The 230,686-nt window shown below is 34.9% G+C and carries 225 protein-coding genes, 11 pseudogenes, 2 riboswitches and 4 other annotated features (2 of these 242 running past the window's edge); of the genes and pseudogenes, 54 read left to right on the plus strand and 182 right to left on the minus strand.

Going from position 1 to position 230,686, the window contains the following annotated elements; genetic code table 11:
* Window positions 1–185 carry the start of an Rrf2 family transcriptional regulator gene (locus tag Q3V31_RS01860; protein WP_071733862.1) on the minus strand. It extends 247 nt beyond the left edge of the window, so the window shows 185 of its 432 coding nt (coding positions 1–185); it begins with the start codon at window positions 183–185; its stop codon lies off the left edge, out of view.
* Between the two features lie 120 nt (window positions 186–305).
* A complete protein-coding gene (locus Q3V31_RS01865; protein WP_329761868.1) occupies window positions 306–1,175 on the minus strand; it encodes a LysR family transcriptional regulator in 870 nt (289 codons plus the stop codon).
* Between the two features lie 97 nt (window positions 1,176–1,272).
* Between Q3V31_RS01865 and Q3V31_RS01870 the strand changes: the two genes are divergently transcribed.
* On the plus strand, window positions 1,273–2,178 hold the full coding sequence (locus tag Q3V31_RS01870; RefSeq protein ID WP_016129156.1) for a DMT family transporter: 906 nt from the start codon (window positions 1,273–1,275) through the stop codon (window positions 2,176–2,178).
* 115 nt (window positions 2,179–2,293) lie between these two features.
* On the opposite strand, the gene Q3V31_RS01875 is transcribed toward Q3V31_RS01870, so the two are convergent.
* Together Q3V31_RS01875 and Q3V31_RS01880 are read right to left on the minus strand one after the other, a co-directional pair.
* Window positions 2,294–3,490 (minus strand): FAD-dependent monooxygenase, encoded by a 1,197-nt coding sequence (locus tag Q3V31_RS01875; RefSeq protein WP_090813150.1) that lies wholly within the window; start codon window positions 3,488–3,490, stop codon window positions 2,294–2,296.
* 187 nt (window positions 3,491–3,677) lie between these two features.
* Window positions 3,678–4,142: pseudogene (locus tag Q3V31_RS01880) on the minus strand (tyrosine-type recombinase/integrase); the annotation flags it as partial.
* A gap of 145 nt (window positions 4,143–4,287) precedes the next feature.
* Here Q3V31_RS01880 and Q3V31_RS01885 point away from each other — a divergent pair.
* Entirely contained in the window at window positions 4,288–5,481 is a 1,194-nt protein-coding gene (locus Q3V31_RS01885; RefSeq protein WP_001009374.1) for a NupC/NupG family nucleoside CNT transporter, read from the plus strand.
* A 99-nt stretch (window positions 5,482–5,580) separates the two neighbouring features.
* Window positions 5,581–5,691: a YjcZ family sporulation protein gene (locus Q3V31_RS01890; protein ID WP_090813147.1), complete on the plus strand. Its 111-nt coding sequence runs from the start codon at window positions 5,581–5,583 to the stop codon at window positions 5,689–5,691.
* Between the two features lie 213 nt (window positions 5,692–5,904).
* On the opposite strand, the gene Q3V31_RS01895 is transcribed toward Q3V31_RS01890, so the two are convergent.
* From Q3V31_RS01895 to Q3V31_RS01915, 5 genes are all read right to left on the minus strand, one after another.
* The gene (locus Q3V31_RS01895; RefSeq protein WP_000821393.1) at window positions 5,905–6,525 is read right to left on the minus strand and encodes a YcnI family copper-binding membrane protein; all 621 of its coding nucleotides are present in this window, start codon (window positions 6,523–6,525) and stop codon (window positions 5,905–5,907) included.
* 34 nt (window positions 6,526–6,559) lie between these two features.
* On the minus strand, window positions 6,560–8,209 hold the full coding sequence (locus Q3V31_RS01900; RefSeq protein ID WP_329761871.1) for a copper resistance CopC/CopD family protein: 1,650 nt from the start codon (window positions 8,207–8,209) through the stop codon (window positions 6,560–6,562).
* A gap of 329 nt (window positions 8,210–8,538) precedes the next feature.
* The gene (locus Q3V31_RS01905; RefSeq protein WP_329761872.1) at window positions 8,539–8,958 is read right to left on the minus strand and encodes a VOC family protein; all 420 of its coding nucleotides are present in this window, start codon (window positions 8,956–8,958) and stop codon (window positions 8,539–8,541) included.
* 86 nt (window positions 8,959–9,044) lie between these two features.
* Entirely contained in the window at window positions 9,045–10,403 is a 1,359-nt protein-coding gene (gene brnQ, locus Q3V31_RS01910; protein WP_098319155.1) for a branched-chain amino acid transport system II carrier protein, read from the minus strand.
* Window positions 10,404–10,640: 237 nt separating this feature from the next.
* Window positions 10,641–11,333 carry an FMN-dependent NADH-azoreductase gene (locus Q3V31_RS01915; RefSeq protein ID WP_000522520.1) on the minus strand — a complete coding sequence of 231 codons (693 nt, stop codon included), beginning with the start codon at window positions 11,331–11,333 and terminating at the stop codon, window positions 10,641–10,643.
* A 312-nt stretch (window positions 11,334–11,645) separates the two neighbouring features.
* Here Q3V31_RS01915 and Q3V31_RS01920 point away from each other — a divergent pair, with 312 nt between their 5' ends.
* Window positions 11,646–12,611: an arsenic resistance protein gene (locus Q3V31_RS01920; RefSeq protein WP_090813146.1), complete on the plus strand. Its 966-nt coding sequence runs from the start codon at window positions 11,646–11,648 to the stop codon at window positions 12,609–12,611.
* Window positions 12,612–12,738: 127 nt separating this feature from the next.
* On the opposite strand, the gene Q3V31_RS01925 is transcribed toward Q3V31_RS01920, so the two are convergent.
* Together Q3V31_RS01925 and Q3V31_RS01930 are read right to left on the minus strand one after the other, a co-directional pair.
* Window positions 12,739–13,986: a DUF4153 domain-containing protein gene (locus Q3V31_RS01925; RefSeq protein WP_329761873.1), complete on the minus strand. Its 1,248-nt coding sequence runs from the start codon at window positions 13,984–13,986 to the stop codon at window positions 12,739–12,741.
* Window positions 13,987–14,696: 710 nt separating this feature from the next.
* The gene (locus Q3V31_RS01930) at window positions 14,697–15,572 is read right to left on the minus strand and encodes a LysR family transcriptional regulator (protein WP_000347551.1); all 876 of its coding nucleotides are present in this window, start codon (window positions 15,570–15,572) and stop codon (window positions 14,697–14,699) included.
* Between the two features lie 138 nt (window positions 15,573–15,710).
* Here Q3V31_RS01930 and Q3V31_RS01935 point away from each other — a divergent pair, with 138 nt between their 5' ends.
* On the plus strand, window positions 15,711–16,379 hold the full coding sequence (locus Q3V31_RS01935) for a YczE/YyaS/YitT family protein (protein ID WP_329761875.1): 669 nt from the start codon (window positions 15,711–15,713) through the stop codon (window positions 16,377–16,379).
* A gap of 440 nt (window positions 16,380–16,819) precedes the next feature.
* Here the strand turns inward: Q3V31_RS01935 and topB are convergent, their stop codons facing one another.
* A complete protein-coding gene (gene topB, locus Q3V31_RS01940; RefSeq protein WP_090813143.1) occupies window positions 16,820–18,964 on the minus strand; it encodes a DNA topoisomerase III in 2,145 nt (714 codons plus the stop codon).
* A 437-nt stretch (window positions 18,965–19,401) separates the two neighbouring features.
* On the opposite strand from topB, the gene Q3V31_RS01945 reads away from it, so the two are divergent.
* Complete coding sequence (locus Q3V31_RS01945) at window positions 19,402–19,959, plus strand: hypothetical protein (RefSeq protein ID WP_090813142.1); 558 nt, start codon at window positions 19,402–19,404, stop codon at window positions 19,957–19,959.
* A 39-nt stretch (window positions 19,960–19,998) separates the two neighbouring features.
* Here Q3V31_RS01945 and Q3V31_RS01950 read toward each other — a convergent pair whose 3' ends face one another.
* Window positions 19,999–21,639, minus strand: coding sequence for a multicopper oxidase family protein (locus tag Q3V31_RS01950; RefSeq protein ID WP_242399868.1), 1,641 nt, complete (start codon window positions 21,637–21,639; stop codon window positions 19,999–20,001).
* A gap of 118 nt (window positions 21,640–21,757) precedes the next feature.
* Window positions 21,758–23,041, minus strand: coding sequence for an aminopeptidase P family protein (locus tag Q3V31_RS01955; protein WP_090813140.1), 1,284 nt, complete (start codon window positions 23,039–23,041; stop codon window positions 21,758–21,760).
* Between the two features lie 221 nt (window positions 23,042–23,262).
* On the opposite strand from Q3V31_RS01955, the gene Q3V31_RS01960 reads away from it, so the two are divergent.
* A complete protein-coding gene (locus Q3V31_RS01960; RefSeq protein WP_090813139.1) occupies window positions 23,263–24,255 on the plus strand; it encodes a F510_1955 family glycosylhydrolase in 993 nt (330 codons plus the stop codon).
* 15 nt (window positions 24,256–24,270) lie between these two features.
* Window positions 24,271–24,990, plus strand: coding sequence for an urease accessory protein UreH domain-containing protein (locus tag Q3V31_RS01965; protein WP_329761876.1), 720 nt, complete (start codon window positions 24,271–24,273; stop codon window positions 24,988–24,990).
* Between the two features lie 52 nt (window positions 24,991–25,042).
* On the opposite strand, the gene Q3V31_RS01970 is transcribed toward Q3V31_RS01965, so the two are convergent.
* Window positions 25,043–25,960 (minus strand): hypothetical protein, encoded by a 918-nt coding sequence (locus Q3V31_RS01970; RefSeq protein ID WP_329761877.1) that lies wholly within the window; start codon window positions 25,958–25,960, stop codon window positions 25,043–25,045.
* 247 nt (window positions 25,961–26,207) lie between these two features.
* Between Q3V31_RS01970 and Q3V31_RS01975 the strand changes: the two genes are divergently transcribed.
* On the plus strand, window positions 26,208–26,438 hold the full coding sequence (locus tag Q3V31_RS01975; RefSeq protein WP_061689763.1) for a DUF896 domain-containing protein: 231 nt from the start codon (window positions 26,208–26,210) through the stop codon (window positions 26,436–26,438).
* A gap of 50 nt (window positions 26,439–26,488) precedes the next feature.
* Here Q3V31_RS01975 and Q3V31_RS01980 read toward each other — a convergent pair whose 3' ends face one another.
* The 6 genes from Q3V31_RS01980 to deoC form a co-directional block, all read right to left on the minus strand.
* Window positions 26,489–26,971: a CcdC family protein gene (locus Q3V31_RS01980; protein ID WP_090813137.1), complete on the minus strand. Its 483-nt coding sequence runs from the start codon at window positions 26,969–26,971 to the stop codon at window positions 26,489–26,491.
* 15 nt (window positions 26,972–26,986) lie between these two features.
* A complete protein-coding gene (locus Q3V31_RS01985) occupies window positions 26,987–27,382 on the minus strand; it encodes a DUF2871 domain-containing protein (RefSeq protein ID WP_000737877.1) in 396 nt (131 codons plus the stop codon).
* 163 nt (window positions 27,383–27,545) lie between these two features.
* Window positions 27,546–27,941, minus strand: a complete 396-nt coding sequence (locus Q3V31_RS01990; protein ID WP_000358534.1) for a cytidine deaminase — start codon at window positions 27,939–27,941, stop codon at window positions 27,546–27,548.
* A gap of 33 nt (window positions 27,942–27,974) precedes the next feature.
* Window positions 27,975–29,276 (minus strand): pyrimidine-nucleoside phosphorylase, encoded by a 1,302-nt coding sequence (locus Q3V31_RS01995; RefSeq protein ID WP_001983022.1) that lies wholly within the window; start codon window positions 29,274–29,276, stop codon window positions 27,975–27,977.
* A gap of 36 nt (window positions 29,277–29,312) precedes the next feature.
* Entirely contained in the window at window positions 29,313–30,494 is a 1,182-nt protein-coding gene (locus Q3V31_RS02000) for a NupC/NupG family nucleoside CNT transporter (protein ID WP_000876193.1), read from the minus strand.
* 105 nt (window positions 30,495–30,599) lie between these two features.
* The gene (gene deoC / locus Q3V31_RS02005; protein WP_001017444.1) at window positions 30,600–31,271 is read right to left on the minus strand and encodes a deoxyribose-phosphate aldolase; all 672 of its coding nucleotides are present in this window, start codon (window positions 31,269–31,271) and stop codon (window positions 30,600–30,602) included.
* A 156-nt stretch (window positions 31,272–31,427) separates the two neighbouring features.
* Here deoC and Q3V31_RS02010 point away from each other — a divergent pair, with 156 nt between their 5' ends.
* Window positions 31,428–31,790, plus strand: a complete 363-nt coding sequence (locus tag Q3V31_RS02010) for a hypothetical protein (protein WP_000477042.1) — start codon at window positions 31,428–31,430, stop codon at window positions 31,788–31,790.
* A gap of 48 nt (window positions 31,791–31,838) precedes the next feature.
* Here Q3V31_RS02010 and Q3V31_RS02015 read toward each other — a convergent pair whose 3' ends face one another.
* The 6 genes from Q3V31_RS02015 to Q3V31_RS02040 all read right to left on the minus strand — a co-directional run bounded on the left by Q3V31_RS02015 (window position 31,839) and on the right by Q3V31_RS02040 (window position 39,918).
* The gene (locus Q3V31_RS02015) at window positions 31,839–32,786 is read right to left on the minus strand and encodes a DNA-binding transcriptional repressor DeoR (RefSeq protein ID WP_090813136.1); all 948 of its coding nucleotides are present in this window, start codon (window positions 32,784–32,786) and stop codon (window positions 31,839–31,841) included.
* 222 nt (window positions 32,787–33,008) lie between these two features.
* The gene (locus Q3V31_RS02020; RefSeq protein ID WP_329761888.1) at window positions 33,009–33,635 is read right to left on the minus strand and encodes a LysE family translocator; all 627 of its coding nucleotides are present in this window, start codon (window positions 33,633–33,635) and stop codon (window positions 33,009–33,011) included.
* A gap of 233 nt (window positions 33,636–33,868) precedes the next feature.
* Complete coding sequence (nheC, locus tag Q3V31_RS02025) at window positions 33,869–34,948, minus strand: non-hemolytic enterotoxin subunit C (protein WP_090813134.1); 1,080 nt, start codon at window positions 34,946–34,948, stop codon at window positions 33,869–33,871.
* Between the two features lie 133 nt (window positions 34,949–35,081).
* Entirely contained in the window at window positions 35,082–36,290 is a 1,209-nt protein-coding gene (gene nheB, locus Q3V31_RS02030; RefSeq protein ID WP_000162972.1) for a non-hemolytic enterotoxin NHE subunit B, read from the minus strand.
* A gap of 37 nt (window positions 36,291–36,327) precedes the next feature.
* Window positions 36,328–37,488: a non-hemolytic enterotoxin NHE subunit A gene (gene nheA / locus Q3V31_RS02035; RefSeq protein ID WP_000751815.1), complete on the minus strand. Its 1,161-nt coding sequence runs from the start codon at window positions 37,486–37,488 to the stop codon at window positions 36,328–36,330.
* Window positions 37,489–38,091: 603 nt separating this feature from the next.
* On the minus strand, window positions 38,092–39,918 hold the full coding sequence (locus Q3V31_RS02040) for an APC family permease (RefSeq protein WP_329761889.1): 1,827 nt from the start codon (window positions 39,916–39,918) through the stop codon (window positions 38,092–38,094).
* Window positions 39,919–40,062: 144 nt separating this feature from the next.
* Window positions 40,063–40,209, minus strand: a riboswitch (cyclic di-AMP (ydaO/yuaA leader).
* 139 nt (window positions 40,210–40,348) lie between these two features.
* Between Q3V31_RS02040 and Q3V31_RS02045 the strand changes: the two genes are divergently transcribed.
* Window positions 40,349–40,477 carry a hypothetical protein gene (locus Q3V31_RS02045; protein ID WP_000031870.1) on the plus strand — a complete coding sequence of 43 codons (129 nt, stop codon included), beginning with the start codon at window positions 40,349–40,351 and terminating at the stop codon, window positions 40,475–40,477.
* Between the two features lie 54 nt (window positions 40,478–40,531).
* Here the strand turns inward: Q3V31_RS02045 and panE are convergent, their stop codons facing one another.
* Entirely contained in the window at window positions 40,532–41,476 is a 945-nt protein-coding gene (gene panE, locus Q3V31_RS02050) for a 2-dehydropantoate 2-reductase (protein ID WP_329761890.1), read from the minus strand.
* Between the two features lie 175 nt (window positions 41,477–41,651).
* Between panE and Q3V31_RS02055 the strand changes: the two genes are divergently transcribed.
* Window positions 41,652–43,127, plus strand: coding sequence for a hypothetical protein (locus Q3V31_RS02055; protein WP_329761891.1), 1,476 nt, complete (start codon window positions 41,652–41,654; stop codon window positions 43,125–43,127).
* A gap of 48 nt (window positions 43,128–43,175) precedes the next feature.
* Here Q3V31_RS02055 and trhO read toward each other — a convergent pair whose 3' ends face one another.
* Window positions 43,176–44,135, minus strand: coding sequence for an oxygen-dependent tRNA uridine(34) hydroxylase TrhO (gene trhO, locus Q3V31_RS02060; RefSeq protein ID WP_000246242.1), 960 nt, complete (start codon window positions 44,133–44,135; stop codon window positions 43,176–43,178).
* A 495-nt stretch (window positions 44,136–44,630) separates the two neighbouring features.
* On the opposite strand from trhO, the gene Q3V31_RS02065 reads away from it, so the two are divergent.
* Window positions 44,631–45,926 (plus strand): Nramp family divalent metal transporter, encoded by a 1,296-nt coding sequence (locus Q3V31_RS02065; RefSeq protein WP_001030685.1) that lies wholly within the window; start codon window positions 44,631–44,633, stop codon window positions 45,924–45,926.
* A gap of 56 nt (window positions 45,927–45,982) precedes the next feature.
* On the opposite strand, the gene Q3V31_RS02070 is transcribed toward Q3V31_RS02065, so the two are convergent.
* The 3 genes from Q3V31_RS02070 to Q3V31_RS02080 all read right to left on the minus strand — a co-directional run bounded on the left by Q3V31_RS02070 (window position 45,983) and on the right by Q3V31_RS02080 (window position 48,681).
* On the minus strand, window positions 45,983–46,843 hold the full coding sequence (locus tag Q3V31_RS02070; RefSeq protein ID WP_097871856.1) for a M23 family metallopeptidase: 861 nt from the start codon (window positions 46,841–46,843) through the stop codon (window positions 45,983–45,985).
* Window positions 46,844–46,925: 82 nt separating this feature from the next.
* A complete protein-coding gene (locus tag Q3V31_RS02075) occupies window positions 46,926–47,993 on the minus strand; it encodes a sensor histidine kinase (RefSeq protein WP_130783381.1) in 1,068 nt (355 codons plus the stop codon).
* The gene (locus Q3V31_RS02080) at window positions 47,983–48,681 is read right to left on the minus strand and encodes a response regulator transcription factor (RefSeq protein WP_097871853.1); all 699 of its coding nucleotides are present in this window, start codon (window positions 48,679–48,681) and stop codon (window positions 47,983–47,985) included. The genes Q3V31_RS02075 and Q3V31_RS02080 overlap by 11 nt, the downstream gene beginning before the upstream one ends.
* 143 nt (window positions 48,682–48,824) lie before the next feature.
* On the opposite strand from Q3V31_RS02080, the gene Q3V31_RS02085 reads away from it, so the two are divergent.
* On the plus strand, window positions 48,825–49,355 hold the full coding sequence (locus Q3V31_RS02085; RefSeq protein WP_000483990.1) for a GNAT family N-acetyltransferase: 531 nt from the start codon (window positions 48,825–48,827) through the stop codon (window positions 49,353–49,355).
* Window positions 49,356–49,518: 163 nt separating this feature from the next.
* On the opposite strand, the pseudogene Q3V31_RS02090 reads toward Q3V31_RS02085, so the two are convergent.
* The 21 genes and pseudogenes from Q3V31_RS02090 to Q3V31_RS02185 all read right to left on the minus strand — a co-directional run.
* Window positions 49,519–49,778: pseudogene (locus Q3V31_RS02090) on the minus strand (SPASM domain-containing protein); the annotation flags it as partial.
* A gap of 81 nt (window positions 49,779–49,859) precedes the next feature.
* Window positions 49,860–51,905: a class I SAM-dependent methyltransferase gene (locus Q3V31_RS02095; protein ID WP_329761892.1), complete on the minus strand. Its 2,046-nt coding sequence runs from the start codon at window positions 51,903–51,905 to the stop codon at window positions 49,860–49,862.
* An 83-nt stretch (window positions 51,906–51,988) separates the two neighbouring features.
* Entirely contained in the window at window positions 51,989–52,204 is a 216-nt protein-coding gene (locus Q3V31_RS02100) for a hypothetical protein (protein WP_165615084.1), read from the minus strand.
* A gap of 26 nt (window positions 52,205–52,230) precedes the next feature.
* Window positions 52,231–52,611 (minus strand): BA_1872 family lipoprotein, encoded by a 381-nt coding sequence (locus Q3V31_RS02105; protein ID WP_097871849.1) that lies wholly within the window; start codon window positions 52,609–52,611, stop codon window positions 52,231–52,233.
* A gap of 77 nt (window positions 52,612–52,688) precedes the next feature.
* Window positions 52,689–52,973, minus strand: coding sequence for a DUF4176 domain-containing protein (locus Q3V31_RS02110; protein WP_000531358.1), 285 nt, complete (start codon window positions 52,971–52,973; stop codon window positions 52,689–52,691).
* Window position 52,974: 1 nt separating this feature from the next.
* Window positions 52,975–53,184, minus strand: coding sequence for a hypothetical protein (locus Q3V31_RS02115; RefSeq protein ID WP_001036913.1), 210 nt, complete (start codon window positions 53,182–53,184; stop codon window positions 52,975–52,977).
* 14 nt (window positions 53,185–53,198) lie between these two features.
* Window positions 53,199–53,984 (minus strand): WXG100 family type VII secretion target, encoded by a 786-nt coding sequence (locus Q3V31_RS02120; protein ID WP_329761893.1) that lies wholly within the window; start codon window positions 53,982–53,984, stop codon window positions 53,199–53,201.
* 130 nt (window positions 53,985–54,114) lie between these two features.
* Entirely contained in the window at window positions 54,115–54,900 is a 786-nt protein-coding gene (locus Q3V31_RS02125) for an ABC transporter ATP-binding protein (protein WP_329761894.1), read from the minus strand.
* Between the two features lie 466 nt (window positions 54,901–55,366).
* Window positions 55,367–56,995 carry a peptide ABC transporter substrate-binding protein gene (locus Q3V31_RS02130; protein ID WP_097871845.1) on the minus strand — a complete coding sequence of 543 codons (1,629 nt, stop codon included), beginning with the start codon at window positions 56,993–56,995 and terminating at the stop codon, window positions 55,367–55,369.
* Between the two features lie 182 nt (window positions 56,996–57,177).
* Window positions 57,178–57,432 (minus strand): annotated as a pseudogene (locus Q3V31_RS02135) (replication-relaxation family protein); the annotation flags it as partial.
* 169 nt (window positions 57,433–57,601) lie between these two features.
* Window positions 57,602–57,766: an N-acetylmuramoyl-L-alanine amidase C-terminal domain-containing protein gene (locus tag Q3V31_RS30945; protein WP_369811979.1), complete on the minus strand. Its 165-nt coding sequence runs from the start codon at window positions 57,764–57,766 to the stop codon at window positions 57,602–57,604.
* A gap of 99 nt (window positions 57,767–57,865) precedes the next feature.
* Window positions 57,866–58,375, minus strand: a pseudogene (locus tag Q3V31_RS02140) (N-acetylmuramoyl-L-alanine amidase); the annotation flags it as partial.
* A pseudogene (locus Q3V31_RS02145) lies at window positions 58,375–58,651 on the minus strand (phage holin family protein); the annotation flags it as partial. The pseudogenes Q3V31_RS02145 and Q3V31_RS02140, both read right to left, overlap by 1 nt.
* Entirely contained in the window at window positions 58,648–58,782 is a 135-nt protein-coding gene (locus tag Q3V31_RS02150) for a hypothetical protein (RefSeq protein ID WP_002075431.1), read from the minus strand. The gene Q3V31_RS02150 and the pseudogene Q3V31_RS02145, both read right to left, overlap by 4 nt.
* A 292-nt stretch (window positions 58,783–59,074) precedes the next feature.
* Window positions 59,075–60,400, minus strand: coding sequence for a bifunctional S-methyl-5'-thioadenosine deaminase/S-adenosylhomocysteine deaminase (locus Q3V31_RS02155; RefSeq protein WP_002100099.1), 1,326 nt, complete (start codon window positions 60,398–60,400; stop codon window positions 59,075–59,077).
* Between the two features lie 53 nt (window positions 60,401–60,453).
* Window positions 60,454–60,813: a YunG family protein gene (locus tag Q3V31_RS02160; protein ID WP_000370949.1), complete on the minus strand. Its 360-nt coding sequence runs from the start codon at window positions 60,811–60,813 to the stop codon at window positions 60,454–60,456.
* 27 nt (window positions 60,814–60,840) lie between these two features.
* Window positions 60,841–61,284: a GNAT family N-acetyltransferase gene (locus tag Q3V31_RS02165; RefSeq protein ID WP_329761895.1), complete on the minus strand. Its 444-nt coding sequence runs from the start codon at window positions 61,282–61,284 to the stop codon at window positions 60,841–60,843.
* Between the two features lie 231 nt (window positions 61,285–61,515).
* Window positions 61,516–63,030 carry a succinyl-CoA:acetate CoA-transferase ScpC gene (gene scpC / locus Q3V31_RS02170; protein ID WP_329761896.1) on the minus strand — a complete coding sequence of 505 codons (1,515 nt, stop codon included), beginning with the start codon at window positions 63,028–63,030 and terminating at the stop codon, window positions 61,516–61,518.
* A 127-nt stretch (window positions 63,031–63,157) separates the two neighbouring features.
* Entirely contained in the window at window positions 63,158–63,802 is a 645-nt protein-coding gene (locus Q3V31_RS02175; protein WP_000389700.1) for a LytTR family DNA-binding domain-containing protein, read from the minus strand.
* An 81-nt stretch (window positions 63,803–63,883) separates the two neighbouring features.
* A complete protein-coding gene (locus tag Q3V31_RS02180) occupies window positions 63,884–64,489 on the minus strand; it encodes a pentapeptide repeat-containing protein (RefSeq protein ID WP_329761897.1) in 606 nt (201 codons plus the stop codon).
* Between the two features lie 55 nt (window positions 64,490–64,544).
* Entirely contained in the window at window positions 64,545–65,468 is a 924-nt protein-coding gene (locus Q3V31_RS02185; protein ID WP_329761898.1) for an alpha/beta hydrolase, read from the minus strand.
* 204 nt (window positions 65,469–65,672) lie between these two features.
* Between Q3V31_RS02185 and Q3V31_RS02190 the strand changes: the two genes are divergently transcribed.
* On the plus strand, window positions 65,673–66,434 hold the full coding sequence (locus tag Q3V31_RS02190) for a DODA-type extradiol aromatic ring-opening family dioxygenase (RefSeq protein WP_329761899.1): 762 nt from the start codon (window positions 65,673–65,675) through the stop codon (window positions 66,432–66,434).
* 52 nt (window positions 66,435–66,486) lie between these two features.
* On the opposite strand, the gene Q3V31_RS02195 is transcribed toward Q3V31_RS02190, so the two are convergent.
* From Q3V31_RS02195 to Q3V31_RS02205, 3 genes are all read right to left on the minus strand, one after another.
* The gene (locus tag Q3V31_RS02195) at window positions 66,487–67,701 is read right to left on the minus strand and encodes a multidrug efflux MFS transporter (protein WP_329761900.1); all 1,215 of its coding nucleotides are present in this window, start codon (window positions 67,699–67,701) and stop codon (window positions 66,487–66,489) included.
* A gap of 116 nt (window positions 67,702–67,817) precedes the next feature.
* Entirely contained in the window at window positions 67,818–68,684 is an 867-nt protein-coding gene (locus Q3V31_RS02200) for a GNAT family N-acetyltransferase (RefSeq protein ID WP_098219011.1), read from the minus strand.
* A gap of 14 nt (window positions 68,685–68,698) precedes the next feature.
* Window positions 68,699–69,418 (minus strand): DUF554 domain-containing protein, encoded by a 720-nt coding sequence (locus Q3V31_RS02205; RefSeq protein ID WP_097871835.1) that lies wholly within the window; start codon window positions 69,416–69,418, stop codon window positions 68,699–68,701.
* Between the two features lie 233 nt (window positions 69,419–69,651).
* Between Q3V31_RS02205 and Q3V31_RS02210 the strand changes: the two genes are divergently transcribed.
* A complete protein-coding gene (locus tag Q3V31_RS02210; protein ID WP_000854546.1) occupies window positions 69,652–70,755 on the plus strand; it encodes a CapA family protein in 1,104 nt (367 codons plus the stop codon).
* Between the two features lie 52 nt (window positions 70,756–70,807).
* Complete coding sequence (locus tag Q3V31_RS02215; RefSeq protein ID WP_000916800.1) at window positions 70,808–71,035, plus strand: hypothetical protein; 228 nt, start codon at window positions 70,808–70,810, stop codon at window positions 71,033–71,035.
* An 87-nt stretch (window positions 71,036–71,122) separates the two neighbouring features.
* On the opposite strand, the gene ilvA is transcribed toward Q3V31_RS02215, so the two are convergent.
* Genes ilvA through ilvE form a run of 6 tightly spaced genes read right to left on the minus strand, consistent with a single transcriptional unit; the run spans window position 71,123 to window position 78,029 of the window.
* Window positions 71,123–72,385 carry a threonine ammonia-lyase IlvA gene (gene ilvA, locus Q3V31_RS02220; RefSeq protein WP_329761901.1) on the minus strand — a complete coding sequence of 421 codons (1,263 nt, stop codon included), beginning with the start codon at window positions 72,383–72,385 and terminating at the stop codon, window positions 71,123–71,125.
* A gap of 31 nt (window positions 72,386–72,416) precedes the next feature.
* On the minus strand, window positions 72,417–74,090 hold the full coding sequence (gene ilvD / locus Q3V31_RS02225) for a dihydroxy-acid dehydratase (protein WP_329761902.1): 1,674 nt from the start codon (window positions 74,088–74,090) through the stop codon (window positions 72,417–72,419).
* 46 nt (window positions 74,091–74,136) lie between these two features.
* Window positions 74,137–75,150: a ketol-acid reductoisomerase gene (gene ilvC / locus Q3V31_RS02230; protein WP_329761903.1), complete on the minus strand. Its 1,014-nt coding sequence runs from the start codon at window positions 75,148–75,150 to the stop codon at window positions 74,137–74,139.
* A 14-nt stretch (window positions 75,151–75,164) separates the two neighbouring features.
* Complete coding sequence (locus Q3V31_RS02235; RefSeq protein ID WP_000019914.1) at window positions 75,165–75,395, minus strand: ACT domain-containing protein; 231 nt, start codon at window positions 75,393–75,395, stop codon at window positions 75,165–75,167.
* Window positions 75,392–77,107 carry an acetolactate synthase large subunit gene (ilvB, locus tag Q3V31_RS02240; protein WP_329761904.1) on the minus strand — a complete coding sequence of 572 codons (1,716 nt, stop codon included), beginning with the start codon at window positions 77,105–77,107 and terminating at the stop codon, window positions 75,392–75,394. Before ilvB ends, Q3V31_RS02235 begins: the two co-directional genes overlap by 4 nt.
* A 22-nt stretch (window positions 77,108–77,129) precedes the next feature.
* Window positions 77,130–78,029 (minus strand): branched-chain-amino-acid transaminase, encoded by a 900-nt coding sequence (gene ilvE, locus Q3V31_RS02245; protein ID WP_000528152.1) that lies wholly within the window; start codon window positions 78,027–78,029, stop codon window positions 77,130–77,132.
* A gap of 148 nt (window positions 78,030–78,177) precedes the next feature.
* Window positions 78,178–78,417 (minus strand) — a binding site (T-box leader).
* Window positions 78,418–78,483: 66 nt separating this feature from the next.
* Window positions 78,484–78,729, minus strand: a binding site (T-box leader).
* Between the two features lie 258 nt (window positions 78,730–78,987).
* Here ilvE and Q3V31_RS02250 point away from each other — a divergent pair.
* Both Q3V31_RS02250 and msrA read left to right on the plus strand, forming a co-directional pair.
* Window positions 78,988–79,746 (plus strand): SDR family oxidoreductase, encoded by a 759-nt coding sequence (locus Q3V31_RS02250; protein WP_329761905.1) that lies wholly within the window; start codon window positions 78,988–78,990, stop codon window positions 79,744–79,746.
* A gap of 90 nt (window positions 79,747–79,836) precedes the next feature.
* Complete coding sequence (gene msrA / locus Q3V31_RS02255; protein WP_329761906.1) at window positions 79,837–80,373, plus strand: peptide-methionine (S)-S-oxide reductase MsrA; 537 nt, start codon at window positions 79,837–79,839, stop codon at window positions 80,371–80,373.
* Between the two features lie 168 nt (window positions 80,374–80,541).
* Here msrA and Q3V31_RS02260 read toward each other — a convergent pair whose 3' ends face one another.
* From Q3V31_RS02260 to Q3V31_RS02280, 5 genes are all read right to left on the minus strand, one after another.
* Window positions 80,542–80,742: a hypothetical protein gene (locus Q3V31_RS02260; protein WP_000277145.1), complete on the minus strand. Its 201-nt coding sequence runs from the start codon at window positions 80,740–80,742 to the stop codon at window positions 80,542–80,544.
* 189 nt (window positions 80,743–80,931) lie between these two features.
* Complete coding sequence (locus Q3V31_RS02265) at window positions 80,932–81,828, minus strand: RCC1 domain-containing protein (protein ID WP_329761907.1); 897 nt, start codon at window positions 81,826–81,828, stop codon at window positions 80,932–80,934.
* Window positions 81,829–81,992: 164 nt separating this feature from the next.
* Entirely contained in the window at window positions 81,993–82,634 is a 642-nt protein-coding gene (locus Q3V31_RS02270) for a FusB/FusC family EF-G-binding protein (RefSeq protein WP_000387069.1), read from the minus strand.
* Between the two features lie 110 nt (window positions 82,635–82,744).
* A complete protein-coding gene (locus Q3V31_RS02275; protein WP_016129120.1) occupies window positions 82,745–83,431 on the minus strand; it encodes a DUF421 domain-containing protein in 687 nt (228 codons plus the stop codon).
* A 193-nt stretch (window positions 83,432–83,624) separates the two neighbouring features.
* Complete coding sequence (locus Q3V31_RS02280; protein ID WP_000878314.1) at window positions 83,625–83,888, minus strand: CD3324 family protein; 264 nt, start codon at window positions 83,886–83,888, stop codon at window positions 83,625–83,627.
* A 330-nt stretch (window positions 83,889–84,218) separates the two neighbouring features.
* Between Q3V31_RS02280 and Q3V31_RS02285 the strand changes: the two genes are divergently transcribed.
* Window positions 84,219–84,923: a polysaccharide deacetylase family protein gene (locus Q3V31_RS02285; RefSeq protein WP_097871820.1), complete on the plus strand. Its 705-nt coding sequence runs from the start codon at window positions 84,219–84,221 to the stop codon at window positions 84,921–84,923.
* 39 nt (window positions 84,924–84,962) lie between these two features.
* On the opposite strand, the gene Q3V31_RS02290 is transcribed toward Q3V31_RS02285, so the two are convergent.
* Window positions 84,963–86,300, minus strand: coding sequence for a sodium-dependent transporter (locus tag Q3V31_RS02290; protein WP_001088176.1), 1,338 nt, complete (start codon window positions 86,298–86,300; stop codon window positions 84,963–84,965).
* Between the two features lie 307 nt (window positions 86,301–86,607).
* Window positions 86,608–86,830, minus strand: a binding site (T-box leader).
* 220 nt (window positions 86,831–87,050) lie between these two features.
* Here Q3V31_RS02290 and Q3V31_RS02295 point away from each other — a divergent pair.
* Complete coding sequence (locus Q3V31_RS02295; RefSeq protein WP_000107868.1) at window positions 87,051–88,685, plus strand: putative polysaccharide biosynthesis protein; 1,635 nt, start codon at window positions 87,051–87,053, stop codon at window positions 88,683–88,685.
* A gap of 40 nt (window positions 88,686–88,725) precedes the next feature.
* Here the strand turns inward: Q3V31_RS02295 and Q3V31_RS02300 are convergent, their stop codons facing one another.
* The 6 genes from Q3V31_RS02300 to Q3V31_RS02325 form a co-directional block, all read right to left on the minus strand.
* A complete protein-coding gene (locus Q3V31_RS02300) occupies window positions 88,726–89,550 on the minus strand; it encodes a DUF4037 domain-containing protein (RefSeq protein WP_088007749.1) in 825 nt (274 codons plus the stop codon).
* 93 nt (window positions 89,551–89,643) lie between these two features.
* Window positions 89,644–90,156, minus strand: coding sequence for a GNAT family N-acetyltransferase (locus tag Q3V31_RS02305; RefSeq protein ID WP_097871817.1), 513 nt, complete (start codon window positions 90,154–90,156; stop codon window positions 89,644–89,646).
* A 77-nt stretch (window positions 90,157–90,233) separates the two neighbouring features.
* Window positions 90,234–91,151 carry a cysteine synthase A gene (gene cysK / locus Q3V31_RS02310; RefSeq protein WP_000762258.1) on the minus strand — a complete coding sequence of 306 codons (918 nt, stop codon included), beginning with the start codon at window positions 91,149–91,151 and terminating at the stop codon, window positions 90,234–90,236.
* A gap of 10 nt (window positions 91,152–91,161) precedes the next feature.
* The gene (locus Q3V31_RS02315) at window positions 91,162–92,373 is read right to left on the minus strand and encodes an MFS transporter (protein ID WP_001149436.1); all 1,212 of its coding nucleotides are present in this window, start codon (window positions 92,371–92,373) and stop codon (window positions 91,162–91,164) included.
* 267 nt (window positions 92,374–92,640) lie between these two features.
* Complete coding sequence (gene hflX / locus Q3V31_RS02320) at window positions 92,641–93,900, minus strand: GTPase HflX (RefSeq protein WP_000391869.1); 1,260 nt, start codon at window positions 93,898–93,900, stop codon at window positions 92,641–92,643.
* Between the two features lie 483 nt (window positions 93,901–94,383).
* Window positions 94,384–94,932, minus strand: a complete 549-nt coding sequence (locus Q3V31_RS02325) for a hypothetical protein (protein ID WP_016129116.1) — start codon at window positions 94,930–94,932, stop codon at window positions 94,384–94,386.
* Window positions 94,933–95,111: 179 nt separating this feature from the next.
* Here Q3V31_RS02325 and Q3V31_RS02330 point away from each other — a divergent pair, with 179 nt between their 5' ends.
* Window positions 95,112–96,095, plus strand: coding sequence for a ketoacyl-ACP synthase III (locus Q3V31_RS02330; protein WP_097871815.1), 984 nt, complete (start codon window positions 95,112–95,114; stop codon window positions 96,093–96,095).
* A 133-nt stretch (window positions 96,096–96,228) separates the two neighbouring features.
* Here Q3V31_RS02330 and Q3V31_RS02335 read toward each other — a convergent pair whose 3' ends face one another.
* On the minus strand, window positions 96,229–97,497 hold the full coding sequence (locus Q3V31_RS02335) for an MFS transporter (RefSeq protein ID WP_016129114.1): 1,269 nt from the start codon (window positions 97,495–97,497) through the stop codon (window positions 96,229–96,231).
* Between the two features lie 174 nt (window positions 97,498–97,671).
* Here Q3V31_RS02335 and Q3V31_RS02340 point away from each other — a divergent pair, with 174 nt between their 5' ends.
* Entirely contained in the window at window positions 97,672–99,594 is a 1,923-nt protein-coding gene (locus Q3V31_RS02340) for a leucine-rich repeat domain-containing protein (RefSeq protein ID WP_240514142.1), read from the plus strand.
* Here the strand turns inward: Q3V31_RS02340 and Q3V31_RS02345 are convergent.
* The 4 genes from Q3V31_RS02345 to Q3V31_RS02360 all read right to left on the minus strand — a co-directional run bounded on the left by Q3V31_RS02345 (window position 99,532) and on the right by Q3V31_RS02360 (window position 104,380).
* Window positions 99,532–101,280: an MFS transporter gene (locus tag Q3V31_RS02345; protein WP_097871813.1), complete on the minus strand. Its 1,749-nt coding sequence runs from the start codon at window positions 101,278–101,280 to the stop codon at window positions 99,532–99,534. The two genes, Q3V31_RS02340 and Q3V31_RS02345, sit on opposite strands and share 63 nt — an antisense overlap.
* A gap of 36 nt (window positions 101,281–101,316) precedes the next feature.
* Window positions 101,317–101,856, minus strand: a complete 540-nt coding sequence (locus Q3V31_RS02350; RefSeq protein WP_097871811.1) for a PadR family transcriptional regulator — start codon at window positions 101,854–101,856, stop codon at window positions 101,317–101,319.
* Window positions 101,857–102,035: 179 nt separating this feature from the next.
* Window positions 102,036–102,848, minus strand: coding sequence for a polyphosphate kinase 2 family protein (locus Q3V31_RS02355; protein ID WP_097871810.1), 813 nt, complete (start codon window positions 102,846–102,848; stop codon window positions 102,036–102,038).
* Between the two features lie 89 nt (window positions 102,849–102,937).
* Window positions 102,938–104,380, minus strand: a complete 1,443-nt coding sequence (locus Q3V31_RS02360) for a carbon starvation CstA family protein (RefSeq protein WP_329761908.1) — start codon at window positions 104,378–104,380, stop codon at window positions 102,938–102,940.
* A 242-nt stretch (window positions 104,381–104,622) separates the two neighbouring features.
* Here Q3V31_RS02360 and Q3V31_RS02365 point away from each other — a divergent pair, with 242 nt between their 5' ends.
* Window positions 104,623–105,087 carry a hypothetical protein gene (locus Q3V31_RS02365; protein ID WP_000823167.1) on the plus strand — a complete coding sequence of 155 codons (465 nt, stop codon included), beginning with the start codon at window positions 104,623–104,625 and terminating at the stop codon, window positions 105,085–105,087.
* Between the two features lie 19 nt (window positions 105,088–105,106).
* Here the strand turns inward: Q3V31_RS02365 and Q3V31_RS02370 are convergent, their stop codons facing one another.
* The 4 genes from Q3V31_RS02370 to Q3V31_RS02385 form a co-directional block, all read right to left on the minus strand.
* Window positions 105,107–105,385, minus strand: coding sequence for a hypothetical protein (locus Q3V31_RS02370; RefSeq protein ID WP_016129112.1), 279 nt, complete (start codon window positions 105,383–105,385; stop codon window positions 105,107–105,109).
* 29 nt (window positions 105,386–105,414) lie between these two features.
* Complete coding sequence (locus Q3V31_RS02375; protein WP_001161148.1) at window positions 105,415–106,677, minus strand: MFS transporter; 1,263 nt, start codon at window positions 106,675–106,677, stop codon at window positions 105,415–105,417.
* Window positions 106,678–106,872: 195 nt separating this feature from the next.
* The gene (locus Q3V31_RS02380; RefSeq protein ID WP_016129111.1) at window positions 106,873–108,252 is read right to left on the minus strand and encodes an S-layer homology domain-containing protein; all 1,380 of its coding nucleotides are present in this window, start codon (window positions 108,250–108,252) and stop codon (window positions 106,873–106,875) included.
* Between the two features lie 259 nt (window positions 108,253–108,511).
* Window positions 108,512–109,756, minus strand: coding sequence for an N-acetylmuramoyl-L-alanine amidase (locus Q3V31_RS02385; protein WP_097871806.1), 1,245 nt, complete (start codon window positions 109,754–109,756; stop codon window positions 108,512–108,514).
* A gap of 169 nt (window positions 109,757–109,925) precedes the next feature.
* Here Q3V31_RS02385 and Q3V31_RS02390 point away from each other — a divergent pair, with 169 nt between their 5' ends.
* On the plus strand, window positions 109,926–110,411 hold the full coding sequence (locus tag Q3V31_RS02390) for an 8-oxo-dGTP diphosphatase (RefSeq protein WP_016129109.1): 486 nt from the start codon (window positions 109,926–109,928) through the stop codon (window positions 110,409–110,411).
* 28 nt (window positions 110,412–110,439) lie between these two features.
* On the opposite strand, the gene Q3V31_RS02395 is transcribed toward Q3V31_RS02390, so the two are convergent.
* The 3 genes from Q3V31_RS02395 to Q3V31_RS02405 are packed head-to-tail and all read right to left on the minus strand — an operon-like array spanning window position 110,440 to window position 113,595.
* On the minus strand, window positions 110,440–112,065 hold the full coding sequence (locus Q3V31_RS02395; protein ID WP_016129108.1) for a YndJ family protein: 1,626 nt from the start codon (window positions 112,063–112,065) through the stop codon (window positions 110,440–110,442).
* On the minus strand, window positions 112,062–112,682 hold the full coding sequence (locus tag Q3V31_RS02400; RefSeq protein WP_000247280.1) for a DUF4166 domain-containing protein: 621 nt from the start codon (window positions 112,680–112,682) through the stop codon (window positions 112,062–112,064). The genes Q3V31_RS02395 and Q3V31_RS02400 overlap by 4 nt, the downstream gene beginning before the upstream one ends.
* Before the next feature lie 4 nt (window positions 112,683–112,686).
* Window positions 112,687–113,595, minus strand: a complete 909-nt coding sequence (locus Q3V31_RS02405; RefSeq protein WP_329761909.1) for a DoxX-like family protein — start codon at window positions 113,593–113,595, stop codon at window positions 112,687–112,689.
* 192 nt (window positions 113,596–113,787) lie between these two features.
* A riboswitch (Lysine riboswitch) is annotated at window positions 113,788–113,974 on the plus strand.
* A 202-nt stretch (window positions 113,975–114,176) separates the two neighbouring features.
* Here Q3V31_RS02405 and Q3V31_RS02410 point away from each other — a divergent pair.
* Window positions 114,177–115,406, plus strand: a complete 1,230-nt coding sequence (locus Q3V31_RS02410) for an aspartate kinase (protein WP_000448058.1) — start codon at window positions 114,177–114,179, stop codon at window positions 115,404–115,406.
* Between the two features lie 452 nt (window positions 115,407–115,858).
* Window positions 115,859–116,311 carry a VOC family protein gene (locus Q3V31_RS02415; RefSeq protein WP_016129107.1) on the plus strand — a complete coding sequence of 151 codons (453 nt, stop codon included), beginning with the start codon at window positions 115,859–115,861 and terminating at the stop codon, window positions 116,309–116,311.
* Window positions 116,312–116,601: 290 nt separating this feature from the next.
* Here Q3V31_RS02415 and Q3V31_RS02420 read toward each other — a convergent pair.
* From Q3V31_RS02420 to asnA, 3 genes and pseudogenes are all read right to left on the minus strand, one after another.
* A pseudogene (locus Q3V31_RS02420) lies at window positions 116,602–116,940 on the minus strand (helix-turn-helix domain-containing protein); the annotation flags it as partial.
* A 128-nt stretch (window positions 116,941–117,068) separates the two neighbouring features.
* The gene (locus tag Q3V31_RS02425; RefSeq protein WP_000052040.1) at window positions 117,069–117,182 is read right to left on the minus strand and encodes a helix-turn-helix transcriptional regulator; all 114 of its coding nucleotides are present in this window, start codon (window positions 117,180–117,182) and stop codon (window positions 117,069–117,071) included.
* A gap of 136 nt (window positions 117,183–117,318) precedes the next feature.
* On the minus strand, window positions 117,319–118,302 hold the full coding sequence (asnA, locus tag Q3V31_RS02430; protein ID WP_000284895.1) for an aspartate--ammonia ligase: 984 nt from the start codon (window positions 118,300–118,302) through the stop codon (window positions 117,319–117,321).
* Between the two features lie 70 nt (window positions 118,303–118,372).
* Window positions 118,373–118,632 (minus strand) — a binding site (T-box leader).
* 408 nt (window positions 118,633–119,040) lie between these two features.
* Here asnA and Q3V31_RS02435 point away from each other — a divergent pair.
* On the plus strand, window positions 119,041–119,175 hold the full coding sequence (locus Q3V31_RS02435; protein ID WP_000047588.1) for a DUF3934 domain-containing protein: 135 nt from the start codon (window positions 119,041–119,043) through the stop codon (window positions 119,173–119,175).
* Between the two features lie 151 nt (window positions 119,176–119,326).
* Here the strand turns inward: Q3V31_RS02435 and Q3V31_RS02440 are convergent, their stop codons facing one another.
* The 6 genes from Q3V31_RS02440 to Q3V31_RS02465 all read right to left on the minus strand — a co-directional run bounded on the left by Q3V31_RS02440 (window position 119,327) and on the right by Q3V31_RS02465 (window position 129,459).
* Entirely contained in the window at window positions 119,327–122,521 is a 3,195-nt protein-coding gene (locus tag Q3V31_RS02440) for a DEAD/DEAH box helicase (protein WP_097871802.1), read from the minus strand.
* A 118-nt stretch (window positions 122,522–122,639) separates the two neighbouring features.
* Window positions 122,640–123,572 (minus strand): response regulator, encoded by a 933-nt coding sequence (locus Q3V31_RS02445; RefSeq protein WP_000500306.1) that lies wholly within the window; start codon window positions 123,570–123,572, stop codon window positions 122,640–122,642.
* A gap of 2 nt (window positions 123,573–123,574) precedes the next feature.
* Window positions 123,575–124,873: a sensor histidine kinase gene (locus Q3V31_RS02450; protein ID WP_097871801.1), complete on the minus strand. Its 1,299-nt coding sequence runs from the start codon at window positions 124,871–124,873 to the stop codon at window positions 123,575–123,577.
* Window positions 124,874–124,936: 63 nt separating this feature from the next.
* Window positions 124,937–126,649, minus strand: coding sequence for an oxaloacetate-decarboxylating malate dehydrogenase (gene malS, locus Q3V31_RS02455; protein ID WP_141435199.1), 1,713 nt, complete (start codon window positions 126,647–126,649; stop codon window positions 124,937–124,939).
* Window positions 126,650–126,723: 74 nt separating this feature from the next.
* Complete coding sequence (aspA, locus tag Q3V31_RS02460; RefSeq protein ID WP_097871799.1) at window positions 126,724–128,163, minus strand: aspartate ammonia-lyase; 1,440 nt, start codon at window positions 128,161–128,163, stop codon at window positions 126,724–126,726.
* 24 nt (window positions 128,164–128,187) lie between these two features.
* Window positions 128,188–129,459, minus strand: a complete 1,272-nt coding sequence (locus tag Q3V31_RS02465; protein WP_016129103.1) for a cation:dicarboxylate symporter family transporter — start codon at window positions 129,457–129,459, stop codon at window positions 128,188–128,190.
* 378 nt (window positions 129,460–129,837) lie between these two features.
* Here Q3V31_RS02465 and pyrH point away from each other — a divergent pair, with 378 nt between their 5' ends.
* Entirely contained in the window at window positions 129,838–130,581 is a 744-nt protein-coding gene (pyrH, locus tag Q3V31_RS02470; protein WP_329762067.1) for a UMP kinase, read from the plus strand.
* A gap of 53 nt (window positions 130,582–130,634) precedes the next feature.
* On the opposite strand, the gene cls is transcribed toward pyrH, so the two are convergent.
* The 6 genes from cls to Q3V31_RS02500 all read right to left on the minus strand — a co-directional run bounded on the left by cls (window position 130,635) and on the right by Q3V31_RS02500 (window position 137,080).
* Window positions 130,635–131,846 carry a cardiolipin synthase gene (cls, locus tag Q3V31_RS02475; protein WP_000591928.1) on the minus strand — a complete coding sequence of 404 codons (1,212 nt, stop codon included), beginning with the start codon at window positions 131,844–131,846 and terminating at the stop codon, window positions 130,635–130,637.
* 132 nt (window positions 131,847–131,978) lie between these two features.
* Entirely contained in the window at window positions 131,979–133,124 is a 1,146-nt protein-coding gene (locus Q3V31_RS02480; protein WP_000651866.1) for an ABC transporter permease, read from the minus strand.
* 1 nt (window position 133,125) lies between these two features.
* Window positions 133,126–134,235, minus strand: a complete 1,110-nt coding sequence (locus Q3V31_RS02485; protein WP_016129102.1) for an ABC transporter permease — start codon at window positions 134,233–134,235, stop codon at window positions 133,126–133,128.
* Between the two features lie 37 nt (window positions 134,236–134,272).
* Window positions 134,273–135,211: an ABC transporter ATP-binding protein gene (locus Q3V31_RS02490; protein WP_001093827.1), complete on the minus strand. Its 939-nt coding sequence runs from the start codon at window positions 135,209–135,211 to the stop codon at window positions 134,273–134,275.
* Between the two features lie 125 nt (window positions 135,212–135,336).
* On the minus strand, window positions 135,337–136,437 hold the full coding sequence (locus Q3V31_RS02495) for a sensor histidine kinase (protein ID WP_329762069.1): 1,101 nt from the start codon (window positions 136,435–136,437) through the stop codon (window positions 135,337–135,339).
* Between the two features lie 4 nt (window positions 136,438–136,441).
* A complete protein-coding gene (locus Q3V31_RS02500) occupies window positions 136,442–137,080 on the minus strand; it encodes a response regulator transcription factor (RefSeq protein ID WP_050569672.1) in 639 nt (212 codons plus the stop codon).
* Window positions 137,081–137,357: 277 nt separating this feature from the next.
* Between Q3V31_RS02500 and Q3V31_RS02505 the strand changes: the two genes are divergently transcribed.
* The 4 genes from Q3V31_RS02505 to exsE are packed head-to-tail and all read left to right on the plus strand — an operon-like array spanning window position 137,358 to window position 140,302.
* Window positions 137,358–137,846 (plus strand): RNA polymerase sigma factor, encoded by a 489-nt coding sequence (locus Q3V31_RS02505; protein ID WP_071733781.1) that lies wholly within the window; start codon window positions 137,358–137,360, stop codon window positions 137,844–137,846.
* Window positions 137,843–138,286: a hypothetical protein gene (locus Q3V31_RS02510; RefSeq protein WP_000972335.1), complete on the plus strand. Its 444-nt coding sequence runs from the start codon at window positions 137,843–137,845 to the stop codon at window positions 138,284–138,286. Before Q3V31_RS02505 ends, Q3V31_RS02510 begins: the two co-directional genes overlap by 4 nt.
* Window positions 138,279–139,349 carry a hypothetical protein gene (locus Q3V31_RS02515; protein ID WP_001039099.1) on the plus strand — a complete coding sequence of 357 codons (1,071 nt, stop codon included), beginning with the start codon at window positions 138,279–138,281 and terminating at the stop codon, window positions 139,347–139,349. The genes Q3V31_RS02510 and Q3V31_RS02515 overlap by 8 nt, the downstream gene beginning before the upstream one ends.
* On the plus strand, window positions 139,346–140,302 hold the full coding sequence (gene exsE / locus Q3V31_RS02520; RefSeq protein ID WP_097871797.1) for an exosporium protein ExsE: 957 nt from the start codon (window positions 139,346–139,348) through the stop codon (window positions 140,300–140,302). The genes Q3V31_RS02515 and exsE overlap by 4 nt, the downstream gene beginning before the upstream one ends.
* A gap of 30 nt (window positions 140,303–140,332) precedes the next feature.
* Here the strand turns inward: exsE and Q3V31_RS02525 are convergent, their stop codons facing one another.
* Complete coding sequence (locus Q3V31_RS02525) at window positions 140,333–141,580, minus strand: DUF445 domain-containing protein (protein WP_000058336.1); 1,248 nt, start codon at window positions 141,578–141,580, stop codon at window positions 140,333–140,335.
* Window positions 141,581–141,733: 153 nt separating this feature from the next.
* Window positions 141,734–143,071, minus strand: a complete 1,338-nt coding sequence (locus Q3V31_RS02530) for a D-serine ammonia-lyase (protein WP_000658329.1) — start codon at window positions 143,069–143,071, stop codon at window positions 141,734–141,736.
* A 149-nt stretch (window positions 143,072–143,220) separates the two neighbouring features.
* On the opposite strand from Q3V31_RS02530, the gene Q3V31_RS02535 reads away from it, so the two are divergent.
* Window positions 143,221–143,766: a helix-turn-helix domain-containing protein gene (locus Q3V31_RS02535; RefSeq protein ID WP_000427647.1), complete on the plus strand. Its 546-nt coding sequence runs from the start codon at window positions 143,221–143,223 to the stop codon at window positions 143,764–143,766.
* Between the two features lie 56 nt (window positions 143,767–143,822).
* Here Q3V31_RS02535 and Q3V31_RS02540 read toward each other — a convergent pair whose 3' ends face one another.
* The 6 genes from Q3V31_RS02540 to Q3V31_RS02565 all read right to left on the minus strand — a co-directional run bounded on the left by Q3V31_RS02540 (window position 143,823) and on the right by Q3V31_RS02565 (window position 147,617).
* Complete coding sequence (locus Q3V31_RS02540; protein ID WP_002094654.1) at window positions 143,823–144,506, minus strand: prolipoprotein diacylglyceryl transferase family protein; 684 nt, start codon at window positions 144,504–144,506, stop codon at window positions 143,823–143,825.
* Window positions 144,507–144,520: 14 nt separating this feature from the next.
* Window positions 144,521–145,075 carry a TlpA family protein disulfide reductase gene (locus Q3V31_RS02545; protein WP_000733171.1) on the minus strand — a complete coding sequence of 185 codons (555 nt, stop codon included), beginning with the start codon at window positions 145,073–145,075 and terminating at the stop codon, window positions 144,521–144,523.
* A gap of 18 nt (window positions 145,076–145,093) precedes the next feature.
* Window positions 145,094–145,807: a cytochrome c-type biogenesis protein CcdA gene (gene ccdA / locus Q3V31_RS02550; protein ID WP_097871795.1), complete on the minus strand. Its 714-nt coding sequence runs from the start codon at window positions 145,805–145,807 to the stop codon at window positions 145,094–145,096.
* Between the two features lie 54 nt (window positions 145,808–145,861).
* On the minus strand, window positions 145,862–146,674 hold the full coding sequence (locus Q3V31_RS02555; protein ID WP_000871963.1) for a M56 family metallopeptidase: 813 nt from the start codon (window positions 146,672–146,674) through the stop codon (window positions 145,862–145,864).
* A complete protein-coding gene (locus Q3V31_RS02560; RefSeq protein ID WP_329762074.1) occupies window positions 146,671–147,093 on the minus strand; it encodes a BlaI/MecI/CopY family transcriptional regulator in 423 nt (140 codons plus the stop codon). Before Q3V31_RS02560 ends, Q3V31_RS02555 begins: the two co-directional genes overlap by 4 nt.
* A 125-nt stretch (window positions 147,094–147,218) precedes the next feature.
* Window positions 147,219–147,617 carry a DUF3942 family protein gene (locus Q3V31_RS02565; RefSeq protein ID WP_000347523.1) on the minus strand — a complete coding sequence of 133 codons (399 nt, stop codon included), beginning with the start codon at window positions 147,615–147,617 and terminating at the stop codon, window positions 147,219–147,221.
* Between the two features lie 544 nt (window positions 147,618–148,161).
* On the opposite strand from Q3V31_RS02565, the gene Q3V31_RS02570 reads away from it, so the two are divergent.
* Entirely contained in the window at window positions 148,162–148,860 is a 699-nt protein-coding gene (locus Q3V31_RS02570) for a peptidase E (protein WP_000762107.1), read from the plus strand.
* 53 nt (window positions 148,861–148,913) lie between these two features.
* Here Q3V31_RS02570 and Q3V31_RS02575 read toward each other — a convergent pair whose 3' ends face one another.
* Window positions 148,914–150,323: an MATE family efflux transporter gene (locus Q3V31_RS02575; protein WP_000804159.1), complete on the minus strand. Its 1,410-nt coding sequence runs from the start codon at window positions 150,321–150,323 to the stop codon at window positions 148,914–148,916.
* A gap of 99 nt (window positions 150,324–150,422) precedes the next feature.
* A complete protein-coding gene (locus Q3V31_RS02580; RefSeq protein WP_001280295.1) occupies window positions 150,423–151,187 on the minus strand; it encodes a DUF2087 domain-containing protein in 765 nt (254 codons plus the stop codon).
* Between the two features lie 251 nt (window positions 151,188–151,438).
* Between Q3V31_RS02580 and Q3V31_RS02585 the strand changes: the two are divergent.
* A pseudogene (locus Q3V31_RS02585) lies at window positions 151,439–151,654 on the plus strand (MBL fold metallo-hydrolase); the annotation flags it as partial.
* 38 nt (window positions 151,655–151,692) lie between these two features.
* Here Q3V31_RS02585 and Q3V31_RS02590 read toward each other — a convergent pair.
* Entirely contained in the window at window positions 151,693–151,884 is a 192-nt protein-coding gene (locus tag Q3V31_RS02590) for a hypothetical protein (protein ID WP_000670934.1), read from the minus strand.
* Window positions 151,885–152,016: 132 nt separating this feature from the next.
* Here Q3V31_RS02590 and Q3V31_RS02595 point away from each other — a divergent pair, with 132 nt between their 5' ends.
* A complete protein-coding gene (locus tag Q3V31_RS02595) occupies window positions 152,017–152,439 on the plus strand; it encodes a PH domain-containing protein (protein WP_000669064.1) in 423 nt (140 codons plus the stop codon).
* A gap of 95 nt (window positions 152,440–152,534) precedes the next feature.
* On the opposite strand, the gene fumC is transcribed toward Q3V31_RS02595, so the two are convergent.
* Window positions 152,535–153,923, minus strand: a complete 1,389-nt coding sequence (fumC, locus tag Q3V31_RS02600) for a class II fumarate hydratase (protein ID WP_000456603.1) — start codon at window positions 153,921–153,923, stop codon at window positions 152,535–152,537.
* A 190-nt stretch (window positions 153,924–154,113) separates the two neighbouring features.
* On the opposite strand from fumC, the gene Q3V31_RS02605 reads away from it, so the two are divergent.
* Together Q3V31_RS02605 and Q3V31_RS02610 are read left to right on the plus strand one after the other, a co-directional pair.
* The gene (locus Q3V31_RS02605) at window positions 154,114–154,824 is read left to right on the plus strand and encodes an SDR family NAD(P)-dependent oxidoreductase (protein ID WP_329762079.1); all 711 of its coding nucleotides are present in this window, start codon (window positions 154,114–154,116) and stop codon (window positions 154,822–154,824) included.
* Between the two features lie 7 nt (window positions 154,825–154,831).
* Window positions 154,832–155,221, plus strand: coding sequence for a MerR family transcriptional regulator (locus tag Q3V31_RS02610; protein ID WP_002079120.1), 390 nt, complete (start codon window positions 154,832–154,834; stop codon window positions 155,219–155,221).
* A 40-nt stretch (window positions 155,222–155,261) separates the two neighbouring features.
* Here Q3V31_RS02610 and nhaC read toward each other — a convergent pair whose 3' ends face one another.
* Both nhaC and Q3V31_RS02620 read right to left on the minus strand, forming a co-directional pair.
* Window positions 155,262–156,665 carry a Na+/H+ antiporter NhaC gene (gene nhaC, locus Q3V31_RS02615; RefSeq protein ID WP_000843984.1) on the minus strand — a complete coding sequence of 468 codons (1,404 nt, stop codon included), beginning with the start codon at window positions 156,663–156,665 and terminating at the stop codon, window positions 155,262–155,264.
* A 334-nt stretch (window positions 156,666–156,999) separates the two neighbouring features.
* Entirely contained in the window at window positions 157,000–157,659 is a 660-nt protein-coding gene (locus Q3V31_RS02620) for a class I SAM-dependent methyltransferase (RefSeq protein ID WP_097871791.1), read from the minus strand.
* Between the two features lie 255 nt (window positions 157,660–157,914).
* On the opposite strand from Q3V31_RS02620, the gene Q3V31_RS02625 reads away from it, so the two are divergent.
* The gene (locus Q3V31_RS02625; protein ID WP_329762082.1) at window positions 157,915–158,880 is read left to right on the plus strand and encodes a DMT family transporter; all 966 of its coding nucleotides are present in this window, start codon (window positions 157,915–157,917) and stop codon (window positions 158,878–158,880) included.
* A gap of 16 nt (window positions 158,881–158,896) precedes the next feature.
* A complete protein-coding gene (locus tag Q3V31_RS02630) occupies window positions 158,897–159,568 on the plus strand; it encodes a GntR family transcriptional regulator (RefSeq protein ID WP_002075325.1) in 672 nt (223 codons plus the stop codon).
* Between the two features lie 56 nt (window positions 159,569–159,624).
* Here Q3V31_RS02630 and fbpA read toward each other — a convergent pair whose 3' ends face one another.
* Together fbpA and Q3V31_RS02640 are read right to left on the minus strand one after the other, a co-directional pair.
* A complete protein-coding gene (fbpA, locus tag Q3V31_RS02635; RefSeq protein ID WP_000098301.1) occupies window positions 159,625–159,795 on the minus strand; it encodes a Fur-regulated basic protein FbpA in 171 nt (56 codons plus the stop codon).
* A gap of 193 nt (window positions 159,796–159,988) precedes the next feature.
* A complete protein-coding gene (locus Q3V31_RS02640; RefSeq protein ID WP_000510021.1) occupies window positions 159,989–160,888 on the minus strand; it encodes a cation diffusion facilitator family transporter in 900 nt (299 codons plus the stop codon).
* Window positions 160,889–161,156: 268 nt separating this feature from the next.
* On the opposite strand from Q3V31_RS02640, the gene Q3V31_RS02645 reads away from it, so the two are divergent.
* A complete protein-coding gene (locus Q3V31_RS02645) occupies window positions 161,157–162,230 on the plus strand; it encodes a WD40/YVTN/BNR-like repeat-containing protein (protein ID WP_329762127.1) in 1,074 nt (357 codons plus the stop codon).
* Between the two features lie 39 nt (window positions 162,231–162,269).
* On the opposite strand, the gene Q3V31_RS02650 is transcribed toward Q3V31_RS02645, so the two are convergent.
* On the minus strand, window positions 162,270–163,370 hold the full coding sequence (locus tag Q3V31_RS02650; RefSeq protein WP_016129090.1) for a DUF4179 domain-containing protein: 1,101 nt from the start codon (window positions 163,368–163,370) through the stop codon (window positions 162,270–162,272).
* A complete protein-coding gene (locus tag Q3V31_RS02655; RefSeq protein WP_000840026.1) occupies window positions 163,367–163,933 on the minus strand; it encodes a sigma-70 family RNA polymerase sigma factor in 567 nt (188 codons plus the stop codon). The genes Q3V31_RS02650 and Q3V31_RS02655 overlap by 4 nt, the downstream gene beginning before the upstream one ends.
* 269 nt (window positions 163,934–164,202) lie before the next feature.
* Between Q3V31_RS02655 and asnB the strand changes: the two genes are divergently transcribed.
* The gene (gene asnB, locus Q3V31_RS02660; RefSeq protein ID WP_097871787.1) at window positions 164,203–166,026 is read left to right on the plus strand and encodes an asparagine synthase (glutamine-hydrolyzing); all 1,824 of its coding nucleotides are present in this window, start codon (window positions 164,203–164,205) and stop codon (window positions 166,024–166,026) included.
* A gap of 46 nt (window positions 166,027–166,072) precedes the next feature.
* On the opposite strand, the gene Q3V31_RS02665 is transcribed toward asnB, so the two are convergent.
* Window positions 166,073–166,900, minus strand: a complete 828-nt coding sequence (locus Q3V31_RS02665; protein ID WP_002075330.1) for a PP2C family serine/threonine-protein phosphatase — start codon at window positions 166,898–166,900, stop codon at window positions 166,073–166,075.
* Between the two features lie 124 nt (window positions 166,901–167,024).
* Here Q3V31_RS02665 and Q3V31_RS02670 point away from each other — a divergent pair, with 124 nt between their 5' ends.
* The 3 genes and pseudogenes from Q3V31_RS02670 (at window position 167,025) to Q3V31_RS02680 (ending at window position 168,641) form a co-directional block, all read left to right on the plus strand.
* Window positions 167,025–167,435: a MarR family winged helix-turn-helix transcriptional regulator gene (locus Q3V31_RS02670; protein ID WP_000651915.1), complete on the plus strand. Its 411-nt coding sequence runs from the start codon at window positions 167,025–167,027 to the stop codon at window positions 167,433–167,435.
* Window positions 167,419–167,748 carry a DUF3147 family protein gene (locus tag Q3V31_RS02675; RefSeq protein ID WP_000545611.1) on the plus strand — a complete coding sequence of 110 codons (330 nt, stop codon included), beginning with the start codon at window positions 167,419–167,421 and terminating at the stop codon, window positions 167,746–167,748. Before Q3V31_RS02670 ends, Q3V31_RS02675 begins: the two co-directional genes overlap by 17 nt.
* Window positions 167,709–168,641, plus strand: a pseudogene (locus Q3V31_RS02680) (alpha/beta fold hydrolase). Before Q3V31_RS02675 ends, Q3V31_RS02680 begins: the two are co-directional and overlap by 40 nt.
* 18 nt (window positions 168,642–168,659) lie before the next feature.
* Here the strand turns inward: Q3V31_RS02680 and Q3V31_RS02685 are convergent.
* From Q3V31_RS02685 to Q3V31_RS02710, 6 genes are all read right to left on the minus strand, one after another.
* Complete coding sequence (locus Q3V31_RS02685; protein ID WP_000461761.1) at window positions 168,660–169,034, minus strand: hypothetical protein; 375 nt, start codon at window positions 169,032–169,034, stop codon at window positions 168,660–168,662.
* Window positions 169,035–169,123: 89 nt separating this feature from the next.
* The gene (locus Q3V31_RS02690; protein ID WP_016129087.1) at window positions 169,124–169,699 is read right to left on the minus strand and encodes a histidine phosphatase family protein; all 576 of its coding nucleotides are present in this window, start codon (window positions 169,697–169,699) and stop codon (window positions 169,124–169,126) included.
* Window positions 169,700–169,821: 122 nt separating this feature from the next.
* Complete coding sequence (locus tag Q3V31_RS02695) at window positions 169,822–170,913, minus strand: serine hydrolase (protein ID WP_001023330.1); 1,092 nt, start codon at window positions 170,911–170,913, stop codon at window positions 169,822–169,824.
* A 100-nt stretch (window positions 170,914–171,013) separates the two neighbouring features.
* Complete coding sequence (locus Q3V31_RS02700) at window positions 171,014–171,649, minus strand: cupin domain-containing protein (protein ID WP_000071482.1); 636 nt, start codon at window positions 171,647–171,649, stop codon at window positions 171,014–171,016.
* Between the two features lie 161 nt (window positions 171,650–171,810).
* Window positions 171,811–171,972, minus strand: coding sequence for a hypothetical protein (locus Q3V31_RS02705; protein WP_000109008.1), 162 nt, complete (start codon window positions 171,970–171,972; stop codon window positions 171,811–171,813).
* Window positions 171,973–172,037: 65 nt separating this feature from the next.
* Window positions 172,038–172,154, minus strand: coding sequence for a hypothetical protein (locus Q3V31_RS02710; protein ID WP_002075341.1), 117 nt, complete (start codon window positions 172,152–172,154; stop codon window positions 172,038–172,040).
* 131 nt (window positions 172,155–172,285) lie between these two features.
* Here Q3V31_RS02710 and Q3V31_RS02715 point away from each other — a divergent pair, with 131 nt between their 5' ends.
* Window positions 172,286–172,708 carry a YfmQ family protein gene (locus Q3V31_RS02715; protein WP_000214584.1) on the plus strand — a complete coding sequence of 141 codons (423 nt, stop codon included), beginning with the start codon at window positions 172,286–172,288 and terminating at the stop codon, window positions 172,706–172,708.
* Window positions 172,709–172,767: 59 nt separating this feature from the next.
* Here the strand turns inward: Q3V31_RS02715 and Q3V31_RS02720 are convergent, their stop codons facing one another.
* The 4 genes from Q3V31_RS02720 to Q3V31_RS02735 are packed head-to-tail and all read right to left on the minus strand — an operon-like array spanning window position 172,768 to window position 177,705.
* On the minus strand, window positions 172,768–174,030 hold the full coding sequence (locus Q3V31_RS02720) for an MBL fold metallo-hydrolase (protein ID WP_141435196.1): 1,263 nt from the start codon (window positions 174,028–174,030) through the stop codon (window positions 172,768–172,770).
* Window positions 174,027–175,697: an ABC transporter permease gene (locus Q3V31_RS02725; RefSeq protein WP_097871780.1), complete on the minus strand. Its 1,671-nt coding sequence runs from the start codon at window positions 175,695–175,697 to the stop codon at window positions 174,027–174,029. Before Q3V31_RS02725 ends, Q3V31_RS02720 begins: the two co-directional genes overlap by 4 nt.
* A gap of 12 nt (window positions 175,698–175,709) precedes the next feature.
* Window positions 175,710–176,735 carry an ABC transporter substrate-binding protein gene (locus Q3V31_RS02730; protein WP_000714711.1) on the minus strand — a complete coding sequence of 342 codons (1,026 nt, stop codon included), beginning with the start codon at window positions 176,733–176,735 and terminating at the stop codon, window positions 175,710–175,712.
* Window positions 176,713–177,705 carry an ABC transporter ATP-binding protein gene (locus Q3V31_RS02735; protein WP_097871778.1) on the minus strand — a complete coding sequence of 331 codons (993 nt, stop codon included), beginning with the start codon at window positions 177,703–177,705 and terminating at the stop codon, window positions 176,713–176,715. The genes Q3V31_RS02730 and Q3V31_RS02735 overlap by 23 nt, the downstream gene beginning before the upstream one ends.
* A gap of 161 nt (window positions 177,706–177,866) precedes the next feature.
* Here Q3V31_RS02735 and Q3V31_RS02740 point away from each other — a divergent pair, with 161 nt between their 5' ends.
* A complete protein-coding gene (locus tag Q3V31_RS02740) occupies window positions 177,867–178,760 on the plus strand; it encodes a LysR family transcriptional regulator (RefSeq protein ID WP_001050635.1) in 894 nt (297 codons plus the stop codon).
* A gap of 40 nt (window positions 178,761–178,800) precedes the next feature.
* Here the strand turns inward: Q3V31_RS02740 and Q3V31_RS02745 are convergent, their stop codons facing one another.
* Both Q3V31_RS02745 and Q3V31_RS02750 read right to left on the minus strand, forming a co-directional pair.
* The gene (locus tag Q3V31_RS02745; RefSeq protein ID WP_000736419.1) at window positions 178,801–179,325 is read right to left on the minus strand and encodes a COG3014 family protein; all 525 of its coding nucleotides are present in this window, start codon (window positions 179,323–179,325) and stop codon (window positions 178,801–178,803) included.
* Window positions 179,326–179,451: 126 nt separating this feature from the next.
* Complete coding sequence (locus Q3V31_RS02750; RefSeq protein WP_000503116.1) at window positions 179,452–180,720, minus strand: MFS transporter; 1,269 nt, start codon at window positions 180,718–180,720, stop codon at window positions 179,452–179,454.
* Window positions 180,721–180,838: 118 nt separating this feature from the next.
* On the opposite strand from Q3V31_RS02750, the gene Q3V31_RS02755 reads away from it, so the two are divergent.
* The 5 genes from Q3V31_RS02755 (at window position 180,839) to Q3V31_RS02775 (ending at window position 183,792) form a co-directional block, all read left to right on the plus strand.
* Window positions 180,839–182,053: a helix-turn-helix domain-containing protein gene (locus Q3V31_RS02755; protein WP_000212375.1), complete on the plus strand. Its 1,215-nt coding sequence runs from the start codon at window positions 180,839–180,841 to the stop codon at window positions 182,051–182,053.
* A gap of 69 nt (window positions 182,054–182,122) precedes the next feature.
* Window positions 182,123–182,302 carry an H-type small acid-soluble spore protein gene (locus Q3V31_RS02760; RefSeq protein ID WP_001025741.1) on the plus strand — a complete coding sequence of 60 codons (180 nt, stop codon included), beginning with the start codon at window positions 182,123–182,125 and terminating at the stop codon, window positions 182,300–182,302.
* Window positions 182,303–182,488: 186 nt separating this feature from the next.
* Window positions 182,489–182,824 carry an antibiotic biosynthesis monooxygenase family protein gene (locus tag Q3V31_RS02765; RefSeq protein ID WP_000834004.1) on the plus strand — a complete coding sequence of 112 codons (336 nt, stop codon included), beginning with the start codon at window positions 182,489–182,491 and terminating at the stop codon, window positions 182,822–182,824.
* Window positions 182,825–182,827: 3 nt separating this feature from the next.
* Window positions 182,828–183,421, plus strand: a complete 594-nt coding sequence (locus tag Q3V31_RS02770; RefSeq protein ID WP_000727623.1) for a dienelactone hydrolase family protein — start codon at window positions 182,828–182,830, stop codon at window positions 183,419–183,421.
* A gap of 11 nt (window positions 183,422–183,432) precedes the next feature.
* Window positions 183,433–183,792: a hypothetical protein gene (locus tag Q3V31_RS02775; RefSeq protein WP_000176479.1), complete on the plus strand. Its 360-nt coding sequence runs from the start codon at window positions 183,433–183,435 to the stop codon at window positions 183,790–183,792.
* 27 nt (window positions 183,793–183,819) lie between these two features.
* On the opposite strand, the gene Q3V31_RS02780 is transcribed toward Q3V31_RS02775, so the two are convergent.
* The 19 genes from Q3V31_RS02780 to Q3V31_RS02870 form a co-directional block, all read right to left on the minus strand.
* The gene (locus Q3V31_RS02780) at window positions 183,820–184,218 is read right to left on the minus strand and encodes a DUF5367 family protein (protein ID WP_139265891.1); all 399 of its coding nucleotides are present in this window, start codon (window positions 184,216–184,218) and stop codon (window positions 183,820–183,822) included.
* Window positions 184,211–184,795, minus strand: coding sequence for a TetR/AcrR family transcriptional regulator (locus Q3V31_RS02785; protein WP_071733756.1), 585 nt, complete (start codon window positions 184,793–184,795; stop codon window positions 184,211–184,213). The genes Q3V31_RS02780 and Q3V31_RS02785 overlap by 8 nt, the downstream gene beginning before the upstream one ends.
* Window positions 184,796–184,881: 86 nt before the next feature.
* Window positions 184,882–185,052, minus strand: coding sequence for a DUF3951 domain-containing protein (locus Q3V31_RS02790; RefSeq protein WP_000602249.1), 171 nt, complete (start codon window positions 185,050–185,052; stop codon window positions 184,882–184,884).
* 62 nt (window positions 185,053–185,114) lie between these two features.
* Window positions 185,115–185,426, minus strand: coding sequence for an AzlD domain-containing protein (locus tag Q3V31_RS02795; RefSeq protein ID WP_071733754.1), 312 nt, complete (start codon window positions 185,424–185,426; stop codon window positions 185,115–185,117).
* A complete protein-coding gene (locus Q3V31_RS02800) occupies window positions 185,417–186,142 on the minus strand; it encodes an AzlC family ABC transporter permease (protein WP_016129078.1) in 726 nt (241 codons plus the stop codon). Before Q3V31_RS02800 ends, Q3V31_RS02795 begins: the two co-directional genes overlap by 10 nt.
* A complete protein-coding gene (locus tag Q3V31_RS02805; RefSeq protein WP_016079227.1) occupies window positions 186,135–186,971 on the minus strand; it encodes a TrmB family transcriptional regulator in 837 nt (278 codons plus the stop codon). The genes Q3V31_RS02800 and Q3V31_RS02805 overlap by 8 nt, the downstream gene beginning before the upstream one ends.
* Window positions 186,972–187,149: 178 nt before the next feature.
* Entirely contained in the window at window positions 187,150–188,448 is a 1,299-nt protein-coding gene (locus Q3V31_RS02810) for an NtaA/DmoA family FMN-dependent monooxygenase (RefSeq protein ID WP_329762153.1), read from the minus strand.
* A gap of 176 nt (window positions 188,449–188,624) precedes the next feature.
* Entirely contained in the window at window positions 188,625–189,428 is an 804-nt protein-coding gene (locus Q3V31_RS02815; protein ID WP_329762154.1) for a flagellar basal-body rod protein FlgG, read from the minus strand.
* Window positions 189,429–189,471: 43 nt separating this feature from the next.
* Window positions 189,472–190,782, minus strand: coding sequence for a flagellar biosynthesis GTPase FlhF (gene flhF / locus Q3V31_RS02820; RefSeq protein ID WP_097871772.1), 1,311 nt, complete (start codon window positions 190,780–190,782; stop codon window positions 189,472–189,474).
* A 14-nt stretch (window positions 190,783–190,796) separates the two neighbouring features.
* The gene (flhA, locus tag Q3V31_RS02825; protein ID WP_097871770.1) at window positions 190,797–192,863 is read right to left on the minus strand and encodes a flagellar biosynthesis protein FlhA; all 2,067 of its coding nucleotides are present in this window, start codon (window positions 192,861–192,863) and stop codon (window positions 190,797–190,799) included.
* A 20-nt stretch (window positions 192,864–192,883) separates the two neighbouring features.
* Window positions 192,884–193,933, minus strand: a complete 1,050-nt coding sequence (gene flhB, locus Q3V31_RS02830) for a flagellar type III secretion system protein FlhB (RefSeq protein ID WP_098425965.1) — start codon at window positions 193,931–193,933, stop codon at window positions 192,884–192,886.
* 10 nt (window positions 193,934–193,943) lie between these two features.
* The gene (locus tag Q3V31_RS02835) at window positions 193,944–194,705 is read right to left on the minus strand and encodes a flagellar biosynthetic protein FliR (RefSeq protein ID WP_329762157.1); all 762 of its coding nucleotides are present in this window, start codon (window positions 194,703–194,705) and stop codon (window positions 193,944–193,946) included.
* A 15-nt stretch (window positions 194,706–194,720) separates the two neighbouring features.
* Window positions 194,721–194,996: a flagellar biosynthetic protein FliQ gene (locus Q3V31_RS02840; RefSeq protein ID WP_001098085.1), complete on the minus strand. Its 276-nt coding sequence runs from the start codon at window positions 194,994–194,996 to the stop codon at window positions 194,721–194,723.
* A 33-nt stretch (window positions 194,997–195,029) separates the two neighbouring features.
* Entirely contained in the window at window positions 195,030–195,788 is a 759-nt protein-coding gene (locus Q3V31_RS02845) for a flagellar type III secretion system pore protein FliP (protein WP_090813107.1), read from the minus strand.
* The gene (locus Q3V31_RS02850; protein ID WP_000121180.1) at window positions 195,785–196,105 is read right to left on the minus strand and encodes a hypothetical protein; all 321 of its coding nucleotides are present in this window, start codon (window positions 196,103–196,105) and stop codon (window positions 195,785–195,787) included. Before Q3V31_RS02850 ends, Q3V31_RS02845 begins: the two co-directional genes overlap by 4 nt.
* 12 nt (window positions 196,106–196,117) lie before the next feature.
* Window positions 196,118–196,477 carry a flagellar motor switch protein FliN gene (fliN, locus tag Q3V31_RS02855; RefSeq protein ID WP_097871766.1) on the minus strand — a complete coding sequence of 120 codons (360 nt, stop codon included), beginning with the start codon at window positions 196,475–196,477 and terminating at the stop codon, window positions 196,118–196,120.
* A gap of 10 nt (window positions 196,478–196,487) precedes the next feature.
* A complete protein-coding gene (fliM, locus tag Q3V31_RS02860) occupies window positions 196,488–197,474 on the minus strand; it encodes a flagellar motor switch protein FliM (protein WP_000012184.1) in 987 nt (328 codons plus the stop codon).
* Between the two features lie 14 nt (window positions 197,475–197,488).
* Window positions 197,489–197,713 carry a flagellar motor switch protein FliN gene (locus Q3V31_RS02865; protein ID WP_000775712.1) on the minus strand — a complete coding sequence of 75 codons (225 nt, stop codon included), beginning with the start codon at window positions 197,711–197,713 and terminating at the stop codon, window positions 197,489–197,491.
* 221 nt (window positions 197,714–197,934) lie between these two features.
* On the minus strand, window positions 197,935–198,723 hold the full coding sequence (locus tag Q3V31_RS02870; protein WP_097871764.1) for a lytic transglycosylase domain-containing protein: 789 nt from the start codon (window positions 198,721–198,723) through the stop codon (window positions 197,935–197,937).
* Between the two features lie 245 nt (window positions 198,724–198,968).
* Here Q3V31_RS02870 and Q3V31_RS02875 point away from each other — a divergent pair, with 245 nt between their 5' ends.
* Window positions 198,969–199,994, plus strand: coding sequence for a flagellin N-terminal helical domain-containing protein (locus Q3V31_RS02875; RefSeq protein WP_097871762.1), 1,026 nt, complete (start codon window positions 198,969–198,971; stop codon window positions 199,992–199,994).
* A gap of 301 nt (window positions 199,995–200,295) precedes the next feature.
* On the opposite strand, the gene Q3V31_RS02880 is transcribed toward Q3V31_RS02875, so the two are convergent.
* From Q3V31_RS02880 to flgC, 31 genes and pseudogenes are all read right to left on the minus strand, one after another.
* The gene (locus tag Q3V31_RS02880; RefSeq protein WP_000973557.1) at window positions 200,296–201,351 is read right to left on the minus strand and encodes a P-loop NTPase; all 1,056 of its coding nucleotides are present in this window, start codon (window positions 201,349–201,351) and stop codon (window positions 200,296–200,298) included.
* A gap of 20 nt (window positions 201,352–201,371) precedes the next feature.
* The gene (moaC, locus tag Q3V31_RS02885; RefSeq protein WP_329762278.1) at window positions 201,372–201,860 is read right to left on the minus strand and encodes a cyclic pyranopterin monophosphate synthase MoaC; all 489 of its coding nucleotides are present in this window, start codon (window positions 201,858–201,860) and stop codon (window positions 201,372–201,374) included.
* Window positions 201,861–201,908: 48 nt separating this feature from the next.
* Entirely contained in the window at window positions 201,909–202,145 is a 237-nt protein-coding gene (gene moaD / locus Q3V31_RS02890; RefSeq protein ID WP_000628504.1) for a molybdopterin converting factor subunit 1, read from the minus strand.
* A 4-nt stretch (window positions 202,146–202,149) separates the two neighbouring features.
* The gene (gene moaE / locus Q3V31_RS02895) at window positions 202,150–202,614 is read right to left on the minus strand and encodes a molybdopterin synthase catalytic subunit MoaE (RefSeq protein WP_000529411.1); all 465 of its coding nucleotides are present in this window, start codon (window positions 202,612–202,614) and stop codon (window positions 202,150–202,152) included.
* A complete protein-coding gene (locus Q3V31_RS02900; protein WP_098425966.1) occupies window positions 202,595–203,908 on the minus strand; it encodes a molybdopterin molybdotransferase MoeA in 1,314 nt (437 codons plus the stop codon). Before Q3V31_RS02900 ends, moaE begins: the two co-directional genes overlap by 20 nt.
* Window positions 203,909–203,927: 19 nt before the next feature.
* Window positions 203,928–204,944: a molybdopterin-synthase adenylyltransferase MoeB gene (locus Q3V31_RS02905; protein ID WP_097871759.1), complete on the minus strand. Its 1,017-nt coding sequence runs from the start codon at window positions 204,942–204,944 to the stop codon at window positions 203,928–203,930.
* Between the two features lie 25 nt (window positions 204,945–204,969).
* The gene (locus tag Q3V31_RS02910; protein WP_097871757.1) at window positions 204,970–205,764 is read right to left on the minus strand and encodes a formate channel; all 795 of its coding nucleotides are present in this window, start codon (window positions 205,762–205,764) and stop codon (window positions 204,970–204,972) included.
* 207 nt (window positions 205,765–205,971) lie between these two features.
* Window positions 205,972–206,988 carry a GTP 3',8-cyclase MoaA gene (gene moaA, locus Q3V31_RS02915; protein ID WP_071733736.1) on the minus strand — a complete coding sequence of 339 codons (1,017 nt, stop codon included), beginning with the start codon at window positions 206,986–206,988 and terminating at the stop codon, window positions 205,972–205,974.
* 20 nt (window positions 206,989–207,008) lie between these two features.
* On the minus strand, window positions 207,009–207,806 hold the full coding sequence (gene fdhD / locus Q3V31_RS02920; RefSeq protein ID WP_097871755.1) for a formate dehydrogenase accessory sulfurtransferase FdhD: 798 nt from the start codon (window positions 207,804–207,806) through the stop codon (window positions 207,009–207,011).
* A gap of 16 nt (window positions 207,807–207,822) precedes the next feature.
* Window positions 207,823–208,167: a Na-translocating system protein MpsC family protein gene (locus tag Q3V31_RS02925; RefSeq protein WP_000041502.1), complete on the minus strand. Its 345-nt coding sequence runs from the start codon at window positions 208,165–208,167 to the stop codon at window positions 207,823–207,825.
* 150 nt (window positions 208,168–208,317) lie between these two features.
* The gene (locus tag Q3V31_RS02930) at window positions 208,318–208,800 is read right to left on the minus strand and encodes a helical membrane plugin domain-containing protein (RefSeq protein WP_329762279.1); all 483 of its coding nucleotides are present in this window, start codon (window positions 208,798–208,800) and stop codon (window positions 208,318–208,320) included.
* A gap of 15 nt (window positions 208,801–208,815) precedes the next feature.
* The gene (gene fdhF, locus Q3V31_RS02935; protein ID WP_329762280.1) at window positions 208,816–211,755 is read right to left on the minus strand and encodes a formate dehydrogenase subunit alpha; all 2,940 of its coding nucleotides are present in this window, start codon (window positions 211,753–211,755) and stop codon (window positions 208,816–208,818) included.
* Window positions 211,724–211,916: pseudogene (locus Q3V31_RS02940) on the minus strand (hypothetical protein). The gene fdhF and the pseudogene Q3V31_RS02940 overlap by 32 nt, the downstream one beginning before the upstream one ends.
* 103 nt (window positions 211,917–212,019) lie before the next feature.
* Complete coding sequence (locus tag Q3V31_RS02945; protein ID WP_000377425.1) at window positions 212,020–212,796, minus strand: TerC family protein; 777 nt, start codon at window positions 212,794–212,796, stop codon at window positions 212,020–212,022.
* A gap of 156 nt (window positions 212,797–212,952) precedes the next feature.
* Window positions 212,953–215,688, minus strand: coding sequence for a sensor domain-containing protein (locus Q3V31_RS02950; RefSeq protein WP_071733731.1), 2,736 nt, complete (start codon window positions 215,686–215,688; stop codon window positions 212,953–212,955).
* A gap of 547 nt (window positions 215,689–216,235) precedes the next feature.
* Window positions 216,236–217,468 (minus strand): N-acetylmuramoyl-L-alanine amidase, encoded by a 1,233-nt coding sequence (locus tag Q3V31_RS02955; RefSeq protein ID WP_000875662.1) that lies wholly within the window; start codon window positions 217,466–217,468, stop codon window positions 216,236–216,238.
* 445 nt (window positions 217,469–217,913) lie between these two features.
* Window positions 217,914–218,146: pseudogene (locus Q3V31_RS02960) on the minus strand (Ger(x)C family spore germination protein); the annotation flags it as partial.
* 94 nt (window positions 218,147–218,240) lie between these two features.
* On the minus strand, window positions 218,241–219,185 hold the full coding sequence (locus Q3V31_RS02965) for a DNA-binding domain-containing protein (protein ID WP_141435202.1): 945 nt from the start codon (window positions 219,183–219,185) through the stop codon (window positions 218,241–218,243).
* A 535-nt stretch (window positions 219,186–219,720) separates the two neighbouring features.
* Window positions 219,721–220,629: a chemotaxis protein gene (locus Q3V31_RS02970; protein WP_071733730.1), complete on the minus strand. Its 909-nt coding sequence runs from the start codon at window positions 220,627–220,629 to the stop codon at window positions 219,721–219,723.
* Between the two features lie 140 nt (window positions 220,630–220,769).
* Window positions 220,770–221,255 (minus strand): hypothetical protein, encoded by a 486-nt coding sequence (locus tag Q3V31_RS02975; protein ID WP_000068330.1) that lies wholly within the window; start codon window positions 221,253–221,255, stop codon window positions 220,770–220,772.
* 281 nt (window positions 221,256–221,536) lie between these two features.
* Window positions 221,537–221,872 (minus strand): DUF3964 family protein, encoded by a 336-nt coding sequence (locus Q3V31_RS02980; protein ID WP_000198185.1) that lies wholly within the window; start codon window positions 221,870–221,872, stop codon window positions 221,537–221,539.
* A 49-nt stretch (window positions 221,873–221,921) separates the two neighbouring features.
* Window positions 221,922–223,145: a flagellar hook protein FlgE gene (locus Q3V31_RS02985; RefSeq protein WP_329762281.1), complete on the minus strand. Its 1,224-nt coding sequence runs from the start codon at window positions 223,143–223,145 to the stop codon at window positions 221,922–221,924.
* A gap of 17 nt (window positions 223,146–223,162) precedes the next feature.
* Entirely contained in the window at window positions 223,163–223,741 is a 579-nt protein-coding gene (locus Q3V31_RS02990) for a flagellar hook assembly protein FlgD (RefSeq protein ID WP_329762282.1), read from the minus strand.
* Window positions 223,742–223,744: 3 nt separating this feature from the next.
* Window positions 223,745–224,853 (minus strand): annotated as a pseudogene (locus Q3V31_RS02995) (flagellar hook-length control protein FliK).
* A 1-nt stretch (window position 224,854) separates the two neighbouring features.
* The gene (locus tag Q3V31_RS03000) at window positions 224,855–225,265 is read right to left on the minus strand and encodes a hypothetical protein (RefSeq protein WP_000360878.1); all 411 of its coding nucleotides are present in this window, start codon (window positions 225,263–225,265) and stop codon (window positions 224,855–224,857) included.
* Window positions 225,266–225,380: 115 nt separating this feature from the next.
* A complete protein-coding gene (gene fliI, locus Q3V31_RS03005; protein WP_329762283.1) occupies window positions 225,381–226,670 on the minus strand; it encodes a flagellar protein export ATPase FliI in 1,290 nt (429 codons plus the stop codon).
* A complete protein-coding gene (locus Q3V31_RS03010; RefSeq protein ID WP_329762284.1) occupies window positions 226,667–227,353 on the minus strand; it encodes a FliH/SctL family protein in 687 nt (228 codons plus the stop codon). Before Q3V31_RS03010 ends, fliI begins: the two co-directional genes overlap by 4 nt.
* A complete protein-coding gene (locus tag Q3V31_RS03015) occupies window positions 227,340–228,344 on the minus strand; it encodes a flagellar motor switch protein FliG (protein WP_000883358.1) in 1,005 nt (334 codons plus the stop codon). The genes Q3V31_RS03010 and Q3V31_RS03015 overlap by 14 nt, the downstream gene beginning before the upstream one ends.
* 16 nt (window positions 228,345–228,360) lie before the next feature.
* Window positions 228,361–229,938, minus strand: coding sequence for a flagellar M-ring protein FliF C-terminal domain-containing protein (locus tag Q3V31_RS03020; protein WP_329762285.1), 1,578 nt, complete (start codon window positions 229,936–229,938; stop codon window positions 228,361–228,363).
* Between the two features lie 22 nt (window positions 229,939–229,960).
* Window positions 229,961–230,260: a flagellar hook-basal body complex protein FliE gene (fliE, locus tag Q3V31_RS03025; RefSeq protein WP_329762286.1), complete on the minus strand. Its 300-nt coding sequence runs from the start codon at window positions 230,258–230,260 to the stop codon at window positions 229,961–229,963.
* Window positions 230,261–230,277: 17 nt separating this feature from the next.
* Window positions 230,278–230,686, minus strand: the 3' portion of a protein-coding gene (gene flgC / locus Q3V31_RS03030) for a flagellar basal body rod protein FlgC (protein WP_000484667.1). It continues 5 nt past the right edge of the window; only the last 409 of its 414 coding nucleotides appear in the window; its start codon lies beyond the right edge, outside the window — the gene reads right to left on this strand; it ends in the stop codon at window positions 230,278–230,280.

Raw genomic sequence — 230,686 nt, forward strand, 5'->3', positions numbered from 1 at the left:
CCACCTGGTCCGCGATTTACGTAAACAAATCCAGCCTGTTTCAAGTACGACATAATTTTACGGATTACTACCGGATTTGTATTTACACTTTCGGCCATATAGTCTGAAGTGCAAAGTGAAGATGGATTGTTTTTTAAAATAGATAAAATATGAACAGCTATAGAAAAGCGGCTACTAATTTTCATCGTGATCACCACCTCGATGTAATCATTATAGTTACAACAAAAAGATAAGTCAATCCTTTTGATAGATTTTTTATAAGCAAATTAAAAAGTGTCCCATTATGATATATGAGACACTTCTTTTTATTCTGTAAATAGCGCTTGAAATTCTTCAATAAATAGCTGCACAGCGATTGAAGAATCCTTTAATGAAGGAACAGCTAAAGCAATTTCTCTCCATACTTGCGGTTCCAATTCTCTCGTTTGTACATTCTGTGGTAAATTCGTTAAAGATAATTCAGCTAATATTGCAATACCTAATCCTTCTTGAATCATATTTAAAGCTGTAGTAACTGTCGAAATTATATACTCCGCCCGAAGTGGTACGTTAGCTTGTTTAAACATATCAATAATGGGTGGTTCGTATCCGCCCTTACATAATATAATCGGTTCATTCTCTAAATCACTAATTGTAATAAAGTCCTTCTTACAAAGAGGATGATCCTCTCTTAAGATAACAACCATTTTCCCCTTCGTTAATGGGACAATCTCCATATCTTTATTAGGCAAAATAACAATTCCTATATCAACAACCCTTGATACTAACCACTCTTCAACTTCTTTAATCGTCCCTTCACAAAGAACGACTTCTAAGTTCGGATACTTCTCCTTAAAAAGATTTATCATTTTGGGTAAGAAATGTGCAGAAGCACTTGGAAAACTCCCAATTCTAATCGTCCCAACTTCGTGTCCTTTCTCCATTGCCACCTCTTGTTCAATCTTCTCAACACCGTTCAAAATCTCTCTAATATGTACAAGAATTCTGTTTCCAACATCCGTAACGATTAACCCTTTTCGTTTATCGCGTATTAGAATAGTAACTCCTAACCCTGACTCAATACTTGAAATCGCATGACTAACGGCTGGCTGTGTCATATTTAACTCCCCGGCTGCCTTCGTAAAACTACCTAACTCAACAGTTTTTATTAATACTTGAAGTTGTGTAATGGTCATAACTAATCACTTATACTCCTTATAAAAAAGATTCATTTTATTTATCATAGTCGATATCATATCATAGTGAAATGAATGACAACAAGGAGGTCTTACCGTGACACAGCTTTCTCGAACTAAAGCGACAATAATCCTTACCTTTCTCGTTATTATGTGGGGAATTAATTGGCCGTTATCAAAATTCGCTTTGCATTACACACCACCCGTACTCTTTGCAGGGATTAGAACATTAATAGGAGGATTTATCCTACTTATTTTCGCATTACCGAAATACAAACAGTTAAATTTAAAGGAAACTTGGCATCTATACTTTATTTCATCTTTACTCAATATTATTTTATTTTACGGATTACAAACTGTCGGACTTCAATACATGCCCGCCGGACTATTCTCCGCAATCGTATTTCTCCAACCTGTCTTACTCGGCATTTTCTCATGGATTTGGCTTGAAGAGGCAATGTATGGCTTGAAAATTTTCGGACTTATTCTTGGATTTATTGGTGTAGGGGTTATTAGCTCTAGTAGTTTAACTGGACATATTTCTATTATCGGTGTTCTACTTGCTTTAGGCTGTGCCATCGGCTGGGCACTCGGCACAGTATTTATTAAGAAAACTGGACACCGCGTTAATGCCATTTGGATGGTAACACTTCAACTTATTATTGGCGGACTTTGCTTAATCGGATTTGGTTCAGAATTTGAAAGCTGGTCTAACATCGCTTGGAGTATACCATTTGTAAGTGTACTACTATTCATCTCATTCTTTGTTATTGCAATGGGGTGGCTTGCTTACTTCACACTTGTTGGAGCTGGTGAGGCTAGTAAAGTTGGAGCTTATACATTCCTTATCCCTCTTATCGCTATTATTGTAAGTTCAATTTTCTTACATGAGGCAATTACGATTAGTTTATTCATCGGTCTATTATTTATTGTGGTGAGTATTTGTTTTGTGAATATAAAACCGAAAACACTTGCTGTAGGGCAGCAAGTTGAAGTGAAATAAATAGACATAAGAAAGAGCCTACTTTTTGTAGGCTCTTTCTTATGTCTATTTTGTGCACCATCACTTTAAGTACCAACAAAAAAGGAGATCTCTCTTTTTATTATAACTATTCATATCAATAATCTTTCAGCTCTATCCCGTTAGCAGCTTTCGCTATCATTTTCGAAATCATCTTAAATTGTACAACCATAATGGTTGGTATACGCAACATTAAGTTGCGAAGAAAGATTTTGAAGTTTGATTTTTCAACCATACTCCCGGCAGCCATTAATCCTATTTTTTGATTTTTCTCAACAAACTTTCTCATTTTTTGTTCATAGGCAATAAATGCACGGGCGAAGTCACCATCTGCAGCTTTGAGTTCACCAGCTAATACGAAAGCCCCGACAAGCGCCAGGCTAGAGCCTTGACCCGATAAAGGTGATGGGCCATACGCTGCATCGCCTACCAATGTAACCCTCCCCTTTGACCAGGTCGGCATGTGAATCTGGCATATCTCATCAAAATAAAAGTCTGTCGCATCTCTCATTGTCTTGAGTAGATGCGAGGTTTCCCAACCTGTCTGACCTAAGAAGGCATTTTCTACAAGTTTCTTTTGAGATTCTATATCATAGCGGTCGTACTTCAATGCCTCTGATTGGAACAAGAACATCCCCCTTGCCTCGGTATTGTCACGAGCACTATATATACCTACTGTTTTGCCTGGTATCGTATAAAGCAGCTGGTGGTGGTCGAGGTTGAGGTAATTCTCGAGGTTAAAAATTGAGATATAACAGCCAAGCGTACGTTTAAACTGTGCTTCGTCGCCAAAAGTTAAGGTGCGCACATTAGAATGGAGCCCGTCCGCACCGATGACCAGGTCAAATCTCTGTGGCTTTCCATGAATAAATTGAACTTCTACACCAGCTTCAGTATCATGTATAGCGGTAATCGAATCGCCCCAAATGTATTCAACCGTATCCTTGGTTAAATCGTACAAAATGTTACTAAGATCGTCACGCATGATTTCTATGTCCAGACCCTGCTGGTTCCCCATACTCGCTTCGCTTATTTGACCTTCGAACTTACCCTCGCTGTTCACGAAATAAACACCAGTCATGTTCGTGTCAGCTGCACGAACTTGATCAAGTATGTCCATCCCCTTAAGCACCGTAATAGCTGCACCACGGATATCAACCCCGTAACCCCCCGTGCGCAATGCTGGTGCACGTTCTATTACAGTCACGTCGAATCCGTGGCGTTGAAGCCAGTAAGCAAGTGCCGGGCCGGCAATGCTCGCACCAGAAATAAGGACGCTCATCGTTTGTATCATAATTGCTTATTCACTCCTATCCTAATTAAAGCCTTAACATCTCCACAGTATATTCACGACCTATTCTACTTATTTACCACAACAAAATAATAGGAATTTAATTTTCCAACAAAATGGTCCACTTCAAAAAGATACGTCTTTTTATATGCACCCCTCGATTTTGATTAAAAATTAATTTCAGTAGCTTTCATAAATATTTAATATAAAAATTGTATCTCAACTTTCCGCTCAGCTGAGCAAATATTCTTGTGGTTTCATTCTTCTCATGACCAAGTAAGCTTTTTATTACTTCAAGTGGCGCACCGTTGTTAATCATATATGTAGCATAGATGTGACGTAATTGATGAGGATGAATACTCTATTTAATCCCAGTACAATTTGATATACGTTTGATAATAAATCTTAGGTTATCAATACTTATACGTCTTTTGAGCCTTCTTCCCGTAATAAACAAACCAGGCCCCTCATCATCGCTTTCATCTAGATGCCTTTTTAACCAAATAGTGCAACGAGTATTAAAGTATACCTCCCTTTCTTTATCACCTTTCCCATGCACAATGACAGAATTCGTTGAGAAGTTAATATCATCACGATTCAGTTTTACGACTTCCCCAATACGGCAGGCCGTAGAATACAAGAATTCAAATACTGATATGATTTCTCTCGTTGTATTGGGATGTTTATAAACCATCAATTTTTCGTTCCTCTCCTATTCTTCATACTTCTGTTCATTAGCCAAAGTATGAAGAATAAGAGCTTTTTTATATACAAATAATAAAGCTCAAGGAGTTGTTGACATGAATTTCATATTAAATATATTAGGGATTTTCATTGTAATATTATTCGTTTTCCTATGTTCGCCTAATAAAAGAAAAATAAAATGGAGACCAATCAGTATTCTAATAATATTGGAACTTTTTATTACATGGTTTATGTTAGGTACCAAATTGGGTAGTATCATAATTAATAAAATTGCGTCATTTTTCAGTTGGCTACTATCATGTGCGAATGAAGGTATTCGATTTGCATTTCCTTCAGCTATGGAAAATCAAACAATTGACTTCTTCTTTAGCGCATTACTTCCTATCATTTTTGTTATCACTTTTTTTGATATTCTTTCTTATTTTGGAATTTTAACTTGGATTATCGATAAAGTAGGTGCAATCATTTCAAAGATTTCTCGTTTACCAAAGTTAGAAAGCTTCTTTTCCATTCAAATGATGTTTTTAGGAAACACGGAAGCACTTGCAGTTGTTCGTGATCAATTATCTGTTTTAAAAGAAAATCGTTTGTTGACTTTTGGAATTATGAGTATGAGTAGCGTCAGCGGTTCCATTCTTGGTGCTTATCTATCAATGGTTCCAGCAACATATATTTTCAGCGCCATTCCTTTAAACTGTATTAATGCATTAATTTTAGCCAATGTTTTAAATCCTATAGAAGTCACTAAAGAAGAAGATATTATTTATTCACCTTCAAAAAATGAAAAAAAAGATTTCTTTTCTACCATTTCAAACAGCATGCTAGTTGGGATGAATATGGTTATTGTTATTTTAGCCATGGTAATTGGATATGTAGCATTAACAGCATGTTTAAATGGGATTTTAAGTTTTTTTGTAACAGGTTTAACAATTCAAAAAATCTTCTCTATTATCTTTAGTCCCTTCGCTTTTTTACTCGGTGTATCAGGCAGTGATGCTATGTATGTTGCTGAATTAATGGGGATAAAAATAACAACGAATGAATTTGTTGCAATGATGGATTTAAAATCACACCTAAACTCTTTACATCCGCATACTATTGCAGTTGCAACAACATTTCTAGCCTCTTTTGCTAACTTTAGTACAGTGGGCATGATTTATGGAACTTACAATTCATTATTTGGCGAAGAAAAATCATCAATTATCGGTAAGAATGTTTGGAAGCTTCTTGTTAGTGGAATGGCTGTTTCTTTATTAAGCGCTATGCTTGTGGGGCTTTTCGTATGGTAAATGAATATCGAAGATACTTGACACCCTTACGGATGAAATTTATGTACACAGTGCAAGGCATAAGAAAATCTGTCCCCCCTTATTAAAGGAGGAACTATTATGGGATTTGGTAGTAGTTGCGGCGGAGGCTGTGGTTTTTCTGGAGGATTTGCTTTATTAGTTGTATTATTTATTTTATTAATCATAGTTGGAGCTGCTTGCTTCTGCTAAAAAAACATCAGAAAAGGCACTCCTATATGAGTGCCTTTTTTCTATACGGGATGGCGTCGGGAAAATGCGAATTTACAAAGTTAAGGAAATTTATTAAAGAGCCCAATTCCTCAGCAATAAAATTGAGAATTGGGCTTTCTTCGTTACTATAGTGATAGGTAAGCTTTTGACGTTATCGCCCGTTTTCCCCTCACTCCACACCTACTTGGTTGTCTATTTTTTACGACGTACTACAAAAATACAAGTACCCACCGACGATACAATCGCCAAAATAGATAAAACAATCGCTATTACTTGCATATTACTAGTGCCTTCATTCTTTTCTACACTAGACACTTCACCATGTTCTCCTGTCAATGACGCACCTTTTGCAATCGTAGTAAGGGAATGTGGTTTCTCAGCTTTCTCATCACCTGTCCATTCTACAATTTCTCCGTCTTTATATTGCTGATATGCATCCCACGCTATTTTTTGTTCTTTATCTGGATTTTTAGCGACGAAAGTAAATCGCTGGAACTGACCAGGTAAAATCCCATCTCCTGTTGCTTCCCATATTACAGTTTTAACTTTTCCAGCTGCATCTTTTTGTTCTTCCACTTTCCATCCTGGTACTGGCTCATACTGTTGAAACTCGACTCCAGATGGTATTTTCAGTGTAACTTTTGTTGTTGCCATATTCTTTTCAACTGGTACCTTTATTGTGTATGTCTCCCATGAGTTAACATCCGAAGTTGCTGGTTGCACCGTTACGTGAGCACTAACAGGTAACGAAAAAATTCCCATTGCAATTATTGTTGCGATCATTGTTGTTCCTAATTTTTTTATACGTTTCATTTTCTATTAACTCCTTTTCATCTGTAACGTCCCTTTATCTGCCACCTACAATAAATTTATAATCTGTATCGAAGCTATCAAGAGATTTTGTCAATCCATGAACATGTATATTCCAGTTTCCTGTCATGTTAATATACATGCCTTCCGCTTCATATTCTCCTGGTGAAGTGGCCGAAACCTTAAATGAACCTTTTCCCATATTCATATCTAACGATTGAGTAGTCAATATAATTTGTTCCATTTCAGTAACAGGCTGTCCGTTCTCATCCTTTAAAGTAATATGAAATGTATTCTGTCCTACCTTATTAGGGCTTACATGTAAAGTAATTTCATATCCATTATCTAATTGTTTACTCTCTGTAAAAGGTCCAGTAGGAGGCATCGGCGGTGTTTGTACGTTTGTCATAAAAGCTACGATTACGAAAATGATAATTCCAATGATAAACTCTACTTTCACCGTAACTCCTAATCCTTGCTGTGCTCGCATTTTCCCTCTCACATAATGAATAATTCCCAATACCCCCATGAAAACAAATAAAAGCATCTTCGCTAATAAGGCCAATCCATACTTCGTATCAAATAGGGAATGGATCGTGGGAATAAAAAATGTACTGTTAAAAAGGCCTGTTAATAAAATCACTATGACAGCACCTGTTGCCCATGGTGAAAAACGCTTAATTGCATCCCAATACATAGTCCACTCGTCATCCTCTTTACGTAAAAGAAGAATAATCGATGATAGACCGCCAATCCATAATGAAGCTGCGAATAAATGCAGAAAATCCATCACGACAGCAATGTCTTTAAACTTTAAACCATATGCGTGACTATTAATGGCTTTCATAACAAGTAACCCAACAAACAGTAGCATTGGAATGCTCCATACTTTAAACGACGAAAGTTTCTCACGCTTCACTGCAAAATAAGTAATAATCATAAGCATACTAATAAGAGCCATTTGAGTTATCCATACATAACCAAAAACAGATAGTTGTAATGTTTCTTTTAATAATATAGGATCGAATGCTTCTAGCCATGAAACATCAGCATTTATTTTCGCTTGCAATGGTAAATTGAATAGTAAACTAATGAATATACCAAATAATGAGATCCATATTATTTTTTTACTCTTTGATCGAACAAGGGTTGCATTCCCTTTATATATAATAAGATTAAAGAATAGAACTCCTAAAAATAGTGAGAAACTTGTATATAGAATCCCGCGTTCCACAATCATATCGATTTGTGGAACGTAACCCATCTCCTCTACTTGTACATCTTCCCCTCCCGCCGCAGCTGGCCCAATACGGAACGGAATAACTCCTTGAATTGGATGCCCATCAGCTGAAATAGCTTTCCACTGAATAGAATAGAGACCGTCTTTAAGATTCTCCTTTAACCCTGCTTCTAATAATTTTTTATTTTTTTTATCAATATGAGCATCTTTTAAATCTACTCTTTTACCTGAGGTATCTCTTACAAACAATGTATTAAAGTGTGAAACTTGTATATCCTCATCAAATTCAATTTTCACAACAGTTGGTGCTTTCTTCAACGTTTCATTTTCAGCAGGGTTTGATTTTACAACATACGCATGAGCAGACGCGCTTTTTGGGATTAATATGATAAACACGCATGCGATTAGCAACCATGCCCCTAATCTTCTCATTACTTTCACGCTCATTTCACTTCTTTCTTCTTCATCGCTACACTTTCATTACTTTATACTTCCTAGTTTGATTTCCTGACGAAATATTAACCTGATGAAGTATAAATTTTCATACAATATGATGATTTATTTCTCCCCACCTTTAAACTTCCAATACAATAGTAACTACTTTAATTGAAATAACTTATATTTTTAAAGTCGATTGTAATTATATCATAAAATATATTTATGTAAGTTCCCTAAGAAGAAAAGTTATCGTGAATCATTTGTGAAGAAAATGTGAAATGCATAAATAAAAAGGTGTTACATTATTGCGTAACACCTTTTTTAAAAATATCCTTCCTCTATTTCTCTTCAGGATAATCACAATACTCAATGATCGTGCCTTCTGTATCCGCCGGATTAAGGTAAATTAATCTTCTACCATGTTTATTCATTCGAAGTGTGTGTTCTAGTGTGCGAATACCTTGTTCTTTTAATTCTTCTAAAGCTACATCTAAATCATCTACACGATACGCGACGTGATGAACACCTTTCCCTTTTTGCTTTATAAATCGTGCTATTGGAGAAGTTGTATTATTCGTCGGAGCAAGTAATTCGATTCTATGACCATCAACTTCAAGAATAGCTACTTCGCTTTCAACACCGGGTGCTTCACTTACGTATCGATCTATTAAAGTTCCTGATAAAACCTTTTCATAAAAATGAATCGTACTATCTATATCACGAACTGCGATGCCGATATGATCAATTGTTTTTTTCATTTTATTTCCCCTACTACTTTATTTTTTCTATTCTTATCAATAGTAACAAAAAAAGTTATAGAATCAAATTCTATAACTTTTTAAATTCAACCTATTTTCTTATTCGCACTAGCTGCTGGGCGAACTTGATTTTTCACTTTTAAAACGCTAATGCCATATCCGATAAATCCGCCGATAATCGCTGGGAAGATCCAGCCTAATCCTACTTCCTGCATCGGAAGGAATTTAGTGAACACACGGCTTACTACTTCAATGTTAACTCCAGCTGCACTTAATCCATCAAATAAGCTGATGATAAACGTTACGATTAAACTCACTTGATAAACTTCAGCTCTTCCTTTGAATAATGAGTGGAAGAATGTTAAGAAAATCAACACGATTGCTAGTGGATAAATTGCTGTTAATACTGGAACAGAAACTGCGATTAATTGCGTTAATCCAACATTTGCAACAATAGCACTAAACACACATAACGTAATTGCAATTACCTTGTAAGGAACCTTTGGGAATAACTTATGGAAAAATGAAGAACACGCTGATACAAGTCCTACACTAGTTGTTAAACAAGCAACTGTAATCATTAATCCTAATAATACCCCGCCATATGATCCAAAATAGTAGTTAGAAACTTTCGCTAATACTTCTCCGCCGTTTTCTAAATGTCCAAGCTTCGCAACACTTGAAGCCCCCATATAAGAAAGTGCTGTATAAATAATTGCTAGAATAGATGCTGCGATGATTGTCGCTTTTGCACAAACAACCATAATTTGTGTTTTCGTTTTCGCACCTTTTTCTTTAATTGCATTAATAATGATGATCCCAAATACGAACGATGCAAGCGTGTCCATTGTTAAGTATCCTTCTTGGAATCCTTTGAAAAATGCATGTGATGTATATCCTTCAACTGGTGCTTGCATCTCTCCAATCGGATGAATAAAAGCAACGATTACTAAAATACCAATGAATGTTAATTTAATTGGTGTTAATATTTTTCCAACAATATCGACAATTTTCGCAGGATTTAGCGAAAAAAAACAAGTGATGCTAAAGAATATAATTGTAAAAAGAATTAACGGTGTAGAACCTAATCCCTCTGGCATAAACGGCTTAAGACCAATTTCATAAGAAACATTTCCCGTTCTTGGTATTGCAAATAACGGACCGATCGCTAAGTATAAAACTGTCGTAAACACAATCCCGAATACCGGGTGAGCTCGACTTGCTAATGACTGTAAATCATCTTTACCTGAAAAACCAAATGCTAATACACCTAGTAATGGTAATCCAACACCTGTTACTAAAAATCCAGCGTTAGCAATCCATACATTCTCTCCTGCCGATTGACCAAGCATCGCTGGGAATATTAAATTTCCTGCTCCAAAAAATAGTGCAAATAACATTAATCCGATAACTACTATGAACGAAAACGGTACTTTATTCGCCATAATATAACCCCCATTCAAATTTCCTTATCTCATTTCCAATTTTAACTAATTGAATTTTCTGAATATTTAATTTAAGTATCAACTATTCTTGAACTCATTATAGTTTGATATATAATATTTTGCAATACTATTTTCAAACTTTTCATTTATTTTATAAATATACATTTTTTAACATAGAAAATAGACTAAAAAACCAACATGGTCATCCATGTTGGTTTTTCCATTTACTGTCATTAATTAAAATTTCGCAGCTACTTTTTTAACGTTTTCTAAACCTTCTTCAACAATTTGTTGTGAGCGATCTGGATATTGATTGTGCCCTTCAATTACAACTGTCTCTGGATTTGTAATGCCCCAGAACCCAAGTACGTTTGTCACATAATTAACAGCCATTTCCATAGGAGCCATTTGTTCTGAAGAGTAATCTGAACCGCGAGCACCTAATACAACTACTTTCTTATCACCAGCTAAACCTTCTGGGCCGTTTGCTGTATATTTAAACGTTTTTCCAGCTTGAGAAAGATATGAAATGTAAGTAATTAACGGTGCTGGTACTGTAAAGTTCCATAATGGGAATGCAAATACTACTTTATCAGCCTCTAAAAATTGATTTAAATATTTATCTACTGTAGCAACTGCCTTCTCTTCTTCAGCTGTTATCTCCATTCCTTGACTACGTTTATATCCACCTGAAATAGCGATATTTCCGTAATACGGAAGATCTAATGCAAATAAATCTAACTCCGTAATTTCTGTATTCGGATTTGCTTCCTTATAAGCACTTACAAATGTTTCATACATCTTTGAACTAATTGCTTGCTCCGCTGGACGATCGTTTGCTTTTACAAATAATACTTTTGACATTGTTTTATTCCCCTCTACTTTTGTATTTTCTTCTTTTTTACCAAACAATGAGCTAAATAATCCCATTTTCTTCACCTAAACTTTCTTATCATATTCATTATTCATCATCATAAAAATTCTTATTCTAATAAAAAGTTCCAATTGATACCTTAACCTAAGCAAATCAAAACTTTTTGTTATTTAATTACCTTATGTAAGTGATTGTAATACACCTACTTACTTTAGTCAAGTAACTTTAAATAAAAAACAATATCTCGAATTAAAAATATTTAATAAAGATATTTCCTCAGTCAAAATGATCGATTCAAAAACACATAAGTGAAATACCTTGTATAATACAACTAGAGAGAGAAATTCATCTATAGAGAGGGTTTATTAATGAGTACTTTAGAAAAGGTTCAAACCTTTATCATTCTTGCAGCTGTTATATTCGGGGTTATATTAGGACAATTTAATATGATACATATGTATTCGGAAAAATTTATTGTTCCCTTCTTATTTTTCATGCTTTATGGATTATTCCTCAGCATTCCATTGAAAGAAATAAAAAATGGATTCCGTAATTTAAAATTTGCTGGAACGAGCCTCACTATTAATTTTTTATGGACACCTATACTCGCTTGGGGATTAGGAGCACTATTTCTTTCAGATCATCCGGCACTTTGGGTTGGATTTATTATGTTAATGGTTACTCCATGTACAGATTGGTACTTAATCTTTACTGAAATAGCGAAAGGAAATGTAGCACTTTCTACTGCAATTTTGCCTGTAAATTTAATATTGCAAGTACTGCTCCTTCCCATTTATTTATTTTTATTTGCTGGTGTCATGAAGACTGTAGCGGTTTCTGTTTTAGTAGAAAGCATTGTTATCGTAATCATCTTACCATTTGTACTTGCACACGCTACAAAGTTCATTATGAATAAACTGAAAAAAACTGAAACACTCGAGAATAAACTCATTCCGTTTTTCAGCTCTGCGCAAATTGTATTTTTAAGTTTAGCAATCGTAGCGATGTTTGCATCACAAGGTAAATATTTACTACAAAATATGAATGTCGTTTTACTATTACTCATTCCGGTTCTATTGTTCTTCATCATTAATTTTGTCCTAGGACAATTTATCGGGCGCATGATGCGTTTATCTTATAAAGATACAGTAAGTCTAAACTTAACAACATTAGCAAGAAACTCACCTGTTGCACTCGCTATTGCTGTAACAGCTTTTCCTGACGAGCCTCTTATTGCACTTGCACTCGTTATTGGACCGTTGATTGAACTGCCAGTACTTGCTTGTGTTTCACAAACGTTGTTACTTATTAAGAAAAAACAGCAATATACATAATAAAAAAACGTCCTACTTTGGGACGTTTTTTTATTTTCGAGAAATTATAGAAGCAACGATAATTATCCGCTCTAAGGATTTTATACGTTATAGAAAATTAATTTGTCGTTACATTAACAATGCCTTTCTAATTAAAAATTATAGGAAAAGTAAATATAACGAAAGCTGCCCAAAGTCCGTAGATTGGCAGATACTTCGTAACGGCATCTTGGATAGCTGTTGGTCCTGATTTGTTTTGTAGAAAACGCATATAGGAAAACATAATCCAAATGAGATTCGCCCAAATCAGTATGTTTACGCCTAAAACAGCAAGTCTATTAGGTGTAATCCCGTAAGAAGAAAGTCTGAATACGATAGCTGACAAAGCGACAGTGTCAATAATAAGTGCCAGAACAATTAAGGCAAAATTTATATAATCTGAAATGCTTTTTTTCTCGTCTGAGTCACTCTCAACGATAGAAAATATGGTAACAGCCAATACACCAAGGAGTATTCCGTTGAAGGCCATTAGGAAATTGCGGTCCAAGAATGGATTTTTTCCACTCCATATAACCGTTATAAGATAGATCAACAATGTAATCAGTACAAGCGGACTAAAAATTTTAGCTATATATGGTGTAATATTTTTAGCAAGTTTAAGGTTCATTGATACTAAGTATGTAGCCACTACAGCGAGGGCCGCAGCACCAAATAAAACAACATTACTAAAATAGAATTCTCCTATATCCAAGTCAACGAAGCTAAATAACTTCATAGTGAATACTGCTAGTATCATTCCGCTCACTGCCATGCTCGCGTAGAGAAGACAATATTCTAAATTAAATTTAATATAAGCTAACCTTGTACTGCCTTTTGAATATTCATTTCCTGTAAACGCAAGCCCTACTAAGACCCATAACAATATAGGAAGATGTAAATACGCAAGGATACTACTGTCTTTATAATTTAATGGCAACATATTAAGATACAACCCGGCAATTAAGAACAACGCTGCAAGGAAATAAATAATACTTTTTTTCGGAGTATTATTGTAAATAAAATAAGCAGTAATAAAAGGAATTACACCAAAAGCTAGGTTAATTGGAGCAATTGCTTCCTGCTCGACAAAGTGGAAAATGATTCTGGTGCTTAGCCCAGCTAGAATAGCTAACATGCCCATGAATAAGAAAGCTTTTTGAAAGAGCGATATTTTTTCTGCATTTTCCGTTTCCTTGAAATGCATCCTTTCATACCAAGCAGCTAGAACCTGAGAATCAGGATTTTCATCCCATGCTTGTGAGAATGACTTTTTAAAAGCTTTTGGGTCTTTTCTATACATTCTCTCCAACTCATGAGGGTTATCCATATTTTCAATAATCAAATTGTTAATGTCCATATTTATACCTCCTCTAATTAAAAAAATAAAGTTATTACCTTTTCCATAAAAAGCACCACACTTATTTATTATGATTTTGATTTTAATATAAATTTTATCGTTTTACAATAAAATTTTATTATTTTATATAATATTTTTGTTGTGTATTTTTATTCCAAGCAAAAACAAAAAGCATTCCTCATTCAAAGAAATGCTCTATAACTTTTTATAAACATCGGTGTAAGCTACTTTCAGCTGTTCTCTTCATTGCTTGTTTTTATTTTCTAATTTCTTATTTTTCCTTTATATAAAAGAAATGATCAAAATGATATAAGCGTCCAATTTAATAACACCTTTTCAAACAATTATTTCAAATAAATTTTAGTGCTAGTATACAAAACTCTGTAATTATAAAATAAAAAAGCATGACATAAAATTGTCATGCTTTTTCTTTTCTATCTATATTTTCAAACCTAATACAGAACATTTTACTCGGGAAAGAGCTTTTTCATTTGTTGAAACCACTTATGTCCTTGTATAAAAAGTTCTTTACTAATAAGTAATGTAATTACTGCGTTTTTCAAATTAGTAAAGAACTTTTTACCTTTTATTTATATAGCTACAGTCAATTTTGAAACTTCCTTAAGTAAAGAATTTTTTATCCCGGCTCAATTTTTCGTAAGATGTCTTTATTACTTGATTGAAGGCTATTTTTGCTTTGTTCATATCTCCTAATCAACCATTTCCCAAAATTGAGATGCTACTTTGGAAATTCTTTGGTCTTTTAATTTTACTATTACAGGCTCTAACTGAAAATCAAATTGTTTCAATTCAAAAAGCGTTGTATGTTCTAAAAATGATGATGTGTAATCCATTCTTGGAATAACGGATAATCCTAGTCCTCTACTAACAAGTGCTACAACCATCCTTATATCTTTACACTCAATAATGATATTTGGCTTGACTTGATGTTCATCAAATACTTTGAAAAGGTCTTCATTGAAGGAGAGTCCTTCCATTGCTCCTAGCATAATGAATGGAAACTGGGCAATTTGTTCAATCGTCACATGCTGTGATGAAAACGATGTTGCCCAACTTGATGGAATAATCACAGCGGTTGGTTGTTTTTTTAATATTTTCATCTCATATTGTTCACTATTGCCCAATCGTAAAAGTAAGGCAACATCAATTTCTCTTTGTTCTAGTCTTTTTAATAATTCTTCTGAATTTCCAGTTACTATTTTTATTTTGACATTAGGGTATTGTGTTCTAAACGTACTAACATAGTCAATGAGCATATTCGAACATGTAGACGATACACCGATACTTACTGTTCCGCCTATACCTTGTTCAATTTCTTGAATTTGCTGCTTTACATCTTGAATTTGCATTAACATTTGATTGGCATATTGGTATAGTATTTCACCTGTTGCTGTAAGCTCCCATTTTTGACGATATCGATGAATTAAAGTTGTGCCAAGATCAGTTTCAAGCTTTTTTAATAATTGGCTAAGTGGGGGCTGGGCGATATGGAGCACTTCTGCTGCTTTAGAAATGCTTCCTTGTTTCACAATTTCTTTAAAGTAATATAATTGCCTGAAATCCATTGCATCTCTCCATCATATGTTTTTTGATATAATTAGTTTATCATATATATATTTTTCATATGTCGAATTTAGCGTTATATTTAATTCTATAGCTATAGTCTTTATATTGATAATATTAACTAGAAAGTGAGAGATACTATGAATCATTGGAGCAGAACCTTGAAGCGCATCATCTTATACGTGCTCGGGTTATTTTTTATGTCAATTGGTATTAGCATGTCGATTCAAGCAGGATTTGGTGTATCGCCTGTGTCATCATTAGCATATGCAAGTACGCTAACGATTGGTTTATCGGTTGGTGTGACAATGGCGCTTGCAAATGTTTTATACATTATTATTCAAGTGATTTTAAGTAAACGAATGGAGTTAAATGAATTTGTGAGTCAATTCATTATTTCGTTTTTATTTGGGTTTCTCATGGATGCAACGCTCTTCCTTGTACAACTTTTCCCTGCACCTGAAACTCTCCTTGCTCGAAGTGTATATTTGATTGTTAGTTTATTTGTTATAGCGGTCGGTTTAATGGGCTATACAACAGCGAAACTGCCATTAATGCCGTATGATGCGTTAACTTATGCAATTAGTGAAAAATTTAATTTAAAATTCGGTAAAGCAAAAATTTTGAGCGATTTAATAAACATTTGTGTGGCTGGTGCAATCTGTATAGTTTTCATTCAATCATTAGGCTCAATCGGAATCGGCACACTAATTGCCGCCTATTTTATCGGCAAAATTTTAGGGTGGATGATACCGTATTATCAACCACCTCTCCAACAATGGGTATTTAAAACAGAAAAGGCTGTCTAAGGAATCATAATAAAGTACAGGTAAAATAGATGAATCAAATTCCTCAGCCGAAATCAAATAATGAATTTTACACCTTACCAAGTGCCAGTCCACATTAGGAATGGCACTTCTTTATTACTGCCTTTTCTTTGACCTTCTATCACTTTGGTTAAATGATAAAACAAGCATTGTATTAAAACTAACCTGCCGTTTAGTTAAAGAAGGATTTTTAAACAACTTTTTTATATTTTAAAAGACTTTATTGCTACTTAACACTATTTCATACCATCTTTTCAAACAATTATTTCAAATAAATTTTAGTGCTAGTATACAAAACTCTGTAATTATAAAATAAAAAAGCATGACATAAAATTGTCATGCTTTTTCTTTTCTATCTATATTTTCAAACCTAATACAGCACATTTTACTCGGGAAAGAGCTTTTTCATTTGTTGAAACCACTTAATTCTCAAAAACAAAATTCATCTTATTATCTTTCCACTCTAACTTCGCATCAAATGTTTTCTCGCCTTTTTTAAAGCCTTTAATTAAATCGGTCTTCTCACCTTTTAATAGCTTCGTCATGTTTTTTTGCGAAATTGTTTTACTTAATATCTTCTTCGAAACGGTAAAGTCACACTGTGTTGTATTATAGTTAGAACAACCGTAAAACGTTGACTTATCAATCACATCGCCATCACATTTTTTACAACTACCAACCTTTTTACCCGTTGTAAATTTCGATCCTTTTCGTTCAACCGATTCAACATGTAATCCGGTGAAATCCCATTTCTCCGACATTTCCACCGCATCTTCAATAATTTTAGCTGATAGCTTTTTCGTTTGCTCCATAAATGTAGCTGGTGAAGCTGTACCTTCTCCAATCTCCGCAAGGCGTTGCTCCCATTTTGCTGTCATTTCTGGTGAAGCCAGTATTTTATCACCAATTGCCGTAATTAATACTTTACCTTTGTCGGTTGCATACACTTGGTTTTTCTGCACATCTATATATTTACGGTCTTTCAGCATTGTAATAATACCTGCACGCGTTGCCTCAGTACCTAAACCTTCTGTTTTCTTTAATACTTTCTCAAGCTCTTCATTCTCTAAATACTTACCAGCCGTTTTCATTAACGTAATAAGTTGTCCTTCTGTATAACGCTTCGGTGGCTGTGTTTTTCCTTCTTTCACTTTCACCTTTACAACTTTTCCTTGTTCACCTTCAGCTACAATTGGAAGAATCGTTTCGTCATCTTTATCGTCTTGGAAAATAACTTTACGCCAACCTTCTTGAATTTGCTGTTTTCCTTTCGAAATGAACGCAGCACGTTCGTCCACAAGAGTTGTAATCGTTGTGTAATCAAAGATTGCTACTTCATAATGTGCCGCAATCAGTCTTCTTACGATCATATCGTAAATTTTCTTTTCATCACCTGATAGTTTGCTTGGATTTGTAACTTGCTCTGTCGGTATAATTGCGTAGTGATCTGTAACTTTCTTTTCATTCACATAACGCTTATTATTCATAATCGATTCAACTGGTGCTGGCAATAAACCTTTATATTCATCAAACTGACTTAACTTCTGTAAAATATCAGGGAACGTCGCTGCCTCTCCTTGTGTAACATAGTTAGAATCCGAACGAGGATAAGAGACAATCCCTTTTTGATATAGTGCTTGCGTTATATCAAGTGTCTTTTTCGGTGAAAATTTAAAGGCTTTATTCGCCGTTGCTTGCAGTGCTGATAAATTAAATAAAAACGGTGGCTGAAACTCTTTACGCTCCGTTTTCATTTCTTTTACTACAGCCGGTTTGTTTTGACAAAACGCTGCAATTTTATTTGCCAAATCAGGATCATTTAAGCGGGACTCATTATCTTTCTCCCATTTCCCCTCATATTTCTTTCCTTCTATATTAAAGGTTGCGAACACTTCCCAAAACGGCTCTGACTTAAAGTTCTCAATTTCTTTCTCACGCTTTACGATGAGTGCTAATGTTGGTGTTTGTACACGACCAGCGGAAAACACATCATTCATTCCCTTTTTCTTTAGCAAAATGCTAAAGACACGCGATGCATTCATACCAACGACCCAGTCAGCGCATGATCTTGTATATGCTTCATAATACGTATTAATCGTATCTGCTTCATCAAGTAAGTTTTTAAAGCCTTGATAAATAGCTTGCTTCGTTAAAGATGAAATCCAAAGACGCTTCATTGGCTTTTGCACGTTGCAAAGATTAATAATGTTTCGTACGATCAATTCCCCTTCACGCCCAGCATCGCCCGCGTGAATAATTTCTGTTACCTGAGGGTTATGTAACAGCTGTTTCACAACGTTAAATTGCTTATACTTTGACTTTGTTACCTCAAACTGAAAACGCTCTGGAATCATCGGTAACGTATTAAGTGACCATTTTTTCCACTCTGCGTGATAATGCTCTGGATTACATAACTGCGTCAAATGACCAATTGCCCATGTACAGTACGCTCCATTTGGAAATAACTCATTCGCTTCTACTTCTAAATATCCATCTTTTCGGCGATATTTAAACTGTGAAACAAGAGCCAAACCTTGATCTGGTTTCTCGGCAATAATTAATTTCATTTTATAACTCCCTATCTGTATTCCAGTGTTACTTTCATTGTATATATGTTTAGAGGCGATGATAATACAACAATCTTATTTATCATTCGCGGTTTGTCTCACAAATGGGAGACCTATAATATTATACGCTTATTCTTTATGGCTTCACAATAGAAACTCATTATATAACAATTTCTTTCACATGCTCATAGACAAAAAAGACGCTCAAAATCGAGAGTCTTTTCCATTCACTACTATTTACTTTCATATATTCTATAGAATTTAAAATACAACAATTCCTTATGAAGCATCGTCTACTAAGATAACCATCATTATTTGAGAATTATATTGAACTTACCTTTTTTAAATTGTGCAGATAATTTGCAGATATATATTAGCATAAGTATTCTCCATTTGAACATATGATGAAGTGAACGATAGGACAGGGAGGTATCTTGATGTTTGCTTATACGCTAACTACCTTAACACTTTGTTGTATCTCGATTATTATTACATCATATATTTCTAAACGTAAGGGTACCCTAATGGAGTATATGGTATTTATTATGTCTTTTAGTATGAGTATCGGTTTAAGTATCGGTTTTTATTTAGGGATTCTCTGGAAAGGAGAATTACTATATTCTACTTTGCTTGCTATTTTGATCAGTGGTTTTATCGGTTTTTTAGTCGGTCTACGTTTTCACCTGTATACCGCCTTAGAAGGAATGTTCTCTGGATTAATGGCAAGTATAATGGGCGCAATGATTACAGAAATGTTAAACGCTCAACAAGCTCATAGTATACTGTTTATTAGTCTTTTACTTACTATAACGATAACTATGTCATGTATGATTCACCTTTTATCTGAAACCTTCTCTACTTTTATCCATCGTCGGTTTCTATTATTACTTTCCATCAGCGTAGTAATTGTTCTTACTGTATTCGTGACATTCCCAGATCACACTCCCCCATCTTCATCCGAGCATGATCAACATATGCATAACGCTAAAGACTAAAATATATAAAGCAGTTATCCTATGGATAACTGCTTTATATTATTCTGGCTTATTAGGAATGTTAGGGTTTGGAACATAATCAGATTTATAATCTGTATATTTCACTTCTGTTACCATCCCCGCTGAAGCATGGTGTAAATCATGACAGTGGAACATCCATTCACCCGGATTGTCTGCTACAAAGGCTACTTCATATTCTTCTCCTGGTTTTAAGTTCAATGTATCTTTCACAATTGGAGAACCTTCTATCGGTTTTCCATCTTTACTCAAAACCTGGAAGAAGTGACCATGTAAATGCATTGGATGATCGTCCATTTTAGAACGATTTACTAATTTTACTCTTACTAAATCACCCTTTTTCACTGAAATTGGGTCAATATCTGGGAATACCTTTCCGTTAATTGTATATACCATTTCATTTCCATTCATTTGCGTATTTAAGTCCATATTATATGTGGCAGTATACTGCTGGTCTAACGTGAAACTACCTAATTTTTTAGCACCATATTTCGTCATATCTAATTTCGGTAATTTTTCTTTTTCGTTTGCTTTATCTTTCATCTCTTTGCTTCCATCATATTCAATAACAGCTTTCATTCCTTTTGCAGCCTTATTTTCTGAATGGTCTTCAACGTACCATTTCCCAGGATTGTTAGCTGTAAATTCAACATCATAACGTTCACCCGGTGCAATTGAAATTACTTTGTCTTTTATAACTTTTGGATCGTTAATTGGTTGACCATCTGTTGCAATTACTTTTATATCATGACCGTGAACGTGTATATCATGTGATAGATAACCCGCATTAACGAGTCGCAGACGAACTTTATCACCCTTATTCACTTTTAATGGCTCTACTAAATCTGCGCTTTTACCATTGATTGTGAATAAGTCATACATACTCATATCATGTCCTTCCATCTTCATATTTCCATGATCCATGCCTGCCATATTGCCAGAGTCTTTTTTATCGCTCTTCATGTCCATACCTGAATGATCCATGCCTTTCATATCATCATTCTTTTTCGTATTTTCATTATCCTTAGATTTATTACCTGTTGGCCCTTTTGTCATTTCTTTTAACTGCTTATTAATTTCTTCTTTATCTGTTATCCATTCATCTAACATTAAAGTGTAATCTTTATCATATTTTTCCTTTGTATCTTCTACAATGAGCGCTCCATACAAACCTCTATCTAATTGATTTACAGAATCTTGATGTGAATGATACCAATACGTTCCTGGTACGTTCGCTTCAAACTCATAGGTGAAACTTTTTCCAGATTCAACCGCATCTTGCGTCACGCCTGGAATTCCATCCATATTATTTGGGACAGGATACCCATGCCAATGAAGAGATACTGGTGCAGATAGTTCATTTTTTAATGTCACTTTCACCTTTTCGCCTTTTTTCACCCGAATTTCTGGACCAGGAGATGAGCCATTAAATGTCCAGACTGGGACAATAACACCGTTACTTAATTTTTGCTTTTCTTCTTTCGCTATTAAAGTAACTTCTGGTCCTTTTTCAACTTTCAATGGTTTTGTAGCCGTTTCAGTCTGTGGTGTTCCTTTATCGTTCATATTTTTATGATCGTTTGTTGTATTTGTGGTCGCGGAACATGCAGCAATTAAAGATATGACAGAGACTGTAGCTGCTGTTAATACAAATCGCTTCATGGAAAACCCCTCCTTTTTCTTTTTCAAAATCATTATAAAAAATGATTTTCAAGAAAATATGGAGATGTGCAATGGATCAAATAAAAAGACGCCCAAAATTGAGCGCCTCTACTAATGATTATTTCGTAACAACTTCATCTTCTTTTACATTTACATTATTTTTACTCATAAACGCTTCAATCTCTTCAACTTCTCTAATGATATCTTTTGACAAGTTTTCATGTCCGTCTTTCGTTACAAGAATATCATCTTCAATACGAATCCCAATTGATTCTTCTTCAATATATAGACCTGGTTCAATCGTAATAACCATACCTTCTTCTAACACTCTATCTTTGTATGTTCCTACATCATGAGTATCTAAACCAAGGAAATGGCTGACACCGTGATAATAGTATTTTGATAACTCTTCATCTTCTTGAATTAAACCAATTGCTTTACACTCTTCTGCCAGTACCTTTTTTGTATGCTCATTTAATGCAGCAAACTTTAATCCTGGCTTAATAAGTTCAGTTGTTTCTTTCAATGCTTTTAACACGATATTATATATTTGTTTTTGGCGACTAGAGAATGTTCCATTTGCCGGGAATGTATAACTTATATCAGCGTTATAGTAGTCTTTTTGAGCGCCTAAGTCTAGCAGTACTAAATCACCATTTTGAATTTGTGCATCATTGTCTTCATAATGAAGAACTGTAGCATTTTTACCACTCGCCAAAATTGTATTGAACGCATGATGCTTAATTCCAGATGATTTCAGCGTGAAATCAAAATGTGCTTCTAATTCATATTCCATCGCATCTGCTTTTGCATGCTTGAGTACGTTGTAAATCCCCTCTTTAGTAACAGCAATTGCTTCCTTAATAATTTCAATTTCTTCTTCTGTTTTAAAGACACGTAATTCACAAATGTTTGGATAAACATTTCCAATTGTTATGTGTGGGTACTGTTCTCTTACGTGTTTAGCAAATGCTAACGTTTTCGTCTCAGTACCGCTCCACTCACGAAGTTCCAAGTCTAAATTCACTTGTTTTACATTTTCTGTGAAAAGTGTATTTGCCATTGTCTTTTCAAAGCTATCTAAATATACGACTTTCTTTATACCTGAAATTTTCTCTGCTTCTTCGTTAGAAACTGTTTTACCGACCCATTTTTCCATTACTGGATCTGACTTTTCAATGAAAAGTGTTTCTTCTACACTATTTCCAAACTTCTTCAACATGAAAATAACATTTGGCTCATCTATTCCCGTTAAGTAGTAAAAATTACGATTCGGCACAAATTTATAATGTCCATCAGCTGACATATGAGGTGCTTGTCCCGCAAATAAAATAGTAATAGATTCATCTGGTAATGTTTTTACTAATCGTTCTCTATTTTGAGTAAAAAATGTTGATTTCATAATAATCCCCCTAGCGTTCTATGTATGCTTGTAAAACTAATTATTCAATACAATCCATTCTATTATTGTTATAATTTTTCGTCAATTAATAGTACTCATAGAGAAAGGAAATTTTTCATTACTAGGGCCCCTTACATTCGAAATTATGCATACCACTCCACAATTTCTTGACATTTACTCCATATACTTAAAATCTCATATATAGGAAAGGAGCTAAAACTTTGAAATATTATGTAGCAACAGGGATTGCAATTACTTCTTTATTCATTATTACAGGATGTTCTAGCAACGCCGAAATAGCACCGGCGAACAAAGAAACGGTGCGATTTCAGCCAAAACATACAGAAACAGCAAATACGAGTCTGCAAAGCTTCTATAAGGAAACTACTTCTGGAAAAATCGAGCACATTCACGGAATTGGCTATGCAGGAAATATGCCTGGGGTTTCTATCGCCACTCATAGCGGGATAAAAGTTTATCAAAATGGCAAATGGTTTGAAACTAAGACTGAGCTACATGATTATATGGGATTTCAGGCAACGAAGAATGGGTTCTTTGCCAGCGGTCATCCTGCACCAGGCACAAATTTAAAAAATCCTTTAGGATTAATGAAAAGTTCTGATGGCGGTAATACCCTCGAAAAGCTAGCGTTTTATGGTGAATCTGATTTTCATAACCTTGCTGTCGGATATAATACAGAAGCAATTTATTTGTACAATGAGCGCCCTAATTCCAAATTGCAACAAGGTTTTTATTTCAGTACGAACAACGGACAAGATTGGAAAAATAGTAAGTTAAAAGGTCTTTCAAGTACGATTCATTCCTTTTCCGTACATCCGGATCAACCTAGTGTAGTCGCGGTAAGTGCTAAAGACGGTGTATATTTGTCTACAGATTATGGAAATACATTTGAACTATTTTCTAAACCAGTTGAATCGACCGCAGTTACATTAAGTAATGAAGACATTATCTATGCCTCTATTAATAAGCAAACTGAGCAACTGATTACGAAGAAATCAATTGCTACAAATGAAGAAACAAACTTACAGATTCCATCTTTAGATTCTAAAGATACAATTATGTACATATCACAAAATCCTCAAAATTCAGCTGAAATAGTTTTTGCTACAATGAAAGCTAATGTGTTCCTTTCTACAGATGAGGGTAAAACGTGGAAACAGATTACGAAAGAGGGAACATTCCAATTTAATTAGAAAGGTGAATTTAACGTGTTTTCAACAATTAGTGAATGGAGCTATCAACTAATGTCTCCTTTAATGAATGTCGCGAATGCTACGAAATCGGTACCTCTTTTATTTGCGTTTTTATTAGGCGTAGTAGGTACCCTTGCTCCTTGCCAATTAACAGGAAACATTAGCGCTATTACACTTTATGGCAATCAATCTTTACAAAAGGGACATGTATGGAAACATATATTGTTATTCATTTCAGGAAAAATAATAGCTTTTACAACGCTTGGACTATTCGTATGGTTTTTAGGAAAAGAGATTCAGCAAATATTAACTTTGTATTTCCCATGGTTACGAAAGATAATTGGACCTTTATTAATTTTAATGGGGCTAATGTTGGCAGGTATTATTAAAGGACGAAATTTCTTCTCAATCAAATTTATACGAAAACAAAATGAAGTTGGCTCATTTTTACTTGGATTCTTCTTTTCCTTAGCTTTCTGTCCGACTATGTTCGTTCTATTTTTCGGAACGTTAATCCCTTTATCTTTCTCATATAATTATGGTTACTTGTTTCCAACATTCTTTTCGATAGGGACTGCTCTTCCTATCGTTATATTAATATTCATCATCTCCTACCTTGGATTAAATGGGGCACTACTTAAAAAGAGCCGAAAAATAGGAACAAACATTCAACTTATAGCAGGGGTACTACTCATTTTAGTTGGAATTTATGATATATCCTTATATTGGGTATAAATAAAAAAGGTAAGTTCAAGTGACTTGAACTTACCTTTTTTACAAATTATATTTAACTCTTCTGCATGCCCGTTTGCTTCATCTCCCACTTTTTATACAGTAGTACTGCACCAAATAAAAATACCCCCGCAACAAATGAAGCTACTGGTAACATTTTTATCATTTCATCAGGAAATACGAGCGGTAATAACGGAAATGCATACGCTGCGGGAATACGTACTCCAACGATTTTTAATAAAATAAGCATTAATATCATATTGAATAGAGTAACTACAATCCATGAGTCAATTGCAAAATACAATAACGTTCCAACAGTTGCCGATATAGTTAAAACTACTATTTGTTTAAACGCCATTTTTTCATTGTACATCGGCTTTTGAAGTGATTCATACACGACAACTAATATTGGAGGAATAACTGCTAATTGCTCATAACCAGTTATCCAACATAAACTGATCCACACAAAATTTAGTATTAGAAATACAATCATATACTTATACTGTATATTCACTTTTCGCTCAATACCGTTGTTCAATTTAAATATAAAAACACCAACCATTAATATAAATGTTAAAGCGCAGACTGCGATAACAAATGACCATTCCGTCGCATTTGTTACTAATGGTAATAAACCTGTCGCAATAGATGGTGCTAAATTGGATTGAATTACACGTAAAAACAGCATCATCAGTACAAGCGTTAAGCTTACTTTCCCTAAATAGGCTATCTCCATTTGATTCACCATAAAACCAATTACAGCTGTTATTGACGGTGCAATAAAGATTTTTTCTGGCTGTCTTAACCATCCTGGCTCACGATACACCCATAAAGCAATTGCCATTGCTGCTATTTCCGGCAAAATGACTTCTGGATCATTTAATAACACACCTGCTGTTACCATAGCTAAAATAAATAAAATAGCAATTGTAAATGAGATGATAGTTTCTTTCTTTGAAATTACTGCATTCATTATTACATACTCCTTTTTGCTTATTACTCTCATAAAGTAAAACAATACATTAACATACCCTACTAAGGTATTGTATATTAACGTGTTTTCTATTTCAAGTATTAGTAGTTATTTACACTCACTCTTATCCCATACACTTACAAAACAAGGAATGTTAATAGGTATTGACACTTATTAAATGATACGTTAAAATAACTATACATTAGTAAGTAACTAATGTAATTAAATCTAACTAGAGGTGAATCAAATGAAAAACATTTTATTCCGTATTAACGAATTATCAAAAAAAGAAAAAGCATCTGGATTAACAGTTGATGAAAAACAAGAACAACAAATGTTGCGTCAAAACTATACAAAAACATTTCGCGGGAGCTTAGATTCCATTTTATTAAATACAAAAATCGTTGATCAAAATGGTCTTAACGTTACACCAGTTGCATTACAAGATGCTCAAATACGTTTAAAATTAAGCAAATGAAATCAAAGCTAAAAAAACAATCGTATAAAACATAAAAAGAGCTGAAATTCCTATATAGAAATTCCAGCTCTTTTTATTGTCTTTTCTAATTTAGTATACGAGCGATACATCGCGATTCTCCACGATACGATCATCGCAAAAGCGAGTAAGAAAAACATTCCACTTAATTGGGTTAAATCAATCGACTGACTTAAATATGATTTTAATGCTACTCGCACTGCTAATAATCCAACTAAAATAAATATAAATGCTTTAGATGGTTTCATATATATATGTTCGCCTCTTATTTCGAACTTAGTTGTTTTAATAAGAAATATAGAAAAAATAAGTCCTACGCTGATTGCCTCTACTATTTCTAACGATGTTAACCGAAACTCTGGTAAGAAGTACATCGATGCACCAGTACTCATAAAGATTGGCGGTAATATAATTTTCTTTTTCGTTACCGGTTTTTTCGCTGACTTAAAGCGAAGAAACATCACTCCAACAGCCATACAAACCGCTACAATACTTGATAAAAGTGCTAAACTCATATTCTCCACTCCTATCTATTTAAAAGACTTTTTTAGCAAAATCATAAACCAAACAAGCCCAATACTTATAATGACATGACCTAATCCAGCCATATGGCTTAAACCATTAAAGTCAGTTCCGTTTACTTGTAGAAGACCTCTAAATACCATTGTAGCAATAGTAAAAATTAATCCTACATTATAAACAACAAACCACGCACGAAAACTTTTTGTTTCATGGACATTAAACACTTTAAATAGAGCTAGAGCGATCAAAAAGAATACGAAGCCGAGCACTAATACGTGTGTATGCACTAATTGCAACATAGTGGATCCTTTAATTCCTTGCGCTTTCGTATACTCTCTTGCAAATACACCTGATAATAAACCAATAATTAAGTAAATGAATGCTGCATTATATAATTTTTTCATTATATTCCTCCTGCTGTAGAACGACAATTTATATCGTCACTTTCCATATTCACTCCAATTATTTTACGTAAAGTTTATGAACGGAATATGAACGGAATGTTACATTCTATTATTGGAAACAAAAAAGCCATTCCACAACTTTTCCTTGTGGAATGGCTTTTACTTATTTTAAATCTTCAATTGTGAAAGCACCCGGTAATAACTGTTCAACCGTCACTTCTTTTTCATCGCCTTTTACATTCGTTAGTAAAACTGGCATTTTCGGATCACAAAATTCAGCAATCACTTGTCTACAAGCACCACATGGTGAAATAGGTCCGTCAGTTTCTCCTGTAATGACTAAGTAACTAAAGTCGCGCTCACCTTCTGATACTGCTTTAAATATTGCTGTTCTTTCTGCACAGTTACATAAACCGTAAGAAGCGTTTTCTATATTACAACCAGTATAGATTTTACCTTCTTTTGTAACTAATGCTGCACCAACAGGAAATTTAGAATACGGAATATACGCTTTCGATAACATCTTATTTGCTTCTTCAATATATTTTTTCTTATCCATATTATTTCCTCCTCAAAATAAATGTAATATTGATTAGTCAGTAATAACTGTATGAACTAATTTAGGAGCCACTGCTGTTTCAGCGATAGAAATGTTCTCATAAATTTTTGCTTTTACATCTTCTACATTTTCGCGATTTGCATAAATCGTTACGAACGGCTCGCCTTCTTTTACTGCATCGCCAACTTTTTTACGTAACATTAAACCTACTGCTAAATCGATTTCATCTTCTTTTGTCGCACGACCAGCACCTAATAACATAGCTGCGATACCGATTTCATCTGCAACAATGTTTGAAATCACACCTGAAGTTTTTGCAGGTACATCAATTACATACTTCGCTTGTGGCATTTTTTCTGGATTGTCTACAATCGAGCTGTCTCCGCCTTGGTTGCTTAAGAACTCTTTAAATTTCTCAGTTGCTTTTCCATTTTTCATAACTTCAATTAGCATTTCACGAGCTTCTTCTAATGTATTTGCTTTTTTAGCAAGTACAACCATTTGGCTACCTAATACAAGTACTAATTCTGTTAAATCTTCTGGGCCTTCACCTTTTAATGTATCAATTGCTTCCTTCACTTCTAGAGCGTTACCAATTGCAAAACCAAGAGGTTGTGACATATCTGAAATAACAGCCATCGTTTGACGTCCAACATTATTTCCGATACGTACCATTGCATGAGCTAATTCTTTTGCATCTTCTTCTGTTTTCATAAATGCGCCAGCACCTGTTTTTACATCAAGTACGATCGCATCAGCACCAGCTGCAATTTTTTTACTCATAATTGAACTTGCAATTAGAGGAATCGAGTTTACTGTTCCTGTTACATCACGAAGTGCATAGATTTTTTTATCTGCAGGTGTTAAGTTTCCTGTTTGTCCAATAACAGCTACTTTGTCACGGTTTACAATATCAATGAACTGTTCTTTCGTAATTTCAACGTGGAATCCTTCTACCGCTTCTAATTTATCAATTGTTCCGCCCGTATGTCCTAAACCACGACCAGACATTTTTGCTACTGGTACATCTAAAGCAGCAACTAATGGTCCTAATACTAATGTCGTTGTATCACCAACACCGCCAGTTGAATGTTTGTCTACTTTAATTCCTTCAATTGCTGATAAGTCAATCGTTTCTCCAGACTCAACCATCGCCATCGTTAAATCTGCACGTTCACGATCTGTCATATCTTTAAAGAAGATTGCCATTGCAAGTGCACTCACTTGATAATCAGGAATACTTCCGTCTGTATATCCATTAATAAAGAATTTGATTTCTTCAGTCGTTAATTCTTTGCCGTCACGTTTTTTCGCAATAATATCTACCATTCTCATTACAATCACCATTCCTTTTTATATGATATGAATCTATTAAAATAATAAGCCTACGATTGTTGCTGATAAGAAACTTACTAATGTTGCACCGAAAAGTAATTTCAAACCGAATCTTGCGACTACATTCCCTTGTTTTTCATTTAAGCTCTTAACTGCTCCAGCAATAATTCCAATTGAAGAGAAGTTTGCAAATGAAACTAAGAATACAGATATAATCGCTGTCGTTCTATCTGAGAAATTAAAGTTTCCTTTTGCTAAATCTGTCATAGCGACGAATTCATTTGATACTAATTTTGTTGCCATAATATTTCCGGCATTAACTGCTTCATGCCAAGGTACACCCATAATAAATGCAAATGGTGCAAATACATAGCCAAGAATTTCTTGGAATGAGATACCGATTACACCTTTAAATACTGCATTAATGAATGCGATAAGAGCAACGAAACCAATTAACATAGCTGCCACTGTAATCGCAACTTTAAATCCATCTATAATGTATTCCCCTAATACTTCAAAGAATGTCTTTTTCTCTTCTTCTTGTACTTCTAACATATCCTCTTCTTCAGTAACTTCGTACGGGTTAATGATAGAAGCAATGATGAAACCACCGAATAAGTTAAGCACTAAAGCGGTTACAACATATTGCGGTTTTAATAACACCATATATGATCCAACGATAGACATAGAAACGGTAGACATTGCAGATGCACATAATGTATACATTCTTTTCTCTGGCAATAATCCTAGTTGTTTCTTAACTGAAATAAACACTTCAGATTGTCCTAAAATCGCAGAAGCTACCGCGTTATATGATTCTAGTTTCCCCATTCCATTTACTTTGCTTAATACTAGACCGATAGATTTCACAATAATAGGTAATACTTTAATATGTTGCAAAATACCTATTAAAGCTGATATAAATACGATTGGCATTAATACACTTAAAAAGAATGAAAACTCTTTTTGATTTACTAATCCACCAAATACGAAGTTCACACCATCAGCGGCATATTTTAATAATTCTCCAAAACCATCTGCTATTCCGCTAATTAATATATTCCCTACACTTGTATTTAATAATAAAAATCCCAAAATGAATTGTAATATAACCATCGTTATGATTGGGCGATATTTGACTTTCTTTCTATCATTACTAGCAAGCCAAGCGATACCTAAAATCAATACGAGGCCTAAAACACCGATTAAGTATTTCATAAGCCGTCTCCTCCCATTCGTATCCGCTTACATTCTTTTCAATTGTTAAAGCAATAGATACACTTTACTTTAAACGTGTATCTATTGCTCTTCACTCTTTAATGATTAGTAGTTATCTGTAGCACCTTTTGCATCATTTAATACGATTGCAACACTAGCACTTGCTCCAACGCGAGAAGCTCCAGCAGCTACCATTTTGTCTGCATCTTCACGTGTACGAACGCCACCAGATGCTTTTACACCAACGTTTGGTCCTACTGTTTTACGCATTAATGCGATATCTTCAGCAGTTGCTCCGCCAGTTGAGAATCCAGTTGAAGTTTTTACGAAGTCAGCACCAGCTTTTACTGATAATTCACAAGCGCGTACTTTCTCTTCATCTGTTAATAGGCAAGTTTCAATGATTACTTTTACAAGAGCTTTTCCTTTTGCTGCTTGTACTACTTCATAAATATCTTTTTCAACGAACTCGTTATCGCCATCTTTTAAAGCGCCTACGTTGATTACCATATCAACTTCAGTTGCACCTTTTGCGATAGCATCTTTTGTTTCGAAAGCTTTTGTTTCAGTAGTGCTTGCTCCTAATGGGAAACCGATTACAGTACAAACGTCTACATCATGTCCAGCTAATTCTTCAGCAGCTAGCTTTACCCATGTAGGATTAATACAAACAGAAGCGAATTTATATTCCTTTGCTTCTTCGATTACTTTCATAACATCTTCTTTTGTAGTATTAGCTTTTAAAATTGTATGGTCAATTAACTTTGCAATATTCATTATCTTCACTCCTCATATCTTTTAACAACTTCATTCTAACTCTTAGTTGAACAAATGTAAATACACTTTTGAAATTTTGTTCATTCTTTTTTAGAAGGGAATTTCTTGTAATACATTGAAAGTAGTATAAGCTTGTAAATAAAGGATGTGAACCACTTGTTTAAGTCAAAATTCTTTATATTCACATTGCTAGTATGCACTTCACTATCCATATTTATTTTTTATAAAAGGGATGTTATTTTCCAAGAAGGAAACCCCATTCCATTTGCTTTAGCTATGTCTAAGATGGTTATTCAAGACAAAGAAATGGTGGAAGTAGAACCGATAGATAATCAATACCCCTACTTAGTAAAGCGCGGAAAAATGGAACCTTTTATCGATATGATGGAGCAAGATGGATGGACTTTTGTAGATAGAGATATTATGGCTAACTCACTAATTTTTGAAAAAGGAGATCAATCAAAGAGCGTTCCTTACAAATACTTTACAAGGTACTACACCTTGATTTATTCATACTAAAAATAAAAGGCTTTCTCAAAATTAATATTTTGAGAAAGCCTTTTATTTCTAATCTTTTTTATAATGTAACAATTCTTTTGCTGTATGCTGATCGATAATTAATACATTTGCATACCCACCACGTAACGCACCATCAATTGCTTTTATTTTTCTATTACCACCCGCAACTAAAATAGAACGTTTCTTCAACTTTAATTCTTCTAACTCAATTCCAATTGTACGCTTATTAATTTCTTCGCTACTAATATTTCCGTCTCCATCAAAGAAACGTGAACAAATGTCACCGACCGATTGTTTTTTCAAAATGTTCGTTTCATCCTTATCGAAATATCCTAATCGGAATAATAGCGCTTCGTCTCGCACTGTTCCAACAGTGAAAACTGCAATATTCGCTTGTTTTCCCATTTCGATAATGTGATGAATATGTCTATCTTGCTCCACTAATTCTTTTGTCACTGCATTATCAAATATGACCGGAAGGGGTAGATTTCTTGGCGTCGTTTGAAACGCATCTGCAAATAAAGCAATGGTCTCATTCGCATATGTATTTACACTTGAGTGACTAATGCCACCTTTTAATTGGACCACCTCTACGCCTTTTACATGTTGTGGTACAATTTTTCTGGCGATTTCATACATCGTCATTCCCCAGCTTACACCAACGATATCCCCATTTTTCACTGTCTTTCCCATGTACTCAGCTGCATATTTACTAATATACTCAGTAATCGTTGCATATTCTGGAACTGGAGAAAACACAACATGTGCCTCTAACAAGTTGTACTTTTCTTTCAGTAAATTCCCAACATTATCTAAATCAGCAAATGGATCAGCTATACTAATTTGAACAAACCCTTTTTCTTTTGCGTACTTTAATAATCTAGAGATCGTCGGTCTTGAGATATTTAATTTGTTAGCAATTTCTTGCTGACTATAATCTGATTGATAATATAATCTTGCAACTTCAACGCTTAATTGTTGTTTATCTTTTTCCATAGTAACTTATTACAAACCCTTTCCTGTATTTCCCTTTCGTTACAAGCATTATACAGCTTTATGCAAGAAATTTCGACTACCGAATTTTATCCACCTAAACTTCTACTACACTTAGTCTTTACAATGAAACTTTATTTTTTAGCTTCATACACTCGATACAGATGATCTTGAAGTAGTTAAATCGATTTATATTTAATTCATTCTTTGTCTTTCTATACATATTTATTTTTGGAAAAACAATCTAACTCCAAATACTAATAATACTGCGCCCGTAATACCCTCTATTGTACGGTTCACTCTTTCTTTTCTTAAAAAAGTTCTTAATTGACGTATGAGTGAGATATAAAGTAAATACCATATTGCTGTCAAAGTCGTAAATGTGACTCCTAATAAAAGAAATTGGAGGAAATGATTTTGATTACTCACAATAAATTGGGGTAGAAAACTAAGGAAAAACACAGCAGTTTTTGGGTTTAAAATTGCCGTAGTAAATCCTTGTCTAAAACTTTTAATTGCTCCAATATCCTTAGAGTCCATTACTACTGAACCTGACATATCTTCTTTTTTATGTAAGGCACTTTTAATTGACTTTACAGCTAAGAAAATTAAATAAAAAGCTCCAGCATATTTTATAAATGTAAATAACATAGAGAATTTCATTAGGATGGCAGAGAGTCCTAGCGTAGCCATTATTGTATGAATCATCATTCCAGATATCGTTCCTAAAACAGTCTTTATCCCACCATTTTTACCATGCGAGATAGTATTTTTTGTAACTAGTGCAAAACCAGGACCAGGCATTATTATGATTAGCATTGCTGTAAGGATAAATAATAAATAATTTTCCATGTTCTAGTATTTCCTTTCCAATTTTTAATTTTGCTTACAGTATAGCTTTTTTCGTTAAAACATTAAATATAAAAAGCTTGATCGGAAGTTTATTAAAGTTATTAGTATCAATTTGACTAAACATTATCCCAGAGCCACATTGATAATACACATGAAAAACTTATATATCAAATTACAAGTTCAACTCTCACTAAAAACGCAATAAAAAATAAACAGCGGAACTAGTCCACTGTTTACTTTGCCACGCCTTCATGTAATTTTTCTGTATAATCCTTTACATCTTTCCAGCTATCTTTCGCTGTATTTAAATCTTCTTTTATAAAGGTAAATTCTTCAGGGCTGATTCCTTTTACGTTTTGTAGTAAATTATTATATTTTGCCCCTACCGTATACCATTGATTTGATATATTTTGCAGTGCTGTGATTGCTGCATCGATTGTTTCTGTCATGTTTGTTGTTTTATTTTTCACATCAGTCAAAATTGCGACTTCTGCTTGTGCTCCTGAAATTCTATCTTTTAAATTGGCTATTTCTCTTTCTGCATTTGCGATATCTTTTTTCGCAATCGCAATCATCGGTCCACCAGCAAGACATGTTATTAATGCTACGCAAAGTACGCCACCAGCAATGACCATATCATTACTCTTTTTGATCGAATCATTATATGTATTTATTTGTTGCTCTAATGCTGGAATACCTGCATTCGTACTTGCTAAAATCGCTGTTAATTGATTTGTATCCTCTTTAAAACTATTTGTATCTTTCGCCATTCTATCGCGAAAAGCTTTTAAATTCCCTAATAATACATCTACCTCATTTTGATTCTTTAAAATGTCCGCATACAACTTTTCTAAATCCACTTTTAATTTACCGCTATCCTTTTGATCAATCGCTACTAGCATGCTATTATAGTACGTTTGAAAAGTATTATTGTAATTAATAATATTTTGATCCGTCTTCATAATTTGAGGCTTCATATTATTTAACCAATACGCCGCATTAATTTTTGCATCTCTTTGGTGCTGAACCATATTTCCTTTAAACTCACTATTAATTGAACTTATTTTACTCAAATCAGTCTCTTGCTGATTTTGAATTAATTTTGCATATGAATCCATTGCGAATATGCTCGATGTCGTTTGCGCCATTACATCTTGGAACCCTGCTGGTCCGAGAGAATAATTTTTCGCATTTTCTTGCAATGTTTTTACGTTTTGTTCCGCTGCAAAAGGATGTAAAGGAAGCACATTACTCGTTGCCACTCCAGCAATCATTATCGTTAAAAGGCATTTTTTATAGAAATTATTACGCATACTTATCACCTATTCTTTTTATGAGGATATGAAACGTTAGAGGTAAAAGAACTCCTGCTCACTACTGAACAGGAGCTCTCTATTTTATGATAATCAATTATCTATACATAATGTTGCAACAGTTTAATTGCTATTATGCTTTTTTCGTATCTACTACTTTAATGTCTTCAGCATAAATCTTTTCTGCATAGTCTTTAATGTTCTTCCAGCTATCTTTCGCGATGTTTAAATCTTCTTTTATGAAAACAAGGTCATTTGGACTAATTGAATCTACATTTTGAAGTAAAGAATTGTATTTTGATCCCATTGTGTACCATTGATTTGAAATATTTTGCAACGCTGTAATTGCAGTGTCAATCGTATTTGTTAAATACTCAGTTTGTGTTTTAATGTTCGTTAACCCTGCTACTTCTAATTGAGCAGTCGTAACTTGTCCTGTTATCTTTTGAATTTCTGCTTGTGCATTATCAAGCTCTTTCTTCGCTAATACGATTCCAGCTGTTCCACCACCTACAGCTGCTGTACCACCTGCAATTAATGCGATTCCTAGCGGCGTTCCTGCACCAGTAGCAATAACTACTGCACCACCGATAATTGCAATTGGGCCTAAAGCTGTCGCAACAGATGAACCGATAATAATTGCATTATATTTACTAATTGCTTCATTATACGTTGCAATTTGATTTTGCAGAAGCGGAATTCCAGCATCTTGACTAGCTAAGATTGATGTAATTTGATTTGCATCTCCCTTGAAGTTTTGAGTATCCGACGTCATTTTATTTCGGAATTTCTTCAAGTCTTCTACTAACTGATCTACTTGCGCTTTATTTTCATTAATACTACTTGATAATCTAGTTAGACCTTTCGTAAGAGTTGCTTTATCCTTCGCATCTACCGCAGCAACTAAAGTATCATAATAGTTTTGGAATTTCGTATTGTAATTAATAATATTTTGATTCGTTGAAATAAGCTGTGGCTTTAATACATCTAGCCACTGTTTCGCATTTCCTCTAGCTGTATCTTGGTGCTGAATCACTTTTCCTTTTAAAGCTGCATCAACAGTCGATACATTACCAAAGTTAACATTTCCTTGTTTAATAATTGTTAAAGCGTACAGATCCATTACTAAAGCGTTTGAACCTGTTCTTTCCATTGCATCTTTTAGGCCTTCTGGTCCTAATGAGTATTCTTCATAGTCATTATAAGCTTTTGCTACTGCATGAACTGGAGCTTGTTTCACTGTACTTTCAGCTGCATACGTATGGGCTGGCATAATATTCCCTGCTGCAAATACTGCCATAAGTGCTGATAGAGCCATTACTTTATAAGGTTTTTTTGTCATTTTTCTTCTCTCCCTATATCGCTAATTATTTTTCTGTTTAATGTACTTCAACGTTTGTAACGTAATCTTCAAATTGATTTGTTTGCTTATTCATTTCATCACTTACTTTTTTAAGTTGATTGAAATGTTTTTGAAGTAAACTACTGTCTGTATACGTGCCTTCTTCAATATTTGTTTGAATTTGGATCATATTATTGTTTAAAACTTTCCAATCCGTTAATAACGTCTCTAAAGTTGAAATTTGGCGATCAATTAGTTCTGTAAAGCTACTTACTTGATCTTCAACGAATGTAATTTGAGTTGCCTCTGATTCAGTTTGTGATAACTTTTGAATAAGTGGTAATAACTCTTTTTGCTTTTGTTGAATACGAAGAGCGGCTTCCCTCGTTTGACTATCTGCAGCATTTACAATTTCATTACTTAAAGTACCGATAGAAACAAAATCAATTGTTTTCGTTTGTGCAGTTTGATTTGTAATTGTAAATACTTGTTTACCGATATTAATAGAACCTTTAATAATTTCTTGTGGTCTATTCAAAATAGTAGTTAGTTCAGCTTGAATTTCCCCTTGAATTCTTTTTATGTCTTCTCTTAATTTCACAATATCTCCACTTGACCCTTGCAGTGTTTTTATTGCTTCATCAGCTTTAATTGATAAGTTGTTACTATCTTTGTCTAATACCGTTTTAAATCGATTTAACTCTAATAAATCTTGCTCCATACTCTCTTGAATGCTTTGGACTTGCAATTGTAATTTTCCATATGCGTTTGTAAAATCTGCTTTTGCCTGTCCATCTTCATTTACTTTTCCTGCTAGTTCATAGAGCTTACTATAATAGCTATTAAATCTAGTGCTGTATCTCATCATCTCTTGATTTAAGTCGATTAGCTTCGGATTATATTCATCAATCCACTCTCGTACATTCGCTTTTGCAAATTTTTGATGATTCGTTAAACTACTCATAGCGTTTACCTTAATGTCTGGTTGTTGTAAAATAACTAATCCGTATGCTTGGATAAGTGGTGACTGTGACCCTAACATTCTAATTGAATTTGATAATGTATTTGGGGCAATTGCATTTTGCACGTTTAATACTTTCACTTCTGATTGCCCTCCTTCAGCGTAAGCGCTTACAGGAATGAAGCAACTCGTAGATACTGCTGTAACCAATAACCCTGTAATTAAAGTCTTTTTCACTTTAACTCCTCCTATGTATTAGCAACTATTACTATCGCATTTTATTATTCTATTTTCTTGCAAATGATTTGAGATGGTTAAAAATAGAGAACGTTCTCACCGTGAGTCATGTACGAACCACCTCTCTCAAACTTTATTTCTACAGTACTTACTTATTGTTATAAAATATTTCATAACTTTTCACATGCGCTTAGTATGAATGACATTGTATAAAATTTCTGTTTCATCGTAATTTCCACATTCACACAGTGAATATATTACATGAAAATATTATTCATTTTAAGATAAATAACGTACGTAAATATGAAATTCCGTTTTATTTTTATTTAAGTTTTGTACTGTAAGGTCATTTAAACACAGCTATTCATCTACCGTAAAGAAGTATTTTAATTCCCTTTATTTTCAAGCCTCATGTCTTTATTCCAAAATAAAATCCACTTAACTTTCTCCATTAAAATATCCATATATCACAACAAAAAACACTGTTTACTCATAAGTGATTATATTATATCAATATAACTTTAAGGCCTATATGCAATTATGCATAACATATACACAAAAAGGATAGCTTCACTTTCGTGAAGCTATCCTTAAAAAGTCTTATTACTTTTTCAAATGATATGGAACTGTCGTAATAACAACATTTCTTTTATAGAGTAAATACGCACGAATGAGTAAACTAGACTGATTATGAAGAATGTTATGCCAACCTTTTTTCGGAATAAACTGTGGTATAACGACCGTAACTCGGTAATTTGATTCACTCGCCTTATATTGTACTGTATCAATAAATTTTGTTAGCGGCTGAATAATACTTCTATAATGAGAATGTAATGTAACAAGCCTTACTTCAGGTTGCCACTTCTCCCATTTCTCTTCAAATTTCTTTTCCTCTTCTCTGTCAAAAGCAACATACACAGCGATAACTTGATCTGCAGAAAGAGCTTTAGCATAGTTCAGTGAATTTTCTACTACATGAGTCATACCTGCTACAGGAACGACAATTACATTCCCTTCAATCGGAACAAGTGGTTCACAAGTTTTTAAACTTAATTGATCCCCCACTGCATCATAATGCTTCTTAATTCGATGGAACAAGAAGATAATGACAGGTAAGAAAATAAGGATCGACCAAACTTGTGCGAATTTAGTTAAAAAGAACATACTCATTACGATAAAACTAATGACTGCACCAATTAAATTGACCGTTAATCTCAAAGCCCATCCTTCAGGTTTTTCACGAAGCCATTTTATTACCATCCCAGTTTGAGAAAGTGTAAATGGAATAAATACACCTACTGCATATAACGGGATTAAATGTTCTGTTTGCCCTTGGAAAGCTACAATTAAAATAATTGAAGCGATTCCAAGTATAATAATACCGTTTGAGTAACCTAGGCGGTCTCCTCTAATCGTAAACATTCTCGGTATAAACTTATCTTTCGCAAGGTTAACTGCTAATAGCGGAAATGCAGAATAACCTGTATTAGCAGCAAGAATTAATATTAAAGCTGTTGTACCTTGTATGAAATAGTACATGAAATTACGTCCAAAAGTTTGTTCAGCAATTTGTGAAACGACTGTTACTTCCTTACTTGGATTAATTCCGTAATAATAAGCTAAAAAGACAATTCCTGAAAATAAAACTGCAAGTAATGCACCCATTGCAAGCAATGTTTTCGCTGCATTGTTAGGTGCAGGATCTTTAAAGTTTGGGATTGCGTTAGATATCGCCTCAACACCCGTTAAAGCAGAGCTTCCTGAAGCAAATGCTCGTAACAGTAAGAACAAACTAATTCCTGCAACTGGTGTTCCAATCGGCGTGTGTAAAGTCGGTGACACGTGACCAGTTAAAATATTGTATATCCCTACACCAATTAATATAAATAGTGCTAAAACGAATAAATAAACTGGATATGCTAAAACAGAAGCTGATTCCGTTACCCCTCTTAAATTTAAAATAGTAATCAATATAACAAATATAATCGCAATGATTACATTATGTGCATGTAAGCTAGGGAAAGCTGATGTGAGCGCATCTGTACCTGCAGATACACTTACTGCAACAGTTAAAATATAATCGACTAATAAAGATCCTCCAGCTATTAATCCTGGATTCATCCCTAAATTTTCTTTTGATACTACGTATGCCCCCCCGCCATGCGGATAAGCAAAAATAATTTGTCGATAAGATAAAATAAGAGCTGTCAATAATACTAATACCCCAACAGCGATCGGAATAGAATACCAATAAGCTACCGCTCCAAGGCCTGCTAGTGCAATTAATATTTGCTCTGGTCCGTATGCAACTGATGACAATGCGTCAGAAGATAAAATGGCTAGCGCCTTCGTTTTATTAAGCTTTTGCTCTCCTAACTCAGTTGATTTTAACGGCCTTCCAATTAAAAACCTTTTGATAGATGAAACCACTGCTGTCCACTCTCCAATAATTTTGTACGAACTTTTCTGCTAGTTACAGCGTATAAACTATTTCTTCAGAAAACAAAAAATGTCTACAAGCCATAACGAAATAGACTTGTAGACATTATATTTTTTGTCGCACAAGCTCCACCTTCCTTCTCAATATAACGCTTACGAGGTTAGCTGTCGGATTTGGACCTTTGAGTAGCCCTACCTTTTTCAAGGATTCACCCCATTGGATTAAGTACTAATCCATAAGAACGGGTCCCCCGCACCATGCGGTTTCAGCGATTTAGAAAATTGAAACTGTGGATTATAATACTCCTTTATTTTCAAAATGTAAACAAAAATTTTTAAAAAGAAAAAATTAAAATGATTGCGCATAATCCGCCGATAAATATACATAATGAATACTAAAAAATCGATAAAGGAGACCTATATGTCTAAAGAAAAGAAGCCTATTTTTTCCGATTCCTATTTAGATGCATTAGCAAATGAAATTAATCAGTTGTATGGGAAACGCGAACAAGAAATAAACTTGACAGAAAGAGTTAAAAGAAATAAATAATTTGTCATAAAAAAGAAAGCAATACATTTATATATTGCTTTCTTTTTTATTTTTTCATACATCCAATTCTATTGCCGATTTGTTAAAGACCATTTCTTCATACACTTTTAAATTTTGATATACTGCTCCTAATAATGGTGCTTCTATAGAAAATTGCTCTGCTAAATCCAGTAAATATCCTTGTAAGTGCTTCGCTTCAATGGACGAACCTTTTTCCATATCACGCTGCATCGATGACTTCATATCATACGAAATTTTATCAATTGTTTTCATATGTTCCTGGGCAATGTTCTCCTTTACCGGAGCTCCTAATGCCCTCATGATTTGCACAGATTCTTCAAATAAGTTTTGGATAAAATCGCGTCCACCTTCGCTTTCGCGAATCGGTCCTATTGGTGCACGCATTAATGTTGTCACACCTGACATTACAGTAATAAATAAATATTTATGCCACATATCTTGCGTAATATTTTCACTTAAAACAAAACTAGATTTCGTACCTGCAAATGCTTTGGAAATATGATTGATTCTCTCTGAATCTTGAGACTTAATTTCTCCAAATACAAGTCTGTTGGCAGCACTCGTTTGTACAATTTCTCCCTGATCGTTTAATGTCGTCTCGATAAAGCATAGACCGCCAATTACTTTCTCTTCACCGAATTCCTTTTGTAATAGTGATAAATGAGCGATACCATTTAACAATGGGATTATTACAGTATTTTCACCTACAAACGGCTTCAAATCTTGAATTGCCTCGTTTAAGTGATACGCTTTTGTTGAAAATAAAATGACATCAAATGGAGAAGTTCGATCTTCTTTCGTTATTAATTTCGGTTGGAAGGAAAAATCTCCGTTAATACTTCGGATTACAAGTCCTCTTTCCTCCAATTGTTTTTTCCGTTTACTACGAACAAGAAACGTAACATCTTCTCCCTTTTCTACTAATCGACCTCCAAAAAAGCCTCCAACGCCACCAGCTCCTAATACTAAAATCCGCATACAACATCCCCCTTTTCAAAATACAATTTTATAACTTTTAGTATACATAACATTATACATGTCCCCTATTAAATAAGCTGAATTTTCATTCTTAATAGAGTATAAAACAGTGGTTATTTTCAAATGAATTTGGGCATGTTGTTTCTATAGCATACATGGAAAGGAAACAATGTAGATGGAGGCAATACAAGCAATTGAAGAAAAAGATGTAACAACAGCTGTATTTCAATTTATATTCCCGTTTTCTTTTAAAACTGGATATGAACAAAATATGTTCCCTTTCTTACAGAAAAATGATTTTCGCCCTTTTCGACTCGATCACCTTGAAAATGAAAATACATACTACGGAAAGTTTCAAGTTTCACATCAAAATATGGAAGCATACTATCTTTCATTTACAAATAAAATTCTATTTCCTCACTCAGAGCATCAAAAAGGATTACAGCGCTATTCTAAAGACCTTAACTTAACTGGACATTTAACAACAAATCTTATTTCCGTTCCATTCAAAATACACTCTATTGACGTAACACTTTGCCCTTATGAGCTTGGCTTCTTAACAATACGGACAGAAGTAGAAACCTCTCCAAACATGACATTATCAGAAGCAATTGAATTCGCTGCCCGCTTCCGTGTACTTGAAACTAAAAATGACACAACTGAGACTATTTGTATTGAATGTAATGGAAAACAATATTCACAAGTAGAGAAGCTTATATTCGGCGATTTATTTCATGGCTTAACAGACTTCTTTGAGAAAAAGAGATTGCGGAGCTCTTACTTTCAAACATTCCCATTCTTTGAAGATCAACGAATGTATGTACAAACTTTATTATCCGTGAATAAGGAGTCAGACCTTCATATAATCGATGTATACCGAACTTCCAGTCTTTCCGGATTAACAGACGCTGGCAAGCCGTATATTAGCGCAAATAATGTTCCTTATATTCAAGATTATTTAACAAAACATTCTTATCAAAGATGGGCTCCTAATCGCTACTTTGTTATGGAAGAACACATTTTTACATGTATAACAAATGAAGGTGAACAAGCAATCGCTAAACTTGCTAGTCAAATGTACGGGGAATTTTATTACGCTTTATTATTAAACTTATTTCATAAAGTTGTTTTATTAAAGATGGCAAACGCTTATGCCGAGTTAAATATTGAACAAGATACAAATGAAATAGAGAAATTAATTTATTCAATCAATTCGTTTACAGCGAATTACTTTTCTTTAGAGCTAGTATCCCAATCACAGAGTGAAGATATTTTTTTTCGCTTAAGAAGGCTATTTAACATTGAGGTTCTATACGCGAATGCGAAACAAAATCTTGATAGTTTGTTTAAATATCAAGAAAACGTCGCCTCTAAAAAAGATAGCCTTTTATTATTAATTTTAACGCTCTACTCTGTAGTAGGCCAAATGTTAGGTTTTACTATGATTGATCTTTTAAGAAACACCGATTCAAAAAAAATATCGTCGCCACTTGAATTTTTCGCGCTTCTAATAGCAATCAGTGGCATAGTCATTTCACTTATTTTAGGTGCGCAAAGTTTATACCAATGGAGTCTACAACATAAAAGAAGAAAAGCATGGGTAAAACAAACTGTACTTTCTGCTGTGAAAGAGAAGGATAGTACAAAATAACTAAAAAACAGATGGCAGCACGATGCTACCATCTGTTTTCTATTATGCTTACTTCCCTGCTTCGATTTTTTCTAATGTAGCAGCTACTTGCTCTTCTGTTAATTCGTGTTGCACGATATAACGATTACGTGGGTGTACACGACATTCATGAGAACATGCACGTAAATGTTTTGCTTCGTTTTCTTCAGAACATAAAATTTTCTTATTACATTCTGGATTTGCACAGTTTACATAGCGCTCACAAGGTTCACCTGAAAAGTGGTCTTTACCAACGATAACATGTTCTTTTTGGTTTACTGGTACAGAGATACGCTCATCGAACACGTAACATTGTCCATCCCAAAGCTCACCTTGTACTTCTGGGTCTTTTCCGTACGTTACAATACCACCGTGAAGCTGACCTACATCTTCGTAACCTTCACGAACTAACCAACCAGAAAACTTCTCACAACGAATTCCGCCTGTACAGTATGTTAAAATCTTTTTACCTTCAAGTGTTTCTTTGTTTTCTCTAATCCAATCTGGCAATTCACGGAATGATTCAATATCCGGTTTAATCGCACCTTTAAAGTGACCTAGATCAAACTCATAATCATTTCGTGCATCAATGATAACTGTATCTTCTTGTTTCATTGCTTCATAAAAATCTTTTGGTTCTAAATAATTCCCAGTTATTTCTTTCGGATTAATGTCGTCTTCTAGACGAAGTGTCACTAACTCTGGGCGAGGACGTACGTGCATTTTCTTGAATGCATGCCCCTCTTCTTCATCTATTTTAAATACGATACCGTCAAAACGTGGATCATTGTTCATTGCTTCCATGTATTTCTCTGTTTGCTCTACAGTACCAGAACAAGTTCCATTAATTCCTTCTGTTGCTACAAGAATTCTTCCTTTTAACTCAAGTGATTTACAAAATTCTAAATGCTGTTCAGCAAATTCTTCTGGATTTTCAATTGTTGTGTACATGTAATATAGTAATACTCTATATGGTTTTGTAGTTGCCAATGTATTTCTACCACCTATCTAAATTTTAAAATCATGTATAAGTTAACGTTCATATCAAAACATATATAATAAGAAAATACATACTAAATTGTACTTAGCCTATTTTCTTCTATTTACAATTTTTTCTATAAGTTAACAAAAATAAAAACAAGATTACATCACAAAACACTATGGTTATGTTGTAATCCCAATATATTATATATCATACAATTTCATTTCCATCAATTAATATGCTGTAATATAGGCTCTATGTTCACATAAATTTCAAAAACAACCCTATAATTTATTATCTTCCCCCTTATTCAGCATCCATAAACTCCCAAAACATTTTTCACATCATCACACCATTCTTTGCACGAAGTCATATAATTTGCATTAAGGAAACTTTTATGTTCAAATGAAATTGCCACATAATATATTTAAATGTATTGAAATAATGTGTAAGAATAAATACAATAATTTCATCAAGTTAAGATTTCAAAGGGGAATACTACTATGAATAAAGATATAACAAAAGATGAACAAGTCCCTTCTCAAAGTACAACAGTTCAATCAGCCCATTTAGCATTAAGTGGACAAACAAAAGGCTTTAAAAGACTGTTACCATTCTTAGGACCTGCTTTTATCGCATCAGTTGCTTATATTGATCCCGGGAACTTCGCGACAAATATCGCGGCTGGGTCACAATATGGGTATTTATTACTTTGGGTAATACTCGCTTCTAATTTAATGGCTGTATTAATTCAAACTTTATCAGCCAAATTAGGAATCGCTACTGGGAGAAATCTTCCTGAAGTAGCTCGCGAAAACTTCCCCAAACCAGTTTCCATTGGTTTATGGATACAAGGGGAACTCGTTATTATGGCTACAGATTTAGCTGAATTTATCGGAGCAGCACTCGGCTTATACTTACTATTTGGAATTCCGATGTTACCAGCTGCTTTAATTACAGCGGTTGGGTCATTTATTATTCTTGAATTTCAACGCAGAGGCTTTCGTCCATTAGAAGCTATCATTACAGGGATGATTTTTATCGTTGTTATCGCTTTTGGTATCCAAGTCTTTTACGCAAAACCGGAATTAAGTCCTCTACTCTCAGGGCTTTTCACTCCAAAATTCCAAGGTGTAGATAGCATCCTTTTAGCAGCTGGAATTTTAGGTGCGACAGTAATGCCGCACGCGATATATTTACATTCGGCCTTAACGCAGCGCCGCGTAGTCGGAACAAATGATGAACAAAAGAAAAAGATTTTCCGCTTCGAGTTTATTGATATCATTATCGCAATGGTTATCGCTGGAGCAATTAATGCGAGTATGTTAATTGTTGCTGCTGCACTATTCTTTAAAAACGGCTTGCATGTTGAAGATCTTGATGTTGCTTTTAACCAGTTCAGTACTTTAGTCGGTCCTGTATCAGCTGCTTTATTTGGAATTGGGCTCTTATCAGCAGGACTATCTAGCTCTTCTGTCGGTACAATGTCAGGTGACATTATTATGCAAGGTTTCATTCGAATGCATATTCCGTTATACTTACGCCGTTTTATTACAATGATTCCACCATTAGTTATTATCGCTTTAGGTGTAAATCCAACTTACGCTCTCGTTATGAGTCAAGTTGTCTTATCTTTCGGTATTGCCTTTGCATTAGTACCACTTATTATGTTTACAAGCAGTAAAAAAATTATGGGTGCACTCGTTAACCACCGCATAACAACCTTTATCGCTTGGATCATTGCTGCACTTGTTATCATTTTAAATATTTTCTTACTGTATCAAACATTTGTAGGTTAATGAAAAAAGGTATTCCAATAAAACTGGAATACCTTTTTTAGCGAAGTAATTCTCTTCTAATTACCTCTTATGTATGTACCTCTTTCTGGCATTATCGCACCTTTTTCAGTTCGAAAATAAAGTGGTAATCCTTCCGAAAGAAATATGCTCACCTTAGATGGATCCTGCCTTTGATGATGAATATGTAAATGGGGCTCACTTGAACTTCCTGAGTTACCGACTTGGGCAAGTACCTCTCCTTCATTTACATGTTCGCCTTCCCTCACTTTAATTGATCCTTTTTTTAAATGGGCAAGAATCAAAAATGTCCCTGATTCATCTAGTCGTAAATAAATATGATTCCCCGCCATTGACTCAAAATCATCCGATCCCGGAACTACATCTTTTTCATCGTTATTGATTGATACAACTGTTCCAGAAGCTGGTGCCATTACTTTCGCTCCATATATTCCATAATCCTCTAACTTACTACTTTTCACTTCAGCAGGCGGAATAAGAATATCATATGCCCATCGTTCATTTGGTTTTATAACATGATAGTTCGTTTCTAATCGATCACCGCCCCAGCCCACTAATGCTCGTTCATTTAAGGGAAAACGAACGACTATTTTAGGGCTCATAGAATGTACATCTGCTGGATAAGCAAGTCCCCCTATGTTAGCAAACCATCCTAAAGGCCAAGCTCCAATTATAGAGAAAAGAACTATGAAGAGTAGTATTCTATCTATTCGCTTTCTGAAAATGCCTTTCCACACAAATAGTAATGCTGACCCTATCAAAATAAAGATTGATACTAAGCTAAAAGCTTGTATAATCCACCAAAAAATGACTGATATAACACCATTAGCTAAATAAGCTACACTCCAACTTGTCATTAAAAAAGCAGCTAAAATTACTAATACATATTTCTTCCACATGTTGTATCCCTACTCTCATATCTTTGTTCTAAATGATACGAAGTGAAAATTACGACATACAAAAGAAATACTTACGACTTTCTTACATTTCTTTATACTGCGGTAAAACAATAGTGAAAACCGTTTCTTTATCGTTACTACGTACAGTGATATCTCCTTTATGAAGTTCCGCTATACTTCTCGCAATTGCAAGTCCCATTCCTTTTCCACCCGTATGAGAGCTACGTGATTTTTCACCACGATAAAACTTCTCAAAAACGTAAGTAAGGTTCTCTTTCGGAATACATTGTCCAAAATTTGTAATTTCTACTTCAACATTCATGTCTCTTTTAGAAACTTGAATTAAAATCTCTTTTCCGTCTTTCCCGTACATAATACTATTACTAATTACATTTTCGAATAGCCTCACCATAAGCGCTACATCAATTTCCACATGTAACTCTTTATCACCTTTAATACAAAAGCTCATATCGGCATCATCTAGCTGTGGTACAAAATCAATCATGATTTGTTCAATGAATGCTTTCATATTTACTACACTTTTATGTAATTCAATCTCTCTATAATTTATTTGACAATATTCTAATAAACCATTTACTTGATTTTTTAATTCATAACTTTTTCGCTTTAATATACTTACATACTGTTCACATTCTTCTCCATTTGAATGAAGCTGATTCCCTAACAGGTCCGCGTAACCTATTAGAGATGTTACAGGTGTTCGTAAGTCATGAGAAATATTACTAATCATTTCATTTTTCATTTCCTGCGATTTTTTTTCATTCTCGATAGACTCTTTTAAATTTTTGGCCATTCTATTAACATTTGCTGCTAATTCACCAATCTCGTCATTTTTTGAAATAGGTATATGTATTTCCAAATTACCACTACTTATTTCCTTCACACTCTTGTTAATTTCAGATAATCTTTTCATCATTGTTTTTGTCATGAATGCAAAGTATATTGTAGTAAAAATTAAAAAAGCTATTAAATATAAAAATGAATATTTTTCCTCTAACGCAGTAACATGACTATATATATTTCCAATTACAATTTGAAACGCTATTATACTTACAGTTGCTAACAAAATGCTACATATGAACGCGATAAAAAACTTAGCTCTAATGCCTTGTAATGATTTAATCTTCAATTTTATATCCGACTCCCCAAACATTTTGAATAAACTTCGGCTCTTTTGAATTCTCTTCAATTTTATTTCTCAATCTTGCAATATGAACCATTACTGTATTATTACTTTCATGGGCCCTTTCTTTCCAAACGCTCTCATATATTTCTTCAATAGTGAACACACGATTCCTCGTAACTGCCATTAAGCACAAAATATCATATTCAGTTTTCGTAAGATTGATTGTTTCTCCATATAACATTACTGTTCTCGACACTTCATCTATTTCTAAACCTCTAATGTTTATTTTCTTTTCTATTACTTGAACGGTATTTTGATTAAAATATGTATACCTTCTTAATTGAGCTTTCACTCTTGCTATAAATTCAATTGTACTAAACGGCTTCACAATATAATCATCTGCCCCAGTGCTAAATCCAATTACTTTATCTACATCTGATGATTTAGCGCTTAAAAACATAATTGGCAAACTATATTTCTCTCTTATCCTTCTACACAATTCAATCCCATCCATTTGAGGCATCATAACATCAAGGATAGCAAGTTGAACATCATTATTATTCAATACCTCTAACGCCTCTTCTCCGTTGTCAGCACTAAAAACAGTAAAACCTTCTTGCTCTAAATTTACGTTAATGAATCGAATAATATCTCGATCATCATCTACAATTAAAATTGAGTTTTTCTCCATATCTAAACCTCTTTTTGAAATATATTCCACAATCAATTTTAACATAAATTAAAATCATCATTATACCTTGAATAATCTTTATTTTCAGATTAAAGTGTACAATAACAAATACATTCTAGTTTCATATGAACAGGAGTGAAGGCATGTTCCCTATATTAAAAACTGAGCGACTTATTTTAAGAGAACTTACTGAAGAAGATGCGCCGAGTATATTAGATTGCTTTTCTAATTCCGATGTCCTGCGCCATTATGGCCAAAAACCATTACAAAATCTCGATCAAGTAAAGCAAATCCTTAACAATTTCAAGTTGAGTTACAATGAAAGACGCGGTATAAAATGGGGCATCGAATTAAAAGACAAGAAAGGAATCGTTGGAACAATTGGTTTTCATGATTGGTCTTCTGAACATAAACGAGCAAATATTAGTTATGCCTTTTTGCCTGAACACTGGGGAAATGGATATGCTACTGAGGCAGTTTCTGAAATAATAGGTTACGGCTTCAATACGCTCCATTTAAAACGTATCGGGGCAATTGTCTTTCTTGAAAACGAGGCTTCAAATAAAGTGCTATTAAAATTAGGTTTTGAAAAAGAAGGAGTTCTAAAAAATTATATGTATCAAGATGATATTCCATATGATACGAATTTTTATTCTTTATTAAAATCGGTTTAATAGAATTAATGTGTAAAAACTCATATCAGTACAACGGATTCAGGTAGTGGATTTTTAATGAGGGGTGGAAAAACGAACGGTTTTCATTTCTTAGATCATCGTACGACTGATGCGAAGTACAATACATTATACAATCTAAAAAAAACGGTACATGAGCAAAATCTTACTCATGTACCGTTTTTACGTTCTTTTTCTGTTTTCGCAATGCTTTTGGAATGTATACACAGAAAAGTTCACTTTCCATGTAATACCTCGTCATCGCATATACTCTAGAACGAGATCCCCACAAACATATCGAAACTCACAAACACCGCACTTTCCTTTATACTTATCCGGATTACGAAGGTTTTGAAAAACAGGGGAGTTTCGATAAATTTCAGCTAGCGATGTTGTTCTAATATTCCCAGTTTTAATCGGCAATAGTTCCTTCTCTTGTAAAACGACCACTAAGAACTACTAAACATAAAACAAATAAAAATGTATTTTTAAAAGTTTTCAACATCATTACCTCTTTTCTAAAACCATAAAGAACGTACTATCCGGTAGCGCAGCTGCATTCCCAGACTCATCTTTAAATTCGATTTTCTCGCTAAGATGATTTGTATAGCCATCCTGCAAATAGTTCATAGCTTGAACGATGTTTACTTTATCTCCAAAGATACCCTTTACGAAATCCTTATAGTCGTTTGGTGTAAAGATTCCAAACTGCTCCTGCACCTCATGAACGAAGGAATCCTCGCCCCAGGTATACGTATATAAGAACTCCATCGCATCGTTAACAGGCATTTTGACTGTATTGTCTGCAAGTACCTCATACTGGATTATACGCCCCTTAAATTCATGGACATACTGCTCTAAGAACTTCATTCCGCCCGCATCTTTAAAACGAATCACACGCATTAACGTTTTATCTTCGGTCATGATGCCATCACGAATGATAATACGCCCCCCTGGCTTTAACACCTCGTAGGCACTTTGCAGCCCCTTTTTAATTACTTCATGATTGAATTTCTTACCTCCATACTCGATATAAGAAAACAGCTCATGAAGGATAGAAGAATATACAATCGTATCAACCGATTCTTTATCAAACGAGCTACTTAAGTTGATTGCATCCCCTTTAATGACGTCCCAAGACCGACCCTCTTTCTGCTTCTTCTTTTTCAACGTATCAATCACGTTTTCAGAAATATCGATACCGTAGATTCGTTTGTTCTCAGTCTCTTCTTCGATCATATCTAGCATGACACCACCACCGGCTCCGACATCTACAACCGTATCTCCCTTTATATAATCAAGAATAATTCGTTTATCATCAGCCGAACTATTCATATGCTCCAGATACACTTCTTCGTTATGGAATCTATCATACGCATCCTTACGTAACCCGAAGAAATCAAATAGCAGCACATTTGCCCGAGCATGCATCATATCTATCTTTTCTGCCTCTACACAGAAGGTAATTAACGCCTCACCTACAGCAGAAAACTGAAACGACACGTACGCAGTCTTCATATCTTCATCAACTTTAGCCTCAAAAGAAACATGCGTTGTATCCGGCTTCTCGTTCTCACGGTACTCCCGTAGATACTTCTCAATAACCCGCTTACGATACACGTTGTCCTTCTTCTCGCCTTTGAAATCATAGTGCAACTGCTGCATCAATGTCTCGAAATGGATATGCTGAACCTTTCCAGTGCCTATCTCGTTCTTTAACATAACAAAAACTGTCCAAATATCCTCGAAGCTAAGAGCATGCATAGACGGTTCTACATACCACAAATCCTTATCAGATAAGAAGGGTTGAACGCCACTCTTCTCGCTCCCCATAATTATATCTTTTTCAAATGCTGACTCCTTATTTTTTGGCGTGAGTCTATGTATGCGAGAAGTAAATGGCTCCACATAACCATCAAACAGACCATCAATTGTAATCTTCACATCGTCCTTTACTTCACTCCACAAGGATTTTGATACGCCCTCAATAATACATTGATTAAGATAGTATAGAATCTCCTTTAACCTAACGTCTCCGTACTCTTCTTTATATGTGTTAATCAAATCAACATGAGAGTCTAAGCGAGCCTCCCCGCGGATATATTGTCCGATTAATCCATGTGTTCTAATTAAATCTCGAACAAACAAATACTCAGTAGAATTTAAGTTTGTCTCTATACGTTCGCTAAACTGAATATCAGTAAAGATATCAGCAGAACCCTCGTTATGTACCAATAGGTTTATCCCGTTTTTCTTCCATTGCTCCCGCTGTTTTAAAGAGCCTACCTTTGCAAGCTCACTATACGTTAATACCTGTTCAATAATGCGATACGCTTCTTCATCTAAAGACAACCCCTCTAACACTTGCAGCGTACGGTGTACATAGTACAACACCGCATCTGTCTTTAATGCACCGAGTACCTGTACATTCTCATAGTTTTGATGTATCTCCTCTGCCTCGATTAGATGCTTTAACCACGTAGGGAGAGCATCAGAAAATCCTTCAATGTATTTGTTTAGAACTTCAATGTTTTTCAACTTATTTACCCCCATATATAATCAATATCTGTAGTAAGGTCTGGGACACCTTCTCCAAAAAGATCATCACCTTATGTCCCCCTAAATGCTACTACTTGCTATTTACCATCTACATCTCTTTCAAATACAAATGCATCAAATCCAGTCTTTTTATCATGTAAAAGAGAGTTATCGATTTCGTTACTAACATGCCAAGTTTGTAACACATTCTTTTGTTCATCTCTTATTTTAGCTTCATCAGGAATTTCGGCGGAACACTTCTTAAATTGATGAACATATATTGTGACAGAATCAACTGAAAATGGAAACGGCAAGCGGGTGCACTCCACTTGCCGTTTTTTCATAACTTAGTATGTATTTGAATTTCTTTTGCTTTCTCTTTTTCACCCTTCACACGTACAATTAAATCATATGATCCGGATTTTGGCGCTTCAAAAGAAAGCAGACCTTCTTTTTGAGAAGTGACTTCTTCTTCATAAATAACCTTATCATCTTTTGTAACTTGCAATAAAATCGTACCTTCTTCAACGGCTGCTTCATAAGGAATTTCCACATTTCCTTTTTCAGCTTTAAGCGTTTGCACATCGTAATACCCTTGCAACGAACCAATTTTCAAAGTCGTTTCGCCATTTTTTTGAACCTTTGTGACTTGTGTTGCTGTATTGCATGCGCTTAACAATACAACAAGAGTGAGAATCATAAATATACGTAATGATTTCATAGAAATTCCCCTTTTTTATGTATATGAATTAAGATTCATTCTTTAACTATTTCAAAAACACCAACAGCTTAAAAGAATCACTGCTTTTCTTCAATTTCTTTTTTAAATAATTTTTGAAACTCTAATTCTGTTTCATTAATAAAACCGAGATGTAACACACTAGAGATATCTTCATGATTCAAAAAGAAATTGTACTCCGAAGAAATATTACCATGAGGGAAATAACAACATACATAATCCCATGTTTTTTTTGTTTCAGAATCCATCTGTCTTCTTCCATAAACCATTAATGGATGCTCCCAATCTTTAAACATTACAACAGAACCTATTGGAAGTAATTCTAACTCTAAATTTTGTCCCATCTTATTTCGCACCTCTTAAAATAGCTTTTTTTACAATAAAATAAATAATAGAAAATAGTAAACAAGCTCCAATTGTACCGAATATTGCAACTGAAATGTTACCTGCTAATGATTCATTTGGATCTAATGCATTAGGTAAAACTGTCCCAAAAATTGCAATGCAAGCTAATATAATCATAAAATATTTTAAAATTTTTACTTTCTTATTCACACTAATTTTCCCCTTTATTCTTTAATAGCAAACTCTCCACCAAATCCCCATAAACCTACACCAGGACCAAATGGCACATGGAATTTTATTCCGTTTTTTCCAGCTTCTAAAGATCCACCGACTGTCCCAAGTGACGCCGATCCTCCAATTTGTAATTTTTTATCAGAAAATGGAAGAGGAATTTTTATAGCACTCTCATATTTTACTAGGGTAGCTTCAGCTCCTATATGTAAATTCCCATTTTCTACATGAGCACCTAACTCTGCAGTAGCAAGTGCTACTTTAGCTTCACCCCCTACTCCAAATCCTCTAATATTCTCTTGTTCTATTCCAGCTTGAGCTACTGTAAAACCAACCATAGGTCCATAAGTTTGTTCCCTCTTTTCTTTATCTTTCACATCAAATCTATCATAAGTACGAGAACTTACAAATGGCTCCGCTTCAAGTGTCAGACCCTTAATAAATAAACCACCATAACCCTTGTCCTCTACAAATGAATTTTCATACTTTTTACCATTGACTACATTACCAATTCCTTTTACAACTACTCCAACACCTAATTCAGCTGCTGATTTTGAATTCATCAAAAGTGAGTCATTTTTAGAACTTTCAGGTGAATATTCCAAATCAGCCTTTTCAAATTTCTCTGCTATACGAATTAATTCATCTTCTATTTGTTTTAATATATTAAGAAAAGATTCATGTGCTTTATTCATTCTAGGTAAATCATTATAAAAACTTAAACTTGATGCACCAATCCATCTCATTTGAAGATTAAATAATTCCCCTTGAATATTCAAATGACGATCTAATTCTACATTCCTAGCATATTTAAAATTCTTTGCAATTCTTCCGGTTTAACTTGTATATTCCCCATTTATATCCCCCTAATAACACATTCAATAAATTCTATAACATAAACATTTAATTCTAATCATTAAAAATTCTACTTTTTCTTACTTTAATTGTCTCTAAAATATAGATAAGAACCCCTAAACCAAATATCTTTTCAGCATCAGAGATATTATTACCTAATTTAATAATGGGTACATTTAATCCGAATCTTTCACTCCATTCTAAAGGCATATATCCTCTTTTACAGTTTATTAATATACGATTATCCGTTGTACGAAAAGACGTTTCAAAAAAGTCAAATTCCACTTCAATCTCAGAAAGTTTTATCTCTTTTTCATTCATTAAAGAACCACGTACCATTCCAAATCCCTGTACAATATTTTCTTTAAACATACCTACACAATTATAATTTGAATCATAAATAGCCCAATCATAATTTTCAGATTCACTATGAAAATATGCAAGTATTTCTCCATTATTTGTTTCCAATCCAAAAACTTGTTTATTTTTAAAAAAAGGTAATGTTGAAGAAGTCATCTTTGTTCCTGCTACATATTTCCCATCAGGAGTATATAAACCCAAATGCTTATTACTTTCGGGCAATTCTAATAAAATGTAAGTATCGATATCCCAAAAATTTAAACCGCTTTCAACTATATTCTCTTTTAATAAATTCCCTTTTCTTAATTGCCAAAATCCAATACCAAAAACAACAAACGAAACTATAATAATGAAAATTACTGGTCCCCAATTAATATTACCCCAGGTATTATACATACCAATTAATCCATAAAGAAAAAGCCCAATTCCAATCAGACACTTAAACTTCCCCTTTTTTTTATAATACTCAAATAATTCCACACAAACACCTCTATCAATTCATCTTAATACCCCAAATTACCTTTTAAGTATACCAAGGACAAAATATATAATCTAATATTTTTTTTATATAATTAAAAACAAGCATAGTTACAGTAAGAAAATGCTTGTATGCTGATCTGTACTGCATTCCCTTATTCCATGTATGCTATATTTCTATTCTTCTTTTTCTAATATTAAAATCCTACAAAGAATAGAATAACATTCGTATATTTCGTTTTTAAATTATGTGAATCAAGGGCGAATTCAGCTTTTTTTAACTATTTAATTTCATTTACTACTAACTTCTTTTTACTTAAATAAATTGCTCGATCTAATTTTTTACAATTTCTTATGAATACATAACTACAATTTTTCATTTATCTCCTTTATAAGGTGGGAACACCACTAAAAGATTCCCCTGCACTCTGTAAAAAAAACCTTACTTTTAAAAGTAAGGTTTTTTTATTTACTTCTTATCAATATAGGCATTCCTATAAGTATAAACGCCACCAAATTGATGCTTCTCAATTCCTTTTACATAATCCTTTTGTACGTATGCTGAGCCCATTTGATAAAGCGGTGCCACCGCAGCATCCTCTAACAGAATACGCTCGACCTCTTGCAATGCTTCCCATCTTTTCTTCTGATTTAGTACTAGATCGCTTTTCGCTTTCTTTATTAATTCATCATAGTGACGGTTAGAATAATTCATTTTGTTATTCGGATTATCCGTCGTAAAGAGTTCTAAATAACTAATTGGGTCTTTATAGTCCGGCCCCCAATTTGCCATAGATATTTCGTAATCTCCTGTTTGTTCTAACTGTAATTTTTGCTTAAATGGCTGTTGTTTAATTTGTATCGTTAATCCTTGCAAATTCTTTTCTAAGTCACCTTTTATATATTCTGCCATACGTTTTGCATTATCTTGTTCATATGTTAAAAATTCAAGTTTTACTTCGTCTACTCCCAGTTCTTTTTTCGCTTCTTCCCAAATCTTTTTCGCATTTTGCAAATCATATGGAGAAAGATCTCCGTTTTCTTTTCTAAAATCTTTACCAGTCTCTTCATTTATATGACCAGCCGGTACAAGCCCACTTGCAGGTTTTGCTCCGTTATTAATAAAGTGAGCGACGAAATCATCTTTATTTAACGCTAATGAAATAGATTGACGTACCTTTTTATTTGCTAACGCTTTATTTTTTTCATTAAAACGAAGCATAGCAATTCCAGGATCGCTCGACATATGTAATTCCTTACTGCCTTTATACTTGTCTACAAATTGAGAATTAATAGGCACTCGATCTAAATCACCAGCTTCGTATAAATTAACAACCGTCATTGTATCTTTTACAATTTGAAAGTTTATTTCGTCTAATTTCACTTTCTTTTCATCCCAATATGTAGCATTCTTCTTTAATTGAAACTCTTGTTCATGCTTCCACTTCTCTAATACAAATGGGCCGTTATATATGAGATTACTAGGTTCGAGCCCGTAATTTCCCCCTTGTTCTTTCAAAAATGATTCATGCTGTGGTAAGTATATAGGTAGGGCTAGCAACTGTAAGAAATATGGAATCGGCTGTTCTAGTTCCACTTCTAACTTATAATCATTTATGACTTTAACCCCGAGTTCATCAAGAGGCATTGTCCCTCTGTTTATTTCTTTTGCATTTTTTATATAAAACAGCATGTATGCATATTGGGACGCTGTTTCAGCACTTACCGCTTTTCTCCACGCAAACATAAAATCATTTGCTGTTACTGAATCTCCATTAGACCACTTTGCATTTTTACGCAAATCAAATGTATATTTTTTACCATCTTCACTTCTTTCAAAAGATTTTGCTATAGCGGGAGTTGGATTATCTTGATCATCTAGCACATACAATCCCTCAAATATGTTTTGCATAACGTGTGCTGATGTACCATCCATCGTTTTCGTAGTATCAAGGGAAGGAATTTCTTCTGATACTGTTACATTTAACACTTGTTTTTTAGCTTCTACATCACTTTTATTCGCTTTATTATTACAAGCTGTTAAAAATAAAGATGTAACAAGTGCCATTACCATTAAACGGCTCTTTTTTCGCTTCATGAATTGCGCTCCTTAAATATAAAATATTATAAAACGTTATATTTTGTTACTTCCATAATAATAAACCATTATTCATTATTAGTGGTTAATTATTCTCATTTTATTTAGCAACATATCAGCGATATTTTATGTCTATTTCGTATAGGTGTTAGCAAGTTCGTTTGCAAACTTGTTAGCGCTTTTTATATTTCTTCTATTACATACACTTTCACAAACACATCATACTTAGCTGCTAACTCTTCCATTTTCTTTCCTCTGTATTTTGGGACAGTAAAGAAATGAATGACTGGCATCTTCCCGTTATATTTCTGCTTATATATTTGTGTGAACTCTTCATACTTTTTTAACTTCTCTTCATTCACTTTCATTTTCTGTGACCGATCTACTTCGACTCCATGAAGTATCCCTTCTTCGTCACGAAATTTCACATCAGGAATATAAAAAAATATGAGGTAACATTGAAATCATCATTCCAGATGAAATAAAGAAAGAACACAAAAAAGAATTAAAGAGAATGGAGATAGCTCATCCTCAAAAATAAAAATAAAAGCCGTAATTAACGGCTTTTATTTTTTGTCACCAAACTATTCTTTTGTTAAAAAATTATTAATTCACTTTAATATATTCATACCACCACTTACCACCTGGTCGAGTATCCATCCACCAAGTGATTTTATCTAGTTCTGAATTAGGCAATACCTCAGTTTGGATATAAGCAAGACCTGTTAATGGATTAACAACAACTTTCCCCTTTGTTCCTCGTTCAACCATAGCTTGAATCGCTTCATTTAGATGGTTTGTCCCGAATTCACCAGACTTAACATATTGATATCCACCATTAGAACCGCCGTTTCCTCCACCATCTCCAACAGTTTGTCCCGTTAGAGCATATACGATAGAATTTGCGATTTTATCAACATTCCATTTAGCCATGTCGGATTCGTTATCGATGAATCCTAATTCGATAAGAATAGCTGGTGCTTTAGTTCCATTCAATACGGCTAAATCAGTACGTTGTTTCGCACCACGATCACGCCATCCAATATCTTTTGCTAGTTGAGCTGAGATTTTAGCCGCTAGGTCTTTTTGATCATAATACAGAACTTCCACACCCTGCCCATTCCCATCACTTGCATTAAGATGAAAAGAAACAACCAAATCCACATTATGGGAATTACTATTTCGAACGATATTATTTAAATTTTGCGCTTGAGTGCTGCCTACTTCGTCTGTATCATCATAGACTGTGTGTCCTAAAGCTCTTAACTTAGCTGCCACCGCATCTTTCACCTGACGATCCATAATATGCTCTTTTCGATTTCCAGAATTAGCCCCTTGTACAATACTGTTGTGCCCTCCGTGTAAACTATAACGAGTCATTATTCAACATCTCCTTTCTTATTATCATATTCAGAACTTGTCTTATTGCTCTTGTCACTTGAAATTTCAACTACATTCGTTAGTGCTGAAGGTTGCGGAATTTCCATACGACCAGCGTTTTCTAAAAGTGAAAGCAACTCATTTCCGATAAAAAAATTGTCGCTTCACGAATAGCACTATTACTTCCAAGTGCTGTATCTAATTGGGTTGCCACTCCGATCAAAAGAAAAAGCACCGCCTTTTTGCGATGCCTTTGAAGCCAACTTTACTTTTTAACCTGCACACAGGACGTTCAATGCTCCGTCAAAAGTACCTGTATCTACACTGTTTATTGTTCCAAGTGTAACCGTATTCCCGTAATCATTTGTACCTCCGAAAACAGTAATGATATCTGCGTCATCGGTCATGTTTGCATATCTTGTACACATTGGCTGGTCGTGTCCTTCCCACACTGCTATACGAGACCCCGAAATACCATAGTTGTAAGGAATTATATTATTAACATTACTAATCACTATCCAATAAGGAGTGTCTGCATAATTTAGTGATGTAATACTACCTCCTAATACAGCACATATTACAGCAGAAATACCAACAGAAAAATGTTACATTCTTTTGAATGTTTATTCGTTCAATAAAAAAAGCTACCCTATTCTATTTTCTAGAAAGGATAGCTTTCTCAAAAAGGTATATAAATACCTATCTTTGTAAACCACGTTTATAACGACTTGCTTCAAATATAATACGCTCTTCATCTAACGTTTTACATTCGCCATTCCAAACGACACGTTTTCCGTTAATAATTACATCGCTTATATCTTTTCCACTAGCAGCATATACAAGGTGTGATAACACTTCATCAGCTGGTTGTAAATGCGGTTTATTCGATGGATCGATTGTAATAAAATCAGCACACTTACCAACCTCAAGTGATCCCGTTTGTTTCATCCCAATTACTTCAGCTGCTCCTTTCGTCGCAAGAGAAAGAGCTGTTTCAACTGGTAATGCTGTTGCGTCTTGATGAATACCTTTTTGTAATAAAGTTGCTATACGCATTTCTTCAAACATATCTAAATTGTTGTTAGATGCCACACTATCTGTTGCAATTCCTACTTTCATTCCTGCTTCTAGCATCGCTTTTACATTCGCTATACCAGATCCCAGTTTTAAATTACTATTTGGATTATGAGCTACTCGAACATCATGTTCTGCTAAGAAAGTACGCTCATTTTCATTTAATACTACACCGTGCGCAATAACTGTTGGGCGTTTAAACAACCCGCAACTTGCTGCATATTCTACTGGACGTTTTCCGTACTGTGCTTCAATATCACGTACTTCACGCTCTGTTTCCGAAAGGTGAATATGAACCATCGTTTGATTTTCTACGGCAATACGTGCACACTCTTCTAACAATTCTGTAGAACATGTATATGGACTATGTGGTGCAACCATCGTAGTTAACATGCCACTTTCGTTATAATAACGCTTCACATATTTCTCAGCTTCCTCAATCGCTTTCTTTTCGTCTTCTTTCGTTCCGAAGCTAAATAAAGTTCTTGAAACAGCAGCTCGCATCCCACTCCTTGATACCGTTTCCATAATTGCGTCTTGATCTACTCCAATTGGATTAAACATGTCAGAGAATGATGTTGTACCACTTTTCACCATTTCAAGTAATCCTAATTCCGTGCTAGCGACCGCTAGCTCTGGCGTAAACTGACTTTCAAGTGGCCAAATTCTCGTCTCAAGCCATGGCTGCAATAACATATCATCTCCGATACCTCTCAAAAGGCTCATAACAACATGTGTATGTGTATTGACAAGTCCTGGTAAAACCCACTTTCCTTTCATGTCAATTACTTCATCTACTTCAAAATCATTAGCGAATTCTCCGCTATTTATATCTATAATTTGATCATTTTCTACAATGATATATCCATTTTCTATCACTTCATTTTGTTCATTCATCGTTGCAATTGTAGCGTTTACATAAGTTGTTTTCAAAAGTATTTCCCCTTTCAACTCTATGAAGTTCCCTTTAATAAGTTACCACCATTATAGTAACTTATTAAAGATTAAGAGTCAAAAGATAATTTTAATTCTTTCGTTGTCTTTTCCTTTAAAATGCTATATTGTTTTTCATTTGTATCTGCAAATGCTTCTTCCCGATTTGATTTCTCATCCATATAATTCAATTTTTCATTAAATTGTGTCTCTGTAAAATCAAACACCTTTCCATCTATAAGGTTATAAAAATGCCATACTTCTCCTACTTTCGTTTTTTTAATCTCTCCTCCGTATAAGTCTTGAACAACTAGAGCCGTTACACCACATTGTCCCTTTGCCGGATTTTCGCTCGTCCACTTTGAACTTGTTTCAATTGACCACGATTTTATTAGTGCTTCATATATTCTTTTTCCCTTTACATTATCCATTTTCAGCTTCTCCTACTATTAATAGTTTTACACATCATATTTCAAAAGAGGCAGTAAACGATCCTTAAAAACCGTTGATGGTGTCTCTCCGATTAACTTTGCTCCCATCTTCAAGTAAAACCCTTTTGCATTTGGATCACTATCAATTGTAAAACTTTTTATTCCTAGTCCCTCTGCTTGCTCTATTACAAACTCCCAAAGTATTTTCCCGTACCCTTTCCCTTTGTAACTAAGATGCATGTATAGAAAATCGAGAGCATTGTCATTACGTAAAAATGAGAAAAATCCAATCTTCGTATTATCGTTTTCTAAAACATATACAAAATTATTTTTTATGTACTCTTCTGTAATTGTTAAATCTTCCTTACAAGCAAGTATGAATTCTTCACTATAGTTCCACGTTGCTTTTGAATGTAGTGCGAGTTCACTTAATTCATTCGCTTCACTTAATAACGCTTTTCTTATCTTCATGATTCTTTCTCCTCACCTTCGATATGTAAACTATAAAAATGATTCGAAAAATAATTTGAAAAACCTTTTATTTTCATAGATTAGAGATTATTTTTGTAAATCTTTATTATAGGTAACAATTTTTAAAAAGAAAAAGAACGCCATTCCTGAAAATTGGCGCTCTTTTTCTTTTAACCTATAATGGCATATTATATTAAGAATTATTTGTTTTACTACTCCTATAATACACACCTATACAGTTTCTACTACCGCTTCAAGCATTGTTCCATTTTTAGCATAATTCGTGTGCCAAGAAAAAGCTTTTTCTAACACATGAGGAGTTTGTCCACCTCTTGTTTGTGCTTCTTCGAAATAAGCTCTTAGCTGGTCACGATACATTGGATGTACGCAATTCTCAATAATAAGTTCCACTCTTTCTCTTGGCGCAAGTCCTCTTAAGTCAGCATACCCCTGTTCAGTGACGATAACATCTACATCATGTTCCGTATGGTCTACATGAGAAACGAAAGGAACAATACTTGAAATGTTACCACCTTTTGCTATCGATTTAGTAACAAAGATAGCTAGACGTGCATTTCTCGCAAAATCACCAGAACCACCGATACCGTTCATCATTTTTGTACCTAAAACATGAGTAGAGTTAACATTTCCGTATATATCTAATTCTAAAGCAGTATTAATAGAGATTAATCCAAGGCGGCGAATGATTTCAGGATGATTAGAAATCTCTTGCGGGCGCATCATTAATTTGTCACGATATTTTTGAAAGTTAGAAAATACTTGTTGCATTTTCTCTTCAGAAAGCGTGATGGAGCAGCAGGAAGCAAAATTGACTTTCCCAGCATCCATAAGATCGAAGACCGCGTCTTGTAAAACCTCGGAATACACTTCTAAATCTTCAAATTCCGAATCTAACATTCCATGAAGAACTGCATTGGCCACTGAACCAATTCCCGATTGTAACGGCGCTAAACGATTTGTTAATCGGCCTATTTTGACTTCTTTTCGAAGGAACTCTATTAAATGTTGTGCCATAATAACAGTTTCTTCATCTGGAGGAACAATTGTCGATGGCGAATCCAATTGATTCGTAAACACAATTCCCTTCACTTTTTCAGCATCAATCGGAATACCGATCGTTCCAATTCGATCATCCGTTTTTACGAGCGGAATTGGAAGTCTCTCTCCTTGTTTACCTGGTTCATATAAATCATGTAGCCCCTCTAGTTGTGCGGATTGAGCCATATTCATTTCAATAATAATGGACTTAGCATTTAGGGAAAATGCTAAGGAATTTCCAATTGAAGTGGTTGGAATAATCATTCCGTCTTCGGTAATCGCAACCGCTTCCAAAATAGCGAAATCTATATCCATAACGTCAGCACGGAGTAACTCTGCTGTATGAGACAAGTGCTGATCCACAAATAAAAAGTCTCCGTTATTAATTCCTTTTCGCATAGTCGCATCGGCTTGGAAAGGCAACCTTTTCCCTAAAATTCCTGCCTCAGCAAATAATTTATCTACATCCGAACCTAAGGAAGCTCCAGTATAAACATTTACTTTAAAAGATTTATCATCTTTAACTTGGTTCACTAGCGCAAATGGGACTGCTTTTACATCCCCAGCACGTGTAAATCCACTTAATCCTAAAGTCATTCCACTTTGAATCCATGAAGCTGCTTCTTCAGGTGTAACTACCCGATTTTTTAAACGTTGATCCCTGATTCTATCCAAATTATTCTCCATATGTAATCCCTCTCTTAATGAATATTTATAATTATTTTACACATTAACACTATCAAAATAGGGATTTTAGTATACAATGCCGAAAATTCAGATAAAACAGCGGATCTAGGTTCCAAAGCAGAAAAATCTAGAATCCTAGAAGCTTACGAAAATAGCTAGCATACGATTGACTAACTGGTACCCTCTCTCCGTTATCCATAGAAAGTAAAAAAGTAGAATGGGTATCAGGATAAATCGCTTTAATATGATTAACATTTACAATAAAGGAACGGTGGCATCTAATAAATGAATCTTTCGGAAGCAAATATTCGAATTCTTGTAGAGAGTACTTATGTGTTCCTGTTAACTCTTCTGAATTCACATACGTCTTTTTATCTTTAGCCTCTAAATACATCACCTTTGAAAAAGGAACCGGAACCCATCCGTCTGTTGTTTTTAAAGTAACGACTGACTTACCATCCGTTAAAGCGGGATAAATTGCCGTCACGCAACCTTCAATCTTTCCATTATTTGAAAATGGTACGGCCATTCCATGATAAGGAATACCAAAAACATCCCGGTTAATAAACTCAGAGGCTTTTTGCTTCGTTACCATTGCTTTATGAGCAATCGTCCCTTCCTTTATAGGATCACCGGCGCTAATCTTTAAATCAATTCGTTTACTTGGCCGATAGTAAATATATTCTTTCGTATTCGAAACGGCGATTGATATTTCATCTGAAAATAATTCCCCAACAACATCTAGTAGTATACCTAATGTTTTATCTTCCATATTATTAACACCTCATTCACTATTATACTATTATTATGATTTGTAAAACCGTTCAGCAATTTGAACGGTTTTACAAACAATTTAGTTCACCTTAGCTCCATAACATCTTGCTACTGCAGCTGCCTGCGCTATGTCTAATTTCACATTTTTCAAATCGAAACTTTTAAAATCAATTCTATCAACTATCGCTCCTTTTAAATCTGCACCACTAAGTTTCGCCTTACCTAATTGTGCACCTGTTAAATCCGCTTCACGTAAATCTGCTTTTTCTAAATTACATTCATATAGGTCAGCTTCAATTAAACGTATACCCTTTAACATTTGTTTACTTAAGTTCGCGAACCTTAAATTTGTATATGACCAATCACCCGATATTATTGTTATTCCGTCTAAATTCGCTTCTTCAAAATCGGAGCCCGTCATTTTACATTCTTCAAACTTAGAGACGAACAAATTCGCACCCACAAACTTACAATTTGCAAATGTAGTTCCTTGATGGATAGAAGCATTTAAAAGAGAACCAGTAAAATCACATTCTATAAAATTACAGTTTTTAGTAAAAACTTCTGATGCGTCTATCCCTCTAAAACGGCATTTTATGAAGGTACAATTTTTTAGTTCCTCTTCTTTAATCAATTCATATTGAAAATCTATTTCTATATATTCTTTATTTACAAATCCGCTCATAATCTTTCCTCCATTTCCTCAAAGAAACCTCACTTCAAAAAAGTGAGGTTTCTTCTCATACAATATGTCTATCTAACCAAGAAATCAAATCTTTAAACACTTCATCTCTATTCACTTCATGGAACATTTCATGTCTACCATTTTCATATAAACGTAGTGTCACGTCTTTCACACCACATTTTTTATAGTTTTCATAAACTTCCGTTACACCTTTTCCCATATCTCCAACAGGATCACGATCACCAGAGAATATATGTATTGGAAGATTGTTTGGCGTCTTCTTGTACTCTTCTAGGTTATTTACTTCTAATACACCGGAAAACAATTCGCGATAAAAGCTTGTTGTACAAATAAATCCACATAACGGATCCGCAATATATTTATCAACTTGATTATTATCTGAAGATAACCAATCAAATTTCGTACGATTTGGCTTAAAGTGTGAGTTGAAATTTCCGAAAGATAAAAAGTTTAGCATCGGACTTTTCGTTTTTGCCCCGCGTAATTTCATCTCAATTGTCGCTACTTTATGACCGATACTTCCTAAAAGCCCTGGATTTCCACCAGTTCCTGAAATAAGAAATCCCTCATATAGTTCACCTTTAAGTTGTACAGCACGTCTTGATAAAAAAGAACCCATACTATGTCCAAGTAAAAATAATGGACTTGTCTGCTCTTCTTTTATCATTTTCGAAACAAAAATCACATCAGACACAGCCTGATTCCAACCTATATTTGGTTCGAAATGACCATAGTCTTCTTCTCTTTTTACTGTTTTCCCATGCCCTTTATGATCATGAGCATAAACACCATATCCTGCTTCTAATAAAGCAGCAATAAAGTCTGTATAAACACCTGCATGTTCTGTCATACCATGTGCAATTTGAATAATCCCTCGCGGATCTCCTTCTGGTAACCACTTACGTAAATAAATTTCCGATCCATCCAATGCCGTAACGAAACTTTCCTGTACGTTCATTTCGTCAGCCCCCAACTCTATTATGTATCTCAAAAAATGAATATCCATTCATTATCCTTATTATGTATTATATGCAATTGCTTTCATTATGACAAATGACGCACTTTTCCAATTAGCTTTTAAACTATAATGTTGACGAATCAACAATAAAATTATATAGTTACTTACATAAAGTAATTATTATATTTTTGGGAGGTTTCTATTATGATGCCATCATTATTTTTAGCACACGGATCACCGATGCTTGCTATTCAAGATACAGAATATACAAGTTTTTTAAAAACACTTGGAGAAACATATAAACCGAAAGCTATTGTTATTTTTACCGCTCACTGGGAAAGTGAAGTATTAACGATTTCCTCTTCAGATGAAGAATATGAAACAATTTATGATTTCGGAGGTTTTCCTCCTGAATTATACGAAATCAAATATCGTGCGAAAGGCTCTTCTAGCATTGCATCTATGCTAGCAACAAAATTTAAAAATAAAGGCATTCCAGTCCATCATAATATGACGAGAGGGTTAGATCATGGTTCATGGACACTTCTGCACCGCATGTATCCAGAAGCAAATATTCCTGTCGTACAAATATCAGTCAATCCATTCCTTCCTGCAAAAGAACAATTTGAAATTGGAGAAGCACTAAAAGGACTTGGACAAGAAGATATTTTAGTAATCGGGAGCGGTGTTACCGTTCATAACTTACGAGCTTTGAAATGGAATCAAACTACACCTGAACAATGGGCAATTGAATTTGATGATTGGATTATTAAACATATGCAGACTACTGATAAAGATGCATTATTTAATTGGGAGAAAAATGCCCCTCATGCACAACTAGCAGTACCAAGAGCAGAGCATTTTGTTCCTTTATTTATCGCTATGGGAAGTGGTGAAAATAACGGTGAAGTCATTCACCGCAGTTACGAGCTTGGTACATTAAGTTATCTTTGTCTCCAATTTTAAAGAAAAGGATGAAGCAATCGTTGCTTCATCCTTTTCTTTTTTATTCACTTAGTTAACTAACTTCCAAATGTCGTTTCTCTGATACTTCTTCGTTCTTATTGTGAAAATAAACCCAAATGCACGCAATAAATAATAATGATGATGTAGAGAGGAAAACATATTGGAAGCCTGCATGAGCTGCAATTTGCCCACCAAGTACTGGTCCAATCATATTTCCTAAAAACTGAAACGATTGATTATATCCAAATATTCGTCCCGTAACATGGGTTGGTGTATGTTGTTTTAGTAGAGTTTGTACGGAAGGTAATAATCCTGCTTGTGCGATACCTAATAAAAATCGAAGAATTAATAGTTGCCAAGCTGAGGTTACAAATGCTTGCGGAATAAAAATAATTCCTGCAGCAAACAACGCCACAACTAACGTTTTTTGAGGACCGATTTGATCTGATAATCTTCCTAGTCTTGGTGCTGCTAAAATAACTGCTAAACCTGTTGCAGACATAACTGCACCTGCAAGCATTTCAATATGATCTGTTCCTGGTCCTGCCAAATGCTTTACGTACAACGTAATAATAGGTTGAATTGACATATTTGCAAGCTGAATAATAAACGTTGCTACAAATAAACTTATTATTAAATGTTTTGCCGGGACCATCGTCCATACTTTTTTCGGCTGTGCCTTTTTTGCTTTAGCAGAATGATTCTCTTCATGTAAGAAGAAAAAGACGATGAGAAAGGAAAGGAATAAGAAAGCTCCTGTAACTAAAAAAACATGGCGCATTCCGATTAACTCTGACAAATAACCTCCGAGTATCGGCCCAAGTAATGAACCACTCACGCCTCCAGTTGAGATTGTAGAAATTGCCCACCCTGAATGTTCTTGCGGAGTTTCTGCAGCAATAAATGTCATCGCTGTAGAAAGGAAACCTGATACCGCTCCCATTAAAAACCGAAGTGCGACTAGTTGATACACGTCCGTCACATACCCCATAAGCGTCATAATTATCGCCATACCAAGGCTCGCACGTATAAGCATCAATTTCCGTCCATGTATATCACCAAGCTTGCCCCATATTGGTGATACGATCGCACCCATTAAAAATGTCACTCCAAATGCAAGTCCCGACCACTGTGCAATACTAGAAGTGCCGGTCACCCCTAATTCCTCAATATAAAAAGATAAAAAAGGAATTACTAAACTCATACCGGCTGCAGTGGTAAAACAACCTAGCCAACAAATCATTAAATTTCGTTTCCAGCTGGCCATTTTCACACCTTCTTTCATTCGATACCCATTCTACACCGTTTTCTAGAAAAAGTTTAGTAATTTGCTTTATACATAATAAAACGCTATCCCTTTGCATTCTTTGCAAAGGGATAGCGTTAATTATCTCCTATGGGTATTAAACGTGCATTACAGCATCGCTCGTAAAACTCAATCGGACCTGCTTGTCCTATAATTGCATACTCATATCCGCTTTTCTTCATGTTATATAAACAATGATTCAATAACATCTTCCCAACACCGTTCACACGATTATGTTTCGCTGTACCCATCGGGCCAAACAGCCCTTTCTTTCCTCTCACAACGTCATAACAAGCGAAACCAATGATTTCTCCTCCTTGTTCAGCAATAAAAATAGGTAACTCTTCTTTATATGTCCGAAATCCATAATCTAAAGATTTTGACCAACGCTCACCAAATTCATCCTTAACAAAACGTGCCAACTTTTCAAAATCAGAAGAGATCGCTTTTCTAATATTACAGCTTAAACTATTACAAATAGGATCAAATCTTTTTAATGCAACCGTCAAGTCTCTTGGTTCAGATGTAATTTGCAATACATCTTTTTTCATCTTTTCACTTATAACCTTATCAATAACTGTATCCCCTTGAAAAATTGCATATAAAACATGCCCTTCATTTATTAATATTTGCTGAAAACGTTCCATCCGTTTCCTCGCTACTTTTAAAACTTCTATCGTCTTATTTGAAACTTTAAACTCCCCAACATTTATGTATTCTATTTCATTTGCATAATATTGTTGGAGTAACGATATCTTTGCTAAAAAATCCATACCCACCGTGTGAAATAAATACATATGTAATTCCGCGCAAACTCCAGTACCTTCCTTACAAGCTCCTATAAATAGATGAACTGGATGGATAATACCTTTACTACACTCAGCCTCTTCTGCTGCGATCTCCAATATTTTATATGCACGTTTTGTAAATTGGAATTCCACCATCTATATCCCTTCCCCTAATGACTTATTATCAAACCATAACCATATATAATAGAAACAATTAATCCAACTATTAATATGCCTGGAAGTAAATTTGCCACTTTAATTTTAATAAATCCAAGTAAGTTTAATCCGATTGCGAATATCATAATACCGCCAGTAGCCGTCATTTCCACTATAAATTGATTCATTAATTCTTTTGGAACAAAACTATTAATTTGTGTTGCAAAAACTGCAATTCCTCCCTCATATAAAATCACTGGAATCGCTGAAAATACTACGCCAATTCCTAGAGTTGTCGTTAATATAATAGAAATGAATCCATCGATAATCGCCTTTGTAAATAAAATATCATGATTCCCGCGAATCCCACTGTCCAATGCACCAAGTATCCCCATCGCACCAATTGCAAAAATAAGCGTGGCTGTTACAAAGCCTTCTGATATGCTCCCTTTCCCTTTCGATCCAACTTTATTTTCTAGCCAATCCCCTAACAGTTTTAACCTTTCTTCTAATTGTAGCCATTCTCCAATTACCGTACCAATAACTAAACTTAGTATGACCACAAGAAAATTTTCACTTTTTAATGCCATTTGAAGTCCAAGTACAGTAACCGCTAAACCGATTGCATGCATAATTGTTCCCTTCATACTTTCTGGAATCGCACTAAATAATTTACCAAGTAAAGTACCAAATATAATACAAATCCCATTTACAACTGCTCCTAATATAACCATTTCTCATTCTTCACCCTTCGAATTCTTTATTTCTATATTTTGGTTTATACATTGATTTACAGGTTATCTATATGTTAACTTAATATTGTGAATATTGATAAACAAATTTTACTACATAACCCGCAATTTTTTTGTTACGATACATAGACCGATAACTTTCCTTTATTAGATTCATCGATAATTTAATTGAGGAAGTTTTCAATTGCGGGATAAACTCAAAAGGGACGGTAAATATGAAAACTTTACTAAAACGATTTCTGTTAATAGCCTTTTTCATTACACCAATTGTTTTATTAATCAACTACTCTTTTATTTCAAAAGCGAAAGACAAACCTGATATGCAAAACAAATCTAGTAAAACAGCTTCAAAAAGCGAAAAGAAAATAGAAGAGCCTGAAATCACACTCACCTTCTCTGGTGATACAATGTTCGATTGGCAATTACGTCCCGTAATCGAAAAAAATGGGGCTGATTATCCATTCCAACATGTAAAAGAAGAAATAACAAAAGCTGATATTTCTTTTATTAATTTAGAGTCAGCATTTACAACGAGAGAAAAAAAAGTACCCGGACAACAATTTTGGATTAAAAGCGATCCATCCACACTACAAGCAATAAAAAATACTGGATATGATATTGTCAATATTGGCAATAACCATACGCTTGATTATGGACAAGATGGACTACTAGACACCATTTCTCACGTCGAAAAATTAAAACTACCTTACACTGGAGCCGGAAAAAATACTGAAGATGCTTATACCGCTCGTGAACTAACTGTAAAAGGAAAAAAGTTTAAATTTCTTTCCTTTGTACGCTTTATGCCTAACTTTAATTGGGTAGCTGGTGACAATAAACCTGGTGTTGCAAACGGATATGATCTAGATCTTGTAACAAAAACGATTCAAGAGCAAAAGAAAGATGCTGATTATGTAATCGTTTATATGCATTGGGGCGTTGAAAAATCAAATCGTCCAATAGAATACCAAAAACAATATGTACCTAAAATGGTTGAAGCAGGAGCTGACGCTATTGTCGGCAGTCATCCACATTGGTTACAAGGGTTTGAGTATTATAATAAAGTTCCTATCGCTTACTCATTAGGGAACTTTTTATTCCCAAGTTATGTGAATGGAAAAAGCGCCGAAACTGGCGTTTTAACTTTAACCTTTAAAGGAAATGATGTCCAAATGTCATTCAATCCTTACATCATTCGCAACAACCAAGTTTCTCCTGTAAATGAGGAAGAAAAGAAAAAAGCTCTACAATATTTACAAGCAGTTTCAACTGATGTAGAAATTGATGATACAGGGAAAATAATAAACAAACGCAACTAAACAGCACGAGTGCCATTTCTCTGTAATATAGATTACAGGGTAGGTGATGAACATGCTAAAAAACTTATTAGAAAATGTAAGTCTGTTAGAAAACATATATAAAATATCTATAGCAATCCTGCTTTTATGTTCAGTTTTTTCTATTAGGCTACTAAAAAAAATAAAACGAGAGAGAAAACTTTCTCCCTTTGAATTTACAATGTACATAATCATTCGTATTGCCATATTTTTTTGGTTAACTAGCTTTATCCTTCTTGAATATGGAGCGTATTTAGTTTAACTATAAAAAGATAGAACAAGCACTATTTCCTCTGCTTGTATCTATCTTTTTTCATTTCAAATACAATCATATGTTTACTTTTTTCTACTAAATAAGTAAATCAAACAAAACAGGATTTTTATTAAGCTCCACAAATTGAATATCATTTTCTTTAAAACGACTAATTAATTGGTCGTAATCTTCTTTATGTTTTAATTCTACACCGACTAGCGCTGGACCATTTTCTTTATTATGTTTCTTAATGTACTCAAATCGTGTAATATCATCTTCTGGGCCTAATCCCTTATCAAGAAACTCTCTTAGTGCTCCTGAACGCTGTGGGAATTCAATGATGAAGTAATGCTTTAATCCTTCATAAATGAGAGAACGTTCTTTCATTTCTTGCATTCTATCAATATCATTATTTCCACCACTTAGCGTACATACAACTGTTTTCCCTTTTATTTCATCTCTGTAAAGATCAAGCGCTGCAATTGAAAGCGCACCAGCGGGTTCAGCTACAATTGCATTTTTCTTATACAGTTCTAAAATCGTCGTACAAACCTTTCCCTCTGGTACTAAAACAATATCATCAATTACATCTTTACAAGTTTCAAATGTTAACTTCCCTACCTTTTTAACCGCTGCCCCATCAACAAAACTATCTATTTTCTCCAATGCCACATTTTCATTTTGAAGAAAAGCCTCCTTCATAGATGCAGCCCCCATCGGTTCTACACCAATGACCTTTGTAGCAGGACTAACACCTTTCACATATGTACCAACACCTGATGCTAACCCACCACCGCCGATTGCTGTAAAGATATAATCAACTGGTTTCTCCATATCATGCATAATTTCAACCGCCACTGTTCCTTGACCAGCAACGACATACGGGTCATCAAACGGATGAACAAATGTCATCTTATTTTCATCACAATAGCGCTGTGCTTCTTGGAACGAGCTATCAAATGTATCACCAACTAATACAATCTCTGCGAAATCACCACCGAAAAATTGGACTTGTGATACTTTTTGCTTAGGTGTCGTTGTAGGCATAAAAATATTTGACGGAATCTTCAATAAATTACACGTATAAGCTACACCTTGCGCATGATTACCAGCACTTGCACAAACAACACCATTTTGTAACTTTTCTTTCGGTAAACTTTGAATCAAATTATACGCACCACGAATTTTGAAAGATCGAATCAATTGTAAGTCTTCTCGTTTCACATATACGTCACAGTCGTATTTCTCAGATAAAACTGTATCCCGTTGTAACGGCGTTTTAATAACGATATCTTTCATGCAATTATGAGCCATTAAGATATCTTCAATTTTCACTCTCTCCTTTACCTTCTGCACCATTTCATATCATCCTTATCTCTTTTAAATTGGCTCAATCGAAATTCGGGATTTTTAGAACTGCACCTGTATTCGCCGATGTTACCATCTGTGCATAACGTCCAAGCCAGCCAGTTTTCACTTTCGGTTCTGGTCGTTTCCATTCTTTTTTACGCTTATCTAATTCTTCATCACTAACTCTTACTTCTAACAATCTTTCCTCAACATCGATACAAACGATATCCCCTTGCTTGAGAAGTGCAATCGTTCCGCCCGCAGCTGCTTCTGGCGAAATATGCCCTACCGAAATACCACGTGAAGCTCCAGAGAAACGTCCATCCGTTAATAGCGCAACATCTGCACCTAATCCCATACCAGCAATCGCTGATGTTGGTGCTAACATTTCCGGCATACCAGGGCCACCTCTTGGTCCTTCATAACGAATAACAACTACATCCCCTTTCTTAACCTTCCCAAGCATAATGCCCGCAAGCGCCTCATCTTGTGAATTAAAAATAACGCAAGGTCCTTCAAATCTTTTTACTTCAGTTGCCCCGCTTTTAATAACTGCCCCATCTTTCGCAAGGTTTCCTTTTAATATACGTAATCCCCCTTCTTCACTATGAGGGTTTTCGAGAGAATGAATAACTTCCCTATCTTTAATCTCTGCATGAGCAATGTTTTCTCTTAACGTCTGCCCAGTAGCAGTTATTCGATCTAGATGAAGTACCCCTTCCTTTCTGCTCATCTCTTTCAAAATTGCACTAATCCCACCTGCTCGATCAATATCTTCCATATGCCAATTAGAAGCAGGGCTTACTTTACATAAATGCGGTACACGTCTTGAAACAGCATCAATACGGTTCATATCGTAATCTAACCCTGCCTCTTGTGCGAGCGCTAACGTGTGTAATACTGTATTCGTAGATCCTCCCATCGCCATATCAAGTGCAAATGCATCATCAATTGCCTCTTCTGTCACAATATCGCGTGGCTTAATATCTCTCTCAATTAAAATTTTCAATTTCTCTGCTGCTTGTTTAATTAACTCCTCACGTCTTGGATCAATTGCTAAAATACTACCGTTTCCTGGAAGAGCTAAACCTAACACTTCACATAAACAATTCATAGAATTCGCGGTAAACATCCCCGAACAAGAGCCACAAGATGGACAGCCATGATCTTCGATATCCTTTAATTCTTCTTCTGAAATTTTCCCAGATTGATAAGCTCCTACCCCTTCAAAAACGGAACTTAAATCGACAACCTCTCCTTTAGATGTTTTTCCCGCAGCCATCGGGCCGCCTGAAACGAATACAGTTGGAATGTTAATACGAAGAGCCGCCATCATCATACCAGGTGTAATTTTGTCACAGTTTGGAATACAAATCATGCCATCAAACCAATGTGCATTTACAACTGTTTCTACTGAATCTGCAATGATTTCACGACTCGGAAGCGAATAACGCATACCGATATGTCCCATTGCAATACCGTCATCTACTCCAATTGTATTGAATTCGAATGGCACCATACCTGCCGCACGAACGGCTTCTTTTACAAGTTTCCCAAACTCGTTCAAGTGCTTATGCCCTGGAATAATTTCAATAAAAGAATTACAAATCGCAATAAACGGTTTATCAAAATCCTCATCTTTCAAACCAGTTGCTTTTAATAAACTACGATGTGGCGCTTTATCAAAACCTTTTTTAATCATGTCACTTCTCATCTTGTCAAATCCCCTCTTACGTATTTTTCACTTATATTCTCTCAATCTATTTCTTTACTAACGTTTTCTTTTCTGGTTCCTTAATCCAGCTCATCATTTCACGAAGCTCTGCTCCTACTTTTTCTAGCTGATGATTTTGTTCTGCTTTTTTCATCGCATTATACGTTGGACGCCCTGCTTGATTTTCTAAAATCCATTTCTTCGCAAATTCACCTTGCTGAATTTCTGCAAGAACACGTTTCATTTCCTTCTTCGTTTCATCTGTAACAATTCTCGATCCTGTTACATAATCTCCAAACTCTGCCGTATCTGAAATAGAATGACGCATATTCGTTAATCCGCCTTCATACATTAAATCAACAATTAACTTTAATTCATGTAAACATTCAAAATATGCAATTTCAGGACGATATCCACCTTCAGTTAACGTTTCAAAACCAGCTTTCACAAGTGCTGTTACCCCTCCGCAAAGTACTGCTTGCTCACCGAATAAATCTGTCTCTGTTTCTTCTTGGAATGTCGTTTCAATTACACCTGCACGTGTACAACCTACACCTTTTGCATACGCAAGCGCTACACGTAATGCCGTGCCCGTAGCATCTTGATGTACTGCGACTAATGCCGGAACACCATTTCCTTCTTGGAATACACGGCGAACGAGATGACCTGGACTTTTTGGTGCGACCATCGCTACATCTACGTAACTTGGCGGATTAATTTGTCCGAAGTGAATATTAAATCCATGTGAGAAAAGTAACATTTGGCCTTCACGGAGATTCTCTTCTACTTCTGCTTTATACACATGTGCTTGCTGTTCATCTGGCAATAACATTTGTACAACTTGCGCGGTTCGAACCGCTTCTGAAACAGACATTACTTCAAATCCATCTGCTTTTGCTACTTCAAAAGACTTACCATGGCGAACACCAACTACAACTTCCACACCAGAATCACGTAAATTTTGTGCCTGCGCATGACCTTGAGATCCATAACCAATTACCGCAACTGTTTTCCCTTGTAATAACTCTAAATTTGCATCTTTCTCATAATACGTTTTCATATTCCATACACCCCTTATAATTTATTTACTTGCAGTACATCAATTAATTTTTTTAACTGACCAACAAGTAATGTCGCTTCATTTTCAGTACAAACTGCTGTGAGTTTCATTTCAGAAACGCCACTAGTATCTCTTTCGTTTAAATGTAAAGAAGAAATATAATAACCACGCCGAGCAAAAATTCCACTTATACGTAATAAGACGCTTGGCTCGTTATGAATAACGAGTGAAAAAGTATGACTCATTCTTCCCACCTCTTCATAATCATTTCGTTATTCCCTTTGTTTGGCGGAACCATCGGAAATACGTTTTGACCTTCTTCTACACAAAAATCAACTACGACAGGACCGTCATGAGCAATTGCTTCTAACATCACTTGTTTCGCCTCGGTTGAATTCGTCGCTCTTAATCCCTTCACTCCATAAGCTTCTGCCACTTTCACAAAATCTGGCGATCCGATTTTTGACTCTGATAAACGATTTTCATAAAACATTTCTTGCCATTGCCTTACCATCCCTAAAAATTTGTTATTTATAATAAATACTTTCACAGGAATATTATTTTCAGCAATTGTTTGTAGTTCTTGAATGTTCATTTGAAAAGAAGCATCGCCTGCAATACAAATGACGAGTTCTTCATCTTTTGCAAGCTGAGCACCAATTGCTGCCGGGAAACCAAACCCCATCGTTCCTAGTCCGCCAGATGTTAGAAAAGTCCGTGGATTTTTCGCTTTATAAAAATGCGCAGCCCACATTTGATGCTGTCCGACTTCTGTCGTAACAATCGCTTCACCATTCGTTACTTCACTTACTAGGCTAATAACATGTTGTGGTTTTAACTCACTTTCTTTTTGATTGTAGGAAAGAGGGTATTCAGCTTTCCATTCCTTGATTTTCGTAAGCCATTCTTTTGTTTGTGTACAAATTTGCATATGTAACAGCTTGTGTAACGCCTTTTTCACATCACCGACAACCGGATATTCCACAGTTACATTTTTATGAAACTCTGAAGAATCTATATCAATATGTACCTTTTTCGAATGCGGAGAAAAGAGTTCTAATTTTCCTGTTACACGATCATCAAAGCGAACACCTAAAGCAAGTAGTAGATCACATTCTGTTACTGCCATGTTTGCAGCATACGTCCCATGCATGCCGAGCATTCCTAAAAATAATGAATCTCCCGGCGGATATGCACCAAGTCCCATTAAAGTGGAAACGACAGGAATACAGTTCTCCCTCGCAAATTTGATGAGTTCATCAGATCCACCCGAATGAATGACGCCTCCTCCAATATAAAGAAGTGGGCGTTTAGCTTTTGAAATTTCTTTAGCCACCTCTCTAAGCTTTATACTGTCTGGCATAGGCTCTATTTTGTATCCTGGAATTTCAATTACTTCATTGTAAAAACTTGTTACCTTTTCATTTTGAACATCTTTTGGAATATCAATTAATACTGGTCCTGGTCGCCCGCTTTCGGCTATGTAAAAAGCTTCTTGTACAATACGTGATAAATGATTCACATCACGAACTTGATAATTATGCTTCGTAACAGGTACTGTAATCCCGACAACATCTGCTTCTTGAAATCCATCTTTTCCGATGAGGGGTTTTGCAACTTGCCCTGTAATGACAACTAAAGGAATCGAATCCATATAAGCATCCGCTAAGCCTGTAACTAAATTTGTCGCCCCTGGGCCAGAGGTAGCAAAGACTACCCCAACCTTTCCCGAAGCTCTCGCATATCCTTCTGCCGCATGAATGGCAGCTTGTTCATGACGAGTTAACACGTGCTTTAAACCACTTTCGTATAACGCATCGTATATTGGTAAAATCGCGCCGCCCGGATAACCGAAAACAGTCGTTACACCTAATTTCTTCAAACATTGAATAACGTGTCCAGCACCTGTAGCTTCTTCACTCTGCAGTTCATCATATGCTGTATACTGTTCCTCCATTTCAATTAACTCCTCTCCCTATTTACGCTAAACTTTCCGCCAATCCTGGAACACGTACTCCTCTTTCTCTCGTTAATTTTTTAAATTCTTCGGTTAATCTTTTTGTTACATCTCCTGGTTTTCCATCTCCAATTTCTCTTGAATCTACTTTCACTACAGGAATTAGTTCCGCTGCAGTTCCTGTTAAAAACACTTCATCTGCTACATATACGTCATGGCGAGTAAACGGCCTTTCCTCACACGGAATATTAAGTCGCTCACATAACTCAATCACACTATTTCTCGTAATACCTTCTAGCGCCCCTAAGTACGAAGGAGGTGTTAACACTTTTCCATCTTTCACAATGAAAACATTATCTCCAGATCCTTCACAAACATATCCTTGTTGGTTGAGCATAAGTGCCTCAAGTACACCTGCTTGTGCGGCTTCAATTTTCACAAGTACGTTATTTAAATAGTTCATTGACTTAATACGTGGGTCTAATGCATCTGGTGTATTACGTCTTGATGCAACAGATACAACGCTTAGTCCATTATCATAAAATTCCTGCGGGAATAGCTTTAATTGCTCTGCAATAATAATTACGCTCGGTTTCACACAACTTCTCGGATCGAGTCCTAAGTCACCTTTTCCTCTTGAAACAATTAATCGAATGTAGGCATCCGCGTATTCATTCTTTTGCAATGTTTGTAAAACTGCTTCTTCCATTTCGTCAACCGTCATTGGAATTGTAAGTAAAATAGATTTCGCCGATTCATATAATCGTTTCACATGTTCTTTTAAACAAAATACATTTCCTCCGTAACTACGAATCCCTTCAAATACACCGTCCCCGTATAAAAAGCCGTGATCATATACTGAAACAACTGCCTTTTCTTTTTCTACAAATTCCCCATTCATATAAATGTACTGGTTTCCCATCTCACATCGCTCCTCTTTTTTTCTCTCTATTTTTGCAATCTATTTCTATATCGATTGCTGAGATGAGTATTTTTAACAGAATATTCAGTATATAAATCTTAAAAATATACTCGTCTCAACAATCGATTACATACTTGTAGCAATCCATTGCTGAGACGAGGGAATCGTGGTACCACTCAGCTTCCTTATACTTCTCACGAAATATAAGCTCTGCAAGTCCAATTAGACTTTTTGTTTTTCTATCGGAAACAACTCCGCTACTTTTTACTAGTTTTCAAAAGTAGTACTCCGAGGTGATCTTCAATGATGAAATTGTTACCACCCTCACAGCTTCTGGCAGCTCTCTGAAACAATTTTTATCATTTACTCTCCTCTTCTACGCATTATCGTATTCTATTTTTAAAATAAAAACTCTCGCCTCAGCAATCAACTACTACAAATTAGTAGCTTTGATTGCTGAGGCGAGAGTTTCGCGTTACCACTCAGCTTCCTTATACTTCTCACGAAATATAAGCTTCATAGGTCCAATCAGACCTCCGTCCTTTTACCGGAGACGATGCCGCCGCCCTCTACTCAGTTTCCCTTTCGCAAGCGATGCTCCGAGGTGATCTTCAATGATTCGATTGCTACTACTCTCACAGCCTAGGAGTAGCTCTCTGAAACGACCATAATCATCTACTTTCCTCTTCTTTGCATATACAACATATAAAGTTAGAAAATTCTTAATTAACTTTTATTTGTTACACGTATTATAGGACGCGACTCTTTTCATTGTCAACATGTTTTTAGAAAAAAATTAAAATTCATTCTATTCATTAGAAATCTATTTATTTTTTCTCAAAACAAAATCGGAATGAACTTCTTACACATACTCATATATTACTTAAGTATGTTCGCGTTACTACATAAAGAAAAACAACTTAAAAACATATACAAGTTATGAGGAGATGAAAAAATTATGTTAAAAGGTAAAATAGCATTAGTTACAGGAGCAAGCCGAGGAATTGGACGTGCTATCGCAAAACGGTTAGCAAACGACGGTGCATTAGTTGCTGTTCATTATGGAAATCGAAAAGAAGATGCTGAAGAAACTGTTCATGAAATTCAATCAAATGGCGGATCAGCTTTTTCTATCGGTGCAAATCTTGAATCTTTACACGGTGTGGATAACCTATATATTTCTCTAGATAACGAACTACAAAAAAGAACTGGTGGAACACAATTTGATATTTTAATAAACAACGCTGGAATCGGTCCTGGTGCTTTTATTGAAGAAACGACTGAACAATTTTTTGATAGAATGGTTTCAGTAAATGCAAAAGCACCATTCTTTATCATTCAACAAGCACTACCACGTTTACGTGATAATAGCCGAATTATTAATATTTCATCAGCTGCCACCCGCATTTCTTTGCCTGATTTCGTTGCATATAGTATGACGAAAGGTGCCATTAACACGATGACTTTCACGCTTGCAAAACAACTCGGAGCACGAGGAATAACAGTAAATGCAATACTTCCAGGCTTTATTAAAACAGATATGAATGCAGAACTATTGAGCGACCCAATGATGAAACAGTACGCTACTACTATTTCCGCCTTCAATCGCTTAGGTGGAGTAGAAGATATTGCCGATACCGCTGCTTTTCTTACTTCTCCAGACAGCCGCTGGGTTACTGGACAATTAATTGATGTGAGCGGAGGATCTTGTTTATAAAAAACATATATTTTCAAATCTTTTTTATTGCGCAATAAAACATTTTATATAATACTGTATAAAACATATACATTTAGGAGGATTACAGCAATGTCCGAAAAAACATACGAACTCGCAACCTTCGCAGGTGGTTGCTTTTGGTGCATGGTAAAACCATTTGATGAACTTCCTGGTATTCATAAAGTACTTTCTGGCTATGCAGGTGGTCATGTAGAAAACCCAACATACGAACAAGTAAAGACTGGAACATCTGGACATTTAGAAGTTGTACAAATTACATTCGATCCTTCTATTTTTCCTTATCAAAAATTACTAGATTTATATTGGCCACAAATCGATCCAACTGATGATGGCGGACAATTTTTTGACCGTGGTCCCTCTTACCGCACAGCAATTTTTTATCACAATGAAACACAAAAAGAGCTTGCAGAAAAATCGAAGCAAACTCTAGCAGGAAGCGGTATGTTTAAAGAGCCAATCGTAACTGAAATTCGCCTGGCTGCACCTTTTTATGAGGCTGAAGAATACCATCAACATTTCTATAAAAAGAACCCAGAGAAATATGCTACTGAGCAAAAAGAATCTGGCCGTAAAGACTTTATAAAAGAAAATTGGCAAAAAAAATAATAAAAATGCATCGTGCTTTCTATTCAAAGTGCGATGCGTTTTTATCTTTGAAAAAAGTACCATACAATGATGAGAACAACCGCTGTTAATGTCCAAAGTGCTATTTCATTTTTCACTCTACTCTTTTTCTTAGTCATTTCCTCTCCTCCTAATAGCAATACAACGTATTCAAGATTTCCTCTGTTTAATTGTCCACCTTATATACGTGAATACATCCTTACAAATTCTTATAACAAGACCACCGATGATTCCGATTGCAATTGAAATTACTAACGTCTGTCCAAAACTAAAAGATTTTGTATATGTTATGTAGAAAACAATACACACAAGTAAAATATCTGGTAAAGAAAATAAAAGCTTTTTATACAATTCTTCACCTCTCCTATGCTTTATTTATAAATCATATCCTCTACTGTAGATTTAAAAAATTCCATTTAGACACTCATTTTACGGAAAAAGAATAAGAACCTCTTTTAAAAAGGGATTCTTATCTACATATCCTATTCCATAATTACTCCTAAACTAGAATAATATTACTAGTGATTTATTATAAATTAACTATTTACCAGGCAATCGGATGCTGCGCCAACTACCTACATCGCATTGACCGTATGTATTATCACCTACTGCTACCACCGTGCCATCTAATTTAAGTCCAACCGTATGCGCACAACCAGCCGCTATCGCTACAATATCACGCCAATCACTTACATTACATTGGCCATACTCATTCCAACCTACTGCCGCCACAGTACCATCTGATTTCAGAGCAATTGTATGATTACTCCCTACCGCTATCGCCACAATATCGCGCCAATCGCTTACATCACATTGCCCCCGTTTATTATTACCCACAGCCGTCACCATACCGTCAGATGTAATACCAACTGTATGAAGATATCCCGCCGCTATCGCCACAATATCACGCCAGCTACTTACATTGCATTGGCCATATCGATTATTACCCACAGTCGTCACCGTTCCGTCCAATTTAAGACCGACTGTATGCCAGTCACCCACCGCGACCGCCACAATATCACGCCAGCTAATTATATTACATTCTCCTTCTTTATTTCGGCCCACTGCTATCACCGTGCCATCCGGTTTAAGGCCAATGGTACGGCGCCACCCCGCCGCAACCGATACAATATTATGCCAATCATTTACATCACATTGGTCATGATTATTCCAACCCACTGCAACCGCAGTACTGTCACATTTAAGAGCGATTGTATGAGCATTACCCGTGTTCGTCGCCATATGAACATTGCCCGCTGCGACCGATACAATATCACGCCAGCTACTTACATTGCATTCTCCTTCTTTATTTCGGCCCACTGCTACCACCGTGCCATTCGATTTAAGAGCAACGGTATGACCACGACCCGCTGCTATCGTATTTTTAGGCCACCTTTTCACTTTTAACACCTCTTCTTTCGGTGAAATGTAATTCATGTTTTACCTCCTTGCATATAAGCATCTGTATCCAAATAGATATTTTCATCAAATTTCATTATAAATGAACTAACTTTTTTATAAATCTACATCTCCAAAGGAACCTATTACTTCTTCTTCAAAAAATAAAAACCTCCAGTTTAAATACTAGAGGTCTTCTATTTTTATTTCTTTAGTCTCTCAATAAAATCCTGTAACTTATCAAGCGATTTCATATTATGATTACAAGCTACACCATCTTTGCAAATATAGTTTCCCTTTCTAACGAAAGTTCCTGGTACATCACCTTTAATTTCAACTAAAAACATTCCTACTTCTTCATGCCCATGACATAATGAACAAATGCTTTTTTTATTTAAACTTTGAAATGTTCCTTGCAGACCAACAAACTTATTTTTATCATTTTTCGCTATAATAAATTTCCTGCTTGATCCCTTGTCAATCCAGCTTAAATAAGTTAATTCTTTCATATCCAGTTCTTCCATATCAGGAAGTTTTAACTTTTTCGCCTTAGGAAATAATTTCTTTAACGTTTGTGCTGTAACTTCCTGAAACGGAATGACATACGGATTTATTTTCATTAAAAACGATTCTGCATCTTCTCTATTTTGAACTGTTAATACCGTATCAATTAACTCTTTCTGTTCATCCGTTAAATTCTCAAATACATGTATTATCTTTTCAATCGCAAGTGATTTTAACGCTTGAATTACACCTCTATCATTTGCCGTTGCATGCCCATTTGCTAAAATATAAGCTTGTGACTTTATAAAATTATATTGATCACTTCTAATAAAAGCTTCCATCTTTATCACTCCATACAAATTGTTGATCTAGTCTTATTGTATACAATGATTCAGCTTTTTGATATGTAAAAGATAACTTAGAAATGAACATTACATACTCCGATTATTTTCTACCGATTCATTTCCTGACAAAAGAATCCTTCATCTGTTTTCCATTCCGCATATAGTACATCCTCAAATTTAGTAATCCCTTTTTGCTTTATTTGCTTATACAGCCACCCTTCATCAAAGCCTGCTTCCCTTAAATTATCCTTCACTACTTTTCCGTCACTAATTAATGAAATGGGTAAGTATACAGGCTTATGTTTTAAACTTAAATCATTTATAGTGGGAGTTTCATATTTACTTTTTTTCAGAACACTTATGTTTCCGTTAGGTTCCAAAATCATATACTCAACTTCCCGGATTGAAAAAATATCTTTTTGCTGCCGTAGCATTTGCTGTAATTGGTTTATGTCCAAATGATTTGAACTTAGTTGTTCCCGGTCAATATATCCATTACGGATAATGATTGACGGAGAGCCTTCAAAAAAACTTCTCGTCCCTCTAAATTTTTGCGTTATTACTTCTATTGTATAAATTAACACTACCCATACAAGTACTGCATATAAAATAGACCATACTTTTATTTCCGGATCATATATAGTATTTCCTACTAATTCTCCAAGGACAATGGCCGAAATAAAATCAAATGGCGTTAACTGAGATATTTGTGTCTTCCCTAATATTTTAGTAGCAATCAATAGCACAAAAAAACCAAAAATCAATTCTATTGTTATTTGTCCAAGATGATTCATATAGGTTCACCTTTCTGTCATATGAAACATAACGTTTTCATTTCCCATCCACGCCCCAATACTATACAATTACGATTCATTTTTGCTATTATCATGCCCACTCATACTAAAAATATCGAATCCAATTTTGTAATGAACCTATAAAAAAGAGTCTGATTCAAAATAACATATGAATCAGACTCTTTTTTATAATTTATTTGGAATACACTATCTTTTTAATCGTTTCTCCAGAAAGAAAATATTCTTCTGCTAATTGATGAATTGCAATTCCACTTTTAAAAGCGTCTTTAATTGCTTTATTTCTTTCATCTAGTTGTTTTCTTCCGCCAGATCGTGTACCCCATTTATAATGTTTTGTTTCTTGTTTTGGAATGTAAATTGTTTCACCTTGTATATACTTTTGAATTTCAGCAATTAAACTCTCTGGTAAAACGGCCTTAGCTTTTACGTATTTCATTTCTGCTCGCCCCTTATTTTTTATGGTTCATTTCAATAAGGTGCAAAGCCAAATATAAAAAATGATACAAGCTCATCTTGGCGATTAATTGTATATTACTTGTCTACCTCACGCAAAGTATCGCCATTTCCATACTTGGCTTTGCATGAGACGTTGCAGTGTCTGGCAATTGAATTGTAATCGCCATATAAACACCTCCTAATATACCTTTTGCATTTTATTATATGACAAATTCCTTCCCCTTGCATCCACATCCTTTTTAAAGCACGAAATTACTTAGTTTGATATAATACTTTTTAGTCCAATCAAAAAGTATAGTGAGGTTGCGTTATGAAGAAGAAAATAATCATTACAATCGTTACATTATTCATTATTACTATAGCATTATTCGGAACATACAAATTGATGAACGCAAGAAGTTTTCAATTGTTTGGAGATTTAACAAACCGAGTAGAAACAAATGAAAAAGTGATTGCTTTAACTTTTGATGATGGCCCTACTAACAATGTAAAACAAATATTACCGCTACTAGATAAATACAGTGCAAAAGCTACTTTCTTTTTAATCGGAAATGAATTAGAGAACAACCTATCGTTAGGAGAAACTATCGTACACTCTGGGCACCAAATTGGAAACCATACATATTCTCATAACAGAATGGTTTTTAAAACACCTTCTTTTATTAAAGAAGAAATAGAAAAAACGAATTCATTAATCCGCCAAACAGGATTTACAGGCGAAATTGATTTTAGACCACCAAACGGTAAAAAGCTAATTGGTCTGCCATATTATTTAAATAAAAACAATATCGAAACAATCACATGGGACCTTGAACCTGATACTTTTTATAAATCTGCGGCCGATAAAATTGAATATGTTGCTAAAAACGTAAAACCAGGTTCTATCATTTTACTGCACTCTATGTATGATGAGTCTAATGAAAATTTACAAACGATTGAAGGTATTTTAGACTCTTTATCTAAGAAGGGCTATCAATTTGTAACAGTAAATGAGCTGCAAAAAAGAGCAAAGTAAAAAGGTAGCGTATCATACCACGATACGCTACCTTTCTTTTTATATAATTCCAAGTACATTTAGGAATACGATAATAATCGCAATTGGTGCAATATAGCGAAGTAAGAATAACCATAATACGAATAATTTATAGCCTTTATTTTTACTTACACCAAGCTCTTTCATTAATACATCTTTCTTCATTTTTAAAGGAACAAAGATAGAAACTAATAAAACACCAAGTGGCATTAGTATGTTACTAACCGCATAATCTGCTAAATCAAAAATTGTTTTTCCAAATGGTTTCACATCGCTTAACAAACCGAATGATAATGCTGATGGCACCCCAACAACAAAGATTAATAATCCTACGATTAAGGCCATTTTTTCACGTTTCCCTTTACCTTTTGCAGTTAAAGATGCAACGCTAATTTCTAACATCGAAATTGCTGATGTAATAGTAGCAAAGAAGAATAGTAATAAGAAAACAATGAAGAATAATTTCCCGAACGCCATTTTACTGAAAATAGCTGGTAGTACGATAAATAATAGTCCAGGTCCTTGAGATGGTTCCATTCCAAATGCGAATACAACTGGGAAAATTGCTAGTCCTGCAAGTAATGTAATCACAAGTGTTAAAGCTACGATAGAAAATGCTGAACGCGGTAAACTTTCTTCTTTCGGTAAGTACGAGCTATACGTTACCATAACGGCTACACCAACAGATAGTGAGAAGAACGATTGTCCCATTGCATATAAAATAATTTCTGACGTTACGTTTGAGAAATCAGGTTGTAAGAAGAAGCGAACACCTTCTCCAGCACCGTCTAATGTAAGTGCACGAACAATTAATACAAAGAATAAAACGAATAATGCTGGCATGAAATATTTATTTACTTTTTCAACACCATTTTGCACACCTTTACTTACGATAAAAATAGTAATAAGGATGAATAATAGCTGTGATCCAACTGCTAAATATGGATTGGAAATGATTTCACCAAACGTAGCTTCGTATGCACCATTGCCTTCCCATAGTCTACCTGTAATTGCATTCCATAAATATAATATAATCCAACCCCCTACAACGCTGTAGAAAGAAAGTAGTATGAAACAAGTTACAATCCCTAATTTACCTAACCAAGGCCATAGTGTTTTTGGTGCGATTTCTCTATATGCATCAACAGCCTCTTTTTGTGTACTTCTCCCGATAACGAATTCAGCTAATAATAGCGGTAAACCAATTAATAATGTGAAACCGATGAAAATAAGGAAGAACGCGCCGCCCCCTCCAATTCCGGCCATATACGGGAACTTCCAAATCGCTCCAAGACCAATCGCTGAACCTGCTGCAGCTAATACGAAACCTAATTTCGATGTCCATTGCTGTGAATTCATTTGTTAATCTCCTCTCTTTATCTTTATCTTTTTCTGTTTTACAATCCGGTATTTATATTGTTCTATCCATACTCTTTTCTAATACGTTCACTTCCTCCCTAATAATAAAAAACGCCCCTACGTAAATACGTAGGGACGACAAAAATATCGCGGTACCACCCTAGTTATGAAGATACAACAAAAGTAAGACCTAAATAAAAAACGTCCCTACGCAAATACGTAGGGACGATAAAATATCGCGGTACCACCCTAGTTATGAAGCCACAACAAAGTTAGGACCTAAATAAAAAACGTCCCTACGTAAATACGTAGGGACGATAAATATCGCGGTACCACCCTAGTTGTGAAACAATCTTCACCACTTTATTTGATAACGGTATAAACTACCGTCTTTCATTTCCTCATAATGTGAGATTTATGAAAGATGCTCCAGGACGAACTTCATGAATAATCTATATACTGATTCACACCAACCATCAGCTCTCTGAAATAGGGAGATTTTCACTACTATACCCTTTCATTGCCCAAATATTATTTTCCGAATTGATTACTATCATTTTTATCACACATTAAAATTAGTGTCAACTTATATTTTGAATTTTTATGTATTATATTCTATTTAAAAATTCAAAATATGACTTTTGTATGAATAGTATTAGAACATTTATGGTTTATACTGTATTAACTTCTCTAGCAGGTTTATAGTAGTATACGATGAATGCAAGACAGCACGAGTAGGAGGAAAGGATTTTGTCCACTTCAAAAGTTTTAAAAGGCACTGCTTTATTAAGTGGTGCAACAATGATTTCACGAATTTTAGGTTTTATATACTTCTTTCCTTTTCAATTATTAGTTGGAACGCAAGGGGTCGCTTTATACGGATATGCATACTCTTGGTACGGTATTTTATTAAGCTTTTCAACAGCTGGTATTCCTATTGCCGTCTCCAAATTTGTTGCAAAACATAATGCGCTTGGTGATTATAGTACAAGTAAAAAATTATACAACTCTAGCGTAAAATTGATGTTGTTTATGGGCTTTTTAGGATTTTTAATTTTATTTATTGGAGCACCGTACATATCACAATTTATTATTCGCTCGAAAACGCCAGATCCACAATTTATCGCCGACGTGACACTTACAATGCGAGCATTAAGCTTCGCGCTTATTATCGTACCAGCTATGAGTGTTACACGTGGTTATTTCCAAGGTTTTCAACATATGAAACCAAGTGCTGTTTCTCAAGTTGTGGAACAAATCGCACGCGTTGTTTTCATTTTAGTTGGTAGTTTTATCGTCTCAAAACTATTAGGTGGTTCAGTAGCTTCTTCTGTTGCGGTTGCTACGTTTGGTGCTGTTATCGGGGCACTTGCCAGCGTCTCTATTTTAATGATGTACTGGAAAAAATATAATGGATTAAAACCTCCTGAAGGTGAATTAAAGTCAAGGGCATCCGAGATTCCATTAAAAAATATTTATATAGAATTACTTCGATATGCAATCCCAATTGTATTTGTCGGTATTGCAATTCCGCTCTATACATTAGTAGATCAATATACTGTAGCTGATGTACTTAGAGCGATGGGAGAGCCTTTAGAAACCGCGAATGCAGTTTTCGCTTATATAACGAACTATGCACAAAAGTTAATTATGATTCCCGCTTCACTTGCAACCGGATTCTCATTAACGATCATTCCAGCTATAACGAAATCATTTACAAGCGGGAAACTAGATGAATTACAAGGACAAATTTCAAAAATATTTCAAGTATTATTATTCTTCACTATCCCAGCAGCATTCGGTTTAGCTAGTATCGCTTACGATGCATTCCGCATGGTTTATGTAAATCCTGAAATTGCACTTGGTGGATCACAATATTTAATTTCATTTGCACCTTCTGCTGTATTAAGTGCGATTTTCACAGTTTCAGCTGCTATATTACAAGGAATTGATTATCAAAGAAAAACAATGATTGCATTCTCAGTCGGTATTCTCGTTAAAATTGTGGTGAACACACCGCTCTTACATTTATTCGGTGGACATGGTGCTGTGCTTGGAACAATTCTTGGCTATCTCGTTTCAAATATTATTATGTTGTACTGCATCGTTAAATTTGCGAAATTTAAAATTGGCGAAACAGCAAAAACAGTATTTCTTATTACGATTTATTCCGCGGCAATGTCTGCTGTTGTAATCGCATTAAGAGCATTTATAAGTTGGATTATTCCTGGCCAATCTTATATAGAATCATTAATTATTGTGTTTATATGCGCCGTAGCAGGAGGACTTGTTTATCTTTTATTCGTACTAACGAGTGGACTTGCTTCGCATATTCTCGGTGATCGTATTCAACGTTTACCTGTATTAGGAAAGTTAGTAAAATAAAAAAACAAGAGATGTAACGCGTTGTTACATCTCTTGTTTTTTACTTCGCATATTGAATGCGCTTTTGTTGTTCAGCAATATTTAATTCTGGAGCATATTGTTCTACTAAATGTAATACCTCTTCGATCAACACTTCTAACTCCTGTACACTATACTCCGGTTTCCCTATTAACGTATTCGCCATACGCTCATATAGATTTTCAGGTTTGATATTCATACGCTCTACATTATAAGCCATCCATTTAAATGCAGGGTGATGTACATACAGTTTATTCAAACCAAATAAAACACCGAATAAATCTCTTTGTACTTCACAAATAACATCGTAAAGCATAAGCCAATCCTTTCGTGTTAAAAGAGCCTCTCGATTATGCCAACGATTGCTTAACCAAAGATTTTCTGAAATCATCCTTTTCGCCAATTCTTCTGGATATACTTCAATCCTATCTTTTAGAGCATGTACTTTTACTTCTCCATACAAACTCACACCATCATGAACCGATGATACAATACATTGTTTCTCATAATTTATATCATACTGCTCTACAACTTCTGAAATAATCTTTTCTACTGTCAATGTTAAAAAGTTACTAATCTCTAGCTTAATTCCTTCTTTCGTCAAATACGTTTCCGACCATTCTTCATCCTCATAGGGATGATATGACAAAATCGTTCCACCAATATTGTTAATTGGACCTAGACGCTCTTCATCCTCTGGTGGTTCTGACCATAAAATATGTAATTCAATATCTGAATGTTCATCTTCTAACTTTCTCGCTACAGATCCTGCTAAAATAATAGCTTCGACTTTCTTGTTTTGCCTATAAATCTCCGACATCTCTATCGCTTTCTCTTTTAATCCCATTGCATTTCCCCCTAAAGCTGCAGTATTCCCCTTACTTTTCATTTATCTATTTCGATATTAAACATTACATTACCTTTTCAAATTCCTACTAAATCATATTTCTACCCAATAACGCTGAACAATTTCGCCAGAATTAGAAGAAACTACTTCATTTTCTAGCACACCGCCAACCTTTTGTATTGTTTTAGCAGAACCAATATTTTCTTTATCACAAGTTATTAACACTTTCTTCAACCCTAAGTTTTGCGCCTCAGCCAATGAAAGTTGCAGTTGCTTCGTAGCGTAACCTTGGCGACGTTTATTCGGATGGACACTATAACCGATATGACCGCTTTCCAGTAATAATTCTGGATTTAATCGATGTCTAATATTCACAAAACCTATAAGTTCTCCTTTTTCAAAACTTAAAAATTGGCTAGACGGTACTCGATTAGCCAGTAAACTTTCTCCTAATTCTTGTTTACTCACTTTTTCAAACCATTCATCGAGAGAATCAAAATTTTGTAGAGAACTGCTGCCGTGTGGTTGTTCTCCTGATTGTAAAAACGCATGTCTATATGCCATAATTTCCCCACTATATTCATGTATTGGCTTTAATAGTTTCATTGTCATTCTCCCCTCTTAATAACCAAAAACAAACACCTTAATAGCTCTATTTCGCTATTAAGGTGTTTCTATCAATTTCATTCAAATAATCCCATACTCAAATAACGCTCACCTGTATCAGGTGCAATACATAAAACTTTTTTACCAGCGCCTAATCGTTTCGCTATCATAATTGCTGCGTAAACAGAAGCTCCTGAAGATGGCCCTACTAATAAGCCTTCTTGTCTTGCTAAATTTCTCATTGTCGTTAATGCCTCTTCATCTGCAATTTGAATAATTTCGTTATACACTTCTGTATTTAAGTTTTTTGGAATAAAACCAGGACTTGTTCCTACTAGTTTATGAGGGCCTGGAACACCGCCAGATAACACTGGTGATCCTTTCGGTTCTACTACTGCAATATATAAGTTTGGTAGTTTCTCTTTTAATGTTTCACCGGTCCCTGTAATTGTTCCACCCGTTCCCGCCGTTGCTACAAATGCATCAAGCTCTCCATCCATTTGTTCATAAATTTCAAGTGCAGTCGTATAACGATGTATATTCGGGTTTGCTGGATTTTCAAATTGCTGCGGAATAAAACTATTTGGAATTTCTTTTTGTAACGCTACCGCCTTCGCAATCGCTCCTGGCATTCTTTGTTCTGCTGGTGTTAAAACTACTTCTGCGCCGTATGCTTTCAATAAATTAATACGCTCTTTGGACATATTATCTGGCATAATTAAAATCGCTTTATATCCTTTAGCAGCTGCATTCATCGCTAACCCAATTCCTGTATTTCCACTTGTCGGTTCAATAATTGTATCACCAGGTTTTATAAGTCCCTTTTCCTCAGCGGCATGAAGTAAATTATAAGCTGCACGATCTTTCACACTGCGTGACGGATTAAACATTTCCAGTTTTACATACACATCCGCTGCGTCCTCTGGAATAAATTTAGATAATCGGACGACAGGTGTATCTCCTATTAATTCTGTAACGTTTTCACATAATTTCATAGCGCATCCCCTATTCTATCGTTTTCTTATCATTCGGCAGTAACCATGAAGTAAGTCCAATTAATGGTAAACAACTACATAATAGCATAATAAATTGAAGGCTATACATATCAGCTAATTTTCCAAGGACTACAGCACCTAATGCTCCAAGACCAAACGCAAGGCCAACAATCAATCCTGATACCATCCCTACTTTTCCAGGAACAAGCTCTTGTGCATATACAACAATTACACTAAAACTACTTGAACTAATAAAACCAATACATAAAAATAATGGTACAACCCACACGAGTGAAACGTGAGGTAGTAAAAGTGCAAGCGGCGCTGAACCGAGCATTGAAAATACAATTATCTTTTTCTTACCGAATTTATCTGCTAACGGACCACCAAAGAAAGTACCTAATACACCAGCAATCATAAAAGCAAAGACGAAATACTGTGCGTTTTTTATAGATAATCCATAATGCTCTATTAAATAAAATTGATAGAAATTCCCGATACCAGCACCGTACCAAGAACGTACAAATGTTAGAAAAACAAGAAGTATAATAACAAATTTAATATGTGTACTTACAATTGCATTTTCCGCCTCAAGTGCAGCCCTCTTTTTCCTCCTTACAGCACCAGTGGCTAATTCATTTTTATACCAATTTGATACAAAAATTAGTAATACAATTCCTACTGCTGCAAAGGCTGTAAAACCTAAAGAACCAATTTGACCAAGCGGGACGAAAATTAATGCTGTAAAAATAGGTGCTAGAGAATTCCCTGTGTTTCCTCCCACTTGATAAATCGCTTGTGCTAAACCACGTTTGGCACCTGCCGCCATATAAGCAACGCGGGCACCTTCTGGATGAAAGACTGCGGAACCTAATCCAATAAATAAAACAGAAATAATAACAATAATAAAATTCGGGGCAAACGCGAGCCCAATCATCCCAAGCATGCTCGAAAACATACCGAGTGGTAATAAAAATGGTGACGGCTTCTTATCTGAATACATACCAAAAACCGGTTGCATAATCGATGAAGTCATATTTAACGCGAACGCTATCCACCCTACTTGCATGTAGGATAAATTCATCGTTTTTTCCAAAATAGGAAACAACGCCGGCACAACTGCTTGCATCGAATCATTCAAAAAATGTCCGAAACTAATCGCAAATAATATTCGATATATCGTCGGTGTTTCCGCTGCACTTTTTTGTGAAACTGCCTGCATATACGAATCTCTCCTTCCCGTACAAAATATATATTTATTACAGTAAGTGTAATAAATTCTGAGTTTTGAAACATTTCTATTCTATACTGGTTTCATTTCTTTTTCCAGAAATATCACTTCATAAATATTAAATTTTCCCTATCTGTTTTATCAGATTTATTTATATGAACTCTCTGTACTTTCTTTTATACTAAGTTAGGACGACGGGAAGGCTTGCAATTATGAAGAAAAAGACGACCCTAAAACATATTAGGATCGCCTTTTTTATTAAATAGCAAAACGCTTATACTTCTCATAATCACTCGTCTTACATTCTAGTGCAATTTTCGTACCTTCGTTTTCATAACTCGTAGATAAAACGTGCGCATGATTGTTGAAATACGAAACTACCTGTCCTTGATCATATGGAATTAACATTTCACACTTCGTATACTCTTTATAAATGTGTGAGCGAACTAATTCTACAAGCTCTTCAATTCCAACATGTTTCTTCGCAGATAGATACACGCGATCTTCTTGCACTTTCGGAATTTCAACATCTACCATATCTGATTTGTTGTATGCATAAATCGTCGGGATATTTTCCACGCCAATTTTCTTTAACGTTTCATTTGTAATATCAATTAATTGCTCATAATTGGGATTTGAATAATCTACAACGTGAATGAGTAAATCTGCTTCCGCCACTTCCTCTAGCGTTGAACGGAATGCTTTCACAAGATGATGCGGTAATTTACTTACAAATCCAACAGTATCCGTTAATAAAAATGATTTATTATCCGGCAAATCAATATTTCGTACAGATGTCTCTAACGTCGCAAATAACATATCTTTTTCAAATACTTGTTTTTCTACAGTACCATTAAAAATTTCAAGCATTGTATTCATTATTGTTGATTTACCTGCATTCGTATATCCTACTAATGACACAACTGGCATTTCATTTTTCTTACGTTGTTTACGCTGCGTTTGACGCTGTGCAACAAGTGCCTCTAATTCTTTATTTAGAGCCGCAATTTGTTCTTCAATTTTACGACGGTCTAATTCCAACTTCTTCTCACCGACACCTTTATTTTTCGTGCCAACTCCCCCGCTCTGTCTTCCTAACGATTCACGAAGACCGATTAAACGAGGCATCATGTACTGAAGATGGGCCACTTCTACTTGTAACTGCGCTTCTTTCGTTTTCGCACGTTGCGCAAAGATATCTAAAATTAAAATGGTACGATCAATTACTTTACAATCTAAATCCTCTTCTAAATTTCGAATTTGTGAAGGAGATAATTCGTCATTAAAGATGACCATATTTGCATCTGCTTCTTTCACATACGCTGCTACTTCTTCAATCTTCCCTTTTCCAATATAATGCGACGGATTTACTCGTTGTAAATTTTGCGTCACTTGACCGATTACTTCCACATCACAAGCTTCCGTAAGATTTGCTAACTCTTCCATCGAATATGCAAAATCAGCTTCATTACCTAAATTTACTCCAACTAATATTGCTCTTTGTAATAATTCTTCCATATATTTATTCCTCCATTTCGATTACGCAAAATAAAAAACACAGGTCACTGCCTGTGTTTTCGTAAACGGATAAGGGTTCACCAAAGAAATAGAAGAAAGCAGTGCTTTCATTCTATAACATGGTCAAAAAGTCCCAAGATAGTATACGTATCCAACAAGTGTTCACCTATACTATCCCATTCTATTTATAAAGGCAAAACAAAAAGAGGGCGTATTCGTCCCTCCCTCTTTTTCACATATAAGCTTAATAAAAAGGGTTCCTTTAAAATAGGCAGACCAATCCCGTTCACTCTGTACACAGACAGAGCCTTTGAGCGCTATTCAATTATTGGCACAAAGTATTGAGACGTAATCTGATTAAGATCAAAGGAAGCCCCTCCGTTCATTTTAAGTTACATAAAGTGTAGCATAAGTAATTCGCTTTCACAAGATTAAACCACCCATAGAAACAGAAAGAAAATCTTTGTATTTTTACTTTAATCGTCATTTTTTGCGCGTTCTTCTTACAATAAAAATCACAAGAGCTACTATCAGTAACAGGCCTATAGAAATGGTAACAACTTGCCACCAACTTAAACCACTCACCATTTCGTCTTTTAAATCGACTTTCTTCGTCGGAACAGCTTCCTTCGCAATATGACTTAACGTATTTCTCTCCATCTCTGCCTCATCTAATCTCTTCGTTCCACTGCACATAGATGTCTCTAATTTTCCCTCCCCTCTATAAGAAGAAAAAACTAAATACTCTCCTCCCTCTGCAAAACGAAATGCACAGCTACTTACATTTGTATATATAATAACTTGCGAAGAACTTGTCCCTTTCCAAATTTTCTTCACTTCAAATAATGTTTTCATTCTTCCGTCCTTCTCTTGAACTTCTAATACATTACCTTCAAACACTACATCATTATTTTGTAACCTTTCTTCTGGTGATGCTTTCGTACAATCACAAGCATAAGACTTCTCTGGTAAAATAAAATAAGTAAAGCTACAAATTAAAACAAGAGACAATACATATACGATTCTTTTCAAGAATCTCAAACCCTTCATTATCAATTTTAGAAGCTTTCCGTATATTATTTGGACATCACTCCTCAAACCCCTTTCTGTTCATTAAAATATATTGATTTTATTAAACAGAAAATCTTTATTGACATTTTTATAACCTGATATTAGTATCAGGTTATAAAAACAAGTTAGGAGATGTTCTTATGAATTCTCAATCTCGTATTACTGCAATTGGTACTTATGTTCCAGATCAAATATTATCTAATAATGATTTAGAAAAGATGATCGATACGAATGATGAATGGATTGTGCAAAGAACAGGAATGAAGGAAAGAAGGATTGCTAACAAAGAAGAATACTCCTCACACTTAGCCATTAAAGCAATCGAAAATTTGTGTACAACATATAAGAAAAACTTAGAAGATATTGACTGTATCATCGTCGCTACAACTACTGCTGACTATGTTTTCCCTAGTGTTGCTTGCCAAATACAACAATACTTCAACATACCTCATACACTAGCTTTTGATTTAAATGCGACTTGCGCTGGTTTCACATACGGACTGCATGTCGGTAATAGCTTAATCACTTCTGGATCACATGAAAAAGTACTCGTCATAGCGACAGAGACATTATCTAAAGTTACTGATTACACCGATAGAACGACCTGTATTTTGTTCGGTGATGGCGCTGGAGCTATTTTATTAGAAAGAGATGAAAATAAACCAAGCTTTATCGCTGCTCACATGGGAACAAATGGTGCTGGTGGCATTCATCTATACAGAACAAACTTATCTACTACTATGAATGGCACACCACTGCAAACAAATGAAAAAATCGTTCAAAACGGAAGAGAAGTATATAAATGGGCAACACGCACAGTGCCAGCAGGTATAAAAGAACTATTACATACCACAAATATGCAAATAGATGATATAGACTGGTTCGTACCACACAGTGTTAACTTACGGATGATTGAATCTATTTGCGAGAAAACTGAAATTCCAATTCAAAAAACTTTAACCAGCGTAAAATACATGGGCAATACATCTTCAGCTTCCATTCCACTCGCTTTAGATTTAGCTAGAAAAGAAGGGAAATTACATAACGGAGATACACTTTTACTGTACGGTTTTGGCGGTGGTCTTACGCATTTAGGGCTTATTGTGGAGTGGGGTTTAGACTAACACTTTTTATACAGCTAACATTACGGTAAATGAAATTATATAAACGATTCCAGTTAAACTATTAGTTAATCACAAAAAGCGGCATTCAAGGATTTATTAGCTCCCTTTGAACGCCGCTTCTTTCATTTAAATTTTATTTACCTGTCCGAGACCATATCACAATTGGAATAAGCAGTAAGGCTACAGCCCCTCCCGCTAATGATAATGCCGCATAACTGGAATTAGCTACTACCATTCCTGACATCGCTCCACCTGAAGCTCCGGCTAACGCAATAAAAACATCTATTTTCCCTTGTGTTTTAGCACGTGTAGAAGGAGTTGTGGAGTCAACGATTTGAGCTGTACCACTAATCAATCCAAGGTTCCACCCTAATCCAAGTAAAGAAAGAGCAACAATTAATAATAGTAAAGAATCACTCGGTGCTATCGCAGCTATGACACCCGCTGCAAGTAAAATCATCCCACCAGCTATACTCATCGTAGTACGGCCAATTTTATCAATTAACATTCCTGTAACAAGCGATGGAAGGTACATTGCCCCTACGTGGAATCCAATGACTAGCCCTACTTCACTTAGTCCATGACCATGGTGTCCCATATGTACTGGCGTCATAGTCATAATCGCAACCATCACTATTTGAGTAAGTATCATTACGATTGCTCCAACAGTAACACCACGTTTATTTTCTATCATTTCTTCTGTTACTGGTTGCCCTTTATATGTATGTTCTTGTTTATATGTTTCTATTATGTTAGCGATAATTAACGGGTCTGGACGAAGCATAACAAAAAGAACAAGACCCGCAAGTATAAATGCCGCTGCTGATAATATGAACGGACCAGCAAGGTTAGGAATTCCAATTGAATCAGCAAAATTCCCCATTACACCTACTAAATTTGGACCAGCTACCGCACCAAAAGTCGTCATAACCATCGTAATACTAATAGCAGTTGCTCGCTGCTTCTTATCTGCTAAATCGGTACCAGCATAACGAGCTTGTAGATTCGTCGCTGTACCTGCACCGTATATGAGTAAAGAAACTAGTAAAAGAATAATACTATTTGTTAACGCAGCCAATACAACTCCAATAGCCCCTAGTCCCCCTACTATAAACCCTGTTGCAAGTCCTATTCGGCGACCATATTTCTGCGATAACTTCCCCACAAAGAAAGCCGCTACCGCAGATCCCATTGTAAACATAGCAGCCGGTAATCCTGCATATGCATCTGTCCCAAGCATTTGCTGCGCAAGAAGTGCACCTACTGTAATTCCAGCAGCTAACCCCGCTCCGCCAAACATTTGTGAAATACTTACGATTAGTAACGTTCGTTTATATAATTTTTGTTGCTCTTCTTCTGTATACATATGGTTACTTATTGAAGCATCCGCCTTACCTAGCATTTTCTCACCCACTTAATAAAATTCATTACTCTTGTTAATGTACTATGTTTAACGTTACATATTCAATGTCATTTTTCATCCGTCGCTTTAATTATTAAAAAATCTCTAACTATACTTTACTTATCTCATGCTATATTAAAAATACTACTATTCACAATATACAAGGAGAAAACAATGAAAAAAACATTAGAATTATGCGAAGCTTGCAAACATAATCCAGTACAGCAAATAGAAGAATCTGATGAAGCAAATCAACCTTATAAATTATGTAGCCAATGTCATGAACGTCTTATCTCATTATCTTTACATCCAAATGAATGGTACAATCTTGCAATCGTTCATTCACCTTATAAGTATTATTTGCACGACGATTTTTATGAAGGAGATGGTGAGGCGACGCAACCAGAATTAGAGATGGATGAGCACAAACTTACACCCGCGCCTACTTTAGAAGAAGTTCGCTCAAACTTTAAAAACTTACTTGATTACACAATGACTCGATGGTTTCTTCAAGAAGAAGAAATTGAAGCTCTTAATATGTACGATAAAAGCGAAATATTAGATGCTGTTATGAACCGCTTTTCTAACACGATAAATGGCGTAATTAAAACTCGATTACTCGAGATTGTTATATGTGTATTAGGAGAAAATGCCTCTGATTGGATAAGAAAACTGTGGAAGGAATTTGATGAAGATTTAATTGCACCTCTTTCACACGCTGCCGCTTACTGTTTACCATTTGAAGAAGCATTTCCTTTAGTAATAGAAAAGCTAAAATCAGTATTAGAGAGGGAGCTTCCGACCACATCCTTCATTTGTCTACATTCTTTTCAATCCTCAGCAACATTAGATTGGATAGAGGAAAACGCAGTATCATTTCATAGCGATTGGGGACGATTAGCTGCAGTATCACAACTAACTTGGACACGCATTAAATCTTGGCTAACAAAAGGACAACCATTAAGTTTAATAGCACTGAATGCAATGATAAACTGTATCCCTTCAAATGAAGATATAATACATGAAATGAATCCCACAATTTTATTAACAGATCCGTCAGAAATAGAGTCTATTTTAATAGCATACAAAGAAAAAGACAGTGTTTCTAATGTTAAAACAAGTATTGAAACTATTTTAGAAAACAAAACGGTAATATTTCAATATGCGAATCCTTTACAAATATCTATCAAGAAGAAACCAAAAGACTTTTTAGTTATGGATGGCACCGTACAAATTCATGAAAACAGACTGGATGAATACGTAGAATTCATTCATACAAACAACTATACCCAAGTTTACATTAATGACCTTAGGTATAGTATGGAGCACCTTGATTTTCTAGAACGCTGTCCGCAAATCGAAGCGCTACAAATTAATAGTACCTATATTACCGATTATTCAGCTTTATATAAATTAAAAAACTTAAACTCTTTATCACTAGAAGAACCACAAGTCTCTTTAAACTTAACAGCACTAGAAAGCTTTAAAAATATAGAGGAGCTTTACATACAGTGGAATAAAAACATTACAGGGTTCGAATCTTGTTCTAACTTAAAAGAACTATACATTTGGAAATACAAACCGAAACAAAAAAACCTTGAAGAATTAATGTCTTTACAAAACCTTGAAAAACTAAGAATTACACAAGGGAACATTAACTCATTAAAAGGATGTAGAGCATTTCCTAAATTAAAACATTTAGAAATCAATTATGTAAGAAATTTAGAACATATTGATGAAATCGAAAACAATGCTTCAACTTTAAAATACGTCGAATTCGATCATTGCAGTAAAATTAAAAATCACGACTATTTGCGTTATTTAACAGAGTTAGAAACGCTCATTCTATCAAGTTGTGGTAACATACAAAATCTACAATTCATTAAAGAACTACCAAAGTTAAAACATTTAAGCTTCGTGGATTCTAAAGTTGTAGATGGTAATTTAGAACCTTGCATCGGCATAGATTTTGTTGGTTTTAATAATAAGAGGCATTACAGTCATAAGTTTAACGAATTAAACCCAGATTTTTCTTTACACTTCCTCTACCACTCTTTCCCTTCTCTTTTTACTCAAAGCCTTGCCTTCCCAAAATAACAAACTTACTAAAGCACAAATTAAAATAACTGGAACACTCGCTTTATATAAATCAGTAAAACTCATAGCCATCTTATTTTTGGCATACCGACTTACATCTTTTGAAAATGCAAGTACTTCTTTCTTTATACTCTCCTCTTGTTTTTCAACTTCTTTTGTTACTTGATTCGTAATTTCTTCTCTTTTTATATCTCTATATTCTACTGGAACGCCACTTAATACTTCATCCACTTTTTGGTGAATTAGTTCGTCTTTTTTCTCTTTACTTAATCCCACCAATGTTTCATTTTGTTTCTTTTCTACATTTGTTTCTATACTTTGTTTCTCTATTTTTTCTTTTGTTACCTGTAATATCTCAGCTTGCTGAGCACTATTCACATGAATATTACGCACTTTTTCTTCTGCATAACGATATACATTCTCTTTATTTAAAGATAAGTTGTGAGTTAAATTAGATACAAATATTGCAACCGCTAATACAATCCCTACTTGCCGCAACATTGATACAACACTTTGAGAAGCAGTTAATAATTCTCCTTCAAACGAAGATGCACTTAAAACTGTAATTGGTCCCACTACTAAACCATATCCAACACCTAATATCATACACGGAATAATAATTTCTATATTTGTTGAATTGACGTCAATCATTTGCAACCAATAGTAGGATAGGCCCATAACAAGAAACCCTGACAAAATAATAGTTACTTTTCCAAGCTTTTTAATTAAAGTTGCTGCAACAGGTGAGATAAAAAATATCATCGCTGAAATAGGTGTCACTAGAAAAGCAGCTTCAATTTCCGTTCGGTGCTGTATTTTTGTCAAAAAAGTTGGAAGCAATACAGTAACGCCAATTAAGAATAAATTACTTAATATAACAACGATAGACGCTCCGACAAACATTCGATCTTTAAATAAATTTAAATTCACCATTGGATTATGAATCTTTCGTTCCACTAAAACAAATAGAATAAGAGAAATAGTGCTAATTGCATAACAAGACAAAGCAATATTACTTTGCCATCCCCATGTATTACCTTTTACTAGTATGAGAGTAAAAGAGAAAATCGCTGAACTACTTAATATAAGCCCAATCCAATCAATTTTTGAGATAATACGTTCTTCATTTTTTATTTGTAGCATAATACAGCATAAAATGATTCCAAGAATACAAATCGGAACATTGACGAAGAACACCCATCTCCATCCTACATTTTGTGTAATAATTCCGCCTATTACCGGACCAAGTGCAGCTGACAATCCTTGCGTTACTCCTAAAATAGCAAGTGCAACATGCCTCTTTGCTAACGGCATAGCTGATACACCAATTACCATACTTGTCGGAAATAAAATTGCTGCTCCAACACTTTGTATAAAACGAGAAAAAATAAGGAAGTCACCTGTATTAGCAAAAGCACAAAGCACTGATCCACCACCAAAAATAATTAAACCGAGAATATACACCTTTGCTTTCCCAAAAATATCAGCTATCCGTCCTAGCGGGATTGCGAGTACTGCAATCGTCATTGTATAAACATTTAATATCCAAGACATCTTCTCTAATGAAGTATTTACACTCGATTGTATTGCTGGTAAAGCTATATTCATAATCGTTGTATCAATCATACAAAGAAAAATACCTAAGCACATTAAAAAGACAATCTTAATACCCTTTGACTGCTCCATGTTAATCTACCCCTTTATTTATTGTGAACGTGTTTTTCATTCTTCCGTTTTATTGTTTTCTTTTGCTTCTAATTGCTGTAACTTCCTCTTCAACATCTCTACTTGTGCACTATATGATGCAATACCTACATCGAGCGAAATTTCTTCAACGAAAGTAATACCTTCTCTCCATTTTTCATATTTCAAACGAAGATCCGCAATGTACGCTTCTTTCCTTTCAATTTCGTCTTCAATCCATTTTTTTATCGTCCTATCATCACTATAATTACCAAAATACATCCTCATTAAAAAATCTGAACGTAAAACGTCTTTCTCTACATCCGTTTGCATGTATTTATAAAACTCTTCACGCCCTTCATCTGTAATAAAGTACATTTTCTTATTCGGTTTCCCTTCTTGCATGACAATTTCTTTTTTAATTTTCCCCTCCTTTTCCAATTGTCGTAACGTTGGATAAATCATTCCAAAGCTTCCATCAAAAAAGTAAGTAAATACATCCTCAAACACAATTTTAATGTCATAACCAGACAATTCTTTTTCCATTAATAAACCTAAAACAACATCTCTTCCCTTCAAAATAAGACCCCCACACAGTATATAATCAATAATCATATTAACATTGTTAATATGATTATTGATTATATACCTTATTCTGTAAATTGTAAAATGTTTCTAACTAAAAAAGCTGTCTTGTAATTTGGTAAAACCAAATTACAAGACAGCTTCCCTTCATATTTCCTATACATACCTTTTTACTATTTGACTCCTGCATCTTGCACAGATTTAATTTCCTTTTTCTTACCTTCTTTTATTTCATAATAATACGAAGGTAATTCTATATTATGTTCTAAGAAATAATCTTCAATTAATGAAATAATCACTTTCAATGTTTTCAAACGAGCGTATAATTTATCATTACTCGCAATAATATTCCATTTCGCATTCGGTTTATTTGTGTTTTCAAACATGTCTTCCATTGCTTCTACATACTCATCCCATTTTTCACGATTACGCCAGTCTTCGTCTGTAATTTTCCATCTTTTAAGAGGATTGTTCTCTCTTTCTGTAAATCTCTTTAACTGTTCGTCTTTACTAATATGATAGAAAAACTTTCCTATTATATAATGATCATCAGTTAATAGTTTTTCGAAATCATTAATTTCACCATACGCTCTCGTCCACTCTTCTTTTGTAGCAAAACCTTCAACACGTTCAACTAATACACGCCCATACCATGAACGGTCGAATATAGTAATTTGCCCATATTGAGGTAGTTTCCGCCAAAAACGTTGTAAATAATGATACCTTTTTTCATGAGGAGCAGGCGCGCCAATTGGATTTACTTGGAATCCACGCGGGTCAAGATGTTCAGTCAATCGCTTAATTGCTCCGCCTTTACCTGCTGCATCCCACCCTTCCATAACGAGCATAACAGCGATTTTTTCTTCTTTTAAAATTTGCTGTAGTGCTAATAAGCGCATTTGATATTTTTCAAGTTTCTTATTGTACTTGGATTTTGATTCAATTCTTTTCGTTAAATCTACATTGACAAGATATCCATTTTCCATAAATCAAATCCCCCTTGTTGTAAGACAATGCTATTTTAACATATTATTGGTAATTTTTTCACATTAGAAAAAACTGTGTAGAAAAATCTCTACACAGCTTCCTTCTCTAATTGCACATCTACTTCAATATTCTCATTTTTATTTTTCACAGCTTTCATAAAGAATACAGCAGTTAAAATAACTGTAATAACCGCACCTACAATATACGATGTATTTAGCGGAATATTAAAACCAATTTTTGCATTTAAAATGTAAATTACAGTCATGAGTGTCATAAATATCGCTGGAATTAAGGAAACAACATACGGTTTCCCTTTTATGAATAAATACATCGTTCCAATCCATAACGCAATGGCTGCAGTCGATTGGTTAGCCCAAGAGAAATATCTCCATAATAGTGTAAAGTCAATTTTCGTTAAACCATATGCAATAACAAATAATGGAGTCGCAATAATTAAGCGATTTTTTAATTTTGTTTGATTGAAGTGGAAGTAATCCTCAATAATAGAACGTGCCGCACGGAATGCTGTATCTCCAGATGTAATTGGTAATACAATGACACCAAGAACAGCTATTGTGCCACCCACAGCACCTAACATCGTCTTCGAGATTTCACTTACAACCGCAGCTGGTGTACCCGATTTAATTAGCTCATTTAATTCACCGTAAGAGAAAATACTCATTGCCGCAGCTGCCCAGATCATTGCAATTATCGCTTCTGCAATCATCATACCGAAAAATACATAACGGCCATGTTTCTCCGTTTGAAGTGTACGTGAAATAATTGGTGATTGTGTTGCGTGGAATCCTGATAAGGCACCACACGTAATCGTCAACATTAATAATGGGAAAATAGGTGCATTGTCTGGATGCATATTTTCAAACGTTAGCTCTGGAATCGGAGAGCCTTTTATTATCATCATTCCCCCTATGCCAATAGCACTTATTAGCAATAATGCACCTAATACCGGATAAATTTTACCTATAATTTTATCAATCGGTAAGATAGTCGATAAAATATAATATATGAAAATTACAGATAAAATAATAGTTATTGATACTTTCCCTTGCAATACGATATCAAGTAATGATGCTGGTGTTGTTATAAACACCGTTCCTACTAATACTAAAAGTAAAAGTGAAAAGATATTTACAATATGTCTCATTGCATTTCCTAAAAATTTCCCTGCTAATTCAGGAATATGCGCCCCTTTATTTCGAATAGAAATCATCCCTGTAAGATAATCATGAACAGCCCCTGCAAAAATCGCTCCGATAACGATCCAAACAAATGCAACTGGACCATATAAAGCACCTAATATTGGTCCGAATATAGGACCAGTACCTGCAATATTAAGTAATTGAATCATAGAATTCTTTCGCCTATCCATAGGTACATAATCTATCCCATCTTGATTCACATAAGCTGGTGTCTTTCTTGAATAATTTACTCCAAATATCTTTTCAATAAACTTTCCATATGTAAAATAACCGATTATCAATACGACGATTGATACTAAAAATGTAATCACGTCTATCCCCTCCCCTTCAGAAAGCATTTTCTTATTTCTATATAAGAAATCGCTTTCAATTTATTCTAGCATATTTAACTATATTAAATAAATTATTTATACGGAATTTTTAGTATATTCTTTTTATAAGATAAAAAACAGCCTCTCTTATTTACAATGCCACCTTACATTATATGGTATATTTTTTCCCAAAGAGAAGATAATAACCAATAAATCCATTAAAGAATGGGAGCTCTCTAAAGATGAAACGAAAAATATTTTCCCTCTTTGCACTAATCTGTTTAGCACTACCAATACAAGCTAGTGCATACACATTTCAATCACTACCAATTGCGTCAAAGTCTAAACAGTGGTATATCGAAATTGACAAATCTCATAACTCAAACAAGCAAGCAGTACAGCCAAAACACGGTGTATATGATACGTATAGTTTATTCGTAAAAAACATCGGTAATGATGTCTCAAATGTATCAGTGGAAATACTTGATAACACACCTACATCTAAAGCTACTTTTAATCCTAATACATCAAATAACAACGTTTCAAAAAGTCATACAAGCTTTGACTACATGGTATTCCCATTAGACTTTAATAGCCATAATTTTAAAGTCGTCATTACTTGGGAAGAAAAAAAATTCTCTTACAACGGCCATCCAGTAAATGAGAGTAAAAAAATGAAACAAACATTTGTGTTTAATGAAGAGTAAGCCCTAATTTGATTAGGGCTTACTCTTTATTTACAAAACCCGATTGAATTGCTTCTGTCAATTCTCTTGCAATATGTATTTTTGTAGCGTCTACACAAACTTTTTTGTCCCAAACATGTACAGAAGGCCCTTCATTAGACAAATGCTTAATTAAGATGAATCGATTATATGCCATTTTACTTTCTATAGGAGTCGCAATATACACCGTAAAATTCTTTGCTGCAAATACCTTTTCTCCCAAAACATATTTACAACCTAACTCACCTATTACTAAATCATGTAGGTTTTCTATAGTCATATACCATATCCCCCTTTTAGCCTACATAATCAATCGAACCGCCGAATATTTGGTACAGACAATGCCATTCCAATTGTTATGAGTACTAAAATAGCTAGCATTATAATTGTTATCTTTCCACCTATTACAGTAGCTAACCAGCCTACAACCACATACCCTAATGGTAATAAAGCAAATGAACCTAACATATCAAGGCTTGCCACTCTTCCAAAAGCTTCTTCTGGTACAAGCTCTTGTAAACTTGTTTCCCAAATGAGCCCAAATATCATCATACCGAATCCTTCCATTGCCATTAAAGCTATTAAAGCAGGTGCCCAAGAAACGAAAGGCATAATTAATAGTGCTATTCCACTTATTAACACACCACCATATGCTAGTAATCCCCTCTTCCGCCACTGCTGTCTCCCACCAAAAATTAGTGCTGCAATTACAGCTCCAGCACCAGAAGAAGCCATACCCAATCCATATACGTAAGCTTCAAAATGATGATGAACATTAAACAACCATGGAATTAATACAACGATAATTCCTGCATAACAAATATTTATGAAAGAAAAGACTAAAATTGTAATCCATAGCCACGGATGACTTTTTAGAACAAGAATCCCTTCCATAAAATCTTTTTTGTAATTGACTTTATTTCTTTCAAATTTCTGTACTTTATTAAACTTTATTTCTCTTAAAAATAATAAACATAAAAATGATAGCAAATACGTTACTGCATCCAGTCCAAATCCTATTCCAGCAGATGCAACTGAAACGATTAATCCTCCAAGAGCCGGTCCAATTAGTCGTATACCTTGATTACTCATTTGCGTTAATGCATTAGCTGCATTTCGAATTTCCGGTACAAATACTTTTGCTCTTACAGCTGAATACGCCGGCTGAAATATACCTTCCATAAGTCCATATAATGCCACGAGTACATATAAAAGTGGAATTGTTAAAACGTCCATAAATATAAGTGTTGCAAATAACATCATTAATATGCAGCGGATTATATCTGTAAATAACATCAATTTCACCCGGTCAATTCGATCCACGACTAATCCAGCAAACGGTAACGCAAGAATATTAGGAAGCATGTACATTGCCATAGTCATTCCCATTACAACTGTTGAACCAGTTAATGAATATACAACGACTGGCAGAATAACCATCGTTACCGAACTACCTAAAGTCGAAAGTAATTGCCCAAGCCATAAAAACTTAAAGTGTGGTGACACTTTAACTGGCAATAACAATTTACCGACATAACCTAAATTCTTCTCTGTCGGTATTTCTCCTTGCATATCTCTCTCCTCCTTTCAAATCAAGTTAATATCTAGGGTTAAACACAGAAAATTCAAACTTCAATACTTTTAATTATATACGAAACTGTTAATCATCGGTAAAAATATAAAAAGAAAATCATAATGAATCAACAAATATTACGTGTTGAATACAAATAAAAAAGATGTTTTCATATATGAAAACACCTTTTTTATTTATAATTTTAAGTTCTTCTTCAATGTCCAATACTTTTCTTGAGCATTTTCAAATGAGAATTCTACCCAGCCATTTGGATCTTCACGATATACATTTACTTTTTTACCATTCTCTAATTTTCCAACTTCATTTTGTGTAACATTTGGTACACTCTTAATTGGATTGTTAAACGGGAATGGAACTTGATAGTAAGATCCTACTGATTGAACAGTAGCTTTCGCATCTTTCGCATAATCTTTATATGGAATTGCTTCACCTAATGCCTCTACATTTAATGTATTAGGGTTTTTCGGCAATCGGTTTACATTTTGATAATCTTTGTTATTGAAAGGCTTAATACGCTCCATAATATTGGCGATTTTGCCAGCCCATTCTTTGTCAGTTGAATACATTACATTCATCGCAGGTAATGTGTAACCGTTGAAATACTTAGCACCTTGTTCTAAGTAATTCTTTCTCACATAATCAGCATTGTATGAAATACTTAATCCATAAGATGGTAAGTATTTTGCATGTGCGAATGGGTCCCAATCATACGCTCGTAGTCCAAATAAATTATGTTTACGATATGCAATTTCTGATTTCCCGTATCCAGACTCTAAGATTGCATGTGCTGCTAAATATAAAGAGTTCACGCCATACTCGTTTTGCGCTTTAATAAAGTCTTGTCCAACTCCAACAAGCGGACTATCGGGATGATATCTTTTAATATAATTATCAATCTCTTGAGGTGTTACATTAGAAGGTAATGTTACATCTAAATCGATATATGATGCCATGGCATTATATAAAAATTGCGCATATTCTTCACGTGTTAAAACACTAGTTGGATTAAATGCACCTGCACCATTACCTGCAGCAACGCCGTTAGACTCTAATGCACTAATCGCATCATTTGCCCAATGATTTTTCGGAACATCATTAAATGTATGATTAGCTTTTACTTTTAGTTTAAAAGCTTTTTGTAAAATTACAGCCATTTCAGCACGAGTTAAAGATTCTTTCGGTCTAAATGTTCCTTTACCGTCACCTACGAAAATCCCCATATCTGTTAAAGCTAAAATTTCTTTTCGGAACATTGTTGTCCCTTCGCTAATATCAGAGTATGGATTTTTATACTCGCTTTTCGCTTCTGGTTTTAATGCACGATATATTAATGCGGCTACTTGCTCACGATTTACAATATCCCCAAATCCAAACTTACCATTATCATATCCTGCAATAATTTCTTTTGACGTTAAATTAGTAATTGCCTTATATGACCAATGACCTTTCGGAACGTCTGGAAATTCCTTTTCAGCTGCAAATGAAGTGGCTGGAGCCATCACTACTTGAAGTGCGACTGTCACTGCTAACACATTAGAAATAATTTTTTTCATATTTTTTAACACGTTATGTATATGCTTGTCCCGTGTTAACTTGCCTCCCTTTATAATAAAATTTTCCCTATTAAACTAACAAACTCTTAATTTAATTAGTCAACAGTAAAAGTATACGTGATAAAAATAAACTAATCTACCATTATTTTATTTATAATCAGCATAATACGATATATCTTTTTATTTCGATACAAAATTATATAAACACATATAAAAAGCCCATCTCTATATAGACGATGGGCTTAACAAACGATGTTTTTTATTTAGCTAAACGATACTTTGAAACATTGAAACCTTTCCACTCATAATAATCTAAAATACCAGCATAAACTGCCTCTGCAGCAATTTGTCTTCCTGATTCAGTAGCTAATTTGCCATTATCTATATTATTATCAATAAAGGCAAGCTCTGTTAAAACTGCTGGTACTGTATTTTTATTTACTACATAAAATGAATGATCATCTTTTATATCTCTATCTCTTGTATGTAGTGCCTCTACTACTCGCTTTTGAATTTTTTTCGCTAATACTTCGCTATCCTTTTCAATCTGTGTCTCTTCTCCACGCTTGGATTTTTTATAATAATATGTTTCCGTTCCATGACCATCATGATTTTCAGAAGAGTTTGCATGAATGCTTACAAATATATCTGCATTGTTCTCTTGACCAAATTTCACTCGATTCACAAGAGACTCATTCTTGTTACTTCCTGGATTTCCGTTCTCTTCACGTGTTAACAAAGCTTTTAAAGGTGTATTTTTTTCTAACAATTGCTGTAATCTTAAAGATATATCAAATACAATTTTACTTTCCTCTACACCTTGTCCTGGATTCCCTGGATCAAATCCTCCATGACCAGGATCAATAATAACTACCTTTTCTACTAAAGGGTTACCTATTTTAAGAGAATCTGCCTTTTTAATAAATTGAGCTGCCTCTGCTTTAGTTAGAATTTTTTCAGGCTCCCATTTATCACCAGTACCAACAGAAATCCCTAATTCAACTAGGATGTTAGCTTTTGCTTTACCCCAGCTTTTTTCTAAATCACTGAATTTAGTTGCTGGAGTACCATTTACTTTAGAATCTAATTTGTAAGCTTCTACAATAAGAGAGGCCATTGAAACCCGGTCAATTTTCCCAGTTGGATCAAATACGCCTGGGCCTTTCCCTTTAACAACACCAGCTTTTTCTACAGCTGCGATGTATGGGGTATACCATCCGTTTTGAGAGTCACCAAAAGATGGTTTAGCATCTTTATCGAATGGTAAGTTTAAGATTTTAGCCATCATTGTAGCTGCTTCTGCACGAGTAATCTCTTTTCCAGGCTCGAACATTCCTTTCTCGTTACCTGTAACTGCGCCTTTTTCTGCTAAGTAGTTAATAGAATCTTCTGCCCAGTGCCCTGCTTGGACATCTGGAAACGTTTTTATTTGTGCGAAACTACTAGGTGAATAAGATAATATACTAGCTGCGATTATTCCTGCTGCGATTATTCTATTTTTCATAGAATATATTCCCCTCTCAAGTACAATGTTTTTATATAACAGACTAATTATAGTTCTGAAAATTAGTAATAGTCAATTGTAATTTGTATAATTTTGTATTATTATTGTATTTTTTGTCATATATAACTATAGTTAAAAACTATAAGGTTTTATAAGAGGAGAGATTCGTATGAGCAACAATTGGAAAGATATAGAACACCGTATTTACACGATGTGTATGATCCAGCGAAATAATGAAGTTTTACTTATAAAACGCCCTGACCATCTAGGCTTCCCTGGTTACATCGCTCCTGGTGGTAAAGTAGATTTCCCAGAAAGTATCGTTCAAGCTGCTAAACGAGAAGTAAAAGAAGAAACTGGATTACTTGTTTCAAATTTAACTTTTAAGGGATTAGATGAATACGTAAATCCGAAAGAAAATGTTCGATATATGGTATTTAATTATTGGACAGATTCATTTGAAGGTGAACTCCTTTTGAATCCTCCTGAAGGCGAATTATTATGGGTACCAATCGATACAGCACTAAATCTTCCTATGCAAGATTGGTTTAAAGAAAGATTCCCATTATTTTTTGAAAAAAGTACGTTTGAAATTCAACGTGTTTGGGACCAAGACTTAGATAAACAAGTTGCTATGACAATTACCCATACATAAAAAAGCTTGGAATCTCTCCAAGCTTTTCTTACTTCTCTTCTATTTTCTTAATCTCATAATCAATTTCTAAAAACTTAACTCCGAATATCCACATTCGATGGTTAGCTGTTAATATTTGATCCTTGCCCTCTTTAATCATAAAAGTCTCTGCTAATGGTAAGCGTATTGTAAAGAAGCGAGTATGTAAGTATATCCCTTCATCTCCCTTACCATTTCTTCTCAGCTTACTAGTAATGATTAAATCATTACTCTTATTACATAATTTCAAAACTCCCGTCATATTCGAATATGGTAAAGGTAATCCAATATTCATATACGTCTCATTCTTATGTGTATGTTTTGAGTAAAGAGCTACAAAAATAGATTCTCCTGCTTCATTTTTTCTTAGCCAAGCCCTTACATTCTCTCTTCCATCCTTCTCATCTATTATCCCCATGATAGAACCATGCATCGTTTCCCACTTGCCGCCCATTCCTAAATGTATTTGTCCTACACGCTTACTCATTTTTGCATAACAAAATGCAACCGGGCGGAACCAACGAGTCCATTTAATATGCGATTGTAACTGATACTCTTTTGTATTTTCATAAAAACGAATAATACTTAAAGGAATCTTTATCGCGTCAAATGCCTCACTATGAAAATCATTCATTTTATCAACTAAACCTTTGTATTCCTTGCTATCTATTAAATTTCTGTTATGTAAAAATGCTTCACCAACTGTCGCGGTTCCTCTTAACCTGCTCATTGGTTTCCCATAATATTTATAATTCGGAGTACTCTTTTCAATCATCCAGCCAACAAATGCTGGTAACGCTACTCCAATTCCATTTACCACGCCGTGAATCCAGACCATTTGTGCAATTGTAATCGTCATTACATGTTTCAAATTCCCATATGAATATATAAGTGAAAACATAATTGTTACCATGAGTGTGCTAGAAGATATGATCAGGAGAATCTTTGCACTAATAGCATTAAATTTCGTGCGCCAAACATAAATCCCATAACTATAAATAGCGCATAAATATAGGAACACTGCAAAAAATTCAAATACCCTCGAGTACGTAATTCCTATTGCAACTGTCATAGGTGAAATGACGATGACAAACATAATAGCATCATATACTTTACTTCTCTTTTCTCTTTTCCTCCCAATTAAACCAGCTGATAACGGCAATAGAAATGCCGAATAATGAAAGTGTGCAGCTGTAAGCAAAACAATGTCGGAACTAAAGTGCATAATGGAAAGCTTTGCTACAGAAGCAAAAAACCAGAAACCACCTAAAAACAAATACATAAACGCACTATCGATAGCTGTCTCCTCTAACGGTTTCAATCCTCTTTCTAGCAATCTACTTATACCAAATAACGCAACAATTCCTGTATATACAAACCAAAGTAACGCAAATAAATAATGATTTGTTACGAAAGCTAGCATTGCACTGATTGCTGCGATTGGATATAAAAACGATACAAATTTATAAAATAATACATACGATCCATTTCTTTTTTTCTTGTCAATAATACAAAAAGACATCGGTATAAATAACAAAATAGATAACAATATAATTGCTTCAACAGGATTTACATTCGACCACTCGTATATTAGAAATATAATATAACAAGCAAGCCCAAATAGTATATTTTTCATCTCGTATATTTCCTTTCCACAAATGTCCCCTTATAGGAAAATAGTGAGCCAATTAACGGATTTCGTACTTGTACATGAATTCGAAAGCATTGTAGTGTTTCATCATAACTTTCTACAATTTTCGCCTCTCCGTATAAAAATCTAGGTAACGGTATTTTTCTTCCAAACATAAAAAACCATTGTTTCTTTGAAGAAATATGCATCCCGCCCTTTTCATCAATATAAAAATTCAATGTAGAAACGAGTAAATGTGGCTCACCAAAATAATCTACAATTTCATTATTCTCTTCATCCAGCTGCATAACAGCGTTAAAATATCTTTTCTTATTATGAAAATAAAAAGTACGATTCCACCGTACAAATTCTTTCCCCTGTTCATCTCGCTCAGCGGTATTATGTATCGTAAATGGCACCTTCTTTCCTCGCTCAGAGAAAAACATTCGAAACTTCGATGCAATTTTCAAAATTAATTTAACGAAAAAAGAGCCACCGTAAATTTCATCCATTTCCCCTTCTCCTGTAAAACTATTCTCTTCTGTAATCGCATATCGCTTCTGTAATTTTGGATGAAGATTTTTATAGGTATCTCCTAATAATCTCTCATAAATATTAACCATACATTTATCCCTTTCTCTTCCTCTTGCAATTTTTTGCGCTTGGCAAATTAGTGCAATTCATATAACCGACAATCGATAACCCTATTAAAAGAAGGTTTAATGTAATTGGATTAAATGGTTGCGTAAAACTAGCGATATTCGTCGATCCTGCCGCTAATGTTAAAACTATCAACAATATAATATGCAATATAAATAGTTTTCGCTTTTGAAGTGGCAATAGCCACATAACACCCCATATTATTTCTAAAAATCCAACTATTTTAAGTATAAAAATACTACTTTCATTCGATCCGATTAGTGCAGAAAGCATCTTTACTTCTTCTGAATGAGTAAACATCAATTTTGGTACAATCCCTTGATATAACCATACGAAGGCAAATAGAAAGCAAACGAGCCAATACGTCATTGTTCTTCTAATTAGCAACTTAGGATGAAGTCCCTTTTCTAACCATAATTTTAAAGCATCAAAACTCCATGCTGTCGCCCAACCTAATAAGGGTCGAAAAACATATGGATCTATCATATTTCCTATACGACCAAACCTTGTATCATAATCATATTGCGTCTCAAAATAAATATGTTCTTTACGCGGTGTATACTTCCAATAACCACGCCCCATTTGAATAAGTGATAATTTATTATCTGTCCAAAATTTTAAAGAAGAAATCCGTTCACCCGTTTCTTTTCTTATTTCTCCTATCGATTCCCCTTCACCAGCTATTTCAAGTCCAAATCCAATTTTAGTTTTATATAAAAACTTCTGCGGTTCTCCTTCTTTTTTCTCTAAATACGAAATTTCAGTAAAGCGAGCATCCCATTCTGTGTGTATATCTGGTTCCTGTGTATATCCCCATAATTTTTCCATTGTTGTGTTCATTTCTGCTGAAACATAAATAGGCTTTTTCCCCTTCATTCTTCCACCTCCTATGCACTATAAATTTAATGTACATGCTATGAATTTATTTTGCTACACTTTTCACAAACTACCCCCCAAAAAAGATGGAATTTTTAAAAAATATATAAAACACTTGATTCCCTGAAAAATTTAAATTATTATAAAACAAATGTTACCAACAACTTCATAAATCAAACACTCTCGCCTAAAACGTGAGATAGAGGTTGCAACGCTTATAAGTATTCTAAAGGAGACACAGAGATGTCTATGAATTTAGAAGAAAGGAAGTGTTGCCGAAATTGATAAATTTCTCTGCATTTATCGATTGGGGCTGTTTTCGAATAGAAACAGAACTGTCATATGTACAGACATGTACGTGTGAAGAGCTATCTACAAAAAAGAGATATCATTTTTTATGATATTCCTTTTTTGGCGGTTTTTTTATTAGCTCCGTTTTCTGTTTCCCTTTTCCTGTAACAGCACCATCCTCACTTATTTGAGATGGTGTTTTTTGTTTTTCTCTCTGGTAACTACAGGAATATTGGGATTTGTATATGTCCTAACCTATTCTTAAAAATGGACGAAAGAAGGAATTCGTAATGGAAACGATTGTACAAAAGTTTGGCGGTACTTCTGTTGGAAGCGTCGAACGCATTCAACATGTAGCAAATTTAATTATTGAAGAATATGAACGAGGACATAGCATTGTCTCTGTCGTTTCAGCAATGGGAAAAAGTACAGATGAACTTGTCGCACTTGCTAACGCTATTACTGAAAATCCAAGTAAACGTGAAATGGATATGCTCCTATCTACAGGAGAACAAGTAACCATTTCATTATTAACAATGGCACTACAAACAAAAGGTTATAACGCAATTTCATTAACAGGGTGGCAAGCTGGTATTACGACAGAATCTGTACATAGTAGTGCACGGATTACTGACATTCATACAGATCGAATTCAGTCTTATCTTACTGAAGGTACGATTGTTATTGTAGCTGGCTTCCAAGGAGTTAGTGAAAAGCATGAAATTACAACGCTTGGACGCGGTGGTTCTGATACGACTGCTGTTGCATTAGCAGCGGCATTAAAAGCAAAAAAATGTGATATTTATACGGATGTAACCGGCGTATATACGACTGATCCACGCGTTGTACAAGATGCTTATAAATTAGATGAAATTTCTTATGACGAAATGTTAGAGCTTGCCAATCTCGGTGCTGGCGTGTTACACCCACGCGCTGTTGAATTTGCTAAAAATCATAATGTAGTTTTAGAAGTACGATCAAGTATGGAACAAGAAAACGGAACAATTGTAAGGGGAGAATGTAACATGGAACAACAATCAATCGTTAAAGGTATTGCATTTGAGGATAATATTACACGCGTCACAATTAAAGGATTAGAACAAGGTGCACTTTCAACAGTTTTCTCTACATTAGCAGCGGCACATATTAATGTAGATATTATTATTCAAAGTATTACAAATGAAGGAACTGTTCACCTCTCTTTCTCAATCCATTCTAATGATTTAAGAGAAACATTAGAAGTATTGGAACAAAATCAAGAAGCACTTCACTATGAATCTGTAGAATATGAAAACCATTTAGCAAAAGTATCAATTGTAGGATCAGGTATGGTATCTAACCCAGGTGTCGCTGCGAATATGTTTACTACTTTAAAAGAAGGCGGTATTCATATTAAAATGGTAAGTACATCGGAAATTAAAGTATCAGTTGTAATTGACCGTATTCACTTAGTAGATGGTGTTGAAGCACTACATCAATCATTTATGGCGAAAATTGAGCCTTTAGTGCAAATGAGCTAATTTCCACCGGTAAAACTTACAATAAATTATATGAATCTATTTCCTACCTATATAAATAGAAAGCTGTTTGCATTGTATAGAGTGACAAGAAAGTTATTTACGTTAAAATAAAGTCGTTTACAACAATCGGGCCATTTAATGGCGTACAGGATAGGAATATTTTGTGGGGAAGTCGAAGTTATTTTATCGAATAGCAACTACAGTATCAAGTTCTTGAAACCACTTGAACATGATAGCATTCACGAAATAAAGTTCGCGCACATTTCAATAGTAGATGTTTTACGAAGTGTTGTTCGTTAACAAGATGGTATATACTATACCCGAAAACACCTTGTCACTTTTTCCTACACTGTGACAAGGTATTTTTGCTTAGAAGGAATTTGTAACTTTTTAATAGTATAATTATGAGGATGATCAATTAATATATTTTTACACATAAGGAGATAAAGACAATGACAAAAAACAAATTACTAAGAATGGACAATGTCAGCATCGTTGTAGAATCCCTTGATGACGCAATATCTTTCTTCGAGGAGATTGGCTTGAACCTCGAAGGGCGAGCCACTGTCGAAGGTGAATGGGCTGGTCGCGTAACAGGACTCGGTTCTCAGTGCGTAGAGATTGCTATGATGGTTACACCAGATGGCCACAGTCGAATTGAACTTTCGCGATTCCTCACCCCACCTACTATAGCAGATCATCGGACAGCTCCTGTAAACGCCCTCGGTTATCTGCGCGTCATGTTCACCGTTGAAGACATTGACGAAATGGTATCCAGACTTACTAAGCATGGTGCTCAGCTCGTTGGCGAAGTAGTTCAGTACGAGGACTCGTATCGACTCTGCTACATTCGTGGAACCGAAGGAATTTTAATCGGTTTAGCGGAAGAACTCGGTAACAAATAAGTAAGTAATGTTTTATCAAAAGTCTTTACTGAAATATACAGTACTGAAGTAAAAATATTTGAAGAAAATTCTTATTCAATAAAACTTAGATTTTCAACCCCGTCCTAACTTTAGAACGGGGGTTATGCTTGTTTGGGCTTTTAAAATTAAATAACTTTATTATCATTTTACACATAGATTTCAAGACTCTATACAAACAGCTTTTTAACATATTCTTTACATCTAAAAATCATTATAAAACAATCGAGTTATTTACAATACCCTTTCCCAGGAAATATAACGGCCTCTTCTCACTTCTTATCATATATATTTTTCCCTTTAAATAACGAGCGAAATTCATTCAAAATAACTTTCTTCACGTCAGAATAAAAGACCATCATGAAAAGTGCAATTCCTAATAAAATCTCTTGAATTCCTTCATAATCAATGAAAGCACTCATAATTAGCAAACCAAACCCAATATAAAAACCAAACTCATTCTCTTTCTCAAAATCCTCATCTTCATCAATATGTATTTTCTCTTTTAAATTTCGGTTCCCTTTTATTAACTCATCGAGCGTAACATTATACATTTCGCTCAATAAAATTAAATTTTCAATATCAGGGCAACTTTTATCATTTTCCCACTTACCCCGCTTTAACAGGCAGTAAATCTCATCAAAGCTTTTAAGCACAATCAAGGCAGCCAGATTCGATTAACTGCCTATAAAAGTCCGATTGGTTCAACTAATAATCAGTAGGATAAATCGCCCACTGATTAAAGTTTCACTTTATACACTGCTTGCCTCGTTATACCAATCTTTTTAGCAACATCTTCTTGTGAATACCCTTTTGATTCTCTTAATTTTTTAAGTTGTTGTCCTAAACTCATAACGTCCCCTCCTTTAACAAATTATTACATAATAGGAGATAAAAAAGAAAGAAACTATTGGTAAAATTCAATGTAAACCATTCGTTTACACAATGAAAAAGAGAGAATAACTCTTTGAGTTATCCTCTCTCTTCTATTAAAACAGATGAATGTTTTCTTTCTTGCAAGCTTCACGTAAATCGTCAGGCCATACAGAAGATTGAACTTCACCGATATGTGCTTTACGTAAGAAGTACATACACATTCTTGATTGGCCGATACCACCACCAATTGTTAATGGTAGTACATCTTCTAAAATACCTTTATGGAAATCATACTCTCGTTTGAAGTCTTCTCCCGTTTTCGTTAACTGCTCATCAAGTGATTTACTATCAACACGAATTCCCATTGATGATAATTCGAATGAAGCTTGTAGTACTGGGTGCCAGAATAAAATGTCACCGTTTAATTTCCAATCATCATAATCGGATGCGCGTCCATCGTGCTTTTCACCTGAACGGAGTGCATCTCCAATTCCAATAATAAAGACTGCACCATGTTCTTTCGCAATTGCATGTTCGCGATCTTTCGGTGTTAATTCTGGATATTTATCTTCTAGTTCTTGAGAAGTAACGAAAACAATTTCTTCTGGTAAATACTTTCCAAGGAACGGATACTTTTCAAATAAGTGATCTTCCAATTCTTTGAATATTCCATAAATTGTTTGTACTGTTTTTTGTAAGTAATCGAAAGTACGCCATTCTTTTTGAACAATTTTTTCCCAATCCCATTGGTCAACATAAATGGAATGCGTTGCATCAAGTTCTTCATCACGACGAATCGCGTTCATGTTAGTATATAAACCTTCACCAGCTTCATATCCGTATTCATGTAATGCGAATCTTTTCCACTTCGCTAGTGAATGAACAATTTCTAATTCTTCTCCTGAATGTAACATATCAAATTCAATTGGACGTTCTACACCGTTTAAGTGATCGTTTAATCCTGATTTTTTCGTTACGAATAATGGTGCAGATACGCGGAATAATTCAAGGCGTTTTGCTAATTGATCCTCGAAAAATGTTTTAACTTCCTTAATTGCGATTTGAGTCTCTCTTACTGTCATTAATGATTGATACATGGTGGTTTCCTCCTAAAATGTTTGGATGTTGTGAAAAGAAGCCAACAAAAAAAGCCCTTCTTCCCCAAAAAACTGGGACGAAAGGCTTTGGTTCCGCGGTACCACCCAAATTAGCAACAGAGGTTGCTCACTTATACAGTACGGAGATGAAAAAATCTCGATACTGTTCTTCTTGTAACGGCGAAGTTCCCGGCTAAGTCTACTTTCCTATAAAGGATTTTGGTTAGCGACTCCAGGAGGTTCTTCATAATAGGCTTCGTATCAGGCTCACACCGTCCCTGACTCGCTTAAACTACGTCCTACTACTACTCGTCCTTTCATAGTCGTTTTGTTGTCACATCTCTGAAACATTTTATTAATGATTATTCTATACAAAAAATAGAGAAAGTCAACAAAAAGTTTCCAAATATTTTTCAATTCTTTATTTTACGTCTTTACCGACTGTTCTTAATATAACATTTTTATTTCCTTTGTCTCTTCAATCCAAAAAATGTTTCACTAATTGAAACTAACATATATACCACAAGTAATGTGATTGTTCGAAATATGGAATCCGCAGTATTTCTTATTATTTTCATTTTCTTTATAATTCCTTTCAGTTTACTCGCAATTTCATGGTATACTATAGCATTCAAGCAGTTTGTTTTTACTTAAAGCAAGCATAGTCATTTATCGATAGTATTTTTCTAAAACATTGGCTATTATCAAATAAGATTTTTTATATAACGGAGTGATCATATGAGTAAAACGAAAGCAAAACCGAAAAAAGGTGTAGGACAAGGTACAGGAAGTAAAGGATGGAACCGTTGGCAATCAAGTGCAAAGAAAAAGGCAGCTGCAAAGCCATACAAAAGTAAAGGTACAAAGAAGTAAAATAAATAGTGTCTTATCCCGCATTAACGGGCAGTAGGACTTCCACTAATTAAAGTTTCACTTTATCTCTTTACTTTGTACAAAACAAAATATAATTATTACAACAAAAAAGCTATGCTTTCATCTCTATGAAAGCATAGCTTTTTCCATATTAAATCATAAGAATATCGCGGATTTCTTCCTCCGTAATAGAAGATAACTTCTCTTCTCCCGGTTCGATAATTTCAGCGATTAAATTTTTCTTACTCTCTTGTAACTCGTGCATTTTTTCTTCAATTGTTCCATGTGCTACTAACTTAATCACTTGCACTGTATTTTTTTGTCCCATTCGATACGCTCTATCCGCTGCTTGTTGTTCAACAGCTGGATTCCACCATAAGTCGTACAATATAACTGTATCTGCACCTGTTAAATTTAGTCCTGTGCCACCAGCTTTTAACGAAATAAGAAATAGATCCCCTTCTCCTTCGTTAAATCGATTGCATAGCTCTACACGTTCTTGCGCTGGTGTACTCCCGTCTAAATAAAAGTATGGAACTGCTTGACGATTTAATTCACGTCCAATTATCGAAAGCATCTTCGTAAATTGGGAAAAGATAAGAATTCTCTTCCCTGTACTTCTGCATTCCTCCAAAATTTCTAGAAGCTGATCGAATTTAGCTGAACTCCCTTTATAGTCATCAACAAACAATGCAGGATGACAACAAATTTGCCGAAGCCTCGTTAAACCAGCTAAAACTCGAATTTTATTTTTACGTAACGTATCTTTATCCAAATGTTTTAACGTTTCTTCTCTTAACTTCGCTAAATAAGCTGCGTAAAGCCTCTTTTGATCTGGTAAAAGTTCTGATGATTGTATGTGCTCAATTTTTTCTGGTAGCTCCTGTAATACATCTTCCTTTAACCTTCTTAACACGAAAGGTTTTACCCGCTTCGCAATATCTTCACGTCTTAAATCACCGAACTCTTTTCTTCCTGGTAATAATTCTGGGAAGACGACGTGGAAGATAGACCATAGCTCTTCTAATGAATTTTCTACAGGTGTGCCTGTTAATCCAAAACGATACTCAGCTTGAATCGTTTTCACTGCTCTTGCCGTTTGCGTTGTAGGGTTTTTAAACGCTTGTGCTTCATCAAGAAATAACGTATGGAATGGTATTGCATATAACCTTATATCTCTTCTTAGTAAAGGGTATGACGTAATGACAACATCAAATTTCGTTATATCTTTTACAATTTTCCGGCGCTCTTCTTGATTTCCATCGGCAATAACCGCTCTAATATGTGGAGCAAATTTTTTCAACTCGCTAAGCCAGTTGTAAACAAGGGACGATGGAGAAACAACTAATATAGGCAGTTTCTTCTCTCGAATTTCCGGCAAAACAGAATCTATAAAAGCAATGCTTTGCAACGTTTTTCCTAGTCCCATATCGTCTGCTAAAATACCCCCAAAACGGTAATGTGCGAGTGTTTTCATCCACTGAAATCCGTATACTTGATAATCTCTCATTTCTGCATTTAACGTATTTGGCACAGCAAACTTTAATTTTTTCGGATTTTGAATATTTTCTACTAACTCTTGAACAGACTCATCTAAACTTAAAACATTTCCTTCTTGTAGTGAATTCATCCATTTCACACTACGAATAAGAGGGACGTCTATTTCTTCTCCCTTTAAAAACTCTTTTCGAATACTAGACTCTTTTATAAATTGATTAATGTCATTAAACTCTTTACTCTCAAGTGATAGTAGGGAACCACTTGCTAAACGATAATATTTTCGCTTCTCCTCAAGAGCAACTAATACACCTTTAATTTCTGCCTCTGGAATACCTTTTATATCAAAGCGGAATGATAACCAATCAATTCTCTCTTTCCTTCTAACCCTTATAAGAGGAGCGGTGTCTCCTTTATGAATACGTAATTTGATTGCTGTCGTCGCATAAATATCAACTAAACCTTTTAACGTTGGAACAACATGATATAAAAAATTATACTCAGCTTCTTCATTATGCATAAAATAACCGCCTTCCGTTTTCGCAAAGGCACTTTCACGCATAATGTCTAAAATCTCTTTTTCCTTTTTCTCATCACGATTAAAAACAGACGGCTGTCCATCCTCTTCTAACGGATTGATCAGGACGTTTCCATAGTGAAATTCAAGACCTGCTAATAAGCGGTTTTTCACTCGATCTAAATATAATTTCGCTTTTAATACGGGTGTTTCAACACGATCTGATACTACCTCATCTATTCGCACAGTTCCTAGCTTCATTAACCCTGGTACAACTTTTGCTACAAAGTGCTCCATCTTATCTGCTGGAATATACAATTGGTTACTACTAGAACGATTCATCATTTTTTGTAATTCGATAAGCCTCTTGCAATCCTCAGCGTTCAACTGATACAGTTTCCCTCCAAATAGAGCATAACTATACGTATCCATTACGTCTACTTGTTGTAAGCCGTCAATATAAAGTGTAAACCCACCGTTACTTCCTTTATTAAACTCAAAATGTAAAGGAAGTAGTCCTTTTGAAATTTGTAAACCGTGAAAAGATTGTCCATCTTGATTAAGTCTGACAAACTCAGCTTTAGAAAGGAAAGAAAGCATATCCATCCACGAAGCTGGCGGTATTAAAATCATGCTATCATCTTGTTTTGCATGTACTTCGAGTGTATCTTCATACATTTTTTCGTTATGATACATTTTAATAAGTTGCTGAATAATCGCATCCGTTTCTTGCCTAAAGCTATGTACATCTGGTGTGTATGTAAATTCATTGGAACAATTAAAAGGTTCTCTTTTCTCCACATTAGAAAGAAATTCTCTAATATGATTTACGAAATACGTTTTGGCAAGTTTCAACTGAATTCCTAGAAGTGCCCCGCCCTTTTTCGTAACTACTGGTGTACAAATAAATTCAACATGAAGTAATTCACGTGTATCAAAGCGGTGTTGTTTACTTTTTGGCCGCAGTGGTTTGTCTGCAAACAACTGAAACATCCCGCTTGTTAATTGTTCATTTCCGCTACTAATAGGCACCATTCCACCGGTTTGCTGATTATAATTTATTTGTATCAATACTGCCGCAACATGTTGACAGTATGTTTGAAAAGACGCTAACGAAGGACAACTACATTTCGCAACAACATCACCTTTTTTAGCTTTTTCTACTGTAACATGAAAATCTTCGTTCCCTTTTACCGTCGCCTCGCAAATTTCTTTATTTTCATCATAATGATTTATTATTACTTTATTTGATTTATAATAAGCTTCGCCTCTTTTATATGAGGTCTCTCCGCATACTTCTTTAATAATCGATTTGTTTAATACAAAACTCATTTTTTGACACTTCCTTAATTTAAAACCAGTTTCTCTTAACTAACATTTTACATGCTCTACGAGAAAATATAAAATGTAGATTTAATAAAAAAAGATGCTCGTATATAAGCATCTTTTTTCACTCTATCTCCATCAACCGTTTCGCCTCAAAATACAACACTTGAATAAATTTTTTCGTATTAATTCGCGTATGTCCAGAAGTTGCTACTTCTTCCTTTGTCATTTCTGTCATCCGTTTTCTAACTACAGTGAAATCAAAAAATTTCGGAGCATAACTTTCAAATTTTGGATTTGAAAAGTCTGTTAATCCAAGGGAAGCTAAGTGATTTAACGATTGATAAATCGCTCTACGTACCCTTTGTTCAGATGCTTTTCTCTCCTTATCTATATCTGCATCTGAAGCTATATTCTCTAATTTTCTTATAGTTATATGATGAAAGATATCTTTTAGCGCAGGAAATCCAAATTCAAACGTTTGCTCTTTTTCTTGCCCATATAAATATTCCAACATACTAAGTAAATCTTTACTTCCATTCTCTCCCGCGATACCGAGTTCTGATAATAAATAGCGTCCTGAATCCGTTATTTTTTTCCCTTCTTGCATTGGCTCATTTCGAACTTGCGGCTGTTCCCACTTGAAAACGTTATTCAATGATTTTTGAATATCATATATAGAGCGCTCTAAACGAATACGTTCCATCACTTTCCGTACAACAGATATAACCTCAATTTTATTTAATGGTTTTGTAATATAATATTCCACACCAAGTGTATAGGCCTCACCTATAAGCTGCTTCGATTCAACTTGAGAAATCATAATAATTTTCCCAGTAAAAGAGGATGCGATATGGCGAACTGTTTCAATGCCGTCTCGCATTGGCATTAATAAATCAATAAATAAAATATCTACTTTTTTAAAATTTAGTTGATCTGCTTCAATAAAAGCCCCGTCTTCCGATTCTCCAATTACTTCCCCAAGATCGCCATCTTCAATAATTTGTGAAAGCATGGAGCGGAAAACTTCATCATCATCTACGATATAATAAAACAAACCTATTCCCCTTCCTGCTTTAAACTGCACTCCGGTAAACAAACGATAAACTTACACCCTTTTTCAGTTTCATTGTCTTCTAACCTTACTTCTCCGCCGAGCTCTGTTACCATTTCGTGTATGTAAGAAAGTCCAATACCTGTTGACGGTGTTCCCGTTTGATCATACTTGGAAGTAAACCCGGGCTTAAATACTAATTTCTTATACTTTTGTGCAATACCAGGTCCATCATCAATTACTTCAAAGATTACATGTTGATCTCGTTTATATAACTGAATAAGAATGAGACCTCTATCTTCAATTGCTTCTACTGCATTCGCAACTAAGTTATTAAAAATTGATAGCACTGTATACACGTGATATGCAGCGTGTTCACCTTCTATATGTTTAGAAAAACGTATATCTTTACCTAGCATTTCAGCATACTTTTCATTTATTCTTACAATCATTTCTGCAAGTTCATGACCTTCTACATACTCAGCCACATTTTTATCTAATAGCAGTTTAGATAATCCTGCAAAAATTCTTTGATTATCCTTTTTTATTTCGTGCACTTCTCCTGCTATTTTCAATGCTGTTTTACTACTGGAATCACCGTTCGCTTGTAAGTTTCGATATAGTTGATATGCTTCTTGTGTAATCAACTCTGCATTTTGTAACGTTTTTTTCAAGTGAACAGATTCAACATATAAATTTGAAAGGTGCATGAACATTTTTTCATTTTCTTTTCGGACTTGTGACTCTTTTAATTTCGTTTCATATAAAATCATCATATTTAAAAAGCCAAGTGCAAAGAAACTACGGAAAATAGCAATAATGATAAGTTTATTTACTTCAGAAACTGTTATCGTTGTACCGAGCACGACCATATGATAAATCGCTAGTTCTGACATACTTGCGATAATTTCAATTGTAATTCCAAGGCATCCAATAACGATTGGTTTCTGATGAAACTTATTTACCCTACAAAGTGAAAAAAGACTTCCATAAATAAAATAATAAAAGAACACAGGATAACGCAAATAAAATGATTCTGTCATATGAAATGAACCTTGCATAACCCAGTCAAGACATACGCGGAATAAGACCACAGATATACCAACAAGAATACCTGCAGCCGCTGCTGGTATTCTTCTTAAAAATAGTAATAAAAAGAAGAAAAGCGGTGTCCCAAAGCTAACACGAAACATATCATTAAAAGGATGAAAATTAAGCTCTCCAGCAATCGGAACAACTACCATTAATATAATTAAAAGGGATATATCTTTCTTCCATAACTGATTCCAATTCAAAGGTGCCACTTCCTATACTTTTTTCGGCAATAAAAGTGAAAGCCCGCTTATTTTTATAAACGGGCTTTATTTCTATATTCTAACCTTTTCTACCGCTTTTATTTGGCGATACTCTGGCTCCCAGATTGCTTCTTTCACTGCAATCTTAATATCGTTATCACTTAAGTTCTCTCTAGCTACACCTTCTGCAACAGCAACTTTCGCTACTTCAATTGCAACCATTTCCGAGATATTACGTAACTCTTCAACTTCTGGCAAAATAGGTGCTCCTGGCTGACTTGTGTCTACCATGCTTGCAACCGCTTCAGCAGCTGCTGCGAACATTCCATCAGTCATGACGCTTGCACGTACCACAATTGTTCCAAGACCAAGCCCTGGGAAAATAAGTGCATTATTTGATTGTCCAATCACATACGTTACACCGTTATATGTAACTGGTTCAAATGGACTTCCTGTTGCAACTAATGCTCTTCCTTCTGTCCACTCAATTAAATCTACTGGTTTTGCTTCAGCAAGTGGCGTCGGATTCGACATTGGTAAAATAATTGGTCTTTCAACGTGAGAAGCCATTTCTTTAATAATTTCTTCTTTAAACGCGCCTGCAACAGTTGATGTACCGATTAAAATTGTCGGTTTTACATGTTTTACAACTTCAGCAAGTCCGATCACATCATTTTGTTTCCACTCACTTACTTCCGCTTCTTTTCTTGCATACGGCATTTGGAAATCAAGAAGATCTTCCATATTATCTGTAACTAACCCGTTACGGTCGATACACCAGAAACGATTATGAGATTCTTCGTCTGATAAGCCGACGCGGACCATTGCATCTCTTACTTGGTCTGCGATACCGATTCCAGCTGTACCAGCACCAAATACAACAACGCGGTGTTCACTTAATGGTACACCAGAAGCTTTCACTGCCGATAATACTGCAGCAAGTGAAACTGCACCTGTACCTTGAATATCATCATTAAATGTACAAACGTCATGACGATATTTATCTAAAATTTTTCGTGCATTTCGAGAACTGAAGTCTTCCCAATGTAAAAGCGCTTTCGGGAACTTATTGCCTACTGCTTGTACAAATGTATCAATAAATTCATCGTAAGCTTCACCAGTTACACGTGGATGACGATTTCCAATATAAAATGGATTGTTTAATAGTTCCTCACGATTTGTACCTACATCTAAAATTACTGGTAACACGCGACTAGGATCGATTCCAACTGCGGCCGTATATACAGCTAGCTTTCCAATCGCGATGTTAATACCACCAACACCCCAGTCACCAATTCCTAATATACCTTCTCCATCTGTTACAACAACTAAATCAATATTCTCAGCTGTTGCACCGATATTTACAAATGCTTCTTCAATACCTGAAGGATCATTAACTGATAAATAAACACCGCGTGGTTTACGATATTCATGGCTATATCTTTGAATTGCTACACCAACAGTAGGTGTATATACGATTGGTAACATTTCACGTAAATGATTTGTTAAAATACGATAAAATAACACTTCATTTCGATCATGTAACGCTGTTAAGTATACATTCTTTAATAAATCATCCGGCTGAGAACAGAATTGCTCATACGCTCTACGTGCTTGTTCATCTAGCGTTAAAACTGCTGGCGGTAATAACCCTTTTAAACCTAATTCTTCTCTTTCTTCTTGCGTGAAAGCTACCCCTTTATTTAAAAGTGGTGTTGATAATACTTCTACTCCTCTTAATGTCGTTTCTAATGAACCATTAGAAGCCACTGTAAACTTACTCATAACATCCCTACCTCTATTCATATATAGCATTTCTATATTGTAAACAAAAAAGAGGGGATTGTCCCCCTCTTCTTTTAATTTTTCTTTAAAAGAGTTGCTCCTGCAATCCCTGGGTGTGTCATTTCGAATGGATCTAGAATTAACTCTAATTCTTCTTGTGACAATACACCATTTTTCACACATAGTTCTCGAACGGATTGCCCTGTCGCAATTGCTTCTTTCGCAACGCGAGCTGCTGCTTCATAGCCGATATGAGGGTTCACGGCTGTAATAATTCCTACACTCTTCTCAACATACTCTTTTAAGCGATCTTCATTTGCTTCAATTCCTTTTAAGCAATTATCTGTAAAGGCACGGAAACCGTTATTCATAATGCTAATAGATTGAAGTAAGTTGAAAACAAGTACTGGTTCCATAACATTTAATTCTAATTGTCCTGCTTCTGAAGCAAGGCAAATTGTATGGTCGTTACCAATTACTTGGAACGCAATTTGATTAATTACTTCTGGCATAACAGGATTTACTTTCCCTGGCATAATTGATGAACCTGGTTGACGAGCTGGTAGCATAATTTCCGCTAAACCAACACGTGGACCTGATGCCATTAAGCGAAGGTCATTCGCAATTTTAGACATATTCATCATACATACTTTAAGTGCTGCTGATACTTCTGTATATGCATCCGTATTTTGCGTTGCATCTACTAAGTCTTCTGCACCAACAAGTGGTAATTCACTAATTGCAGCTAAATGTTTTACAACTGCTTCAATATATTCTGGATCTGCATTTAAGCCTGTACCAACTGCAGTTGCTCCCATATTTACTTCATATAGATGTTGACGTGATTGCTTGATACGTTTCATATCACGTTCAAGTACGCGAGAGTACGCTTTAAATTCTTGTCCAAGACGAATTGGCACAGCGTCTTGTAAATGTGTACGACCCATTTTAATAACATGGTCGAACTGTTCTGCTTTTAATTCAAATACATCATGCATATAACCCATCGTTTGTAATAAGCCTTCTAATGCATTTAATGTTGCAATATGAATCGCTGTTGGGAATGCATCGTTCGTTGATTGCGCCATGTTTACATGACTATTTGGACTAATATAATGATAGTCTCCCTTTTCCATTCCTAATAATTCAAGAGCACGATTGGCCATGACTTCATTTGCATTCATGTTCATTGAAGTACCTGCTCCGCCTTGAATTGGATCTACGATGAAATGATCATGCCATTTTCCATCAAGAATTTCTTGAGCTGCTTCTGCGATCGCGCCGCCCTTATTCAATTCCAATCTTCCTACATCTGTATTAGCAAGTGCTGCAGCTTTCTTTACAATTGCGAACGCTTTAATTAAACCTTCATGAATTTTGTATCCTGTAATTGGGAAGTTTTCAACTGCACGCATTGTTTGTACGCCGTAGTATGCATAGTTTGGTACTTCTTTTTCACCTAAAAAATCTTTTTCAATTCGAACACCATTTTTAACTTCAGTTAATGTTGCCATGATTATTCACTCCTTAACGATTTCTTATGCTGCTTTTGTTTCTTTGACTGTTTCTACATATTGTTTTGCTTTCTCATTATCGAATTCGCCTTCCCACTTCGACATAACAATGGCCGCTAATGCATTTCCTAACACATTGACAGATGAGCGAATCATATCTAAAATGCGGTCAATTCCCGCAATTAACGCGATACCTTCTAGTGGTAACCCCATTGAACCTAACGTTGCTAATACAACAACGAATGATGCACCTGGAACTCCCGCCATACCCTTGGATGTTAACATGAGAACGAATAATAACGTGATTTGCTCTGTCAGCGACATGTGCACACCGTACATTTGTGCAACAAACAATGCCGCTAAAGCTTGATAAATAGCCGATCCAGTCAAGTTAAATGTATAACCTGTCGGAATTACGAAAGAGGCAACTGCCTTTGGACAACCGAACTCTTCCATTTTTCTCATTATATTAGGTAAAACAGCTTCTGAACTTGCTGTCGTAAATGAAAGAATAAGTTCTTCTTTTAAAATTTTCATTAATGTAAAAATGTTTACTCCAACCATTCGTGCATTAATACCTAATACAATCACAACGAATAGTATAACAGTTACGTATACAGCTAGCACTAGTTTTCCTAAAGGAAGTAGTGTCGCTACACCAAATTTTGCAACCGTAACAGCAATTAATGCGAATACACCAAATGGTGCGAATTTCATCACTTGATTTGTAACCCAAAACATTGCTTCGAGTACACCTTCAAAAAAGTTAAAAACAGGCTTTCCCTTTTCACCGATTGCTGCAACTCCTAAACCGAATAGTACTGAGAAGAATATAATCGGTAATAAGTCACCTTGTGTAATAGACTCAAATATATTTTTCGGTACAATATGAACAATCGTTTCTGCAAAGCCTTTCTTCTCTGTAGCATCTGCTGTTTGTTTATAAGAAGAAATATCACTTTGCTGTAAATTACTCATATCAACGCCAGTACCTGGTTGGAATATATTCGCTGCAAGTAATCCCATTAAAATAGCAATTGTCGTAATAATTTCGAAATAAAGAATTGTTTTCCCGCCTAGTTTCCCAAGCTTTTTCATATCTCCTACACCAGCTACCGCAACAATTAATGCTGAAATAACAATCGGTACTACAATCATCTTAATTAAATGAATAAATATATCCCCAACTGGTGTGATATAAGAAATCGCCGTTTTATTGCCATAAAAGATTGCCCCTACTACAATCCCTAAAACAAGTGCGACAAAAATTTGTGTTGCCAATCCGAATTTTTTCATTTATGTTCATCCCCTTTTATGCGAACGCTTTCATTTAGTATTTATAAAAGCTTACTCACACATCATATAGGCGAACCTACAAAATCATACAAAAACCTACAAGTTCGTCACAAAAAATTCAAATATTTTTCTCCAATTTTTCATTGACACCATTTTGTTAAAAAGCGATAAAATATACTTGATAAGTAATCAGATTGTTTTGTATAATCAAAAAGATATACACTTACAATAAATCGAAATGAAAAGGAGTGGATGTTATGAAAAATTATGTACAGAAATTCAGCCTATCTTCTTCTTTTCTTTTTCATTTTCTCAGTAAGGAACAAGGGCATTCGCCTTTGTTCCTTTTTTATTGCCATTTATATAGGGGGAATTGTTATGAAACCATATAAACGCGTCTTAATTAAACTAAGCGGTGGCGCGCTTGCTGATCAATCAGGAAATAGCTTTAACTCCAAACGGTTAGAACATATCGCAAACGAAATAATATCCATTATTGACCTAGATATCGAAGTATCCATTGTCATCGGCGGCGGTAACATTTTCAGAGGTCATCTAGCTGAAGAATGGGGAATTGATCGTGTAGAAGCTGATAATATCGGTACACTAGGTACGATTATTAACAGCTTAATGCTTCGCGGCGTTTTAACAAGTAAAACAGATAGAGAAGTACGCGTTATGACTTCCATCCCTTTTAATGCAGTAGCTGAACCATATATTCGCTTACGTGCAGTACATCATTTAGATAACGGTTATGTTGTCATATTCGGTGGTGGTAACGGGCAACCATTCGTTACAACAGATTATCCAAGTGTACAAAGAGCCATTGAAATGAATAGCGACGCCATTTTAGTCGCAAAACAAGGAGTCGACGGCGTCTTTACAAGTGATCCGAAACATAATAAATCAGCGAAAATGTATCGAAAACTGAACTATAACGATGTTGTTAGGCAAAACATACAAGTAATGGATCAAGCGGCTTTATTGCTTGCTCGAGATTATAATTTACCGGCACACGTCTTTAACTTTGATGAGCCTGGCGTTATGAAAAGAATTTGTTTAGGTGAACATGTTGGGACATTGATTAATGATGATATTTCGATGCTTGTGCATGAAAAATAGTATTTTCCATTAACAAAGGGTGCCTTTTATAGACACCCTTTGTTCGTTAATCATCACAAATAAAAATCAACCCATCCAACTACTTTCTCTTTACAACGCTCCCAGAAAGATAAGTTGTCAAAAAATGTTTCTGTCATCTCTTTCGAATCACCAATGTCTTGCGTTAACGCCTCATTCACTTGCGCTATGATAGGTCCACCATGAATATACAAATTCATCTCATCATTTATATAGAAGCTACGTGCAGTTATGTTCGTTGTACCGATAACAGTTAATTCATTATCAATAAGCATTAACTTTCCATGAAACATCCCTTTTTTATAACCATACACAGTAATCCCGTTTTTAACAGCTTGACGGATATAAGGATATGCCGCCTCTTTAATAAGAGGTATATCCGGTTTATATGACCAAAGTATTTTCACTGTAACACCACGTTTTTGCGCCGCAATTAAAGCATTCATTAACTCTTTATTCTTCGCTATAAAATAAGGCGTTGTAATTACGATTGAATGTTTCGCTTGTTTGATTAACTCTATATACTTTTCAGCGACGTGGTGACCATTGTAACTAGTCATCGTATGTACTGTGTTCCCTTTACTGGCTTTATTCGTACTTCTCTTTATATCTTCTTTCGTATCTCGCTTCCAATCTAAAGCAAATTGTTCCTCTAAATCTTTTGCTCCTTCTCCTCTTATCCTTACATGATAGTCACGCCAATATCCAAATCGCTTATCTTTCCCTAAGTACTCATCTCCTATATTAAAACCACCTGTATATCCAATCTCCCCATCCATCGTCGTAATACGCCGATGATTACGATGGTGAAGTGAATAAAATCCGAATGGCAATTCAGGTTTTCTACTATATGTAAAATGTACACCACTTTCCCGCAATTCATTTTTCATCTTTCTTTCAAATGATAAATCATTAATGCGATCAACCGATAAATAGACGTTTACTCCTTCTTTCGCCTTCTCTTTTAATAAGTTTAAAAAAGTATGGCTACTTTTATCATCCGACAAAATAAAAAAATACGTGTAAATAGACTGCTTCGCTTCTCTTATATCAGTAAATAATTGTTTATAAAACGACTTCCCTTCTACATATAATTGAAAGTCACTATAATGAGGTGCATACTCTGTCGGCATATTTTTCCCAGCTTCCATTTTCCTGCCTACAGTAACATCGATATGCATCCAAATTAAAATAAAAACGAAAATAGCAATAATAATAGAAGTAACTCGCAATATCTTTTTAATCATTTTGATTTCCTTCCGCTCATATTACTTACTATTTCGTAGTGTTTCATTAAATTATTTTTTCATACGAAATGTATTTCTTACTTTTAATTACGAATATAAAAAAGGCGTGGCATTACGCCACACCTTTTTTCATTAAACAAAATTCCTCGCATCATTATTTCTTCCAAACTTATAAATAGCAATTAAGAAGAATGCTATCGCGAAAGCGAATAAAATTAAAATATTTAAATACAAATCTGAAATTGGAATTCCTTGTTGTAGTTTTGATACTGTGTCTAATAGCCATCTCTGCGGAAGAAAATCAGCTACTTTTTGTACCGCTTTTGGCATAATGTCATACGGAAAATAGCATCCAGCGAGTAAACATGTCGGTACAATGATCATATTTTGCAGTGCATTTGCCGATGCTGAGTTTTTCGAAAAAGCGACAAGGACTAACGATATTCCAATCGCTATTAACGCAAATAGCATGAGTACACCAATCATCACTACGAAAGGCATATTGATATTTATATGAAAAACATTCGTTAAGAATAAGATTGTAATCAGAATTTGTACTGTTAATAGCATCATATTTACCCCGACATTAGATAATATAAATTTCTTCCCATCTATCGGCGTTGATAAGAGTCTAAAATACGTTCTATTTTCTTTTTCTTTTAAAATATAACCTGATAAGTTCGCTGCTGAAAATAGCATAAACATAATAAGGTAACCCATCGTTTGGTTTGTCATATCTTTATTTTTCGAAGTATCTTCTAGCGTCTCAGTTTTCATTTTAATTGAACCTTTTTGATATCCTGCGTACATATTATCAAATGTACTTTGCTCTGTTCCTGCTACTTTACTAATCGCAGCGATATTATCAACATAATTGTATAAATATGATTTTATAAATCCTGTTACTTGATCACCTTTAATCGATGAAATTTCAATATGAGCTGGTTTCCCTTCTCGAACACTTTTTGAAAAACCAGAATCTAATGTAATAACTCCATCAAGTTTTTTGGAAGTGAGTTTATCTTCTACTTCAGATTCTTTAATTTTACTTACCTTTACATGATTTAATCCTTCTAAAAATTTCACCGTATCATTTGCTATAGATTGATTTTCTTTATTTATAACCCCGATATTTAACGTCCCTTGCCCCACATTCCCATACATTGAGAAAGAGATTAGCGTTCCGATTATCGGCAAACTAATAATAATGAATAACCCTTTTTTATTTTTCAAAAGTACAGATAACGTTTTTTGTATGAGCCATAAAATATCTTTCATACTATAGCCCCTCCCGTCTACGTAATGCAATAATTGCAATTAATAAAAAGAGTGCCGAAATGCCAAGATTTAAACATATTACCGGCAGTGCTGCTCCTACATCATTTGCATAAATAATTTTCATAATAGCTGTGTTTGCCCACGTTAATGGTGATAAATTCGTAACAAAATTTTCTTCTATTACGAAATATGCACCACCAAAAATAGATGCTAATTGCACAATAACCATAATAATCGCTCTAGATGATTCCGGTGTTTTTGTAATATATCCGATTCCTAAACCGAAGCTAATTGCTAGGAAGATTTGTGTTAATAAAATAAGAAATATGATTCCAAGATGGTCGCCCCAATTCGCTTGAAAAACAAATTTACTAAATAACATGACGAGTAATATGCACAGAGCATTTGCTACTAGGCTACCAAGTACTTTTCCAATGAATATTTCAGCCTTACTGATAGGTGCAGCAATGAGACGATCTCCTGTTTTACGTATTCGTTCTCCTCGAATTAAAGAACTCGCTCCCATCGCAGCATATAGTGCAATCATCGTTGTCATTACAACCGCGTAGTAATCCATAGAACCTGGTTTTTTCGCAGCTTGTAAAGATGTTTCTTTTATATAATCATTATGATTTCCGCTTGAAAAAACTGTGCTCACCTTACTAGGATCTACTTTTGCAACTTCGGCCGCTACATTGTACTTATCAACAAATGTTGTAAGCATGCCTTCCACAATACTTCCCTCAACACTACTTTTGTCACTTCCGTAAAATTTTGCACCATCTTTATTTAACTCTACATAAGCAGCATATTTATTTTGCTTCACTTCTTCTTTCCCATCTATACTGCCGGAAGCTTTTTTAAAATGAATACCCGATTTATCGACTTCTTTCGTAAATGCTTCGAACGATTGAGAAAATGTGCTACTCGCTTCATCTTTGTAGAGCACTTGTATATCTTTAATTGCTTGACTATCGCTATCAAATGCATTCGTTAACGCTGTTCCTAACACAAGCATAAGTACAATCGGAAATGCTAACATAAAAACTAAAGTTCTTACGTCCCTGAAATCTCTTTTAATATGCATAACTGCAATATTGAAGATGTTCAATTGATGAACCTCCCTTTACCTTTTCTTCATTTACCTTTTATTTATCTCGTAAGTTTCTTCCAGTCAACGTAAGGAATACTGTTTCTAAGTTCGGGGCCTGCTCCTCTAACGAACGAATTTCAATGTCATGATTAATGAAATGCTGAATAATTTTATTTAAATTATTTACTCCTGCATCCGAGTTTACTTTAATTACGTTCTCTTCAATTTGAACAGCTTTCACACCATTTATCTCTTTTAAATTTTCTACATCTAAATTTTCTACTGACTTTACTTCAATCCAAATATCTTTCGTATCTGTAATAATCGCTTTTAACTGTTCTTTCGTTCCTTCTGCAATTACTTTACCGTGATCGACAATTGCTATTTTCGAACAAATCTCTTCTACTTCTTCCATGTAGTGACTCGTATAAATAATGGTGCTTCCCATTTCATTTAATTTTCGAACAGACTGGAGGATATAGTTTCTTGATTGTGGATCAATTCCAACTGTCGGCTCATCCATAATAATTAATTTCGGTCTATGAGCGATTGCACAAGCGATATTCAGTCTTCGTTTCATTCCACCAGAAAAGTTTTTTGGGTAACTTTTATGTTTATCGCTAAGCCCCACAAATTGAAGTGCTTCCTCTACTCTCGCTTTTAACTCCACTCCTCTTAACCCATACAATCCAGCAAAGAATTTCACATTTTCATAGGCAGTTAACTCTTCATAAATCGCAATATCTTGCGGAACGATACCGATGTTCATTTTGGCAAATCGATTATGTTTCTTTATATTTTTTCCTAGTATGCTAATTTCACCTTCATTACTTCTTAACAACCCAGCAATCATATTTATCGTTGTACTCTTACCAGCACCATTTGATCCTAAAAAGCCAAATATCTCTCCTTCTTTAATAGATAACGACATATTATCTACCGCGATGAAATCACCAAATTTTTTCGTTAAATTTTTAATTTCTAATGTATTCATCATTTCACCCCTATTTCGGTTTCTCTGCTGTTTATTATAAACAAAAAAAGTGAACCTGCTCAGTGCAGAAGTTCACTCTTTTCACATGAGAATATTCACTTTTTTCATATGAGATGATTCATCCCTCATATCGGCAACAACATCGTTACTGAAAAACCACTTGTTCCATCTACAATGATTTTACCGTTTACAGACGCTGTTCGCTCCTCCATCCCCATAATACCGAGGCCTTTCTTAACGAGATCTGCACCTTTACCATTATCCTTCACTTGTACTTTCACCATCTTGTTAAGTACATGAATATCGATTGAAATGACTGTCGCATCAGCATATTTCATCGCGTTCGTTAGTGCCTCCGTAACATTTTCACCGATAATCTTCCACTGAATTGGTGAAATCATATCCAAATTCCCTTTATATACGAAAGGAATATTTACATCATGCTTACCAGCAAATTCCTCTATGAATAATTTCATACGATGAATGCCAATTTGCTCTGTTGGTGGCTTCATATTTTTTAATGTAACCCGAATACTTTCAATTCCATCTTTCGAAATATGAATTGCATTTTGTAATAACTCGGCAGATTTTTCTTTATCTATCCCCATTAATCTCTTTGCTGCTTCCATTTGAATTAGCGCACCTGTCATCGAGTGACCGATTTTATCATGAATTTCTTGTGATAACCGATTTCTCTCTTCTAACTTAAATGTGTACTCCGATTGCCTTATGTACTCTTTATTTTCATTTAGGCTTTTCGTCAGTCGCTGCATATCTTTTCGCATCTTATCATTTTGTGATTCAAGCTTTAATACACGCGATATATACCGTTCTGCCATAGTTAATACGATGAAAGAAAATGCAACAATTAATCCATATGTCATTCGAATACTTTCTTCTGTAAAGATAATAGGAATCATCATAATGATAAAAAGCTGCCATTTCTTCTCTATATAATGAAATATTATTTCATATAAGTTCAATGGTAAAAACAAAATAAAAAACGGATGAACCTTCCATGTAAATAACATAACTATACCAATTGAAACACTAGTTAATATATTTTTGTACGTATCTTTTTTAAATATAGAAATCAGAACGTTTACAGAAAGATATAAAAGCAAAGTAAGTATAATCCATGGTAAGTTCGCGACATTTAAATAAATGTAACTAAACACAATATATATAAAGACAATTAATTTACTTACAATTAACCAAAATTCCATATCTTTAATCTACTTTCCCTGTTAAATAATAAATTGCAATTTGTGTACGATGTTCAAGTCCAGTTTTCCCTAAAACTGATGTAATATAATTTGCAATCGTTCCTTCAGATATGAAAAGTTTCTTCGAAATTTCTTTATTTGAGAAACCTTTCGCAATTAATGCGATAATACTAAGCTCTCTTTCTGTGAAAAGGCTCTTATCAATTTTAGATTCTTCTTCTTTACTTTCCATTAAATTAGACTTAATTTTATCAAGTACTACATCTTGCATAACAGTTTGACCGTTATATACTCCTTTTATTGCATCACGGATACGCTCTGGATCGTTATTTTTTAACAAATAACCTTTCGCTCCGTTTTTTACTGCGTCCAAAATATATTCATCATCATCAAACGTCGTTAAAATTAGCGGTTTCGTTTTCGTCTCTTCACAAATGAACTTTGTTGCCTCTACCCCGTTCATGTTTGGCATACGAACATCTAAAAGGGCAATATCGACGTCGTTCTTTTTGCAATAGTCCACTGCTTCTTTCCCATCATTTACTGTATCTACAACTTCGAACTCTTCATATGTATTTAAAATAATTTTCATGCCTTCTCTAATAAAAGAATTATCATCCGCTATTAATATTTTAATTTTCATGTTTGTTAGTATGGACCTTCCCCTACTAACATTCACATCCTTTCTTCCCGTAACATTTCCTACTTGCTCATTATATACTTCTCTTTACCATTTTTTCACACCTTTTTTCATATAGCTTCCTTCCTAAAAATATATTATTCTTTTTTTACAACATGTGTAGGGTGACCGATCATTTCTTACGTCTATATAATAGAATGCGTCAAAAAGGAGGGAGAGACCCATTGAGGAAAAACAATTAATTGAAAAAGCACAGCAAGGAAGCGAACATGCTTTTCGTATCCTTGTACAAACATATCGTCATTATATTTTTCAAGTTATCTTTTCTATTTTAAGACATGAAGAAGATGCTAAAGATGTTACACAAGAAGTATTCGTAAAAATTCACAGCTCTCTCCCTAATTATCAATTTCGCGGATTAAAAACGTGGATGGCACGTATTGCCACCAATCACGCTATTGATTATAAAAGGAAGAAAGCTAGAGAACACGAAGAACTCTCCTTATGTAAAGAAACTGAGGAAAATATAAAATCCTCTCATAACATTGAAGCTTTACTATTGACGAAAGAACAAAAATTATTGATTGCTCAAAAACTAAGAGAACTTCCGGAAAATTACCGTGATGTCGTTCTCGCGCATTATTTAGAGGAAAAAAGTTATCAAGAAATTGCTTTTCAGGAAAATATCGAAGTGAAAACAGTCGAAATGAAACTGTATCGGGCAAGAAAATGGATTAAAAAACATTGGAAGGAGGAAGAGTTTCTATGATGCATTATTCAAAAGAAGATTGGCGCAATTATACTTTAGATTTTATAGCAAGCAATGAACGTGAATCTATGGAAGAACATCTTTATGAATGTGATCATTGTTTAGCACTTTATATGGAAAGTATTGATGAACAACATGAAAACCTTCCAATGATAAATGATGATTCATTTACGAACGAAGTTATGACGCAAATTAATTTTGAAACACTACAATCTAATGAAAATATAAAAACAAACTCACTAAAGCGCACGATTATTCACTACATAATTGCAACTGCGGCTACAATTATTTTTATGGTAAGTGGTTTATTCCAGTATATTTTCACAGCAACATCAAATTTCGAGAAATCTTCAAAACATAACGAGTCTTCTATCTCACAACAAATTGTAAACAAATCGGTAGACACATCAAAAAAGGACGGAGGTTCAAAGCATGAATAAAAATCCCTTTTTAGCACTTGTATTAGGGCTAATTCCCGGGCTTGGACATTTATATTTAAAGAAATTTGGACGGTTTATTTTATATAGCGGAGGGGCTGTATTTCTATTTATCTTTGCAGCATTTTGTACAATAGCATTAGGTGCGCGTGATATTGCTTTTCTTTCTCTATTTTTACTAGTCGTCTTATGGGCGATCAATTTATTAGATTTAGTTATCACTATTATTAATCAATCAAAAAAACAAGCTGCCGGAGAATTTACAGAGTCCTCTAAAGAGAGCGAACGATTTTATATCATTCTCCTATCAATCATCCCTGGACTTGGACATTTTCAATTAGGACTTATGCAACGTGGACTTACATTTTTAGTAGCTTGCACAGGAATCGGAAGTATGATTATTTTCGTTGCACTTTTAACATCGCAAGAAAGTTTCCTTATCTTCCTTATTACATTACCTGTTTTATGGATTTACAATTTCTTCGATGTTGTTCAGCAACTCCAGAAAAAAGAACGTGGCGAGCAACTAGATGATCGTACTATTTTTGAAGAGTTTGAAGAACACCGTGAACAAGGAAAGAAGAATAAAACATTCGCTTCTATTTTAGCGATGTTCCCCGGAGCAGGACATATGTATTTAGGCTTACAACGCCGCGGCCTTCAGCTTATGGCAGCCTTTTTACTTTCCATATATTTACTCGACTTATTAAGACTTTCAGCGTTTTTATTTTTAGTTCCAATCATTTGGTTCTATAGCTTTTTTGACGCTTTACAGCAAACCGCAAAGTATGGAAAAGAACGTGTAAATGACGAACCTATCATTGATTATTTTATCAATCATCAAAGATGGATCGGCATTGGGTTAATTACACTCGGTGGTTATTATTTATTAGATCAAACAGTCCTTCCTATTTTGAACGATTACTTTGCAACTATATTTAACATTCATCTTAGCGAACTATATTATCGCTATTTCCAAACATCTATCGTTGCACTCCTCTTAATTGGTGGCGGCTTTAAATTGTTAATTGGAAATAAAGAAAACAAAGGTGGTACAAAAGAATGAGAACATGGCGCGTTGGAACATTTTCAATGGGGCTTTCTATTATTGCATTAGGTTGCTTCTTACTATTTTCAGTTATAAAAGGTACTGAGGTATTAGATTCCTTAACAGCCTGGTGGCCTGTTTTACTTATCATACTTGGCGCTGAAATTTTACTATACCTTCTATTTTCTAAGAAGGAACATTCATTTATTAAATATGATATTTTTAGTATTTTCTTTATCGGAGTTTTAGGAAGTGTTGGAATTGCTTTTTACTGCTTATTATCAACTGGATTGCTAGAAGAAGTTCGTCATTCTATTAACACAACTAGACAAACGAGTAATATTCCAGACGGACAACTTGATATACCTGAATCTATCAAAAAAATCGTAGTGGATGCGGGGCATCACCCTCTAACGATAGAGGGTGATAATACAAATCAAATTCATCTTTTTGGAACATATGAAATGACGACAAAAGCAAATGAAAAACCTAATTTAAAAAGAGATGATTTCCTTTCAGTTCAAACGGCTGGAGAAACGATGTATATAACGTTAAAATCATTACCGGTTCAGCATACGTTATTTAACTCAGCACCACAGGTAAAACCAACACTCGTTCTTCCGCAAAATAAAAATGTAGAAGTTCGTGCTTCAAATAACGAACTATCCCTTTATCCAGGCCAATTACAAAATAATTGGTTTGTACAAGAAAGTTCGAATGTATCTGTTCATTTAGCAAAAGAAAGTGATGTATCTTTAATCGCCGTAACAAACAAAAAAGAAACTCATGGAAACACACCATGGGAACAAGTAGAAGATTTAACGAAAAAAGAAAATAATTCTTCAGAAGAAAATCCAGAATTAAACGAGCAAGAACATTGGTATAAAAACTCGATAAAAACAGGAAATGGGACGTACAAATTAAATATTGAGAAAGCTTATAATATAAATATGAGTGTTATCGAAAAATAAGAAACCTTCCACAATTGTGGAAGGTTTTTCTTATATAATCGCTTTTATTCCTTCTAAAACTAATCCAATCATAAAACCACAAACAGCCCCGTTTACACGAATCCACTGCAAATCTTTACCGACATTATTTTCAATCATTTCGATTAATGTTTTATCATCTAACTTATCAAGGTTTTCTTGCACAAGCTTTCCAATTTTCGAATGATTCTTTTCAACTATAGTAACAACTTGTTTTTGTAACCAATCTTCTATTTTTTGAACAGTCAGTTCGTCTTCTTTTATTTTATTCATTTGTGTTTGTAAGAATGGAACAACATATTTATCAGCAAATTCTTCATTCTTCACAAAGGTAACTGCCCTTTGTTGTACTTGCTCTAGCATCTCTTTTATTTTTTCAGTAGCATCCCAATTTGCAATCCATTTTTCTTTCCACTTCTCTAATTCCTCTAATAAAGATTCATTTTCTTTTACATTTATAATTTCTTGACGAATCTTCGCTAATATAAGTTGTCTTGTGCTATTATCAGCATCTTGCAAGCTGTTAATATTGCTAATAATAAACTTCTGCAAAATGCCACCAATTTTATCTTCATCAACAATGTTCATAAACGATTTCAAAGTAAACTGTAGGAATCCATCTACTTTTATGTTTTCCATCGCCTTCATGCCTAAGCTTCCGAGCTGATAACGCGCTTCATCTTGAGCTGTCCAATCTTTCACTTTTACCAATATGTAATCAAGTGTTTTTTCATCATATTCTTGCACTACTAATTGATCCACGAGAACTTGTAATATGTTACTTGTGTTAATTGTATGCAAATACGTTTTTAATTCTTTTTCAATAATAACTGCCAATTTTTCCGTATCTATTTGAAGAATCGCTTTCTCAGCAATTGTTACAATCCCTTTTTTCACAGCATCAGACTGTAACTCTTTCTCAGCAATTTGCAGTACCATTTGCGCTAGCTGCATTTCTTTTACTTTACTTGTAATACTTTCTTTCGTTAGCCATTCGTTTTCTAACGTAGAAACGAGACCCTTTGTTACCCGTTTCCGATTTTTAGGTAATAATGCTGTATGTGGAATTGGAATTCCCAACGGATGACGGAATAAAGCTGTAACCGCAAACCAATCCGCAAGTCCACCAACTAACCCAGCTTCAAATCCCCCTTGAATAATCTCCCCAGCTACCGTTCCTTGAAAAGGGATGGTAGCCGCAAAACCTACGCCCATAACCCCAAGCGAAATACCCGCTATATATTTAGTCTGTAATGACATCGTATACACATCCTCTTATTATGTAAAATAAAGCTTTTTGTTATTTTCATTCGATATTAGCAATCCTTTATATCTATACTATAAAGAACTAGTGCGAAAATAACAAAGAATTTTATGTACATGAAAAAAATGAGGCTGTAAATAGCCTCATTTTTATTTATACGTTAATTCCACACCTGTTTTATAATACCCATTCATCACGTCTTTTGGAACCATACTTCCACCAGTTCCCCACACAATATGTGTACCTTCCTTCACCTTCTCTGTTAACTGTTGTTTTTGTAAATATTCATTTTCAGTTTTGCATACATTCAACGGCCCTATCATACCCGCTAATGCAGATGGCTCTAAATAAATATTTTCAGTATCAGCCAGTTCTTTTAATAATCTATATAACGCTTCATCACTTACTGTGTAATTTCCACTCAAAAATGGTTCCATCGTTTTACCGACAAATCCAGATGGTCTTCCTACTGCAAGCCCATCCGCATCAGTTACATTGTCAATCCCGATATCTTGAACGGCAATTTTATCGTGAAGCCCTGTCATTAAACCGAGTAACATACATGGAGAGTGCGTAGGCTCCGCAAAGAAACAGTGTACGTTGTCTTTATACAATAACTTTAAACCAAATGCTACTCCGCCAGGTCCTCCCCCTACTCCGCACGGAAGATAAACGAATAAAGGGTGCTCTTCATCTACTACAATCTCTAACTCTTCTAATTGTTTTTGTAAACGTGACGCTGCTACTGCGTATCCTAAAAATAAATCATGTGAGTTTTCATCATCAACAAAATAACAGCTAGGATCTGCATCTGCTTGCAGTCTTCCTTCTTCTACCGCTTTACTATAATCAGCTTCATATTCAATAACGTTTACACCTTTACTTCTTAATAAATCTTTTTTCCATTGTTTTGCGTCTGCTGACATATGGACCGTCACATTAAAACCTAATTTCGCACTCATAATCCCAATGCTAAGCCCTAAATTTCCAGTAGAACCTACTGCAATTGAATACTTCGCAAAAAAACCTCTAAATCTATCACTATCTAAAATTGAATAATCGTCTTCCTCTGTTAACATTCCATGCTGAAGTGCTAATTGCTCTGCATGTTTCAACACTTCATAAATGCCGCCTCTAGCTTTAATTGATCCTGATATCGGAAGCCCGCTATCACATTTTAATAATAATTCCCCTAAAATAGGTTGCCCATAACTTTTCTCTAAAGATTGTTTCATAGAAGAGATTTTCACTAAAGGTGATTCTATAATACCGCCCGTTTCTTTCGTTTCAGGAAATACTTTCGCAATATATGGTGCAAAACGCTTTAATCTCTCTTCCGCATCTTTTACATGTTCTTGATTAAGTGGCGAATTTTTTATTGCTGTTTCATACTTTTCCATATTCGGGTTTATCCAAAATACTTCTTCTGTTGCGATTAAGTTATTTACTAGTGGATATTGCTCTTTTAATGCCTCTATCTCCTTCATTCCTCTTCCTCCTCATATCCTTGTAGCTAGCCATATAATAAATTATAATTAAATTAATTTTAATATAGTTTAACATAAATAATTCATTTTAGTTAATTTTAATTTAATTTATTTAAATATAATTTAATAATTATTAAGGAGCATTTATTATGGAGAATATAGATATCGGTAAAAAAATTGAAAAACAAAGAAAAGAGAAAGGATTAACTAGTAAAGAATTGGCAAAGATGGCCGAAATCACACCATCCATGCTTAGTCAAATTGAACGTGGTTCTGCTAACCCTTCCATTCAAACGTTAAAGGTACTCGCAAAAGCTCTTGATGTTCCAACATTTAGTTTTTTACTCGAAGAAACAAATACAGATGATTTAATCGTGCGCTCTCATAAAAGAAAAAAAATGATTATCGATAATTTATCATATGAATTGTTATCACCTGATTTCACAGGAAATTTAGCAACAGCAATTATGACTATCCCACCGAATACTGCTTCATCAGAAAATGTTCTAGAACATAAAGGAGAAGAATTAGCATTTGTATTAGATGGAGAAATCACATTGCACTTAAATGAAGAAGAATACACATTAGAAACTGGTGATAGCGTAAAAATACCAGCTTATTTAAAACATAAATGGGTAAATCAATTCGAGAAAAATGCGATTGTTTTATTTTCTGTTACTCCGCCGATTTTTTAATTCATATAATGATACAGAAATAGCCATGCATAGATGCTCTCTGTGCATGGCTACTTTTATTTTTTTGGTACGAACAAGATCCCTAAACTAATAACAAAAAAACTGAGTATTTGCTGTATTGAAAGACCAAATAGAACTGAATTTTGTTCACTAATAAGTGAAATAATGATATGAGCAATTCCCTCGCAAATTAGAAAAAAGCTTATATTCTTTCCCTTTCCTAATCTTTCATTTTCAATCCATAACGAGCCAATTATACAGAGTGCGAGTATAATCTCATACATGAAAATAGGATGATACAAAAATCTTGATTCATATATTTTCATCCCCCACGGCAGTGTCGTTTGTGCACCTACTTCTTGATGGAATAGAAAATAAAAGATAATACTCACGCACAATCCAAAAGGCAATGTATCAAGTAAAATCCGAAGAGAAAATTGCTCTTTTTTACTTTTCCAAACAATATATATACTGGCAATTATGCATCCTACTATAATATGTTGCATGCTCCCTACAGCTAATAATGCTTGCACCGGCGATCCAAAAGCCCATACTGGATTTAATATTGCCGGTGCAAATTTCCATACTAATACAATGATGAGAAAACCATTCGTTACTGCATCCATCATTTTTTCATATTGAATATTTTGCTTTTTCATCCTTAGTTTCATCAGAGTAAATCCAAATAAACTTCCTATTATAAGAGAAACTGGTTGTAACCTCACCATCCACTCCATCACTATGAAATCCCCTCTTAATTCTCAATTAATTTCTTAAACTTCTTTTCTAATTGATCTGGAGGTAATACACCTCGTGCTTGATCTACTATAATTCCATCTTTATTAACAAAAAATGTCGTTGGTAAAGAGAATACTTTATAATCTAATCCAGCTACTCCGTCCATATCTAATAGAACTGGAAATGTAAATCCGTGGCGATCTGCAAATGCACTCGCTTCTTGTACTGGATCACCGATTGTTGCATTTACCGCAAAGATTTCAACATCCTTTTTATATTTATCATACAAACGAACTAAATCAGGAGCCTCCATTTCACATGGGCCACACCACGATGCCCAAAAATTAATAACATATGGCTTTCCCTTTGCATCATTTAATGAATACAACTTCCCATCTAATCCTTTTAATGTTATGTTTGGTGCTTTAAATCCTACTTGTGGTAATACTTCTTTCTCTTGTAACTCCGCTTGTTTCGCTTTTCTTTCTTTTTCTTCTTTCTTTGTATTATAAAAGTTAACTCCTGTCCAAATTAGTGCCCCGGCCAGTATAATAGCAATTAGTTTCTTCACTTTTCTTCCTCCTCATTTCTAAAATCCTGTAAATCCACCAAATATACGAATAAAGAATGCTGTAATTTTCGTCATTTGATTTGTATATAATAAAACCCCTGTTAGTATCATCATTCCACCACCAATTTTCATCATGACATTGGCATATGTAACAATCCACTTTACCTTTCCAATAAAAAATGCCATCACGAAAAACGGAACTGCAAATCCAAGGGTGTACGCTGTAATATACAGAAGCGCACTTTCAGGATTGGTCGCACCGAGCATAAGCACTGCAGAAAATATCGGTCCAACACACGGTGTCCATCCTGCTGCATATGTCATGCCGACCAAAATTGAGCGAATATACCCTGTCGATTTACTTCTATATTGTACTTTTTTCTCTGCCATAAGCCACTTAGGCTGAATCAATCCAGTCATAAATAGCCCCATTAAAATAATAAATATCCCACCAATTTGCTGAATCAGCCTTTGATTAGATGAAAAAGTAACCCCAATCCAGCTTACCGATAAACCTAACGCATAAAAAATAACCGAGAAACCAATCATAAAAAATACTGTATGTATAATCGCTGACTTTTGCATAATTCCACGATTTTCTTTTAAATCTTGAATAGAAACACCTGTAATATACGATAAATAAGATGGATATAGCGGTAAAGAACATGGTGATATAAATGAAAGTACCCCAGCCCCTACTACTAGCCAAAGTGTTAAATCCGCCGCATTCATTTTATCCCTCCCGAACACACTACAATGCGTAGTGTTAATTATTAAAAAAAGAGGCTATATGCACTCTCCGACAATAAGTACAATCGACATACAAAATAGCCCTAACGTTACATATACTGAATTTGTATGTAATGGCATATTCAGCTTAACAACTTTCTCATTCAACACTTGCTCAATTCGTAAATTAATTGCGGTTTTCGCAAACGACGCTGTAATACATTGATTTTCCATCGTCTTTATTTTAATTAATTTTAATAATGCACTACCTAGCTCAAAGGAAGATTTCATTTTTTGCATCGCATATTTATCTGCTGATAGCTCTTGATATACATGATAACGCTGCAGCATCCCTTTTAATATAGGAATATACATCATTCCTTCAGCTAACAAGGTAAAGAAAAATAACTTTAATGGATCTCGATTTTTTTGATGATATTCCTCATGTAATACAATCGCATCAATTTCTTCCTCAGAAAATGCCTGAAACATTCCTTCTGAAATGACAATTTTCGGTCGAAATAATCCAATTGTAAATGCCGTAATCTGTAACGTTGATAATACGTATACTTGCTTTCCTTTTCTAGTAATAGACACGAGATTTCTTTTCAATTTTTTACTATAAAAAAATTGCTTCCAAATTCTTTTACTCATAATGATTACAGTAAATAACAGTAATCCGGCTATCATTATACGAAGTATTGATAGTTCCCTCATATGTTTTTGTAATTCAAATAAACAAAATTGCGAAAGGAAAAATGCTTTATTTTGAAAAAGAAATGGGTATGTAACGTAGTATACTAACATGCTTAAAAAAAGCACACTAATAGTCACTGCTAACAAAACGATTTTACGCATTTGCCACTTCATTTTATCGGTCCTCTTTTTTTTAGCTGACTTAATTTCTCTTCTAATTTTTTTATTAAAGATGGATCAGCTTGTTCTAACTCATCTATCATATGGTTCACAACAAGATCCCCAAATTCACCCATTAATTCCTGTGTCATTTTCTTCGTTTGATTAGATAAAAATTCTTCCTTCGTTTGTGTAGTACGATACATACCACTTCTTTTCACAATATGCTTTTCTAAATGTGCTTTCTCTACTAATCTGTTCATAACTGTCATTACAGTATTAAAATTCACCGGGGTTTCTTCACTTAATTTCTGTTGCACATCTTTAATGGTAATACCTTGAGTAGCCCAAACAATTTCCATTATTTTCGCTTCAAGCGGTCCGAAAAAGTGATTTAACCCTTGCTCATTTAATTTGTAGTTTTGAGTAAACATCGTATGGCCCCTTTCACACTACAGATTGTAGTATAAAATATATAGAAGGTCAAACATAAATGATATTAACTGATACTTAAATGAATCCTAATCCCTACTAATTAGTTAGCTGTACCGCGTTCGATTCATTGTAAACCTAACTTCTCACCAAATGTATCATAAAGATAATATTCTAATATTTGCACGCTAAATTTCTCATTACGCCCGAGTGCAAATAATTCCCGATCCTTAGCTACGATAGTATCTAATGGAATCACCACATTATCCACTATTTTTGCAATTTCAATTATATTACTTTCTACGTTTACTTCTGTTTTAAATTCAATATTTTCTAATACTATATGTGAACGTCTTCCTGATGCAAAAAAAGTAAAGTTAGGATTTTTAAAAATTCCAATTTCACTCTCTAACGGATATAAATATTTATAAATTATATCTCTGTGTCCATCTTTTATTATTTTTTCATCTTTTTCATCATCTAAATATTCTTTCACCTTCGCTGCGAACTCAAATCGAAAATCCACTCTTTCACGCTCCCTCTTTTCAGTTTACGCTAATAAATATATTAATATAATTTTACCATATTATGAAATAAATTCCTATAAAAAGGAAAAAATATTTTTTGTAAAACTACTGTTATTCCCCGTACTTTTTAATATAAATACTCTTTCAATATTCATTAGTACGTCATTATATTCATTTAAACATATTGTTTCCATACTTTGAAACAATATTATCCAGTATTATATATCAATAAAGTGAAACTTTAATCAGTGGGGGTTTTGTTCATCCCCCACTGATTATTAGTCTTCACCAATCGGGCGTTTACGGGCAGCCCGACTCCCACCTAACTGCTTTGCTCCAGTCGAATTTTGAGGTGGGAGTCTTACTGCCCGCAAATAGCGGGATAAACTGCATCTAATTCCTTTCTATCTACAGCTATCAATACCTCATGCTATTTCAATATATTGTTTGCTTTATTTCCCCTTATTCATTAAATCACAGAAGGAATGTAACTCCCCACTATCGAATTTTTACATAACAAATATTATTAGGTGGTGCTTTACTATGAAATTAGCTGTCATTGGTGGCGGTGATTTACAAGATCCAAATCACTTGCATATTAATGAACGACTTATAGAATTAACAAATAAACAATACCCAAAAGTATTATTCATTCCAACAGCTAGTCATGATGATGAAGGATATATAAAGTTATTTTTAGAAACATTTGAAAAGCAATTACATTGTGAGGTTCAAATTTTACGCATTTCAACCGAAACACCTACTAAATATGAAATAGATGAGATGATTTATTCTGCCGATTTCATTTATCTTGGCGGTGGAAATTACGTTCACATGCTTGAACAATGGAAAGAACATAAACTAGATGAAAAGTTACTATTTGCTTTAAAACGTGGAACACTTATTGCAGGATATAGTGCCGGCGCTATGTGCTGGTTTACATCTAGCATACGTTCAGATTATGAAGGTTCTGGTTATGTAGAAAGTAGTGGCTGGAGTATTGTTAACAAAAGATTTTGCCCTCATTACAATCAATTAAATAGAATGAATGCCTTCCATACGTTTTTACAAACTCACCAAGGTAATATAGAGGGCATCGCATTAGAAGATAATTGCGCTTTATATATTACAGAAGGTTCATTTGAAATTATAGGTGCGCCAGATACAGCTTGGGAGTTTTATATGAATAATGGAAAACTCATTAGACAACATTTTGACATAACTTTAAAAAGTTATTTATAAGCATTCATCAAAAAATGTCCCTAAGTATAATGACTTAGGGACATTTTCATCTTTTAACTCACTAATCGTGTAATTCGTTTCTTCTGCCATGAAAGCTTATAATATGCATACTGTAATATTAAGCTGACGATGAATGCAGCTGGATACCCAATCCATATCCCTTCTATTCCAAGGCTCGTATGGTAAGAAAGATAATACGCCACAGGTACTTCAACAAGCCAAATTGATACAACACTGATTACAGTTGGCCATAGTACAGTACCACTTGCTCGCATTGTCGCACTAATAATTTGTGCATGACCGAAAATTAAGTAGCTCCATAATGTAATCATGATTAGACTATGAGCAATGTCAATTGTATTTTGACTTGTTAAAAATAGTGCTAAAATATCTCTTGAGAACAAGTAAATAAGAGATATTAATACACCACCAATGATATAATTCATAATAATTCCGGCCTTAACAACTTTCTGCAATCGATCAAATTGGTTCGCACCGATTGATTGCGCTGCAAAAATTGATACGGTAATACCGAGGCTAACCGCTGGCATTTGTACATAACTTGCAACTTGGTTCACAACACCATACGCCGCTGTTGCATCTGATCCATAGCGATTCACAAATGCAATTACTGCAATTTCTGATAATGAAACTAATATCATATTAATACTCGCTGGAATACCAAGTCGTAACAATAACTTTAATAACTCCCAGTCCATACGAAGATATTTTCTTACTGTCCCGTCTAATTGTAGTGGATGATTTTTCTTCTTTAAATACACTAGCATGACAATAAACGTAATAACTGTAGATATAACTGAAGCATAGGCTGCCCCGTAAACATCTAATTTCGGAGCTCCTAACCAACCAAAAATAAGAATTGGTAATAAGATCATATTTAGCGCTGTACTTACGATTAAAAAGTAAAATGGTGTTTTAGAATCTCCTGTACCTCTCATAAATGTTGTGTATGCAAAATATAAAAATAATACTGGCATAGATATAAATAAAATTCTTGCGTAATGCACACTTATTTCAATAATATTTTCTGGTGTTCCCATAAGACGCATAATATCCATCGCAAAAATACTTCCTATTATCGCCAACACGACTCCGATAATAAAAGTAAACGTAAGCGTCGTACCAACGATAGCTTTTAAGCGCTCTTCATTTTTAGCACCAAATGCTTGACCAATTAAAATTGAACTACCAGAACCAATTCCAATTACAAATGAAACGAGCAGGAAAAATAATGGGAAGAATGCCGATATAGCTGCTAGATCATTTACGCCAAGCCACCTTCCTACTACTACCATTCCAAATAACTGTCCAACTGACTGTAATACATTACTTAAAAGTAACGGCACTAAAAACATGGACATCGATTTCCAAATCGGTTTACTCTCACTTTCTAACTTATGTGACTCCGCACCTTCTTTATTGTTATCTGTAGGTGGTTTCAAATTTCATTTCTCCTTTTATTAAAAATCTGTTTTTCAACTTCTATATCTTTGTATAGTTGTTATAACGATGTGCTTCTATTCATCTTCTTTTCCGTATTATTATAACTTCACCCAATATTGGCTTCCATCAGCTGTTCTATCTAAAAAACCATATTCGATTAAATATCTTCTCAAAGTTACAAAATCCGGATATATATTTTCTAAAACTGTATTTACTTCTTTTTCAGTATACTTTTTGTTACTATCGAATTTCTTCACCAAATGACGTAATATAATTAATTTACGCTTTTGCTTTTTCGGAAATTTAGAAAGCGGTCCATCCAAACCTTCTGTAAAATGTGCTGTTAAAACTTCAGCATTTTCTTCCTCTGTAATATTGTATCGATCATCCACCATCGTAGCTGTTCTATGAATCGGTACAAATTTAGTTTGAACTTTTGATTTTTCTTCTGACAATTCCATTAACGCTAAAAATACTTTTGCTTGCTTCATTTTCTCGCGCAATGTAAATCGATGATTACGAATTGTCGACGTACTCCCACCATCCATTTCTTTTACAATCTCTTTATCATTAAGTCCCATATGGAAAAACTGCACCATCTTCTTTTGCAACTCAGTTAAACCCGTAAACTTCTTATCAAGATTTAATAAATATTCAAACATAGATGTATGCTCATTTTGAATATGCAACTGTATAAACTTCTCTGCTTCATACAAAACTTGATTTTCTTGATAAATAACCCCTTTTATAAACGTTTCTCCGCAAGCTAAACAAATATATTCTTCTGCTACCTCGTCAAACACATACCCTTTCTTTAATTCCTCTACCGATGCATCCCAAAACTTCTCTGAAATATCACTCATACTAAACACTCCTTTAAAAGGTTTACTTAAAAACAAACAAATTACAATAACGTTTATTATCACTACATCATCTTACCATATCAAAAGTAAACATTTCAATGTTTCGTTTACCTATTTTATAAACTTTAATTAAAACATCTATTTATACGTTATAAAAAGGACTTGTCACAACAAACAGCGAATGTGTTTTTAGAAACCACTTATTATTAGGATGTGAAATAAAATATGGTTACTTTAAAAGGTCCTTGGTTTACGATAAAACAAATCCTACAGATTTAGTTCAATCTCTAGACAAAATCACAACTTTCTTGCCCATTGAACAAATTTACGGTTCACATCATACTCTTGGTCTTTCACCTACTATATTGAATGAAGTAAAATACGCTATTCAATATTTAAGTGATAACAACCTCGTTCAACATGGAACCGGCATTCACTCATTCCAAAACTTCAGTATTCAATTTTAACTACAAAAAAGGTGTTTCCACATATAGAAACACCCTTTTTATCCTTTATATATTTTATAAACAACTTCCACTAAAACTTTACTCGCTTGTACAAATACATGTTTTCGCTTTCCATCCTCAACGAATCTATTTGAGCAGCCATTCATAATCATCATACAACTAATTATGACTAGCACTACGCTTCTATTCTTGTTAGTCACTTTTTGCCACTCCACTACTAAAAACTTCATTTAAATTTATCCTATCAAAAAATTTTACACGAATAATAAACCGAAAGAATATGCAATTCTGCATATTCTCACGTTTCATTACGATGCTGTGATTTAATTTAGTTAAAGAACACGTATAACGAGGTGACTAACTTGAAGTTTAAAGCGAAAAAAAATCCATTTCACGTCATTTTTATTACATTATTTATAATTATTTTTTTCATTTCGCTATTCTTCCAAAACGAAAATTCTATTTTTTTCACTCTTATGATGCTGTTAAATATCGTGAATCTCTCTTCATTCTATTTCTCCCACTACAACATAACGGAATCTTCTCTTATTGTAAAACACGGTTTCATATTACGTACTGAAATTCCATTTGAAGATATTCGTCACATTAAATACTCTGGCAAAACACTCCGTTCAGAAAAATGGACTAGGCAGCAATTAGAAATTGATTATAATTTATTTGACTCAGTGACAACTTTCGTACCACAAGAAGAAGAAAGATTCATTTCACTCTTAAAAGAGAACTGCCCACATATGAAAGTAATGAATACGTCTGCTAACAAATAATATCTTTTGGAGCTTGCAGTAGTACAAGTGGCGGAAACATAAAAATGAATATCAAAAAAGCCAAGATTCTAAACTAAGAATCTTGGCTTCTTCTATTACTCTTTCGGAGCAATCATTTTTTTCGGATCTACAATTTCATCAAATTGCTCTTCTGTTAATAATCCAGATTGCAGTGCTGCCTCTTTTAAAGTTAACCCATCTTTATGAGCATGCTTAGCAATTTTCGCTGCATTTTCATATCCGATATGCGGGTTTAATGCTGTAACAAGCATTAATGAACGATTCACATTCTCTTTAATTACTTCTTCATCTGCTTCAATACCAACTGCACAATTATCATTAAATGAAACAACTGCATCTGCTAATAAGTGAGCGGATTGTAAGAAGTTATATGCAATAACTGGTTTAAATACGTTTAGCTCAAAGTTACCTTGGCTCGCAGCGAATCCGATTGTTGCGTCATTTCCCATAACTTGCGCTACAACCATTGTTAATGCTTCACTTTGCGTTGGATTTACTTTACCTGGCATAATAGAGCTTCCTGGCTCATTTGCAGGAATAATAATTTCCCCAAGACCGCTACGTGGACCACTTGCAAGCCAGCGTACATCGTTAGCAATCTTCATCAAATCAGCAGCTAATGCTTTTAATGCTCCATGTGCAAATACAACTTCATCATGACTCGTTAACGCATGGAACTTATTTGGCGCAGAAATAAATTGCTTACCTGTAAATTGACTAATTTCCTCTGCTACCATATCACCAAATTTAGGATGAGCATTAATACCAGTTCCAACCGCAGTACCACCAATTGCTAATTCTTTCATATATGTATTACTATCTGCAATCATACGCTCTGTTTTTTCAAGCATACGGTGCCATCCGCTAATTTCTTGTCCTAACGTTAATGGTGTTGCATCTTGTAAATGCGTACGACCGATTTTAATAATATGTTCAAATGCAGTCACTTTTTCTGCTAAAGTTTCTTTTAATTTCGTAATTGCCGGTAATACGTGATTTTCTACTGCAATTACACATGCTACATGAAGCGCTGTTGGAAATGTATCATTTGAACTTTGAGACATGTTCACATCATCATTCGGATGAATATGTACGTCAGATCCCTTATCTTTCAAAATTTGATTCCCTCGATTTGCAATTACTTCATTCACATTCATGTTTGACTGTGTACCGCTACCCGTTTGCCATACGACAAGCGGAAAATGTTCATTCCATTTCCCTGCAATCACTTCGTCAGCTGCTGCTACAATTGCTTCTGCTTTTTCTTCTGATAGCTTTCCTAATTTTTGATTGCTAAGCGCTGCACTTTTCTTTAAAATGGCAAATGCTTTTACAATTTCAAGCGGCATTTGCTCTGTTCCAATCGGGAAGTTTTCTTTACTACGCTGCGTTTGCGCTGCCCATAATTTATCAGCTGGAACTTTTATTTCTCCTAATGTATCTCTTTCAATTCTGTACTCCATTTTTTCATCCCCTTGAAAATAAAATACCTACATCTCTTATATTAACAGACTTTCAATCAAATGATAAGGATTCTCACTCATATATACAAATATTCAATATTTTTTTTGAAAATTCCTCTTGACCTAAACTTAAGTTTAGGCTGTATCCTTTCCATTGTAACCTACTATAACACTACTGGAGGAATTCAAAATGAAAAAATATGCTTTCATAACAGGTGCGAATAAAGGGATCGGATATGAATTGGTTCGTCAATTAGCAGAAAAAGACTATCACGTATTTTTAGGTGCTCGTAATAAACAACTTGGACAACAAGCCGTAGAATCTTTACATGTTTCAAACGTTTCCTATATTCAAGTAGACATTTCTAGTGCTCAATCCATTCAAGAAGCACTCAAAAAAACCCATGAAACGACTGACCACTTAGATTTATTAATCAATAATGCAGGCATAGCACTCGACTTCCATACGCTACCTAGTGAATTAAATATTGAAACTTTACGCCAAGGATTTGAAGTTAACTTTTTTGGAACATTCCAAATGGTGCAAGCCTTTTTACCATTATTAAAGAAATCAAACAACAGTAAAATTATAAATGTAACAACTGACATGGCCTCACTAACAATGTTTGCTAGCGGTGAAACACACCCAATTAACATATTAGGATATAATTCTTCAAAAACAGCTATTAATGCTTTAACATTAGCATTTAGCAAAGAATTTGGTACTAACGGTCCAGCAATTTTCGGAGTAACTCCTGGTTTTACAACTACTGACCTAAATGGAAATTCCCCAGGTGGCCTTACGACTAATGAAAGTGCTAAAATTATTATTAAATATGCATTAAGTGAAACAAACTATAATGGTAAAATACTAAATAAAGACGGCATTATACCTTGGTAATAAAGGGGTGAATGATATGTATTATACAATTGGGCAAGTCGCCAAAATGCACTACTTAACTATTTCTCAAATACGTTATTACGATAAACAAGGACTGTTCCCTTTTCTTAAAAGAAATGAAAAAGGAGATCGAGTTTTTGATGAAGAAGCACTGAAATATTTAGAGATGATTTTATGTTTAAAACACACCGGTATGCCAATTCAAAAAATAAAACAATTTATCGACTGGTCTATGGTGGGAGAATCCACCATCCTTCAACGGTTGGAATTAATGAAACAACAGGAGACCAACGTCTTACAGCTCATTCAAGACACTGAAAAAAACTTAAAAAAGATACAACAAAAAATTGCTAAATATGAGGACGAAATAACTTCTTCAACTCCTATTACAAAATAAAAAATCACCTTCTACATATTGTAGAAGGTGATTTTTTATTTTATGATGCTTGCTTTCCTTTATCTGCATCATCTACATACCAAATGAACTTGCCTGTATATCCGTAAATAACGGCTAAAATTAACGATACAAAGCTTAACCACATAAACGGAACGTATGAGAACGTTGCTACACCTAAAATACCAGCCATAAAAATACCATTATCCGACCACGGAACCATACCAGAAGTTAACGTTCCACCTACTTCTGAGTTACGCGCTAATACACGGCGGTCTATTTTTAATTTATCATAGCTATCTTCCATAATTTTCGGTGTTAAAATAAGTGATACGTACATCGCACAACCAAATATATTAGCTAAGAATGCCACGATTAATGTAGACAATGTTACATTACCTGCAGAATTTAATTTCTTCTCAAATTTTGATACGATTACTTTTAAAACACCTAGCTTTTCAAGTAGTCCACCAAAACCTAACCCGAAAATAATAACGGCTACTGAACCGAGCATACCGTTAATTCCACCACGGTTTAATAACTTATCAACAAACTCGACACCAGATTGAATTGAGAATCCATTATATGCTGTTCCAATTGCCTCTCCAAAGTGCATTCCTTGGAAAAGAGTTGCCCAAATTGCACCAATTAAAGCTCCCATTGCAATTGTTGGCATAGAGGGTTTCTTCATCGCTAATAGAACGATAACAATGACCGCCGGAACAAGCATCCATATTTTAATATCAAATTCCTTTAATAAAGCTTCTTTTAAAAACTCTACTCGATTCAAATCTACATTATCGCCGCCATACATCCAACCAGCTACAGTAAACATAATGCTAGTAATAATATAAGCCGGAACATCTAATACGAGCATAGCTCGAACGTGAGCAATAACATCTACTTTTGCCATAGACGCTGCAAGAACTGTGCTATCAGAAAGTGGTGATAATTTGTCGCCGAAATAAGCTCCTGAAAGAACTGCACCAGCAACAAGCGGAAGTGGTAAGCCAAGTCCTTCACCAATCGCCATCATAGCAATACCTGCTGTTCCAACTGTTCCCCATGATGTTCCTGTCGCGATAGAAGTTATCGAACAAATAATTAATGTTGCTAATAGGAATATGCTAGGGTGAATAAACTCTAATCCATAATAGATTAATGTTGGTACAACGCCACCAGCAATCCAAGTTCCAATTAAAGCACCTACTGCAACTAAAATCAGTATTGCTTCCAATCCGTTAGAAATCCCTTTCGTAATTGCATCTTGCAATTCTTGATAACGAAATCCTAATCTTAATCCAAGCGCAATTACTAAAAACCATGAAATAAATAGCGCTAATTGAATTGGGAGATCAAAAATCGTTTGGAAGGAAAAGACAACAGCAAGAAATAGTAATAAAAGAACTATGATTTCTAGCATCGATGGTAATCTTACACTTTTCATTTTTTTCTCTCCTTACAAGTCGATAACATGACGTATGTCGTCTTACATGTATGTAATATACAATTAGCGAAGACAAAACAAAATTTTCATATTATTTCGATTTATTTTTCCAGTATAATATATGGACACCTTTTCTATTGTAAAAGTAGATGTTACTTTTCGCAATGGAAAATATAAAAAATGTTACATTTTTATTTAGATAGAACAATTCAAGAATAACTTTTTTAATATTTGCCACAACAAAACTTTTTACTATTATCCTCACCTTTTAAGGAGTACCATTTTTCCCCATATAAAAAAGCACACATCATTAAAATGATGCATGCTCCACTTTTTATTTATACATATTTTGTATTTCTTCTTTATTTTTGAGTATTTCCACAAACTTATCGCTACAACCTTTCGGAAATAATACACCAAGCCCATATGAATGCTCAAACTGAAAATGAGGATCCTTCGCTTTAACTTCATCCCAAAACTTATACACGCCGAAGTCTCCAGTTTTAACTTCAATATCATGAAATAAAACGATACCGTTATCCGCAAGTTTCGGTAACCATGTTTTATAATCATGAGAAACTGCTTCGTACGTATGATAACCATCAATATGCAACACATTTATCGTTCCATCTTGAAACTGATCCACTGCCTCGTCAAAAGTAGAACGAATTAAATTACCTATATTAGGATAACTCATATTTACTACTTTATTTACTATTTGAAAAACACCTTCCCCATATGGACCTGTATGCTCATCTCCCGTCCAAGTATCTACAGCAAAACATTTTGTATTTAATCCTCCATCTTTTGCCCCTTGACAAAAACTGAAAAAGGAAGCCCCTAAATGTGTACCTAACTCAACTAATACTTCTGGCTTTTCAAACCTTACTAAATCATATGCGAAATCTAAATGCCCAACCCACGCCGTATTCGCCCGAATAAAATGACTATAATTATCAAATTCAAATGTTGGTTTATGAGTAACCCAGCTCATCACATATCTCCTTCTACATATATTTTTAGCAAATCAAATTACTCTTATCTTTATTTTTTTATCCTCTTGATTATGATTCAATCTTATAATTTTAACTTGCTTTATTTAACCTACTTCCTTGTATTGTAGACCTAACTACACCTTATACAATTTCCACTTAAGGAAATCAGAAATTTTAATTTATAAATCCCCCATTTCGTGATATATTGCATATTGTATACAATATATTTTTTGGGAAGGAGGACTACATACCTTATGGATCCAAATCGATTAAAAGGAATTTTAATGGTCATAATCGGCGCTTGTTTATGGGGGTTGTCAGGAACAGCAGCGCAACAACTTTTTCAATCCGAAACAGTTTCTACTGAATGGTTAGTTACCATTCGTCTGCTTATATCCGGCGTCATCTTGCTCATTATTTCATCATTCGGAACGAGCAGAAAAGAGATATTCGGCATCTGGAAACAAAAATCTGATGCTTATAAAATGATTTTGTTTGGCCTATTCGGTATGCTTGCTGTACAGTATACGTATTTCGCTTCCATTAAAGAGGGAAACGCTGCCGTTGCAACATTATTACAATATTTAGCTCCTATATTTATTACTGTATATTTACTTTTCAAATGGAACGTTCGTCCATCAAAAATTGATTTTATTTCAATTACCCTTTCATTAGTAGGGACTTTTCTATTACTAACAAACGGGTCTGTTCATAACTTGGCTGTTTCTACACCAGCTATCGTTTGGGGCATTTTATCTGGATTATCTCTCGCATTTTATAGCTTATATTCAAAGGAATTGTTAGAAAGATGGTCTTCATCCGTTATCGTTGGATGGGGCATGATTATTGGGGGAGTAGGCGTAACGATTTTACACTTTATTTCCACAAACGAATTCATTTTATTATCAACTATGAAATATGTAAAACTAAGTACCCTTCCGCTCATTGCCTTTGTAGTTATTTTCGGAACACTTATCGCATTTTATTTATATTTAGACAGCATAAGATACCTTACTCCAAAAGAAACAACATTATTTGGTTGCACAGAACCGCTTGCAGCTATTATATCTTCTGTCGTAATATTGCACGTACCATTTCAATCTTTTCAAATATTAGGTGCTTTTTGTGTCATTATAATGGTGCTCATATTAAGCCAAAAACCAGATGAAGGACAATCGAAGCTAAAACTCGTTAATGAAAAAAGACACAATATACAATGAAAGGATTGAATTCATTATGCCTGTCCCTCAAAACTATAAAAAAACCGGAAGAATTTCCGCAAAGTCACTCGTTTTAAATCAACTACAAGATTGGATTATAGAAGGTGTTTTACAACCTGATGAAAAGATTAATGACGGGGAATTGGCGGAAGCACTAGGAGTAAGCAGAACACCAGTTAGAGAAGCTTTACAAATTTTAGAGCTTTCTGGGTTAGTCGAAATGATTCCCGGCCAAAAAACGAAAATTACTCCTATTAAATTTGAAGATATATCTATCATTTATGAGACAATGGCTGGTCTTCACTCAATTATTGGAAAGCAAGCACTTCAAAATATTACAGACTCTGATATTAAACTACTCTCCGAGATAAATGATGATTTCCAACAATCTATAGAGGAAAAAAACTCAAAACGAGCTTTAGAACTAGATATACAATTTCACAATACAATTACGTCTATTGCTAAAAATCGATATATTGAACCTTTTCTAGAAAATATGCAGCTTCACGTTTTACGTCTTGAATATTTATTTTTCCAAAACTTTGTTCCTGCGAGTCAATCTATTAAAGAACATCACTCTATCATTCAAGCATTGCAAAAGCAAAATGAACAACAAATGGAACAAATGATGTCTCAAAACTGGCTCCGTCCTATGAAAGAGATACAAAAAATGATTTCTATGAAATAATAATAGAGCTGGTTACACAAAAATGTAACCAGCTCATCTTTTATTAATCTATATAGCTATGCCTGAATATCCGCATAATCTTCCATGTCTTCGTACTCTTTTTCCAATTCCTCTAAAGACAGCTCGTATAATTGTCGGTCGCGAATCTTAAACACACCTGCTCCAATTAACTCATCAATTAAATGCCTCTTACGATTTTCAACAGCAAAACGGAGTTGACTACTCATCTTTTAAAAAACTCCTTTCTACGATCATTGAAAATGATAATCTTTATCAATTACCACTTTTGATTATAAAAGATGATTCTTAATAAGTAAAGTAATCTTATGAAATATTTACCTTACAAAGTATTTGTGGCCACATTATATATATGTATGCTGCGCGAAAAATGTTATGACACTTTTTCTTATCCTTTTTCTTTCATACTTTGCAAGTTGTCTCACTATGATTAAATTCACCATCTATTTCTACTTGAATGGTGACATGTTCTACATGAAACTTCTCCTTTAATACATCCGTAGCCTCTTTTAATACACTTTGTGTTTCATTACCTTTAATAATCAAATGGCAAGTTAATACTTGAAAATCAGATGTGACAGACCATATGTGCAAATCATGTACTTCTTTTACAATCGTAATATTTAATAAAGTACTTTTTATCTCTTCAACATTTATATGTTGTGGTGCACCTTCCATTAATATATGGACCGTATCACGTGTTACACGCCATCCACTAATAATGACTAAAATAGACACAAGAATACTAGCAATCGCATCTGCAACAGTCCATCCGAAAAATTTAATACATAGCGCAGCAATAATCGCTCCGACTGATCCTAATAGATCGCCTAATACGTGTAAGAAAGCACTTCTTAAATTCAAATTCCCCTTCACATCTCCGCCTCTCATTAATATCCAAGCTGATAAAATATTAATAAGCAGACCAAGTACAGCAATAATGAGCATCCCATTACTAGCAATCTCAACTGGTTCTTTAAAACGGCGAATTGCTTCAATAAAAATGTATACTGAAATGACAATAAGAACGACACCGTTACATAATGCCGCTAACATTTCGACTCGTTTATACCCGTATGTTTTCGCAGTTGTTGCTGTTTTTTCTCCAAGCTTGAACGCAAGTAAACTTAGCGCTAAGGATACTGCATCACTTAACATATGCCCCGCGTCAGATAATAGTGCTAAGCTATTTGTTACAAATCCCCCAATAACTTCAGCAATCATAAAGCTTGTTGTTAATAAGAAGGCAATTAATAACGCTTTTTTATTTTTTGAATGACCGTGATCATGTGAGTGTCCCATACAAATGCTCCTTTAAGTGCAATACCTGTATGTTAGTATGAAACACATTCCCTATCTTTATCCCCCATTAATGCCCGGTAGTGAACGCTACTAATCCGTAGAAGATGAACAATACCCTACTGATTAAAGTTTCACTTTATCCCGCTTACTCTGTATACACACTTCGCTTTTTTTCAAACAAGTCCTTTTTCTCAACAAAAAATAAGACTACTTCTTTTTCAGCTTCATATTGTTTACTAATGAAAGAAATTTGAAGGGGGTTATTGAATTGAAACGACTATTTCTCTGTATGGAACGTGAACTTATTGTTGTAAAAGAACGATATGGTAACTATGAAACCTCATATCACTTACAAAATATGCAACCTACTTGTATCGCAGTTGATCCATCCCTAAAGAATCGTGTATATTGCGGCACATTTGGACGAGGTTTATGGCTAAGTGACGATGGCGGAGATTCGTGGAAACCAATTGGAGATTCATATCGTTACTTTGATTTCCCGAAAGAAGATGGGATTTTACACTCTTCGATCACTTCCATTACGATAAGCCCTATTGAACAAGTTAACGGATATGGCGTCGTTTATGTAGGAACAGAACCTAGTGCTTTATTCCGTTCAGAAAATGGTGGTGAAACGTGGACTGAACTTAAAAATATGAAATCATTATTATCTTCTTATACGTGGGCTTTCCCGCCTAGACCTTTTACCCATCACGTACGCTGGATTACAGTTGATCCAAACAACCCAAATACAGTCCATGTTTCAATTGAAGCTGGTGCTGTTATTCAAAGTAACGATAGAGGGCATACATGGATTGATAAAAAGTTCGGTGCTCCTATCGATGCGCATCAATTACTCATGCACCCTGAAGCTCCAAATCGCCTTTATGCATCATGTGGTGATGGATTTATGGGTGGACCTGATCGCGCATACCTTGAAAGTTATAACAGTGGAAACAGCTGGATTTCATGTAGTGACGGACTTGAGCATCATTATTTATACAGCATGGCTATCGATCCGGCTGATTGCGATACAATTCTCGTTTCTGCCGCACCAAGTGCCGATCTCGCTCATCACCGTATTCCTTATGAATCTTATATTTATCGAAAAACGAAAGATACTCCGTTCGAGCAAGTACAACAAGGTCTACCATCTGCAATTGGTACAGTCATTTCGATGTTTGCTACAAATCCAGCAGAACCACATACGTTTTACACTTTAAATAACAATGGCGTCTTTCAATCCAATGATAGCGGCGAATCGTGGGAACAACTAAACATTCCGTGGAAAGATGAGTATAAAACGCAGCATCCACATGCATTGCTCGTTACTAGTTCTTAACAAAAAGAGACTGCCTTCATTTTAAGGCAGTCTCTTTATTTATTTCTTTAAATCAATGACAATATCATCTAACACTATATCTTTACTCTTCGCTTCTTTTTTCGGCACTTCTATTTTCTTCTCTTTCCCATTCACATATTCCACTCCACCATGATTTTCAGGTGTATGCACTCGTAAGTGTACGCGTGGTGTAACGATAAGCTTTGTTGCATTTTCGTTCAGTTTTTGGAATGTGGCACTCCATCGAATATTGTAAGGATCGTGGCCACTTCCTCCATTTCCTTCACCCGAATAATCATTCCCTAAATCATCCTTAACTGTCAATTCAACATCTACACTATCCCATTCTTTCCTCGCACCCTTAGAAACTTCTTGATTGTAATAAAGAATAAATGAAACCGGCGACATTGCGACCTTTTCCATATTTGCCTTTATACCTTCTTTTTCCGAACTTCCACCAATTGTTCTCTCTTTACTATCCATTGATTTTACAGTTAACGCGAAATTCCAATTACCTTGTATTGATTTTTTCCTATCTGGCATCTCTATTCCCTCTATATTCCATCTAAAATTTACTTTGTCCTTTTTATTACTATCATGGTGCGTCGTTGTTACCATACCTACATACTTTTTTTCAGTAACTTTAGTCATTTTCCCACTTCCTGAACTACCATGAGCGTCCATTATATCCAATCCGCCTAATATAATAGGATCATCCCCTAAGTCTTGCTCACTTTCCAGTGAATACGTTATAGATAATGTTCTGCCATCAGAAATTACATCATTAATTGTAACCTTAACCCCATTACTCTCTCTCGTCATATTCAATTCAGTCGAAAACTCTTTATAATTTTCATATAATCCTGTTCTACCGTTATCTAAAAAGCGGAATATGTCACCTACAATTGGCAATCCCCCGGCATATGTAGGAAATCCGATACCGAGTGTTGCAACTGAGAGTCCTACTAAAATAGATGCAGCAGCGACACCTTTTTTCCAAGTTTTCATCTTTTTCTTCGTACGTATCGATTGTTTTACATTACGCTTCACTTTTTCTTTTTCAATTTCAGAAGCCTCAATTTCCTCAAGTTCTTTTTCATCTATATCAATATCATTTAATAGTTCATAAATGTCTTTCATATTGCACTACCTCCAAAACTAATATTCGTAGCATTTTGTTGTAGTTTCTTTTTTCCACGGTACACTCGATTATCGATCGCCGCCCTGGTTAATCCTAACTTGTCTCCTATTTCCTCTGTCTTCATACCGAGAAGATATTTCATAATGAATACTTTTTGATCTAACGGTTCCAATTGATTAATAAGCTTCAATAACTCTTCCCTATCTTCCATAAGAATTAATTCGTCTTCTGCCGATTTTTCCGTACTTATATGAAACTCATCTGAAATGATTTCTACTTTTTTAGTCGCTTTCCGGTAATAATCAATTGCCTTAAACTTTGCAATCGCTGCAATCCATTTTTTAAAATCACTCGGCTCTCCATGAAACTTATTTGCGTTATTCCAAATGGAAAGAAATATATCATTTACACATTCCTCAATGAGTCCATCATTTTGAACTGAAAGAAGAACTTTGTGCGTTATCCCCTTTATGAGCGGTAAGTATGTATCGACAACAAATTCTAGCGCATCTTCTTTTTGCCGCTGTAATCTTTTTATAAAATTTTTCTCATTTGATTTCATGTAGCGAGTCCCCTTATTTTTTTGTAAAAGCTTTTACACCCTATATAACGTTTTGGAAATTTTTTTCTCTCATCTTTTTTTATTTTTTGTATGTAATGGGATACTTTTCCTTATCCATTGTCTCATATAAATATAAGCTTGAAGAAAATTTTCTCAAGTCTGTAATTCAATTAGTGTAGTACACTATTTATGCAAACACTCTTTAACCTGGTGTACATTTCATTTAATTAATCTACTTTTATAATTTTAAATTAGGAGATGAGATATGTATGTGTGGAATTACAGGTTGGGTAGATTGGAAAAAGAACCTTTCAAATCAACATGTTATTTTAGAAAAGATGGCAAATAGTATTGGGCATCGTGGACCTGATGCTGAAGGATTTTGGTTTTCACCTCGTGCGGCCTTTGCACACCGACGTTTAATTGTTATTGATCCAGAAGGTGGGACACAGCCGAAGATATTTCGTGCTGGTGATTATACGTATGCTCTTACTTATAATGGAGAAATTTATAATTTCCGTGAGCTGAGAGAACAACTTCGAAAATGTGGTCATGCATTTGAAACGCATTCAGATACAGAAGTATTACTACATGCTTATTTAGAATGGAAAGAAGATTGCGTACAACATTTAAACGGAATTTTCGCTTTCGCCTTATGGGATGATCAAAAGCAACAACTGTTTTTAGCACGCGATCATTTAGGCGTAAAGCCACTCTTTTATACAGAAAGAAATGACAGTATTATTTTCGGATCTGAAATAAAGGCACTACTAGCTCATCCATCTATTCCTGCTGAAATTGATGCGGACGGCATAAATGAAATATTTGGATTAGGCTTATTTCGAACTCCAGGATGTGGCGTCTTTAAACATATTCAAGAAGTTCGTGCTGGACACTCTATAACATTCACACGTGATAACAAAGTAGTTCAAAAGTATTGGAATTTAGAAAGTAAAATTCATACAGATTCTACTGAAGATACATCATCACATATTTTATCTATTTTACAAGATACAGTAAAAAGACAATTAATTGCCGATGTTCCTCTCGTCTGTATGTTATCAGGCGGATTAGACTCTAGCGGTATTACTGCACTAGCGGGTAAAGAATTTGCAGCGGAAAATAAAACACTTCATACGTATTCCGTTGATTTTGTAAATAGCGCAAAAGATTTCGAGCTGACATTTGCACGTACTGGTTTAGATGCTCCTTGGGTAAAACGCGTTTCTGAACATGTAGGGACATCGCACCATGATATTATTGTGAATGCTGAAGAGTTAGCAAATCACTTATTCGTTCCCCTCCGTGCAAAAGATTTACCGAGTGCTGGCGAAATGGAAACTTCACTATATTTACTATTTTGCGAAATGAAAAAAGATGCAACCGTAGCTTTATCTGGAGAATCTGCTGATGAAGTATTCGGGGGATATCCTTGGTTTCATCAAGAAGAACTATTATATGTAGATAAGTTTCCGTGGTTAACAAACTGGAAAAACACATCTTCTCTATTATTAAGCGAAGTAACAAATCAATGTAATCCTGAGCATTATGTTAATAAACGATTCCATGAGGCTGCTCTTGAAGTACCTACTCTTGAAGGGGAAAGTAAAAAATCCGCGAAACAACGTCAAATGTTTTATTTATTTTTAACGAGATTCCTTCCGTTCTTACTCGACCGTAAAGACCGTATGAGTATGGCTGTAGGATTTGAAGTTCGTGTACCATTTTGCGATTATAGATTAGTTGAATATTTGTGGAATGTTCCTTTCAACATAAAAAGCATTGATAATATTGAAAAAGGCATTTTACGTAGAGCACTGAAACCAGCTTTACCTGATGACGTACGAAATAGAAGAAAAAGTGCTTATCCAACTTCACAAGATCCACATTATTTACAAACAATCCGTCATTTATCACTCGACATGTGCAGTAATAAAAACAATCCTATTTTCTCACTTATTAATCATTCCACATTACTTGCTATTGCCGATCAAAGTAACAAAGAGATTACCAATTTTGAAGCAAGAAGTGCTATGGAGTATATGCTACAAGTAAATGAATGGTTAAAAACGTATCATATTCATATTGCTTAACAAAAAAGAGTTCAAGGACAAAAAAACTTGAACTCTCTTTCAGTTATTAATTGGCACATTGTCTATTTTCAGTATCGATGGACCAGCCAATAATAGTGGCACAATCTCTACCTTTCCACTGAAGTACATTTGTTAATACAGGCTCAATCTGTAAACAAGTTCCGTCGTGTAATATTTCTACTAAAGATTGATCATCATCAAACTTTAGTTTATCACACTCTAAAATACCATCCGTTGCCATTACAATGTGATTCTGACCTTTTTCTAATCCCCTTACCCCTGATGTAAAACAAGGTGTATTCGCTGCAAAAACATTTTTTCTTCCTATATATTCATAGTTCTTACGCTTATTTAGCCTACCTTTTCCATTTTTCGTTTGCTCTGAATGGAATAAATACGCGAAGCAATCACCAACTGATAGCCAATATAAGAACTCGCCTTTTCGTAAACAAATTAAACATGCAAGTTCCTCATCATCTTGGTCACATTTCTCGATAAAGAGCTCATCTGTAAATAACGCTAATAAATACATATGTGTATGATGAAAAGCTAAATGGATTGGGTATGAAAATAATTCTTTTAGTTTCTCTTTTCTTTCTGAAATTGCTTCTATTATATAATGGATATTTTTCGTTTTGTGGTGTGTATCAAAAATCATAACAAATTCAAATTCTAAATTCGGATCCCACCAAGCTAGCACTGCATCTCCTCTTTCATATGCATCACTCTCTTGATTTCCTCCATATACGCCGACTGAAAGAGGACCACATTTTTCAACATGTATTTGATCTACATACATCTTTTCATGACTAATCCATTTAAATGTATTCACAGCTATCATCCTCTCTCTTGCTAAATGTATACCTTTACACATAGATTACCTTATATTTCAATAAAAATAAACTTTTTCAACATTTTTTATAAGAATAACAGGATTTTAATTCTTACAAAGCGAATATATCTTATAATACGACATAAAAATTAAGGGGAATTATAATATGAAAGACATTAATCCACATTGGGAGACAATCTACTACCACTTACGCTATGAATATGAAGACAATCTTACTCATCAAGCAATTCGTATTTTACAAATCACTTCCCGAGAGAAAGATATAACAATTGGAAAAATTGCTTCTGAACTTGGTTTATCTCATAACACAGCGTCCGAACATGTAAAACGCCTTATTCAAAAAGGATTTATTATTAAAGAAAGAAATAAACAAGATGAACGAGTTGTGAATCTTACACTAACGACAGAAGGAATTGAAGCATTAGAAAAGCATACTTTGCTAGACAAAGAAAAGATACAAATATTAGAATCACAGTTATCAAAAGAAGAGCAACAACTAATAGAAAAAGCCTTTTCGTTATTAGCTAAGGAGGCAAAATATGCATTTCCTCGTTAAGGTCATCGTCTCCGCCCTCATTATTGGGGGTGTAACCGAATTTGCCAAATATTTTAGTACGCTTGGTGGCTTTATCGCAGCCCTTCCTCTTATTAGTTTACTTAGTTTATTTTGGATTTCTTTCGAAGGTGGGAGTAAACAAGAATTAAGTCAATTCGCTTTAGGCGTATTATATGGATTTCCTGCATCTGCACTACTATTATTTATTGTTTATATCGGTTTAAAGAACTCCTTTTCACTTAGTACATCTATACTCTTTGGCATAGTCGCCTGGTGTATCGCCTTTACTTGCCAAAAAGTATTTCAAGCTTAGGGGGAATTACTATTAATAGATCAGTAGAGATATTTGGACAAACTGTAGAAGTATATATGAGAGGTAGCAGTAAACAAACTGTAGTCATTCAAACAGGAATGGGATGCTCATTTTATGATTGGCTTCCTATTATAGAAAAGCTTTCACAAAAATTTACAGTCATTTCATATCATCGCCCAGGTTATGGATAAAGCGAGCTAGGAACTAATCCACGTACAACAATGCAAGTCGTAAAAGAACTACATATGTTACTACATGAACTAGATATTTATGAGCCAATCATTTTAATCGGTCATTCCTATGGAGGTTTATGCGCACAACATTTTGCAATGTTACATGAAGATAGGCTGCAAGCACTTCTTTTAGTTGATTCTACTTCCATGAACTTACACCGATTAGATGAACTGCATTTACCAGTTTCTGATCAAACTGATTCTGATGATATGTGGCTACAAAAATATCATACTTACTCCAACATGGATGCAGACGCACTTTATAATGAACTAAAATCTATACTCGTCAATGCAACAACACAGCATATCAAATTTTCCACATCTCCTTCCTTATATAAAGCGACAGCTGCTGAACTGTCCGAGTGGAAATATTGCGCTCGCTCAATAAAAAAACAACATATAGCATTAGAAATACCATTAATCGTTATCGGTAGAGATCCCCAATATTCTGTTGCTCAATTGATTGAGGGCGGTATGCCAAAAGAAGAAGCTACACAACTTGAAGATATGTGGCAAGAACTTATTCGTGAACAACTAAATCTCTCAATAAATAGCCAATATATTTTGGCTGAACATGCTAGTCATGGGATAGAAAATGATCGCCCAGATACTATCATTGAAGCCATTCACTCATTGTCAATAAAAAAAGGAAGCAACTGAAGTTGCTTCCTTACTTATCTATTCATAGTCTTCTTCGTCATCATCAACTTCTTCATAATACGAACTCCCATTGCTTACATATATAGGACCATTCGCAACATCAATACGTAATACCCATGCCCATGGCACAGCTAAACGTTTATGTATTGCTCTCCAAAAGTTCATTGATTTTCTTTCGTACTCCTGGAACTCCTGAAGTAACTCTTTATAGGAGGAACCGTCTAACTGAATATTTGCTTCTAATAAACGAGAATGGGCATAGTACTGTAACTCTAGTTCAGCAGCAATCTCCATTTCTTCTTCCGTTGCCATACCTATAATTGCTCCATCTGCTGGTGCGATTTCATATACGTTGTGAACTTCAATAAGCCCTTCTTTCTCTTTCTCAAACATGTAAACAGCCTCCTTTAACCAATATTTTTTATGTTACAAAGTCATACTTCTACAATACCTTCTCTCTTTCCTCTTTTTTTGATAAACTTTTACAAAATGTTTATCCGATGACCTGTTTTCTCTACTCTTTCAGCAGAAATGAAACGATTATTATCAAAAGTTAATTTATACACATCAGGCATATGAAGTGTTTTCCAAAACTGAAAATCATATTTCGAATCAAAATAATTCATTAGTAATACCATAATATTTCCATGAGTACCTATTACAATATTCTTATCTTTATATTTTCTTAATATACTTTGCATACATATTACAGCACGCCTTTGCGCTATATTACTTGATTCCCCACCTTCGTATGCAAAAGTCCAGTCTTCCCACACTTTCTGAATAGCATCGTTAAAATCTGTTACTGGCTCTTTACTTAATAACCTCTCTCTTAAATCTTCTTCCAGTTGTATTGATAAATTATATGTATTCGCAATCCCTTGCACAGTTTGCATTGCCCTTTTGTACGGACTAGAAATCACAACATCAATATGTTTATCTTTTAATAAGCGTGTTACATGCTGCGTATCTAACAAACCTTTTTCAGATAAAGGCCTTTCACGTTCTTCTTTTGTATATGTAGAGTGGGCATGGCGAACGAAATATATTGTGGTCATTTTTCAACTTCCCTTCTTATTTTCAATCTATATTCAATGAAGTAAATAAGAAATCCTGTATTATGAAAAGAAAAAGGACGCTTTCTAAAAAGCGCCCTTGTTTACATAATAAAATTATTTCGTTATAATTTCCTTCTAAACTCTTCATCTGTTATAGTATCTTGAATAAAATAATCTATATTATTTCTCAGCTTTTGGTATGCAACTTGATCTTCTATATCGTTAAACATAATTACAACTTCTACCTTATTCCCCTTCTTATCTGTAGTATACAAACTTTTTGTCAATACGAATGCGGTAGAGCCACCTTTTTGACCAGCGTATTCTAACTTACTATTATTAACTGTTCCTTTGAAAATATTCTCGATTTCTTCTTGCATTGATTTTGGAAAATAATTTCTACTATTTATCTTTTTCATTATACTCATATAGTCTTTAGCGTTTGCACCCACTAATCGATCTGACCAAATTCGCTGAAATTCCATATCTACTTTTAATGGGATATCCCTTTTTTTCCATTCTTCTTCATCTTTCATCCATTCATGAATTTGTAACACATGTTTATTATACTCATCCTTTGACATGTTACGTATCATTTCTAACGATTGATTTTCTGGCTGATGAAGCTCTTTTTCTACATACCCTCTCATATATAGTGAAGCAGTATACGACGTGAACTTGTCATGACTAGTAAGCTCTAACTCTTTTATACTTTCATTTACTCTTTCTATTCCAAGCTTATCTAACAAATATGTTGTATTTGCATTAGAACTATAATGAATCATCCCTTTAGCGACTTCTTCTAAAGCGATGTGTTCATTTTTCACTAACTCTCTAGCTTTGGCATCTTCTAACCACGCAGGATGCGCTCCACCATCCGTGTTTTTAACGTAATATTTTTCTAGTTCCTGCAATGAAATTTGTTCATCACGACTTACTTTTCCTTCTGACACTTGTTTAGCAAATTCAACTGCTATTACGATTTTTGCCGTACTCGCTAATGGCAATTTTTTATTTTCATTTACAGATGTTACTACTTCGCCATTTCTTCTAATTAGTAATGAAAGTGATTCATCACCTTTATGTTCTTTTATGTAATTTAATACGTAATTAGGATCTTCTTTCGACAAATAATATCTCATAATGACAAAGAAAGCTATAACGGCTACTATAATCACTCCTGCAACAATTCCTATAATCTTTAATATGTTCACAATATGCCCCCTCTAGAAATTCCCTTCTATATAATAATTATAACGAATAAAAATACAAAATTATACAAAATAGAGTAACTCTTCCTAAAAAAAGAAAGAGTTACTCTATTTCACATGATGTTATGTGTCCATTTAACGTAACAACTATATTTGAGTCGTCACTTTCTTTAACGCTATTTAGTCGATTTGAGTTAGGAGGACCAATTACAACTGACTCCTTAATTGGCGAAAGATCCTTTCCCAATTTTTCTGCACTTACACCGTATGCAGCTTGAAATACTTCTGGCGGTGTTAATCTAAGTATGTCTGATCCTTCTGCTGTTTCAAACTGATCGTTATTGAAGAATAAATGTAACTGTACTTCCTCTGTTACGGCCGTGATCCAGTGCCACCATCCCATTGGAATAAAGACCGTTTGCCCCGCTTTCAAATGATAATTTTGCAATTGATTCGTTTCAGGATTTAATATAGAAGTAACGGCTTCCCCTGAGACAACAACATCTAATTCCCAAGCATTCGGATGCCAATGTGGTTCTCGCATATGCCCCTTCGTCATAAACAAATCAACAAAGGCTCCTCCAATCATCGCCGGTAATTGTGTTGACGTTACTTCATACGCAACATTTTTCTCATCTCTTTTAAAAAAGACATTCTTTCTTGAATCAAAGAAAAGATTTGGCGTTCCTGAGCTTTTCTTTAAATTTTTATTATCTGTAACATAACCTGAATTACTCATTTTATCCCTCTTTCCCGCTCCGAACATTTCTGATTTCACACTGTATCGTATGGGATTTTTTTAGGAATGTGCCTATTAACAACATAACAAAAAAACATGCTTTCATTACGACAGCATGTTTTGTGATATTCTTCACATTTTTCAGTTAAAAAATAAACTTTTTACTTACCATGATGTAACATTAAATCACTAAGTTCTTCTTCAATGTGATTTAATTTCGCAACGCCTTCTTTCCATTTATGAATATAACGTGAAACCCCGACAATAAATAAAACAATAATTGTAGAAAGAATAATACCATATACGATTGTTACAGTACTCATAGTTACACTTCCTTATAATTAGTAATGTTGTTATTAGTTATATTTTTATTATAAACCTTTTTCTTTTAAAATACTTCAATTTCAACTTTTTGTAACAAAATTGATTTTTCTAACATTTCGTTCATAAAAATGGCATATTTTTCACAAATTATACAAAACTTCACCATATGTACTATTACCATATGAGTTATATTGTTAAATAGGATAAAGTGAAATTTTAGTCAGTAAGGGGTATCTATCCCACACTGATTATTAGCCCGCACCAACCAGGCTTTTACGGACCGTTACTGTGGGATAAAGGGGATGAAATACTATGACAACTTGGTTTATTGTAATGTTAGTTGTATTTGGGGCATTTAAAATTATCGTTTCTAGCCTTCCTAACTCTGTTATTGAATCCATTATTAGCAGGTACGAAACACATCCACAACTTGAAGAAGAGAATGTGACTGTTACAATCAATGGAAATAACTTAGAAGGCGAAAAGAAATCCAAAATTATTCATGATTTTAACGAAGGTTTATTTTTAGATCGCTATTATGCACCACCACACAATGAGGGAACTCCTTTAATTATCAATGCAAAACGTGGCAAAAAAGATTTTACCTTTTATATTTATAGTCATGAAGAACATGTCGACGTTGTAAAGCAATATAAAAAGAAGGTAGTTGCTTATAGTTTACGCTCTAAAAACCTTCAAAATAATGATATGTTCGTATCAGCTGATTTAGCTTAATACTCATATATTAGAAAAAGGAATCCATCTGGCTACGGATTCCTTTTTTCCTATACATGTTAAGTCAATTCTACGCATTCCATTGCAAGTGAATATACATTTTTATATCCTGCTATGCTAAGCTTTTTCTGTAATTGATCCGTATCCTCTTTCAAAGCGTGTACTAACACCGTATGTTCTGGTAATAATGTATTTAACATTTCTTTAACATCACTTATACTTTGGTGAACCTTATACGGAACTCGTTCCACTCTACATCCTTTACTTACACGTTCTTTCATCATCTTTTCTGCAAAACTACCTTTCGCAATATGTCCAGTAAAGATAATGGAATTTCGTTCTTCATGCCGAAGTTGTTCATAATACAACTGTGCTCGTTTCGTTTGCATATTCGCATCACTCATTACAACTATTCCGTAACTATTTTGCATACATATATCATTATCCATAACTATTATGCTTCTTTTTAAACTCTCCAGAATCCGCTCAAGTTTTTCATTATTTTTCAGCCAATCTTTATATATGAACATCTCTTCAAAACCGACCAAAATTTCTTTATCTACTATAAGCGGAAATTCTTTATATCGTTCATATAAATAAAATACTATATCTTGCGCCCTACCAAGTGGAGGCAGTGGTAGTAATGCTATTCCTTTATTTTGCGCAACTCGTTCAATTTCTGCACATAGTTCGTCTAATCTTTCAATTTGCGAAACATCATCAGTGTGGTAAGCAGCATCCACAATTGCGATTTTTATATCGCTTCGTAACTTCTCAGGTAAATTAGCTCGTAGTATATTAGACTCTGCTGAATAGTCCCCAGAATAAAATACGTATGTATTACACATATTCACTAAAAACCAAACCGCTCCTAATACATGTCCACTATACCCCCATTGAAACCGCAATGTAGGAGTAATTTGTATCCATTCATTTGGATTACCAATCTCATCAATACACACATAATTTAAATCTTTAATATTTTGGTCGTTATAAGGTAAATTCCACCCTTGCTTCAGATTGTAGTTTCTCCATTTTTCAAAATAAGCTGGCAGTCGCTCCTTCGTATAACGAGTTGTCCAAATTTTTTTCTTATATCCATACTTCGTCAATAAAGGTAAACCCATCGTATGATCTTCATGAATATGTGATAAAAATACCGCATCTAAAAATGGAACAACTTCTCTCTCTATTTTTGGATAACTATCCTCATACGATCGATTAATACCACAATCGAATACGATTTTCGTCTCTTTATTTTTTACAAAATAGCAGGAACGACCGTATTCTCCTGCTCCTCCCCATACTTCTACCCTCATCATGCTACCCCTTTTCGTTTTTGCTCCATATGTTGCAGAAGTAATAAGCACATTGTTGTAAGTCCAACAGAAACAACGGCCATCGCCATTCCTATAGATACTTCGCCCTGTTCAAATTGAGCAAAAATAAACGTTGCTGACGTTTCTACTGATGGAGGTAATACGAGAAGCGACGCTACTAACTCTCTTATCGAAATCGTAAATGTCATCGCCCATCCAGCAAGAATTCCTGGAATAATAAGAGGCAATATTATTTTTCTAAAAATATAAATATAGTTCCCAGAAAAAACGCTTCCCGCCTGTATAAGAGAATCATCAATTTGTCCGAGCGAAGCTTTTACATACTGCACCGTATAAGGTAGAAAAAGAACCACATACGTTACGATAACCATGACAGGTGTATTGTAAATTGACATAGGCATATATGGTGAATTCCAAAATAAAATAAGCCCTACAACCATCACTATTCCTGGTACCATATTCGGTAACATACCGCACATATCAAGCCATTTTTCAGAGGGATTTTTCCCCTTTCGAATCATAAGTGCTAAAAAGACTCCAATAATTACAGCAACAATCGCTGTTACGAGTGAAAAAAGAAAACTGTTCCATAAAGCTTCTAATCCTGGAGAACCCATTGTAAACAATGCTTCATAATGGCTCGTTGTAAAGTTATTTACATGTAAGCCACCACCTCTTAATTTCGACAATGAAGCGATCAGTATAGAAAAGTATGGAATGCCAATTGCTACTATTAGTAAACCAATTACATAAAACCATGCTATAACGCGCGCAAATATAGACAAAGTATACCTTTTAGATTTCACACCTTTTCCACTAACCATGGCATATGAATACTTTCGATTCAATACATTTTGCATATACCAAATAAGCATACACGCACTTAGTAATAAAGAAGATAATGCTGTTGCACTACTAAAATCAATTGGCCAACTCGAAATAAATTTATGGATTTCTGATGTTAGCACATGAAATCCTATTCTACGTCCGAATGTAGCTGGTGTTCCAAATTCAGCAATCGTCTTTACGAAAATGAGTAAAGCTCCCATTACATAACTTGATACCAATAACGGCAATATTATTTTTCTTAAACGGTAGAGGAAGCTTCCGCCATGAACTGCTGCAGCTTCTTCTTTACTACTTCCAATTTGAAGTAACGTGTTTTTTAACATGAAATAAAGAAATGGAAATAAATGCAGACTCATAATTAAAACCATACCGCCTAAACTAAAAAACGATGATGAAATCGGCTTTAAAGCCGGAAAAAATTGTTCAAAATAGCCGTTAGGTTGCATGAACAAAATCCAGCCCATCGATCCGATATAGGGCGGGGTCATAAATGGAATCATAAAAATAATATCTAACTTACTATACTTTCCAACATCTGTTTTACTCATAATGAATGCCAATGGAAATGCAAATACGATAGCTCCTATTACAACGAGTACACCTAGCAGCATCGAATTTAGAAAAATCCCAGCTAATCCACCACTCTGCATGACTTCAAAAGGCTTTAAAAAATTCCAACCACTATTTTCATATACACTAGAAAATAAAATGAGACAAAGCGGAATGACGATTAACATCGCCACAAGTAACAACGCTGCCGTCATTCCAACTTGTCTTACTGATACGAATCGATTTACCATGTAATCACCATCTTATTGAAATACTTTCTTAAATTGTTTTCCTATTTCATCTTGTTCTTTCTCAACTGTTTTCCAATCAATATTTAACACTGGAATCTCTTCTACATTTGGTCTATTTTCAGCTTTTATATCTGTTCTACCTGGCAATAAATACGCTTTAGAAACTTGTTTTTGCACATCATCTGATAATAAATAATCAATAAACTCTTTTGCACCTTCTACATTTTTACTATCCTTCATAATGCCTGCCGCACGTGGACTAATGACTGTTCCGCTTTTTGGATATACGATATCAACCGGTTCACCCTTTACTTTTGCACTATACGTCATATAATCAACACCCGCAATTACCATATCTTTCGCACCTGTTACTACTGGATCTAACGCTTCTTGGTTTGCCCCTGCTACTGTAACTTCATTTTTCTTAAGCTGTTCAAATAAATTCCATCCATCTTTTCCATTCTTTTTCACGTATCCTGTTACAAAGTCTAAAGCCGACCCTGAAAGTGCTGGATCTGGAATATTCACTTTCCCTTTCCATTCCCCTTTCGTTATATCGCTCCAATCTTCAGGCGCTGTCTTCACATTTTTTGTGTTGTACACAATTCCTAATGCTGAAGCACTATACCCGAAATAATGTCCTTTATCATCCGACCATTCTGGACGAAGCTTATCAGCTTGTTTCGCTTCTTTATAAGCTAACGTTTGACCATCTTTCTTTAATCCTTCCATCGCTGGTAAAGAAGCGAGTACGACAACATCAACGACTGGATTTTTCTTTTCAGCTTCCATTCTCGCTAAAATCTTACCAGTTGTTCCTTGAAACATTTCCACTTTTATACCGCTTTTCTTTTCAAAGTCTTTTTGAATTTTTTCTGCTAATCCTTTTGGCCCTGCACTATATACAACAATTTTCTTTTGATTAGTATTTTTACTTTTTGCATCTGCACTACCTGTCTTTGAACTACAACCTGTTACTACTGCAGAAAATAGTAAAGTACATACAAATAAAGACTTAAGCGAACTGAATTTCTTCATACGATTCTCCCCCTATATGATGAATACATTTTTTTGGTACATATAACGATACCGGTTTACCGACGCTTAGCTTACTATTGTGATAAGCTGTCCATACACCGAGTGTCCCCATATTTACTTTCACTTCATAACGTTCTCCTACATATGTAACGTACTGAATTTCACCTGTATACGTATCGCACACGTCATTTTTTGTCCAGCTCACGTGCTCTGGACGAATCATTTGTTTATTCTCTACAAGCCAATTTGCTTTGCCAACAAACTTTGCAACAAATTCATGAGACGGTTTCACATAAATGTCTTCTGGTGTTCCTTTTTGTAATACTTCACCCTGTTTCATGACAATAATTTGGTCTGACATTGACATAGCTTCTGTTTGATTATGTGTTACATACAATGCCGTTAAACCAATTGAATGAACGATGTCCATAAGTTCTAATCGCATTTCTTCTCGCAAAATTGCATCAAGTGCACTTAACGGTTCATCGAACAAAATAAAATGAGGCTTTGTTACAATTGCTCTAGCAAATGCAACACGTTGCTGCTGTCCACCTGAGAGTTCATGCGGATATCTTTTCTCCATACCTTGCAAACGAACTCGCTTTATCGCATCTTCTACCTTTTCTCTTAATTGATTCGTTTGCTTTGTAGCCCTTAAACCAAATGCAACATTTTCAAATACAGTCATATGCGGCCATAAAGCAAAATCTTGAAATACCATACCGATATTCCGTTCATGAGGAGATGTTTTTATTTTTTTTGTCGAAGAATACATGCACTTATCTCCAAAATATATTTCACCTTTATCTGGTTCTTCAAGCCCTGCAATCATTCTAAGTAAAGTCGTTTTCCCGCATCCTGAAGGTCCTAAAAGTGTAGTGAATTCTCCTTTTTTCATTACAATCTGTAAAGGCTTTAACGCCTGCGTTTTTCCAAATGCCTTTTCTAATCCATGAATTTTAATATCCATCGTTTCACCCCTCTCCCCTCATTCTTAACCTGCTTTCATTCTATCTGGAAGATTTATACTGAATGTTAATGTACTGTAAAGATTAAATTAAAAAATCTCTAATAAACTATTTATTTCTATAGATTTTTTCTATAGTTAAAAGAAAAAGGGGCCCACTTATTATGAATCTCTTAAAATTAGAAGTTGTAGTGCTTATTAAGAAATACAAAAAACTTACGATTGTTGCAGAAAAACTTGGCGTTAAACAACCTACTATTACCTTTCATATAAAAAGCTTAGAAGAAGAACTCGGTGTGTCTTTATTTGAATTACGTTCTGGAAGATATTTTTTAACAGAGGCTGGCGAAGCATTGCATCATTATGCTTGCAAAATAGATGCACTTATGAAAGAAGCTAGGCGGGTCACACAAGAGTTTAAAGATTTTAATAAAGGCGCTATAACAATTGGTGCTAGTTATGTTCCAGCGACTTATCTTTTACCAGAAGTTGTTCACCAATTTCAATGCGAATTTCCCAATGTAAAAATTACACTCATGGTAAAAACAGCTCCTGAAATTCGAACGATGCTACAAAATCATGAAATTGATCTCGGGATAATTTCTGCTGCACCATTTGATGAACCACCTTTAAAACAAACGAATATAATACCTGATACACTTGTTCTTGCTTTCTCCAAAGAACATCATTTTTCTAAAAAAGAAAATATATCATTACAAGATATCGAGAAGGAGCGTATACTATTGCATCGTAACCCATCTACAACGAGAGATTTACTTACACAATGGACGTTAGCACATAACATTACATTTCAATCTGAAATTGAATTAGATTCATTAGAAACGATGAAACAAATTTTAAAATATGGTAATGGTGTCGCCTTTATTTCCAAACTTGCTATTGAACAAGAAGTACAACGAAATGAGCTATGCTATATAGCGATCCCTGATTTTGAATTTCAGCGTAATATTTATACCATTCATCATGAGGACAGATGGAATTCTAAAATAATTTCTTTTTTACTACATAGCATTACTTCTTTTGCAGAAAAAAATTAAAAGGCTGTCGTTATACACGACAGCCTTTTAAACTATAACTCTATTTATTTTTCTTTTCCTCAATTTTTGCTTGTGCCTCTTCAGCCTTATCTAATGCTTCTGACACTTTTTTCTCTTTTTCTTTCACTTCATCTATACTATCGACAGCTTTAATAAGTTTATCGATTCCTTCTTCTTCTACCTTTCTATGCTTTGCCACTCTTTCATTTACTTTCTTTTCCACATCTTTTGCTTTTTGAAGCATATCCTCTGCATTTGATGTTACAGCTTTTTCAAGTGCATCGTCTTTTTTCTTTTGTAGCACTTCATTTGCAATATCTTTCGTTTCTAAATACTTACCATCTTTTAATGCTGTCGCACCGCGATCCAATAACTGAGCGACTTCTTTATATGCCTTCGCTTCATTTCCTGTTTTCTCTTTTTCCGCTTTTTCAAACCACATAATCGCATCACTATATTTTTCATTTTTCAATGATTGCATACCTGTTTCAATATACGTGTCATAATTACTGCATCCAGCCATTATGACTAATAGAAAAAGCATAACAAAACTTAATTTTTTCATGATGTTTTCTCCTTTTCTTTGCCTGCTCACCTTACTGTAACACACATGAAAAAGAGTTTCAAAAACTAAAATACTAATTCGGTCATTTTTATAATGATAAGTTAAATTTTTATTATTTTCTTATTTTTAAGCCGACACATCCACTTGTTTTTTCGCCATATGTTGCTTTACTCCAACTAATACAACTAACAATAAACCTCCGCCTAATGTCATCATAACAATGCTAGTTGGCAACATATCTAATAATAACCCATATACAATCATACCGAGTGGTGCGATTGCAGTAGCAATTGTTTCAAGTAGGCCAAACACACGCCCTAAATAGCTCGGATCTGTCGTTTTTTGCATATGTACTTGCATCGGAATATTTACAATCATAATTGATATACCCGTTAACATCATAAAAGCAATATAGTAAATAAAACTTGCCACTTTGGGAATGGTAACTAACAATGGGAAGACTGTACATAAACTTAAACCCGCAAATAAAAACAGTCCAGTATAAATAGAACGAAACGGATTCTTCACTTCTTTACGCACTGATAAAGCAATCGCACCCATTAGCATCCCGACTGCTAACATTCCCTCTACAGTACCGAGTTGCTTTGAAGATAGATGCAATGTATGGACGATAATATATGGAAGTGCTACGGTTAGCCCACACGCAAAAAAGTTTACCCACAGCGCTATTTTCATTAGACCATATATTTCATGCTGTCGTTTTACATATGAAAATCCTTCTTTTATACTCGTCAAGAAACGCTCTTTACTCTCAGCCACTTCTTTTTTGTATAAATCAAATACGATAAATAATTGCACAATCACTGCTAAAAAGAATGTAATACTATTTAACAAAAAGAACGACTTAATGGAAATGAAACCAAATACAACTCCGCCAATAATCGGCCCTAATATATTTGATAAAGAAGCCGCCGTTTGATTTAAAGCACTCGCTTTTTGAATACGCCCCTCATCTACTAAATTAGGAATAGACGAAGTTAATGCAACAGAATAAAAACTTGCACAAATTGATAATAATGCTGCTGAAACATAAATAAAAAGAAGTGATGGTCCAAATATAGTAGCAAGAATAAACATAATAAGCATCGTTAAGCTACTTAATAAATCAGTGCCAATGACAAGCCACTTTCGATTCACACGGTCAGCTACAGCACCCGCAATCGGACCACAAATCATCCTTGGAAGTGATCCGCAAACGAGCGTAGTTGCAAAACCCATTCCTGAACCAGTTGTCTTTAAAACGTATAACCCCATGGCAAATGTATAAATTCCTGCCCCTAATAAAGACGTCATCTTTCCAATCATCATTAAAATAATATTTCTCGTTGCAATCTTCATTCTTGTATCATGTTGTCCTATACTTACATCTCCCATAATGACTCTCTCCCCTTAAAAGTTAAATTGTGTTAAACTTATTATATAATCGACTTTCCAATTTTCACAACAAAAAGTTAAATACAATTTAACTTTTCAATTATAAAGGAGCAATAATATGGCAACTCTCGGTGAAAAAATTAAAGCGTTACGTAAAGAAAAAAAACTTACACAAACAGAGCTGGCAGGTTCGAAACTTACAAAAAGTATGCTTAGTCAAATTGAAAATGGAAAAGCTACACCTTCCATGAAAACATTACAATATATCGCTGAAAAACTTGAATGTGAAGCGAGTTTTTTATTAGAAGATGATGATGGAGAAATTGTAGAACTCATTACAAAAATGGAGCAACTCATAAAGGAAAACAAATGTGATGAAGTGTACAAGGCTTTACTACCTATCGTTCAAAAAGAGCTCCCTTCTACTTTAAATACGGCTCGTATATACAAACAATTCGTAACTGCTGCGGTGATTATGAAAGATTACAACATTGAATCTTACGTAGAAAAAGCTGTTTCTATTTTCGAAAAATATAAGTTATACCGAGACAGTACGGAAACAAAATTAAAATTATCTTTTGCGATATTCACACGTAAAAAGTATGCAGAATGTTTACAACTTATATCTAATATTAGAAATGATTATGAAGAGAAACATTTAGAAATGGATCTTATTATACATATTGATTTATGTTTATATGAAGCCATCATATTACTAGCATGTGGCGATTATGAAAAATGTGAAGAAACGATATTAGAGACACTCGCATTTTCAAAAAAACATCAAGTGTATTATAAAACAGATGTATTTTACCGGATTTTATCTTACCAAAAAGTCATTACAGTTGATAAAGAGCGTTATTTATATTACATAAAAAAATCTGAGCAATTTGCCATTTTTACAGAAGATACTCTATCCATTGCGATGACTAATATTTTAAAAGCTTACTACTACAACACGATTACTAATGAATATACAATCGCATTAAAACATCTAGAACAATATCGAGAAAAACTAAAAGATCAGCCCATTTTTCAAGACGACGGATTGTATTATCTTGAAAAAGGAAAATCTTTATACGGATTAAAACGTTACGAAGAAGCTTTACAAGCATTGCAACGTGGTATTATACCAGATTATATGAACCATCCGCTTGATCAATCGTGGCTTACAACAGCAGGTGCATATCGTGCCCTTTGTTACGTCAAACTGGATGATAAAAAAAGAGCTCTTGAAGAAGCAACAAAAGCAAATGAAATGATACAATCGTATCCGGATTCTGTTTTCTCTGTATTTATTAAAAAAACATTACAAATAATACAAAAACTTTAAGAATGTCTCGAAATGGTATATTATTCCTCCTTTTTAGCAAAGATAATAATAATGATGGGAGGAATATAAATGAATATTCAACGTGCAAAAGAGCTTTCTGTTTCAGCGGAGCAAGCTAATGTAAGTTTTCAAGGCATGCCTGTTATGATTCAACACGTCGACGAAAGTAACGAAACCGCCCGCATATATGAAGTACAAAACCCAGGACGCGAATTAACGGTTCCAGTTAATAGCTTAGAGGAAATATAAGAAATGCCACTTCAATTTTTTGAAGTGGCATTTTTCTTACTTTAGATTACTTAATATAAATTCCTTCTACCCTCTGTTTTACAACACCTAAAAAAATAAGAATCTTCTACTTCTTTTCTTTTTTTAACCTGCTAAAATACAAACTATGAATTAATTATTCGCACTATACATTAAGGGGGAAAGATAATGAAATCTGATTTAGAAAAAAACAAGCCCTATTATGCAGTTATATTCACTTCTAATTTATCAAGTGATACAGCAGACTATAATGCCGTTGCCGAAAAGATGGAGGATCTTGCGAAACAGCAAACTGGATTTTTAGGTGTCGAAAGCGCACGTGATCATTCCGGACTCGGAATTACTATTTCTTATTGGGATTCACTTGAAGCAATTGAAAATTGGAAAAAGAACGCCTTACATAAAGAAGCAAAAAAAAGGGGCCGTGAACAATGGTATGAAAACTTCCACCTGCGTATCTGCCTTGTTGAGAAAGAATATAAGTTTCATAGAGGTACCTTGTAACTTATGAAGAAAAAATTGGCTCTCGTTGCTATTCATGAAATATACGGTGTGAACGATCATATGCAGCATGTTATTGACCACTTCAATACATCTTATATAGATGTATTCTGTCCTAACCTTTTACAACTACAAAATTCATTTCATTATAGTGATGAAGAAAAAGCATATCAATATTTTATGAATCATATTGGATTTGATTATGGGAAAGAACAAATTAATGAGGTAATTTCTACCCTTTCAAATGATTACACGCATATAGGACTTATCGGCTTTAGTGTTGGGGCTACCATCGCTTGGCTCTGTAGTAACAATCCAAAAATAGATTTTATGATTGGATGTTACGGTTCCCGTATACGTGACTATGTTCACATTAAACCTACATGTGCTACATTACTTATTTTCCCTGAACAAGAAGCTAGTTTTTCAGTATCCTCTTTAATGAAAGCATTGCAGCAACAAAGGAATCCGCTATTAGAAATAAAACAACTACATGGCGAACATGGATTTTTAAATCCGTACACTGAAAAATATAGCGAGAACTCTACAAAGCAAGCATACAATGTAATAGATTCATTTCTTGCAAAAACAATCTTATAAAGGAGATTCAAATGACGCTTACATTACTCTTACTTTTTTTCATATTCATTGCATTTATATTAGCGCTAACTATCATTTTTACAACCGTAAAAAAAGGGGAGTTTTTCAAACGCCCCCACTTACAATCTATTATCGTTTGCATGTTATTTTTTACAAATTGGATCTTATATTTAACAACTTTTTATGGTTTACTTCCCGAGAAAGTTAGCGAGTTCATATTCCTGCCCATTTGGTTTTTTCTTTGTATTTTAGGATTTATCGTTTTCTGGCGCGAATGGAGAAACAATCGTGTATTCTCAATATGTATTGGTTTTCTTTCCTTTATTAGTTTTCTATTTGGTTTATTGTTGTTAGTTCTTTCGGGGATGTAATTGTTGTAAAGAGGAGAAAACACCTCTTTACAACAATTTTTTTCGTTCCATAACTAAAGGAATTATTAAATAGAAAGCATAAGCAATAACCATCCAAATGGTAAATGATATGATTTGCTGTGAGGATAATTGTGAAAATATATTAGAAGAGTTATACAAGATGTAAGAATCTAAGGTTAAACCAATTACTGTGCCACATATACCTAACTTAATAACTGCATATTTCGAAGTGTCCAGTTTTTGATATAGCCACATTACAAAGTATAAAGCTATAGCTGTTCCTAATTCGAGAAACGTCATTTGTAGAAAAAATTCATTTGAAGTGTATTCTAATAAAACTGAAGATCCGAAAACAATAAAAAATGCTAAGGCAAAAAACCATATCCCAATAGAAAATAAAATAGTGAGCCACAGTTTATTATGCACTCCCACTACCTCCCTCTTGTAGCGCTATAAACTTTTCCATGAGCATGTGCAAATCACCATATACTTTATCTGTAGAAAAAGATGGATTGAATAAGACTTGTAATGCCAGCCCGTCAATTAATGCATTACATAAAATGCTCCACGTTTCAGTTGAAATTTGTGATGTGATTGCATCCCCTATTTTTGTATCTAAAGCTCCTTTTAACTCTTGATTTTCATAATGTAACAGTTCGCCAATTTTTTCTTTCATCGCATCATTTTGTAGCCCACTAGCTACTAATTGAAAAAACAAATGATGATACATTGAATCTTTCACACATCTACTTTTAGCAGATTGTAAAGCATTTTCTAGCTGTACATCCTTTCCTATCTGTTCCCACGACTCTTTACAAAACGATTCAGTCACTTCAAGCAATAATTGATCCTTCGTTTTAAAATGATAATATACGGTACCTTGTGTAACTTTAGCATTTTCTGCGACTGCTTTTAACGTTAATTTTTCCATCCCATGCTCTGTAATAATTTCTTTTGCTGCTTCTAGTAACTTCTGCTTGTTCACAACATTCGGCTTTGCCATTTATATCACCACCTTTTAAGTTAGTTGAATAACTAACTTAAATTATACAGAAAAATCAGATAAAACAGAAGGAAGAAAAGCCTATATCAACTTTTCTTCCTTCTATTTTTACCTTTAGATTTTATTGTCATAGTTTCACAAGGTGTATAATAAATTTGAGGTGTCGCCTTATCAACAAACATCATAAACGTAATAAAGCCGATAATAAAGAAAGTAAATAACGTTAATAAAATTGCTCCTATCGTTAAAAGTATCATAACACCACCCCTATATGTTTCATATTATTACACTGTTCGCTATTATATGAATGGAATCCTTTTTAGAAAAAGAAACGTAACAAAATAATCACAATGACGCCTGTTAATACTGTTCCTAATAGACTACGAGTATATATTGCAACAAGAAATGTTGGAATTGCCGCAATAAGGTAATCCCACTGCACCGTCTCGTGCATAAATAGTACTTGAGCTAAAAGTGCTGCTAATATCGCGATCGGTATGTAATTCAACCACTTCAAACCCCAGTCTGGAATTTGTAGTTTACTAAATACGAGAAGAGGTAAAATACGTGGCACGAGTGTGACAGCTCCTGCTGCTAGTAAAAGTAATAATATGTCTAATCTCATTTCCATTTTTCAATCACCACTCCAATCGTCGCAGCTAGTAATGTTGCGATAATAACTGCTATACTGTCTGGCATAAATAAGTGTGAAACATATGCGATAATAATCGCTACAATTGCAACAGTAAGATGAATTGCTAGTTTCGGTTTACTACTTATGAGCTGAAGTACAAATAATCCGATAAACATTGCTGGTAATGCATAATCCATGCCGTACGTATGCGGATCTGGTATCCACTCACCAAACAGCCCGCCAATAATAGTAGCAAGAATCCAATTTAAATATGCTGTGACATTTAACCCCATCATCCACCTGTCACCTACATATCCTTTTTGCGCTGCATGCTGCACTGCAACGCCGAACGTTTCATCTGTAATTTGAGAACCGATAATTACATTTTTTAATAGAGGAAGTTTCGTAAAGTATGGTGCAAGGGCAGCACTCATTAGAAGGTGGCGTAAATTAACAAAAAAGACGGTGAAAATGATTGCTGAAGCAGGAGCGCCAGCTGCATACATACCAGCTAATATAAATTGGGCAGAACCTGCATAAATTAAAGTGGACATAAACGCAATTTCAACGATGGAGAAACCTGCTGTTTTTGCAATTACACCAGCTGCTATACCGATACTTAAATAACCAAATACAGTTGGTAAACAATCTTTTACTCCTTGCTGAAATGTATCATCGCTCTGCAAAGCTACATGGGCCTGAGCTTTACTCATTCGTATCATCCTCCATTCCTTCCATAGTCCGTTTTCCTGTTACGACATGAACTAAATCTATATTCTCACGCCATAACGTATCTAACTTATCAGCTCCAAATTCCTTTGTAATCTCTTCCACCATAATGTCGTGCCGCACATATTCCGTAGCAACGAGAACTAAAGCTGGATCGTACGTTGTAACGGCCCATGAAGTGCTATCATTTGAGAAGTTAGCAATTAACACTTCTTCCCCATCACGTGCGATAACAGTTAAATGACCACCCATTCTCTTTTCAACAACGTGAGGCGTCATATAATTATGATGAAATGTCGCTCCTATTTTTGTTTCTGGGGCACCAAATAAGATTGAAAATATATGTACTCCTTCCGCTTCCTTTGTATGAATAAGCGGTTCAATCTCATGCACTTGATCTTCCCATACAGAAATCCATAACTCTTCCTTTGCTCTATTAATTATATTGCATATTTCTTTTAAAACACGATCATTCGAGCGAATATGCGAAATTACATCAATTTGTCGCTCCTGCTCTAAACAATTTAATTTTCGATCTAAAAATTCAAAGGATTTTTCAAAGGATTTTCGCATTCGATCCATTAATTCAGTAGCTGGTACTGGTACATATTTCACTGGTTCAGAAGGGACTAAATGTACTGCACCTTTATCCATCAACTTGCCAAGTACTTCATAAATCATCGAACGAGGTACTCCTGTTTGTTTACTAACTTCATAACCTGTTACTGGGGAATGTTTTAATAAACCAATATACGCTTTACATTCATATTGAGAAAAACCTAACTTTTGTAATTCTTTTATAATTTCATCCATCGGTAATCCCTCACAATCTAAATAACTCTCATTTCAAAACGATACATTTTATATTAGTAGTTATTACTATACCTACCAATATAAAAAAGAAGACCTATAAAGTCAATTGATAATTCTGAAATTTTAAAACAAAATAAAAAGCCTTCTTGTGAAAGGCTTTTTGTACATACTATTCCACTTATTTGAACTGCAAAGTATTTGATATGTTCCCCTCAAGATGCTCACGTAAGGTTGAACCTGTATACTCTTCCCTAAACACACCTGCTCTCACGAATAACGGAATGACTTCACTAAAGAATAAATCCAATGATTTTGGAGGTCCCCCTGGAATTGCAATAAATCCATCTAATGCTCCGGCTTCAAACCTATCCATAATTTGCTTACAAACGTCTTGTGATGTGCCAACCGCTACCCAATGAGCAGAGCCAACAACTTCTGGTCGCTCCAGTATTTGTTCAACAGTTGGCTCATTTTTCATGATGTAATTCCGTAATAATTCGGCATGTGTTTTACTACGCACAGTTTGCTCCCTGCTTGGTAGCATATCTTCTGTTACCTTACTTTCTAACGGAATCCCTCTAACGTCTAGTCCGAGAACCATTTCAAGTAAAGCATATCTCTTCTCTTTTGTGAGATGTTGATGAGCTTGCCTGTGCATTTCTAAAGCTTCTTCATATGTATCGCCAATAAAGAAATATAAACCAGGCAATACACGTATATCATCTGACTGCCGGCCATGTTGCACTGCCCTTCTTCTTAAATCTCGGCGAAGTTCAATTCCTGACTCTACATCTGGCATTGCGGCGAAAATCGCATCCGCAACAGAAGCAGCGAAATTCCGACCAGGCTCTGATGCACCAGCTTGAAATAATGGCATTTCTCCAGAAATGTGCTGCGGGACATTAAGTGGGCCTTTCACCTCAAAATACTCACCACGATGTTCAATAGGCTTTACCATCTCTCTAATTACATCTGTGTTACCTTCTTTCAAAACCTCATAAGGATGACTCCTCCAAAGTTTTCTTACTAACTCTGTACATTCTGCAGCTTTCGCGTATCGTTCCTCAGATGGTGGCATCCCTGCCTCACCAAAATTTTCTGCACCGTCAATGGATGTGACAATGTTCCATCCTACTCGGCCATTGCTAATCCAATTTAAAGATTGTAGTTGCCTCGCTAGTATGTATGGTGGATAAAATGATGTTGAAGCTGTCGTAACCACTCCAATTTTTTCTGTTGCATAAGCAATAGCAGTAAACAATAATGTCGGATCTAAAATTACATTCCCCTTATTACGAGCAATTAAATCTGGATGCGCCACTAAATAATCGGCTTTAAAAACAAAATCTAACTTCGATTTTTCTGCTTGTTTCGCTAACTCTACTTGTTCATCAATTCCCGAATTAAACTCACCCTCTTGCTCTTTCTTTCTAGAAATTAAACATAATCCAATGCAAAGTTGTTTTTTTGTAGACATATACACACCATCCCCTTGTTTTTAATTCACTTTGTTAAACAAATGTTGCTGTCATTATGAAATTCCAATCTTATGAAAATAGATAAAATGATATTGATATTGATAATCGTTATCATTTTATGGTGTAACTGTAATAAAAGCAATAATAAAAAAGGACTTCCGCTAACGGAAGTCTCCTATTTCAATATTTCATTTGCTTCTTTTTCATAAATTTTATCAAACGAAGTCATGACACGCTGCGATGCTTGAATCATCTTTTGACTCGTCATAAGATCTGCCATCTCTTTCGTCATATCTACATTTAAATTTTCTAGCATATGATTTTTTACTGCCCCTGTTCCGTTCGGTAAATCAGCAATGTTTCCTTCTGCTAGTGTAAAGCTTTTGTTCTCTCTTTGCATTAGACGTGCATTCGCTTCTGCATCTACTGTTTTTGTTTGCAACTGTGCAATTACTATTCTCTTAATATCTGGTTTTTGCAAAGTTCCATCGTTAACTTCTCTATAGATTTCTCCATTATTAGATACGAAGAAATCAACATTTTCAGGAATACGAATACGTTCATTATTTACATCCATAACATAAGCACCTGAAGATGTTTGTAAATAACGATCACTATTTATTGTAAAACTACCATCTCTCGTTAAAAACGTTTCATCGTTTTTAGATGTAACGAAAAATGATGTTGTACCGGCTGTACCGTCATCTAAAAAGAAATCTGTAGCACTATTTGTCATTTGTATATTTCCTTGTACTAAGTTCACATGCGTTGCGGCTGGTACTACAGCATAATCGACCGAACCGATATTTGTCGTCGATCCATCTCCGCGGCGATATGTGTCTTGCACATCAAATACTTTAGAAGTCATATTTTCTGCTTTAAATCCTGTCGTTTGAGCATTTGCAACGTTATTCGAATGAACATTAATGCGCTGCATGTAATTCATTATACCCATAGAACCTATATAAAGACCGTTCATACTCGTTTGAATAAGGCAGATGCCTTATTCTTCACCTCTCTTCTTACGATGTTTGTAACATTTGTTTTGCTAAACGTTCAGCTGTAGCGATATGTATATGTTGCTTTACGTCTTGTCCATCTGTCATTAATACAATTGGAGCTGATGATACAGCTGGAATTTTCAACAATTCACCACTGCTCGCTGTTTCATCAAATTTCGTAAACACGATACCATCTATATGAATATCTTTAAAGTTCGTAATAATTTCAATCATATCTTTACTTTTCATAGAAGCTGATAACGTTAAACAAATATAATCTGGCTCTACTTGTCCCATCGTCTCAATCATTTCTTCAATTGTCTCTGACGTACGATAATTTTTCCCGGCTGTATCTATTAATATATAATCGACGCGTGATTCTTCTTTAAAATAAGTGAGTGCCCTTGTCATAGCTGCTTCATCTCGCACAGCAATTACTTCTGACCCAATTGTTTTTACGTAATCTTGTAATTGCTGCACTGTTCCAATGCGAGAATGGTCTGTCGTAATAAAACCAACTGTTTTTCTCTTAGCGTGAAACTGCCATGCCATTTTCGCAAGCGTCGTCGTTTTTCCAACACCAGTTGGACCGATTAATGCAATCGTTTGTACTTCTTTTTCAAATACGTTTTCAGTATTAAAATGAGATTTCATATCTTCCAATATGTATCCGATTACTTCCTCTTCTGTAATCATCGTTGCATTCTCAAACTTCATTTTTAATTTTTCAGCATATGCATGAATGAAATAATGTTCCACATCGTTTTGTTCTAGCATTCGTATTACTTTTTGAATAATAAATGGCACAGATTCCTGCTTTTCTTTTTTAACAACTACTTCTTCTTTCTTTACAGGAATAGCTTGTTTCACAGCAGGCTGTTTTTTCGTAACGTTCGTCGCCTCCGCACGTTTCACCACGACAATCCCTTTTTCAAACAGTTGTAATAGTTTCTCTTTTTTTCTTGCCCACTCTTCACTATTTCCTGTTTGCATCGCTGCGTACGACATAGAAGTTGTTACATTTTCTAAATTGTGCAAAACCGCTTGAATTCCATTTCCCTTCACAATTTCTTCTGAAGGTTCATTTACAACATCCATTAATTGGTCATGAAACTCGGCTACGCCTTCTTTACTTTCATCCTGTTTATCTTCGGGAAAAGCGACTAGCATTTCATAATTCTTTTTCCAGAAAAACGGGATGTTTCGTTTTACACTTTCATCGACAACATAGTAATAATCTGTACTATATTGGTCAAATAACTTTCGATACAATTCATTTTTCGAAGCTGCCTTTATTCGCATTAACGCTTCTTTTTTTTCTGTACTTTCCATTACTTCACCCCCTACTATTCAATATAAGCAATTTGATCTACAACAATTTCTGGTGCTAGTTCACTAATACATAATACTTTAGCTTCTATTTGATAACGTTCAAGAAGTCTCACAATCGCAAATCTGAAATCTTTTCTGCGTGTTAATAATACTGGATCTCTTCCCATTAAACGAGCTTGTTTGAAAACACGCTGTACTTGCTCTACTACTCGCGTTTCTAAATCTAAATCCCAGTTTAATAAATAACCTTGGTATGAATTATTTACAACATCTGCATCCAATTCAATTGAATCAGAGAAGAGCGCCGCATAGATTTTCCCATCAGGATTTTTCGCACTCTCACAAATAACTTTTGAAATACATTCACGAACAAATGCAGTGACACCATCAACATGGTTTTGATAAATTTCTTTCCCGTCAATAACCCCTTCAATAATCGTTGGTAAATCACGGATTGAAACTCCTTCTTTCAGCAGTTGTTTAATAACATTTTGTACGAGTGATAAATCGATTTCTTTCTTCTTAATTTCTTCTAATAAAACGCCATTATCCGTTTCCAGCGATTGAATTAAATCTTTCACATGTTGACGCTGAATTAACTCGTGAAGATTTCGTCTAACGACAACATCTAAATGCGTAATTAATATGCTAAGTGGCTCTAACACTTGATAGCCTTTCATTTGTGCATCTTGTACCATATGCTCCAAAATCCAATATCCATCTTCGCCGAAAATTGGATCTTTCGCTGGCTCTGCATCTAAATCCGCCATTACGTTCGGTGTTTTCAGTGCCAATAAGTAACCTGATTTTAAAACACCTTCAGCGGCCTTCGCACCTTTAATACGAATAATGTAACGTCCGCGTGGTCTAAAGCTCGTATTATCTTTAAAGTTAATCCCAGGAACGTTAATACCAAGGTCAGTAATAATCGATTTCCTCATCAGAACAACTTTATCTCGAGCTGTTTCCCCTTTAATTTTTTGCTTTACAAGCGCCGCTAAATCTAATCCGAGCTCTACGATAATTGGATACTTATCTGTAAACACGCCGAATGAATCTTCCACTTGTTGCAATTGCTCTTCATCGCCTTGAATCATTTCTAATTCTTTTTGAAGCTCGTCTTCTTTTTCTTTCTTTATTCGCTTTTTATTATGAACACCTAAGAAGATGATTGTGCCTCCAACGAGAGCGAATGGTAGAAATGGTAACGGAGTAAAAATACCCATTGCGATAAATAAACCACCAAGCGCATAGACAACAACTTCATGCGCTAATAACTCTTTAAAGATTCCTTCTGTTACTGTATTAGGTGAACCGTCAAATACTCGCGTTACGATAATACCTGTTGAAATTGCGAGCATTAACGAACCGATCTGGTTTATGATTCCGTCACCGACAGTTAACTGTGTATAATGAATGGCTGCTTCTCCAAAGCTCATTCCTTGCTGCATCATACCAACAATTAAACCGAAAATAATGTTTACGAATAAAATGACAATCCCGAAAATAACGTCCCCTTTAATGAACTTTCCGGCACCATCCATCGCTCCGTAAAACTCTGTTTCCATATTTAATTTTTTTCGTTTTGCCTGTGCGTCTTTTTCTGTAATAATGCGCTGGTTTAAGTCAGCATCGATAGACATTTGTTTCCCTGGTAAAGAATCAAGTGTAAAACGAGCTGCAACCTCAGCTGTACGAGATGCACCATTTGCAACGATAAATTGGAATATGATTAATACTATAAAAATAACGATACCAATTAATAAGTTCCCACCAATTACGAACTGGCCGAACTCTTCAATTACATGACCGGCATTTCCGTCTGTTAAAATCGCTCGCGTCGTCGAAACGTTAATCGATACGCGGAAAATCCCGATTAATAACAACATCGTTGGAAATGACTTTAATTCATCCCACTCGTTAATACTTGTCGCTCGCATATAAATAAGCACTGACATACTTAGTAGAAAAACGATAACGATATCAAGTATAAATGGTGGAAGTGGAATTAAGAGCGCCACTACAAATGACGCTGCTAAAAAGATAGAAAAATAGGTTCTTGCAGAATCTATCTTAAACAAAGAGATCTCCTCCAAACGCGCTACTCTACTTCAAGTTCATTCGTCTGAATTAAATAGCGCATAACTTCAATTACAGCTACGTATAAATCTTCTGGAATCGCCATGTCTTCCTCGACTTGATAATATAAAGAACGAGCAAGCGGACGGTTTTCCACCATTGGTATTTCTTGTTCCCGGGCAAGCGTTCGTATATATAATGCGAGCTCATCTTCCCCTTTTGCAACGACAATTGGCGCCGCATCGACATGTTTATTGTATCGAAGTACGACCGAAATATGAGTCGGGTTGTTTACAATAAATGTTGCGCCATCCATCTTCTTCGCAATTGTTCCTTGCAATAGGGCATGCATAAAGTTTTTTCGTTTCCCCTTTACTTGCGGATCCCCTTCATTATCTTTATGCTCTCGTTTTACTTCTTCTTTTTTCATCTTAATATCTTGTTCGTACTCCCATTTTTGATAAATAAAATCAATAATAGAAAGAACGATTAATATAATTAAAATAACTAAAAAGATAAATTTAATTTGCCTAATAATTTCAGTAAGTGACGCAGTCCAGTTAAATCCAATCATACTAACGATTTTCTCTAAATTCTTTTTAAAGAGAACGTAAGCAACATAACCGATTAGTCCCATATAAAACAGTGATTTCAAAATATCTACTAAACTTTTACGACTAAACAGTCTCGTAAAATAGTTTTTCGGATTAATACGTGATGCTTTCGGCTTAATGACTTTAGAAGAAAATAAGAAACCAACTTGAATCATATAATTGAATAAATGAAAAGCGTATACGAGTATTAATATAGGAGCCGATACTTTAAGAAGTAAAATGCCCATTAAATACAAATACTCCGTCACATCCGTATTTTTTCCAATTTGATCAAACAGCGCCGCTACGGCGTTCGCAATCTCATAACCGAGCCAATCTCCGAAAAAGTAAACGACAACTGCTAATACGAGAATGGAAAATAAATTATTTAAATCTTTACTCCGGGCGATATTCCCTTCTTCACGTGATTTTTTACGCTTCTGCGGGGTGGCCTTTTCTGTTTTATTATCCTTTGCCATGCGCGTCCCCCTACTTCGTTAAGAAAAAGTTAAATAGTTTCGTATACTCTTCTAATAATACGTCTGTCATATTTTTAAACACATAGCCGAGCATCGGTACGCTCATCGCAATAAATAAAATACCACACGTAATTTTAATAACGTACGCATTCATAAAAACGTTTAATTGCGGTGCGTTTTTTGCGATTAAAATAAGAACGAAGTTAATGATGAATAAACTGCCCATAAGCGGCAATGCAATTTCGACCGCTGATGTAATCGCGAATAATAACGTTGCGAGTAGACTATCTAAAAAACTAGTAGGCAACAGTTTTGAAATCGCCTCTGTATATTGAAATGACTTTAAAATCGTGACAACAAAATAATTTATACCGCCGAGTGAAATAAAAATAATAAGAAAAAATATATCAAAAATTGTTGATAACAAAGTGGACTGTGATCCAGCATTGACATCAAATAAACTTGCCTGTGATAAGCCGATATCAAAATCTAAAATATGTCCAGCCATTTTCGGGATATTCCACAGCATTTCTACAATTTTTGAAAGTGATAATCCAATTACAATTTGCGTAGCTGCATAAGCAGCTACATCCCAAACTGTCTTTATGTGAGAGACATCAACTTGGTCAGCAACTGTAATCGAAAGACCAAGTCCAAACGTAACCTTTGCCATTGCAGGAATCGATCGTCCTGAAAAGAACGGTAAAAAATATAAAAATGAAGTAATGCGGCAAAACGCAAAAAACGTCGCCGCCCATAATTCCATATTCATTTCAATTCACCTATCTTAGTACGAACGCAATAGCGATGGAATTTTATCAAATAAATCTAAAATAAGCGTCGTTAACTCTTGAAACATCCACGGACCTAAAATGATAATAACGAGTACAATACTCGCCATTTTCGGTAAAAATGTCAGCGTTTGCTCTTGAATTTGCATCATCGCCATAATGACAGCGATAATAATAACGACAATCATACTTACACCGGCAACCGGCATTAAAATCATAACCCCTTTATAAAAAAAGGTTTGAAAAATATCTATAATTGGTGACGTATTCATTTATATGACTCCTATCACATAGCATCAAACGCTTCAGGCGACCGTTTTAAACATAATATCGACGATTTTTGTATATCCACCTAAATATACGAAAATGAGTATTTTAAATGGTAAACTTAAAATCATCGGCGGTACCATCATCATCCCAAGGTACATTAAAAGTGTACTAATAATTAAATCAATAAAGACAAACGCTAAATAAATGAACATCCCCGTCAATAACCCTTTTTGAATTTGCGTTAGTGTAAAGGATGGTACAAGTGTAAATAATGAAAGATCCTTTAAATCTTTCGGCAAATCTTCTCCGCGCACTTTCAGCATCATTTTTAAATCATGCTTATACGTATGCTTCGACATATAATCTTTCATAATCGGAGCTGTCGTCTCCGCAGCTTGACTTACTGTTATTTTTTCTTTCGTCATCGGGTCCCACACATCACTCTTTAACTGACCAAGCACTGGCTGCATCGTAAATAGCGATAAAAATAATGCAAGTCCAACAAGCACTTGGTTCGGTGGTAAATTCATTACCCCAAGTCCTTGACGAGTAATCCCAAGAACAATCATAAAATAAGTGAAATGCGTAAATAAAAGAACGATAGAAGAAGATAATGATAGAAGGATAACGAGCGCGAATAGTTGTACACTTGAATTACTCGTAAACTCTTTTCCATTTTCGAAATTAATAAAACCGTTCGTGGCTGCATATGCTGGATTTACAAAAACAAATGAAAAAATAATAGAAAATGCGAAAATAACGGCAAATAACGATAACTGTTTCTTTATTCTCATGATGGATCCTCTACTTTTTTCGTTTCACTCTTCACCGCGTCTTCTAGTGCTTGTTGAAACTGATTTCCTGTCCCTGTTAATTGCACAGATTGCACACCGTTATTACTAATAACAGTGAACACTTGCTTCCCGTCTACTTCAAACAAAAAAGCGCTCGTTTGATGATTTAAATACACGCCGTCTTTCACTTGAATATGGCCATTTTCACCTTGCTTATAAAACTGCTGTTTGCGCGTCTTTTTCGTCATATAATACGCACCATAGCCGAGCGCACCAAACAGTAAAACGACTTGTAATAAGGTCGTCATATACGACATATGACTCCTCCTCTACTCTTTATCCTGCATTTGATTTTGCGCCTTCATAAGCGCTGCATGTTTCTTGTCAGCTTCAATTTCAGAAATAATAATGCCGAACTTCTCATCCATTACTGTCGCTTCACCAATACCAACTTTCATATCGCTTAAATATACATCTACTTTATGTCCTAAATTTTTCTCTACTTCAAGAACATCGCCAACTTTTAATTGCTTCACATCACCAAGCGTAATAGATGACTTCCCAAGCTTTACTCCAAGTTCAATCGAAATATCTGAAACGGTATCAATATGTGCCTTCTCCGCTTCATTTCGACCCCCTGCAAATTCTTCCAATCCCATTAATGACACAGGAGATACTTCATGTTTCATATGGATCCTCCTACTCTATAAAACTTTTAAATAGGAGCGCCTTACGCGTTCCATCTTTCCCGATAAAACAATTAAATTTATGTTTTCCATCTACATAACCACGTAGTTGGTCTGTTACTTTCGTATGAAGCGGAATTATGTCACCTTCTTCAATTTGCTCAATCTCGCCCATTGTCATCTTCTGCTCACCAATCGCAACATGTACAGGCTTATACACTTGATTTACTTTCACTTCTACTTCAGATGTATACTTTTTACGCTTATCCGAAGAATGTTCAACAATATTTTCAGACGTTAACTTATCCATAATTTCTTCAACAGATAAGAATGGAATCCCAATACGAACTGTCGTATTCCAAAAATCTGTTTTCATATTTACGTTCAGTAATGAAATAATATCGCTCGCTGTCGTAATCTTCAGCGCGTTTGGATCTGTCTCCGTCGTTACAAATTTCGGCTTTATCGCAACAACGCTTTCAAATGATTGTTGTAAATTTTTACAAAGAAGAGCAAATATATTATCAAGCGTTAAAAACTCAAACGCAGTTAATGGTCTACGCATCGTAAAATTACGCTTACTATCTCCGCCAAGCCAGCATTCATGAATATAAATAACGAACGCTAAATCAATTTCAATTACGATTTCTCCAAGCTCTGGAAGGCCGAGATCAATAACGCAATATAAATAGTAATCTTTCGGCATTTTCTCCACATACTCACTCGTAAACGGAACTTGCTCAACGGCCGAAGGCTCTAGTTCAATCGGAATACGCATACGAGCTGAAAACGTCTGTGACGTCTGTTTTCCAAAAGTCGACGCAATCGCTTGCAAACTACGTAAATGCTCAACACCAAACTTCTCCGGTCTATTAAAATCGTACTCTTGAAATTTATCTTGCTTCCCTGCTTCTTGTGCGAAAGCTGGCATTTCCTCGCCTTCATTTACCGCCTTCAGCAGGGCATCAATTTGCTCTTGGCTTAATTTATCGCCACTCATGAAAATCCCCTTTCCTACCTTTTCAATTCAACAATTTCAACGTACATTTTTCCATTCTTCGTCAAAATCTTTCCGGTTCCAATCTCTTCATTCTCAAGCATAAGACGTACCGTATTTTTCGTTGAATTTTCCAGACGATACAATGTACCTTTCGTAATATGAAGCAGATCTTCAATTTTCTTTTTCGTATTTCCGATTTCAAAATAAATCGTTAACGGAATATCATCTTGTAATTTCAAATCTAGCCAACTCCCATATCATGTTCACGAACATTTCATATTCTCTATTTACCCCGCTATTTGCGGGCAGTAAGACCCCTACCCCAAAATTCAGCGAAAGCAAAGAAGTTAGGTGGGGGAATCCACTGCCCGTAAAAGCCCGATTGGTGAAGGCTAATAATCAGTGGGGATGAACAAAACCCCCCACTGATTAAAGTTTCACTTTATATAAATGAAATTTCTTATTTCGAAACGTCTATATTCAATATTTTTTTTATATATCCTTGCGTTTCTTTAAATGGTGGTACGCCTCCGTGCTTTCTCACATTACCAGGACCAGCATTATAAGAAGCAAGTGCTAGTACGAGATCACCGTTATTTTTCTTTAAATAACCGCTTAACTCTTTCACACCGCCTTCAATACTTTCAACTGGTGAAAATGGATTTTTTATACCCATTTCTTTCACATTTGCTGGCATAAGCTGCATCAGCCCCATCGCTCCTGCATGTGACACCGTTTTCGGATTAAAATTAGACTCTACTTCAATCATTTTTTGAATTAACGTTTTCGGAATTCCATATGTACGACTAGCGCGATTAATAATATCCTCATACTTACCTTCATTTGAATAACGTATATTTTGAATATTATACTTTTTCGTTAACTCCCACGTATCAGCAGACTCATTTTTCGTCTCTGGGAAACGTCGCTCAAGCTCTTTTTGTGCGACTTGCACTTCATCCACTTTCTTCGTTTCAGCTTTCTCCGTCTCCTCAAGCTTACTCGCTTCCTCCACCTTAATAGGCTCAACTGGTTTATTAACAGCCGTTTCTATTTTCATAGATTGTACCGCCTGACTCATATCCTCTACTTTTGCCGCTTGCAGAGTAACCTTCGTCTTCTTCGCAGGTTCACTCTGCAATTGATTTTGAAAACGACTACTAACGAACGCCTGCGGACTACTTAACTTTTGCTGAATTAGTCCTTTTTTATAAGCAAGAACTTCTTTTACAATATTTCCAACTACCATAATATCACCTTTTCTGTAAATAAGGATAATCTAATATTAGGGTTTTTTAAATAAGTTTGCAATAATCCTTTGTAATAAAAAAACAACTAAATTGTTAAAATGTTATTTTTTTATATCCGTTAATCCAAATTTATAGTTGACACTTGATATAGCAAGACTTACAATGAATTCGAAATTGGTTTTTTCGCATATTAGAATTTTTAAATTTGCAGAAGAATCAATATAAAAAAATGGGGGTTCTTAACATGAGAATTAATACAAACATTAATAGCATGCGTACGCAAGAATACATGCGCCAAAACCAAGACAAAATGAACGTTTCTATGAACCGTTTATCAAGCGGTAAACGTATCAACAGTGCAGCTGACGATGCAGCTGGACTTGCAATCGCTACTCGTATGCGCGCAAAAGAAAACGGATTAGGTGTTGCATCTCGTAATACACAAGATGGTATCTCTATGATTCGTACAGCTGATTCAGCAATGAACTCAGTATCTAACATCTTACTTCGTATGCGTGACCTAGCAGTTCAATCTGCCAACGGTACAAACACAAACGAAAACCGTGGTGCACTAGAAAAAGAATTTTCTGCACTAAAAGATCAAATTGATTACATTTCGAAAAACACTCAATTTAACGGAAAAACATTATTAAATGGTGATAATCAATCTATTAAAATCCATAGTTATGATGATGGACAAGCCAATACTGATGCAAATACATCAGCTAATTCTGGTACTACTAATCCTGGTACTACTAATCCTGGTACTACTGATCCTAGTACTACAAAACCTGCTATTAACGGCACTATCGATATCACACTAGCAAATGTTACCAGCACTAATTTAGAAGGTGATGGAAAGAAACTTAGCCAAATTTCTATCTCAGCAACAAACGCAGGCACTACTGGAACAGCTGCCGCTCCAACAACTGGTACTGGTGGAACAACTGCCGCTCCAGCAGCTACTGAAGATGATAGTACTGCTATCAAGAACGCTAACGATGCAATTAAAGCTATCGATGGTATGATCGCATCTATCGCAGGTAGCCGTGCTGATTTAGGTGCTACATTAAACCGTCTAGACTTCAATGTAGAAAGCTTAAATAACCAGGCTTCTAACATGGCATCTTCTGCTTCTCAAATCGAAGATGCTGACATGGCGAAAGAAATGTCTGAAATGACTAAGTTCAAAATCTTGAACGAAGCTGGTATTAGCATGCTTTCTCAAGCAAACCAAACTCCTCAAATGGTTTCTAAATTATTACAATAAACCATTCGAGTTAGTTTCATGAAAGAACCTCTCTATTTATAGAGAGGTTCTTTTTTTCAATATATATAGATAAAAGGTAGCAAACCTCCTTTTATCGCTTAGGTAGAAACTCCATCCATGCATAGAAGCAGGCAGTCCTTATATAAGAATGAAAGAATACGCATTTAATTGTTCTTAATGTAGTCTCACAAAACATTTCTAATTTACTACAGCCGTAAGCACTTCATAACTCTTGTAATTATTCACAAAATATAAAAGAAAGATACACATATGCTATGTATCTCTCCTCTTATTTTATATACTAGTCTTCATTATAAATAATATCCTCAGCTAAAGAAGTAAAGATCTCCCCAACAAGTGAGTCTTCATCATATACACATGAGCCTTTATTTTCTTCACGCTTCGCAAACGGTATTTGTGCGATTACTTCTGTTTGCAGTTGGTCTGCTAACATTTCGCCGCCGCCTTTTCCAAAGAGATAATTTCTTGACCCGTCTTGTTCTTCGTAATATGCCATGTTTTCAACGATACCTAAAATATCGTGTTTCGTATGTTTTGCCATGACTCCTACTCTAGAAGCGACAAATGATGCTACGCTATGAGGCGTCGTAACGATAATTTCCTTCGCTTGCGGAATCATTGCAGCGACATCAATGGCAACGTCTCCTGTTCCAGGTGGTAAATCTAGAAGAAGATAGTCTAATTCTCCCCAGTGCGTGTTCGCAAGGAAGTTTTGTATCCATTTGTTTAACATCGGTCCGCGCCACATAACTGGGTTATTGCCTTCTGTGAAGAATCCCATCGACATAATTTTAACACCGTGGCTAACGACCGGAATTGCGGTTTGGTCGATCATCGTCGGTTTTTCATTCGTTTCCATCATAGCTGGGATACTAAATCCATATATATCTGCATCTAAAATTCCAACCTTTTTCCCCATACGTGCTAAAGCAGTAGCAAGATTAATTGTCACAGTTGATTTTCCGACTCCCCCTTTCCCACTTGTTACAGTAATAAAACGTACTCCTGAATCAGGCCGAAGCATACTAGGCATTCCAGTTTCCGTTCTAGCTTCTTTCTTTAAAGACGCCGTTAATGCAGCTCGTTCTTCCGGTGTCATAGAAGCGAATGTCAAAGAAACTTTTGATGCCCCAACCTTTCGAAGTGAGTCTTCAATATCTTGTTGTATTTTTGCTTTCAACGGACAACCTTGAATTGTTAAAACTACTTCTAGTCCAACCTCTGTACCATCAATTTGTATATTTCTTACCATGTTTAATTCTACAATACTTTTGTGTAACTCTGGATCTTCTACATGGCTTAAAGCGTTCATAATCTGTTCGTGAGTAATCATCATACACATTCCTTCCATTGTAATTATTTTACCTTGTGAAAAAAGTCCCCACTTTTCCCACCCGTTTTTTGCACTAAATATGTTTCTTTCATGACCATCGTTTTATCAACTGCTTTACACATATCGTAAAAAGTAAGGGCAGCGATTGATACGGCAGTTAATGCTTCCATTTCTACACCTGTTTTCCCATTATATTTTACTGTCGCTCGTATCGTTAACTCATACCCATCACTTGTCTTTTCATAATGAAACGAAAAATCAGTTCCTTGGATTAATATCGGGTGACACATAGGGATTATATCCGCTGTTTTTTTAGCACCGATTATGCCAGCAACTTGTGCTACTTGGAGCGGGTCACCTTTTTTCAATCCACCACTTTGAATTGCTTCAAATAGTTCATTTGATAAAGAAATTGTACTTTGCGCAACAGCTGTACGTGTTGAAATGTCTTTTTGAGAAATATCAACCATTTTAGCTCTTCCTTCTTCATTCCAGTGTGAAAATTCACTCATAATGATTCTCCTTAATGTATAAAAGATGCGGTATTCAAATAAAAAGAATTAACCTCCACTTACAGGCGGGATAAACGCAACAGTATCTCCGGCTTTTACAATATCTTCGTCCGTTACAAATTCTTCATTAATTGCCACCATAACATTATCTAGCGTCTGTAAGTGATGGTTATCTTTCAGCCATTTTTTCAATTGATGAACATTCATCTCTCGTTTTTCTATTATTGCTAATCTCTCTGAACCGACTTCTTCTCGTAAATTTGCGAACAGTAAAATTGTAATCATTCTCTCATTCTTCTTTCTTTGGTTTTCCTTCTGGATACGGAGTATTTTCAAGTTGATCTCCTATCCACTCCGTTCCATCTTCCCAAAATTCTTTTTTCCAGATTGGGACAATTCTCTTTATACGTTCAATTGCGTATTCATTCGCTTCGTACGCTACTTTACGATGTGGTGACGATACTGCAATGACAACTGCGATATCCATTATTTCTAATCGTCCTACTCGGTGTGTGATTGCTACTTTCGCATCCGGCCACTTTTTTTTAATTTCTTCTCCAATTGCAGTAAGCTTTTTTACCGCCATCGGTTTATATGCTTCATACTCAAGATGTAACGTTCGTTTTCCTTTCGTTAATTCTCTAACCGTTCCTATAAAAGTTGTAATTGCTCCAGCTTCTCGTCTTGCTACTTTATTCGTTACTTCTTCAACTACAATCGGATTATCGACAATTTCAAATCGTGCTTGTCCCATCAAAACCTCTCCCTACTTTACGGAATGTCCAAGGCCATTCACTACCTTCGTTATCTTCTAATAAAAGAATGTCTACAAACATCCCTTTCTTATATCCTCTCGTACCGCCCTGTAGTACAATAAAAATGTTTGATTCTGCTAATGAAGAAACGGAACTAGATTTATCAAATCCTGATGGATAAGCGATTAGTTGTCCTTCGTTATACTGAAGCTTCGCTCGTACAAATCTTGTAAATGGATTCGGTTTTAGAAAATCTTCTCCGAGCATTGCTTTTTCTCGTTTTACATGTGGTTTTTCGCTAAACATATACGCACGAATGCTAGGTTTTACGAATAATTCAAAACCTACATAGCAAGCAGATGGATTACCTGATAATCCAAATAATAATTTCCCGTTTAATTGTGCTACTGTTGTGACGCTACCCGGACGCATGGCTACTTTATTAAAAAGAACTGACGCGCCTAACTTTTCGTATATCGCTGGCAAATAATCGTAATCTCCTACCGAAACACCACCAGTTGTAATTAACATATCCACTTCGCTTAACGCTTTTTTCACTGCTTCGTAGCACGTATTCAAATCGTCGCTAAACTTCCCAAAGTACTTTACTCTTCCACCTGCTCTTCGAATTTGAGACGATATCATATACGTATTACTATTCCGGATTTTCCCGGGTTGTAGTTTTTCATTTACATCGAGAAGTTCACTCCCAGTCGCTAATAGTCCAATTATAGGCTTTTTCGCTACTGGCACTTCGCTATAACCGAATGTAGCAAGAAGAGCTGAAATACCCGGATTAATGTAACTACCTCTTTTTGCGAGAACGGTTCCTTTCTGAACATCTTCACCTTGAAAGGATATATTATCCCCTTCTTTAAATGAGCGACGCACTTCCATATAGCTTTTTCCGATATTCTCATATTGACGATGACGAGTCAGTTCTAGCATGACGACCGCGTTACATCCTTTCGGAATTTGTGCCCCTGTCATAATTCGAACTGCTTGAAACGCTCCTACTTCTTTAGGAAATACGGAACCTGCTCCAATTTCACCGATGACTTCAAATACGATTGGATTCTCACGACTTGCTCGCGAAGTATCTTCTGCCCTAACAGCAAACCCATCATATGGCGAGCGATTGAAAGAAGGCACATCGTGATCCGCTACTATATTGTCTGCTAGTGTACGTCCGTATGCTAATTCAAGTGGTACTAGTTCTTTTACACCATAATTAGCAAATGCCATCACTTTACGAACAGCCTCTTCAACTGTAATTGGCACTCTTCTTTCCATCATTACCCATCCCTCTCTATTATCCTAATAACCGATAGTATAGTTGTTTCGCTTTTTGCATTTCATTCGTGCCATGAATAAATACACGACCATCATGAAAAACGACGATGCGATACTCTTCTAATTGGCAAGAGAGCAAATACGGATTCCGATCAACTTTCCCGTGGTTCTTTAATACTTTTTCTAACTCATCAAAGTTGTAATGTCTATTATGCGCCGGTCTAATTTGAACTGTATTTCTTCCACATAACACAGCTGTCTTCGTTTGATTTTCGTATGATAAATAAGGATAAGTTCTATTTGTTCCGCACGAAGGACAGTCTTCCATTTTGATTTTCCCTAGTTTGATAGAATGATATTGATTACTCCATATATCAAACATTAAAAATGTTTTCCTAACTGCTTTGTAATCTTCTACTAAAATTTTGAATGCTTCCGCCACTTGGTACGCTGCAACGATTTGAACAGCTGGACTAATAATTCCAACTGTGTCACACGTCGCCCCTGTAACAGGAACACTTTTCAACACACAATGTAAGCACGGTGTTTTCTTCGGAATAATTGTATAGCTCATGCCATAACTTCCGACACAAGAACCGTAAATCCAAGGAATATTGTATTTTTGTGATATATCATTGATTACAAACCGAATATCGAAATTATCTGTGGCATCAATAATGACATCGACACCACCTAATAAAGCTTCCATATTATCTACTCTTGCATCCATTACTAGCGCTTGAATTTGCACGTCTGAATTAATTTGTTTGAGACGGTTCTGTGCTGCGATTGCTTTTGGCAACTTTTCTATCGCATCTTGTTCAGCGTAAAGTTGTTGCCGCTGTAAATTACTCCATTCTACGTAATCGCGATCAATAATCGTTAATTTCCCGATACCTGCACGTACAAAGCTTTCTGCACTTGCACTTCCTAATGCACCTGCCCCTATTATTAATACATGCTTACTTCTAATTTTCTCTTGCCCTTCTTTTCCAATAGGAGTGAACAACTGTTGTCGTGAATACCGCTCTATCATGAGGTAGCCTTCCTTTCACATACTGTTATTTTTTCAAGACATCTTCTTCGGTAGTGCTTTGTTTCTGATAACAAGAAAAATAAGCGAATCCAACAAATCCAGCTCCGCCAATTACATTTCCGATAAAGACAGGCACAAAGTTTTTAGCAAGATCCATCCACGTAAGGTGCCCCGCAAAAATTACGGCTGAAATGACAAACATATTTGCTACTACTTGCTGAAACCCAATTACGACAAACGCCATAATCGGAATCCAAATCCCAACAATTTTTCCGATTAAATCGTTCGTTCCATATGCTAACCAAATTGCAAGGCAAACGAGCCAGTTACAACCAATTGCTAAGATTAACGTTCTCCCGAAAGATTCATGTAACTTATTTTGAGCTATCGCTATCGTTTTATTTAAATACGCACCTTCTGTTAACCCGCCAAGATGGCCGAAACAATACGCTACGAAAAGTGCACCTGCGAAGTTAGTTAAAGTGATCCACGCCCAATTGTTTAACACATGTTTCAATGAAATTTTCCGTGCATACAGTGCCATGGCCATCGACATCATGTTTCCCGTAATTAATTCTCCTCCTGCTAAAACAACGAGCATAAGTCCTATAGGAAAAACCGCTCCTCCTATAAAATTGACTAAACTTCCCCATTGCTCCGGTACATTACCTAGAACACGAATATTAAGTAAAAATCCTAACGAAATGAATGCTCCTCCTAAAAAACCAAGAATAAGCATTGCGGATAGCGGTTGCCTTACCTTTTGAACACCGGATTCAATCACAAGCGCAGCAATTTGTTCCGGTTTATGAAATGCCATAACCAATTCCTCCATTTTTCTCATCTAAAAAAAGCAGCACCAAAAACCCTTAACATCGTAAGGATTTTTGAATGCTGCTTAATCTCTCTGCATATCTCTTACAGAAATATCAATCATCATTTTTACTATACTCATAGAAAGTGTACAAAACTTGCACATTTCCCACTATTTACGTTAACAAAGAGAATCTACATTTTTAGTAGCTTCTCAGCCACCGATATGCGACATTTCAATTTTCGGCATTGCTTTTTTATTCGTATTGCTCAACCGTTCATCTGAATAACGGTCTGAACGATTATTCCAAATGTCACGAATAACATTAGTAATCTCCTCATCCGTATATCCAAAGCGAAGTAATTCTTTAAGATCATTTCCTTTAGAAGCAAATAAACATGTATACAATTTTCCTTCTGCTGAAATACGTGCTCTTGTACATGATGAACAGAACGAATCCGTTACAGATGAAATTATTCCTATTTCTTCTTGGCTACCAACATAACGATAACGTGTTGCAACTTCACCAGGATAGTTCGCTTCAATATGTTCCAGCGGCATAACTTTATGAATCATCTTTACTATTTCCTGCTTAGAAACTACTTCGCCTAATTCCCAGCCGTTAAAATTTCCGACATCCATATATTCAATGAACCGAAGGATATGCTTATTCTCTTTAAAGTACTCTGCCATCTGAACGATGTCTTGTTCATTTTTCCCTTTTTGAACAACCATGTTCATTTTAATTTTCATTCCGGCTTCTGCTGCAGCTTGTATTCCTGCAAGAACTGTTTTTACTTTACTTCTATTCCCATTTAAATAAGAGAAACGTTCTTCATTTAAAGAATCTAAACTAACTGTTACGCGAGATAAACCCGCCTTATATAAATCAGGAGCAAATTTTTTAAGTAATGATCCGTTTGTCGTTAAACCGATATCCTCTACTCCTTCAATTTCGTTTAATCGCTGTATGAGTTCAGGTAAATCTTTTCGAAGTAAAGGCTCTCCCCCAGTAATGCGTAACTTTCTTACACCTAACGAAACGAAAATACGTGTAATCCTTTCAATTTCATCAAAAGATAAAATTTTATCATTAGACAAAAAAGAATAATCACGACCAAATATTTCTTCTGGCATACAATATCGACAGCGAAAATTACAGCGGTCAGTAACAGAAATACGTAAATCCTTTAAAGGACGATCTAATTTGTCTAATGTGACAGATTTCATGATTATTGCCTCGTTTCTACTTATTTTATATTTACAACCCGTTCTGGATGCGTATATACATTAAAAGATTTATTACGAATGAAGCCTATTGTAGTAATCCCTAACTGCTCTGCTAGCTCTAGTGCTAACTCAGTTGGAGCTGACTTTGACAATATTACTTCACAGCCAATTTTCGCAACTTTCAATAGAATTTCAGAAGAGATACGTCCGCTAAAAACAATAACTTTATCACCAATCGAAATGTTATTTTTTAAACAATATCCGTAAATTTTATCTAAAGCGTTATGTCTTCCTATATCCATGCGACTTAAAACAATTCCACTCGCATCACATAAAGCTGCATTATGAACGCCGCCTGTATGTTGAAACGTAGACGCAGATTGCTGCATATCATTCATTAACCGAAAACAATCCTCGGCAGAAATCTGCACGCGAATATCATTCATTTCTTTCGCAGTCAGCGCATCGTTTGCGAAAACAAACCCTTGCCTACTCATTCCACAACACGAAGTAATATAACGTTTGTTTTGCATGTCACGATAATAAGGATTGATTTTCGTCGTTTTTACATGTACATAGCCTTCTTTTTCTTGCACCCATATTTCATCAATATCTTCATACTTTCGGATAATGCCTTCAGAGGCTAAAAAGCCAATTACCATATCTTCAATATACTCCGGAGTACTAACCATTGTAACCAATTCCTGGCCGTTAATTTTAACCGTAACAGGAAACTCTGTTACAATGCTGTCCTCTATATGTTTAAATTCCCCTTGCTCATATTTAAAAATTTTCCGTTCCACCTGAATCGATTTCACGATGAGCATCCTTCTCTCACGTTATATTTTTATCAAAGACAAACACGGAAACTGCAATATCTTCATCTACTTTCATATCAGAAAACAGATGAACTAACTTCGCACCAACAAGTTCTTCTAAATGTTCATGAGGATTAGCCGCATACACTTCTTGGATCATTTTTGTTCGAGCCATATGAACCATTTCCGCACCATCCATAGTTCCCGAAATGAATTTCTCTGTAGGTGTCAAGTTCCCATATAATGTAGCAATCGCCATGTTTTCAGTAAATACAGTATGAATTCGTTCCGGTCCTTTCCCGAACAACTCTTTTCGAAGCTTTCGGATCATATCATTAAATTCATGTACCATTTTTGACATACTCTCATTCCTCCCCAAATATTCCATCACAACTATTTTAACAAAATGACCATTTCGTCTAAACTATTTAATACTGAGACGAAATGGATCATATTGTACACTTATCTCAAGTACGCAAGCAACATATGAAATACTATTATTGTTGCTTATCTATTCTTCTTTTAACCCTTTACCCATACCTTTTAAGAAATGAAGACCAAATCCGATAGCACGATTAATATCTGGATCCTTCAGTACTTTCATAAGGTCTAATATTCCTACTTTTTTATTACTTTGCAAATGCTGGTTTCCTTCATCCATACCTGTTAATACACTACCTACAAGCTTTTTCGTAAGTTCCGGATCAAGTTCTGTTAAAGCTCCTGCAGCGCCCATCATATTATTAATTAAATTTGTAACTGGTTCACGAGTGACTTGGCCTAGAACGATTTTTGCGATTGGTTCTTTCGCTTTCAGCATAGAATTTGCAGCTTCCAGCATCCCTATGTCATTTAGTTCACCTACTATATTAAACATTTGATTTAAAGCATCTCCATTATTAGCTAGCAGTTCTTTTAAGTCTTCGAGTTTTTGTTGTTTCATTTCTTCCTCGGTTAGCTCCTGCTTCTGGATCGCTTGAATAGGTGCTGCCATATCCTTTTCTCCCCCTTAGTTATCCGTTAAATGTACGTATCCTGGACGATCCCACTTACGATTTACCTCAATACCGTTTTGAGGATGACGCTTTTTATTACGTGGGTTCGTTTTTGGCATAGGATTTTCGCCGTCAACTTCTAACACTTCCATACGTACTTTCGTTTGTTTATATGCAGGCGTGTTTGTACGCAAGTCAACGGCAGGACCTGTTAAGAAATTAATTGCCGATTCTTTATCAGTCGAATTCATTGGTAAATACAGTTCATTCGCTTTTACACGATCCGTTACAATTACACGTAATTTAAGTGCTCCGAATGGAGAAACAAGGCGTACTAACGATCCCGTTTTCACTCCACGTTTTAGTGCAAGTTCTGGAGAAACTTCGACGAAAACACCTGGTACTTTCGATTGAATACCAGTTGATTTATTTGTCATGTTCCCTTCATGGAAATGTTCAAGCATACGACCGTTATTAATGTGAAGATCGTATTCTGCTGGGAATGCAGCAGGACGTACCCAATCAGCTATCGCAAAACGAGCCTTTTTGTCCGGGAAGTTAAATCCTTCTTTGAATAGAAGCGGCGTATTCGTACCATCAAAACTTCCCCAGTGGAAACTGTTCCACCCTTCAAGTACTTCATAGTTTGCGTGTGCGAATAGTGGTGATAAACTCGCCATTTCCGCAAAGATTTCACTTGGATGACCATAGTTCCAATTTGCGCCTAACTTATTAGCAATTGCCTGCACGATCCACCAGTCTGGTTTCGCATCTCCTAGCGTCGGAAGTACTTGATATAACCTTTGTACACGACGCTCTGTATTTGTAAAAGTACCTTCTTTCTCAAGAGATGGCGCTGCTGGTAATACTACATCAGCGTATTGAGCTGTTTTAGAAAGGAACACATCTTGAACGACAAAGAACTCAAGGCTTGATAACACTTCATGTACGTGATTTGCGTTAGAGTCTACAAGAGCCATATCCTCTCCAACAAGGTACATAGCTTTCATTTTCCCTTCATCAATTGCGTGAAGCATTTCAATATTATTAAGACCTGGTTTGTTATCAATTTTTACTCCGTAAGCTATTTCAAATTTCGAACGTTCTACATCGTCAGTAACGTGCTGATATCCTGGAAGCCACCCTGGAAGTGTCCCCATATCACAAGCACCTTGTACGTTATTATGACCTCGAAGCGGATATGCACCAGCACCTGGGCGACGATAGTTTCCTGTTGCAAGTAGTAAGTTTGAAATTGCAGCGGAAGTATCTGAACCACCGGTATTTTGCGTTACCCCCATTCCCCAAAGAATACACGTACCATCTGCATCACGAATCATTTCTGCCATTTTAACGAGCGTTTCTTTTGAAATGCCTGTAATCTCTTCTGCATATTCAAGCGTATATTCCGCAAGACTATCTTTGAAATCATCAAAGAAGTTTACATTCTCATCGATGAACTGCTGATCGTGCCAACCTTGATCAATCATATATTTCGTAACAGCCATTAACCATACTTGGTCTGTTCCTTGCTTTGGACTAATAAAAATATCTGAACGCTCTGCCATTTCAGTTTTACGAAGATCTGCAACAATTAGTTTTTGACCGTGCAGTTTATGCGCACGTTTCACACGAGTCGCTAATACTGGGTGACCTTCTGTTGGGTTACAACCGACGATAATAACAAGACCCGATTGTGCGATATCTTTAATCGTCCCTGCATCTCCGCCCATACCAATTGTACGGAACAATCCATCTGTCGCTGGTGATTGACAATAACGTGAGCAGTTATCAATGTTATTCGTTTCGAACACTTGACGTGCTAATTTTTGAATAACATAATTATCTTCATTCGTAATTTTAGAAGAAGAAATAAAGCCGATAGAGCCTTTACCGTACTCATCTTTAATAGAGCCCAATTTATTCGCCACTACATGAAGCGCTTCTTCCCAAGTCGATTCAACGAACACTCCATTTTTACGAATTAAAGGTTTCGTAAGTCGTTTTTCAGAATTAACGAAATCCCAACCGAATTTTCCTTTTACACAAGTAGAAATTGCATTAACTGGTGCCTCAGAAGTTGGTTGCACCTTTAAAATTTTGCGCCCTTTCGTCCATACTTCAAATGAACAACCTACACCACAAAACGTACATACTGTTTTCGTCTTCTTCGTACGAGTGTCACGCATCGCAGCTTCTACCTCTGACACAGCGAAAATACCGCTATATCCAGGTTCAACCTCTTTAATAAGATCGACCATAGGTTCAAGAATATCCGGCTTCAGCCCAGTCATAAATCCAGCTTCACCAAGCATCGATTTCTCCATTAAAGCATTACAAGGACAAATCGTTACACATTGACCGCAACTTACACATGAAGAATCGTTAATATCTACTCCTTCATCCCAAATAACACGTGGGCGCTCTGCCTCCCAATCAATAGATAACGTTTCATTAACTTGTAAATTTTGACACACCTCTACACATTGACCACACGCGATACATTGATTCGGATCATAGCGATAAAATGGATGAGACATATCAACTTCGCTTGCATCAACTTTTGGCTCATAAGGATATTTTTGATGCTCAATTTCCATTAATTCTGCCGTATTATGCAATTTACAATTCCTGTTATTGTTGTCACATACCGTACAGTAAAGTAAATGATTTTCTAGTAAACGGTCCATCGCCTCATGTTGTGCTGCCTTCGCACTAATAGAGGACAACTCGATATCCATACCATCCGTCACTACTGTAGAACATGATCGCACTAGCTTTCCATTCACTTCTACAATACAAGTATCACACGTTTGAATAGGATCCACTTCCGGCACGTAACAAATTTGTGGATGTTCAATTCCGTTCTCATTAATGATGCCTAGTACCGTTGAACCAGGCTCAGCACTATATTCTTTGCCGTCAATTGTAATATGAACCATGCTGTCGTTCATGGTGACTCCCCCTTTTTGAGAATAAAAAAAACTCCACCACGAAAATATACGCACCACATTTTTGGCACGTTATCATCATGGTGGAGTAGTTTATTAGCACATCTTGCTAAAATACCAGTCCATTTATTCATAAATAAAATGATAGATTCATAACAGGTCATATCACGATTCCATCTTTAACACTGTAATTATAGCGTTAAATTCAAAAATACACAATATCAAAATGATAAAAAGGTCACAGCACATAATGCTCTGACCTTTTTACTACCTTTCAGGATTATTTTGAGATGACTTACTTCCCGGTGCAAACCAGCCAATTAGTGCGATAGCAACTAATACTCCATAGAAGATTAAAGTCCAAGTTGTACTGTGCGGAAAATCATGACTTAAAATACCGATATCCTCATGGGCAAGTGTAATTACAGCAAGTTTGACGCCGACCCAGGCAACAATTGCATATGCTGTTGTTTCCAGTGCCGGACGTTTCTCCAGTAATTGTACAAACCAAGTTGCCGCAAATTTAATTAAAATAAGTCCGGCAATTCCTCCGAGAAGTACAACTATGAATTGTCCTCCATCCATACCACCGAAATCTTCTAGCGGTGAATCCGGAAGACCGAGGGCAAGAGCGACTGCAGCTAATATTGAATCAATCGCAAAAGCAAGGTCAGCTAATGCAATCTTTCCTACTGTGAACCAGTAGCTTTTTCCTGCTGCTTCCTTTTCATCTTCCTTGTGAATATTTTGATTATTTTTTCCGAATTGCGCCTGAATGACATGCTTTAATCCTAAGTAAAGAAGATAAGCTGCTCCTATCGCCTGTATTTGCCAAACATTTGCAATAAATGATATAGCAAAAAGGGCTGCGAATCGAAAAACAAAGGCCATAATAATTCCGTAATTTATAGCTCTTTTTTTCTCTTCTTCGGGTAAATGCTTGGCTATAACTGCTAGTACAAGGGCATTGTCAGCCGATAACAATCCTTCTAATCCGATTAAAATTAACAATGCCCAAGCATACTCTAGCCATATTGAATCCATCCGCTTCTCTCCTTTCTAAAACTAAAATCAGATAAGGTCTTTGCTCATTAGAATTTCCTATTAAGCCAAATTAAATGCTAAAACATTTTGACAGTTACTTTGCTGTCCTCTATTTGTTATAATTTCGAAAAAAAACAAATCTAGATTGTGGTTTTCTTAGAAAAGGTGACGCGACATTGTGCTTAAAAACTTGATGAATTCATCTTCACTTACAGGTTTACTGTAGTAATAGCCCTGAATTAGATAACATGCATTACGTTGTAACACTGTTAATTGTTCCTTCGTTTCCACCCCTTCTGCGATCACTTTCATGTTTAAAGTATGCGCTAGTGAAATAATGGTATGAATAATTTCATTTCCATCAGTAGAATTTTCGATCCTATTAACAAATTCTCTTGGAATTTTTAAGGTATCAATTGGATACAAAGGGAGATATGCTAATGAAGAATACCCTGTACCAAAATCGTCAATTGATAAATGTACACCATATGATTTTAATGCTTTTAACTTCGATAAGGTTTCTTTTTCATCTACCATTGCTATTCTCTCTGTTAATTCTAAATCAATCGAACTAGCGGGTACCCCTACTTCTTCTATGGTAGATATGATTGCTTGAACAAAATCTTTCTGTTCAAACTCTATAGCTGATAAATTTATCCCCATTTTTAGATTTGCATAGCCTGCAGAATGCCACTTTTTCAGTTGTCGACACGCTTCCTGTAACGTCCATTTCCCAATTGGAATAATTTGCGACGTTTCTTCCGCAATAGGTATAAATTCAAAAGGAGAAATAATTCCCAGTTCTGGATGTTGCCAACGAATTAAAGCCTCTGCACCAATAACCATACCAGTCTTACTGTCAACTTGTGGTTGATATAATAAAAACAACTCATTATTTTCTAATGCCTTCGGTAAATCCTGTTCTAATCGTAATTGTCTTGTTATTTTTTTTGATAATGTCTCGTCATACATGCAAACAGCATTATTACCTTTTTCCTTTGCACTATACATAGCAATATCAGCATGTTGTAAAAGTGTAGTAGTATTTATTCCTCCAAACGGATACACCGCTATTCCTATACTAAGAGATAAATAAAAACTATGCTGATTAACTACAAATGGTTCTTCAGTTATACGAAATAGAGTTTCACACAAATCCAATAGCTGTTGCTCTGTGTGGTTATGGACTATGATCGCAAACTCATCTCCCCCTATTCTCGCTAGAGGAATAGCCGGTGACAGACATGTCCTAAAACGTTTAGCAACTTCTTTTAAAACACTATCACCAATTGAATGTCCCAGTGTATCGTTAATGGTCTTAAAACGATTTAAATCTATATACAAGAGTCCAAATTCACCCTGCGTTTTTCGTGCATGCTCAATGGATTTTTCTAATTCTTGTTGGAAGAATATTCGATTTCCAATCTCCGTCACTGTATCATGGAATGCTAGATAGTTTATCTCATCTTGTTGTTTCTTCATTCTCGTAATGTCTTTTACCATTACATAACTCCCAAAAGTTTGTCCTTCTATCATAATAGGAACAATGGTGACGTACCAAAAATGAATGTCCTTCTCATTATTATTTTTCACACGTAATTGTAACGAAGCCGAACTGCATCGTTTCCCTTCCTGTAGAGCTGCTTCCAATTCAGATCTATCTTCGTCTAAAAAAATCGAGAAGCACTCTTTACCTATTAATTCATCACTGTTTTTTCCTAATAACATACTTCCAGCCTGGTTTATATTTAACACAGTACCATTTGAATTAATCGTTAAAATAGGATCTGGATGATACTCATATAATGACTTAAATCTCTCTTGATTTTTGACCAAGTCATCGGATTTGTTTATTAAATCTTCTGTTCTTTGAGATACTTTTTGTTCTAATTGATTATTAAACACTTTTAACATTTCAGTTAAATCTCTGTTTTGCATTCGTACGATAGTATGACGAATTAGCACAAATACAAATGCAATACAATTCCCAGTAATAAGTGTAGCCGAGGAAGTTTGCTCTTTTAAAGTAAAGCCAATTAATACCGCAACTGCAAGATAAGGAAATATAACAAGAAGTTTCTTCCCAAATGTCGGATCGATAATGAAATAATTCCTTCTAGAAGATGCATTCTTTGAGATCGAAGCAGCAATAGCGATAAATAAAAGGAAAACTCTATACAAACACCTTAATAATACAAGTGAACGATCTGACAAATCATCTTGTAAGTAAAAATACAAGTAGTCCGTAATAGCCAATCCAGTTAATACGAGGATAAAAATAAATAATTTACTTTTCGCATTAAAAATAGCTGGTCGAAAGATTAGACTAACTCCTAATAAAAGAAGTAATAAATCTATAATCGGAAAAATAAATGAGAGAAAAACATCTCCAATTGATAAGAATAAGATATTTGCAGAAGGTTTATTAAACAGGTACCACTCTAATGTAAAAATGGCAGTAACAACAATACATAAATCACAAATTAAATACGCTTTTTCCCACTTGTTACATTCCATAATGATTTTATAAAAGAATGCAAAGAGAAAGAAGAATAAGAAAAACAACAAAAACACATCAGAGATATTAAAATTTTGTATCGGCAATTCTACATTAAGTACTTGAAAAGCGGATATAAAATTCCCTATCAAGAAACACCCTATTGCAATAGTAATGCAAACCCAGAATACTCCTAACTTAATTTTTCCGGATAATATAGAATAAAGTAATGAGATAAATACAGTAGTTTCAACAACTAAGGATGATAGTCGGGTATTAAAATCTGATACGAAATAATGATTCGGAAAAACAAATAAAAATATAAAACAAAAGCTTATATAGAATATTAGAGCTATTGTTAATAAAATAAATTGCAAATGTGAATGTTTAAGCAATATATTCACCTTCTTAAGTCTTTCATCATTTTTAAAAAATTTGTTTCTAATTATTATTCATATTATGACCATTTCAAAAGATTTCTTTCAAAATAAAGCAGCCTTACATTACACCTGCAAATATTTAACAATTCTATAACAGGAATTACAAAAAAATATGAACAGCTATGGCCTTAACACTATCAATTATTGTTATACGAACTATTTATGTAACAAGTTTATTTAATAGCTAATGAGTTCAAAGAATGTTTTCTTTGAACTCATTGTATACTGCCCATCTGAAACGTATAACTTAACTATTTTTAAATTAAAATTTCACGTAAAAATAATGAATGTAGGTGTATGCCCCTATCTATTTATCTTTTTTTCTTCATAACTTCTATAGTATTCATTAAGTACGCTAACTTAAACACCGACTTATTTATAATCCTTAATAAGTCGGCGCCAGTATACACTATAAAACTAAAACACATTACAAATAACAAAATTATACTTTAGCAATTTAGAAATTACTTATTCCTAGAATTACTAAATTTCCTTGCACTTATTACAACCTATATTCGGATACATTATTTCCTTTCCATTCATAATAATCTAAAATCCCTTCATAAATGGCTTGTGCTGCAATCTGTCTACCGTTTGCCGTAGATAGTTTACTGTAATCGATACCATTATCTATAAAAGCCAGTTCCGTTAACACAGCTGGCATGCCGTTTTCTCTTATAACATGAAGATCTCCATGTTTAACGCCTCTATCACGTGTTTGAAGGGCCTCTACTAAACGTGCTTGGATTTTTTCCGCTAACACATGACTTTCTTCCACATGAGGGTTTGTTTTTTCGGATTCAGAAGATTTATAATAGTATGTTTCTGTCCCTTTTGCATTACCATTATAAGCATTTGCATGAATACTTATAAAGATATCCCCCTGATTTTGCTTAGCAAATTTAACACGTTCCTGTAAAGAACTTTTTTGATCATGTCCAGGTCTAGTATCAGATTCACGAGTTAATAAAACTGTAAATGGTGTATGTTTTTCAAGCAATTGTTGTAGGCGTAAGGAAGTGTCTAATACAATTTTACTTTCAGGCAATCCCTTTGTGGCTTTTCCAGGATCTTCGCCACCATGTCCAGGATCAATAATGATTGTTTTATTTTCTAAAGGATTTTTCGGACTGGATTGAAGGGTATCTGTTTTGGCAGTAAGTTGTGCGGCTTCTGCACGTGTTATGAATTTATTTGGTTGCCAACCGTTATCTGTACCAACTGAAATTTTTAAATCAATTAAAATATTGGCGAACTTTTCACCCCAATGTCCTTTTAAATCTTCAAATTTACTTTGTCCATTGCTAGGGTTTATATTTTGTAGTTTATATGCATTCACTAGCATTGTAGCCATAGCAGCACGAGTAACTTTTCCAGAAGGATTAAATATTCCATTTCCTTCACCTTTAATTATTCCTGCTTTTTCAGCTGCGGCAATATACGGTGTTCCCCAGTGGTTTTGTGAATCTGTAAAAGATGGTTTTGCATTTAAGTCAATATGTATACCAAGGGCCTTTGTCATAATTGTTGCCGCAGAAGCCCTATCTAATGTATCACTTGAACCAAAAGTTCCATCTGGATAACCACTCAATACTTTTTTATCAACTAAATAATTAACGGATTTGTCAGCCCATGCGGGAACATCTGGGAATTTATGAGTATTTGCAAATGCACTAGATGAATAGGATAGTAGACTTCCAGCAAGAATTCCTGTAGCAATTAATTTGTATTTCAACATGTAACACCTCTAAAAAATTATTACAACTTGGTAAATATATCATTTATAGTTAATCTTTAAATAATACGACCTAGAATAAAGAATGGATTAAACACACATTATCAATATATTACAGTTATTAAATTTAATTCTAACTTTTATTCCGAAAAGAATCCTGAGACATACACTTATAGATAGAGACTATTAAATATATTCACCAATGTCGTGTAACCAGTATAGTTACTTATATGTACGAGTGTCAATTAAAAAAACCTTACACTTTTGTAAGATAACCATGTTAATTATATAGTAAGTAATTATTATATAATGTGAATAATTACTCGGTATAATAAAATAGTAATCTTATATTTTAAACAAATATTGATTATTTTGGTAGGCAAATAACTTATAACAGCCACCTTTTTGGCTATGCTTTTGAATCCTACTTTACTCTTCAATTCTCCTTATTAAAAGTTTGTTGATGAAATGTAATAACAACTGTACGATTATACAGCTTATTCGCCTCAATTAAATCAGTTAAATATTGAGGAAGAGTCGGTTTATCTTTAAAATCATTATGTATTAAGCCCTTTCACAGTGACAATACGTATATTCCCAGTATTTTTCGGATCACGATACTACAAAGTAAGACCTAGTTCCTTCCTTTTGTACAAATTTTTGATTTACTAAAATTAATTATAACTTTTCCTCTGCCCGAAATGATTCCATACAAAACAAAAGGGAAATACATAGTATATATGTATTTCCCTTTTGTTTTGTATCCATTTTATTATGATATGGTCATAACCTGATCGCCACTATCAACCACAATTTTCATTTTTCCGTCTTGAGCGTTATATAATCCCAGATTATGTAAATCTTTTTTGCACTCTTTTACGAAGAAAGGCAACGTACGAATTTGATCGATATCAGAGCTCGTAATGAAATGAATTAAATGGTGCGTCATTTCTTTAATATCATGTACAAGGTCTTCCTTCTCTCTTTTTAACCTTTCATTTTCAGTTCGTAATGAATCTACCTCACCTTCAAGACCTCGAGCATTCTTTTCCTCTTTCGAACGCTCTGCAGCCATACTAGAAAGCTTATAGATTCCCTCCATAAACTGATGTAATTCATACTCTTTCTTTTCGCGGGATTGACTAATTGTCTCAAAATTATCAACGATACCAGATATAACAGTTACGAGATTCTTTTCGTCCTCTTCACTTTGGAAATCTTCTTTTACTTCCTGTTTTCTTTCTTGTTTCGCCTCAACAACGGTAGCCTTTACAGGTGTATATTTGCGTTTTCGACCCGGCTTCTGTTTTTCAATATTTTCAAACGGGATTTCTTGTTTTTTTAATTTATAATACGTATTCTGTAATTGACTTTCTGTTTTTGGAAATAAATTCAGTTCATTTTTACTAACATATTTTGAAATATTTGCGATATTCAAGCCTTGACGCTGACAAAATTGATATACTTCATACAGTAATTCTAGTTCAGACTTTAACCATGTAATTCCTGATTTTTCATAAACTCGCATACCGCCATTTTTTTCTATATCTATTTGAAATAATACCATTTTATTATATAAATCGATTAGCTCTTCATACTTTACTCGGAATTGTTTCTCTATTTTTTTAAATTCCGCCTCTAATTTCATATCGTTCGTTTTATTATTTGACATGTTTTGTAAAAGATTTAATACATTGATTGCTGTGTGGTGATACATACTCTGTGTCACTCCCCCTCATCCTTTCACAATTCTCATCTGACTCCCATGTCTTTTAAGAAAATAGCAATTTTTACATATCCATATTATAGCATTTCGAAATTATCTGTCAAATAATTAACATACTAAAAAGTATATAGAGTATATAAAAATAGAAGAGATTTTTTAAGTAAATCATACAAAATCTAACACGATTTTTTTATCAATAAAATGCATTCAATTCTATTATATGGTATTCCCAATATAATTTCACCGAAAATTTTTGAGCTATCGTGAAATATTACTAACACACTCTCTTATATTTTCAAATAAAAAAATCCTACCACCTATTAATTAAACCAATCGATACTCCCTAAATAAGAACAGCTAAATATTTGAAAGCGAGTATTGTCATAAACACTCTAGAGATGTTTGGTCTTTTATACCTGTACATACTAAAAAGAAACTAACCTGTACTATACGGCTAGTTCCTCTTTTCAGCTAAAAATGTATTTTACGCCGACTCTTCCAACTAAAAAACGCTTTTCAAAACCTTTTACAACACTAGCTTATCAACTAAACCAATTAACTCTTGAATGTCTGGCTTACTCACTTGAGCATTCGCCCCAACTGTCTCACCTTTATAGAATAATTCGTTTGTAATTAATGAAGAGAAAATAATAACTGGTAATTGCTTCATTACTTCACTATCTTTAATTATTTTCGTTAAATGATGTCCATCCATTTTTGGCATTTCAATATCTGTAATAAGTAGATGGATATGTTCAAACATTTTTTCACCTTGCTCTTTTGCTAGTTTTTCAATTTGTGCTAATGCTTCTGCACCATTACTGAAGAAATTCATTTTCGTATATCCAGCTGTTGATAATGTTTCTTCTAATATTTGGCGAAGCATCGCTGAATCTTCCGCAATATAAATAACTTTTTCAGCTCGGTCTGTTTTTTGTTCTAATCCTGAAAGAGTTTTATTGTCATAACCACTGTTACTAATTTCGCAAACAATTTTCTCATAATCTAACAATAAGATGATTTTCCCCTCTAGTTTTACAATTCCTGACGTCGTTTCTTCTAGTCCCATAGATAATGAAGCTGGTTCATCAATTTGTTCCCAAGAAATACGTTGAATTCGATGCACTTCATCAACACGGAAAATAACTTTCATTTGGTTTAATTCCGAGATGATAAATTTCGTTTGATCAAGTGGCTTTGTTGATTTTAAATTAAGGGCTGTCGCTAAATTAATAACAGGTAAAATTTCACCGCGTACTTGAACAACACCTTCAACTGCATGATGAGATTCCGGCACTGTTGTAACAGGGAATGGATTAATAATTTCACGCACTTTCATTACATTGATGCTAAATAAATTTTCACCAACAGTATAAGTTACGATTTCTAATTCGTTTGTTCCACTTTCTAATAAAATACTTTGTGCTTGTGACATAAAAGTGTCGCTCCTCTTCTATTAATTCTATATATCTATTTATTAAGCTTTATTAAACTTAAAAAGTCAACTACCTATATAAAAATATAGATAATTGAGTGAGCCTTACAGTTTTAAAATAATAAAAACAGTGGTAAAGCTTAATCTTGTATAAACGAAGCAAGTGCCTCTAATAACACTTCTTGCGCTCCTACAATTTCTGTCGGCATCGCTTCCCATTTTTTCGAAAGATCTTTTTCCACTCTCACTCTAAGCTCTGGATTCATTTCTCCTAGCACATAATCCTTTGTCGCTATATCAACATCAAGGAGTGCAAGTGCATATAATTCCGGATCGTTTATTTTTTTAAATAATTGTTTCAATACCGTTGGTGCTATATGTTTTAATTTTTCAATGTGAATTTCTTTATCCGAAAATAGTAACTCATATTGAATAAACGTAACATTTTCTTTAATCACTTTAAAATAGCAATTATTCTTTTTATCATTTACAAAATAACCGTTCGGATCTGCAATAATACCCTCTACTTTACGAATTAACTCTGGTAAATTACTCGCCGTCATTACAGTCCGCTGCTCGACCTCACTCGGCGAAATGAATGTAACGCGATACTTATTCTGCGCCATCCTCCTCACCTCTCCTCTTATATAAACTTAGTCTAATTGTACAATATAACACAACTATCTTAAATTAATCTAAATCTATTTCAAATCGCAGCTTCTAGACTCAGATAGTTCCAATCTTCAAAAAGTGAAGAGGCATCACCTAAACACTTGGATTCCAGCCCATCCAACTACCTTAGAACCACTCCATATCTCTGGTCTTACAACATGTGAGCCACTTATGCAAACCTACTAATCATCGCTAGGCCCTCTCTCAAAACCTAAAAGAAAGCTTTTAAGAGATTTTAAGCCCCTTTCAACAACTCAATGTTATTAAACCAAAAAGCAAGCTGCTGATCCGTAATATCCGGCAACATAACGAAAAACTCACGGCACTTCATCTCATCTTTAAACAATTGATACTTCCAAACACCATTACTACCAATACTTACGAAATAAAATTCGTGTATACGACCAATGATTGCTTGTTTTTCACCAAACGAATATGGGGGCACTTGTTTGATTTCAAATTGATCTGGTAAATATACATGCTCTTCTCGTTCTATTTTTAACACTTGCTCAGCAAGCTCACTTTTATTTTCGAAAAAAGGCAATTGTGAAATTCGCTCTTGTCTTGTCATACGAATATAAAACCCTTTCTACTACGTTACAATTTTTCTTTACTATTTATTATCGAATTAAGTTTACAACTTCAGTTAATACTTCATCTGAAATTTTAATTACTTTCGCATTTCCTTGAAAGCCACGTTGGTATAGCATTAAATCAACAAATTCTACAGATAAATCTACGTTTGCACCTTCTTGTGCACCACCACGTACTTTTCCTGCACCGTTTTGACCAGATACACCTAGTGCTAAAATACCAGTTGTATTTGTCGCTGTAAAGTTACCATTACCGGTTTTCATTAGGCCGCCTTCATTCGGGAGCATCCCAACAGCTAATTGACCTGCCGCTTTCATACTTCCATCAGAATATTTTACCATCACATATCCACCGTCAGTAATAAAACAATCTTTAACAGTTGCCGCTGGTCTACCATCTACGTTTGTTACTGCTATTGTTTTCTCTGTCGGGTGGTTTGTTAATTTACTAAAATTTATTTTTACTGTTCCACCATTAAATGGAATATTCGCTTCAGGGTTTACTGGATCTGGATTCCCTACTGTATCGAATGTCACATTACCACCTGCGCCTTGAACCTCTGTAAACTCAGTTTCTTTTTTCGAGTCATTACGCATCTTTACTGTATATTTGTAATTATGTTCACCATCTTGTGTAAACTCTACGCGCATTGTCCATGTATTACCGGCATAATCATATGCAGGCAATTCTTGCGTAATGTGTTTTGCATCAGCTGGAATGTTCCCTCCAACTATACCTTTTGACGTTCGAATACCACCGATTGCTGATCCCATTGGAATTTGTAGTGGTCCTGGGATACCAGATAAGTCAACATTACCAGTTGATGGATCGGCTGGATAAGCGAATACATATTGACCTCCTGTATTCGTAATATAGTAATCTGAAGATATCGCAAAGGTCCCTTTACGTGTAAATTCCATATTTCCAGCTTTTGAATCACCTACAACGAAGAAACCATTACCTTCCATCGCTGCTTGTACTTTACCACCAGTTAACGTAATTGTACCATCGCTATAATCCGTAACCGTTCCGCTCATTTTCACACCGTTACCGATACTTTTTGGGTTCGTCCCTGCGTATCTATCGTCACCTTTTGCACCAATTGAATTGTTGTATAGTAAATCATCAAACATTGCTTTTTGTTTTTTATAACCAACTGTTTGTGCATTGGCAATATTATTTGAAGTTACACTTAATGCATTTTGTGTTGCATTCAATCCTGTAATACTTGTATATAACGCTTTAATCATAACGCATGAACACTCCCTTATGAATTTGTTGTTTTTACTTCTTCAGTTACTTTTTGATCATCTTTCTTTACATCTTCTGGATTCGTTTCTCCAATCGGTTTATCTGATATTCTTTCAACGAAACGAAGAGATACAACTTTATTATCAATAACAAGCTGTACATCGTTATTTTCTGCAAGACGAACTGTCTCTACTTGACCAGTCACTTTGTTTCCTTCACCGTCAATACCTCTTACATACTTTCCTAAAAACTTCATTCCTCCATCAAGTGCTGTCGAATACATCGTCGTTCTTAAAGAGTCAACCGCCTTTGTCATATTTTGCACTTGTTCCATAAGAGATAACTGTGCTGTTTGGTTCATCATTTGATTCATATCCATCGCATTGAATGGATCTTGATGCTGAAAACTCGTTAAAAACAATTTTAGAAAATCATCTTTCTCCATTACACCGGGAGTTTTTTGAGTACTTGCTGATACTCCGTTTGTTTGTTGAACTGGCGAATGTACGCCATTAACAGGTGCGTTGCTTTTTTGCGCTCCCGCCTGTAACGGAATATGATTTGTACTCGTTGCATTTAATCCAACTGTTGGCACGCTTTATTCCTCCAATAATCCAGCAAATTCTTTCGATTCTTGTTTCGTACTTGCTAGTTTTTGCTTTTGTCTTTGCTCTTGTTCTCGTTGTTCTTTACGATGCTCATCTTTTTCTGAATAACTAATTTGAATATTAATTTCTTTTTCTTTTAACTTTAGCTTCAATTCGTCAAAAATCATTTCAACACGTTTTTTCGCATCTTGTTTTTCCATTTCTACATGGACATCAATTTGATCTCCATGCTTTTTCATAAATACAGTTAATGTACCCAGTTTCTCTGGATTTAGCTGGAATAAAACACGTTCTTTTTTCACTACAAACTTTTGCAGAGCTTCTACTTGTGCTTCCATCTTCTTGCCTAAATCAGGTATTGTAACCTTCTCAGCTCCACTATTTTGTTTTCCTATTTGGTCAGTACCCGTTGCTTTATTTAATAACTCAGCCCCGGTCGAATTTGAGTCATTTAACTGATCGACTTTTGGTAACTCTACTTTCACATCATCACTCTCTGCTTTCGGGGGTTCTACTTCCTTAGGCTCCTCTTGTTTCTTTGCAATATTACAAGTTTCTGATTCTACGAATTTTAATACTTGCAATGTTTGCTCTGGCATCGTCACCTTGTCTAACGTCATTAGTATTGTATCTTCTAAATATATGATTTTTTCAATATTTATATTCGAAAGAATTTCTTGTAATTGTTGTAATTCAGCTGTAGGCAATTCGTTCAGTTTAATATTCCCGTATTCTTTATATAGTTTTTGTATTTTTGTATGTATAGATATAACGATTCTGACTGCACACGCAATTGTTCAATTGCAATCATTTGCCCAGATACAGCTAGTAATAGTTGTTCTGTCTCTTTTTTTTCTTCTTTCTTTTCAATCGACTTTTCTTTCGTTACCGTTTTTTTTGCGAGAAGATATTCTTTCTTCTCTTTTTTTGGTGCTTCTTCTTGTTTCGATTTCTCCGTTTTCGGCTGTTTTTTATTTTCAATTTTCATTGTATTATCGAATGAAGAATTTTCATTTTTCGATTGTACTTCTAGCCCTTTGTCTTTTTGTGGAGATAAACTTTGCTGCACCGGTAATACAAATCGTATCACTACACCCACCTCATCCGTTCATACACATTTTTAAATCAAGAAGCATTTTTTCTTCTAACTTTTCTTTTACTTTCGCAAGATTCTTACAATCTTCTTGATACATTTCATCAATGACACGTTCTTTTTCTTTTATTTGCTCTAAAAGGCTTTCATTTTTTTGAATAAAACCTTCTGTTTTTTTAATTTTCCGATTCCATTCTTCTATTCTTTCAGGTGAAAATGTATGTGAAGACAGCATACCAACCATAATACGTTGCCCAGTTTGTACGACTTTACTGCGTGATTTTACAACATACAAATCATATTCTTTTTTTTGTTCTATTTTTCTTTTTTCAGCTGTTAGTTCGTACACTTCTTTCAAGATTTGTTCTTTCTCTTGATTAATCTGCAATTTTATCGTGTCGTACTGCTGTTTATCCACCCTTTTTCATAGCCCCTTCCTATTATAACGTTCCTTTTTTCTATTATATAGTTTTTTCACAAAAAAAACTGTGAAATATTAAAAACAAAAAAATAAGACCTCGAAGGGCGAGGTCTTACACAATATGGTGCATCGCTTGCACAACATCTTCAAAATGAAAACTATCAGTTCGACCTTGTTTTAAAAACATATTTATATCTTCTACTCTATTTTTACATTCAAAAATATAAGCATTTTCTTCATTTTCTTGAATTGTTCCTAATTTAAAATACAATTCATTTTCTTTATAAATAGATAAAATTTTTCTCATTTCATTTGCAAGTTGCCAATGATTCGGCGATACGATTTCTTCCATAATCCTACTTACCGAATCTAATACAGAAATGGCAGGATAATGACTACGAGTTGCGAGTTCACGTTTTAATACAATATGTCCATCTAAAATACCACGAGCTAAATCTGGTACAGGACCATTTAAATCATCACCGTCAACTAACACTGTATAAATACCTGTTATTGACCCTTTTTTTGTTTTTCCGGATCGCTCTAATAACTTTTTCATATAACTTTCCATTAACAGTGTTTTACCACCGATTGGTAATTCCTTGACTGCAATGTCTACACTTCGGCGAGCGTCGGCAAAACGAGTAACTGAATCCATCATAAGTAATACATTATTTCCTTGGTCTCGGAAATATTCGGCAATCGACGTTGCAAGCTTTGCCGCCCGAAGTTGCATAAGGTGACTTTCATCTGACGTCGCTACAACAACGACGCTTCTTTTCATACCTTCTTCGCCTAATTCTTTTCGTATAAAGTCTTTTACTTCCCGGCCACGTTCACCTACTAAACTAATAACGTTAATATCAGCTTTTGCATTTTTCGCAATCATTCCAAGTAAAGTAGATTTACCAACACCTGATCCAGCAAAAATACCAATCTTTTGTCCGATACCAATCGTTAACATAGAATCAATCGCTTTAATTCCCGTTTCAAATACGTCTGTAATTTCTTCACGCTCGAACGCATGAATCGGCGATGCATCTAATTTTATTTTTTCCACTGGAATATTTTCAGCATCTTCGTTTAACACTTCTCCATTTGCACTTAACACCTTGCCAAGCAAATGATTACCACGGGGCACAACGACATCTTCTGCAATTAATGTCACTGAATCTCCGTAACACACTTTTTCTGTCTGTTCAAATGGGAGTAACATATTGTTTTCTTTTTCAATTGCAATCACTTCACATAAGACGCTATGCTCTCCAACGAGACAAACATCTCCAATCTTCGCTTTCGGTCCCTTCGCTACAAAAAACTGCTCTTGTACACTATGAACTTTGCCAACTTTCGTATAAAACGGTGTTTCAATAAACGTAGTCCATTTATTATGTTCGTTCATACATTTTGCTCCTCAAACAACTTTTTCTCTTCCCATTTACGACGAAGTTTCGCAAATATAGGTGCAAATTTAAATTCAAAGAACTCTTTCTCTTCCTCCAAAACAAACTCACCAAACTGTAAAGAAAAATCATACTTCCATTCTACTAATTGTAGTAACCAATACTCTTTCGTATCTTCTTTCTCTTCTTGTATATGCTCAAATGTTTCTGGATGAACCGTTATAATTAACTTTTCAAATGAAGTCGGTAATGTTTGAACGATCCCTGTTAATATTGGCAGAACGTCTAATAATCGTGAATCTATCGCTTGATTCACAATTTTTTCTGCTAATTGAAAAGATTGTTCCCATAATAATTCTGTCCATTCGTATGCCGTTTCTTGTTGCTCCTTTTGAAATTGCATACGTACTGCTTCCATCTGTTCCATTTGTTCATGAATATGCATTTGAAACTCTTCTTTAGCCTGTAACAACTCCTGATGCTCTCGTTCTAACGTTTGTTGCTGCTGCCTTAGCTGATTCATTTCAATATGTAATGCATCTTGCTGCGCAAGAAGCTCTGCATGATCTACTTGTATTTCCCCTTCATCATGAACTCGTATTGGTTTTGGAAACTGTAATTCATACGTTTCTTCAGAAAAAGAAACAGAATTCTTCGGAATTCTGTTTTTAAATAAGGACATCACCTTCACCTCTTTGAATGATAATTCTTCCTTCTTTCTCTAGCTTTTTCACTGTACCTGTGATCATTTGCTGCGCTTTTTCAGCATCCGTCATCTTAAGCGGTCCTAAGCCATCTAACTCTTCTAGAATCATCTCTTTACGGTTTGAAGACATACATGTAAATAATTTCTCTTTAATTTCTTCTTTTGCAATTTTAATTGCTTTCGCAATAACACCATTATCTGTAATTTCTTCTAACACGCGGCGAAGTGCAAGAGCTTCAAGACCGAGTAAGTCTTCAAAAACAAACATATTTTCTTTAATTTTCTCAGATAATTCATAATCGACTTCATCAAGCTTTTGAAAAACTGTTTTTTCAACGCCTCGTGAAACATTATTTAAAATGTTTACAATCGTTTTCAAGCCATCTGTTTTATTAATAGCACTAAATGCCATATTATTTAATTTTGCTTTTAATAACTCACCAATTTGATTAATTAATTCACCATCCACTTGCTCTAGCTTCGCAATGCCCATTACCGTTTCTACACGCTTATGATCTGGTAATCTCTCAATTAATTGAGATGCTAATTGAGGCTTAATATAAGAAGCAATAATTGCTATCGTTTGTGGCGATTCATCATTAAGCACTGTAAGAAGTGGCTCTAAATCTGTTAGTGAATTTAAAAATTCAAATGGATTATCTTTGTTGTACCAAAGGTCTTCTAATAATTTTTCCAAATCGTCTTCTGGCATATTTTTAAATATACGACGAATGTATTCTTTATCTGGGGCTACTAAGTTCAATTCTTTTACATTTAGTTCATACAGAAACTCCCCTAGTACATTTTCTAACGTTTCTGCTGTATATACACGAAACTTCGCAATTTCACGAAGTAACACTTCTTTTTCCTCAGCCGTCATATATTCAATGACTTTTGCTGCCACCCCTTCGTCTAATGTACGAATAAGGATGGCAGCTTTTTCTTTGGAGGAGATTTCATCTAACATTGTTTTTCCTCCCTTACTATCCGTTTAGCCATTTTTTAATAACTTTTGCAGTACCTTCTACATGCTCTCTCGTAGCTTCCTGCACTTGGTCATCTAATGTAGGTTCTGTCGGTTCTACTGGTTCTGGTTCTCGTTTTGGCTCTGGTACTATTTTCTCTTCAGGAATTTCCATAATGCTTTCACTACTAGCAGCAACTTCCTCTTCTGCTAAGTATTCTTCATATTCCTCTTCTTCTTTCTTTTTCTTACTCCTTGCTAATAAGAACCATATTAGCAAGGCGAGCACTAACAAACCTCCTGTAATTCCACCGATTAACCACCAATTCATACCACTTTCTTCTGGTTTTTTTGGCTTGTCTTCTTTCGGTTGATCAAACTGAACAGTTACAACATTAACTTGACCATTTGTAAAGTTTCCGTTCGGATCAGCTTGAAGTCCAGCTGCTGTACCAATTGCTTCTTTGAAAGTTTCCATATCAATTCTTCGTTTTACTAACGTATCATTATCTACCCATACAACAACATTTGTTTTCGTTAATTCTGGATGTTTCTTAATCGTTTCAACTGTTTTATCTATTTCATAATTTTCGATTTTGTTACCATTTTTATTATCGTAGACAATTTTGCCATTTTGATTATTGTTCGTACCGTAGTTTGGCACTTCGCCGTTCGCTGTAATACCAGCACCTTGCTTCGTATCTGCTCCTTCTTGCGCAGTAGAGCTTTCCTCTTGCTCTTGTTTACTACGAAGTACACCTTTATCACCATATTTTTCAGACTGACGTGTAACTTCATCGTAGTTTACAGATACTTTCGTATTCACTTTATATTCATTTGGCTTAAACATCGTCATTAACGTTGCATCGATATCTTGCTTTAATTTACCTTCAATTTGGTGTTGCATCTCAACTTCTTTCTCATAAGAAGAGGAACTACTGGAATGCGCTTCACCTGCCCCTTTTGAAATAACACCTTTTTTGCTATCTATAACACTCATTTCTTCTGCTTTTACACCAGGAACTGCTGCACTAATCATCTGCTGTATACCTGCAACTTGATCAGCCGTTAATAGTTGACCACGCTTCACACCAACAGTAATCGCTGCTGTCCCCTTTGCTTTTTCCTCATCAAAAATTGTCTCTTTTTCAGGTAATGTAATTTGAACATTTGCCGTTTCTATCACCGCAAAGTTTCTTACAATATCTTGCTCTAATTGCTTTTTCGTACCAACAATTTGTTTCATTTTTTTATCTTGCTCACTTGAACCGAGCGAGCTTTCTAATAAAATTTCCTCACCGCTTTTTGAATTAAACGGTAAGCCCATTCCATTCATTTCTTTTCGAACCCATGGAGCATCATTCTTTTGCACACGAATCGAACCATCGGCCGCTAATTGGTAATCGACACCTAGCTTCGATAATTCTGCTGTAATCTCTTGCTTGTCTGCATCATTTAAATTTTGATATACAACAACATATTTATCTGGCAAGGTGAAGTATAAAAGTGCTCCTGTTACAATTGCTAAAAGCGCAGCACCAATGACTAACTTATGCCACGTTTTTAACGATTGGAAAACATTTTTTAACTTTTCCATTTAAACACACCCGTCCATTTTCCTAAATTTGCATATTAATTAGTGACTTATAATTCTCAATAAGATTATCTCGTACAAGAGCAGCCGTTTTCATTTGAGATTCAGCTTTCTTCTGCTGAATTAAAACGTCATGTGTTTCTCCTACCCCTTTTGTCAATAAATCATATACCGCAGTTTGTGCATTATTTTGCTGTTTATTCACATCTTCCAATAAATCGATAAACTTTCTACCCTCAACTACAGATGTTTGAGAAGTTTTCGGTGCTCCAATTGGCTGAATCGCTCCAAATGGCTGTGTATTTAACAATGGTTGGATTTTCATATTTGCCCTCTTCCCTCTTATCCTCGGCCGATTTCTAAATCTTTATCGAGCATTTTTTTGTTCGCATTTAATACACTTGTATTCGCTTCATACATTTTTTGAGCAACCATTACATTCGTCATCTCAGCTGTCACATTAATGTTCGGATAACGTACATATCCTTCTTCATTTGCATGTGGATGCGTTGGATCATATACTAGATTTTCATTTCGATCTGTTTCAATACTTTTTATTTTCACTCCGTTAGCAGGAGCTCCCTCTAGCATATTTGCAAAATTATTATTTGATTCTAGCACCACACTTCGGCGGTGATACGGCTCTGCGTCTGGTGCTCCCGTCGTATTCGCATTTACGATATTGTTAGAAGTAACTTCCATCCATTTTCTCGCTGTAGTTAGCGCTGAGCCACTTGCATTAATTGCTTGG

Origin of the sequence: Bacillus nitratireducens, from assembly GCF_036320425.1 — a bacterium.
Taxonomy (GTDB): Bacteria; Bacillota; Bacilli; order Bacillales; family Bacillaceae_G; genus Bacillus_A; species Bacillus_A nitratireducens.

Coding starts and splice junctions, on each gene's coding strand:
- Q3V31_RS02900 (WP_098425966.1), bottom strand. CDS start 203,908: ATGGAAAGAAGAGTGCCAATTACAGTTGAAGAGGCTGTTCGTAAAGTG.
- Q3V31_RS02755 (WP_000212375.1), top strand. CDS start 180,839: ATGGCAACTCTCGGTGAAAAAATTAAAGCGTTACGTAAAGAAAAAAAA.
- Q3V31_RS01980 (WP_090813137.1), bottom strand. CDS start 26,971: ATGAGTTTAGCACTTTTATCAAGTATTGTAGCGGTTTGTATGGCTGTT.
- Q3V31_RS02930 (WP_329762279.1), bottom strand. CDS start 208,800: ATGGCAGCACCTATTCAAGCGATCCAGAAGCAGGAGCTAACCGAGGAA.
- fliN (WP_097871766.1), bottom strand. CDS start 196,477: ATGAAACATGAAGTATCTCCTGTGTCATTAATGGGATTGGAAGAATTT.
- fbpA (WP_000098301.1), bottom strand. CDS start 159,795: ATGAGTAGTCAACTCCGTTTTGCTGTTGAAAATCGTAAGAGGCATTTA.
- moaE (WP_000529411.1), bottom strand. CDS start 202,614: ATGGGACAAGCACGATTTGAAATTGTCGATAATCCGATTGTAGTTGAA.
- Q3V31_RS02880 (WP_000973557.1), bottom strand. CDS start 201,351: ATGATGATTACTCACGAACAGATTATGAACGCTTTAAGCCATGTAGAA.
- nheB (WP_000162972.1), bottom strand. CDS start 36,290: ATGACAAAAAAACCTTATAAAGTAATGGCTCTATCAGCACTTATGGCA.
- Q3V31_RS02110 (WP_000531358.1), bottom strand. CDS start 52,973: ATGGGACAAAATTTAGAGTTAGAATTACTTCCAATAGGTTCTGTTGTA.
- aspA (WP_097871799.1), bottom strand. CDS start 128,163: ATGGCAACATTAACTGAAGTTAAAAATGGTGTTCGAATTGAAAAAGAT.
- pyrH (WP_329762067.1), top strand. CDS start 129,838: ATGAAACCATATAAACGCGTCTTAATTAAACTAAGCGGTGGCGCGCTT.
- Q3V31_RS02440 (WP_097871802.1), bottom strand. CDS start 122,521: ATGAGTTTTGTATTAAACAAATCGATTATTAAAGAAGTATGCGGAGAG.
- Q3V31_RS01995 (WP_001983022.1), bottom strand. CDS start 29,276: ATGAGAATGGTAGATATTATTGCGAAAAAACGTGACGGCAAAGAATTA.
- Q3V31_RS02410 (WP_000448058.1), top strand. CDS start 114,177: ATGGAAACGATTGTACAAAAGTTTGGCGGTACTTCTGTTGGAAGCGTC.
- ilvB (WP_329761904.1), bottom strand. CDS start 77,107: ATGGAGGAACAGTATACAGCATATGATGAACTGCAGAGTGAAGAAGCT.
- Q3V31_RS02775 (WP_000176479.1), top strand. CDS start 183,433: ATGACGCTTACATTACTCTTACTTTTTTTCATATTCATTGCATTTATA.
- Q3V31_RS03015 (WP_000883358.1), bottom strand. CDS start 228,344: ATGTTAGATGAAATCTCCTCCAAAGAAAAAGCTGCCATCCTTATTCGT.
- Q3V31_RS02730 (WP_000714711.1), bottom strand. CDS start 176,735: ATGAAGAAATTCAGTTCGCTTAAGTCTTTATTTGTATGTACTTTACTA.
- Q3V31_RS01885 (WP_001009374.1), top strand. CDS start 4,288: ATGAATTTCATATTAAATATATTAGGGATTTTCATTGTAATATTATTC.
- Q3V31_RS01865 (WP_329761868.1), bottom strand. CDS start 1,175: ATGACCATTACACAACTTCAAGTATTAATAAAAACTGTTGAGTTAGGT.
- Q3V31_RS02985 (WP_329762281.1), bottom strand. CDS start 223,145: ATGATTAAAGCGTTATATACAAGTATTACAGGATTGAATGCAACACAA.
- Q3V31_RS02705 (WP_000109008.1), bottom strand. CDS start 171,972: ATGAGTACTGTAACAATCGTATATGGTATTATTCTTTCTACAATTATT.
- Q3V31_RS01975 (WP_061689763.1), top strand. CDS start 26,208: ATGAAAAACATTTTATTCCGTATTAACGAATTATCAAAAAAAGAAAAA.
- Q3V31_RS02015 (WP_090813136.1), bottom strand. CDS start 32,786: ATGGAAAAAGATAAACAACAATTAAGCGTTGAAGTTGCAAGATTATAT.
- scpC (WP_329761896.1), bottom strand. CDS start 63,030: ATGGAGAATAATTTGGATAGAATCAGGGATCAACGTTTAAAAAATCGG.
- nheC (WP_090813134.1), bottom strand. CDS start 34,948: ATGCGTAATAATTTCTATAAAAAATGCCTTTTAACGATAATGATTGCT.
- Q3V31_RS02495 (WP_329762069.1), bottom strand. CDS start 136,437: ATGGAATTTTGGTTAATTGTAAGTAAATTAATTGTCTTTATATATATT.
- Q3V31_RS02435 (WP_000047588.1), top strand. CDS start 119,041: ATGAGTAAAACGAAAGCAAAACCGAAAAAAGGTGTAGGACAAGGTACA.
- nhaC (WP_000843984.1), bottom strand. CDS start 156,665: ATGAAAAGTGTAAGATTACCATCGATGCTAGAAATCATAGTTCTTTTA.
- Q3V31_RS02385 (WP_097871806.1), bottom strand. CDS start 109,756: ATGAAAAATAGAATAATCGCAGCAGGAATAATCGCAGCTAGTATATTA.
- Q3V31_RS02655 (WP_000840026.1), bottom strand. CDS start 163,933: ATGAAATCAAATGAGAAAAATTTTATAAAAAGATTACAGCGGCAAAAA.
- Q3V31_RS02380 (WP_016129111.1), bottom strand. CDS start 108,252: ATGAAAAAAATTATTTCTAATGTGTTAGCAGTGACAGTCGCACTTCAA.
- Q3V31_RS01955 (WP_090813140.1), bottom strand. CDS start 23,041: ATGAAATCAACATTTTTTACTCAAAATAGAGAACGATTAGTAAAAACA.
- deoC (WP_001017444.1), bottom strand. CDS start 31,271: ATGAATATTGCAAAGTTAATTGACCATACAATTTTAAAAGCTAATACT.
- Q3V31_RS02870 (WP_097871764.1), bottom strand. CDS start 198,723: ATGGTAGTTGGAAATATTGTAAAAGAAGTTCTTGCTTATAAAAAAGGA.
- Q3V31_RS02425 (WP_000052040.1), bottom strand. CDS start 117,182: ATGAGTTTAGGACAACAACTTAAAAAATTAAGAGAATCAAAAGGGTAT.
- malS (WP_141435199.1), bottom strand. CDS start 126,649: ATGAGTAAGTTTACAGTGGCTTCTAATGGTTCATTAGAAACGACATTA.
- Q3V31_RS02580 (WP_001280295.1), bottom strand. CDS start 151,187: ATGAGTGATATTTCAGAGAAGTTTTGGGATGCATCGGTAGAGGAATTA.
- Q3V31_RS01935 (WP_329761875.1), top strand. CDS start 15,711: ATGAATCATTGGAGCAGAACCTTGAAGCGCATCATCTTATACGTGCTC.
- moaA (WP_071733736.1), bottom strand. CDS start 206,988: ATGAAATCTGTCACATTAGACAAATTAGATCGTCCTTTAAAGGATTTA.
- Q3V31_RS02980 (WP_000198185.1), bottom strand. CDS start 221,872: ATGACAAGACAAGAGCGAATTTCACAATTGCCTTTTTTCGAAAATAAA.
- Q3V31_RS02875 (WP_097871762.1), top strand. CDS start 198,969: ATGAGAATTAATACAAACATTAATAGCATGCGTACGCAAGAATACATG.
- Q3V31_RS02150 (WP_002075431.1), bottom strand. CDS start 58,782: ATGACCGATGACGCAGATATCATTACTGTTTTCGGAGGTACAAATGAT.
- Q3V31_RS02685 (WP_000461761.1), bottom strand. CDS start 169,034: ATGTTTGAGAAAGAGAAAGAAGGGCTTATTGAAGTTCACAACGTATAT.
- Q3V31_RS02965 (WP_141435202.1), bottom strand. CDS start 219,185: ATGTATCACCACACAGCAATCAATGTATTAAATCTTTTACAAAACATG.
- Q3V31_RS01950 (WP_242399868.1), bottom strand. CDS start 21,639: ATGAAGCGATTTGTATTAACAGCAGCTACAGTCTCTGTCATATCTTTA.
- Q3V31_RS02560 (WP_329762074.1), bottom strand. CDS start 147,093: ATGTTTACTCAAAACTACAAATTAAATGAGCAAGGGTTAAATCACTTT.
- Q3V31_RS02375 (WP_001161148.1), bottom strand. CDS start 106,677: ATGCAAGGAGAAATACCGACAGAGAAGAATTTAGGTTATGTCGGTAAA.
- Q3V31_RS02395 (WP_016129108.1), bottom strand. CDS start 112,065: ATGAAAAATATACTATTTGGGCTTGCTTGTTATATTATATTTCTAATA.
- Q3V31_RS02465 (WP_016129103.1), bottom strand. CDS start 129,459: ATGAAAAAATTCGGATTGGCAACACAAATTTTTGTCGCACTTGTTTTA.
- Q3V31_RS02620 (WP_097871791.1), bottom strand. CDS start 157,659: ATGAGCTGGGTTACTCATAAACCAACATTTGAATTTGATAATTATAGT.
- ccdA (WP_097871795.1), bottom strand. CDS start 145,807: ATGAATGCGGCGGATTTAACACTTTGGCTAGTAGTAGGGGCTGGGGTA.
- Q3V31_RS02525 (WP_000058336.1), bottom strand. CDS start 141,580: ATGTCATTACAGACTAAATATATAGCGGGTATTTCGCTTGGGGTTATG.
- Q3V31_RS01920 (WP_090813146.1), top strand. CDS start 11,646: ATGAGTACTTTAGAAAAGGTTCAAACCTTTATCATTCTTGCAGCTGTT.
- Q3V31_RS02770 (WP_000727623.1), top strand. CDS start 182,828: ATGAAGAAAAAATTGGCTCTCGTTGCTATTCATGAAATATACGGTGTG.
- Q3V31_RS02925 (WP_000041502.1), bottom strand. CDS start 208,167: ATGTCAAAAATGGTACATGAATTTAATGATATGATCCGAAAGCTTCGA.
- Q3V31_RS02085 (WP_000483990.1), top strand. CDS start 48,825: ATGTTCCCTATATTAAAAACTGAGCGACTTATTTTAAGAGAACTTACT.
- Q3V31_RS02785 (WP_071733756.1), bottom strand. CDS start 184,795: ATGGCAAAGCCGAATGTTGTGAACAAGCAGAAGTTACTAGAAGCAGCA.
- msrA (WP_329761906.1), top strand. CDS start 79,837: ATGTCCGAAAAAACATACGAACTCGCAACCTTCGCAGGTGGTTGCTTT.
- Q3V31_RS02740 (WP_001050635.1), top strand. CDS start 177,867: ATGAATCTCTTAAAATTAGAAGTTGTAGTGCTTATTAAGAAATACAAA.
- Q3V31_RS02500 (WP_050569672.1), bottom strand. CDS start 137,080: ATGAAAATTAAAATATTAATAGCGGATGATAATTCTTTTATTAGAGAA.
- Q3V31_RS02200 (WP_098219011.1), bottom strand. CDS start 68,684: ATGGTGGAATTCCAATTTACAAAACGTGCATATAAAATATTGGAGATC.
- Q3V31_RS02945 (WP_000377425.1), bottom strand. CDS start 212,796: ATGGATTCAATATGGCTAGAGTATGCTTGGGCATTGTTAATTTTAATC.
- moaC (WP_329762278.1), bottom strand. CDS start 201,860: ATGAGTGAATTTTCACACTGGAATGAAGAAGGAAGAGCTAAAATGGTT.
- Q3V31_RS02095 (WP_329761892.1), bottom strand. CDS start 51,905: ATGGGGGTAAATAAGTTGAAAAACATTGAAGTTCTAAACAAATACATT.
- ilvD (WP_329761902.1), bottom strand. CDS start 74,090: ATGAGAAGTGACATGATTAAAAAAGGTTTTGATAAAGCGCCACATCGT.
- flhB (WP_098425965.1), bottom strand. CDS start 193,933: ATGGCAAAGGATAATAAAACAGAAAAGGCCACCCCGCAGAAGCGTAAA.
- Q3V31_RS02725 (WP_097871780.1), bottom strand. CDS start 175,697: ATGGTAAATCGATTCGTATCAGTAAGACAAGTTGGAATGACGGCAGCG.
- Q3V31_RS02405 (WP_329761909.1), bottom strand. CDS start 113,595: ATGAAGGGGAAAAAGCCTATTTATGTTTCAGCAGAAATGAACACAACA.
- Q3V31_RS02535 (WP_000427647.1), top strand. CDS start 143,221: ATGGAGAATATAGATATCGGTAAAAAAATTGAAAAACAAAGAAAAGAG.
- Q3V31_RS02795 (WP_071733754.1), bottom strand. CDS start 185,426: ATGGAAATGAGATTAGACATATTATTACTTTTACTAGCAGCAGGAGCT.
- hflX (WP_000391869.1), bottom strand. CDS start 93,900: ATGGAAGAATTATTACAAAGAGCAATATTAGTTGGAGTAAATTTAGGT.
- Q3V31_RS02765 (WP_000834004.1), top strand. CDS start 182,489: ATGAAATCTGATTTAGAAAAAAACAAGCCCTATTATGCAGTTATATTC.
- Q3V31_RS02700 (WP_000071482.1), bottom strand. CDS start 171,649: ATGAGTAATTCAGGTTATGTTACAGATAATAAAAATTTAAAGAAAAGC.
- Q3V31_RS02810 (WP_329762153.1), bottom strand. CDS start 188,448: ATGTCTACAAAAAAACAACTTTGCATTGGATTATGTTTAATTTCTAGA.
- Q3V31_RS01890 (WP_090813147.1), top strand. CDS start 5,581: ATGGGATTTGGTAGTAGTTGCGGCGGAGGCTGTGGTTTTTCTGGAGGA.
- Q3V31_RS02175 (WP_000389700.1), bottom strand. CDS start 63,802: ATGGAAGATAAAACATTAGGTATACTACTAGATGTTGTTGGGGAATTA.
- Q3V31_RS02510 (WP_000972335.1), top strand. CDS start 137,843: ATGATGCATTATTCAAAAGAAGATTGGCGCAATTATACTTTAGATTTT.
- Q3V31_RS02715 (WP_000214584.1), top strand. CDS start 172,286: ATGACAACTTGGTTTATTGTAATGTTAGTTGTATTTGGGGCATTTAAA.
- Q3V31_RS02290 (WP_001088176.1), bottom strand. CDS start 86,300: ATGAATTCACAGCAATGGACATCGAAATTAGGTTTCGTATTAGCTGCA.
- Q3V31_RS02910 (WP_097871757.1), bottom strand. CDS start 205,764: ATGGCATTTCATAAACCGGAACAAATTGCTGCGCTTGTGATTGAATCC.
- Q3V31_RS02055 (WP_329761891.1), top strand. CDS start 41,652: ATGGAGGCAATACAAGCAATTGAAGAAAAAGATGTAACAACAGCTGTA.
- Q3V31_RS02650 (WP_016129090.1), bottom strand. CDS start 163,370: ATGAAAGACATTTATGAACTATTAAATGATATTGATATAGATGAAAAA.
- asnA (WP_000284895.1), bottom strand. CDS start 118,302: ATGTATCAATCATTAATGACAGTAAGAGAGACTCAAATCGCAATTAAG.
- ilvE (WP_000528152.1), bottom strand. CDS start 78,029: ATGGGAAACCAGTACATTTATATGAATGGGGAATTTGTAGAAAAAGAA.
- brnQ (WP_098319155.1), bottom strand. CDS start 10,403: ATGGCGAATAAAGTACCGTTTTCGTTCATAGTAGTTATCGGATTAATG.
- Q3V31_RS02315 (WP_001149436.1), bottom strand. CDS start 92,373: ATGCAGGCAGTTTCACAAAAAAGTGCAGCGGAAACACCGACGATATAT.
- Q3V31_RS02515 (WP_001039099.1), top strand. CDS start 138,279: ATGAATAAAAATCCCTTTTTAGCACTTGTATTAGGGCTAATTCCCGGG.
- fliM (WP_000012184.1), bottom strand. CDS start 197,474: ATGAGTGGCGATAAATTAAGCCAAGAGCAAATTGATGCCCTGCTGAAG.
- Q3V31_RS02805 (WP_016079227.1), bottom strand. CDS start 186,971: ATGGATGAAATTATAAAAGAATTACAAAAGTTAGGTTTTTCTCAATAT.
- Q3V31_RS02850 (WP_000121180.1), bottom strand. CDS start 196,105: ATGTCGTATATGACGACCTTATTACAAGTCGTTTTACTGTTTGGTGCG.
- Q3V31_RS02970 (WP_071733730.1), bottom strand. CDS start 220,629: ATGTCACAAGCACAAAGTATTTTATTAGAAAGTGGAACAAACGAATTA.
- moaD (WP_000628504.1), bottom strand. CDS start 202,145: ATGATTACAATTTTACTGTTCGCAAATTTACGAGAAGAAGTCGGTTCA.
- Q3V31_RS02270 (WP_000387069.1), bottom strand. CDS start 82,634: ATGGAAGCTTTTATTAGAAGTGATCAATATAATTTTATAAAGTCACAA.
- Q3V31_RS01990 (WP_000358534.1), bottom strand. CDS start 27,941: ATGGATAAGAAAAAATATATTGAAGAAGCAAATAAGATGTTATCGAAA.
- Q3V31_RS02675 (WP_000545611.1), top strand. CDS start 167,419: ATGCATTTCCTCGTTAAGGTCATCGTCTCCGCCCTCATTATTGGGGGT.
- Q3V31_RS02000 (WP_000876193.1), bottom strand. CDS start 30,494: ATGAAATACTTAATCGGTGTTTTAGGCCTCGTATTGATTTTAGGTATC.
- Q3V31_RS02490 (WP_001093827.1), bottom strand. CDS start 135,211: ATGAATACATTAGAAATTAAAAATTTAACGAAAAAATTTGGTGATTTC.
- Q3V31_RS02750 (WP_000503116.1), bottom strand. CDS start 180,720: ATGGGAGATGTAAGTATAGGACAACATGATACAAGAATGAAGATTGCA.
- Q3V31_RS02555 (WP_000871963.1), bottom strand. CDS start 146,674: ATGAAGTGGCAAATGCGTAAAATCGTTTTGTTAGCAGTGACTATTAGT.
- Q3V31_RS02370 (WP_016129112.1), bottom strand. CDS start 105,385: ATGACTATAGAAAACCTACATGATTTAGTAATAGGTGAGTTAGGTTGT.
- Q3V31_RS01895 (WP_000821393.1), bottom strand. CDS start 6,525: ATGAAACGTATAAAAAAATTAGGAACAACAATGATCGCAACAATAATT.
- cysK (WP_000762258.1), bottom strand. CDS start 91,151: ATGAAATTATGTGAAAACGTTACAGAATTAATAGGAGATACACCTGTC.
- asnB (WP_097871787.1), top strand. CDS start 164,203: ATGTGTGGAATTACAGGTTGGGTAGATTGGAAAAAGAACCTTTCAAAT.
- Q3V31_RS02590 (WP_000670934.1), bottom strand. CDS start 151,884: ATGAAGTTTTTAGTAGTGGAGTGGCAAAAAGTGACTAACAAGAATAGA.
- topB (WP_090813143.1), bottom strand. CDS start 18,964: ATGAAATTAATTATTGCCGAGAAACCAGATCAAGGTTTGGCTCTTGTT.
- Q3V31_RS02340 (WP_240514142.1), top strand. CDS start 97,672: ATGAAAAAAACATTAGAATTATGCGAAGCTTGCAAACATAATCCAGTA.
- Q3V31_RS01925 (WP_329761873.1), bottom strand. CDS start 13,986: ATGGACATTAACAATTTGATTATTGAAAATATGGATAACCCTCATGAG.
- Q3V31_RS02605 (WP_329762079.1), top strand. CDS start 154,114: ATGAAAAAATATGCTTTCATAACAGGTGCGAATAAAGGGATCGGATAT.
- Q3V31_RS02735 (WP_097871778.1), bottom strand. CDS start 177,705: ATGGATATTAAAATTCATGGATTAGAAAAGGCATTTGGAAAAACGCAG.
- Q3V31_RS02215 (WP_000916800.1), top strand. CDS start 70,808: ATGCTAAAAAACTTATTAGAAAATGTAAGTCTGTTAGAAAACATATAT.
- Q3V31_RS02210 (WP_000854546.1), top strand. CDS start 69,652: ATGAAAACTTTACTAAAACGATTTCTGTTAATAGCCTTTTTCATTACA.
- Q3V31_RS02180 (WP_329761897.1), bottom strand. CDS start 64,489: ATGAGCGGATTTGTAAATAAAGAATATATAGAAATAGATTTTCAATAT.
- Q3V31_RS02760 (WP_001025741.1), top strand. CDS start 182,123: ATGAATATTCAACGTGCAAAAGAGCTTTCTGTTTCAGCGGAGCAAGCT.
- exsE (WP_097871797.1), top strand. CDS start 139,346: ATGAGAACATGGCGCGTTGGAACATTTTCAATGGGGCTTTCTATTATT.
- Q3V31_RS02345 (WP_097871813.1), bottom strand. CDS start 101,280: ATGGAGCAGTCAAAGGGTATTAAGATTGTCTTTTTAATGTGCTTAGGT.
- Q3V31_RS02165 (WP_329761895.1), bottom strand. CDS start 61,284: ATGAAGATAAGAAAAGCGTTATTAAGTGAAGCGAATGAATTAAGTGAA.
- Q3V31_RS02400 (WP_000247280.1), bottom strand. CDS start 112,682: ATGGTTAATATTTATGAGAGATTATTAGGAGATACCTATAAAAATCTT.
- Q3V31_RS02905 (WP_097871759.1), bottom strand. CDS start 204,944: ATGATAGAGCGGTATTCACGACAACAGTTGTTCACTCCTATTGGAAAA.
- Q3V31_RS01945 (WP_090813142.1), top strand. CDS start 19,402: ATGTTTGCTTATACGCTAACTACCTTAACACTTTGTTGTATCTCGATT.
- cls (WP_000591928.1), bottom strand. CDS start 131,846: ATGATTAAAAAGATATTGCGAGTTACTTCTATTATTATTGCTATTTTC.
- Q3V31_RS01875 (WP_090813150.1), bottom strand. CDS start 3,490: ATGATACAAACGATGAGCGTCCTTATTTCTGGTGCGAGCATTGCCGGC.
- Q3V31_RS02745 (WP_000736419.1), bottom strand. CDS start 179,325: ATGAAAAAATTAAGTTTTGTTATGCTTTTTCTATTAGTCATAATGGCT.
- Q3V31_RS02800 (WP_016129078.1), bottom strand. CDS start 186,142: ATGAGTAAAGCTCAGGCCCATGTAGCTTTGCAGAGCGATGATACATTT.
- Q3V31_RS02195 (WP_329761900.1), bottom strand. CDS start 67,701: ATGGCCAGCTGGAAACGAAATTTAATGATTTGTTGGCTAGGTTGTTTT.
- Q3V31_RS02845 (WP_090813107.1), bottom strand. CDS start 195,788: ATGAGAATAAAGAAACAGTTATCGTTATTTGCCGTTATTTTCGCATTT.
- fliI (WP_329762283.1), bottom strand. CDS start 226,670: ATGAACGAACATAATAAATGGACTACGTTTATTGAAACACCGTTTTAT.
- Q3V31_RS02840 (WP_001098085.1), bottom strand. CDS start 194,996: ATGAATACGTCACCAATTATAGATATTTTTCAAACCTTTTTTTATAAA.
- Q3V31_RS02205 (WP_097871835.1), bottom strand. CDS start 69,418: ATGGTTATATTAGGAGCAGTTGTAAATGGGATTTGTATTATATTTGGT.
- Q3V31_RS02710 (WP_002075341.1), bottom strand. CDS start 172,154: ATGGTAATAGTACATATGGTGAAGTTTTGTATAATTTGTGAAAAATAT.
- Q3V31_RS03020 (WP_329762285.1), bottom strand. CDS start 229,938: ATGGAAAAGTTAAAAAATGTTTTCCAATCGTTAAAAACGTGGCATAAG.
- Q3V31_RS02185 (WP_329761898.1), bottom strand. CDS start 65,468: ATGAACGTACAGGAAAGTTTCGTTACGGCATTGGATGGATCGGAAATT.
- Q3V31_RS02390 (WP_016129109.1), top strand. CDS start 109,926: ATGAGCAACAATTGGAAAGATATAGAACACCGTATTTACACGATGTGT.
- Q3V31_RS02235 (WP_000019914.1), bottom strand. CDS start 75,395: ATGAGTCATACTTTTTCACTCGTTATTCATAACGAGCCAAGCGTCTTA.
- Q3V31_RS02280 (WP_000878314.1), bottom strand. CDS start 83,888: ATGAAATACGTAAAAGCTAAGGCCGTTTTACCAGAGAGTTTAATTGCT.
- Q3V31_RS02250 (WP_329761905.1), top strand. CDS start 78,988: ATGTTAAAAGGTAAAATAGCATTAGTTACAGGAGCAAGCCGAGGAATT.
- Q3V31_RS02190 (WP_329761899.1), top strand. CDS start 65,673: ATGATGCCATCATTATTTTTAGCACACGGATCACCGATGCTTGCTATT.
- Q3V31_RS02130 (WP_097871845.1), bottom strand. CDS start 56,995: ATGAAGCGAAAAAAGAGCCGTTTAATGGTAATGGCACTTGTTACATCT.
- Q3V31_RS02355 (WP_097871810.1), bottom strand. CDS start 102,848: ATGGAAAATGGATATCTTGTCAATGTAGATTTAACGAAAAGAATTGAA.
- fumC (WP_000456603.1), bottom strand. CDS start 153,923: ATGGAGTACAGAATTGAAAGAGATACATTAGGAGAAATAAAAGTTCCA.
- Q3V31_RS02630 (WP_002075325.1), top strand. CDS start 158,897: ATGCCTGTCCCTCAAAACTATAAAAAAACCGGAAGAATTTCCGCAAAG.
- Q3V31_RS02365 (WP_000823167.1), top strand. CDS start 104,623: ATGAAACGAAAAATATTTTCCCTCTTTGCACTAATCTGTTTAGCACTA.
- Q3V31_RS02330 (WP_097871815.1), top strand. CDS start 95,112: ATGAATTCTCAATCTCGTATTACTGCAATTGGTACTTATGTTCCAGAT.
- Q3V31_RS02625 (WP_329762082.1), top strand. CDS start 157,915: ATGGATCCAAATCGATTAAAAGGAATTTTAATGGTCATAATCGGCGCT.
- Q3V31_RS02415 (WP_016129107.1), top strand. CDS start 115,859: ATGACAAAAAACAAATTACTAAGAATGGACAATGTCAGCATCGTTGTA.
- Q3V31_RS02480 (WP_000651866.1), bottom strand. CDS start 133,124: ATGAAAGATATTTTATGGCTCATACAAAAAACGTTATCTGTACTTTTG.
- Q3V31_RS02070 (WP_097871856.1), bottom strand. CDS start 46,843: ATGTGGAAGAAATATGTATTAGTAATTTTAGCTGCTTTTTTAATGACA.
- Q3V31_RS02815 (WP_329762154.1), bottom strand. CDS start 189,428: ATGAACGGTCTTTATATAGGTTCTATGGGTATAATGAATTACATGCAG.
- Q3V31_RS02670 (WP_000651915.1), top strand. CDS start 167,025: ATGAAAGACATTAATCCACATTGGGAGACAATCTACTACCACTTACGC.
- fdhF (WP_329762280.1), bottom strand. CDS start 211,755: ATGAACGACAGCATGGTTCATATTACAATTGACGGCAAAGAATATAGT.
- Q3V31_RS02530 (WP_000658329.1), bottom strand. CDS start 143,071: ATGAAGGAGATAGAGGCATTAAAAGAGCAATATCCACTAGTAAATAAC.
- Q3V31_RS02275 (WP_016129120.1), bottom strand. CDS start 83,431: ATGAATCATCTTGGACAAATAACAATAGAATTGATTTTTGGTTTTTTT.
- Q3V31_RS02065 (WP_001030685.1), top strand. CDS start 44,631: ATGAATAAAGATATAACAAAAGATGAACAAGTCCCTTCTCAAAGTACA.
- Q3V31_RS02640 (WP_000510021.1), bottom strand. CDS start 160,888: ATGGGACACTCACATGATCACGGTCATTCAAAAAATAAAAAAGCGTTA.
- ilvA (WP_329761901.1), bottom strand. CDS start 72,385: ATGGTGCAGAAGGTAAAGGAGAGAGTGAAAATTGAAGATATCTTAATG.
- ilvC (WP_329761903.1), bottom strand. CDS start 75,150: ATGAAAACGTATTATGAGAAAGATGCAAATTTAGAGTTATTACAAGGG.
- panE (WP_329761890.1), bottom strand. CDS start 41,476: ATGCGGATTTTAGTATTAGGAGCTGGTGGCGTTGGAGGCTTTTTTGGA.
- Q3V31_RS02020 (WP_329761888.1), bottom strand. CDS start 33,635: ATGGAAAATTATTTATTATTTATCCTTACAGCAATGCTAATCATAATA.
- Q3V31_RS01985 (WP_000737877.1), bottom strand. CDS start 27,382: ATGAAAAAATTATATAATGCAGCATTCATTTACTTAATTATTGGTTTA.
- Q3V31_RS02080 (WP_097871853.1), bottom strand. CDS start 48,681: ATGGAGAAAAACTCAATTTTAATTGTAGATGATGATCGAGATATTATT.
- flhF (WP_097871772.1), bottom strand. CDS start 190,782: ATGGAAAGTACAGAAAAAAAAGAAGCGTTAATGCGAATAAAGGCAGCT.
- Q3V31_RS01930 (WP_000347551.1), bottom strand. CDS start 15,572: ATGGATTTCAGGCAATTATATTACTTTAAAGAAATTGTGAAACAAGGA.
- Q3V31_RS01915 (WP_000522520.1), bottom strand. CDS start 11,333: ATGGGATTATTTAGCTCATTGTTTGGTAAAAAAGAAGAAAATACAAAA.
- Q3V31_RS02305 (WP_097871817.1), bottom strand. CDS start 90,156: ATGAAACTATTAAAGCCAATACATGAATATAGTGGGGAAATTATGGCA.
- Q3V31_RS02045 (WP_000031870.1), top strand. CDS start 40,349: ATGTCTAAAGAAAAGAAGCCTATTTTTTCCGATTCCTATTTAGATGCA.
- Q3V31_RS01970 (WP_329761877.1), bottom strand. CDS start 25,960: ATGAATGCAGTAATTTCAAAGAAAGAAACTATCATCTCATTTACAATT.
- Q3V31_RS02285 (WP_097871820.1), top strand. CDS start 84,219: ATGAAGAAGAAAATAATCATTACAATCGTTACATTATTCATTATTACT.
- Q3V31_RS01905 (WP_329761872.1), bottom strand. CDS start 8,958: ATGAAAAAAACAATTGATCATATCGGCATCGCAGTTCGTGATATAGAT.
- fliE (WP_329762286.1), bottom strand. CDS start 230,260: ATGAAAATCCAACCATTGTTAAATACACAGCCATTTGGAGCGATTCAG.
- Q3V31_RS02720 (WP_141435196.1), bottom strand. CDS start 174,030: ATGATGAGGGTAGAAGTATGGGGAGGAGCAGGAGAATACGGTCGTTCC.
- Q3V31_RS02335 (WP_016129114.1), bottom strand. CDS start 97,497: ATGCTAGGTAAGGCGGATGCTTCAATAAGTAACCATATGTATACAGAA.
- Q3V31_RS02790 (WP_000602249.1), bottom strand. CDS start 185,052: ATGATACTTTTAACGATAGGAGCAATTTTATTAACGTTATTTACTTTC.
- Q3V31_RS03010 (WP_329762284.1), bottom strand. CDS start 227,353: ATGTCCTTATTTAAAAACAGAATTCCGAAGAATTCTGTTTCTTTTTCT.
- Q3V31_RS02160 (WP_000370949.1), bottom strand. CDS start 60,813: ATGGATAATGTAAAGGGAAAAAGAATATATGAAGCACTAATAAAATCG.
- Q3V31_RS30945 (WP_369811979.1), bottom strand. CDS start 57,766: ATGGTTGAACGAGGAACAAAGGGGAAAGTTGTTGTTAATCCATTAACA.
- Q3V31_RS02690 (WP_016129087.1), bottom strand. CDS start 169,699: ATGACCACAATATATTTCGTTCGCCATGCCCACTCTACATATACAAAA.
- Q3V31_RS01900 (WP_329761871.1), bottom strand. CDS start 8,209: ATGAGCGTGAAAGTAATGAGAAGATTAGGGGCATGGTTGCTAATCGCA.
- Q3V31_RS02300 (WP_088007749.1), bottom strand. CDS start 89,550: ATGGGATTAAAAGAGAAAGCGATAGAGATGTCGGAGATTTATAGGCAA.
- Q3V31_RS02570 (WP_000762107.1), top strand. CDS start 148,162: ATGAAATTAGCTGTCATTGGTGGCGGTGATTTACAAGATCCAAATCAC.
- Q3V31_RS02975 (WP_000068330.1), bottom strand. CDS start 221,255: ATGGCGCAGAATAAGTATCGCGTTACATTCATTTCGCCGAGTGAGGTC.
- Q3V31_RS02835 (WP_329762157.1), bottom strand. CDS start 194,705: ATGAATATGGAATTATGGGCGGCGACGTTTTTTGCGTTTTGCCGCATT.
- Q3V31_RS02265 (WP_329761907.1), bottom strand. CDS start 81,828: ATGAATTACATTTCACCGAAAGAAGAGGTGTTAAAAGTGAAAAGGTGG.
- Q3V31_RS02665 (WP_002075330.1), bottom strand. CDS start 166,900: ATGTGTAAAGGTATACATTTAGCAAGAGAGAGGATGATAGCTGTGAAT.
- Q3V31_RS02105 (WP_097871849.1), bottom strand. CDS start 52,611: ATGAAATCATTACGTATATTTATGATTCTCACTCTTGTTGTATTGTTA.